At 36.2% G+C, this 177,736-nt stretch carries 177 protein-coding genes, 1 tRNA gene, 1 other RNA gene, 3 pseudogenes, 1 riboswitch and 2 other annotated features; of the genes and pseudogenes, 125 read left to right on the top strand and 57 right to left on the bottom strand.

What is annotated here, in order from left to right; translation table 11 throughout:
- Positions 1-275 (bottom strand): annotated as a pseudogene (locus DPQ31_RS25680) (polyamine aminopropyltransferase); the annotation flags it as partial.
- Between the two features lie 400 nt (positions 276-675).
- Here DPQ31_RS25680 and DPQ31_RS25675 point away from each other — a divergent pair.
- From DPQ31_RS25675 to chbG, 5 genes are all read left to right on the top strand, one after another.
- Positions 676-978 carry a PTS sugar transporter subunit IIB gene (locus DPQ31_RS25675; protein ID WP_001023563.1) on the top strand — a complete coding sequence of 101 codons (303 nt, stop codon included), beginning with the start codon at positions 676-678 and terminating at the stop codon, positions 976-978.
- Between the two features lie 16 nt (positions 979-994).
- Positions 995-2,302 (top strand): PTS cellobiose transporter subunit IIC, encoded by a 1,308-nt coding sequence (gene celB / locus DPQ31_RS25670; RefSeq protein ID WP_001168852.1) that lies wholly within the window; start codon positions 995-997, stop codon positions 2,300-2,302.
- A gap of 182 nt (positions 2,303-2,484) precedes the next feature.
- Positions 2,485-2,808: a PTS lactose/cellobiose transporter subunit IIA gene (locus tag DPQ31_RS25665; protein WP_000989054.1), complete on the top strand. Its 324-nt coding sequence runs from the start codon at positions 2,485-2,487 to the stop codon at positions 2,806-2,808.
- Positions 2,809-2,811: 3 nt separating this feature from the next.
- The gene (gene celF, locus DPQ31_RS25660; RefSeq protein WP_000145766.1) at positions 2,812-4,137 is read left to right on the top strand and encodes a 6-phospho-beta-glucosidase; all 1,326 of its coding nucleotides are present in this window, start codon (positions 2,812-2,814) and stop codon (positions 4,135-4,137) included.
- Between the two features lie 50 nt (positions 4,138-4,187).
- On the top strand, positions 4,188-4,892 hold the full coding sequence (gene chbG / locus DPQ31_RS25655; protein ID WP_000593458.1) for a chitin disaccharide deacetylase: 705 nt from the start codon (positions 4,188-4,190) through the stop codon (positions 4,890-4,892).
- A gap of 38 nt (positions 4,893-4,930) precedes the next feature.
- On the opposite strand, the gene DPQ31_RS25650 is transcribed toward chbG, so the two are convergent.
- Positions 4,931-6,112, bottom strand: a complete 1,182-nt coding sequence (locus tag DPQ31_RS25650; RefSeq protein ID WP_208731187.1) for a chromate transporter — start codon at positions 6,110-6,112, stop codon at positions 4,931-4,933.
- 189 nt (positions 6,113-6,301) lie between these two features.
- Here DPQ31_RS25650 and exsM point away from each other — a divergent pair, with 189 nt between their 5' ends.
- Positions 6,302-6,715, top strand: a complete 414-nt coding sequence (exsM, locus tag DPQ31_RS25645) for an exosporium regulatory protein ExsM (protein WP_000207041.1) — start codon at positions 6,302-6,304, stop codon at positions 6,713-6,715.
- Positions 6,716-6,885: 170 nt separating this feature from the next.
- Here exsM and DPQ31_RS25640 read toward each other — a convergent pair whose 3' ends face one another.
- From DPQ31_RS25640 to DPQ31_RS25630, 3 genes are all read right to left on the bottom strand, one after another.
- Positions 6,886-9,561, bottom strand: a complete 2,676-nt coding sequence (locus DPQ31_RS25640; protein ID WP_097958754.1) for a sigma-54-dependent transcriptional regulator — start codon at positions 9,559-9,561, stop codon at positions 6,886-6,888.
- A gap of 104 nt (positions 9,562-9,665) precedes the next feature.
- The gene (locus DPQ31_RS25635) at positions 9,666-10,403 is read right to left on the bottom strand and encodes a polysaccharide deacetylase family protein (RefSeq protein WP_087970402.1); all 738 of its coding nucleotides are present in this window, start codon (positions 10,401-10,403) and stop codon (positions 9,666-9,668) included.
- 207 nt (positions 10,404-10,610) lie between these two features.
- Positions 10,611-11,684, bottom strand: a complete 1,074-nt coding sequence (locus tag DPQ31_RS25630; protein ID WP_000378305.1) for a UDP-N-acetylglucosamine--undecaprenyl-phosphate N-acetylglucosaminephosphotransferase TagO — start codon at positions 11,682-11,684, stop codon at positions 10,611-10,613.
- 435 nt (positions 11,685-12,119) lie between these two features.
- On the opposite strand from DPQ31_RS25630, the gene DPQ31_RS25625 reads away from it, so the two are divergent.
- Positions 12,120-13,490: a UDP-glucose dehydrogenase family protein gene (locus tag DPQ31_RS25625; protein ID WP_208731186.1), complete on the top strand. Its 1,371-nt coding sequence runs from the start codon at positions 12,120-12,122 to the stop codon at positions 13,488-13,490.
- A gap of 74 nt (positions 13,491-13,564) precedes the next feature.
- Positions 13,565-14,680, top strand: a complete 1,116-nt coding sequence (gene wecB, locus DPQ31_RS25620) for a non-hydrolyzing UDP-N-acetylglucosamine 2-epimerase (protein ID WP_208731185.1) — start codon at positions 13,565-13,567, stop codon at positions 14,678-14,680.
- A gap of 40 nt (positions 14,681-14,720) precedes the next feature.
- Here wecB and DPQ31_RS25615 read toward each other — a convergent pair whose 3' ends face one another.
- A complete protein-coding gene (locus DPQ31_RS25615) occupies positions 14,721-15,851 on the bottom strand; it encodes an LCP family protein (RefSeq protein WP_208731184.1) in 1,131 nt (376 codons plus the stop codon).
- A 73-nt stretch (positions 15,852-15,924) separates the two neighbouring features.
- Complete coding sequence (locus DPQ31_RS25610; protein WP_000926675.1) at positions 15,925-16,560, bottom strand: YigZ family protein; 636 nt, start codon at positions 16,558-16,560, stop codon at positions 15,925-15,927.
- A gap of 238 nt (positions 16,561-16,798) precedes the next feature.
- Between DPQ31_RS25610 and DPQ31_RS25605 the strand changes: the two genes are divergently transcribed.
- The 16 genes and pseudogenes from DPQ31_RS25605 (at position 16,799) to DPQ31_RS25530 (ending at position 35,067) form a co-directional block, all read left to right on the top strand.
- On the top strand, positions 16,799-17,641 hold the full coding sequence (locus tag DPQ31_RS25605) for a DegV family protein (RefSeq protein WP_000844773.1): 843 nt from the start codon (positions 16,799-16,801) through the stop codon (positions 17,639-17,641).
- Between the two features lie 171 nt (positions 17,642-17,812).
- The gene (locus DPQ31_RS25600; protein WP_000400857.1) at positions 17,813-18,127 is read left to right on the top strand and encodes a winged helix-turn-helix transcriptional regulator; all 315 of its coding nucleotides are present in this window, start codon (positions 17,813-17,815) and stop codon (positions 18,125-18,127) included.
- A 160-nt stretch (positions 18,128-18,287) separates the two neighbouring features.
- Positions 18,288-19,698, top strand: a pseudogene (locus DPQ31_RS25595) (NlpC/P60 family protein).
- 126 nt (positions 19,699-19,824) lie between these two features.
- On the top strand, positions 19,825-21,174 hold the full coding sequence (gene comFA, locus DPQ31_RS25590; RefSeq protein ID WP_199632670.1) for an ATP-dependent helicase ComFA: 1,350 nt from the start codon (positions 19,825-19,827) through the stop codon (positions 21,172-21,174).
- Entirely contained in the window at positions 21,174-21,878 is a 705-nt protein-coding gene (locus tag DPQ31_RS25585; protein ID WP_000543522.1) for a ComFC family protein, read from the top strand. The genes comFA and DPQ31_RS25585 overlap by 1 nt, the downstream gene beginning before the upstream one ends.
- Before the next feature lie 126 nt (positions 21,879-22,004).
- Positions 22,005-22,202: a cold shock protein CspC gene (gene cspC / locus DPQ31_RS25580; RefSeq protein WP_002045823.1), complete on the top strand. Its 198-nt coding sequence runs from the start codon at positions 22,005-22,007 to the stop codon at positions 22,200-22,202.
- Between the two features lie 320 nt (positions 22,203-22,522).
- Positions 22,523-23,065: a ribosome hibernation-promoting factor, HPF/YfiA family gene (gene hpf / locus DPQ31_RS25575; protein WP_000671188.1), complete on the top strand. Its 543-nt coding sequence runs from the start codon at positions 22,523-22,525 to the stop codon at positions 23,063-23,065.
- Between the two features lie 273 nt (positions 23,066-23,338).
- Positions 23,339-25,846: a preprotein translocase subunit SecA gene (gene secA, locus DPQ31_RS25570; RefSeq protein ID WP_000579396.1), complete on the top strand. Its 2,508-nt coding sequence runs from the start codon at positions 23,339-23,341 to the stop codon at positions 25,844-25,846.
- A gap of 134 nt (positions 25,847-25,980) precedes the next feature.
- Positions 25,981-27,079 (top strand): peptide chain release factor 2 gene (gene prfB / locus DPQ31_RS25565; protein ID WP_096001583.1). Its coding sequence is split into 2 segments (ribosomal slippage): positions 25,981-26,052 and positions 26,054-27,079, totalling 1,098 coding nucleotides; the frame shifts between segments, so codons are not numbered across the junction.
- Between the two features lie 564 nt (positions 27,080-27,643).
- On the top strand, positions 27,644-27,967 hold the full coding sequence (gene cccB, locus DPQ31_RS25560; RefSeq protein WP_000727967.1) for a cytochrome c551: 324 nt from the start codon (positions 27,644-27,646) through the stop codon (positions 27,965-27,967).
- Positions 27,968-28,288: 321 nt separating this feature from the next.
- Positions 28,289-28,975, top strand: coding sequence for a cell division ATP-binding protein FtsE (ftsE, locus tag DPQ31_RS25555; protein ID WP_000594334.1), 687 nt, complete (start codon positions 28,289-28,291; stop codon positions 28,973-28,975).
- Positions 28,965-29,858 (top strand): permease-like cell division protein FtsX, encoded by an 894-nt coding sequence (gene ftsX / locus DPQ31_RS25550; protein ID WP_000645031.1) that lies wholly within the window; start codon positions 28,965-28,967, stop codon positions 29,856-29,858. The genes ftsE and ftsX overlap by 11 nt, the downstream gene beginning before the upstream one ends.
- 70 nt (positions 29,859-29,928) lie before the next feature.
- Positions 29,929-31,413 carry a S41 family peptidase gene (locus DPQ31_RS25545; protein WP_015001115.1) on the top strand — a complete coding sequence of 495 codons (1,485 nt, stop codon included), beginning with the start codon at positions 29,929-29,931 and terminating at the stop codon, positions 31,411-31,413.
- 109 nt (positions 31,414-31,522) lie between these two features.
- Positions 31,523-32,707, top strand: coding sequence for a PDZ domain-containing protein (locus DPQ31_RS25540; RefSeq protein WP_016107240.1), 1,185 nt, complete (start codon positions 31,523-31,525; stop codon positions 32,705-32,707).
- A gap of 267 nt (positions 32,708-32,974) precedes the next feature.
- Complete coding sequence (locus tag DPQ31_RS25535) at positions 32,975-34,690, top strand: ABC transporter ATP-binding protein (protein ID WP_208731182.1); 1,716 nt, start codon at positions 32,975-32,977, stop codon at positions 34,688-34,690.
- Between the two features lie 65 nt (positions 34,691-34,755).
- Positions 34,756-35,067 carry a heavy metal-binding domain-containing protein gene (locus DPQ31_RS25530; protein WP_000637523.1) on the top strand — a complete coding sequence of 104 codons (312 nt, stop codon included), beginning with the start codon at positions 34,756-34,758 and terminating at the stop codon, positions 35,065-35,067.
- Between the two features lie 206 nt (positions 35,068-35,273).
- On the opposite strand, the gene abc-f is transcribed toward DPQ31_RS25530, so the two are convergent.
- The 4 genes from abc-f to DPQ31_RS25510 form a co-directional block, all read right to left on the bottom strand.
- Complete coding sequence (abc-f, locus tag DPQ31_RS25525) at positions 35,274-36,908, bottom strand: ribosomal protection-like ABC-F family protein (RefSeq protein WP_208731181.1); 1,635 nt, start codon at positions 36,906-36,908, stop codon at positions 35,274-35,276.
- Between the two features lie 264 nt (positions 36,909-37,172).
- Entirely contained in the window at positions 37,173-37,718 is a 546-nt protein-coding gene (locus tag DPQ31_RS25520; RefSeq protein WP_208731180.1) for a flavodoxin family protein, read from the bottom strand.
- A gap of 4 nt (positions 37,719-37,722) precedes the next feature.
- Entirely contained in the window at positions 37,723-38,091 is a 369-nt protein-coding gene (locus DPQ31_RS25515) for a MerR family transcriptional regulator (RefSeq protein ID WP_208731179.1), read from the bottom strand.
- 51 nt (positions 38,092-38,142) lie between these two features.
- The gene (locus DPQ31_RS25510; RefSeq protein WP_208731178.1) at positions 38,143-39,036 is read right to left on the bottom strand and encodes a LysR family transcriptional regulator; all 894 of its coding nucleotides are present in this window, start codon (positions 39,034-39,036) and stop codon (positions 38,143-38,145) included.
- Positions 39,037-39,188: 152 nt separating this feature from the next.
- Between DPQ31_RS25510 and DPQ31_RS25505 the strand changes: the two genes are divergently transcribed.
- The 22 genes from DPQ31_RS25505 to DPQ31_RS25400 all read left to right on the top strand — a co-directional run bounded on the left by DPQ31_RS25505 (position 39,189) and on the right by DPQ31_RS25400 (position 59,859).
- Positions 39,189-40,211, top strand: a complete 1,023-nt coding sequence (locus DPQ31_RS25505; RefSeq protein WP_000438410.1) for a YeiH family protein — start codon at positions 39,189-39,191, stop codon at positions 40,209-40,211.
- Positions 40,212-40,623: 412 nt separating this feature from the next.
- Positions 40,624-40,821 carry a helix-turn-helix transcriptional regulator gene (locus DPQ31_RS25500; protein WP_208731177.1) on the top strand — a complete coding sequence of 66 codons (198 nt, stop codon included), beginning with the start codon at positions 40,624-40,626 and terminating at the stop codon, positions 40,819-40,821.
- Positions 40,822-40,969: 148 nt separating this feature from the next.
- Positions 40,970-41,197, top strand: coding sequence for a hypothetical protein (locus DPQ31_RS25495; RefSeq protein WP_000524132.1), 228 nt, complete (start codon positions 40,970-40,972; stop codon positions 41,195-41,197).
- Between the two features lie 99 nt (positions 41,198-41,296).
- Entirely contained in the window at positions 41,297-42,058 is a 762-nt protein-coding gene (locus tag DPQ31_RS25490) for a MerR family transcriptional regulator (RefSeq protein ID WP_000260340.1), read from the top strand.
- Entirely contained in the window at positions 42,055-42,675 is a 621-nt protein-coding gene (locus DPQ31_RS25485) for a hypothetical protein (RefSeq protein WP_000025216.1), read from the top strand. The genes DPQ31_RS25490 and DPQ31_RS25485 overlap by 4 nt, the downstream gene beginning before the upstream one ends.
- Positions 42,676-42,720: 45 nt before the next feature.
- Entirely contained in the window at positions 42,721-43,152 is a 432-nt protein-coding gene (locus tag DPQ31_RS25480; protein ID WP_098711566.1) for a DUF4362 domain-containing protein, read from the top strand.
- A 151-nt stretch (positions 43,153-43,303) separates the two neighbouring features.
- On the top strand, positions 43,304-45,280 hold the full coding sequence (gene uvrB, locus DPQ31_RS25475; protein WP_208731176.1) for an excinuclease ABC subunit B: 1,977 nt from the start codon (positions 43,304-43,306) through the stop codon (positions 45,278-45,280).
- Between the two features lie 11 nt (positions 45,281-45,291).
- Positions 45,292-48,162: an excinuclease ABC subunit UvrA gene (gene uvrA, locus DPQ31_RS25470; protein ID WP_000030983.1), complete on the top strand. Its 2,871-nt coding sequence runs from the start codon at positions 45,292-45,294 to the stop codon at positions 48,160-48,162.
- 59 nt (positions 48,163-48,221) lie between these two features.
- Entirely contained in the window at positions 48,222-48,671 is a 450-nt protein-coding gene (locus DPQ31_RS25465; protein WP_097958739.1) for a DUF4275 family protein, read from the top strand.
- A 114-nt stretch (positions 48,672-48,785) separates the two neighbouring features.
- On the top strand, positions 48,786-49,166 hold the full coding sequence (locus tag DPQ31_RS25460) for a phage holin family protein (protein WP_001267312.1): 381 nt from the start codon (positions 48,786-48,788) through the stop codon (positions 49,164-49,166).
- A 156-nt stretch (positions 49,167-49,322) separates the two neighbouring features.
- Positions 49,323-50,252, top strand: a complete 930-nt coding sequence (gene hprK, locus DPQ31_RS25455; protein ID WP_001127251.1) for an HPr(Ser) kinase/phosphatase — start codon at positions 49,323-49,325, stop codon at positions 50,250-50,252.
- Positions 50,253-50,276: 24 nt separating this feature from the next.
- Entirely contained in the window at positions 50,277-51,089 is an 813-nt protein-coding gene (gene lgt / locus DPQ31_RS25450; protein ID WP_000924230.1) for a prolipoprotein diacylglyceryl transferase, read from the top strand.
- A 67-nt stretch (positions 51,090-51,156) separates the two neighbouring features.
- Entirely contained in the window at positions 51,157-51,807 is a 651-nt protein-coding gene (gene ppaX, locus DPQ31_RS25445; protein WP_001166733.1) for a pyrophosphatase PpaX, read from the top strand.
- A 17-nt stretch (positions 51,808-51,824) separates the two neighbouring features.
- On the top strand, positions 51,825-52,331 hold the full coding sequence (locus DPQ31_RS25440) for an acyltransferase (protein ID WP_001255057.1): 507 nt from the start codon (positions 51,825-51,827) through the stop codon (positions 52,329-52,331).
- A gap of 145 nt (positions 52,332-52,476) precedes the next feature.
- Entirely contained in the window at positions 52,477-53,988 is a 1,512-nt protein-coding gene (locus DPQ31_RS25435) for a tetratricopeptide repeat protein (RefSeq protein ID WP_000517711.1), read from the top strand.
- An 85-nt stretch (positions 53,989-54,073) separates the two neighbouring features.
- The gene (gene trxB / locus DPQ31_RS25430; protein ID WP_001288066.1) at positions 54,074-55,030 is read left to right on the top strand and encodes a thioredoxin-disulfide reductase; all 957 of its coding nucleotides are present in this window, start codon (positions 54,074-54,076) and stop codon (positions 55,028-55,030) included.
- Positions 55,031-55,192: 162 nt separating this feature from the next.
- Positions 55,193-55,999 (top strand): DUF368 domain-containing protein, encoded by an 807-nt coding sequence (locus tag DPQ31_RS25425; RefSeq protein ID WP_000455191.1) that lies wholly within the window; start codon positions 55,193-55,195, stop codon positions 55,997-55,999.
- Between the two features lie 230 nt (positions 56,000-56,229).
- Positions 56,230-56,688 (top strand): NUDIX hydrolase, encoded by a 459-nt coding sequence (locus tag DPQ31_RS25420; protein WP_001190080.1) that lies wholly within the window; start codon positions 56,230-56,232, stop codon positions 56,686-56,688.
- A 20-nt stretch (positions 56,689-56,708) separates the two neighbouring features.
- Positions 56,709-57,590, top strand: a complete 882-nt coding sequence (gene rapZ / locus DPQ31_RS25415; RefSeq protein ID WP_000138467.1) for an RNase adapter RapZ — start codon at positions 56,709-56,711, stop codon at positions 57,588-57,590.
- A gap of 3 nt (positions 57,591-57,593) precedes the next feature.
- Positions 57,594-58,547 (top strand): gluconeogenesis factor YvcK family protein, encoded by a 954-nt coding sequence (yvcK, locus tag DPQ31_RS25410; protein ID WP_000712174.1) that lies wholly within the window; start codon positions 57,594-57,596, stop codon positions 58,545-58,547.
- Positions 58,548-58,636: 89 nt separating this feature from the next.
- Positions 58,637-59,587: a DNA-binding protein WhiA gene (whiA, locus tag DPQ31_RS25405; protein WP_000006570.1), complete on the top strand. Its 951-nt coding sequence runs from the start codon at positions 58,637-58,639 to the stop codon at positions 59,585-59,587.
- A 23-nt stretch (positions 59,588-59,610) separates the two neighbouring features.
- Complete coding sequence (locus tag DPQ31_RS25400) at positions 59,611-59,859, top strand: HPr family phosphocarrier protein (RefSeq protein WP_000250298.1); 249 nt, start codon at positions 59,611-59,613, stop codon at positions 59,857-59,859.
- Between the two features lie 411 nt (positions 59,860-60,270).
- Here the strand turns inward: DPQ31_RS25400 and clpP are convergent, their stop codons facing one another.
- The 8 genes from clpP to DPQ31_RS25360 form a co-directional block, all read right to left on the bottom strand.
- The gene (gene clpP / locus DPQ31_RS25395; protein ID WP_001049156.1) at positions 60,271-60,852 is read right to left on the bottom strand and encodes an ATP-dependent Clp endopeptidase proteolytic subunit ClpP; all 582 of its coding nucleotides are present in this window, start codon (positions 60,850-60,852) and stop codon (positions 60,271-60,273) included.
- Positions 60,853-61,093: 241 nt separating this feature from the next.
- The gene (locus tag DPQ31_RS25390) at positions 61,094-61,963 is read right to left on the bottom strand and encodes a DUF421 domain-containing protein (protein WP_097954027.1); all 870 of its coding nucleotides are present in this window, start codon (positions 61,961-61,963) and stop codon (positions 61,094-61,096) included.
- A 20-nt stretch (positions 61,964-61,983) separates the two neighbouring features.
- Positions 61,984-62,190, bottom strand: a complete 207-nt coding sequence (locus tag DPQ31_RS25385) for a DUF1657 domain-containing protein (protein ID WP_000215895.1) — start codon at positions 62,188-62,190, stop codon at positions 61,984-61,986.
- Positions 62,191-62,201: 11 nt separating this feature from the next.
- Positions 62,202-62,552, bottom strand: coding sequence for a stage V sporulation protein AE (gene spoVAE / locus DPQ31_RS25380; protein WP_000575919.1), 351 nt, complete (start codon positions 62,550-62,552; stop codon positions 62,202-62,204).
- Entirely contained in the window at positions 62,549-63,565 is a 1,017-nt protein-coding gene (gene spoVAD / locus DPQ31_RS25375) for a stage V sporulation protein AD (protein WP_000938948.1), read from the bottom strand. The genes spoVAE and spoVAD overlap by 4 nt, the downstream gene beginning before the upstream one ends.
- Positions 63,566-64,042, bottom strand: a complete 477-nt coding sequence (gene spoVAC / locus DPQ31_RS25370; protein ID WP_000095411.1) for a stage V sporulation protein AC — start codon at positions 64,040-64,042, stop codon at positions 63,566-63,568.
- Positions 64,043-64,070: 28 nt separating this feature from the next.
- On the bottom strand, positions 64,071-64,559 hold the full coding sequence (locus DPQ31_RS25365) for a YhcN/YlaJ family sporulation lipoprotein (protein WP_098099555.1): 489 nt from the start codon (positions 64,557-64,559) through the stop codon (positions 64,071-64,073).
- 105 nt (positions 64,560-64,664) lie between these two features.
- The gene (locus tag DPQ31_RS25360; protein ID WP_000216160.1) at positions 64,665-64,871 is read right to left on the bottom strand and encodes a DUF1657 domain-containing protein; all 207 of its coding nucleotides are present in this window, start codon (positions 64,869-64,871) and stop codon (positions 64,665-64,667) included.
- 203 nt (positions 64,872-65,074) lie between these two features.
- On the opposite strand from DPQ31_RS25360, the gene DPQ31_RS29450 reads away from it, so the two are divergent.
- From DPQ31_RS29450 to DPQ31_RS25350, 3 genes and pseudogenes are all read left to right on the top strand, one after another.
- A complete protein-coding gene (locus tag DPQ31_RS29450) occupies positions 65,075-65,221 on the top strand; it encodes a hypothetical protein (protein ID WP_261797469.1) in 147 nt (48 codons plus the stop codon).
- Positions 65,209-65,313, top strand: a pseudogene (locus DPQ31_RS29445) (hypothetical protein); the annotation flags it as partial. The gene DPQ31_RS29450 and the pseudogene DPQ31_RS29445, both read left to right, overlap by 13 nt.
- A 155-nt stretch (positions 65,314-65,468) precedes the next feature.
- Positions 65,469-65,544: transfer RNA gene (locus DPQ31_RS25350), tRNA-Arg, on the top strand.
- 90 nt (positions 65,545-65,634) lie between these two features.
- Here DPQ31_RS25350 and DPQ31_RS25345 read toward each other — a convergent pair.
- On the bottom strand, positions 65,635-67,092 hold the full coding sequence (locus DPQ31_RS25345) for a glycosyltransferase family 39 protein (RefSeq protein ID WP_208731175.1): 1,458 nt from the start codon (positions 67,090-67,092) through the stop codon (positions 65,635-65,637).
- Between the two features lie 369 nt (positions 67,093-67,461).
- Here DPQ31_RS25345 and rpoN point away from each other — a divergent pair, with 369 nt between their 5' ends.
- The 8 genes from rpoN (at position 67,462) to eno (ending at position 76,185) form a co-directional block, all read left to right on the top strand.
- On the top strand, positions 67,462-68,769 hold the full coding sequence (rpoN, locus tag DPQ31_RS25340; protein WP_000647945.1) for an RNA polymerase factor sigma-54: 1,308 nt from the start codon (positions 67,462-67,464) through the stop codon (positions 68,767-68,769).
- Between the two features lie 9 nt (positions 68,770-68,778).
- Positions 68,779-69,024 carry a glutaredoxin family protein gene (locus DPQ31_RS25335; RefSeq protein WP_000869744.1) on the top strand — a complete coding sequence of 82 codons (246 nt, stop codon included), beginning with the start codon at positions 68,779-68,781 and terminating at the stop codon, positions 69,022-69,024.
- 137 nt (positions 69,025-69,161) lie between these two features.
- The gene (gene cggR / locus DPQ31_RS25330; protein ID WP_001258184.1) at positions 69,162-70,190 is read left to right on the top strand and encodes a gapA transcriptional regulator CggR; all 1,029 of its coding nucleotides are present in this window, start codon (positions 69,162-69,164) and stop codon (positions 70,188-70,190) included.
- Between the two features lie 26 nt (positions 70,191-70,216).
- The gene (gap, locus tag DPQ31_RS25325; protein WP_000161234.1) at positions 70,217-71,221 is read left to right on the top strand and encodes a type I glyceraldehyde-3-phosphate dehydrogenase; all 1,005 of its coding nucleotides are present in this window, start codon (positions 70,217-70,219) and stop codon (positions 71,219-71,221) included.
- 139 nt (positions 71,222-71,360) lie between these two features.
- Positions 71,361-72,545 carry a phosphoglycerate kinase gene (locus DPQ31_RS25320; protein ID WP_001036333.1) on the top strand — a complete coding sequence of 395 codons (1,185 nt, stop codon included), beginning with the start codon at positions 71,361-71,363 and terminating at the stop codon, positions 72,543-72,545.
- 32 nt (positions 72,546-72,577) lie between these two features.
- Positions 72,578-73,333: a triose-phosphate isomerase gene (gene tpiA / locus DPQ31_RS25315; RefSeq protein ID WP_001231042.1), complete on the top strand. Its 756-nt coding sequence runs from the start codon at positions 72,578-72,580 to the stop codon at positions 73,331-73,333.
- A complete protein-coding gene (gene gpmI, locus DPQ31_RS25310) occupies positions 73,330-74,859 on the top strand; it encodes a 2,3-bisphosphoglycerate-independent phosphoglycerate mutase (protein WP_001231145.1) in 1,530 nt (509 codons plus the stop codon). The genes tpiA and gpmI overlap by 4 nt, the downstream gene beginning before the upstream one ends.
- Positions 74,860-74,889: 30 nt before the next feature.
- On the top strand, positions 74,890-76,185 hold the full coding sequence (eno, locus tag DPQ31_RS25305; RefSeq protein ID WP_000103946.1) for a phosphopyruvate hydratase: 1,296 nt from the start codon (positions 74,890-74,892) through the stop codon (positions 76,183-76,185).
- Between the two features lie 51 nt (positions 76,186-76,236).
- Here eno and DPQ31_RS25300 read toward each other — a convergent pair whose 3' ends face one another.
- Positions 76,237-77,187, bottom strand: a complete 951-nt coding sequence (locus DPQ31_RS25300; RefSeq protein ID WP_208731174.1) for a nucleoside hydrolase — start codon at positions 77,185-77,187, stop codon at positions 76,237-76,239.
- 434 nt (positions 77,188-77,621) lie between these two features.
- Between DPQ31_RS25300 and DPQ31_RS25295 the strand changes: the two genes are divergently transcribed.
- The 7 genes from DPQ31_RS25295 to ssrA all read left to right on the top strand — a co-directional run bounded on the left by DPQ31_RS25295 (position 77,622) and on the right by ssrA (position 83,663).
- Positions 77,622-77,987, top strand: a complete 366-nt coding sequence (locus DPQ31_RS25295; RefSeq protein ID WP_208731173.1) for a CidA/LrgA family holin-like protein — start codon at positions 77,622-77,624, stop codon at positions 77,985-77,987.
- Positions 77,987-78,679: an LrgB family protein gene (locus DPQ31_RS25290; protein ID WP_000078307.1), complete on the top strand. Its 693-nt coding sequence runs from the start codon at positions 77,987-77,989 to the stop codon at positions 78,677-78,679. Before DPQ31_RS25295 ends, DPQ31_RS25290 begins: the two co-directional genes overlap by 1 nt.
- 94 nt (positions 78,680-78,773) lie before the next feature.
- The gene (secG, locus tag DPQ31_RS25285; protein ID WP_000557263.1) at positions 78,774-79,007 is read left to right on the top strand and encodes a preprotein translocase subunit SecG; all 234 of its coding nucleotides are present in this window, start codon (positions 78,774-78,776) and stop codon (positions 79,005-79,007) included.
- 161 nt (positions 79,008-79,168) lie between these two features.
- The gene (gene estA / locus DPQ31_RS25280; protein WP_000761983.1) at positions 79,169-79,909 is read left to right on the top strand and encodes a carboxylesterase; all 741 of its coding nucleotides are present in this window, start codon (positions 79,169-79,171) and stop codon (positions 79,907-79,909) included.
- Positions 79,910-80,053: 144 nt separating this feature from the next.
- Positions 80,054-82,486 (top strand): ribonuclease R, encoded by a 2,433-nt coding sequence (gene rnr / locus DPQ31_RS25275; protein WP_070173931.1) that lies wholly within the window; start codon positions 80,054-80,056, stop codon positions 82,484-82,486.
- Positions 82,487-82,714: 228 nt separating this feature from the next.
- On the top strand, positions 82,715-83,182 hold the full coding sequence (smpB, locus tag DPQ31_RS25270) for an SsrA-binding protein (RefSeq protein WP_001123917.1): 468 nt from the start codon (positions 82,715-82,717) through the stop codon (positions 83,180-83,182).
- Between the two features lie 126 nt (positions 83,183-83,308).
- Positions 83,309-83,663, top strand: a transfer-messenger RNA (tmRNA) gene (ssrA, locus tag DPQ31_RS25265).
- A gap of 326 nt (positions 83,664-83,989) precedes the next feature.
- On the opposite strand, the gene DPQ31_RS25260 is transcribed toward ssrA, so the two are convergent.
- Positions 83,990-84,757: a GNAT family N-acetyltransferase gene (locus tag DPQ31_RS25260; protein WP_000632238.1), complete on the bottom strand. Its 768-nt coding sequence runs from the start codon at positions 84,755-84,757 to the stop codon at positions 83,990-83,992.
- A gap of 493 nt (positions 84,758-85,250) precedes the next feature.
- On the opposite strand from DPQ31_RS25260, the gene DPQ31_RS25255 reads away from it, so the two are divergent.
- The 6 genes from DPQ31_RS25255 to DPQ31_RS25230 all read left to right on the top strand — a co-directional run bounded on the left by DPQ31_RS25255 (position 85,251) and on the right by DPQ31_RS25230 (position 91,309).
- Positions 85,251-85,928 carry a response regulator transcription factor gene (locus tag DPQ31_RS25255; protein WP_000815803.1) on the top strand — a complete coding sequence of 226 codons (678 nt, stop codon included), beginning with the start codon at positions 85,251-85,253 and terminating at the stop codon, positions 85,926-85,928.
- 385 nt (positions 85,929-86,313) lie between these two features.
- Positions 86,314-87,327, top strand: coding sequence for a siderophore ABC transporter substrate-binding protein (locus tag DPQ31_RS25250; protein WP_208731172.1), 1,014 nt, complete (start codon positions 86,314-86,316; stop codon positions 87,325-87,327).
- Positions 87,328-87,346: 19 nt separating this feature from the next.
- Positions 87,347-88,363: an ABC transporter permease gene (locus DPQ31_RS25245; RefSeq protein ID WP_000041827.1), complete on the top strand. Its 1,017-nt coding sequence runs from the start codon at positions 87,347-87,349 to the stop codon at positions 88,361-88,363.
- On the top strand, positions 88,360-89,424 hold the full coding sequence (locus tag DPQ31_RS25240; protein ID WP_000631250.1) for an iron chelate uptake ABC transporter family permease subunit: 1,065 nt from the start codon (positions 88,360-88,362) through the stop codon (positions 89,422-89,424). The genes DPQ31_RS25245 and DPQ31_RS25240 overlap by 4 nt, the downstream gene beginning before the upstream one ends.
- The gene (locus tag DPQ31_RS25235) at positions 89,421-90,173 is read left to right on the top strand and encodes an iron ABC transporter ATP-binding protein (protein WP_097958719.1); all 753 of its coding nucleotides are present in this window, start codon (positions 89,421-89,423) and stop codon (positions 90,171-90,173) included. Before DPQ31_RS25240 ends, DPQ31_RS25235 begins: the two co-directional genes overlap by 4 nt.
- Positions 90,174-90,943: 770 nt before the next feature.
- Complete coding sequence (locus tag DPQ31_RS25230; protein WP_208731170.1) at positions 90,944-91,309, top strand: YxeA family protein; 366 nt, start codon at positions 90,944-90,946, stop codon at positions 91,307-91,309.
- A 166-nt stretch (positions 91,310-91,475) separates the two neighbouring features.
- Here DPQ31_RS25230 and DPQ31_RS25225 read toward each other — a convergent pair whose 3' ends face one another.
- The 3 genes from DPQ31_RS25225 to DPQ31_RS25215 all read right to left on the bottom strand — a co-directional run bounded on the left by DPQ31_RS25225 (position 91,476) and on the right by DPQ31_RS25215 (position 93,946).
- The gene (locus tag DPQ31_RS25225; RefSeq protein WP_098711560.1) at positions 91,476-92,756 is read right to left on the bottom strand and encodes a purine/pyrimidine permease; all 1,281 of its coding nucleotides are present in this window, start codon (positions 92,754-92,756) and stop codon (positions 91,476-91,478) included.
- A gap of 127 nt (positions 92,757-92,883) precedes the next feature.
- Entirely contained in the window at positions 92,884-93,333 is a 450-nt protein-coding gene (cynS, locus tag DPQ31_RS25220; protein ID WP_001081567.1) for a cyanase, read from the bottom strand.
- 31 nt (positions 93,334-93,364) lie between these two features.
- On the bottom strand, positions 93,365-93,946 hold the full coding sequence (locus DPQ31_RS25215; RefSeq protein WP_000926483.1) for a beta-class carbonic anhydrase: 582 nt from the start codon (positions 93,944-93,946) through the stop codon (positions 93,365-93,367).
- 167 nt (positions 93,947-94,113) lie between these two features.
- Between DPQ31_RS25215 and DPQ31_RS25210 the strand changes: the two genes are divergently transcribed.
- On the top strand, positions 94,114-94,545 hold the full coding sequence (locus DPQ31_RS25210; RefSeq protein ID WP_002039967.1) for an Lrp/AsnC family transcriptional regulator: 432 nt from the start codon (positions 94,114-94,116) through the stop codon (positions 94,543-94,545).
- 261 nt (positions 94,546-94,806) lie between these two features.
- Here the strand turns inward: DPQ31_RS25210 and DPQ31_RS25205 are convergent, their stop codons facing one another.
- From DPQ31_RS25205 to DPQ31_RS25195, 3 genes are all read right to left on the bottom strand, one after another.
- Entirely contained in the window at positions 94,807-95,169 is a 363-nt protein-coding gene (locus tag DPQ31_RS25205; RefSeq protein ID WP_097958715.1) for a hypothetical protein, read from the bottom strand.
- Positions 95,170-95,488: 319 nt separating this feature from the next.
- On the bottom strand, positions 95,489-96,436 hold the full coding sequence (locus DPQ31_RS25200; RefSeq protein ID WP_208731168.1) for a DUF4179 domain-containing protein: 948 nt from the start codon (positions 96,434-96,436) through the stop codon (positions 95,489-95,491).
- 3 nt (positions 96,437-96,439) lie between these two features.
- A complete protein-coding gene (locus tag DPQ31_RS25195; protein ID WP_000912781.1) occupies positions 96,440-96,970 on the bottom strand; it encodes an RNA polymerase sigma factor SigX in 531 nt (176 codons plus the stop codon).
- Between the two features lie 324 nt (positions 96,971-97,294).
- Here DPQ31_RS25195 and DPQ31_RS25190 point away from each other — a divergent pair, with 324 nt between their 5' ends.
- Positions 97,295-97,591 (top strand): transporter suffix domain-containing protein, encoded by a 297-nt coding sequence (locus DPQ31_RS25190; protein ID WP_208731166.1) that lies wholly within the window; start codon positions 97,295-97,297, stop codon positions 97,589-97,591.
- Entirely contained in the window at positions 97,581-98,012 is a 432-nt protein-coding gene (locus DPQ31_RS25185; protein WP_087970473.1) for a MarR family transcriptional regulator, read from the top strand. The genes DPQ31_RS25190 and DPQ31_RS25185 overlap by 11 nt, the downstream gene beginning before the upstream one ends.
- A 151-nt stretch (positions 98,013-98,163) precedes the next feature.
- Here the strand turns inward: DPQ31_RS25185 and DPQ31_RS25180 are convergent, their stop codons facing one another.
- A complete protein-coding gene (locus tag DPQ31_RS25180) occupies positions 98,164-99,129 on the bottom strand; it encodes a DUF4822 domain-containing protein (RefSeq protein WP_173781033.1) in 966 nt (321 codons plus the stop codon).
- Positions 99,130-99,561: 432 nt separating this feature from the next.
- Here DPQ31_RS25180 and DPQ31_RS25175 point away from each other — a divergent pair, with 432 nt between their 5' ends.
- The 7 genes from DPQ31_RS25175 (at position 99,562) to DPQ31_RS25145 (ending at position 105,547) form a co-directional block, all read left to right on the top strand.
- Positions 99,562-100,521: a nuclease-related domain-containing protein gene (locus DPQ31_RS25175; RefSeq protein ID WP_208731164.1), complete on the top strand. Its 960-nt coding sequence runs from the start codon at positions 99,562-99,564 to the stop codon at positions 100,519-100,521.
- 52 nt (positions 100,522-100,573) lie between these two features.
- The gene (psiE, locus tag DPQ31_RS25170) at positions 100,574-100,978 is read left to right on the top strand and encodes a phosphate-starvation-inducible protein PsiE (protein WP_000834705.1); all 405 of its coding nucleotides are present in this window, start codon (positions 100,574-100,576) and stop codon (positions 100,976-100,978) included.
- Positions 100,979-101,122: 144 nt separating this feature from the next.
- Positions 101,123-101,638: a spermidine N1-acetyltransferase gene (gene speG / locus DPQ31_RS25165; protein ID WP_000076822.1), complete on the top strand. Its 516-nt coding sequence runs from the start codon at positions 101,123-101,125 to the stop codon at positions 101,636-101,638.
- A 436-nt stretch (positions 101,639-102,074) separates the two neighbouring features.
- On the top strand, positions 102,075-103,622 hold the full coding sequence (locus DPQ31_RS25160) for an ABC-F family ATP-binding cassette domain-containing protein (RefSeq protein ID WP_199632442.1): 1,548 nt from the start codon (positions 102,075-102,077) through the stop codon (positions 103,620-103,622).
- 5 nt (positions 103,623-103,627) lie between these two features.
- Positions 103,628-104,821, top strand: a complete 1,194-nt coding sequence (locus tag DPQ31_RS25155) for an MFS transporter (protein ID WP_208731162.1) — start codon at positions 103,628-103,630, stop codon at positions 104,819-104,821.
- A 173-nt stretch (positions 104,822-104,994) separates the two neighbouring features.
- Positions 104,995-105,207: a DUF3955 domain-containing protein gene (locus DPQ31_RS25150; protein WP_208731160.1), complete on the top strand. Its 213-nt coding sequence runs from the start codon at positions 104,995-104,997 to the stop codon at positions 105,205-105,207.
- A gap of 100 nt (positions 105,208-105,307) precedes the next feature.
- A complete protein-coding gene (locus DPQ31_RS25145; protein WP_000980960.1) occupies positions 105,308-105,547 on the top strand; it encodes a DUF3947 family protein in 240 nt (79 codons plus the stop codon).
- Between the two features lie 28 nt (positions 105,548-105,575).
- Here DPQ31_RS25145 and crcB (DPQ31_RS25140) read toward each other — a convergent pair whose 3' ends face one another.
- Positions 105,576-105,932: a fluoride efflux transporter CrcB gene (gene crcB / locus DPQ31_RS25140; protein WP_208731158.1), complete on the bottom strand. Its 357-nt coding sequence runs from the start codon at positions 105,930-105,932 to the stop codon at positions 105,576-105,578.
- On the bottom strand, positions 105,929-106,333 hold the full coding sequence (gene crcB / locus DPQ31_RS25135; RefSeq protein WP_208732113.1) for a fluoride efflux transporter CrcB: 405 nt from the start codon (positions 106,331-106,333) through the stop codon (positions 105,929-105,931). The genes crcB (DPQ31_RS25140) and crcB (DPQ31_RS25135) overlap by 4 nt, the downstream gene beginning before the upstream one ends.
- A 54-nt stretch (positions 106,334-106,387) precedes the next feature.
- A riboswitch (Fluoride riboswitch) is annotated at positions 106,388-106,447 on the bottom strand.
- A gap of 218 nt (positions 106,448-106,665) precedes the next feature.
- Between crcB (DPQ31_RS25135) and DPQ31_RS25130 the strand changes: the two genes are divergently transcribed.
- The 5 genes from DPQ31_RS25130 (at position 106,666) to tyrS (ending at position 112,787) form a co-directional block, all read left to right on the top strand.
- Positions 106,666-107,724 (top strand): endonuclease/exonuclease/phosphatase family protein, encoded by a 1,059-nt coding sequence (locus DPQ31_RS25130; protein ID WP_208731156.1) that lies wholly within the window; start codon positions 106,666-106,668, stop codon positions 107,722-107,724.
- Positions 107,725-107,755: 31 nt separating this feature from the next.
- On the top strand, positions 107,756-109,258 hold the full coding sequence (locus tag DPQ31_RS25125) for a DUF4077 domain-containing protein (RefSeq protein WP_208731154.1): 1,503 nt from the start codon (positions 107,756-107,758) through the stop codon (positions 109,256-109,258).
- Positions 109,259-109,453: 195 nt separating this feature from the next.
- Positions 109,454-109,849: an SET domain-containing protein gene (locus DPQ31_RS25120; protein ID WP_000573656.1), complete on the top strand. Its 396-nt coding sequence runs from the start codon at positions 109,454-109,456 to the stop codon at positions 109,847-109,849.
- 386 nt (positions 109,850-110,235) lie between these two features.
- The gene (murB, locus tag DPQ31_RS25115; RefSeq protein WP_208731152.1) at positions 110,236-111,153 is read left to right on the top strand and encodes a UDP-N-acetylmuramate dehydrogenase; all 918 of its coding nucleotides are present in this window, start codon (positions 110,236-110,238) and stop codon (positions 111,151-111,153) included.
- Between the two features lie 105 nt (positions 111,154-111,258).
- Positions 111,259-111,475, top strand: a binding site (T-box leader).
- Between the two features lie 52 nt (positions 111,476-111,527).
- Complete coding sequence (gene tyrS / locus DPQ31_RS25110; protein WP_097837641.1) at positions 111,528-112,787, top strand: tyrosine--tRNA ligase; 1,260 nt, start codon at positions 111,528-111,530, stop codon at positions 112,785-112,787.
- Between the two features lie 196 nt (positions 112,788-112,983).
- On the opposite strand, the gene DPQ31_RS25105 is transcribed toward tyrS, so the two are convergent.
- The 3 genes from DPQ31_RS25105 to DPQ31_RS25095 form a co-directional block, all read right to left on the bottom strand.
- On the bottom strand, positions 112,984-114,162 hold the full coding sequence (locus DPQ31_RS25105) for an NAD(P)/FAD-dependent oxidoreductase (RefSeq protein ID WP_000043190.1): 1,179 nt from the start codon (positions 114,160-114,162) through the stop codon (positions 112,984-112,986).
- Between the two features lie 44 nt (positions 114,163-114,206).
- Positions 114,207-114,647 (bottom strand): DUF1641 domain-containing protein, encoded by a 441-nt coding sequence (locus tag DPQ31_RS25100; RefSeq protein WP_001115309.1) that lies wholly within the window; start codon positions 114,645-114,647, stop codon positions 114,207-114,209.
- A 435-nt stretch (positions 114,648-115,082) separates the two neighbouring features.
- Positions 115,083-115,427, bottom strand: a complete 345-nt coding sequence (locus DPQ31_RS25095) for a winged helix-turn-helix transcriptional regulator (protein ID WP_000760481.1) — start codon at positions 115,425-115,427, stop codon at positions 115,083-115,085.
- A gap of 373 nt (positions 115,428-115,800) precedes the next feature.
- Between DPQ31_RS25095 and DPQ31_RS25090 the strand changes: the two genes are divergently transcribed.
- The 4 genes from DPQ31_RS25090 to DPQ31_RS25075 all read left to right on the top strand — a co-directional run bounded on the left by DPQ31_RS25090 (position 115,801) and on the right by DPQ31_RS25075 (position 119,046).
- The gene (locus DPQ31_RS25090) at positions 115,801-116,964 is read left to right on the top strand and encodes an MFS transporter (RefSeq protein ID WP_176518743.1); all 1,164 of its coding nucleotides are present in this window, start codon (positions 115,801-115,803) and stop codon (positions 116,962-116,964) included.
- A 16-nt stretch (positions 116,965-116,980) separates the two neighbouring features.
- A complete protein-coding gene (locus DPQ31_RS25085) occupies positions 116,981-117,820 on the top strand; it encodes an aldo/keto reductase (RefSeq protein WP_000793554.1) in 840 nt (279 codons plus the stop codon).
- 117 nt (positions 117,821-117,937) lie between these two features.
- A complete protein-coding gene (locus DPQ31_RS25080) occupies positions 117,938-118,861 on the top strand; it encodes a thioester domain-containing protein (protein ID WP_001022548.1) in 924 nt (307 codons plus the stop codon).
- 53 nt (positions 118,862-118,914) lie between these two features.
- On the top strand, positions 118,915-119,046 hold the full coding sequence (locus tag DPQ31_RS25075) for an enterotoxin (RefSeq protein WP_097957450.1): 132 nt from the start codon (positions 118,915-118,917) through the stop codon (positions 119,044-119,046).
- Positions 119,047-119,092: 46 nt separating this feature from the next.
- On the opposite strand, the gene DPQ31_RS25070 is transcribed toward DPQ31_RS25075, so the two are convergent.
- The gene (locus DPQ31_RS25070) at positions 119,093-119,731 is read right to left on the bottom strand and encodes an NAD(P)-dependent oxidoreductase (RefSeq protein ID WP_098637282.1); all 639 of its coding nucleotides are present in this window, start codon (positions 119,729-119,731) and stop codon (positions 119,093-119,095) included.
- 303 nt (positions 119,732-120,034) lie between these two features.
- Here DPQ31_RS25070 and DPQ31_RS25065 point away from each other — a divergent pair, with 303 nt between their 5' ends.
- The 4 genes from DPQ31_RS25065 to DPQ31_RS25050 all read left to right on the top strand — a co-directional run bounded on the left by DPQ31_RS25065 (position 120,035) and on the right by DPQ31_RS25050 (position 126,458).
- On the top strand, positions 120,035-121,465 hold the full coding sequence (locus DPQ31_RS25065; protein ID WP_001022883.1) for an alanine/glycine:cation symporter family protein: 1,431 nt from the start codon (positions 120,035-120,037) through the stop codon (positions 121,463-121,465).
- 333 nt (positions 121,466-121,798) lie between these two features.
- Positions 121,799-123,241: an alanine/glycine:cation symporter family protein gene (locus DPQ31_RS25060; RefSeq protein ID WP_208731150.1), complete on the top strand. Its 1,443-nt coding sequence runs from the start codon at positions 121,799-121,801 to the stop codon at positions 123,239-123,241.
- 354 nt (positions 123,242-123,595) lie between these two features.
- Positions 123,596-124,777: a NupC/NupG family nucleoside CNT transporter gene (locus DPQ31_RS25055; RefSeq protein ID WP_000673857.1), complete on the top strand. Its 1,182-nt coding sequence runs from the start codon at positions 123,596-123,598 to the stop codon at positions 124,775-124,777.
- Positions 124,778-125,276: 499 nt separating this feature from the next.
- On the top strand, positions 125,277-126,458 hold the full coding sequence (locus DPQ31_RS25050; protein WP_000706852.1) for a NupC/NupG family nucleoside CNT transporter: 1,182 nt from the start codon (positions 125,277-125,279) through the stop codon (positions 126,456-126,458).
- Positions 126,459-126,502: 44 nt separating this feature from the next.
- On the opposite strand, the gene DPQ31_RS25045 is transcribed toward DPQ31_RS25050, so the two are convergent.
- From DPQ31_RS25045 to DPQ31_RS25035, 3 genes are all read right to left on the bottom strand, one after another.
- Positions 126,503-127,672, bottom strand: a complete 1,170-nt coding sequence (locus tag DPQ31_RS25045; protein ID WP_208731148.1) for a DUF418 domain-containing protein — start codon at positions 127,670-127,672, stop codon at positions 126,503-126,505.
- Positions 127,673-127,972: 300 nt separating this feature from the next.
- Positions 127,973-128,479 (bottom strand): ferritin, encoded by a 507-nt coding sequence (locus DPQ31_RS25040; protein ID WP_000949410.1) that lies wholly within the window; start codon positions 128,477-128,479, stop codon positions 127,973-127,975.
- A gap of 53 nt (positions 128,480-128,532) precedes the next feature.
- Complete coding sequence (locus DPQ31_RS25035; RefSeq protein WP_000355745.1) at positions 128,533-128,856, bottom strand: MazG nucleotide pyrophosphohydrolase domain-containing protein; 324 nt, start codon at positions 128,854-128,856, stop codon at positions 128,533-128,535.
- Positions 128,857-128,944: 88 nt separating this feature from the next.
- Here DPQ31_RS25035 and DPQ31_RS25030 point away from each other — a divergent pair, with 88 nt between their 5' ends.
- Positions 128,945-129,508, top strand: coding sequence for an LOG family protein (locus DPQ31_RS25030; RefSeq protein WP_002039979.1), 564 nt, complete (start codon positions 128,945-128,947; stop codon positions 129,506-129,508).
- Between the two features lie 119 nt (positions 129,509-129,627).
- Entirely contained in the window at positions 129,628-129,909 is a 282-nt protein-coding gene (locus DPQ31_RS25025; RefSeq protein WP_000390905.1) for a hypothetical protein, read from the top strand.
- A 16-nt stretch (positions 129,910-129,925) separates the two neighbouring features.
- Here the strand turns inward: DPQ31_RS25025 and DPQ31_RS25020 are convergent, their stop codons facing one another.
- The 3 genes from DPQ31_RS25020 to DPQ31_RS25010 form a co-directional block, all read right to left on the bottom strand.
- A complete protein-coding gene (locus DPQ31_RS25020; protein ID WP_000656329.1) occupies positions 129,926-130,123 on the bottom strand; it encodes a hypothetical protein in 198 nt (65 codons plus the stop codon).
- Positions 130,124-130,471: 348 nt separating this feature from the next.
- Entirely contained in the window at positions 130,472-130,912 is a 441-nt protein-coding gene (locus DPQ31_RS25015) for a Dps family protein (protein WP_001041895.1), read from the bottom strand.
- A 169-nt stretch (positions 130,913-131,081) separates the two neighbouring features.
- Positions 131,082-132,515: an alanine/glycine:cation symporter family protein gene (locus tag DPQ31_RS25010; protein ID WP_208731146.1), complete on the bottom strand. Its 1,434-nt coding sequence runs from the start codon at positions 132,513-132,515 to the stop codon at positions 131,082-131,084.
- 409 nt (positions 132,516-132,924) lie between these two features.
- On the opposite strand from DPQ31_RS25010, the gene DPQ31_RS25005 reads away from it, so the two are divergent.
- From DPQ31_RS25005 to nprB, 7 genes are all read left to right on the top strand, one after another.
- Positions 132,925-133,422, top strand: coding sequence for a cation:proton antiporter regulatory subunit (locus tag DPQ31_RS25005; RefSeq protein ID WP_001026079.1), 498 nt, complete (start codon positions 132,925-132,927; stop codon positions 133,420-133,422).
- Positions 133,423-134,622 (top strand): cation:proton antiporter, encoded by a 1,200-nt coding sequence (locus DPQ31_RS25000; protein ID WP_000380223.1) that lies wholly within the window; start codon positions 133,423-133,425, stop codon positions 134,620-134,622. It abuts the gene before it with no gap.
- A 79-nt stretch (positions 134,623-134,701) separates the two neighbouring features.
- Positions 134,702-135,295 carry an undecaprenyl phosphate transporter UptA gene (locus DPQ31_RS24995; RefSeq protein ID WP_000900210.1) on the top strand — a complete coding sequence of 198 codons (594 nt, stop codon included), beginning with the start codon at positions 134,702-134,704 and terminating at the stop codon, positions 135,293-135,295.
- A gap of 134 nt (positions 135,296-135,429) precedes the next feature.
- A complete protein-coding gene (locus tag DPQ31_RS24990; RefSeq protein WP_000422814.1) occupies positions 135,430-135,864 on the top strand; it encodes a DUF3920 family protein in 435 nt (144 codons plus the stop codon).
- A 111-nt stretch (positions 135,865-135,975) separates the two neighbouring features.
- Positions 135,976-136,386 (top strand): MarR family winged helix-turn-helix transcriptional regulator, encoded by a 411-nt coding sequence (locus tag DPQ31_RS24985; protein WP_000845485.1) that lies wholly within the window; start codon positions 135,976-135,978, stop codon positions 136,384-136,386.
- 51 nt (positions 136,387-136,437) lie between these two features.
- Positions 136,438-137,133 carry a pirin family protein gene (locus DPQ31_RS24980; protein ID WP_097957462.1) on the top strand — a complete coding sequence of 232 codons (696 nt, stop codon included), beginning with the start codon at positions 136,438-136,440 and terminating at the stop codon, positions 137,131-137,133.
- A gap of 158 nt (positions 137,134-137,291) precedes the next feature.
- Entirely contained in the window at positions 137,292-138,941 is a 1,650-nt protein-coding gene (gene nprB, locus DPQ31_RS24975) for a neutral protease NprB (protein ID WP_000745149.1), read from the top strand.
- Positions 138,942-139,029: 88 nt separating this feature from the next.
- On the opposite strand, the gene DPQ31_RS24970 is transcribed toward nprB, so the two are convergent.
- The 4 genes from DPQ31_RS24970 to DPQ31_RS24955 all read right to left on the bottom strand — a co-directional run bounded on the left by DPQ31_RS24970 (position 139,030) and on the right by DPQ31_RS24955 (position 144,307).
- A complete protein-coding gene (locus tag DPQ31_RS24970; RefSeq protein ID WP_000082520.1) occupies positions 139,030-139,347 on the bottom strand; it encodes a metal-sulfur cluster assembly factor in 318 nt (105 codons plus the stop codon).
- A 116-nt stretch (positions 139,348-139,463) separates the two neighbouring features.
- On the bottom strand, positions 139,464-141,155 hold the full coding sequence (locus tag DPQ31_RS24965) for a methyl-accepting chemotaxis protein (RefSeq protein ID WP_098911473.1): 1,692 nt from the start codon (positions 141,153-141,155) through the stop codon (positions 139,464-139,466).
- Positions 141,156-141,380: 225 nt separating this feature from the next.
- A complete protein-coding gene (locus DPQ31_RS24960; RefSeq protein WP_208731143.1) occupies positions 141,381-143,075 on the bottom strand; it encodes a methyl-accepting chemotaxis protein in 1,695 nt (564 codons plus the stop codon).
- A 413-nt stretch (positions 143,076-143,488) separates the two neighbouring features.
- Positions 143,489-144,307: a class I SAM-dependent methyltransferase gene (locus DPQ31_RS24955; protein ID WP_208731141.1), complete on the bottom strand. Its 819-nt coding sequence runs from the start codon at positions 144,305-144,307 to the stop codon at positions 143,489-143,491.
- 114 nt (positions 144,308-144,421) lie between these two features.
- Positions 144,422-144,692: a binding site (T-box leader), on the top strand.
- Positions 144,693-144,743: 51 nt separating this feature from the next.
- Here DPQ31_RS24955 and metG point away from each other — a divergent pair.
- Positions 144,744-146,378, top strand: a complete 1,635-nt coding sequence (gene metG, locus DPQ31_RS24950) for a methionine--tRNA ligase (protein ID WP_208731140.1) — start codon at positions 144,744-144,746, stop codon at positions 146,376-146,378.
- A 42-nt stretch (positions 146,379-146,420) separates the two neighbouring features.
- Here metG and DPQ31_RS24945 read toward each other — a convergent pair whose 3' ends face one another.
- The 5 genes from DPQ31_RS24945 to DPQ31_RS24925 form a co-directional block, all read right to left on the bottom strand.
- On the bottom strand, positions 146,421-147,323 hold the full coding sequence (locus tag DPQ31_RS24945; protein ID WP_097957470.1) for an EamA family transporter: 903 nt from the start codon (positions 147,321-147,323) through the stop codon (positions 146,421-146,423).
- 136 nt (positions 147,324-147,459) lie between these two features.
- Entirely contained in the window at positions 147,460-148,899 is a 1,440-nt protein-coding gene (locus DPQ31_RS24940; protein ID WP_000201947.1) for a sensor histidine kinase, read from the bottom strand.
- A complete protein-coding gene (locus DPQ31_RS24935; protein ID WP_000148832.1) occupies positions 148,877-149,542 on the bottom strand; it encodes a response regulator transcription factor in 666 nt (221 codons plus the stop codon). Before DPQ31_RS24935 ends, DPQ31_RS24940 begins: the two co-directional genes overlap by 23 nt.
- A 364-nt stretch (positions 149,543-149,906) precedes the next feature.
- Positions 149,907-150,368 carry a L,D-transpeptidase gene (locus tag DPQ31_RS24930; RefSeq protein ID WP_000735064.1) on the bottom strand — a complete coding sequence of 154 codons (462 nt, stop codon included), beginning with the start codon at positions 150,366-150,368 and terminating at the stop codon, positions 149,907-149,909.
- A 30-nt stretch (positions 150,369-150,398) separates the two neighbouring features.
- Positions 150,399-150,842 (bottom strand): DUF3978 family protein, encoded by a 444-nt coding sequence (locus DPQ31_RS24925; RefSeq protein WP_000388765.1) that lies wholly within the window; start codon positions 150,840-150,842, stop codon positions 150,399-150,401.
- Between the two features lie 414 nt (positions 150,843-151,256).
- On the opposite strand from DPQ31_RS24925, the gene DPQ31_RS24920 reads away from it, so the two are divergent.
- Complete coding sequence (locus DPQ31_RS24920; RefSeq protein WP_000455364.1) at positions 151,257-151,871, top strand: DedA family protein; 615 nt, start codon at positions 151,257-151,259, stop codon at positions 151,869-151,871.
- A 154-nt stretch (positions 151,872-152,025) separates the two neighbouring features.
- On the opposite strand, the gene DPQ31_RS24915 is transcribed toward DPQ31_RS24920, so the two are convergent.
- A complete protein-coding gene (locus DPQ31_RS24915; protein WP_098053936.1) occupies positions 152,026-152,817 on the bottom strand; it encodes a hypothetical protein in 792 nt (263 codons plus the stop codon).
- 164 nt (positions 152,818-152,981) lie between these two features.
- Between DPQ31_RS24915 and DPQ31_RS24910 the strand changes: the two genes are divergently transcribed.
- The 4 genes from DPQ31_RS24910 (at position 152,982) to DPQ31_RS24895 (ending at position 155,232) form a co-directional block, all read left to right on the top strand.
- Positions 152,982-153,203: a helix-turn-helix transcriptional regulator gene (locus DPQ31_RS24910; protein ID WP_000776170.1), complete on the top strand. Its 222-nt coding sequence runs from the start codon at positions 152,982-152,984 to the stop codon at positions 153,201-153,203.
- Entirely contained in the window at positions 153,193-153,900 is a 708-nt protein-coding gene (locus DPQ31_RS24905) for a DUF3169 family protein (RefSeq protein ID WP_000837707.1), read from the top strand. Before DPQ31_RS24910 ends, DPQ31_RS24905 begins: the two co-directional genes overlap by 11 nt.
- Positions 153,901-153,942: 42 nt before the next feature.
- Positions 153,943-154,995, top strand: coding sequence for a site-2 protease family protein (locus tag DPQ31_RS24900; protein WP_208732112.1), 1,053 nt, complete (start codon positions 153,943-153,945; stop codon positions 154,993-154,995).
- 96 nt (positions 154,996-155,091) lie between these two features.
- Positions 155,092-155,232, top strand: a complete 141-nt coding sequence (locus DPQ31_RS24895) for a DUF3985 family protein (RefSeq protein WP_208732111.1) — start codon at positions 155,092-155,094, stop codon at positions 155,230-155,232.
- A 257-nt stretch (positions 155,233-155,489) separates the two neighbouring features.
- On the opposite strand, the gene DPQ31_RS24890 is transcribed toward DPQ31_RS24895, so the two are convergent.
- Together DPQ31_RS24890 and DPQ31_RS24885 are read right to left on the bottom strand one after the other, a co-directional pair.
- The gene (locus tag DPQ31_RS24890; protein WP_001077779.1) at positions 155,490-155,876 is read right to left on the bottom strand and encodes a DUF3938 domain-containing protein; all 387 of its coding nucleotides are present in this window, start codon (positions 155,874-155,876) and stop codon (positions 155,490-155,492) included.
- A 339-nt stretch (positions 155,877-156,215) separates the two neighbouring features.
- Entirely contained in the window at positions 156,216-157,109 is an 894-nt protein-coding gene (locus DPQ31_RS24885; RefSeq protein WP_000530041.1) for a YitT family protein, read from the bottom strand.
- Positions 157,110-157,386: 277 nt separating this feature from the next.
- Between DPQ31_RS24885 and DPQ31_RS24880 the strand changes: the two genes are divergently transcribed.
- The 3 genes from DPQ31_RS24880 to DPQ31_RS24870 all read left to right on the top strand — a co-directional run bounded on the left by DPQ31_RS24880 (position 157,387) and on the right by DPQ31_RS24870 (position 159,427).
- On the top strand, positions 157,387-157,671 hold the full coding sequence (locus tag DPQ31_RS24880; protein WP_000394928.1) for a hypothetical protein: 285 nt from the start codon (positions 157,387-157,389) through the stop codon (positions 157,669-157,671).
- A 28-nt stretch (positions 157,672-157,699) separates the two neighbouring features.
- A complete protein-coding gene (yidC, locus tag DPQ31_RS24875; RefSeq protein WP_000920530.1) occupies positions 157,700-158,482 on the top strand; it encodes a membrane protein insertase YidC in 783 nt (260 codons plus the stop codon).
- A 129-nt stretch (positions 158,483-158,611) separates the two neighbouring features.
- Positions 158,612-159,427 (top strand): hypothetical protein, encoded by an 816-nt coding sequence (locus DPQ31_RS24870; RefSeq protein WP_085450686.1) that lies wholly within the window; start codon positions 158,612-158,614, stop codon positions 159,425-159,427.
- Between the two features lie 78 nt (positions 159,428-159,505).
- On the opposite strand, the gene DPQ31_RS24865 is transcribed toward DPQ31_RS24870, so the two are convergent.
- Positions 159,506-159,733, bottom strand: a complete 228-nt coding sequence (locus DPQ31_RS24865; protein WP_000562240.1) for a hypothetical protein — start codon at positions 159,731-159,733, stop codon at positions 159,506-159,508.
- A gap of 488 nt (positions 159,734-160,221) precedes the next feature.
- Between DPQ31_RS24865 and DPQ31_RS24860 the strand changes: the two genes are divergently transcribed.
- From DPQ31_RS24860 to DPQ31_RS24850, 3 genes are all read left to right on the top strand, one after another.
- On the top strand, positions 160,222-161,532 hold the full coding sequence (locus DPQ31_RS24860) for an APC family permease (RefSeq protein WP_000546326.1): 1,311 nt from the start codon (positions 160,222-160,224) through the stop codon (positions 161,530-161,532).
- A gap of 106 nt (positions 161,533-161,638) precedes the next feature.
- Positions 161,639-162,823 (top strand): MFS transporter, encoded by a 1,185-nt coding sequence (locus tag DPQ31_RS24855; RefSeq protein WP_208732110.1) that lies wholly within the window; start codon positions 161,639-161,641, stop codon positions 162,821-162,823.
- Between the two features lie 79 nt (positions 162,824-162,902).
- The gene (locus DPQ31_RS24850) at positions 162,903-163,085 is read left to right on the top strand and encodes a hypothetical protein (RefSeq protein ID WP_000287384.1); all 183 of its coding nucleotides are present in this window, start codon (positions 162,903-162,905) and stop codon (positions 163,083-163,085) included.
- 27 nt (positions 163,086-163,112) lie between these two features.
- On the opposite strand, the gene DPQ31_RS24845 is transcribed toward DPQ31_RS24850, so the two are convergent.
- Positions 163,113-163,871 (bottom strand): TrmB family transcriptional regulator, encoded by a 759-nt coding sequence (locus DPQ31_RS24845; RefSeq protein WP_000939469.1) that lies wholly within the window; start codon positions 163,869-163,871, stop codon positions 163,113-163,115.
- A 186-nt stretch (positions 163,872-164,057) separates the two neighbouring features.
- On the opposite strand from DPQ31_RS24845, the gene DPQ31_RS24840 reads away from it, so the two are divergent.
- The 4 genes from DPQ31_RS24840 to DPQ31_RS24825 all read left to right on the top strand — a co-directional run bounded on the left by DPQ31_RS24840 (position 164,058) and on the right by DPQ31_RS24825 (position 168,026).
- Positions 164,058-166,058: a methyl-accepting chemotaxis protein gene (locus DPQ31_RS24840; protein WP_097957478.1), complete on the top strand. Its 2,001-nt coding sequence runs from the start codon at positions 164,058-164,060 to the stop codon at positions 166,056-166,058.
- A 77-nt stretch (positions 166,059-166,135) separates the two neighbouring features.
- Entirely contained in the window at positions 166,136-166,438 is a 303-nt protein-coding gene (locus DPQ31_RS24835; protein ID WP_001018862.1) for an MTH1187 family thiamine-binding protein, read from the top strand.
- Between the two features lie 48 nt (positions 166,439-166,486).
- Positions 166,487-166,732, top strand: coding sequence for a YusU family protein (locus DPQ31_RS24830; protein WP_001290590.1), 246 nt, complete (start codon positions 166,487-166,489; stop codon positions 166,730-166,732).
- Positions 166,733-167,108: 376 nt separating this feature from the next.
- The gene (locus tag DPQ31_RS24825; RefSeq protein ID WP_000436768.1) at positions 167,109-168,026 is read left to right on the top strand and encodes a proline dehydrogenase family protein; all 918 of its coding nucleotides are present in this window, start codon (positions 167,109-167,111) and stop codon (positions 168,024-168,026) included.
- 22 nt (positions 168,027-168,048) lie between these two features.
- Here DPQ31_RS24825 and DPQ31_RS24820 read toward each other — a convergent pair whose 3' ends face one another.
- Positions 168,049-168,888 carry a D-alanyl-D-alanine carboxypeptidase family protein gene (locus tag DPQ31_RS24820; protein ID WP_097957479.1) on the bottom strand — a complete coding sequence of 280 codons (840 nt, stop codon included), beginning with the start codon at positions 168,886-168,888 and terminating at the stop codon, positions 168,049-168,051.
- Positions 168,889-168,985: 97 nt separating this feature from the next.
- Positions 168,986-169,132, bottom strand: coding sequence for a YuzL family protein (locus tag DPQ31_RS24815; RefSeq protein ID WP_001096344.1), 147 nt, complete (start codon positions 169,130-169,132; stop codon positions 168,986-168,988).
- A gap of 237 nt (positions 169,133-169,369) precedes the next feature.
- Between DPQ31_RS24815 and DPQ31_RS24810 the strand changes: the two genes are divergently transcribed.
- From DPQ31_RS24810 to DPQ31_RS24780, 7 genes are all read left to right on the top strand, one after another.
- Positions 169,370-171,751: a 3-hydroxyacyl-CoA dehydrogenase/enoyl-CoA hydratase family protein gene (locus DPQ31_RS24810; protein WP_097957481.1), complete on the top strand. Its 2,382-nt coding sequence runs from the start codon at positions 169,370-169,372 to the stop codon at positions 171,749-171,751.
- 21 nt (positions 171,752-171,772) lie between these two features.
- A complete protein-coding gene (locus DPQ31_RS24805) occupies positions 171,773-172,945 on the top strand; it encodes an acetyl-CoA C-acetyltransferase (RefSeq protein ID WP_001206331.1) in 1,173 nt (390 codons plus the stop codon).
- A gap of 330 nt (positions 172,946-173,275) precedes the next feature.
- A complete protein-coding gene (locus DPQ31_RS24800; RefSeq protein WP_002008874.1) occupies positions 173,276-175,078 on the top strand; it encodes an acyl-CoA dehydrogenase FadE in 1,803 nt (600 codons plus the stop codon).
- Between the two features lie 116 nt (positions 175,079-175,194).
- Complete coding sequence (locus DPQ31_RS24795; RefSeq protein ID WP_208731139.1) at positions 175,195-175,914, top strand: MBL fold metallo-hydrolase; 720 nt, start codon at positions 175,195-175,197, stop codon at positions 175,912-175,914.
- 384 nt (positions 175,915-176,298) lie between these two features.
- On the top strand, positions 176,299-177,012 hold the full coding sequence (locus DPQ31_RS24790; protein WP_000048028.1) for a CPBP family intramembrane glutamic endopeptidase: 714 nt from the start codon (positions 176,299-176,301) through the stop codon (positions 177,010-177,012).
- 151 nt (positions 177,013-177,163) lie between these two features.
- Entirely contained in the window at positions 177,164-177,349 is a 186-nt protein-coding gene (locus DPQ31_RS24785) for a hypothetical protein (protein WP_001180553.1), read from the top strand.
- A gap of 13 nt (positions 177,350-177,362) precedes the next feature.
- A complete protein-coding gene (locus DPQ31_RS24780; protein ID WP_001002985.1) occupies positions 177,363-177,611 on the top strand; it encodes a spore coat protein in 249 nt (82 codons plus the stop codon).
- Positions 177,612-177,736 lie beyond the last annotated feature (125 nt).

The following is a 177,736-nucleotide window of genomic DNA, read 5'->3' as shown; positions in this document are numbered from 1 at the left end:
TTATCTTGTTTGTCCTGTTTGTCCTGTTTGTCCTGTTTGTCCTGTTTGTCCTGTTTGTCCTGTTTGTCCTGTTTGTCTTGTTTGTCCTGTTTGTCCTGTTTGTCTTGTTTGTCCTGTTTGTCCTGTTTGTCCTGTTTGTCGTGCTTGTCCTGCTTATTTTCTATTTCCTGCTGTTCTAGTTCAAATTTGTCAGATTCTAATTCAGAGCGCTCGTCTTTTGTATAGCTTGTTATTCTATAAATCTTTATTTTGCTTTGTTTTCTATGTTTTGGCATAGGAATCCCCTTTCGAATTGTGTTATTTTATTTTATTCTATGTAATTTAGTAGAGTTTGCTTGGACAATAGATAGAAGAGTGTGTTCAAGAGAGGTTTATTTTTTTACTGGATTTTCAAGCTGAAAAATTTTTTTAGTGTTTTTTTATTTTAAATACAACTAGACAACTAAACACTAATCTATTTTCATACAGTTATGTGTTAAAAGTGTGTTGTTTTATAACACACTGTGTGTTTTTTGGGGGGACACACTAATTGAAAGCGTTAACACACAAAGAAAATGCTCGAAAAAGCGCTGATTTTAGTGGTTTTAAAAAGTTGGCACGATAATTGCATTAATAAATAGCGTAAAGAAAAATAAATAACATAAACTTTTTATACTACACAAGGGGGATTTTCAAATGAATATTTTATTATGTTGCTCAGCAGGGATGTCTACAAGTTTACTAGTTACAAAAATGGAAGCGGCTGCAAAAGCTCGCGGTTTAGAAGGAAAGATTTGGGCTGTATCTGGGGATGCAGTAAAAAACAATATCGATCAAGCAGATGTACTATTATTAGGACCACAAGTTCGTTACATGCTCTCTTCAATGAAAACGCTTGCTGATGAGAAAAACGTTGGAATTGATGTTATTAATCCAATGCACTACGGCATGATGAATGGAGAAGCAGTTTTAGATCACGCACTAACACTTAAAAAATAATTAGGGGGGAAGCGAAATGCAAAAATTTATTGCATTTATGGAGAAATATTTAGTTCCAGTCGCAGGAAGAATCGGATCGCAGCGTCATTTAGTTGCAATCCGTGATGGTTTTATCGCAGTTATGCCTCTTATTTTAGTTGGATCGTTTGCAGTACTTATAAATAATCTACCAGTTGATGCATTCCAAAAACTTATGAAGGGTGCATTTGGGGATGTTTGGAAAGATATCGGCGGTGGTATGTGGACAGGGTCCTTTGCAATATTAGCTCTCATAGCCGCAGTTGGGATAAGTTATAATTTAGCGAAATCTTACGGTGTAGATGCGTTGTCAGCAGCAATTATTACATTCGGTGCATTAATTATTATATCTCCGACAACGCCAAAAGAAGGCGGTATTGATTTAGCTTGGACAGGATCACAAGGTTTATTCGTTTCTATCATTGTAGCTCTTCTTGTAACCGAGGTATTCAGATTCTTTGTTCAAAGGGATATTACAATTAAGATGCCAGATGGTGTTCCACCAGCAGTAATGAAATCATTCGCAGCATTAGTTCCAGCATTCGTTATTTTAATCGCAACAGCAAGTATTCAATTAGCTGTGAAATTAGCGGGAACAAGTATTCATAAAATCGTATTTGAAACAATTCAATTACCATTACAAGGTTTAGCAGGTACGTTACCAAGTGCAATTATTATCGCATTACTTATTCACGTATTATGGTTCTTCGGATTACATGGTCCTAATATTATCGGTGGTATTATCGACCCAATCTATTTACCAGCACTAGAAAAGAACATTAAATTATTTAACGATGGTATGTCTGCATATGATGTACCGCACATTTTCACAAAGCCATTCTTTGATGTATACGTATACATCGGTGGATCAGGTGCAACATTAGCATTCTTAGTAGCGGTAATGCTTGTTGCAAAAAGTGCGCAACTTCGTGGTGTAGGCCGTGTATCTATCGGTCCTGGTTTCTTCAATATTAACGAACCAGTTATTTTCGGTACACCAATTGTATTAAACCCAGCGTTAATCATTCCATTCGTACTTACACCAGTTGTATTAGTAATTACTTCTTATACAGCAATTTCTTTAGGATGGGTACCAAAAACAGTTGCTTTAGTTCCATGGACAATGCCACCAATCTTTAGTGGTTATCTTGTAGCGGGCGGAAGTATTGCTGGTGCTGTACTACAGCTTGTAAACTTTGCAATCGCGGTAGTTATTTACTATCCATTCGTATTAATGTGTGACCGTACGTATGTACAAGCTGCGAAAGCTGAAACAAAAGGAAACGACAATTCAGTATCACTTTAAAAAGTGTTGTTCTGACGAGTTTGTATAGCTCGTCAGAACAATTACCTTTATATCATGTTCAAAAAGATGAAAAACATCTATAAGAACACCAAACTATCATTCATAAAATAATAATTTAATAGACATGTTCAAACTGAAGGGGTATTTAAATCGGTTGAACCATAATAGAGAGGGCGGTAATTATGATGACTACAGCAGAACAAATTCCATTCCAATTGATTTTAAATAGTGGTAATGCACGAAGCTTTGCAATGGAGGCACTTCAATTTGCCAAACAGGGGAAAATGGCAGAAGCAGATGAAGCGATGGTAAAGGCGAAAGAAGCGATTAATGAAGCGCATCATTTCCAAACAGAGCTCATACAATCAGAAGCAAGAGGAGAAAAAACAGAGATTAGTGTTCTTTTAATCCATGCACAAGATCATTTAATGAATTCTATTACAGTAAAAGAATTAGCAGCAGAGTTTATCGATCTTTATAAAAAGCTTGAAGCGAAAGGGGAATAAAGCATGACTGGAATTAAAATTGCTACAATCGGCGGTGGATCTAGTTATACACCAGAGTTAATTGAAGGATTTATTAAACGTTATGATGAGCTTCCTGTTCGTGAAATTTGGTTAGTAGATATTGAGGCAGGAAAAGAAAAGTTAGAAATCGTTGGTAACTTAGCAAAACGTATGGTGAAAAAATCAGGTTTACCAATCGAAGTGCATTTAACACTTGATCGCCGCGAGGCATTAAAAGGTGCTGACTTCGTAACAACACAGCTTCGCGTCGGTTTATTAGAAGCACGTGCAAAAGATGAAGCAATTCCGTTAAAATATGATGTAATCGGTCAGGAAACGAATGGTCCTGGTGGTTTATTTAAAGCGCTGAGAACGATTCCTGTTATTTTAGATATTTGTAAAGATATGGAGGAACTTTGTCCAAATGCATGGCTAATTAACTTTGCTAACCCAGCAGGTATGGTAACAGAAGCTGTCCTTCGCTATACAAATATTCAAAGAGTAGTTGGTCTATGTAACGTTCCAATCGGAATTCGCATGGGTCTTGCGAGATTACTTGAAGTAGATGCAAGTCGTGTACATGTTGATTTCGCAGGTTTAAACCATATGGTATACGGATTAGACGTATATTTAGATGGCGTAAGTGTAATGGATCGAGTGTTAGAGCTTGTAACAGATCCAGAAAAGCAAATTACGATGGAAAATATCGCTGCTCTTAATTGGGAGCCAGACTTTATTCGCGGTCTTCGCGCAATTCCATGTCCATATCATCGTTATTACTACAAAACACGTGAAATGTTAGAAGAAGAGAAAGAAGCTTCAATTGAAAAAGGTACACGTGCAGAAGTAGTAAAACAATTAGAAAATGATTTATTCGAGTTATATAAAGACCCGAATTTAGATATTAAGCCACCACAATTAGAAAAACGTGGCGGAGCTTATTACAGTGATGCAGCATGTAGCTTAATTACATCTATTTACAATAATAAAGGCGATATCCAGCCTGTTAATACAAGAAACAACGGAACAATTGCAAGTTTACCACATGATTCTGCTGTTGAAGTGAACTGTATTATTACGAAAGAAGGTCCAAAACCAATTGCGGTCGGAGATCTTCCAGTACCAGTTCGCGGTTTAGTACAGCAAATTAAATCATTTGAGCGCACAACAATTGAAGCTGCTGTTACAGGGGATTATCATAAGGCGCTGCTTGCTATGACAATTAATCCACTTGTACCATCAGATAAAGTTGCAAAACAAATTTTAGATGAAATGTTGGAAGCACATAAAGAATATCTTCCACAGTTCTTTAAAAAGGTAGAGAAGTAAAAAGCGGCGCTATTTAGCCCGCTTTTTTTATTCTATTAGGAGGTATTATGATGATTAAGTTGATTGTAAATGCAGATGATTTCGGTCTTACAGAAGGTACAAATTATGGTATTATTGATGGACATATAAATGGACTTGTAAATTCAACGACAATGATGATGAATATGCCAGGAACAGAACATGCCGTACGCTTAGCGAAAGATTATAAAACGTTAGGAGTAGGTGTGCATCTCGTATTAACGGCAGGAGAACCACTTTTAAAGGATGTACCATCCCTTGTAGGGAAAGATGGGGCGTTCCATAAACAACGTGTTGTAAGGGAAGGGAATATAAATCCTGAAGAAGTTGAGAGAGAATGGACTGCTCAAATTGAGAAATTTTTATCTTACGGATTAACACCAACTCATTTAGATAGTCATCATCATGTGCATGGATTAAAGGTTTTACACGATGTTCTTGAGATGTTAGCAAGTAAATATAACGTTCCGATTCGTCGTTGTGAGGAAGATAGAGCAGTGCGCCCATTTTCTGATGTGTTTTATAGCGATTTTTACGCGGATGGTGTGACGGAAGATTACTTTTCCAAGTTAAAAGGAAGAGTGAAGGATGAACAAACGATAGAAATTATGGTACATCCAGCGTATATTGATCCAGAGCTTGTGAAACGTTCTTCTTACGTAATGGATCGTGTGAAAGAATTGCGTATTTTAACGGAGAGTGAGTTACCTGAAGGAATAGAGCTTGTGAAGTTTTAATAGGAAAACGACGGCTAAGTGGCCGTCGTTTTTTATATTTATAAAATAGATATAACATATCCACCAAAAGCCCCGAGTATAACGATAATCCAAGGCGGTGTTTTCCAAAAAGTTAGTAAGCCAAAAAGAAGAGATGCAAAGACAAAATCTGAAGCATTCATAATTGTACTCGTCCAAATTGGATCGTAAAAAGCGGCAATTAAAATACCGACAACTGCGGCGTTAACACCGAGTAATGCGCCTTGTATAGCGGGTACCTTTCTTACACTGTCCCAAAATGGTAAAACACCAATAACGAGCAAAAAGGCAGGAAGGAAGATAGCGATTGTTGCGATTACTGCTCCAGTGGTTCCGTTTAGCACTGCCCCTATATAAGAAGCAAATGTAAAGAGAGGCCCTGGCACCGCTTGTGTTAATCCGTATCCAGCTAAAAATTGTTCTTTTGTCATCAGCCCGTTCTGTACAAACTCACTTTCAAGAAGAGGGAGTACGACGTGCCCTCCGCCAAATACGAGAGAACCAGAACGGTAAAAGCTATCAAATAATGCGATATGAGGAGAGAGCGGTCGCAGTATTGGTAGCAATAGTAATAGTCCGAAAAATAAAATGAGACAAGAACTAGCCATCGTTTTTGAAATAGAAATTTGTATTTTATAGACTTGGGCGTTTTGAGGAGTTTTATATAAAAGCCAGCCGATCAGCCCTGAAAGTAAAATGAGAATGATTTGTGTCCAGCTACTTGGCCATAACAAGGCAATCGCGGCAGTTACAATGGCGATTGTTGCACGGTTTCGGTCCGGAGTTAGCTTTTGAGCCATTCCCCATATTGCATGAGCGACAATTGCGACTGCTACAAGTTTGAGTCCATGAATCCATCCTGTACTTCCAATTTCGAATTGATTAAGGAATGAAGCAAAAAAGACTAAAACGAGAACAGAGGGGAGGGTGAAACCAATCCAAGAGATAATTGCTCCTAATAGCCCGCCCATTAATAATCCAACGCCCATACCGACTTGACTACTAGCGGGACCAGGAAGGAATTGACACAGTGCTACTAAGTCTCCGTAACTTTTTTCATCCATCCATTTTCTTTTTTGCACGTATTCATGATGAAAATAACCAAGATGAGCGACAGGACCGCCGAATGAAGTAAGTCCTAATTTAAATGAGACGAGAAAAATCTCTACTAATAATCGAAAAGAGTAGTTGTTATTTTTCAAAGTAACCTCCTAGAAAGTTTTTTCTATGTGCATTATACAAGAGGTGGTAAAGCAAAAGAAATGATTCTTATGTAAAGATTTTGTGAATCTTTTCTTCGTAATTAAAAGTTGAAAAAGTCATAAATGATTATGTGTAAACCATAAAGTAGTAAAAGAAGTGCTGGGAAATTGATATAAGGAGAATGCCCTATGACAACACACTTTTTTGCTAGGTTAACAGGGAAGAGGGAATTGCCTCCTGTAAATACAGAAGCTTTTGGGGTAGCAGAGTTTATTTTTAGTGATGATTTAACGAAGTTGCATTACAGGGTAATATTAAAAAATATAGAAAAGGTCACATCGTGTCAAATTCATTTAGGGAAGTCCAGTCAAATTGGTCCCGTTGTTTTCTATTTATACGGTCCGCTAGAGCAAGGGATTAGTTTGAATGAGGGAAGCATTACTGGTGCCGTAAATGTGGAGGAATTCGAAGGGCCTTTACAAGGAAAATCCCTTGTTCATTTTCTCCAAGAAATTATTCAAGCTAATGTATATGTAAATGTTCATACGAAATCACATAAAAAAGGAGAAATAAGAGGGCGGATTAGAAAGGTAAAGAAGTAAATGAAAAGGCTGCTCCAAAAAATTGGAACAGCCTTTTCGAATTAGATAGGATGATGTGTATTGACGATACATTCATATATTTTGAAAATCGTCGATATAAATTTATCCTGCATTAACTGCCCGTAAAAGCATTTACTTTATTCGAAGGAGTGTCGCTAAAGGTTACTTGTTTAACTTTTAACAGGCTGATTTTTAATAAAGAAGTCCATGATATAAAATACTTCATCATCTGGTATTTGTATTTCAAATGTATTTTCAATTGGTTGTAATGCTTTTTTCACTTTCATATACATCCAGTACTCATCTTGTCTTCTTTTTTCTTTATCAGGATGAGGAAGAAGTTTTTCTCCTTTTTGAAGACGATCAACCATACAGCTCATATGCAAAATAACACCCATTAAGCTATCAGGAGTTAGCTGCAAGGAAATTAATTCTTGAATTGTATTTAGTGCGTAACGAATTGTTTTAATTAGTAATGCCCCGTCGTTACGCTGCATTTGTTGTTCAAGAATATCGGCCATTTTCGCATATGTCTCTTCATACGTAATTAATTCTTGAATTGGCTGAATCGCTGTGTAGTTCACAATATCTTGGAAATGATATGTTAAACATGGAACTTGCACATCGAAATTTGTGACGATACAAATGATATTACGCTCTTTTTTTATGTTCTCAATCATTTTCGTTAAATCTTTTTCATGGACGATACTAATTGGAATAATTTCAATTAAGTCTTTATCAAATCGTAAATAGTTCTCTAACATTTTTTGAATAGCTAAGGCACTTCCTTCACCAGTTAAACAAGCTGTTAAAATAACAGACTTCATTGGTGATAGTGGCTTTTTCTTTTCTTCTTGTACGTTTAAATAGAACGGCGTTAAGTTCTTTACTGTTTCATATAGTGCATCTAATGAATAGCCGAGCTGAGCTTTTCGAGCTGCTTCTAGTGCGTGTGGAGTACTTGTCATGGAAAGGACACGTACAGGAATTTTGAATTCAGTTTCTAATATATCACCGATATAAGCAAGAGACCCCATATCAACAAGTAAGAGAAGCCCGTTTACATTCTGAAGTGTTTTCATATACACTTTAACCCGCTCTAAAAAATCTTTCGGTGATTCATGTAGTGGCATATCAATACCGGTCACTTCATCAATACCGAGGAGTTCATTTGCAACGTTTGCCATTTCTGTTGCGATGCCATTACCGTGCGCTAATATTAATACTTTTACTTCTGTTTGGGAAGCAGGAATTGGATCAACAACGAAGAACATTGTTAAGAAGCCAGCTTCATCCATGGGCATGGTTATTTGTAATTCTTCTTCCAGTAGTTGAATGCATTGCATAGCTACGGAAAAAGCTTCTTTATATTTCGTACGAATTTGATTCAATTGTGGGTGATGAATTTGCTTCCCGCTTTGTAAACGTTGTAGAGTTGTCTGTACATGTAAACTTAATGCGAGAAAGACTTTTTCATCAAACGTCTTAGATAAATGTTTTTCAGCGAGCTCCGCAATTTTTTCACATACGGAAACGATGTTACGATCAACAATTTTAAAAACATTTTCATGACTTGTCTTTTTGGACATTTGGTTAAAATATTGTACGAAAAAGCTTTGAATATCATTTTCTATTAGTAATTCTAATTCTTCCTCTTCAATACCGCGTGCTTGAAGTTCTTCATATTTATAATCAATATAGTCGTAAATAGAAGACCGTTTTTCATCTTCTGCTTTATGTTTACTCCAACCTTCATCTCCCGTAAATACAAATGTTTCATTTGGTATTTGGTAAAGGTGACGGCTCTTTCTTTCAATAAATAGCCCTTCTTTCATATACCAAGGTAAATCTGTACTTGAAACATAGACAGAATCACGTTTCTTTGTTACAAAATCAGAATAAGCTTTCGCACAGGCGATTTGTACATCTGTTTTTAATTGACCGATGTTATTGGGACAATTGTAAAAGACGAAAGCACGCATTGCGTTCGGGCTAACATGAATTTCTTTCCTTAGCCGAATTGCTTCATTTGTGAAAAATAGTTGTAGTAAAGCAAAGCGTTCTTTATGTGTACGCTCACGAAGTGGTGGAAGCGTGACAGTCATCGGTATACGTCTTGTAAATGTTTTTAATAAAAATGAATTTGGTTCTTCTGTTGTTGCAGTAATGATTAATACTTGTGCTTTACGCTCGTTTTCTGTTTCTCCTAGGCGGCGATATACTCCGCGGTCAATAAAAGTGAAGAGCATTTCCTGTCCTTCTGGAGGAAGGCGGTGTACTTCATCTAAGAAAAGAATTCCTTCATGTGCTTTTTCAATTAACCCTTTTTGATCATTCGCACCTGTGTAAGCTCCTTTTTTGATCCCAAATAACTGTCCAAGTAGTAGCTGTGGATTGTTTGCATAATCAGCACAGTTAAAGACGATAAATGGTGCCTTTTTTGGAAGCTGTTCAACTTCAATTGCATATTCGTGCATTAAAGAAGCAAACATAGATTTTCCGACTCCTGTTTCTCCTAGTAGTAAAGTATGCATACCGTTTGGAGGATAGAGAATAGAAGCTTTCGCCTTTTCAATTGCGATTTTAAGGCTCGTATTTTCAATTGCAAATGTATCTAGTGAAGTCACGTCTTTTGAATGCGTTTCCAACGAAGTGTTCGTTTCTATATGAAAACGAACAGGGCGCGTATTTGTTTTTAATAAACGTTTATCTTTTACAAGTTTGTTTAAGTCGCTACTTACATTGGCACGATCTAGTTGCAACAGGGTAGCGAGTTCTAATGCGGTTATACCTTCTGTGTAATTTCCTTCTTGTATTGCGTTAAAAATGAGATCTATTCGTTTCATTTCTATTCACCTCGAAACTTCATCACTATTTAAAATTTTACACAAAAATGAGAAGGGTGGGAAGAGAAAAATAAAACAGCTTTAGCATATAGGCACTAAAGCTGTTACAATCTTGTGTCTTTCCAAAAATTAACTTCGAGATGGGAAGAGGGATTATAAGGAAGAAGTTTGTATCCTTGTGACTGTAAATAATCGATTACTTTTGGCAGTATTTGTACAGTGACACTTGAATCGTGCATTAAAATAACTTCGACTTGTTCATCACTTTGATTACGTACTCTTTCTAGTATGGCAGAAGGATTGTCATAGCTTTTCCAATCATATGTATCAATTGTCCAATCCCACATTTTATATCGAGCTGATACAAGAGCATCACGATAATTCTTTTTTAAGTAAGGCATGCTACCGTATGGAACGCGGACGAGGTGTGTATTTAATTTTGTAACTTGCTGGACAATGTTTTGAGTTTGTTCCATTTCTGTAATTAAAGTGGAAGGATCGCCAGTATAAAGGCGTTTTACATCGTGTGACATACTATGAAGTCCAATATAATGTCCGTCTTTAATTAATCGCTGCATCGTCTTTTGGTAATGCGGTACTTTTCCACCAATAACAAAGAAGGTTGCTTTTCCATTCTTTTCTTTTAAAATGTTTAAAATTTGCATCGTATATTTGTTTGGTCCATCATCAAATGTTAAGTACGCAATCTTTTGTGTAGGAGAGGTCGTTTCAGCATTTGGATGATGTTCAGCAGGAATAATTGTAGTTGCTTCAGAATTAGATGACGTGTATATAGTAATTGTGAAAAATAAAATGATACATTGAAATACTCGCTTGATCATAACATTCACCCTCAGTTTGACAATCAAGATGTAAAAAATAAAATTTAATACTTTTTTTATTATGTATATCTTTCTCCAATAAAGGGACTCTCAAACAATCTATATTTTGGAAATGTCAAATAAGGAGTAAAAAATAAAAAATAGCATCCTCTTCAAAGAAAGAGGATGCTATTTGAATATTTCATAATTGTAAAGGCTATACTACAATTAGTCTTCGCGTTTTTTCATTTTTTTATAGAAGGAAATAATTGGTTTGTAACGTTCGTGTACAAGGCCGATTATTTCAGCAATGATTTCTGTGAAGAAGATTAAAATGAAAAGAAGAATAATGGATAACCATAATGTCGCACTAGTGAAAATAATGGCATTTACACTAAAGAAGATACCGAATGCGTATATAATTAGTACCGTTTTACGATGAGAGAATCCCATTGCAAGCAAACGGTGATGTAAATGCGATTTATCTGGCGCTGAAATAGGTTTTTTATTTACGATACGGCGGATAATTGCGAATGCCGTATCAAATACAGGTACACCTAAAATGATAACTGGAACGATGAAGCTGAATAACGTTACACTTTTGTATAATCCAAGTAACGATATGACAGAAATACAGTATCCTAAAAATAGTGCTCCTGTATCTCCCATGAAAATTTTTGCTGGATGGAAGTTATAGAATAAAAATCCAAGTGTACTTGCAAGTGCAATTAGTGCTAGAGGTAAAATGATAGCTGTTCCAGTACCCCATGGGCTAGTGAAGGCCATATATGCCAGTGTTGCAAGTACGATAGATGAAATTCCAGCGGACAATCCATCTAATCCGTCAATTAAGTTGATTGCATTTGTAATACCTACAATCCAAAACACTGTAATTGGATAAGCAAGCCATCCGAGTTCAGTATCCCCGAGGATTGGAATATATAATACTTGCACTAATAATCCACTTTTTACAATCATAGCTGCAACTAATAGTTGTCCACCGAATTTTACCTTCGCAGATAGTTCGTACATATCATCTAAAATCCCGATGATTACAATGATAATCGCACCTAATGTTATCGATAACATTCTTTGTTCATATAACCCGCCAACAACAAATCCTACAGCTACACCGATAAATATTGCTAATCCGCCAAGACGAGGCATAATCTTTTGGTGTACTTTACGCGCATTTGGCTTATCTGTTGCTCCTATTTTAAAAGCTAATTTAATAACTAAAGGAGTAACGACGAGTACAGTGATGAAAGATGCCAAAATGGCATAAATCACTTGTGAGTCCATTAATACCCCACCTTTTTATAGTCTAACATAATTTTTTAGTTTATTTATCTGAAAATTATGATGTTTATTTGCAGGCTCATAACATATGGTATCACAAAAAGATTAGAATTCAATCTTTTTTTCTTTTTGTAGTAAGTGGAAGTGAATAGAAGATATGACAATTGTATATAGAATGTTAGCTCATTTAAGAAGGTTGCGTTTGTTGGTATTTATAATAGACCATTTTCGCGCCTCTCCTATAGTGAGTATTTTTATTTCAGTATTATAAGTGTTACACGTAGAAATGAGTAAGTCTCGTGTTAAAATATGGTAATTTATATTATCTTATGTAATTTTACAAAAACTTAAAAAAGTATGGAAAAGGTAATTCATATAATAGAGAAGTAAAATGTTTTCTCATTTTTAATATGAGAGGAGGAAGCACAGGAGAATTCTATGTATTCGTATATTTTCTATTGTATATTCCTGTGCGAAGGGGAAATGAAAATTACGATAATTGGTACTGGATATGTTGGATTAATTACAGGAGTAGGTTTGGCAAAACTGGGACATTCGGTCACATGTTTTGATATAGATTATGAAAAAATTGAACGGATAAAACAAGGGGATTTACCTATTTATGAATGTGGCTTACATGAATTAATACATGATGCGTATAAGTGTGCAAAGTTAACTTTTACAACAAGTATATTAAAAGCTTTTAAAAATGCTGAATTTATATTTATTGCGGTTGGAACACCATCATTAGCAAATGGGAGAGCTGATTTAACGTATATTAAGCGTGCGTGTGAGGATATTGGGACGTACGTGAATAACGATATTATTGTTGTTACGAAAAGTACAGTTCCTGTAGGTACAAATGAAGCGATGCAGGGATGGATTGAGGCGAAGTTACAAGGGAGGCACAAATTACATGTCGTATCGAATCCAGAGTTTTTACGAGAAGGTTCCGGTATTTATGATTTCTTCCATGGTGATCGTGTTGTAATTGGAGCGGATGATGAGAAAGTTGCACGGAAAGTAGAGGATTTGTACAGTGCATTATGCTTGCAAACGTATATTACAGATATTAAGAGTGCAGAGATGATTAAATACGCGTCTAATGCATTTTTGGCTACAAAAATTAGCTTTATTAATGAAATTTCAAATATATGTGAGAAGGTAGGAGCAAATGTATTAGATGTAGCAAAAGGAATGGGGATGGATAAGAGAATTGGTACCCATTTTTTACAGGCGGGCATTGGATATGGGGGATCGTGTTTTCCGAAAGATACGAAAGCACTTGTACAAATGGCAGGAAATGTTTCTCATGATTTTCGTTTGTTAAAAGCGGTCATTGAAGTGAATAATAAGCAGCAGTTGTTATTAGTTGAAAAAGCGAAAAAAGTAATAAATATGAATAAGAAACGGGTTGCAGTTCTTGGAGCAGCATTTAAACCGAATACAGACGATATTAGAGAAGCACCATCTCTTATTATCATACAAGAATTGATTAATATAGGTGCGGATGTAGTTGTATACGATCCGAAAGCAATTCAGCATGTACAACAAACATTTGGAAAGACGATACAATATGCTGAATGTATAGATGAATCGATTAGAGGCGCGAGTGCAGTTTTTATCGTAACGGAATGGGAATCTATTCGAACATATCCATTAGAAAAGTATGTACAACTTATGGGGGAGGCTATTCTATTTGATGGGAGAAATTGTTATACTAATGAGGATGCTAGAAAGCAAGGGATAGATTACTACTCAGTGGGACGAAAGAATGTTTGTAATAATCATGTTGCTACTATTCGATAAAAAGAGCAAGTTCCTTGTTTATTCTTATACGTCATAATAGAAACTGTAACTAGTGAGAGAAAAGAGGCAATAAAATGACTGAACGTTTAAAAGTAATGACAATTTTCGGGACACGTCCAGAAGCAATTAAAATGGCACCTCTTGTATTAGAGTTGCAAAAGCATCCAGAAAAAATCGAATCAATTGTGACTGTAACAGCACAACATCGTCAAATGTTAGATCAAGTATTAAGCATCTTTGGAATTACGCCAGATTTCGATTTGAATATTATGAAAGATCGTCAAACTTTAATTGATATTACAACGCGCGGTTTAGAAGGTTTAGACAAAGTAATGAAAGAAGCAAAGCCTGATATCGTCCTTGTACATGGTGATACAACAACAACATTTATTGCTAGCTTAGCTGCTTTTTATAATCAAATTCCAGTAGGTCATGTTGAAGCTGGACTTCGTACATGGGATAAGTATTCTCCATATCCAGAAGAGATGAATCGTCAATTAACAGGTGTAATGGCAGACCTTCATTTCTCACCGACAGCGAAATCAGCAACGAACTTACAGAGAGAAAATAAAGATGAGTCACGCATTTTCATAACAGGAAATACAGCGATTGACGCACTGAAAACGACTGTAAAAGAAACATACAGTCATCCGGTACTAGAGAAACTTGGAAATGATCGCCTTGTACTGATGACAGCGCATCGCCGTGAAAACTTAGGTGAACCAATGCGTAATATGTTCCGTGCAATTAAGCGCCTTGTTGATAAACATGAAGATGTGCAAGTCGTGTACCCTGTTCACATGAACCCTGTTGTTCGTGAAACAGCAAATGATATTTTAGGAGAACATACCCGTATTCATTTAATCGAGCCGCTAGATGTAATTGATTTCCATAATGTTGCAGCTCGTTCATACTTAATGTTAACTGATTCTGGCGGTGTTCAAGAAGAAGCACCATCACTTGGCGTGCCAGTTCTTGTTCTACGTGATACAACAGAGCGCCCAGAAGGTATTGAAGCAGGTACGTTAAAATTAGCAGGAACAGATGAAGAGACAATCTTTAATCTTGCTGATGAGTTACTATCTGATAAAGAAGCTCATGATAAGATGGCGCAAGCATCTAACCCTTACGGTGATGGTCGTGCATCAGAGCGTATTGTTGAATCAATTTTACAACACTTTAATAAGTAAATAAAAAAGAGCCAAATCTTATAAGATTTGGCTCTTTTTGTTATTCCTGATTTCTCATAATCCACTCTGCATGAGCATTTGTGGAAGGGGGCGGCTCAGTTGGTGTTTTGTTCGGGTTTGTTTCTTTCTTTGCTTTTTCGTTAGAGTTAGAATTTGAGTCAGGATTTGATGAATCGGTTTTTGTATTTGGATTTGTTGGAGTTTTTGCTTTTTCCCCTAGTTCTTTTTCTATTTCATTACGTACCGTCTCTACACCGATTGGATCCGGAAGGAAGTAATAAATACCGCCTATTTTTTTGTCTTCTCCTTCAAGTTTTAACGTTTGTATTGTAGAAGGATCAAAACCAGAAAGTTTATTGTAAAGAGCAAGTCCGTCTGAAATAGGAATGTCGGTTTTTATATATTTTCCAACGACAGTCGTTAAATCTTTAATTTTAAATACAGTAGAGGCAGAATTCAGTTTTTGAGCAACAGCGGCTAGCAATTGTCTTTGTCTAGCGGCTCGGCCATAATCGCCGTTTGGATCCTGCTTTCGCATACGGACGTAAGCGAGTGCCTCTTCACCATTTAAGTTTTGTTGCCCTTGCTTAAATTGGATTTTTTTGTAGTAATCCACGTCAGAGCGCTCCCAAAAATCGAAAGGGACATCAACGGTAACACCGCCAACAGCATTAACGATACCTTTAAAGCCTTGGAAATCAATTTTAATATAATGGTCTACAGGAACTTTTAGAAAACCTTCGACAGTTTTGATTGCCATTTGTTCTCCACCATAAGCATGCGCAGCGTTAATCTTATCTTCTTTGTCCTTTCCAACAATTGGAACGCGGCTATCCCGAGGAATACTCATAAGTGAAATCCTTTGAGTTTTCGGATTGACTGTCGCAAACATTAATGAGTCTGTACGCCCATTTTGACCATCTGTTGCATAATCTTCTATACCCATAATGAGTATTGTAAAAGGTTGCTTTGTAATTTCTACATCTTTAGTTCTTAAATCCGATTTTTCACGACTAAATCCACTATACATCCCCATAAGAGAAGTGTAGGAATTTAATATATAGACTCCTACACTGCCAAATAAAAATGCGAAAATAAAGAAGTAGAAAAGTTTTCTTCTTCGCTTCTTTTTTATTCTGCGATTTTGGAGATGATGATAACGTTCTTCCATATATAATCTCCTTAGTTCATTGTAGAGAAGTTCTTCACTACATTAATCTTTAAAGGTGATAATTTCATTATTCTTAGATAAGATCTTGCTCTAAGTACAACATATCTCCTTCTGTAATTGTACATTTCCCATTTGTTAATTCAATCATCCAATCTGTGAATGCTTGTTTTCCATCTTCTTCTACAAACGTATCGAATGTGACATTTTCTAAATAATGTATATCTTTAATGACATATTTTGAATTGCGTAATTCATTTTCTAGCTTGCCAAGTAAAGTGTAATCAATCTCGGTTTGTATAACCCGCACTAGTTTTCGTTCGACAATGCCGACGTGATTAATGCCTTCGCTTGTACATTTTCCGTATGCGCGAATTAATCCACCTGCACCGAGTTTAATGCCACCAAAATAGCGTGTAACGACAACAACAGTATCTTTTAAACCGCGTTTTTTTAATACCTCTAACATAGGTACACCAGCTGTGCCGCTCGGTTCACCGTCATCGTTCGCTTTTTGAATTTGATCTTGTTCGCCAATTAAATACGCTGAACAGTTATGTGTTGCATTCCAATGCTGTTTTTTTATTTTTTGTATAAACGCCTGCGCTTCTTCTTCAGTTGTAGCTCTATTTACATAACAAATAAATCTTGATTTTTGAATGACAATTTCGTGTTCGCCATAGTCTTTTATTGTTAAATATTGTAATAACAATGATATACGCCCCTATCTGTCAAAATGACTAGTACTTTACATTTTAAAAGCGGGCGTTTTTATATTCAAACATTTTTTATAAATAAGCTGAAATTTTTGATGAGTATTTTATCTTTTTGTTGTAATTTGTCGAGATGCTGAGTATAATTCTCAACCGGTATTTTTATGTATGGATGCACCTTTTTTAGTTTTCGTGTAAAATTAGGGGATAAAAATTTTTTATAAGGCAGGTACGAGAATGAAAACAGCTATTGTTACTGATAGTACAGCATATATACCGAAGCATATTCGTGACGAACTAAATATATATATGATTCCATTAAACGTTGTGTTTGGAACAGAATCTTATCAAGAAGAAGCTGAAATTTCAGTAGATGATTTTTATGTAAAAGTACGTGAGCAGGAAGAACTTCCGAAAACTTCGCAGCCAGCGATTGGAAAGTTTTTAGAGTTATACGAAGAATTATCTAAAGAATATGATGCAGTTATTAGTATTCATCTTTCAAGTGGCATTAGTGGTACATACCAAACAGCAACGACAGCTGGACAGATGGTAGAGGGTATTGAAGTATATACGTATGACTCTGAAATTAGTTGTGAAGTACAAGGATTTTATGTACGTGAAGGCGCGAAATTAGCAAGTGAAGGAAAAACACCAGAAGAAATTATCGCTCGTTTTGATGAAATGAAGCAAACGATGGACGCATATTTTGTAGTGGATGATTTACATCATTTACAACGTGGTGGAAGATTAAATAGTGCGCAAGCTTTCATCGGTAGCTTGCTACAAGTGAAGCCAGTTTTATATTTTAGAGAGAAAGTCATTATTCCATTTGAAAAGATTCGTACACGTAAAAAAGCGCTAAAACGTATCGTTGAAATTTTTGATGAACAAGCAAGTAAAGGTGTACCTATGGAAGCAGTTATCATTCATGCGCAACGTGAAGAGGAAGCGAATGAATGGAAGCAAGAATTAGAAGCAAAATATCCTCATGTCGCAATTCGCACGGGTTATTTTGGTGCTGTAATTGGTACGCATTTAGGTGAAGGTGCACTTGGTCTTGGATGGTATACGAAGTAATAAGATAGAAAAGGCTCTCTTTTTGAAGAGGGTTTTTTTACGGAAATGTTACGTATAGTTGACAAGTTAATATTTGGAAATGATAAAATGTACGTAAAATAAAATATGAGGAAAGTTTTATAACTTACTTTTTACAAGAAACTATATTATAATAGAAGAGAGGTGAAACATATGGAGCATAATTCTTGTTTATGTCCAAAGTTTGAGTCAGCTTTTACTTTGCTTAGTAAAAAATGGACTGGCTTAATCATTAAATCTTTGCTAGAAGAGTCGAAACGTTTTAGAGAAATCGCAGATATTATACCGAATATGAGCGATCGTATGTTGTCAGAGCGTTTAAAGGAATTGGAAAGCGAAGGCATTGTAGTTCGTAATGTTTATCCAGAAGTACCAGTTCGAATCGAGTATGGCTTAACTGATAAAGGAAAAGCGTTAGAAAGTGTTATGGATGAAGTCCAAAATTGGGCTGAGAAATGGATGAAATAGCGTTTCAATTTCATTTATATTTGTATTCGTATATTTAATAAAACGTAAGGGGCACCTTGCGTTTTTTCTTTGTTTATAACAATGAGGAAAAATTAAAAAATTCTACACATACATACAAAAATATACGTATTTTGCGCTAGATGCACATATAATATTACATTTGTTTTACAAAAGCGTAACATTGGTAAAAAAAAACCCGAATTATGGTATAAATTTTATAGGTTATATACGGAAAAAAAGAAAAAGAAAGCGGTGTAAAAGATAAAATGAAAAAGCTAAAAATGGCGTCTTGCGCATTAGTTGCAGGGTTAATGTTTTCAGGATTAACACCAAATGCATTTGCAGAAGATAATATTTCTGACGTGAAATCACAAATTAATACACAAAATGACACTTTACATAAACAACAACAAGAACGTGATGAATTACAAAAACAAATGAACGAATTAAATAAAACAATTCAAGGTTTAGATAAGTCTGTTCAAGAAAATGCTTCAAAGCTTGATGAAACAACGAAAAAAGTTGCTGATACTGAGCAATTAATCGAAAAGAAAAACAAAGACATTGCGGAACTACAAACGAAAATCGCAAAACGTGAAGATTTATTAAGAAAACGTTTAGTTGCGCTTCAAGAACAGCCGAATACGAACGTTGTAACAGAAGTTCTTGTAAACTCTAAAAACGTTGCAGATTTAGTTGATCGTTTAACTTCTGTTTCTAAAATTCTTGAGTCTGACGAAGATATCATGAAAACACAACAAGAAGATCAAGCGAACGTGAAAAAGGATGTTGCAACAGTAAAAGAAAAACAAAAAGAATTAAAAGAAGCGCAAGCTCAAATTGAAACTGCTAAGAAAGAACTTGACGCTGAAAAAGCGAAAAAAGAAACAGCAGTAAACGATTTAAGTGGTAAAATGGATACAGTTGTAACGACGATGACAAGTACGGAAGATCAATTGAAAGAGCTTGAAAAACAAGCATTACAATTACAACGTATGGCTGAACAGGAAGCACAAGCAAAAGCTGCACAAGAAGCCGCTGCTCAAAAACAAGCAGAACAAGTTGCTAAAGAAGTGCAAGCGCCTGCTCAACAAGTTGCACCAGCGAACAACGGTGGACAAGCTCAAAAAGAAGAGCCTAAACAAGAAGCACCTAAACAAGAAGCACCTAAACAAGAAACACCTAAACAAGAGAAGAAACAACCAGAGCCAGCTCCAGCTTCAAATGCGGGTGGCGTAATTGGTAAAGCACAACAATACTTAGGTATGCCATATGTTTGGGGAAGTGCATCTCCATCAAAAGGTGGTTTTGATTGTAGTGGATTCATTTCTTACATCTTTGGTGTAGGTCGTCAAGACGTTAACGGTTACTGGAATTCAGTTTCTAAAGTAAGTAGCCCACAACCTGGAGATTTAGTATTCTTCCAAGGTACTTATAAAGCAGGTCCATCTCACATCGGTATTTACGTTGGTAATGGCCAAATGATTCATGCTAGTGATAAAGGAATTGCGTACGGTGATATTAACAGTTCATACAACAAAAAACATTTCTTAGGATACGGTCGATTCTAGGATTTATAAACGAATAAAACACGTGTATAAAGTCGATAGCTTACTATTTTATAAGTAGGTTATCGGCTTTTTTGAGTTTTTACGAAATTACGGGAAAGGTTTATAGTGTGCTAGAGGTGATGGTCCATGTTATCTGGGAAACAGTTATTATTAGAAGAACTCTCTACAGACGTACGGGATAATTTAGATGATTTGAAGAAGAAGGGAGAGGTCGTATGTGTAAAAGGTGTAAAAAATAAGGCTTCTACATATATGTGTCAGCGTTGCGGAAATATAGCACAAAGACTCTTTTCGTCATTTTTGTGTAAAAGGTGTAGTAAAGTCTGCACATATTGCCGGAAGTGCATAACGATGGGGAGAGTTAGTGAATGTGCTGTACTTGTTCGCGGAATTGCCGAAAAAGAAGGAGAAATGGATGTAAATCCGTTACAGTGGAAAGGAAATTTATCTACTGGCCAGGAGTTGGCTGCGCAAGGTGTTATGGGGGCTGTTAAACAGAAAGAATCGTTTTTTATTTGGGCTGTGTGCGGCGCTGGAAAAACAGAAATGTTGTTTTATGGTATTGCAGAGGCACTTCAAAAAGGAGAAAGAGTTTGTATCGCAACGCCGAGAACGGATGTTGTACTTGAATTAGCACCGAGATTGAAAGAAGTATTTCCGAATATAAATGTAGCTGCTTTATACGGTGGGAGTTTAGATCGGGAAAAAGATGCAGCGTTAGTCGTTGCGACCACCCATCAGCTATTGCGTTATTATAGAGCGTTTCATGTCATGATTGTAGATGAAATAGATGCCTTTCCATACCATGCAGATCAAATGTTGCAGTATGCGGTAAAACAAGCGATGAAAGAGAAGGCGGCATGTATTTATTTAACTGCAACTCCAGATGAAGAGTGGAAGCATAACCTTAGAAAGGGGAAACAAAAAGGTATCGTTGTTTCTGGACGGTATCACCGTCATCCGTTGCCAGTCCCCAAATTTTGTTGGTGCGGAAACTGGAAGAAAAGCCTCATCAATAAAAGAATTCCTCAAGTTTTACTACAATGGTTAAAAGTATACTTAAATAAAAAGCACCCCATTTTTTTATTTGTTCCCCATGTGCGATATATAGAAGAAATGAGTCTGTTATTGAAGTTGTTAGACGATAGAGTTGCCGGTGTGCATGCAGAAGATCCAATGAGAAAAGAGAAAGTTGCAGCTTTCAGAAAGGGAGAAATTCCTTTATTAGTTACAACGACGATTTTGGAGAGAGGAGTAACGGTGAAAAATTTGCAAGTTGCGGTTTTAGGGACGGAAGAAGAAATATTTTCAGAAAGTGCACTCGTACAAATTGCAGGCCGGGTAGGTCGTAGTTTTGAAGAGCCGTATGGAGAGGTCATTTATTTTCATTATGGTAAGACAGAGGCGATGGTGCGCGCGAAAAAACACATTCGAAGTATGAACAAAAATGCGAAAGAACAAGGGTTAATCGATTAATGCATTGCTTACTTTGTGATGAGGATATTTCATACGCGATTAGTTGGTACAATTTTTTTGTTAAGGCTCACAAAAAGTATATATGTGATAGATGTGAGCAAAAAATTTCTTATATTATAGGAGAGATTTGTAGAGAGTGCGGACGGTCTTTAGATTCATTGCCAGCTGAATATAAAGAAGGTGACATTTGCAAGGATTGTGTACGATGGATGAATGTGGAGAGTTATCGACCTTTAAAAAATCGTTCATTATACATGTACGATAATGAGATGAAAAGAATACTAGCGCAGTTTAAGTTTCGTGGTGATGCTGAGTTAGTTCGTATTTTTCATCGCCCTTTTCGAAGTTTATTTCAACAGTATTTTGCTAACGTTTCAACCGTTATCGCTGTTCCGCTTAGTAAGGAAAGGGAATATGAACGTGGTTTTAATCAAGCTGAGCTATTAGCAGCTTGTTTGCCTGTTGGTCTTTCTTATCCGTCATTAAGAAGAAGGGAAACAGAAAAACAAAGTAAGAAGACGCGCAAAGAAAGGATGTTGGGAAGCAATCCTTTTTATTTTCAGGGGGAAGAGATGTTTCATGGGCAACATATTTTACTCGTTGATGATGTGTATACGACAGGTATTACAGTTAGACAAATTGGCAGTCTTTTATACGATAGAGGGGCAAATGAAGTTTCTAGTTTGACGCTCTGTAGAAGTTAATCTGTAACTGTCGAAAGAGATAATAAAAAGACGATAAGTCTTCTTTGACTTCGTAAGTTGTCATTCGTTATAGTCAGAATATGGGGCGAATGCCCTGATTTTTAGAGTGAAGGGAATGGAATGAACATGCAAGGAAAAGTGAAATGGTTCAATGCAGAAAAGGGATTTGGGTTTATTGAGCGTGAAGATGGTGAGGATGTGTTTGTTCATTTTTCTGCTATTCAACAAGATGGGTATAAGTCATTAGAAGAAGGGCAACAAGTGGAGTTTGATATTGTAGATGGAGCACGTGGGCCACAAGCAGCTAATGTTGTGAAACTGTAGGGATATTGTTTTTGGGAAGAGAAAGCTGCGTTTGTGGCAACGTTATATATATAGTAGAACCTCTTGTTTTTCGCAAGAGGTTTTTGTTATGGGGCGAATTGTCAAAAAGTTGTTTCTTTTCTGTAACGAATTGTCCACAGTTATATTCGTTACTCACGATGTTAATAGGATAAAATAAAGGTAGAAACGATGCATCTTTTCATTTCAACAAAAAACGATAAAAAAATCGCAATTCCACTAATTTTTTTAAAAAAGTTAGAAGGAGTTTTTAAGCCAGTGTCGAAATTATAGTACATAGGCTTGAAAGGAGGAATTCATCTATGAAATTCAACATTCGTGGTGAAAATATTGAAGTAACTCCAGCATTAAAGGAATATGTAGAGAAAAAACTAAGTAAGTTAGAGCGTTATTTTGATACATTCCCAGAGATTAAAGTTAATTTAAAAGTATACTCTGACAAGCAACGTGTCGAGGTAACAATTCCGTTTACTGATTTATTACTTCGTGCAGAAGAAACTAATAGCGATATGTACGCTGCTATCGATTTAGTAGTTGATAAGATTGAGCGACAAATTCGTAAACATAAAACAAAAGTAAATCGTAAGTTACGTGAGAAAGGTTCTGTGAAAACTAACTTTATCCTTCCAGAAGCAGTAGCTGTTCTGGATGAGGTAGAAGAGGATGAATTAGAACTTGTACGTACAAAACGATTCGATTTAAAACCGATGGACGTTGAAGAAGCGATCTTGCAAATGGATATGCTAGGGCATAATTTCTTCGTCTTCACAAATGCTGATACAAATGAAACTAATGTTGTATATGGCCGTAAAGACGGAAAATATGGTTTAATCGAAACTAAATAATAATTCGAAAGCGCAGCCGAAAGAGGCTGCGCTTTTTTTGCTGAAATAGATTTTTAAAAAACTTTTCCTAATTTAGAACGAGACATTCGGCCGATTGTTGTCATAGTTATAAGACAAGTGTTACAATTATCATTAGGTATATACATTTTAGTTTTTTTAATTAGGAGAAAAATTGGCATAACATACATTTGATTTTTATAACGACTGATTGTAATAGAAAAAGAAAAAACAATCGGAAGTTTTATTTTAATAAAAAAGAGGAGCGTATTTCCTATGATCGGTATTTTAAAAAAGGTATTTGATGTAAATCAACGCCAAATTAAACGTATGCAGAAGACAGTTGAGCAAATTGATGCATTAGAATCATCTATTAAGCCACTAACAGATGAACAATTAAAAGGAAAGACGCTTGAGTTTAAAGAACGTCTAACAAAAGGTGAGACAGTAGATGATCTACTTCCTGAAGCTTTTGCGGTTGTTCGCGAAGCTGCGACTCGTGTTCTTGGAATGCGTCCGTATGGCGTGCAGTTAATGGGTGGTATTGCTTTACATGAAGGGAATATCTCTGAGATGAAAACGGGTGAAGGTAAAACGTTAACATCTACATTACCTGTATATTTAAATGCTTTAACAGGAAAAGGTGTTCACGTTGTTACAGTCAATGAATACTTAGCACAACGTGATGCGAGCGAAATGGGACAACTTCATGAGTTCCTTGGCTTAACAGTAGGAATTAACTTAAATAGTATGTCACGCGAAGAGAAGCAAGAGGCTTATGCTGCTGATATTACGTATAGCACAAATAATGAGCTTGGATTCGATTACTTACGTGACAATATGGTTTTATATAGAGAGCAGTGCGTTCAGCGTCCACTTCATTTTGCTATTATCGATGAAGTCGATTCTATTTTAGTCGATGAAGCACGTACGCCGCTTATTATTTCGGGACAAGCTCAAAAATCAACAGAGCTATACATGTTTGCAAATGCATTCGTTCGTACATTAGAAAATGAAAAAGAGTATTCATTCGATGTGAAAACGAAAAATGTAATGTTAACTGAAGATGGTATTACGAAAGCAGAGAAAGCTTTCCATATTGAAAACTTATTTGATTTAAAACATGTTGCACTTCTTCATCATATTAATCAGGCACTTCGTGCGCATGTTGTTATGCACCGTGATACAGACTATGTTGTACAAGAAGGTGAAATCGTAATTGTAGACCAATTCACTGGTCGTCTTATGAAAGGGCGTCGTTATAGCGAAGGTTTACACCAAGCGATTGAAGCAAAAGAAGGCGTAGAAATTCAAAATGAAAGCATGACGCTTGCGACAATTACGTTCCAGAACTACTTCCGTATGTACGAAAAGTTATCTGGTATGACTGGTACAGCGAAAACGGAAGAAGAAGAATTCCGTAATATTTATAATATGAATGTTATCGTAATTCCAACGAACAAAGATATTATTCGTGATGACCGTGCTGATTTAATCTTTAAATCAATGGAAGGTAAATTCAATGCAGTTGTTGAGGATATTGTAAATCGTCATAAACAAGGACAACCTGTACTTGTTGGTACAGTTGCAATTGAAACGTCAGAGCTTATTTCAAAAATGTTAACACGTAAAGGTGTACGCCATAATATTTTAAACGCGAAAAACCATGCGCGTGAAGCAGATATCATTGCAGAAGCTGGTATTAAAGGTGCTGTAACAATTGCGACGAATATGGCTGGTCGTGGTACGGATATTAAATTAGGCGATGATATTAAAAATATCGGTCTAGCGGTTATCGGTACAGAGCGTCACGAAAGTCGTCGTATTGATAATCAGTTACGTGGTCGTGCTGGTCGTCAAGGGGACCCTGGTGTAACGCAGTTCTATTTATCAATGGAAGATGAACTAATGCGCCGCTTCGGCTCTGACAATATGAAAGCGATGATGGATCGTCTTGGTATGGATGATTCACAGCCGATTGAAAGTAAAATGGTTTCTCGTGCAGTAGAATCTGCGCAAAAACGTGTAGAAGGAAATAACTATGATGCACGTAAGCAGTTATTACAATACGATGATGTGCTTCGTCAGCAACGTGAAGTTATTTACAAACAGCGTCAAGAAGTAATGGATTCTGAGAACTTACGTAGTATTATTGAAGGTATGATGAAATCTACAGTAGAACGTGCTGTTGCGCTTCATACACAAGAGGAAATTGAAGAAGATTGGAACATTAAAGGTCTTGTTGACTACTTAAATACAAACCTTCTGCAAGAAGGCGATATAAAAGAAGAAGAATTACGTCGTCTTGCTCCAGAAGAAATGAGCGAGCCGATTATCGCGAAATTAATAGAGCGTTACAACGACAAAGAAAAGCTTATGCCAGAAGAGCAAATGCGTGAGTTCGAAAAAGTTGTTGTATTCCGTGTAGTAGATACGAAATGGACAGAGCATATTGATGCGATGGACCACCTTCGTGAAGGTATTCATTTACGTGCTTACGGTCAAATCGATCCACTTCGTGAGTATCAAATGGAAGGATTCGCAATGTTCGAGTCAATGATTGCTTCTATTGAAGAGGAAATCTCTCGTTACATTATGAAAGCTGAAATTGAACAAAACTTAGAGCGTCAAGAAGTTGTTCAAGGTGAAGCTGTTCATCCATCTAGCGATGGCGAAGAAGCGAAGAAAAAGCCTGTTGTAAAAGGTGATCAAGTGGGCCGTAACGATTTATGCAAATGTGGTAGTGGCAAGAAATATAAAAACTGCTGTGGCATTGTAAGCTAATAAAAACTGCGGCTGTTGAATTCAGCTTGTTTTGCAAATTATAATAAAAAGGATTAAACTCTCTCCCTAATAAGTGGAGAGAGTTTCCCTTGTTTTCATACGAAAGTAATAGCAATTACATAGAGGTGAAGAAAATGGAATTAGTAGAAATTAGACAGGAATTAGAGAAAATGGCTAAGAGATTAGCGGCTTTTAGGGGGTCTCTTTGACCTCCCTACTAAGGAGAAACAAATTGCAGAATTAGAAGAAAAAATGATGGGCGCAGGATTTTGGGATGACCAACAAGGCGCTCAAACTGTAATTAACGAAGCAAATGCGTTAAAAGATATGGTTGGAAAGTTCCGTCAGTTAGACGAGACGTTCGAAAACTTAGAAGTAACGCATGAACTCTTAAAAGAAGAATATGATGAAGATTTACATGAGGAATTAGAATCGGAAGTAAAAGGCTTAATTCAAGAAATGAATGAGTATGAGCTTCAATTACTATTAAGTGATCCTTATGATAAAAATAATGCGATTTTAGAATTACACCCAGGTGCAGGTGGAACAGAGTCACAAGACTGGGGTTCTATGTTATTACGTATGTATACACGCTGGGCTGAAAAACGTGGATTTAAAGTAGAAACAGTTGACTACTTACCAGGTGATGAAGCTGGTATTAAGAGTGTTACTTTATTAATTAAAGGTCATAACGCTTACGGTTATTTAAAAGCAGAGAAAGGTGTACATCGTCTTGTACGTATTTCACCGTTCGATTCTTCAGGCCGTCGTCATACATCATTTGTATCTTGTGAAGTTGTACCTGAGTTCAATGATGAAGTTGAAATTGAAGTGCGTACAGAAGACTTAAAAATTGATACGTACCGTGCAAGTGGAGCTGGTGGACAGCACATTAATACGACAGATTCAGCAGTTCGTATTACGCATACACCGACAAATACGGTTGTAACGTGTCAGTCAGAGCGTTCTCAAATTAAAAACCGTGAGCATGCGATGAAAATGTTAAAAGCAAAATTATATCAAAAGAAATTAGAAGAGCAACAAGCACAATTAGATGAAATCCGCGGGGAACAAAAAGAAATTGGATGGGGCAGCCAAATTCGTTCTTACGTATTCCACCCGTATTCTCTTGTAAAAGACCATCGTACAAATACAGAAGTTGGTAACGTACAAGCAGTTATGGATGGAGAAATTGATCCATTTATTGATGCTTACTTACGTTCTCGCATCTAATAACCAGTGGGGGAATCCCCACTGATTATTAGCTTTAACAAATCTGACTTTTACGGGCAGCCCGACCCTCACCTAACTTCTTTGCTTTTGTTGAATTTTGAGGTAGGGGTCTTACTACCCAGTAAATAGTGGGATAAGAGAAAAAGCCAACAAAATTGTTGGCCCATGCTGAGAAAATAGAGGATATACAACGTTTTATTTATATGGATGAAGTACAGGGGAAGAGAAGTTGGAAACGACAACTTCTCTTTTTGATGGGGTTATATGCAGAATACAATGTTGTATATTGTTTTGTAAAAAGTAGAGAATAGTAAAACAGAGCGGCAATAGAGTAAGATTTTATAAAGAACTTTTTTGATTTGCCTTTTAAAAAGATTCTTTATAGAAGTTTTTACGTTGTTCACAGAATTGAAACAAATTATGGAAGCTTTATTTTATCAGGGTTCTCACTGTATTTTTCAAGAATATGAAATATACCTTAGTTTTTCTATATAAAGATAATGCTTATAATAAAAATGAGTGTGTTAGGAATGAAAAGAATATCAACAATGGGGAGCGATAGAATTGAAAAAGAAATTGTTGGCTATTGCACTAGGTACATCAGTCGTTTTTGCTTTAGGAGCATGTGGAAATAAAGAAGAGAGTAAGCCTTCGAAACAATCTGCAAGCACAGATAGCCCAGAGCAAATTTATCAAAAAAGTTGTATAGGCTGCCATGCGAAAGATTTATCAGGAGCAACTGGACCGGATTTACGAAAAGTAGGGCAGAAATATGATGCAGCAGAGATTGAAAAGATTATTGAAAAAGGTCGCGGTTCAATGTCACCGGGAATTATTCAAGGTGAAGATGCGAAAAAAGTAGCTGAGTGGTTAGCTGAACATAAATAAAAAGAGAAAAATGGGCGAGTTGATTATATAATCTTATCTAAAAATGACTTTGGATAAGAGTTATAACAACTCGTCTCCTTTTTCTGGGATGTAACATAACTGTAACAAAAATGTATCCGAACTGGAAACCGTTTGATGTTACAATGAGGTTTGTAGAATTTTGCTGAAATATATTACATAGAGTAGCGGTGCGAATAAAAAGCATGTAAGTAAGCTGCCTTCAACAAGAATGGTTAAATGAAAATAAAGGATTCCTTTTTATTTTCACATGTACAGAAAAGTATTTCGAAAAAAAAATCATTAAGCATTGGGTGATAAATAATGATAAAAATGACGAATGTTTATAAGGAGTACCCGAATGGTATGAAAGCCGTTGCTGGTCTCACAGTTAACATTAAACAAGGTGAATTCGTATACGTAGTTGGACCGAGTGGAGCCGGAAAATCTACATTTATTAAAATGATGTATCGTGAAGAAAAGCCAACTACAGGATCTATTAATGTAAATGGACTTACTATCGAATCATTGGCAGAAAGAGATGTTCCATATTTCCGTCGTCAATTAGGCGTGATTTTCCAAGATTTTAAATTATTACCTAAATTAACGGTATATGAGAATGTTGCGTTTGCTTTAGAAGTAATTGAAGAAGAACCAGATGCGATTCGTGAGCGTGTTACTGAAGTGTTAGGACTAGTAGGTCTAGATGATCGTGCAGACGCACTTCCAAGTGAACTTTCAGGTGGAGAGCAGCAACGTGTGGCTATTGCAAGAGCGATTGTTAATAGACCAAAGGTTGTAATTGCCGATGAGCCAACTGGTAATTTAGATATTGAAACAGCTCTTGATATTATGAAGATCTTTACGCGCATTAATGAGCGTGGTACAACGATTGTTATGGCGACGCATAATGCAGATATCGTAAATACAATCCGTCATCGTGTAATCGCGATTGAAGGCGGAAAAATTGTTCGAGACGAGATTGAGGGAGGATACGGATATGAAGGCTAAAACCCTTAGTCGACATTTGCGAGAAGGTGTAAAAAATCTATCCCGTAACGGATGGATGACATTTGCTTCTGTAAGTGCAGTAACAGTTACATTATTACTTGTAGGTGTCTTTTTAACAGCGATTATGAATATGAACCATTTTGCTACAAAAGTAGAGCAAGATGTAGAAATTCGTGTACACATTGATCCAGCAGCAAAAGAAGCTGATCAAAAGAAATTAGAAGAAGATATGAGTAAGGTCGCGAAAGTAGATTCTATTAAATACTCTTCTAAAGAAGAAGAATTGAAACGTTTAATTAAAAGTTTAGGCGATAGTGGAAAAACGTTCGAGTTATTTGAGCAAGATAACCCACTGAAAAACGTATTTATTGTAAAAGCGAAAGAGCCAACTGATACAGCACAAATTGCGAAAAAGATTGAAAAAATGCAGTTTGTAAGTAACGTTCAATACGGTAAAGGTCAAGTTGAAAAATTATTTGATACTGTAAAAACAGGACGTAATATCGGGATTGCATTAATTGCAGGTCTTTTATTCACAGCGATGTTCTTAATCTCTAATACAATTAAAATTACAATTTATGCTCGTAGTACTGAGATTGAAATTATGAAACTTGTAGGTGCAACAAACTGGTTTATTCGTTGGCCGTTCTTGCTAGAAGGATTATTCCTAGGAGTATTAGGATCAATTATTCCAATTGGTCTAATTCTAGTTACGTATAATTCACTGCAAAGTGTGTTTAATGAAAAACTTGGCGGAACAATTTTCGAGCTTTTACCATACAGCCCATTCGTATTCCAATTAGCTGGTTTATTAGTGTTAATCGGTGCGTTAATCGGTATGTGGGGAAGTGTAATGTCAATTCGTCGCTTCTTAAAAGTATAAAAAGTTGCAAACATAATTCGTACAAGCTTATCATATAGTAGAAATAGGTAAAGGCATCACACGCTGTGTGATGCCTTTTGCTACACCACCTGTGTGTTTTGGAAAGGGGAATTCCGCATTGAAACGTAGAGTTGCAATTATTGGAATGGTTGTTGCATTTTTAATTGGTGCTGGCGGAATGTTTGCAGGAATGTCTGTATTTGGGGTTAACCCAGCAGAAGTAACGCAAACAATTTCGAGTGGGAACGCTAGCACGACGCAAGGGAATTTGGCAAAAATTAATGAGGCATATGGACTAATTGATTCACGTTATGTGGAAGACGTGAAAGATGACAAGTTAGTTGAAGGTGCAATACAAGGCATGTTGTCTACGCTGAAGGACCCTTATTCCACGTATATGGATAAAGAAACAGCCAAACAGTTTAGTGAATCACTTGATCCCGAGTTAGAGGGGATTGGGGCTGAGGTGAACAAAACAGACGGTAAGCTTATTATCGTATCGCCAATTAAAGGTTCACCAGCAGAAAAGATTGGAATTAAGCCGAATGACCAAATTTTATCTGTAGATGGAAACAGTGTAAAAGACTTATCGCGTGAAGAAGCTGTATTAAAAATTCGTGGTAAAAAGGGAACGACTGTCGCGATTGAAATTAAACGTGCAGGAGTAACTGATCCGATTGTATTCAAAATTAAGCGTGAAAAAATCCCAATCTTCACGGTAGTTAGTTCTGTGAAACAAGAGAATGGAAAAGATATCGGTTATATGCAAATTACTTCTTTTGCTGAAAATACAGCGAAAGAATTTAAGGATCAGTTAAAAGAGTTAGAGAAGAAAAACATAAAAGGTTTAGTTATTGACGTTCGTGGTAATCCTGGTGGCTATTTAAATAGTGTAGAAGATATACTAGGAGAAATTATGACGAACAAAAAGCCGATGCTACAAGTAGAGCAGCGAAATGGTGAGAAAAAGCAAATCTCTACAGAGCTGAAAGAGAGGAAGCCATATCCAATTTCAGTATTGATTGATAAAGGAAGTGCTTCTGCTTCGGAAATTTTAGCTGGCGCATTGAAAGAAGGAGAAGGTTACGATTTAATTGGTGAAACAACATTTGGTAAAGGAACTGTTCAGCAAGCCGTTCCGTTTAAAGATGGCAGTAACATTAAATTAACGATGTTCAAATGGTTAACTCCAGATGGAAACTGGATTCATAAAAAGGGAATCAAGCCAACTGTAGAAGTGAAACAACCAGATTACTACCATGCGACGCCAATTCAAATTGAAAAAACACTTTCATACAATTCAAATGATGTGCAAGTGAAGCATGCGCAAGAGATGCTGAAAAGCTTAGGTTATGTACCGGGTCGTGAAGATGGCTACTTTAGTAAAGAGACAGAATCAGCACTGAAAGCATTCCAAAATGCGAATGAGATGGAAGCGACAGGACAGCTTGATAAAAAGACAGCTGAGGCAATCCAAACTAAAATCATTGAAAAAATCCGTTCTGGAGAAAATGATCTACAATTACAGGCAGCATTAAAATTAATAGCGAAATAAGAAGAAATACAGGCATTTTATTGCCTGTATTTTTTTGTGTTAAACAAACGTTTGTCCAGTTATGATAATATAAAAAGAAAGAATGATATAAATGGTGGTGAATGAGTTCGTGGAGGCATGGCTTTTTGAAATAATGCGGGCAGTTGGACGTTTTTTCTTGCACCCTGCTGTCTATGTATTTTTAATAAGTAGTATCTTCGTTGGATATTTACGTATATTACGAGAACGAAAAGATTTTTCTTTTAAAGTTTATGATATTTGGTTTGAATTGCGAACATCTCTATTTGCAGGGCTTGGATATGGATTAATCGTATCTATTATTACGATTGGGCTTGGACTTGTTGTTTCCAAGGCGAGCTTATGGGCCATTTTACTTTGGACATTATTATTTGGATTAACTGCTATGTATCGATATTTATCGGCAGCTTATACGTTCAGTATCGCAATTGTATGTGTTTTATTATCTTCTAAGCTGCCAGTTTCCTTCTTACAGCTTGGAGAAGGTGAAGAGGGTACGATTGTATCTCTTGCTATTTTACTAGGCATCATGCTTGTTGTGGAGGGCTTATTGATTTCTAAAAACGCGGTGAGATATTCTACACCGAGGATTAGGAAGGGGAAACGTGGGCTCAAGATTGGTTTACACGAATCGAAGCGTTTATGGATCGTGCCGATTTTTATTCTTGTACCAGGTGATGCGGTAACCCAGTTTATTTCATGGTGGCCTGTCGTTTCAATAGGGACAAATACATATTCTCTATTCCTCGTTCCATTTTTAATTGGATTTATGCGAAAGATTAGAAGTTATGAGCCGACGGAAGCTTTACTCTTTACAGGAAGACGTGTTTATGGATTAGCTGGTCTTGTACTTGTTTTAGGGGTCGCGAGTTATTGGTGGCACGTACTTGCTATTATTGCAATGGGTGTCGCAATGCTTGGACGTTTTACGATTTCGATGCAAGAAAAAATTGTAGATGAGACAAGACCGGCATATTTCGCTGCACGCAATGATGGACTTGTTGTGTTAGATACAATTCCAAATACAATTGGGGCCGAGCTGAATTTACTGCCTGGAGAAATAATTACGAAAGTAAATGGAGTCGTTCCAAGGAGTGCCGAAGAATTTTATGATGCGCTTCAAACGAAAACAACAGGAGCTTTTTGTAAATTAGAAGTGGTAGATACAAATGGTGAGCTTCGTCTTGCTCAAACAGCATTATATGCTGGAGGACATCATGAGTTAGGCGTTGTATTTGTTCAGCAAGAGCACGAGTGGGATTCGGAAGCGATGTAATGGAAGTGGGGGTATCACCAATAGGTGATACCTTTTTTGGTCTGAGTGGGGACGGGAGTTAGTACATGAAATTTATATCGGCGATTATCGGAATATATCAGCGCAACTGAAATTATATCGGCGATTATTAAAATATATCGACTTTCTGGCAAAAAACGACAACTATCGCAAACCTTATTTGTAGTTTCATAGTCGAATAACTTGAATAATTATTTGATAATGGTTATCATTTAGGGAGTCTTTTAATTTGGAAAAGGGAGGAAATATATGCTACGTAAATTTTTTTCTTACTATAAACCGTATAAAGGTTTATTTATACTCGATTTTTCTTGCGCGGTTATCGCAGGATTACTGGAACTTGGTTTCCCGCTTATCGTAAATCAATTTATTGATAAGTTATTACCAGGACAAAACTGGACGCTTATTTTATGGGCTTGTTTTGGTTTACTTGCAGTTTATATGTTAAATGCAGGTTTACAATATGTTGTTACCTACTGGGGGCATATGCTAGGAGTTAATATTGAAACAGATATGAGGCAGAAATTATTTGATCACATTCAAAAGCTATCATTCAGATTTTTTGATAATAATAAAACAGGTCATCTAATTTCACGTCTTACGAACGATTTAATGGAAATTGGGGAAATTGCTCACCACGGGCCAGAAGATTTATTCATCGCCGTAATGACTTTAGTTGGGGCATTTTCATTTATGATGATGATTAACTGGAAGTTAGCACTTCTAACATTCTTTGTAATTCCATTCCTATTATGGTTGGCGCTTTACTTCAATAAAAAAATGACGGGTACGTTTAGACGTTTATTCTCAGATGTCGCTGATTTTAATGCATGTATCGAAAATAACGTCGGTGGTATTCGCGTTGTACAAGCATTCGGAAATGAAAAGTTTGAGAAAGACCAATTCGCTGTGAACAACGCTCGTTTCCGTACAACGAAATTAATGGCGTATAAAATTATGGCGCTAAACTCATCCATTAGTTATATGCTCATGCGTCTCGTAACGCTCTTCGTATTAATATGTGGCACATGGTTTGTTCTGCAAGGTGAGTTAACGTATGGTGGATTTATCGGATTCGTCTTATTAACGAATATTTTCTTCCGACCAATTGAGAAAATTAATGCAGTTATTGAAAGTTATCCGAAAGGAATCGCAGGTTTTAAAAGGTATGTAGAACTTCTTGAAACAGAGCCTGATATTGTGGATTCTAAAGATGCGATAGAAGTAAAGCATGTACACGGTGATATTCACTATAACAACATTACGTTCGGATATGAAAATAAAGAACCGATTTTAAATGATATTAGCTTGAAAATACACGCAGGTGAAACAGTTGCGTTCGTTGGGCCATCAGGGGCAGGGAAAACAACGTTATGTAGTTTATTACCACGCTTTTATGAGCAGGAATCTGGGTCAATCCAAATTGATGGCATTGATACGAAAGAGATGACTTTATCGTCACTTCGTAAACAAATTGGAATTGTACAGCAAGATGTATTCTTATTCTCAGGAACGATTCGCGAAAATATCGCTTATGGAAATTTACAGGCTTCAGAGGCTGCAATTTGGCAGGCGGTAAAACGTGCCCAGTTGGAGGATTTAATTTACTCGCAACCAGACGGTTTAGATACAGTTATCGGTGAGCGTGGTGTGAAACTTTCAGGGGGACAGAAGCAGCGTCTAGCAATTGCTCGTATGTTCTTGAAAAACCCGCCAATTTTAATATTAGATGAAGCGACTTCTGCATTAGATACAGAGACGGAACTTGCTATTCAAAAATCACTTGCAGAACTAGCTGTCGGTCGTACAACTTTAATTATTGCTCACAGGCTTGCAACTATTAAAAATGCGGATCGTATCGTCGTTGTAAATAAAGATGGTATTGCAGAACAAGGTTCGCATGAGGAATTAATTGAGCGAGGCGGAGGGTATAGCCGATTATACGAAGCGCAGTTTAGTTCGTAAATATAATTTCTGCTGAATTCGTGCACCATAAGTAAGTGGAAATCTTATATGGGAGGCTATAAAGCATGATTGTAACAACAACATCTACAATTCAAGGGAAAGAAATTATTGAGTATATTGATATCGTGAATGGAGAAGCGATTATGGGTGCGAATATTGTTCGTGACCTTTTCGCATCTGTCCGTGACGTTGTCGGCGGCCGTGCAGGTGCTTATGAAAGTAAATTAAAAGAAGCGCGCGACATCGCAATGGAAGAGATGAAAACATTCGCAAGGCAAAAAAATGCGAATGCCATCGTTGGTATCGACGTGGATTACGAAGTAGTTCGCGAAGGAATGCTAATGGTTGCGGTGAGTGGGACTGCTGTCCGTATATAAAGTGAAACTTTAATCAGTGGGGGGCATCCCGGCTAGTTATGAGCCTTCACCAACTGGGCATTTAATGCCTACAAGTAGCAAGATAAAGTGAAAAGCCGTGCTGGTGCACGGCTTTTTGTTATTGTGATGTCTAATATTATCTTTATGTCGAAGCCACGATATTTCTTGGGAAATGTGGAAGGCCCCGTCGATATATAGGGAAGACATTAGAGCGCTTCTTTACACCGCTGAATTTGAACTAATAATTTTTCATATTCTTGTTCAAGAAATGTGATGTCATCTTGATGATTGGGTATAGAAATCCGGCTGATGATTTCTGTTAATTTCGTTTGTAATCGCAATAATTCTTGTTCAGTAACGTTTACGGAAGCTTGAGTGGTTCTTTTAATGTATTGCTCGTAATTGCCATAGAATATTCTTGGTTCGCTCTCATCTACTTGTAGAATATGGTCTGCAACAGAACGAATAAAGGCACGGTCATGGCTAATGAAGAGTATAGTGCCAGGATACTCTTGTAACATGTTTTCTAATTCTTCCTGTGTTGTTAAATCTAAATAGTTCGTCGGTTCATCGAGCAGGAGCATATTATAGTTTCCTAAAAATACTTTTGCGAGTGCAACCTTCATTCGTTCACCCCCGCTTAGAACGTGCACAGGTTTATGAACATCTTCGCGGCGGAAAAGGAGCCGGGCAAGTATTGTTCGAACGAACGATTCAGTATAGCTCGATTCTTCTAGAACATTTTCTATAATTGTTTTATCTGTGTTTAAAATAGATAGTGTTTGCTCAAAGTATCCGATTTTACAACTCTTCGAAAGCTGGATACCACGCTCGTTTGCGAGAAGCATGTTGAACAAAGTTGTTTTTCCACTTCCATTTGCCCCTAAAATAGCAAGCTTTGCACCGGGGGCAATTGTCCCATTCATATTTTTAAATAGTGTGCGGTCGCCTATTTTCTTTGTTGCTTTATTGAACTGTACTGCCACTTTACTATGAATGGGTGTATGGTATTGCACGTCAAACTGAGCCTGAGAAAGATCTTTTGGCTTTTCTTTCTTTTCTAGTTTTTCGAGACGTGTTTCTAATACTTTGGCTGCTTTGCTGACCTGTTCTTGCCCATGAGCTCCACTTAATTTATAAAGTTTAGATTCAGATGAACTGAACCGAGTTGGGATTTTTGTCATGCTAGAAGCGCGTTGTTTTCTTTGTAAAATGGACTGTTCCAAACGATTTTTTTCTTGTACATATTGCTCGTATTCTGCTTCCTTTTGTATTCTCTCACGTTCTTTTTGCTTTCGATAGTTGGAATAGTTTCCTTTATATTCTTTAATCATCCCGTCTTCAACTTCGATGATTTTTGTACATATTGTATCTAGGAAATCGCGATCATGAGATATTAAAACAAGCGCACCTTTATAAGATGAAAGTGCCTTTTCTAATTGCTCTGTACCGAACATATCTAAGTGGCTTGTTGGTTCATCAGCAAATAGAATGCCTGCCTCTTGTTCAAGGGCATGGGCAATCTTTAGGCGCATTCGTTCGCCGCCGCTCATTGAATTTGCGACGTTTGAAATACTCCATTTTCCTTTTGCAAGAGAAGAAGCGGTTTCCAGTATTGTATCGCTAAGCTGTGGAATGATGGCGATAGAACTATGATGAGTTACTGTCCCTTTGTCAGCTTCTATTTCTTTACTTAATATTTGCAATAACGTAGATTTTCCAGCTCCGTTGACTCCAACGATTCCTATGCGATCGTGTGCGTGAATTTCTAGTGATGGTAACGTAAATATGGTACGGTCACCAAAGCTCTTTTCAATATTACGTGCGAATAAAATAGTCATAAAAAAACCTCCCTAGTTTCACTAGAGAGGATAAACGTCGCCCTTCAATGTAAAAATCGTACATAAATAAACGATTTTTCACATGATCGTCTCGAAAGAAAGTATCGACAAATGGACAGACTAATCCCCTGCTAGTTTTCATCATTTTTGTTCACTATTTGTGATGGATGAAATAAATAAGAGAATTAGAACTTCATTGGTCAAAGTACCTTCCTTTCATAATATTATTTTTATTGTATGCGCATACAAATGGGTTTGTCAAACTTATTTCTGTTGGCTATTTTTAAATTTGCTATTATACAGTTGTGCCTTTGTAAGTGCTTCAGTATCATTTTTGATTTCATCCAATCCATTCGCATCCCCGATAATATACCCTTCAAATGATGAACCAACAAAATCAAAGATATACTGGAATTGAGCAATAAGTGGCAATGCTTTCCGTTTCGGATTGTCTCCGCCAACGATGACGACGTACATTTTTTTACCTTTCATTTTCTCTTTGAAATGAAGAGAGGTATCACGTAAGCTTTGTGACCAGCGATCAACGAAGTTTTTCATATGGCCGCTCATTCCGTACCAGTATAGTGGTGTAGCAAAGATAATCGTGTCGTGCTCTAGCATGCGTTTGGTTAATTGCTCGTAGTCATCATTTACAGGTTGAAATCCTTCAGCATCATGGCGTTGGTCTGTAATAGGATAAATGGTATGGTCAAGTAAATAAATTTGTTCTGCTTTCATTCCATCAATCATCATATATGTTAAGGCTTCCGTATTCCCATTTTGTCTTGAACTGCCGTGTATAACAAACATGCAATCATCCCTTTTCTTTTTCTTGTTTTAGCAGTGAAACGTGTTTTTGTAAATTCGTTTGAATGTTGGAAAGTAATGAGATTTGCCTTGTTACTTCATTGAGCTTAACTTCGTAAAGTGCAAGGATACTGCTGCATGGATTTTCGTATAGATGTGGTTCGATTTCGAGGCAGCGCAGCATTCTTGCAGTTTCTTCTAAATTTAAGCCGAGCTGTAAGTACATTTGGATAAGCTCTACTTTTTCAATGGCACTTTTATCGAAATCACGATAGCCGTTTGTGAGGCGATTTGAAGGGAGCAATCCCTTTTCTTCATAATGTCTTAGCGATCTTTCGCTAACGCCAGTTTCTTTTGATAACTCTCCAATTCGCACTGCATTTCACTCCTTTTACATGTATTGTAAACCTTCACACTAATGTGAAGGTCAACTCTGTTTTTTCGCAAAAGAATCTACATGATTTAAAAACACTTGAATGGCTTTAGATGGAATGAAATATTTGCCACGCACGATGGAGAATGGACGAATTAGTTTTTCAGTTGGAACTTCGACGTGGAATAGTTCTTGGGCTAGTAGTTCTTTCCGCACGGTCCAATCAGAAAGTATAGCGATGCCAAGCCCGGCAGCGACGGCTTCCTTTACACTTTGAATGCTACTAAATGTAAAGAATCGTTTCATTTTTAAATGATGTTGATGAATAAAACGATCGCCATAGGCACGTGTCCCAGAGCCACTTTCTCTTAATACCCATACTTGGTCTTGGAGAGTAGCTTCGTTTATATCCTTGATGTGAAGTAATGGGTGATTTGGAGGGACGACGAGCTTCATTTCATCTTGCATAAACGCTTCAACGTCTACGTCAGCATATACGACTTGCCCCTCTACTAAGCCGATATCAATTTGATTAGAGCGAAGGCTTTGCAAAACTTCTTCTGTATTAGAGATAAGGGTATGAACTTCGACGTGCGGATTTTCATTGGCATAGTTAGCGAGTATTTTGGGAAGTAAGTATTCGCCAATTGTAAAACTAGCACCGATGCGAAGTGTTCCTGTTACAACGTTATGTAATTCGTTAATTTCCTGTTTTGCATCATCATAAAGAGAGAGCATTTGCTTTGCATGTATGTATAATATGTTTCCAGCTTCCGTAACTTGTACATGCTTTGGGGAGCGCTGAATGAGTGTAGTTCCAAATTCATTTTCCAGGTTGCGAATGTGCATGCTTACACCGGGTTGTGAAAGGTTTAAAAGTTCTGCTGCACGAGAGAAATGTTTCTGTTCAACGACAGTCACAAAGATTTTCAAAATGTCGACGTTCATTTGTTAGGCCCCTTTATTTTTGTTTTTATTCTATCATAAGTATTTCTGATGATAGAGATTGAATATTGATATTAAACTTATTATAAAAACTCTCTTATAATGTAAGTAGAAAGAACATGCATGTTCCAATACGATTATTGGGGTGGTACAAGGTGGAACAAACACTTGTTATACAAAAGAAAAAGGGCTTTGGATTTTCGCAAGGTATTGGGATTACATTATTAATCGCCATTGCTGCGAAATATTTAGCGGAGCTTCCATTTTTAAATATTATGGGACAATTAGTAATTGCTATTCTAATTGGGATGATTTGGCGCGCAGCGATTGGAGTCCCTCCAGAAGCGATAGCGGGAACGAACTTTGCGAGTAAGAAGTTGCTTCGCTTTGGGATTATCTTACTTGGAATGCGATTAAATCTGGTTGATATTGCGAAGGCGGGGCCGAAAGTATTGGTCATCGCAGCGGTAGTTATTACATTCACCATTTTCGTTGTATATGGATTGACAAAAGTATTTAAAGTAGAAAAGAAACTTGGGATTTTAACGGCGTGTGGAACGGCGATTTGTGGTGCGGCAGCGGTCGTGGCAATTGCACCACAAGTGAAAGCAAAGGACGATGAAACGGCGGTTGGTGCCGCAATTATTGCTATTTTAGGTACGATATTTACGCTTATTTATACATTATTATATCCAGTGCTTGGCTTATCTCCGTACGGTTACGGTGTATTCTCGGGGGCGACGCTGCATGAAATTGCTCACGTAATTGCGGCTGCGGCACCAGGCGGTAGCACGGCTGTCGACATCGCGGTTATCGTGAAATTAACGCGCGTTGCGATGCTTGTACCAGTAGCGATTTTAATTGGGTTATGGTTTGGTAAGAGCGAGGGAAGCGAAGAAAAGAAATCGTGGAAGGAGCTTCCGATTCCTTGGTTTATATTCGGATTTTTAGCGATGAGTGCGGTGCATTCACTCGGGATTATCCCCGAAGTTGTTGCCGGTTATATTGTAATAATTGCGTACATGCTTATCGCAATGGCGATGGCAGGTCTTGGTTTAAATGTAGAGTTTAAAACGTTCCGTAAATTAGGAAGCAAAGCATTTGTAGCAGGGCTGATCGGCTCGGTTTGTCTTTCTATTCTTGGATATGTTCTTGTATGGGTATTAGGATTTATGTAGTAGAGGAGAAAGCTGTTCCAAAAGATATTTTGGGACAGCTTTTTCTTATGATTATAGCGCTATGGATTTCAGTATTTGTTAGTAAGTCGATATATTCGGAAAATCGCCGATATAAATGGAGTTGCGCTGATATATTTAGAAAATCGCCGATATAAATGGAGTTGCGCTGATATATTTAGAAAATCGCCGATATAAATGGAGTTGCGCTGATATATTTAGAAAATCGCCGATATAAATGGAGTTACGTCGATATATTGGGAGAATCGCTGATATAAACTTAACTACTATCGTACTTTGTTAGAGAAGGTGTTCAGTGGAATATTTTTCTAAAATTTGTAAATTAATCTTTACTTGTAATTGGAAAATATTTATAATTAAAGTAAAGATATCTTTACTTTTGAAGGTGGATCCTATGGGTGTGAAAAATAAAATTAAAGAATTAAGAAAGCAAAATCATATAACACAAGTTGAAATGGCAAAGGTGATGCAGGTGACGCGTCAGACGATTATAGCGATTGAAAATCACCATTACAATCCGAGTCTAGAGTTATCCCTAAAAATCGCCAAATATTTTGGGATAAAGGTGGAGGAAATCTTTACGCTGGAGTAAGGGGAGAGGAAATAAATGATAAGTTTGAGAGATTTCAATTAGATTAAACGTTTAAATATATAAGGACTGGTTTTGGGGTATTAATTAGTATGTTATCAATGAGCGTATTAACAAAGACTAGCAAATAGATATATAAAGGGGAAGCGGAATGGGATTACCGGTGTTATGTGTCGCTACAGCTATATTTGCACTTCTTTGGGGAATGCAAAATTTCTCTCGTAATCCAGTGCCAAGTATTTGTATTATGATTGGCACTGTTGGTTTATCGTATTATTTATTACTATTGGCCCATTATCATAAAACGGCAACGAGCGTTGTTGTTGGAGCACTTATTTTATTTTGTGGGCGCGCTGTACAAAAAGGATTATTTCCGTAAAAGCTGTTTATACAATGAGTATAAACAGCTTTTTGTATTTTTTTACAAAAGTCTTGAAAGTTACGTAACGTCATCTTTTATAATGAAGGGGAAGAGGTGATGGTAGTGATTTCAATACAAGAATTGACGAGAGAGACAGGGGTAACAGTACGTACATTACGTTATTATGATCAAATAGATTTATTAAAGCCGAGCGGGAAAACAGAAGGCGGGCATCGTTTATATAGTGAAGCTGACGTAATACGTCTCCAACAAATTTTATTTTTAAAGGAAATGGGATTTTCACTAAAAGAGTCTGCGAATATGTTAGTAAAAGGTGAGCTTAACTTAAAGGATTCGCTTGAAAAACAACTTCGGTTTGTACAGGAAGAACAAAAGAAATTCAATCGAATGGAGCGCGTTTTACAAGCAGTTGTTTATTCGGTGGATGTGGAGGGAGAGCTCGATTGGAAAGTTATGTTTGAACTGATCCAGCTTTCGAAACAGTCTTCTCGTATACGTGAAATATTTCAAAATGAAGTATTTTCAAAGGAAGAACAAAAGTTGCTTCATAATTTGCCAAATATGAGTGAAGAAGATCCGAATGTTTTAGAATGGGTGGATTTATTAAAGCAATTACGCACTTTTATGAAAGACGGTAAAGAAACTGCAAGTGATGAGGTGCAAGGGGCAATGAAGAGATTAATGCAGAAGTGTTTAGAAATGGCCAATGGTGATGAAGCGTTTTTAGATAAGTTATGGGAAGTTAGAAAATCGAAGGAAGATTCACAGAAAATGAGCATGTATCCAATCGAAGAAGAATTTTTATTATATATGGATGAAGCTTTTCGTATATATGATGAAAAGGAGAAGGATAAATGAGTATACTCGCAGAATATCGTTGGTACTTTTTAATTGGGGCAGAGATTGTATTTTGGTTATCGGCTATCGGTTTCTTTTTACTTCGTTACGGATTCCGTTTGAAAAAGGCGAGTTTTATTATGGGGATTGTACTACTCGTAAATGAAGTGTTCATTTTAACCTTAGGGGTAGTGGACTATTATCAAACAGGAAAGTTTTCTAACTTTCAGATTATTACCGTAATCATTTTATTGTATGCGGTCTTCTACGGGAAAAAGGATTTGAAGAAGCTTGATATATTTGTGCAAAAGTTAGCTGCGAAATGGCGGAATGAACCAGCGCCTGTTATTGAAGAACATATAGAATTAACAGGTATGGCCTATGCAAAGCAGGAAATGAAAAATTGGGTATTACATCTTGTTTTATTCGTTGGTGTGCATATATTCTTTTTCTTCGCGTATGGATTTATTCCATTTGAACAATGGGGAAATTGGTTAGAATCGGGAATCGTTTTAAATAAAGCTGCAAGTCGCGTGAGCCAAGTGTGGGCAATTATATTTTTAGTTGATACAGCAATTTCATTTTCATATGTTATTTTTCCGAAGAAGGAGAAAGGGAAAGAAAAGCTACTTTCGTAGAGGAAAGTAGCTTTTGCAGTATACAAATAATTCTTATAGGAGAGGATGACAATAGGAAAAAGAAGTGGTTTTATATGCCTACTTCTCTTTAGTTTAGTAGCATGCTCACAACCTAACATTACAATTGATAAGAAGAATGATGTCATTGTAAAGGAAGCGGTAACTTCTAATCTAGATAAATTTGAAAAGTTCGTTTTGAATGTGGAACAAGGGGAAGTTGATAAAGTAAGAATTGTACATTATACACATGAAGGTGATCCGGTTTTTCAAACGTTAGAGTATAGTGGAACAGATATAATTCATATGTTAGATAATAGGCAAGATCGATTTGCTGGTAATCATACAGATATAGATGAAGATAGTTGTAAAAGGATTGTTAAAGAGCAGCGTGAATTACAAACGGCTTATAGGTTAATAGACTGTCTGAATGAAAATGGGCGCAATGGATATGATTTATTATATGTACCTAAAAAATAGAGTTAGTAGAGGAAGGAAGTTTTGACTCCTTCCTTTTTCTATGTATATATTGTCGAAAATTTTACCGAATATCTGTTCGTTTTTTTAGGTTTTTTATGGGCATTCGTGGTAAAATAATAATACAGATTTTTATGAGGAGGTCGGATTTTACTTGGAACATCAATTTGAAATTATCTCAGCGTATTCCCCGCAAGGTGATCAGCCGGTAGCTATAGAGAAGCTTGTAGAGGGACTTAATAGTGGAAAGAAAAAGCAAGTGTTGCTGGGAGCGACAGGGACGGGTAAGACATTTACGATTTCAAATGTCATTAAAGAAGTACAGAAGCCAACACTTGTGATGGCTCATAATAAAACGTTAGCAGGACAATTATATAGTGAGCTGAAAGATTTTTTTCCGAATAATGCAGTTGAATATTTTGTTAGTTATTACGATTATTATCAACCAGAAGCGTATGTGCCGCAAACGGATACTTTTATAGAAAAGGATGCGCAAATTAATGATGAAATCGATAAATTGCGTCACTCAGCAACGTCTGCATTATTTGAACGGGACGATGTAATTATCGTTGCGAGTGTTTCGTGTATATATGGTTTAGGTTCTCCGGAAGAATACCGCGAGTTAGTTGTTTCACTTCGAGTTGGTATGGAAAAGGACCGCAATCAATTGCTTCGTGAACTTGTTGATGTACAGTACGGACGTAATGATATTGATTTCAAGCGTGGGACATTCCGTGTGCGCGGAGATGTAGTTGAAATCTTCCCGGCATCACTTGACGAGCATTGTATTCGAATTGAATTTTTCGGTGATGAAATCGATCGTATTCGTGAAGTAAATGCGTTAACAGGTGAAGTATTAGCAGAACGTGATCATGTAGCAATCTTCCCAGCATCTCACTTCGTTACACGTGAAGAAAAAATGAAGGTTGCTATTGAAAATATAGAAAAAGAATTAGAAGAGCGTTTAAAAGAATTAAATGATAATGGTAAGTTGTTGGAAGCGCAGCGTATAGAGCAACGTACACGTTATGATCTAGAAATGATGCGCGAGATGGGCTTTTGTTCAGGGATTGAAAACTATTCCCGTCATTTAACACTTCGTCCAGCGGGTGCAACGCCGTATACGTTATTAGACTATTTCCCGAAGGATTTCTTAATTGTTATGGATGAGTCGCACGTATCAGTGCCACAAGTAAGAGCAATGTATAACGGAGACCAAGCACGTAAGCAAGTACTTGTGGATCATGGATTCCGTCTGCCATCAGCTTTAGATAATAGACCGCTCACGTTCGATGAGTTTGAAGAGAAAATGAATCAAGTCATTTACGTTTCGGCAACGCCAGGACCATACGAATTAGAGCAGTCACCGGGGGTAATAGAACAAATTATTCGTCCAACAGGGCTTTTAGATCCACCAATTGATATACGACCAATTGAAGGTCAAATTGACGATTTATTAGGAGAAATTCAAGATCGTATTGCAAAAAATGAACGTGTATTAATTACGACTTTAACGAAAAAAATGTCAGAGGATTTAACGGATTACTTAAAAGATGTAGGAATTAAAGTGAACTATCTTCACTCTGAAATTAAAACGTTAGAACGTATTGAAATTATCCGTGACCTTCGCCTTGGTAAGTTTGATGTACTTGTCGGTATTAACTTATTACGAGAAGGATTAGATATTCCAGAAGTATCACTTGTAGCTATTTTAGATGCAGATAAGGAAGGATTCTTGCGTTCAGAACGTTCGTTAATTCAAACGATTGGTCGTGCGGCGCGTAATGAAAACGGCCGCGTTATTATGTACGCAGATCGCATAACTAGATCGATGGGAATTGCAATTGAAGAAACGCAGCGTCGTCGTACTATACAAGAAGCTTACAATGAAGAGCATGGTATCACGCCGAAAACGATTCAAAAAGGCGTTCGTGATGTAATCCGTGCAACGACAGCGGCCGAAGAACCGGAAACATATGAAGCAACTCCTGCTAAGAAGATGACGAAGAAAGAACGTGAGAAAACAATCGCTAAGATCGAAGCAGAGATGAAAGAAGCAGCAAAAGCGTTAGACTTCGAGCGTGCAGCTGAATTAAGAGATTTACTATTAGAATTAAAAGCGGAAGGGTGAAAAGAGTGAGCATGAGCAAGGATTTTATCGTTGTAAAAGGTGCTAGAGCACATAACTTAAAAAATATTGATGTAACCATTCCGAGAAATCAGCTTGTTGTTGTAACGGGATTGTCTGGTTCAGGGAAATCATCATTAGCGTTTGATACAATTTATGCAGAAGGGCAGCGCAGATATGTAGAATCGTTATCTGCGTATGCACGCCAATTTTTAGGACAAATGGATAAACCGGATGTCGATACGATTGAAGGGTTGTCACCAGCGATTTCGATTGATCAAAAAACAACGAGTCGTAATCCACGTTCAACTGTCGGGACAGTGACGGAGATTTATGATTATTTACGTTTATTATTCGCACGAATTGGTACGCCGATTTGTCCAAATCACGGAATTGAAATTACATCACAAACAGTGGAACAGATGGTAGACCGTGTTCTTGAATATCCTGAACGTACGAAATTACAAGTGTTAGCTCCTATCGTGTCTGGACGTAAAGGTGCACATGTGAAAGTACTTGAAGATATTAAGAAGCAAGGGTATGTTCGTGTACGTGTTGATGGTGAAATGCTAGATGTGTCAGAAGAGATTACGTTAGATAAAAATAAAAAGCATTCTATTGAAGTTGTAATTGACCGTATTGTTGTAAAGGAAGGAATTGCGAGTCGTCTTGCGGATTCTCTTGAAAGTGCATTAAAGCTTGGCGGGGGACGAGTGTTAATCGATGTTATGGGAGAAGAGGAACTTCTATTTAGTGAACATCATGCATGTCCGCATTGTGGTTTTTCAATTGGTGAATTAGAGCCACGTATGTTCTCATTCAACAGTCCGTTCGGTGCATGTCCTTCTTGTGATGGACTTGGCTCAAAGTTAGAGGTAGATTTAGAGCTTGTCATTCCGAACTGGGATTTAACATTAAATGAACATGCGATTGCTCCTTGGGAACCGACAAGTTCACAATATTACCCACAACTTTTACAATCTGTGTGTAATCATTACGGCGTTGACATGGATATGCCTGTGAAAGATATACCGAAAGATTTATTTGATAAAGTGTTGTACGGGAGCGGTGAAGAGAAAGTTTATTTCCGCTATGTAAATGAATTTGGTCAAGTAAAGGAAAATGAGATTTTATTTGAAGGTGTTATTCCGAATATAGAGCGTCGTTATCGTGAGACGAGTTCTGATTATGTTCGTGAACAAATGGAGAAATATATGGCGGAGCAAGCTTGTCCGAAGTGTAAAGGCGGACGCTTAAAGCCTGAGAGTTTAGCTGTTTTCGTTGGTGATAAAACGATTGCTGACGTAACGAAATATTCTGTTCAAGAAGTACAGGAATTCTTCTCAAATGTTGAGTTAACGGAGAAACAACAAAAAATTGCTCATTTAATTTTAAGAGAAATTCAAGAACGTGTAGGTTTCTTAGTAAACGTTGGCTTAGATTATTTAACGTTAAGTCGTGCGGCTGGTACTTTATCAGGTGGTGAGGCACAACGTATTCGCCTAGCAACACAAATTGGTTCTCGACTCACTGGCGTACTTTACATCCTTGATGAGCCTTCTATCGGTTTACATCAGCGCGATAATGATCGTCTTATTCGTACATTGCAGGAAATGCGTGACTTAGGAAATACGTTAATTGTTGTTGAGCATGATGAAGATACGATGATGGCTGCTGATTATTTACTTGATATCGGACCTGGTGCAGGTATTCACGGTGGTCAAGTTGTATCAGCAGGTACACCAGCTGAAGTTATGCAAGATGAGAATTCGTTAACAGGAAAATATTTAAGCGGTAAAGAGTTTATTCCAGTTCCACTTGAAAGACGTAAAGGTGACGGACGTAAAGTGGAGATTGTCGGTGCAAAAGAGAATAACTTAAAGAATGCGAAGATGTCATTCCCACTTGGTACGTTTGTAGCGGTAACGGGTGTATCTGGATCAGGTAAAAGTACGATGATTAATGAAGTACTATATAAATCGTTAGCGCAAAAGTTATATAAAGCGAAAGCGAAGCCAGGTACTCATAAAGAGATTAAAGGTCTTGAGCATTTAGATAAAGTAATTGATATTGATCAATCACCAATCGGTCGTACACCACGTTCTAACCCAGCGACGTATACAGGTGTATTCGATGATATTCGTGATGTGTTTGCTCAAACGAATGAAGCGAAAGTGCGCGGATATCAAAAAGGACGTTTTAGCTTTAATGTGAAAGGCGGACGTTGTGAAGCGTGCCGTGGTGATGGAATTATTAAAATCGAAATGCACTTCTTACCAGACGTATACGTGCCGTGTGAAGTTTGTCATGGTAAACGTTACAACCGTGAAACGTTAGAAGTGAAATATAAAGATAAGAACATTTCTGAAGTATTAGGAATGACAATTGAAGATGGGGTAGAGTTCTTCGCTAATATCCCAAAAATTAAGCGTAAACTTCAAACGCTTGTAGACGTTGGGCTAGGTTATATGAAATTAGGACAGCCGGCAACGACGTTATCAGGTGGTGAAGCACAGCGCGTGAAATTAGCCTCTGAATTACACCGTCGTTCTACAGGGCGTACGTTATACATTTTAGACGAACCAACGACAGGTTTACATGCACATGATATTGCACGTCTTCTAGAAGTGTTGCAACGTCTTGTAGAGAGTGGTGAGACGGTACTTGTAATTGAACATAATTTAGATGTGATTAAAACAGCTGATTATATCGTTGACCTTGGACCAGAGGGCGGGGACAAAGGTGGACAAATCGTCGCTTCTGGAACGCCAGAGCAAGTAGTAAAAGAAGAACGCTCGTATACAGGTAAGTATTTAAAAGAGATTTTAAATCGTGATAAAGCAAGAATGAAAGAGAAAATAAAAGAAGTAGAGCTATCGCAATAAGTTTATTACGAAAAACCGAGTGGAAATGACACTCGGTTTTTCGTTCATAGAGGGAGAAAATGGAGTTTATAGATGTTTTAAGAAAGAAAAATATGAAGGTAAGAGAGTTTCAAAATTGGGGTGTATATTTTCGCAAGCGCTGGGAGGAGCATTTTGCAAACCATTTAAGTGATGAAGAAAAAGAAGACATTTTCCTTTATGGAGATAAGTATGGCTGTGGGTATCTTTGGCACATATTTAGTTATGAGAAGAAGAAGTGTTTAGAGGGGAAAGAAGCGGAGAACGCGTTTCATAATGAAGTGAAAAAGGAGTGCTGTATCTTCTATCAACACTGTAATGACGTACTACTAATAAAAGATGCGAGTTTATTAAGTATGGATGATATATTACGTGAAACAGATGATATGTATAAAGGTGATATATATATTGTAGATAAAGATTTCACTTGGACTTTTGTAAAAACTCATGAACATAGATGGTGTGGTCCTTATTTTACTAGGAGATGTTAGTAGGTATACAAGCATGAAGGGTAGAATAAGTTGATATAAGTGTTTGTATGATACTTGCGTTTATTGTCTATTAGCGTATGATGAAATATATATGTCAAAAGGATGTGTAAGAAAATGAGATGGATTGTATCACTTCTTGTAAATAGCGTTGTGTTAATCGCTGTATCGGGACTTTTAAAAGGGATTGCACCAGACGCGTTTTACGTAGCAAATATACAAACTGCAATTATTGCGAGTATTATATTGGCGGTTTTAAATGTGTTTGTAAAACCATTTTTAATTTTAATTACGCTACCAATTACTGTTGTAACGTTCGGGTTCTTCTTAATTGTTATTAATGCGATTACGTTAAAAATAACAGATTCATTATTAGGAGATGCTTTTAATATAACAGGGTTTGGCGTAGCAATTATTGCGGCAATTTGTATTTCTATTTTTAATATGATAATTGAAAAGGCAATTGTTGAACCGTTATATGAAAAAAAGAGAAAATGACAAAAAGAAAAACATTTCATCATTCGTATGAAATGTTTTTTTCTATTTATGAGAAACCGTATTTCTTGTTTCCAGAAAAAAATGGTACAATATCCGGTAGAATGGAATTTTACATCAAACGAGACTGAACCCGCAGCGGAGTGGAGGTTTATACATATGCCAAAAGTAAGGACAAAAGATTTAATTGAACAATTTCAATTGGAGTTAATAAGTGGTGAAGAAGGAATTCATCGTCCGATTGATACAAGTGATTTATCACGACCTGGAATTGAAATGGCAGGATTCTTTACATATTATCCAGCTGATCGCGTGCAGCTTCTTGGAAAAACGGAGCTTACGTTCTTTGATACGTTAACGACAGAGCAAAAACAAGAGAGAATGAAAGCGCTTTGTACCGAGGAGACGCCATGTATTATTATAACTCGTAATCAAGATGTACCAGATGAGTTATTACAAGCATCACGTGAATCAGGCATGCCTTTATTACGTTCTTCTCAAACGACAACGAGATTATCAAGTCGTTTAACAAATTATTTAGAAGGTAAGTTAGCACCAACAACTGCTGTTCATGGTGTATTAGTGGATATTTACGGTGTTGGTGTTTTAATTACAGGTCAAAGTGGTGTTGGTAAAAGTGAGACAGCTCTTGAACTTGTGAAGCGTGGCCATCGCCTTGTTGCGGATGATAGTGTAGAAATTCGCCAAGAAGATGAAGACACATTAGTAGGAAGCTCACCAGATTTAATTGAGCATTTATTAGAAATTCGTGGTCTAGGTATCATTAACGTTATGACGTTATTTGGTGCAGGGGCAGTGCGAAATTATAAGCGTATTACACTTGTTATTAATCTTGAAATTTGGGATCAAAAGAAAAATTATGATCGCTTAGGTCTTGATGAAGAGAAGATGAAGATTATTGATACAGAACTTACGAAGATTACACTTCCAGTTCGTCCTGGCCGAAACTTGGCTGTTATTATTGAAGTAGCAGCGATGAACTTCCGTTTGAAACGTATGGGAGTCAATGCGGCACAACAGTTCTCTGAACGATTAATGAGTGCGATTGAGTTAGGGAATCAGGAGTAAACTTTGGAGAGGGAGGTCATACATATGCTGTTAGGTTCTGTACCACAGCTTGACCGCGTAGCCATCCAACTTGGGCCGTTTCCTGTTTATTGGTATGGGATTATTATCGGTACAGGTGTGCTATTAGGTCTTTGGCTAGCAACTCGTGAGGGAGAAAGGCTAGGTATTCCAAAAGATACATTTGTTGACCTTGTATTAATTGCAGTACCGATCGCTATTCTATTTGCGAGAATGTATTATGTTATTTTTGAATGGGAATATTACGCGCAAAATCCGAGTCAAATTATTAATATTCGTCAAGGTGGCTTGGCGATTCATGGTGGTTTAATCGGGGCTGTTATTACAGGTATTCTTTTTGCAAAACGACGCGGGCTTTCATTCTGGAAGTTGGCGGATATTGCTGCGCCGAGTATTTTATTAGGACAAGCAATTGGCCGATGGGGAAACTTTATGAACCAAGAGGCGCATGGTGATGAAGTAACGAGACAGTTTTTAGAAGGTCTTCATTTACCAGATTTCATTATTAATCAAATGTATATCGAGGGTGTGTATTATCACCCGACGTTTTTATATGAATCATTATGGAATTTTGCAGGTGTCATTTTATTACTCGCACTACGAAAAGTGAATTTACGACGCGGGGAATTATTCTTTACATATTTAATTTGGTATTCAGTAGGGCGCTTCTTCGTAGAAGGCTTACGTACAGATAGTTTAATGCTAGGACCACTTCGTATTGCACAAGTAATGTCAATTGGACTTGTTGTTATTTCTATTATTTTCATTATTGTGAGACGAAAAATGGGGCAAGCTGATAAAAGATATTCAGAAAATTAGAGACAAGTAGCATCTTATTATAAGATGCTGCTTCTTTCATATTCAGGAAAGCGAAAGGACTAGGGCGATGCAAATAAATACAGTGTTATTTGATTTAGATGGAACTTTAATTAATACAAACGAACTTATTATTTCTTCTTTTTTACACACTTTAAATACATATTATCCAGATCAATATAAGCGTGAAGATGTGCTGCCATTTATCGGTCCATCTTTGCATGATACTTTCAGCAAGATTGATGAAAATAAAGTTGAAGAGATGATTACATGTTATCGTCAATTTAACCATGAGCATCATGATGAATTAGTAGAAGAATATGAAACTGTATACGAAACAGTTCAAGAGTTGAAAAAACAAGGTTATAAAGTTGGTATTGTTACAACGAAAGCGAGACAAACCGTTAAGATGGGATTAAAGTTGTCAAAGCTTGATGAGTTTTTTGATGTTGTCGTGACAATTGATGATGTGGAACATGTGAAGCCACATCCAGAACCACTTCAAAAAGCGCTCCAGTTACTAGATGCGAAACCAGGAGAAACAGTGATGGTTGGGGATAATCACCATGATATTGTCGGCGGACAAAATGCGGGTACGAAAACAGCTGCGGTTTCATGGACTTTGAAAGGTAGAGCGTATTTAGAATCTTACAAACCAGACTTTATGCTAGATAAAATGAGTGATTTATTGCCGATTTTGTCCGGTATTAACCGATCATAAGTAGAGGAGAGGGTTAAGTGCGACGGACAACGCGCTATCCTGTTTCAGGAGAGAATTCATTATGGAATGTGTATAAAACCGTGTCTTTTTGGAAGGTAATGAAAAACTTTATTATTATTCAAATTGCACGTTACACACCATTTTTATCTGTGAAGAATTGGTTATATCGTACGTTTTTAGGAATGAAAGTAGGGGGAAAAACATCATTTGCACTTATGGTTATGCCGGATATTATGTTTCCCGAAAAAATTACTGTGGGTGACAATTCAATTATCGGATACAATACAACGCTTTTAGCACATGAATATTTGATTCGTGAATATCGACTTGGAGAGATCGTCATAGGGAATGAAGTGATGATTGGAGCGAACACGACAATCTTACCAGGGGTAAGGATTGGAGATAGCGCCATTGTTTCGGCTGGAACACTTGTCCATAAAGATGTACCGAGCGGCGCTTTCGTAGGTGGAAATCCAATGCGTATTATTTATACGAAAGAGGAAATGGCGGCCCGAGAAGGTTGATGCTAAAAATGTAACATTTCTTTTCTTTTTTTATGAATAAAAAGGAAATAATTGAGTATAATATACTGTTTTGTTTTTTACGGAATCGTTTATACTTATAGATAGAAGAATGTGTGAGCGAAGAAAACAAAAAACTGGAGGATATATGGGGAAAAATCAAAGGATATATAAGGAGAACGGACAAGTTATCTCTTTTAACCAATTAGCGGACTTCTTTTATAAAAAAGGGATGAGGGCTTACAAAGGGCAAAAATTGCAAGATGCAATTAAATATTTTCGAAGAGCGGCACAAAGCGAGAAGGAGCCGTTTATTTTATGCCAATTAGCAATAGCGTTATCTGAGGCTGGTGAATACCAAGAGTCGAATCAGATATTTCTAAAGCTTGCTAGATCCAACCCTGAACTTGAACAATGCTATTATTTTATTGCAAATAATTATGCATATATGGGTTTATTTCAACAAGCGAAGAAGTATGCGGATCGATATTTAGAAGTTGCGAAAGAGAAGGAATTTGTAGAAGATACATTAGAATTGCTTGAGATTATGGAAGAAGAAGCAATGGGTGCGGAAGAGATTGAGGATGAAGATGATTTAATTGTTATGCAAGAAGAGGCAAATCGTTATATTCGTAATGGACAATTAGAAGAAGCCATTGCTACATTAGAAATTGTTACGAAAGATTATCCGGAATTTTGGTCGGGTCATAATAATTTAGCCATCGCACATTTTCAATCTGGTAATGTAGACAAAGCGCTGAAATTAACGGAAATGATTTTAGAGAAAAATCCTGGTAATATACATGCGCTTTGTAATACGCTTATTTTTCTATATTCAATTGGGGAACATAAACAAGTAGAAGCATTAGCGGGACAGCTAGTTTCAGTATATCCGATTTCATTTGAACATCGTTTGAAACTTGGAACGACCCTTGCAACAATTGGTTATTTCGAGCATGCATATAAGTGGTTCAAAGTATTAAAGCGTCAAGGATATGAGGGAGACGTAAGTTTTTATTATTGGTTTGCTTATTCTGCGTATATGGTGAAAAATCAGCAAGTAGCTGAAAAAATGTGGCAACATGTAGTAGAATTGCACCCTGATAAAAAAGGAAAAGAGCCGTGGAACGCACTAAATTTAGCGGATGAAGGGCAAAACGTGTTGTTTGAAGAATTACAAAAGTCATTTCAGCAAAGTGCGACGCTAGAGGAGCAAATGCTAGCTTTATATTTAATGAATGAATTGTCAACACCAGAGAAGGTCGGATTCTTTTTTGATGTAACGCAAGTGAAAAATGGTGTTCCAATTGTATCGCAACTTGCAAAGTATTTCTTTTTACTTAATAGTCATAAAGGTATTCCTGCTGATTTACAGCAATTTGAACAATGCGCGCGAATCGCGGACGCATTATATAATTATACGAAAAAGGACGATGAACTAATCGAAGAGTGTTTACACTTTTGGTTTTGTACGTTCATACGTTTATATACATCCGGGTCTGTTTTTACAAACGTGTACGGTTGGTCGGCGGCAATTGAATATATTGTGCGCGGCGAACAAGGAAATAAGATGACACAGTCGGAGCTTGGAGATGTATATAATGTATCTGTAGCGACTGTTCGAAAGTATGTGCAAGCTGTTAAGCGTACGCACACATAGTATAAGCAAATCATTGGGAAAAAAATGATGCTAACAGTATAATGAGGGTAACTTAATTGTGTAGGAATGGATAGGAGTGAATGGTGTGTCAGAAGAAAAAATTTATGATGTCATTATTATTGGTGCAGGACCAGCTGGTATGACAGCTGCAGTATATACATCTCGTGCGAATTTAAGCACATTAATGCTTGAGCGTGGTATTCCAGGTGGCCAAATGGCAAACACAGAAGATGTAGAAAATTATCCAGGTTATGAGTCTATTTTAGGACCAGACTTATCAAATAAAATGTTCGAGCATGCGAAGAAATTTGGTGCTGAATATGCATATGGTGATGTGAAAGCAGTCATCGATGGTAAAGAATATAAAACAATTATTGCTGGTAAAAAAGAATATAAAGCACGTGCAATTATCGTTGCAAGCGGTGCAGAATATAAAAAAATTGGTGTGCCAGGTGAAACAGAGCTTGGCGGCCGCGGTGTATCATATTGTGCAGTATGTGATGGGGCATTCTTTAAAGGAAAAGAACTTGTTGTTATTGGAGGCGGAGATTCAGCTGTTGAAGAGGGTGTGTTCTTAACGCGCTTCGCATCAAAAGTAACAATCGTTCACCGTCGTGACACTCTTCGTGCACAGAAAATTTTACAAGATCGTGCATTCCAAAACGAGAAAGTGGATTTCATTTGGAATCACACTATAAAAGAAATTAATGATGCAAATGGTAAAGTAGGAAGTGTAACACTTGTAGACGTAAATAGTGGAGAAGAGAAAGAAGTAAAAACTGATGGCGTTTTCGTATACATCGGTATGTTACCTTTATCAAAACCATTTGTTGAACTAGGTATTACAAATGAAAATGGTTACCTTGAAACGAACGAGCGTATGGAAACGAAAGTTCCTGGTATTTTCGCAGCAGGTGATGTTCGTGAAAAAATGCTTCGTCAAATTGTAACGGCAACAGGTGACGGTAGTATTGCTGCACAAAGTGCACAACATTACGTAGAAGAATTGTTAGAGGAATTAAAAACTGTAACAGAAAAATAAGGGGTAATACTCCTTTTGAGAAGAAAGCTACCGATAGGAGCTTTCTTTTTTTATGTAAAAATGTCAAAGTTTTGTCAAAAACAATTAGGATTATAAGCTTTCTTATTGATATACTGGACTTTACGGAAAAAATCACTATAAGAAATGAGGAATTTATTCAGTATGGAATGGCGTAATATATATCGTGGATTTTGTATGGGAGTTAGTGATTTAATTCCTGGTGTGAGCGGCGGTACAATCGCTGTAGTGTTAGGGATTTATGAACAATTGCTTGCGGCAATTAGCGGGTTCTTTAGTCGTGAATGGAAAAAACATTTAGGATTTTTAATTCCCCTTGCAGCTGGTGTGGCGGCAGCGTTTTTAACGTTAAGTCACGTTATTAAATATTTACTTGCAAATCATTATGAACCGACTCAATTTTTCTTCCTCGGTTTAATTATTAGTATATTACCGATGTTAATGAGAGAAGCTGATGCAAAGGCGACGTTTAAAGGTAAGCACATCGCTTTATTAATAATTGCAGCTATTCTTGTTGCGATAACAGCGTTCTTTAAGCCAGATAAGGCAGCAGATCCAATTACGACGTTAACAATTTTAAATGCAATCGGTTTATTTTTCGCAGGATGGATGGCTAGTATGGCTATGCTCCTTCCTGGAATTAGCGGATCGTTTATTTTATTAATTATTGGTGTTTATCCAACGGCAATTAACGCTTTAACTACACTTAATTTACCATTAATTATGGTTATTGGTGCTGGTGTTATGGTCGGATTTGTTGTAAGTAGTAAAGGAATTAGCTTTTTATTAGATCGTTATAAAAATATGACATTTGCAGTAATTATTGGACTTGTTATCGGTTCGATTGTAATTGTTTTCCCTGGTATTCCAACTGGCGGATTTTCAATTGTAAGTTCGATCATTACCTTCATTTTAGGATTTACGATTGTTACTTATTTCGGTAAGAAATAAAGAATGTAATCCCCTTAGCGATAAAAATCGTTAAGGGGATTTTTATGTGTGATTCATTGTAATTGCAAGCATTTAGATTGCTTGTTATAGAAAGCTTTTTTACAATTGTTGAGGACTATGTGTTTAGCGAAAGAGGACTGGCTCCTTCGTTGTAGCAAACTGTTTTTGATAGTATAATGAAATGAGTATGCAGTGATAAATTTTGCTGCAAGTAGCTGAGGTGAAGAAACATGCAAAGAGTGACAAACTGTGTGTTAATTAGAGATAATGAAGTACTCTTACTCCAAAAACCTCGCCGAAATTGGTGGGTTGCACCAGGCGGGAAGATGGAGCGTGGTGAGACAGTAAGAGATTCCGTTGTTCGCGAGTATCGTGAAGAAACAGGTATTTATTTAAAGAACCCAGCGTTAAAAGGGGTCTTCACCTTTGTCATCCAAGAAGGTGATAAAGTTGTTTCTGAATGGATGATGTTCTCCTTTTTAGCGACAGATTTTGCAGGAGAAAACAAACTAGAGAGCGAAGAAGGCATCATTGGTTGGCATACATTTGATAAGATTGATGATTTAGCAATGGCGCCAGGAGATTATCACATTATTGATTATTTAATTAAAGGGAATGGTATAATCTACGGTACATTTGTATATACCCCAGATTTTGAGCTGCTTTCATATCGATTAGATCCGAGTTAAATTGCCAAGGAGAGGATACGATGACAGAGAATAATGATATAAAAATGGTGATTATTACAGGAATGTCTGGAGCCGGAAAAACAGTAGCTTTACAAAGTTTTGAAGATTTAGGATATTTTTGTGTAGATAATTTACCGCCGATGTTATTGCCGAAGTTTATTGAGCTTATGTCGGATTCAAAAGGGAAAATGAATAAAGTAGCGCTTGGCGTTGATTTACGTGGCCGAGAGTTTTTCGAACATTTATGGGGAGCGCTTGATGATTTATCAGAACGTACATGGATTATTCCTCATATTTTATTTTTAGATGCGAAAGATAGTACGCTTGTAACTCGTTATAAAGAAACGAGACGTTCGCATCCGCTCGCGCCGACTGGTTTGCCGTTAAAAGGAATCGAAGCGGAGCGTAGTTTATTAACAGATATGAAGGCACGAGCGAATATTGTGCTTGATACATCGGATTTAAAACCGAAAGAATTACGTGAAAAAATTGTTCATTTGTTTTCTACTGAAACTGAGCAAGCATTTCGTGTAAATGTTATGTCCTTTGGATTTAAGTACGGTATTCCAATTGATGCAGATTTAGTATTTGATGTTCGTTTTTTACCAAATCCATATTACATTCCACATATGAAGCCATTAACAGGACTAGATGAAGAAGTTTCGTCGTATGTACTGAAATTTAATGAGACACATAAGTTTTTAGAGAAACTGATAGATCTCATTACTTTCATGCTGCCTCATTATAAAAGAGAAGGCAAAAGTCAACTTGTAATTGCAATTGGATGTACAGGTGGACAGCATCGTTCTGTTACGCTTACAGAGTACCTTGGGAAACATTTGAAACCAGAGTATAGCGTTCATGTATCTCATCGTGATGTGGAGAAGAGAAAGGGCCATTAGGGGATGAAAAAAGAGAGAAAACCTAAAATTGTCATCATGGGAGGAGGAACTGGACTCTCTGTTTTATTAAGAGGATTAAAGCAATATCCTGTTGATATTACAGCAGTTGTTACAATCGCTGATGATGGTGGCAGTTCAGGTAGATTACGTGATGAGCTAGAAATTCCACCCCCAGGTGACATTCGTAACGTACTTGTTGCACTGTCGGATGTAGAGCCCCTGGTGGAAGCTTTATTTCAGCATCGTTTCACAACGGGAGACGGACTGAAAGGTCATGCGTTAGGAAATCTGTTATTGGCAGGTATGACCTCGATTACAGGAGACTTTTTCCATGCAATTACAGAAACGAGTAAAGTATTAAATGTCAGAGGACGTGTATTACCAGCAGCGAATCAAAGTGCAGTACTGCATGCGGAACTAGAGGATGGAGAAATTGTAACAGGTGAATCAAAGATTCCGTATTTCGGAAAGAAGATTAACCGTGTCTTTTTAACTCCAGAAGATGTAGAGCCGTTACATGAAACGTTAGCTGAGATTAAACGAGCTGATTTACTTGTTTTCGGTCCAGGAAGTTTGTATACGAGTATATTGCCGAATTTAGTTGTTAATAAAATTGGGGACGCTGTTCTTGCTGCAAAAGCAAAGAAGGTATATGTATGTAATGTTATGACACAAGCGGGTGAAACGATGGGGTATACTGCGTTTGATCATGTGCAGGCGTTACATGATCATTTAGGGCAACCATTTATCGATACTGCAATTGTAAATAATCGTGATATTCCTTGTGAATTACGCAAGTTATACGAGGAAGAAATGTCGACACCAGTTGTAGTGGATGAAGAGCGTTTTACTGAAAATAATATTGATGTCATTCAAGATAGATTAGCGAAGTATGATGAGCGTGTTGTAAGGCATGATACGTTAAAGTTAGCTTCTATTTTATATTCACTGTTATAAATGTGCGTTACCTCGTTTTGAGGTAACGCTCCTCATTCATATAGGACAAGATTTTTGTTCCATAATAATCGTATAAGGAGGTGTTGACTGTGTCATTTGCATCGGAAACAAAGAAAGAGTTGACGAATCTTGAGGTGAAGGAATGCTGTGAGAAAGTAGAATTATCAGCATTACTTCGAATGAACGGGTCGCTTTCTTTTTCAAATCGTCGTCTATCTATCGATATTCAAACGGAAAATGCGGCAATTGCAAGAAGGATTTATACGCTTTTGAAAAAAGGATATGACGTAACGGTAGAATTACTTGTTCGTAAAAAAATGCGATTGAAGAAAAATAATGTATATATTGTGCGGCTTGTTGAGAAGTCTCGTGAAATATTAGCAGATCTCCATATTGTCCGGGACGACTTTTCATTTATTCGAAATATATCACAAGAATTAATTGAGAAGAAATGTTGTAAACGATCGTATTTACGAGGTGCATTTTTAGCAGGTGGTTCAGTAAATAACCCAGAAACATCATCTTATCATTTAGAGATCTTTTCGTTATATAAGGAACATAATGATGCTATATGTGAACTGATGAACGGATTTGATTTAAATAGTAAGACGTTGGAAAGAAGAAAAGGGTACATTACGTATTTGAAAGAAGCAGAAAAAATTACGGAATTTTTAAATATTATAGGTGCTCATAACGCACTTTTAAGATTTGAAGATATTCGAATTGTTCGTGATATGCGTAATTCAGTGAATCGACTAGTGAACTGCGAAACAGCTAATTTAAATAAAACAATTGGTGCAGCGCTAAGGCAGATTGAAAATATCCGCTATATTGATGAGTCAGTTGGTCTAGATATTTTACCAGATAAACTAAGAGAAATTGCGCAACTACGAAGAGATTATCAAGATGTAACATTGAAAGAGTTAGGTGAGATGGTATCCGGGGGGAAAATTAGTAAATCGGGTATTAATCATCGTTTGCGTAAAATCGATGATATTGCAGAGAAATTACGCGCGGGGGAAACGATAGCAAAAAAATAAGAGGTTAAAGGGGAAATGGAGCTGTGGTTCAAAAACAGGTTAAAGTTTCATTAAAAAACGGCTTGCAAGCACGTCCGGCTGCGTTGTTTGTACAAGAGGCAAATCGCTTTCATGCAGATATCTTTATCGAGAAAGATGGAAAGACAGTAAATGCAAAGAGCATAATGGGGATTATGAGCTTAGCAATCGGAACTGGTAGCATGATAACAATTACAACAGAAGGTTCAGATGCAGAAGAGGCTTTAGAAGCATTAGCTGCATATGTACAATAAAATGGCTATCGCGCATGTGCGATAGCTTTTTTGTTTTTGCTGTTTACTTAAGGGGAGTTTGCGGGATAGGGGGTATGTAGCTGGTTTGTCCTTGTCGTAGATTGTCGGTAAATCGATATGTTGTGTCGAACCGTTGATATATTAAAAAAATCGTTGATATAATTTGAGTTTTGTTCGATATAATTGAAAAATCGTTGATATATTTAAGGGAATACCAGGATGGGTATACAGACGGAGGGCATGATAATAAAAAAGCGCCCTGTAATAGGGCGCTTCTGCTTTTAAGTGTATCCAGCTCCAGCGGCTAGAATCTCCGGTCGCTTCGCCCCTTCATTCGAGGCAAAAAGCGCCTCGAATGAAGGGGTTCCAACTTCCTCCTGTTCTGAACGAGCCGCTTCCGCTTCAAATCTATTAACGATTTGTAAAGATCTTATCAATTAAGCCGTATTCTAAAGCTCTTTCTGCTGTCATGAAGTTGTCGCGGTCTGTGTCGCGTTGTAGTACTTCAAGTGGTTGACCTGTGCGGTCAGCAAGAATTTGGTTTAATTTTTCACGTAAGAATAGGATACGTTTTGCAGCGATTTCGATTTCAGTCGCTTGACCTTGTGCTCCGCCAAGTGGTTGGTGAATCATTACTTCACTGTTAGGAAGAGCGAAACGTTTTCCTTTTTCACCTGCTGCAAGTAAGAATGCACCCATAGATGCAGCCATACCGATACAGATTGTTGATACTTGTGGTTTAATAAACTGCATTGTATCGTAAATTGCCATACCTGCTGTGATAGAACCACCAGGGCTATTGATGTAGATGTGAATATCTTTTTCTGGATCTTGAGATTCCAAGAATAAAAGCTGGGAAACAATTGAGTTAGCTACGTTGTCATCAATTGCACTACCAAGCATAATGATGCGGTCTTTTAATAGTCGAGAGTAAATATCGTAAGCGCGTTCTCCACGATTTGTTTGTTCAATTACTGTAGGAATTAAATTCATCTGTTATTTCCTCCTTCTAAAGCTTTCTTAGTCTTATAATACAATTATGGTCAATAAAGGTCAAACGAAACCACTTTAAATCAAAAAAATATGTAGTTGTACCATGAAATATTCGCTATGTTTTTGAAATTCCCTGCTTATGTATCTTCAACATCATAACCGAATTACATAAATTTAAACGTCATGAAAACTGTAGAAAAAAAGAAAAGAACGCCTTTTGATTGAAGCGTTCTTTCGATATTTATTCTTTTAAAAGATAGGTTACTCTATTTAAAATCTTTTCGATTTGTTTCGCGTTTTTACTATACATTTCGCTTGCTGATTTCGATTTTGTTTCTAAAGAAAATAGCTCAAGGTCAGCATGACATTTTTTTAAAGATGCCAATAATAAAGGTTTGTTTTGAGGAGAAGGCATTTGGAGTTTGTCATTATAAATGTCGATAGTAAGTTGCCCGTATGAGTCAACTTGACCGAGAAAAACATTTTCAATGACAACGCCGAGCTTTTCTAATTCTGAATGTAGCCAAGCGCGGTTATGCCCGCTTGATGACAGAGGTTCATCTAGTACATTTCCATCCATAATAACAGTTTGTGGTTCCTTCTCGTTTGGTACTTTTAAACCTACGTCTTTTGCTGTAAGTGGTTGGCGATCTTTCTTTAATAATACATTTAATTCACCGCTCGGTTCTAGTACAGCAAATTCAACATCCGCTACGCTGAATGCATTTTTTCCTCGGAGTAGTTCAAGTAATTCGTCACTTGTATATTTTTCTTTCTTTAAGTTATCTTCGAGTACTTTTCCATCTTTTATTAATACGGTAGATTTCCCTTCAAAGAAGTCCCGAGCTGTTTTGTTCTTTAAGGAGAGGATTCCTGTGAAAAAAGGTACCACAGCGAAAATGAGTATCGCAAAGACGCCGTGGAAAAATTTTGAATCGAGCCCTGTAGATACTTGGGCAGCGATGTCACCGATTGTCATTCCGGCTATGTATTCAAAAAAGGAGAGCTGAGAGATCTGTCTTTTCCCTAACCATTTCGTAATAGCGAATAAAATGATTAATATGAATACAGAGCGAAGAATAACGAGTGTCCATTCGGGCAGGTGAGACATAGTCATTTCCTCCAGTCTACTTAAAACCCTTTATATTGAGGTTCTTCACGTTCTAATACTGAAACTCTATCTTTTACATCAGCGATGACGCTGTCCATTTCTAACATACATTCATGAAATACGCGTTTTGATTCTTCATCCTGTGAATTTAATGAAAGGGAGCTTAAACTTGCTTGAGCGCCCCTTAAACTAGCAAGACAAGTTTTTACGCTAGCGATAACAGTCATGCAAACACCTCTTATCCTTTCGGTTTAAATAGTAATGCTCCAATGAAGCCGAAAATAATCGCTGCGGATACACCTGCGCTCGTTACTTTAAACATACCAGTAATTACGCCGACGATTCCATGTTTTGCAGCTTCTTCCATCGCGCCGTGAACGAGGGCGTTTCCAAAGCTTGTAATAGGTACAGTTGCCCCAGCCCCGGCGAAATCAATTAGTGGTTCATACAAATTGAATCCGTCTAATATAGCTCCAGCAACAACGAGTGTTGCCATTGTATGAGCTGGTGTTAGTTTGCCAACATCAAACATAAGTTGTCCAATTACACATATAAGTCCACCGATTACAAAAGCCCAGAAGAAAATCATTGCGTTGCACCTCCAAATTCAATCGAAACGGCGTGGGCGATACACGGAATCGTTTCTTCTTGTTGGAATGTAAGTGGAGATAGTAAAGCGCCTGTCGCAACGACAAGTATTTTTTTGAATTCTCCTCTTTTCATTCGGTTTAATAAGTGACCGTATACGACTGTCGCTGAACAGCCTGGACCACTTCCGCCGGCTATTACAGGTTGACCTTCTCTATAAATGAGTAGTCCGCAGTCTTGAAATTGTTCACTCGTTACTTTTGTCCCATGTTTATGTAGTAAGTCATAAGCAATTTCGCGTCCAACATGTCCGAGGTCGCCTGTTACGATTAAATCATAGTGAGATGCATCAAGATTTCTTTCTCTTAAATGAGCTTCAATTGTATCGACAGCAGCAGGGGCCATTGCACCTCCCATATTAAATGGATCAGTTAATCCCATATCAACAATGCGCCCAATTGTGGCGGAAGTTACTCTTGGGCCATGTCCTGTATCGCTTAAAATAGCTGCGCCCGCACCAGTTACTGTCCACTGGGCCGTAGGAGGTTTTTGACCACCATATTCAGTTGGATAACGAAATTGTTTTTCCACAGCAGCGTTATGGCTTGAAGCTCCAGTTAATAAATATTTTGCGCCTTTTGCATTTACGATACTTGCACCGAGCGCTAAACCTTCCATAGAAGTAGAGCAAGCACCAAATAATCCGAGATAAGGTGTGCCAAGTGTGCGGCATGCAAAGCTAGTAGGCGTAATTTGGTTAATTAAATCTCCAGCCAGAACGAATTGAATATCATCTTTCCTAAGTCTCGCTTTTTCTGTAGCACGGCTACAAGCTTCTTCAAACAAAATTTTATGTGCTTTTTCGTAGGAATCTTGTCCGAGCCATAAATCTTCATGAAGGGTATCGAAGTCTTCAGGGATTTTCCCCTTTGCCTCAAAGGGGCCACCGATTACACCTGTTGAAATAATAACTGGTTTGTTTTCGAATACCCATGTTCGGTGTCCTTGTAACATTTATAACCCTCCCCATTGAACGAGAATCGTTTTAATAAGTGCGATGACGAAAGCGGAAAATACGCCAAATAAGATGACTGATCCTGCTAGTTTAAACATGTTACCACCAACGCCAAGAACGAATCCTTCTGTACGGTGTTCAATACATGCGGCAATAACAGAGTTACCAAATCCAGTAACGGGAACTGCGGTACCAGCACCAGCAAATTGTCCAAGGCGATCGTAGACGCCAAATCCCGTAAGTAGCATGGAGATAAAAATAAGAGTTGCAACGGTAGGGTTCCCGGCAGAGCGTTCAGTGAAATCAAAATACGTAATATAAAAGGTAGAAATCAGTTGGCCTATTAGACAAATGAATCCGCCGACGAAAAAAGCTTTTATACAATTTTTTAAAACGGGGCGTTTTGGTTCGCGCTGTTGTTCGAATTTTTTATATTCTTGTTGTACAGGTGTTAAGTTTTTATCTTTACTAGACATTTGAATCCTTCCTTCTCTATTAGAAAGCTTAAATATTAGATCCCATTTCTGATTGAATGAGTTTCAATTGTTTTTTGATGCCGTCGTTACTTACTTTCTTTTTCTTAATTTTGTTTTCAAGTTCTTCTATGAGCATAAAGATCTTTTTGTCTGTACTTACACGAATATCGAAAGTAGGATTTTCATCACTTAGTTTCTTTTTTAATTTACTTCGTAAAGGTTTTAAACCAAATCTTTCGTGATGTTCAGGTTTGATGGCTATGTAAAGATCTAAATTTGTATTAACTGCGGTAGCTTCTATAATTCCTTCGATACCAAGAGCTTTTTTCTTAGCGTCTTGCGATATAGATTGATTAAAGGATTCTGTACTCATTTTTGTTAATTTAGGACCTTTTTTCTCATCTGTTCGCTTCGCTTCTTCTTTCTTTACCTTTTTATCTAACGGGCTATTATCACATCCGGTAAGTGAACCGAATAGCAGCATAAATAACGCGGTTATGATTCCAAGTTTTCGCATTATAATCATTCCATTTCTATTGCATTATGTAATGCGAGAAAAAGGATGATTGCATATCACCCTTTTTCTCACATTGTGTACCATTAGATGAAATGGTACTTTCGGTTATTGCTGTGAATATTGTGGTTCTTCTTGTTGGACTTCTTCAACGCGTGGGTTTAAAGAATCAATAATAGTTTGCGTTTGCTCTGCAGCTGTTTGGAAAAGTTGCTTTGCTTGTTGGTTATCCGTATCAAGAGCGAATCCCTCTAAGCTAGCTTGTGCACTTTTTAATCCAGAAACAGTTTGCTTTAGTTTTGTAATTACAGTCATTGAATGAAGCCCCCTTTGGAATATCAATTCAAAGATTATAATTTGTGAGTTGAGGTGAATTTATGATTGGAAAATTTAGGTGTATTACACGTGTAGATTACAATTTTGTAATGAATATGTAAGGGTAAGCGATAGTGGAAAAACTTTTTCTCCTAGAATAAAGAATGTAAAGCAAGTTAAAAGGATATGTTAAGGAGAGGGGAATGGGTTTAATTGGAATTTTTATATTAGTTATTGGTGTGGCAAGCTTTTCTCATAATGAGGTGATTGATAGATATAATCCGCTTCGGGTGAAGAAAGAGATGTTAAGTTTTATGCGCCGCGTGGACTTAGAGAAGGGGCATATGTAAAGGTTAAAATAAAAGGTGAATATATTGAAACATACCAAGAAGTACAGCCAAATGAAATTCCAAAAGGGATTAAAAAGAAACTAGATAAATAAGATGGTTAAGAATTGCCTCCTAAATGTAGAAATTAGGGGGCGTTTTTATGCAGGAAAAAGCGTACGTACAATGTGTTATCAAAGAGTTTTTATTGATTTAAATGGTTTTTATTGCTATTATTATGAAGAGAAAATGAAGTATATTTTATAATCATGCGCCCATAGCTCAGTCGGATAGAGCGGTGGTTTCCGGTACCACGTCTGCCGGGGGTTCGAATCCCTCTGGGCGCGTTAAAAATCCCTAACTTACATCGTTGTAAGTTAGGGATTTTCTTATTCATAATTGTATTGTTTGTCCTGTAAATACCAGATTAGTAAGGGTTATGAATCAGTGGATGCCGTTGAACCAGCTTGCGCTTTATTCATTTTAAATAATGATAAATTCATTATATATTGCAAAGTAAAGGCTGCAAGTATAATGAAGATCGGGAAGAAGAAATAGCGATAACGAATTTGAACTTCAGTCACTAAGTAAATGAGAAAAGCACCGATAATCAGAATTTGAAAATACTTCATGTTTAAATTTTTAAATGGAGAACTGAAAAGAAAAATAAAGACAGAACCCATGCTCAGCAACATAATCGATACATAGTGTATAAAGTCTAGTTTTATAAATGAAACATCGTTGATAGTATTTCTGGCGATATCATTTATAGGGATATATGCATAAGAATCTGTTGGACTACCCCACATAATAATATTTTTTTTGTTCATAAGAGGGATAAGGTCGGTTAAATTTTCGGTTCTTTCTTTAATTAATTGTTTTTGAATTCGATTATGTTCCTCTATATCAAAATCGACAATACTTTGTCTTAATTTAGCGAAGTCCTCTAAGGAATATTGGCCGTTAGATTCTTTATTCAAGCCTATAACAAATTTCCAGCCAGAATCCGCATTGGTTATTGGGTTATGTGAAATATTAAGCATTACAGGAATATAGGCTAAAGTATATAAGATAACTAAGTATGTAGAAATAAATGTTATAGAAGAAATGAAATTCCTTTTTAAAATATTGCTGTGAAAGAATAAAAGGAAAAGCCCGGCAGCTATTAAAAATAGGATCCCAATAGGATAAATAATATTTCCTAAAGCGAATAGCAGACCACCAAAAACCATATTTATGTAATTTTTATTTCCATCACGTGCTAATAGGTGATACGTTCCCCAAGAAAACAACATCATAGAAAGATGCTGATTTGTGAGCACAGGGACTAGTAAAAATAAGTTAATAGATGTTACGTATAAAATGAAACCAAATCGCCCGAAGGTTTCATTGTTTAATCGGTGTTTAGCTATGTAAAAAATAGCTAAACCTGTTAGCAATGTATACACAATATTCAAGAACTGTAAGGCAAAGTAACTATGTGAGGTTAATGTAAGAACAAGTGCCTCGTAAATTGTAAAGCCCAACTGAGTAGTATTCCAAAAGAAGTACTGATTATCCTTAATGGCTTTCATGTTGCCAGCGGTTAATTCTTTAGCTCCATCCAACATGTACTGAAAATCAGAAATTGGAGACGAAGGGACTAATTTAATAATTATGATAGATATCAGTAGATAAACGATGCTTATCGTATAGACGTATTTTTTTGTGCTTATATTTCTTGTTAAGAAAACGAGGGCATATATGAAAATGATGAAAGTACATATCCCAAAGATGATAAAAGGACTAAATGCCAAATCTTGTTGTTGAAAGATACTCCAACACATGATTAGCAGAATGATACATGATGCCAGGTTAACTCCTAATGAAGGTATACTTCGAAGTGTTTTTTGCATGATTCATCTCCCGTTCTAATTGTTGTATATAATGGAAAATTTTACGTTATAAATTTAGTTCTTTCAATATTTATAGTTAAAGATTTGTTGTTTTCTATGAAATTTTATTGTTTTATACACGAGAAGATAGAGTTTTATTCTATCTTCTTTTTTATTTCCCTATTGTTATATCTAGTGATAAGATTTACTATTAGTATGTGGTTCTAATTTTTGTGCACTATTATTTTCTTTCAATATTATTCAAATTTCGGTTGTAAGTTGTAAATCTCATTAATACATATAAATTAATAATATTTTGGAATGGGTGTCTGCGATAGGATTCTCCTTTTACCAAACTTATTGTACAATAGAAACAAGGGGGAGATTAGTTTGAAGGCAAGTCTTTTACAAGAACAAAGCTTACGTTTGGCAATGACACAAGAGTTAAGGCAAGCGATTACAATGCTTCAGTATAATGTACAAGAATTATCGGAGTTTTTGTATGAGCAATCGTTAGAGAATCCCCTTATTGAGTTAGGTGGTTTTGAGAGGGAGAAGAAGAAGAGCTCTAACAAAAGTAAAAGTACCAGCAAACAAGTCGAGAATCAGATGGAAATCTACAGTGTGGATTCCATGACGATTCAGCAACATTTATTAAATCAAATACAGTATTATAAAATAGAAGAAGAAGAGCGAAAAGTAGCTTCTTTCATTATTATGAACATGGATGGAAATGGGTATTTACAAGAAACGAATGAAGAGTTAGCAGATCTCCTTTCTGCACCGCTTCATGTAGTCGATCGCTCTGTAGAGATTGTCCAATCACTTGAGCCGGCAGGGGTAGGAGCACGTAATATTCAGGAATGTCTAATTTTACAATTGAAGCGCTTACAAAGAAGGGATGGATTAGCGGAAGATATTGTAGAGGAGCACTTTGCTTATTTCGTGAAGAAGGATTGGCGAAAGCTCGTTCATGTGCTGAAGTGTAGTAATGAAGAATTACAATCCGCGGTGAACTGTATTACATCATTGCAGCCGAAACCAGGCCTTGCGTATTCTTCGGATAAACCACTGTATATTGTGCCTGACATGGCAGTGAAAAAAGAAGGCGATCGCCTCGTTTTACAGATGAATGAGAGAAATATGCCGAGAATTGAAATTCACTCTGAGTACAGTGCCCTTCTTAATAATAGTGAAAGTGAAGTAGCATCTTACGTTTCAGAAAAGTATCAGCATGTGCAATGGATTATGCGCAGTTTGAAACAGAGAAAACAAACACTTCTGCAAGTGATGACGATTATTATGGAAAAACAACGTGATTTCTTTTGGGAAGGTCCAGCGTATTTGAAGCCACTCGCTTTAAAAGAGGTGGCGGAAGAGCTAAGTGTGCATGAGTCTACGATTAGTCGTGCAACAAGAAATAAGTATGTGCAAACACCACACGGTTTATTTGAGATGAAATCGTTCTTTAGTAATGCAGTTTCGACGACAGAGGATGAGGCAGTTTCAACGAAGCGAGTGAAACAGTTTATTCAAACGCTTGTGGAAGCAGAGAACAAGAAAAAGCCACTCTCAGATCAAAAGATTTCAAAATTATTAGAAGAAGAGCATGAAATTGTTATTTCTCGAAGAACAGTGGCGAAGTATAGAGAACAAATGCATATCCCAGCTTCATCATTACGAAAAACGATCGGATAGGTGAAGAAGATGAAAGTTGTACTATATACAAAAGTAGATTGTGGTCTTTGCGTGCAGGCGAAACAAGTTTTACAAGAAGTACAATGTGAATATTCTTTTCAAATCGAGGAAATAGATATATATGAAGATAATGACCTTTTAGAAAAATATCATTTAATGATTCCGGTTGTAGAAATAGGCGGAAAACAAGTAGAATATGGTAACATTCACAAAGGTGTCATAATAAACTATATAAAGAATGCAGTTAAGAGTTGAATAAGTTTCTATCTCCTGTTACAATAATACACGTAGCAGGGATTATTTTTTTTAACCTATGTGGGACATAAAATGTCACTACGGGACGTAAAGTGACCACGAGGGGAAAATGAACCAATGTAGTGAGGAGAAAAGATATGCGCTCATGGATTCAGAACACAAAAAAATTATTACCTGATCTGCTACCTGTTATGCAAACGAGAATGCAAATTCTTCAATACATTAGGCTCATGCAGCCGATTGGAAGAAGAAACTTATCAGCAAGTCTCGGTATGACAGAACGAGTATTGCGAAGTGAAGTTCAAGTTTTGAAAGAACAAAACTTAGTTCACGTCGCTTCTTCTGGAATGACTTTGACAGAAGAAGGAACAGCTTTAGTTCTTGCTTTGGAAGACTTTATGAAAGAAATTTCCGGGTTAAAGGTTTTAGAAAAGCAACTTAAGGAAACATTAGACTTGGATGAAGTTTTCGTTGTCCCTGGTGATAGTGATGAATCGCCGTGGGTCAAACTGGAGATGGGCCGTGCTTGTGTGACTTGTATAAAAGACCGTCTGACAGCGAATAATATCGTTGCTGTGGCTGGAGGAACTACGCTAGCTGCTGCTGCGGACATGATGCAACTTGATTGCAAAGATTTACATATGCTATTTGTCCCAGCACGTGGTGGAATTGGAGAAGGTGTTGAATTAGAAGCCAATACCATTTGTGCCAAGATGGCGCAAAATACGATGAGTAATTATCGCTTATTGTATGTTCCAGACCATGTTAGTAGCGAAGCATATGCGTCTATTGTGACAGAGCCCTCCGTGAAAGAAGTTCTTGAGTTGATTCGATCTTCCAATATCGTCATTCATGGAATCGGTGATGCGTTAACAATGGCACGTCGCAGAAGTACTTCGGAAGCAGATTGGTTAAAGATTCAAGCAAACGAAGCAGTTGGCGAAGCTTTCGGTTACTATTTTAATGAACAAGGAAATGTTGTTCATAAAGTAAGAACAGTTGGTATGCAACTTGAAGATTTACAAAATGTATCTCACGTTGTTGCGGTCGCTGGAGGTTCTTCAAAGGCAAAGGCAATACAGGCTGTAATAAAGCAAGGGCACACTTCAATTCTAATTACAGATGAAGGTGCAGCAAAACAATTAACAAAGGGTATTACCCTTTAATATAATCCCCCAAGGAGGAAATTCAAATGACTAAAATTGGTATTAATGGATTTGGACGTATCGGACGTAACGTATTCCGCGCAGCTCTTAACAACTCTGAGGTAGAAGTAGTAGCAATCAACGACTTAACAGATGCTAAAACATTAGCTCACCTTTTAAAATATGACACAGTTCACGGAACTTTAAATGCAGAAGTATCTGCTAACGAAAACAGCATCGTTGTTAACGGTAAAGAAATTAAAGTTATCGCTGAGCGTGACCCAGCTCAATTACCATGGAGCGACTACGGAGTAGAAGTAGTAGTAGAATCTACTGGCCGTTTCACTAAAAAATCAGACGCTGAGAAACACTTAGGTGGATCAGTTAAGAAAGTTATCATCTCAGCTCCAGCTTCTGACGAAGATATCACTGTAGTTATGGGTGTTAACCACGAACAATACGATGCAGCTAACCACAATGTAGTATCTAACGCTTCTTGTACTACAAACTGTCTAGCTCCATTCGCTAAAGTATTAAACGAAAAATTCGGCGTAAAACGCGGAATGATGACAACAATTCACTCTTACACTAACGACCAACAAATCTTAGACTTACCACACAAAGATTTACGTCGTGCTCGTGCAGCAGCTGAAAACATGATCCCAACATCTACTGGTGCTGCTAAAGCTGTAGCATTAGTATTACCAGAACTTAAAGGTAAATTAAACGGTGGCGCTGTACGTGTTCCAACTGCTAACGTTTCTCTTGTTGACTTAGTTGTTGAACTTGATAAAGAAGTAACAGTTGAAGATGTAAACGCAGCATTCAAAGCAGCAGCTGAAGGCGAATTAAAAGGTATCCTTGGATACAGCGAAGAGCCATTAGTATCTATCGACTATAACGGATGTACAGCTTCTTCTACAATCGATGCATTATCTACAATGGTAATGGAAGGTAACATGGTTAAAGTACTTTCTTGGTACGATAACGAAACTGGTTACTCTAACCGCGTAGTAGACCTAGCTGCATACATGACTTCTAAAGGTCTTTAATTCTTAAGTATATAAGCAATCAATGACAAAACGAGGGAGAGGGTTTGTTCCCTCTCTCTCTTCTTTCGTTTTAGAAGCAAATGTGTTAAGCTTTTGAATGGGTTTTGTCAATCCTAACTAGTAGTCGGAGGGAAATCCAATGAACAAAAAATCAATTCGTGACGTAGATTTAAAAGGTAAGCGTGTATTTTGCCGCGTTGATTTCAACGTACCTATGAAAGAAGGCAAAATTACAGATGAAACTCGTATCCGTGCAGCTCTTCCTACAATTCAATATTTAGTAGAGCAAGGTGCGAAAGTTATTTTAGCAAGCCACTTAGGCCGTCCAAAAGGTCAAGCAGTAGAAGAATTACGTCTTACTCCAGTAGCAGCACGTTTAGGCGAGCTTCTTGGTAAAGATGTTAAAAAAGCAGACGAAGCATTCGGACCAGTTGCACAAGAAATGGTTGCAGCAATGAACGAAGGCGACGTATTAGTTCTTGAAAACGTACGTTTCTATGCGGGCGAAGAAAAGAACGATGCAGAACTTGCGAAAGAATTTGCAGCTCTTGCTGACATCTTCGTAAACGATGCATTCGGTGCAGCTCACCGTGCTCACGCTTCTACAGCAGGAATCGCAGACTACCTACCAGCAGTATCTGGTTTATTAATGGAAAAAGAGTTAGATGTACTTGGTAAAGCACTTTCTAACCCAGAACGTCCATTCACAGCTATCATTGGTGGTGCGAAAGTAAAAGATAAAATCGGTGTAATTCGTCATCTATTAGACAAAGTAGATAACTTAATCATCGGTGGCGGACTTGCTTACACATTCGTTAAAGCTTTAGGTCATGAAATTGGTCTATCTCTATGTGAAGACGACAAGATTGAACTAGCTAAAGAATTTATGCAACTTGCAAAAGAAAAAGGCGTAAATTTCTACATGCCAGTTGATGTTGTAATCACAGAGGAATTCTCTGAAACTGCAACAACTCAAATCGTTGGTATCGACTCTATTCCTTCTACATGGGAAGGCGTGGACATCGGTCCTAAAACACGTGAAATTTATGCAGATGTAATTAAAAACTCTAAGCTTGTTGTATGGAATGGACCAATGGGTGTATTCGAAATGACTCCATTCGCAGAAGGTACAAAAGCAGTAGGACAAGCATTAGCAGATGCAGAAGATACATACTCTGTTATCGGCGGTGGTGACTCTGCAGCAGCTGTTGAAAAATTCGGTATGGCTGATAAAATGAGCCACATTTCTACTGGCGGCGGTGCGTCATTAGAATTCATGGAAGGTAAAGAGCTTCCAGGTGTAGTTTGTCTTAACGACAAATAAGTAGCAGCCAAAGAAAAAGGACGGTGCAAAGCATGCGTAAACCAATTATCGCAGGTAACTGGAAAATGAATAAAACTCTATCTGAAGCAGTTAGCTTCGTAGAGGAAGTTAAAGGTCAAATCCCAGCAGCTTCAGCTGTTGATGCAGTAGTTTGCTCTCCAGCTCTATTCTTAGAGCGCTTAGTAGCGGCAACTGAAGGAACGGACTTACAAGTAGGTGCACAAAACATGCACTTCGAAAAAAATGGTGCATTCACTGGCGAAATTAGCCCAGTAGCACTTAGCGACTTAAAAGTAGGCTACGTAGTACTTGGCCACTCTGAGCGTCGTGAAATGTTTGCTGAAACAGACGAATCAGTAAACAAAAAGACTCTTGCAGCATTTGAACATGGTTTAACACCAATCGTATGTTGTGGTGAGACTTTAGAAGAGCGCGAAAGCGGAAAAACATTTGATCTAGTAGCAGGTCAAGTGACAAAAGCACTTGCAGGTTTAACAGAAGAGCAAGTTAAAGCAACTGTTATCGCTTATGAGCCAATCTGGGCTATCGGTACAGGTAAATCATCTTCTTCTGCAGATGCAAACGAAGTATGTGCGCACATCCGTAAAGTTGTTGCAGAAGCTGTTTCTCCAGAAGCTGCAGAAGCTGTTCGTATTCAATACGGCGGTAGCGTAAAACCAGAAAACATTAAAGAGTATATGGCACAATCTGACATCGACGGCGCTTTAGTTGGCGGTGCTAGCTTAGAGCCTGCTTCGTTCTTAGGTCTTCTGGGGGCGGTAAAATGAGAAAGCCAACAGCTTTAATCATTCTTGACGGTTTCGGACTTCGTGAAGAAACTCATGGGAATGCTGTAGCACAAGCTAAGAAACCTAATTTTGATGGTTACTGGAACAAATTCCCTCATACAACGCTTACAGCTTGTGGTGAGGAAGTAGGTCTTCCAGAAGGTCAAATGGGTAACTCTGAGGTTGGTCACTTAAATATCGGTGCTGGCCGCATCGTATACCAAAGCTTAACACGCGTAAACGTTGCAATTCGTGAAGGTGAGTTCGATCAGAACGAAACATTCCAAAATGCAATTAAAAGCGTGAAAGAAAAAGGTACTGCTCTTCATTTATTCGGTTTACTTTCTGACGGTGGTGTGCACAGTCACATGAACCATATGTTTGCTCTTCTTCGCTTAGCAGCAAAAGAAGGCGTGGAGAAAGTTTATATCCATGCGTTCTTAGATGGCCGCGATGTTGGACCACAAACAGCAAAAGGTTATATCGATGCAACAAATGAAGTAATTAAAGAAACAGGTGTAGGACAATTCGCGACTATCTCTGGTCGTTATTACTCCATGGACCGTGACAAGCGTTGGGATCGCGTAGAAAAATGTTACAGTGCTATGGTGAATGGTGAAGGCCCTACTTATAAATCAGCAGAAGAGTGTGTAGAAGACTCTTATGCGAACGGTATCTATGATGAATTCGTATTGCCGTCTGTAATTGTTAACGAAGATAACACGCCAGTTGCAACAATCAATGATGATGATGCAGTTATTTTCTATAACTTCCGTCCAGACCGTGCAATTCAAATTGCTCGTGTATTTACAAACGAAGACTTCCGTGAGTTCGATCGTGGTGAAAAAGTACCTCACATTCCTGAATTCGTTTGTATGACACACTTCAGTGAAACTGTAGATGGTTACGTGGCATTTAAGCCAATGAACCTTGATAACACTTTAGGTGAAGTTGTTGCGCAAGCGGGATTAAAGCAACTTCGCATCGCGGAAACTGAAAAGTATCCGCACGTTACATTCTTCTTTAGCGGTGGTCGTGAGGCTGAATTCCCAGGAGAAGAGCGTATCTTAATTAACTCACCGAAGGTTGCAACGTATGATTTGAAACCTGAAATGAGCATTTACGAAGTAACGGACGCTTTAGTAAATGAAATCGAAAATGATAAACATGATGTTATCATTCTTAACTTTGCGAACTGTGATATGGTTGGCCATTCTGGGATGATGGAACCAACAATTAAAGCAGTAGAAGCAACTGACGAATGTTTAGGAAAAGTTGTAGAAGCGATTCTTGCAAAAGATGGTGTAGCACTTATTACTGCTGACCATGGTAATGCTGATCAGGAGTTAACTGCTGATGGCGGGCCTATGACAGCTCATACAACTAACCCGGTTCCTTTCATCGTTACAAAAAATGATGTAGAGCTTCGTGAAGGTGGTATTTTAGGAGATATCGCCCCAACAATGCTTACACTTTTAAATGTGGAACAACCGAAAGAAATGACAGGTAAAACAATTATTAAATAATTTGCTTATATAAAAAGGAGAGAATTTATTATGTCAACAATTATTGATGTTTATGCTCGCGAAGTCCTTGACTCTCGTGGTAACCCAACTGTAGAAGTAGAAGTTTACACAGAAAGCGGCGCTTTCGGACGTGCTATCGTACCAAGTGGTGCATCTACTGGTGAGCACGAAGCAGTAGAATTACGTGACGGTGACAAATCTCGTTACCTTGGTAAAGGTGTTATTAACGCAGTAAACAACGTTAACGAAATTATCGCTCCAGAAATCGCTGGTTTCGATGTAACTGACCAAGCTGGTATCGACCGTGCTATGATCGAATTAGATGGCACTCCAAACAAAGGTAAACTAGGCGCTAACGCTATCCTTGGTGTATCTATGGCAGTAGCTCACGCAGCAGCTGACTTCGTAGGTCTTCCATTATACCGTTACCTTGGTGGATTCAATGCAAAACAATTACCAACTCCAATGATGAACATCATCAACGGTGGTTCTCACGCTGATAACAACGTAGACTTCCAAGAGTTCATGATCTTACCAGTTGGCGCTCCAACATTCAAAGAATCAATCCGTATGGGTGCTGAAGTATTCCATGCACTTAAAGCTGTATTACATGACAAAGGTCTTAATACTGCAGTAGGTGACGAAGGTGGATTCGCTCCAAACCTTGGTTCTAACCGTGAAGCTCTAGAAGTAATCATCGAAGCTATCGAAAAAGCTGGTTACAAAGCTGGCGAGAACGTATTCTTAGGAATGGACGTTGCTTCTTCTGAGTTCTACAACAAAGAAACTGGTAAATATGACCTTGCAGGCGAAGGCCGTACTGGCTTAACTTCTGCAGAAATGGTTGATTTCTACGAAGAGCTTTGCAAAGACTTCCCAATCATCTCTATCGAAGATGGTTTAGACGAAAACGACTGGGATGGTCACAAATTATTAACTGAGCGTATCGGTGATAAAGTACAATTAGTTGGTGACGACTTATTCGTAACTAACACTCAAAAACTTGCTGAAGGTATCGAAAAAGGTATCTCTAACTCAATCTTAATTAAAGTTAACCAAATCGGTACTTTAACTGAGACTTTCGAAGCTATCGAAATGGCTAAACGTGCTGGTTACACAGCAGTTGTATCTCACCGTTCTGGTGAAACTGAAGATGCTACAATCGCTGACATCGCAGTTGCAACTAACGCTGGCCAAATCAAAACTGGTTCTATGAGCCGTACTGACCGTATTGCTAAGTACAACCAATTATTACGCATCGAAGACGAACTAGGCGAAATCGCTGTTTACGATGGTGTAAAATCTTTCTATAACATCAAACGATAATTGTAGAAAATAACGACAGACCGTGGGAAATCACGGTCTGTTTTTTTTATGCTAAAATTGCTCACCTGTCATAAGCGACATGAAATGTTTAAAGAAGCGGTTATAATCAAAATCAATTGCAATTTGATGACTCGGCCAATTAATAAATGGCTTTGGCTCCATTAAAGAGCGAAATTCTCCAATACTTGCTCCCTGTGCATAGGATTCCGTCATGACAACGATAGGTGACTTATGATAAGTGAACATAGAGTTATCAAATAAGGCGAGTATTGGCATTGTGTCATGAAAGGGGCTGCCCTTTAAATGCGGTAAGGTATCTTTATAATATCCGTAGTAATAATGATCGAATAACGGTTTAACAAGTGGCGCTTTTCCTATGGCTTCAATGTATTCAGCCATTTCTGGTGTAATGATGGAATATTGAGTGACGTTTAATGGATATATGTACATGTTAGCTGTAGATTGAAGGACTATATTAGCGGCAGTAGGATCACCATAAAAGTTTGCTTCTGAAATAGGGGTAACATTACCGGGATGTAAAAAGGTGCCGCCCATTACGTAGTAAGAGTTAATTTGCTTCATTAACTCTTTACATAAGATAAATAAAATCGCTAGAGAGGTAAGTCTTCCTAAACTTACAATAATTAATTCATCTTTATACTGTTCAATAAGAGGAATAACTTCAAAAAAATTCTCCATTTCTCCGTTAGTCACATTCTCCTTTGGAATAATTGGTCCGAGTCCCTGTTTCCCGTGTACATCTGTAAAGAAAGCGGGAGGGGTACCAGTAAGGGGACGTTCTGAACCACCGAATATTTTGATATTCCTATTCTTTGTTTCGTACTTCAGAAAATGAGCATTTTGTACGGCCATTTCCTTTGGAACATTGCCGTAATCAGCCACAATCCCAACGATTTCAATTTCATCAATATAAAATGCAAGAAGGAGGGCTATCGTATCATCGATTCCAGGATCACAAAAAATAAGAACTTTTTTGGGCATATGTTCACCACCTATCTTGTTTACCCCACAGTAACGGGCAATAAGACCCCGACCTTAAAATTCAAAAAAAGCAAAAAAGTTATGCGGGGGTTGGGCTGCCCGTAAACGCTCGATTGGTGAAGGCTAATAATCCGCGGGGATGAAGCCCACCATTAATTAAAGTTTCACTTTATATATATGTAAGTTTTCGGATAGGAAGAATAAAAAAGTTTGTTTTCTTGAAATAGTAATGGGATAAATTCAGAAAATAAAAACTTTCTATATTAGGTCAAGGTTTTTGACTTAAATTTCATTTGTAAATGCAGTCATATCAAGGGTGTAAGCGTATAACATAGGCTGTTTTTGCTGTCAAGTTGATAAATTGCAGCTTTTTACAATTTATACTATGATAAAGATATTAACAGAAGATCGTATAAACATGAGGGATGATGAACATGAAATTTACAAAGATCCTTGTCCAAATTGCTGCTCTTTATGTGTTTTATATGGTTGGAACTTGGGTGCAAGAAATGTTGAATATTCCAATTCCAGGAAGCTTGATTGGGATGTTTCTTTTACTTGTTTTACTTAGCCTAAAAGTACTTCCAGTGAAATGGTTGGATTTAGGAGCGGAAACACTCGTCGCTATTATGCCGTTTTTATTAATTCCGCCAACGCTTGGCTTAATGAATTACGGTGCTTTTTTTATGAGTAAAGGAATTTCTCTTTTCATTACAGTTGTAGCGAGTACGTTTTTAATTATCATTGTCGCAGGACATACAGGGCAATATCTTGCGAATAGAAAGGAAAGAGAGTCGTGATGAGTCAAATTTTAATCGGAATCGGTTGGGTTCTTTTTACGGTGCTATTATATCAATTATCTAAAAAAATCTATCAATTATTTCCAACACCATTTACTATTCCAATGCTTGTAGCGACAGGATTAATGGCTTTCTTATTTATTGTGCTTGATATACCATATCAACATTATATGGAAAGCGGTGGTGGCTGGATTGCGAAGTTACTTGGACCAGGTGTTGTAGCATTTGCAATCCCGCTTTACAAACAACGTCATGTGCTGCAAAAATATGTTGTACCGATTGCGGGCGGAGTATTAGTAGGTACAACAGTTGCGATTGCGAGTGATTTTGCTATTGCCTCACTTATGGGAACAGATAAAAGTTTAATTTTATCTTCATTACCAAAATCAGTGACAATGCCGGTTGCGATGAGCGTTTCTGAACAAGTTGGTGGTGTTCCATCCTTAACAGCGGCATTCGTAGTTATCGCAGGTATTACTGGAACGATTACAGGTCCAATTTTATTAAAATGGAGCCGCGTTACAAACTCGGTTGGTAAAGGTATCGGATTTGGATGTGCTTCTCATATTATGGGTGTTATGAGAGCGATGAAAAATAACGAACATGAAGGTGTTATTGGATCGGTAACAATGACATTAACAGCAATTTTGACATGTTTGCTCGGACCGTTATTTGCAATGATGTTTATGTAATAGAAGAAAAGCGAGAGCGACTCTATAGCTCTCGCTTTTCTATAGGATTTATGCTACAGTTAAAATAACTGAATCTTTGTAGGAGGTACGCCAAGTGCATACGTTATTATCCGTTTTACTTATTATTGTATCGATTTTAATGATTGTTATGGTACTTATGCAGTCTAGTAATAGCTCAGGCCTTTCAGGTGCAATTTCCGGCGGTGCAGAGCAATTATTTGGTAAGCAAAAAGCACGTGGAATTGAAGCGGTATTAAACCGTATTACAATTGTTTTAGCTGTATTGTTCTTTGTATTAACAATTGCTGTTACGTACTTAAACTTATAGAGTTGAAAGAAGAAGCGTTAGTAGTTTGTACTAATGGTTCTTCTTTTTTATTTTGTTATTTGAAAAAAGTTTCTAATTAGATTATAGAAATATAAATATGGTACACTAAGATATAGAAAGAATACGACTAGATTACAGAAGAGAAAGAGGAGAAGTACATGATGAAATTAGCATCTCCGAAACCATTTACATTTGAGGGTGGAGACCGCGCTGTTTTATTACTACATGGATTCACAGGAAACTCAGCTGATGTACGTATGTTAGGGCGTTTCTTAGAAAAGAAAGGCTATACTTGTCATGCGCCAATTTATAAAGGACACGGCGTACCACCAGAAGAACTTGTTCATACAGGTCCTACAGATTGGTGGCAAGATGTAACGGAGGCATATCAGCTTTTAAAAGATAAAGGCTTTGAGAAAATTGCTGTCGTTGGTTTGTCACTAGGCGGAGTATTTTCTCTGAAATTAGCATATACAATCCCTGTTTTAGGTGTGGTACCAATGTGTGCACCGATGTATATTAAGAGTGAAGAAACAATGTACCAAGGTATATTGGCATATGCCCGCGAATATAAAAAGCGTGAGCAAAAATCACCAGAGCAAATTGAACAAGAAATGTTGGAATTCCAACAGACACCGATGAATACATTAAAAGCATTACAAGAGCTAATTGCTGATGTACGTAATAATGTTGATATGATTTATGCACCGACGTTTGTTGTACAAGCGCGTCATGATGAAATGATTAATACGGATAGTGCTAACATTATTTATAATGGTGTAGAATCAACGTTAAAGGACATTAAATGGTATGAAGACTCTACGCATGTCATTACACTGGATAAGCAACGTGACGAGCTACATGAGGATGTATATAACTTCTTGGAGCAACTAGATTGGTAAGATCTAGTTGCCTCTTTTTTTCATAAGGAAATTTTTATGGAAACTGTAAAAAAATCATTAGGGGAGTATTGAATTTTCGCTTTATACATCCCCCATCTTTCGGATACACTAAATAATATAAGGGTTTAAAGGAGGTATTTTTGCTTGGAAGAAATCACACAAGAACATATTGATAAGTTGTTATTATTTATGAGAGAAGAAGCGTATAAACCGTTAACGATACAAGAGTTAGAAGAGGCATTTGGAATTAAAGGTTCTGAGGGCTTTAAAGATTTTGTAAAGGCACTTGTAATGATGGAAGAGAAGGGACTTGTTATTCGTACACGTAGCAATCGTTATGGTCTTCCAGAAAAAATGAATTTAGTGCGTGGTAAGTTAATTGGACATGCGCGTGGCTTTGCTTTCGTTGTGCCAGAAGAGAAGAAAACGGGAGATGATGATCTTTTCATTCCTCCTACAGAATTAAACGGTGCACTTCACGGTGATACAGTATTAGCACGCCTTAGTTCACAATCAAGTGGTTCACGTCAAGAAGGTTCAATTGTACGCATTTTAGAACGTGGAACGAAAGAACTAGTTGGTACATATACAGAATCGAAAAACTTTGGGTTTGTTATACCTGACAATAAGCGTTGGACAAGTGATATTTTCATCTTGAAAAGCGCATCCATGGGTGCTGTAGAAGGCCATAAAGTAGTTGTTAAAATTACGAGCTATCCAGAGAATCGTTTAAGTGCGGAAGGTGAAGTTATTCAAATTCTAGGTCATAAAAATGATCCAGGAGTAGATATTTTATCGGTCATCCATAAACATCATTTACCTTTAGCATTTCCTGAGGAAGTGATGGAGCATGCAAACAGTGTACCAGAAACGATTTCAGAAGAAGACTTGAAAGATCGCCGTGATTTACGTGACCAAATGATTGTAACGATTGATGGTGCAGACGCGAAGGACTTAGATGATGCTGTTACAGTAACGAAGCTTGAGAACGGTAATTACAAGCTTGGTGTTCATATTGCGGATGTAAGTCATTACGTTGAAGAAGGTTCTCCAATTGATGTTGAGGCAGCGGAAAGAGCGACTAGTGTATATCTTGTTGATCGTGTAATTCCAATGATTCCACACCGTCTATCTAACGGCATTTGTTCATTAAATCCGAAAGTAGACCGTCTGACACTTTCTTGTGAAATGGAAATCAACAACTTAGGTGATGTTGTCAAACACGAGATTTTCCAAAGTGTGATTAAAACGACAGAGCGTATGACATATGCTGATGTAAGAAGCATTTTAGAAGATGAGGACGAAGAGTTAATCAAGCGCTATGAACCATTAGTACCAATGTTTAAAGAGATGGGTCAATTGGCACAAATTTTACGTGAAAAGCGTATGCGCCGTGGTGCAATTGACTTTGACTTTAAAGAAGCAAAAGTATTAGTGGATGAAGAAGGAAAACCGACTGATGTTGTCATGCGTGATCGTTCTGTATCAGAAAAGTTAATTGAAGAATTTATGCTTGTTGCGAACGAAACAGTAGCAGAACACTTCCACTGGATGAACGTACCATTCATGTACCGTGTCCATGAAGATCCGAAAGAAGATAAGTTAGAGCGATTCTTCGAGTTTGTAACGAACTTCGGATATGCGGTAAAAGGACGTGCGAATGAAGTACATCCTCGTGCATTACAACAAATCCTTGAAATGGTTCAAGGACAGCCTGAAGAAGTAGTAATTTCGACGGTTATGCTTCGTTCTATGAAGCAAGCACGTTACGATTCGGAAAGCTTAGGACATTTCGGCTTATCAACTGAGTTCTACACGCATTTCACATCGCCGATTCGTCGTTACCCAGATACGATCGTTCATAGATTGATTCGTGAATACGTCATTAACGGTAAAGTCGACAGTGAAACACAAGCAAAATGGCGTGAAAACTTACCAGAGATTGCAGAACACTCTTCTAATATGGAACGTCGTGCTGTTGAAGCAGAGCGTGAAACAGACGAAATGAAAAAAGCAGAGTATATGGTCGATAAGATCGGTGAAGAGTATGATGGTATGATTAGCTCTGTAACAAACTTCGGTTTATTCGTAGAGCTTCCAAATACAATTGAAGGTCTTGTACACGTTAGTTACTTAACGGATGATTACTACCGTTACGACGAGAAGCATTTCGCAATGATTGGAGAACGTACAGGTAACGTATTCCGCATCGGTGACGAAATTACAATTCGCGTTATTAACGTAAACAAAGACGAGCGCGCAATTGACTTTGAAATCGTTGGCATGAAAGGTACACCTCGCCGTAAGTTCAAAGATCGTCCAGTCGTTATCGAACAGCCAAGAACAGGCAGAAAGAAACGGGGTGGACGTAGCGAGCGCAGTAATGAGCGCGGTGGCGAACGCGGTACAGGTAGAAAATTTGACCGTGGTGGCAAAGGTAAAAGCACAGGAAGAGGATCAGCATCAGCATCCACGTCCGCTAGTCAGCCAGGGAAAAAAGATGGTAATGGCAAGAAGAAAAAAGGATTCTTTGAAAACGTACCAGGATTCAAGAAGAAAAAGAAAAAGCGTAAGTAAGAAAAGAGTGGCTTCGCTTTGATGAAAAGCGGGGCCGTTTTTCTTTTTATTGGTCATTTCACTCCCTCGAACGAAGCAAAAAACGCTTCTCTGTCGGGAGTTCCAATGTCCAAAGATTCTGAGCGAGCTACTTTCGCTTTTTGTGTAATCCACCTCACATTCTGAACGAGCCACTTTCGCTTTTTAGTAACATTTGTTACAATAGTAAAAATAGAGGAGGGACGTTATATGCCAAAAGGTACAGGTAAGGTTATTGCACAAAATAAAAAAGCATTTCATGATTATTTCATCGAAGAAACATACGAAGCAGGGCTTGTCCTTCAAGGAACGGAAATTAAGTCGATTCGCGCTGGTCGCGTGAACTTGAAAGATGCGTTTGCACGTATACATAATGGTGAAGTATGGGTTCATAATATGCATATTAATACGTACGAGCAAGGGAATCGTTTCAACCATGATCCGCTTCGCACGAGAAAATTACTTCTTCATAAAAAAGAAATTGATAAACTAGCGGGAGCTGCAAAAGAAACAGGTTACGCATTAGTTCCACTTAGAATCTATTTGAAAAATGGATTTGCAAAGATGGCACTTGGTTTAGCAAAAGGTAAGAAACAATATGATAAACGTCATGATTTAAAAGAGAAAGAAGCGAAACGTGAAATTGCACGCGTGTTCCGTGATCGCCAAAAGATGTAATACAGATATTTACATTTGTAAAACGGCGCGCGTATGATATAATAACTTATGTAAGGTTGTTGCACATTGAAAAACAGCTCTTAGTAGCTATCACGATATTTTCTTCGTATGCTCCATTTTTATCATGGGGACGTTACGGATTCGACAGGGATAGTTCGAGCTTAGGTTGCGAGTCGAGGGGATCGGCCTCGTTAAAACGTCAAAGCCTATAATTGGCAAACAAAACAATCTTTCTTTAGCTGCTTAATTGCACTAAAGGTTCCTCCCTCCATCGTCCATGTGGTAGGGTAAGGGACTCAAACTAAGTGGACTACGCCGGAGTTCGCCGTCTGAGGGCGAAGGAAGAGAACAATCAGACTAGCAACTTGGAAGCCTGTCGATAGGCCGAAGAGTTTGCGAAATACTAATATATCGACTACACTCGTAGAAGCTTAAGTGCCGATATTTTTGGACGTGGGTTCGACTCCCACCGTCTCCACCAATACATATTTGGTGGTTTTTTTATTTTGTATAACAGGAAGCATAACTTTGCATGATGTGCAGGTTTATGCTTCTTTTTTGTTATGTAAAGATATGCTTCTTCAAAGTGATATTAATTAATAATTCATGTTGTTTTAGAATAAAGTTTGTTCAAGTTAAGCAAATAACCTTGATAAACAAACAAAAAGAAAAAAGCGTGTTTTGAAAAAAGATTGTTCAAAACACGCCCTTAATATTTTCAATTGGTTTATTCTTTTATAAAAAGTTGGATCATTTCCTATCTATGTTGCTCAACAATTCCGCCCTATAGCTTAATAAAAAAACCTTTTATTCAAATACAACCATTTCTCCGACATCTATAAATCCAAATCGCTTATAGATATTTTTCCCATCATCTGAAGCCTGTAATACAACTGGTTTTTGTTTATCTGTTGTTTGATTTAGAAGAAATTGAAACATTTCACTGCCAATTCCTTTACCTCTAAATGTTTCTTTTGTCATCACATCATAAATACCATAACTATCTTTGCTTTCTATTAATAAACCAGTAGTTACAGGCATGTCATCTATGCATCCAATAAACATTTGAACTTCTGAACCTAATTTTACTTGTGAAAACTTATTAAAATAACTTTCTAATGCATCTTTTTCTGGTGTACCCTCAAATAAGCTCATGAATACGTCTATATATTTTAAAAGTTCTTCATTATTTTTCACATTAGTAATCATAAGTTGATGGGAAATTCTTTGATCAACATTAAGAGTATTTTCAAGTTTCATCATTACATTACGTTCCGCTTCTTTTAGGTCATATTCTTGCATAAGTTTTGTCCAATCCTCAGTTAAATACTGAGCATCAATCCAAATACTAAAGGGATATTTTTTATATGAAAAATTATCGATTCCATGTCTAATCTTAACTGCATTTTTGATATTTGGAGATTTCGGCAATACAACATTGAATGTATCAGTAGGAATTTCTGTATTTGCTATGATGAAATCTTCTTCCTTTGTAAGTTTTCCACTAACTGTATGAGTAAATACTTTTAATTTTTCTTCCAAATTGTTTATTACTAATTGTTGATTTGTAATCATGTTTTTGCACCTTTCAATTCAATTTAGCGCGCTTTTTTTATTATAAGGTCAACTAAACACTAAATATACAGTGTTCACAGTATTTACATCCTCCCATAATATTCAGAAAATATTGAAGTGATTTGTTTTCTAGATTTAAAGTAATAGAGAGAATGCCATTTTTTCATTTTGTGGTTTTATAAAATGCTTAAGTTGATGGGAATCGGGCGGTACCCCTGAAACAGAAAATGAAGAACTAGTTATTGATGATAAGCAGATAGATACTATAGCTGACCGTAAACGCCCAATTGGTGAGATTTCATTAAAATTTCACTTTATTCAAATCTTTATATGTTTTGTGTTTTTATCCATACCTATTGTAAGATTATATAGAGTTCTCCTAATAAGCTGTTATAACGGATTTTTTAGGAATTTAAAATTTATAAATCTTAAATTATTTTTTGGGATAATTTTTTATCTAACTAAGTTATATTGAAGTAGAGGTGAACCATCGGTGAAGCAGGTTTTAGTAATTAAGAATGAACGGTCTTTAGCGAAGAAAATCGTAAGCGGTCTAACGCAAGAAGGCTATTTCATTTTAAAACTTCACAATGAAAACGAAGGTTTAAATATAATATATGAACAAGATTGGGATATTATCATATTGGATTGGGATTCATTAAGTATATCCGGACCAGAAATTTGTAGACAAATACGATTAGTTAAAACGACACCGATCATTATTGTGACCGACAATGTTTCTAGCAAGGATTGCGTAGCAGGGTTACAAGCAGGAGCAGATGATTATATCAGAAAACCATTTGCGAAAGAAGAATTAGTAGCAAGGGTTCAAGCAATTTTAAGGAGAAGTGATTGTAACCAGCAAAAGGAAATAAACTTTTTTCAGTTTAAAGATCTCTTTGTTGATGCATCTAGCAATATTGTGAAAAAAGGTGGCGAAAACCTCTCGCTTACTAAGCGAGAGTACGATTTACTTGTATTTTTAATCAAGAATAAAAACACAATATTGAGCCGTGAAATGCTTTTGAATCAAGTATGGGGATATAACGTAGTAGTAAATCCAAATGTAGTAGACTTATATATTGGGTATGTAAGAAAAAAGTTAAAGTGCGAGAAGAAAGACAGATATATTCAAACGATACATGGCAGAGGCTATTCAATGATTGACTGATAAAAATAAGATAATAAAAAATGAGTAAAATTATTTCATTCAGTTTTACTCATTTTTTTATTAAATATGATAATCAAATAGTTTCTTAGAAGTATTAAAAGACGTGAAAAAATGGATTATGAAAATATTAGCTATTAATGAGCGTGTTTTGTAGAGGAAATCATGGTTAATCAACACGCCCGACTTCACATATTACTTTTTATACCTGATTTTATGAATTCGCACCATTCACAAGATTTTCACAGAATTAATGACTATACTAATTAACAGGATGTTCAAATGAAAATGATTATCAATAGCGATTCAATTGAATAAAAGTCACTTTCTAATTCAATCTATGGATGTCATCATTTTCGAAATAAATCACACTATAAGGAGTATACATATGAAAAAAACTATGCTTTTAAAATTAGTAAGTATTCTAGCAATTTTCACTTTAATGTTAGTAGCTTGCTCAGATTCAGGTAAAGAAACTTCGAAGGCTACTAAAGATAATAGTAGTGATAAGACAAAAACGGTTGAAATCACTGATGCGCATGGAAAAGTTACAGTTCCTGTAAATCCAAAGAATGTAGTTGCTTTGGATAACAGAACTTTTGAAACTTTATCTGATTGGGGAATTAAATTAGCGGCTGCTCCAAAGGATATCATGCCTGCTGATTCAGCATATAAAAAGGATGAAAAAGTTCAAAATATTGGGAATCACCGTGAACCAAATCTAGAAATTATTGCAGCTGCAAACCCTGACCTTGTAATCGTTGGTCAAAGATTTGCTGACCATTACGAAGAAATCAAAAAATTAGTACCAAATGCAGCAGTTATTGATCTTAACTTTGATGTTTCAGAGAAGGCTACTAAGCCTGGAGAAAACTTAGTAAAAGGACTTAAAGATTCTACAATTACTTTAGGAAAAATCTTTGATAAAGATAAAGAAGCTAAAAAATTAGTGGCTGATTTTGATAAATCTATTGAAACTGCAAAATCTGCTTATAACGGAAAAGATAAAGTTATGAGTGTTATCGTTACTGGTGGGAATATTGGTTTTGCTGCTCCACATTCTGGTCGTGTTTGGGGACCAATGTATGAAATTTTCGGTTGGGTTCCAGCACTAGAAGTTTCAAATTCTACTGCAGGTCATAAAGGTGATGACGTTTCTGTTGAAGCTATTGCACAAACAAATCCTGATTGGCTTTTCGTATTAGATCGTGATGCTGCAACATCTGATGCAGCTACTTCAACACCTGCTAAGGATGTTATTTCTAAATCACCAGCTCTTCAAAACACAACTGCTGTTTCTAAAAAACAAGTTGTTTATGCACCAGAAGATACTTACACAAATGAATCAATTCAGACTTATATAGAGTTGTTTGGAAATCTTGCAAAAACTTTAGCTAAGTAGTGTAAAGGAGTACGAAACAGTGTCAAAAAATATAATTTCTAGGGTTGAGAATATTTCTCAACCCCAGTTTTATAATCACAATAAATTATGGACAAAATCTTTTATAATAGCGATTATAGTTGTTATAATTTTAGGGATTATATCACTGTTTACTGGAGTTTATGATATACGTGGACAAGAGGACGGAATGGAGATGTTTTTCATAACTCGTGTTCCGAGAACAGTTGCATTAATGCTTACTGGAGCTGCAATGGCGATGGCAGGGCTCGTCATGCAACTTATTACACAGAATCGTTTTGTTGAACCTACTACAACGGGGACTATTGAATGGTCAGGCTTAGGCCTGCTTTTTGTATATTTATTATTCCCTGCCCCGACTTTAGTGCAAAGAATGACTGGTGCAATCATTTTTTCTTTTATAGGAACTATGATTTTCTTTTTATTTTTAAGAAGAGTTAAACTTCGTTCGTCTTTAATTGTCCCGATTATTGGATTGATGCTTGGAGCAGTTATTTCTGCAGTGTCTACTTTTTTGGGACTCCTTTTTCAAAAGACACAAAGTATTGAAACTTGGTTCGTAGGTTCATTTGCTAACATTCAAGTGGGAAGATATGAATATTTATGGCTGATTGTTATCATTACTTTTCTTATTTTTATGTATGCTAATAGATTGACTTTAGCTGGACTAGGAGAAGATGTCGCAACAAGCCTTGGAGTTAATTACAATAGAATTGTTCTTTTTGGGACTGGTCTTATCTCTGTTGCAGTTGGAATTGTTGCAGCTGTTATTGGACACTTACCTTTCTTAGGATTAATTGTGCCAAATATCGTTTCCATGTTTAGAGGTGATGATCTTAGGAGTAATTTACCTTGGGTTTGTGTGATCGGAATGGGGTCAATAACTGCCTGTGACATCATTTCTCGAACAATTATAAAGCCTTTTGAATTACCTGTTTCTTTAATACTTGCAACAGTGGGAGCAGTCGTGTTTATTACTATTTTATTGAGACAAAGAAAACCAAGGAGGCTACGATGATCACATTAGAATATAGAAATAAAGAAAATGTCGAAATCGATTCTAGCCTTCATAATGAAAGTAGATCAGCTAGCGCTTTTCGTTCTAAGAAGGAAGCAAGACGTTATTGGATTTTATTGATAACATTGATTGGTTTAGGTCTCCTTTCTTCATATGGACTTTTAGTGTATAACAATCCAGTTCCGATAGATTCACCTTCTTTTATCCCAGTTGTTAAGAGAAGGATAGTAGCTATTGTTGCAATGATTATTGCTGCGGTTTGCCATAGCTTGTCGACAGTTGCTTTCCAATCTATTACGAATAATAAAATTATTACTCCTTCACTTTTAGGTTTCGAATCACTTTATTCAGCAATTCAAACGAGTACAGTATTCTTCTTTGGTGCTAGTGCGTTAATAAATTTTAATGGAATTGGATCATTTTTATTCCAAGTTGTTGTTATGGTCTTCATGAGTTTGATACTTTATGGATGGTTACTTTCCGGTAAATACGGGAATTTACAACTTATGCTTTTAGTTGGAATTATTATTGGTACCGGGCTAAATTCTGTGTCAACTTTTATGAGAAAACTACTTGCGCCTTCAGAATTTGATATTTTACAAGCAAGATTATTTGGTTCTGTTAATCATGCAGATCCTGCATATTTTCCTATTGTAATTCCTATGATCATAATTGTAGCAGTATTGATTTTTGCTCATTCTAAGAATTTGAATGTTTTGTCACTAGGAAAGGATGTTGCTACTTCTTTCGGGGTTAAATATCAACCTAGTGTAATTTATACGCTTGTATTAGTAGCTATTTTAATGTCCATCTCAACAGCTCTAATTGGGCCACTTACTTTCTACGGCTTTTTAGTGGCCACTTTGAGTTATCAGGCAGCGTCAACGTATGATCATAGATATATTTTTCCGATGGCTTTTGCTATAGGATTTTTAATAATGACGAGCGCATACTTTTTAATGTATCATGTATTCCATGCTCAAGGTGTAGTTTCAGTTATTATTGAATTATTTGGTGGAATCATATTCTTAACTATAGTTTTAAGGAAGAGGGCTTTATGATAAAAATTGATAATGTTAAAAAGTTCTATAGTGATAAGGTAAAAATAGGACCTTTGGATATTGAAATACCAAAAGCAGGCTTTACTTCTTTAATTGGACCAAATGGCGCTGGAAAGTCAACGACACTTTTGATGATTGGCAGACTTTTAGATATGGATGAAGGTCACATTCAAGTAGCAAATATGGATGTTTCTGAATCCAAATCAAAAGACTTAGCAAAAGTTTTGACTATATTGCGACAAGAAAATCATTTTGTAACTAGGCTTACTGTTAGACAACTAGTTGGATTTGGGCGCTTTCCTTATTCAAAGGGAAGATTAACGAAAGAGGATGAAGCTATTATTTCTAAATATATCGATTTCTTGGATTTAACTAATTTAGAGAATAGATATTTAGATGAGCTTTCTGGTGGTCAAAGACAAAGGGCATATGTAGCGATGGTATTGTGCCAAGAGACGGAATATGTACTTTTGGACGAACCTTTGAACAACCTTGATGTTGCTCGTTCTGTTCAAATGATGGAGCATTTGAGACGTGCAGCTAATGAATTCGGAAGAACAATTTTGACTGTTATGCATGACATAAATTTTGCTGCTAAATACTCTGACAAAATTTGTGCTATGAAAGATGGGCAAATTGCTGCTTTTGGAACAGTAGAAGAGGTTATGGACCCAACACTTTTGACAGATATTTTTGAAACAAAAATAGAAATTATCAATGGTCCCTATGGGCCAATCGCTGTTTATTAGTTACAAAATGTATACTGTAGCTTGCGTAAATTATGCTAGCTACTCTAGTTGAAGTTGCTGTCTGTATTTTATAGGCAGCAGCTTTTTTTATGCGATTGCCCATCATGATAACTCTTAATTTTTCTGGCTGTTGGTAATAGCTCCACAGATATGTCATTACTCCCAATCCAGCGACGTGTTGAACACTCGGACGGTGAATGTAAGGGAATCATTATACTCTGGTTTGGTTATCCACTCATAAGCTAACACAATTGTGTTAGACAAAGTAGGTTTCGTCCGTTCTCATATAAGAAGTTGTGATGTAGTTAAGATTCGGTATAGTGTGTCTACATTTAAGGGAGAAGTAGCTTGTTACGCTGCAAGATAATCCTTAGCGTATATTTTCGTTAAAATGTGGGCGGCAGCCCTGGTAGAAAAGAAAAAAATAAAAAGATAAGTGGAGACAAAATTGCTGAACACCTTATGCAAATAATCCTGTGAGATTGGCGTTTACGGCAATAATATTCAAATTACAATTTTATATGATAAGAACCATAACTTTTCCAGGTTGGCAGGGGTATGGTTCTTTTTGTTTGCGAAAAAATTATGCTTGTTTTGTAAAATGATAAAAATGTTTTAATCCAAAATGATAGGATTACAAAAGTGTAATGTGGGTGTAAGGAAACTGGATTGTACCCTCTTTTTAGATAAAGCATACTTAAAGTAAGGAAGAGTTATATGTGAATGAATATAAATTTTACAAGTAGGATAGAAAGGTTAGGTATTATCATATGAGATGGATCATTAGGATTTTTGTGTTATTAGCTATAATAGGAGGTGCTTTCTACTATCTGAAATCAGGTAATGGGTACTATTCAACTAAAGAATATTATGTAAAGGTAATGACTGATTCTACAGTAGAAAACGAAAAATTGAGTAATGGAGAAATTCTTACGTATCATGTTTACGATGAGAAGGTGTACGATAAAAAAGGGGAAGAAAGAAAACTGAAAATTTCCGTACAAAATAAATTGGAAAAAAATCAATATTATTTGATTGATTGGGAAGATCGCCGTGGGATTGTTTCTAAAATAGCTAAAGTGGATCAAACAAAAATAGATAAGAGTATCTTAGATAAATTGAACGGAAATTCATAATATATCAGGACAAGCTAACCAATAGCTGTGTTAACATAAAGCTTTATAAGCAAAAGATATTGTAGAAAAATAAGAGAGGTTATTATAAAACAAAAGGAATCAACCGTCTGGTGTGATCCCTTTTTGTTAGGACTGAGCAAGGAGTATTATTGCATTGTATAACCCTTTACTCTTTCCAAAACTGTTCTAGCAGAATACTGATCATAGTGCCTACGAGTAATCCGTTACTTAAAACATATTGTAAGGAAGAAGGAATACCGCTAAATGCACTTTCTGGAAGAAACATTATTCCTAAACTGATTAATAATGTAATTCCTAATATAGTTAATCGGCGTTGATTTAATTCTTCACGTAAAATTGATTGAAATGAAAGGCCTATTACTTGGACAAATGTTGCTAAAAGTGCAGCATTAGCAATAGGGCCTGGAAGTAAGGATATAAAGCTTACAATTGAGGGAATAAAAGAAATTCCTGCTAATATGAGACTTGCTATAAGGAATGACTTCACTTTTCTTTGTCCTGTTAGTTGAATAAATCCTGCTGATGCAGGTAATGGTACAATTCCAATTGTAGAAAACAACGACGAGATAATATGTGATATACCTCCGACCCATACACCACGGTTCAGTGTTTGCTTTTCATTTTCTTTAGATAATGGAGCCACTTGTTTTACAGCCGAAATAGCAGCAATCGTATTTGCAACTAAAAGAAATGTAAATAAAATTGCAGTTAGAGTCATTCCAATATCGAATCTAGGCATGCCCCAAGCAAATATCTGTGGTAACTTAACTAACGGTGTGTGTGAAGGCATATGAGACGATTTTCCTAATAAAGCATACAAAAGCCAACCAAATGAAATGCCAAGTAACACAGCGTAACTTTTCATCCAGCCTTTCCCTTTAATTGATAAGAAGGTAATCATGGTAAAAACAAAGAGTGCAATAGTAGTTGTTGTATAATCAGGATGAGTTACAGATTCTTGTAATCCCATCATTCCTTTTAGTAACACACCACTAAGCTGAAGTGCTAAGATTAAAAGAAAAGTTCCTGTAACTAAAGGGGTAAATAAACGTAAGATTCGATGCACAAGCCCTGTTATACCAAGTACGAAGAGTAATATACCTGCAATAATTAACCCGCTTTCTAAAAGTTGCAACACGTCTTTTGCACTTTGTCCCTGATGCATAGCTACTTGTCCCAGTATGACAAATATACTTACCCATGAACCTGCTGGACCATCTGCTATGGGATAGCGATGCCCAAACCATGCTTGTATAAATGAACTTACTCCCACGACTAAAAAAGTTCGCTGCATTAATGTTGAGATATCTTCTATTGATAAATGAAATATGCCACCAATAATGATAGGCAATGCAATTGCATTTGCTAATAGAAACACAAACCACTGTAGAATACTAAAGCTCGTATTAAAGTATTTTTTGTTCATATTATTCTCCTTTGTCGAAAAAGAATCTCATAGTAAAAATCCATCCTTTCTATACAGTTAGATTAAAAAGGATGGATTTTGTAAATCTATAAAATTATTTTAATTATATATATAGATTTAAAATTAATTACCATGTACGGAATGGTAAGAATTTACCGTTAAGTGTAATAACGATACGAGGATCGCCACCTTTTGGATCTTCTTGTGTATCCACACCTAGATTGAAGTTAATTGCACTCATTACACCTTCGCCAGCTTTTTCTAAGATTAATTCTCTAAGAGTTGGTGCGTATTGTAACATCATTTCATATAATCGATATAAGATTGGGTCAGTAGGAGGCATTTGCATTACTTGACCTCTAAGTGGAACTACTGTTAATGCCTGAACCACTTCCTCATCTAATTCTAATAATTTACCGATTTTTTCTGCTTCCGGACGTGTCATTGTAGCTTGTCCTAATAATGCTGTTACAACCCAAGTCTCAGAGTTTTCGCTTACTTTTGAAATTTCTTCCCATGTTAAACCTTTTGCAATTTTTGCTTCCATAATTTTTTGCGTAGCTTCTTGTCTATTCATATTTAATAACTTCCCTTCATTTGAGTAATAATTAATTTTTCATACCATTTAATGTTTTATATCCATCAACTACTAAATCTAATTTACCTGTGTGAGGATCAATGACTAAACCATGTACAGGAACATCTTTTGGAATAAGTGGATGATTTCTTACTAAATCAACATTAGCTTGAGTTGAATCGCAGACATCATCGAATCCAAATAACCACTTTTCAAGATCAACACCAGCATATTCAATTGCTGATAAAATTTCGGATGAAGCTACTCCACGATCTAATATTTTTTGAATTGTTCCTTTTGGATTAGTTTGGCTTGCACCACATTTATGGTGTCCGATAAGAAAGATTTCATCTGCATTTAGATCATATACTGATGCTATAACACTTTGCATAACGCTATCGAAAGGAGAAGCAATTTTACCACCTGCATTTCTGATAACTTTTGCATCGCCATCGTGTATATCTAAAGCTTTTGGAAGTAGCTCAATTAAACGAGCATCCATGCAAGAAACAACAACCATACGTTTTTTAGGCATTTTTGTCGCTTCAAAAGGAGCGTATTCCTTATTTTCTACAAATTGTTCATTGAACGATAGGATTTCTTGTAATAACATATTTGTAACCTCCTTTAAATCTAGATGTATTTTTTTGTTGCGTCCTCTATGTTATAAGTGAATATAACTGATAAACAATGTGATGTAAGAGGATAAACTAAGTATAGTGAATTGTATCGATAAGCAGAATAAGCTGGCGAAACACTTTCTGGCTTTCTACTTTCACGGTGAAAGGATTGGTTTATATCATTGATCAAACAGATTTTGAGATACTGAAATTATTAGGAGAAAACTCAAGAATACAATGGAAAGAACTTGGTCAAAAAATACATATGACGGGACAGGCGGTAGGAAATCGAATTCGAAGGTTAGAGGATTTAGGGATTATTGAGCAATACACAATCGCAATAAACCGAATCAAATTAGGACAAGTAGTGACTGCGTTTGTTACTCTGTTCGTAACAACAGCTAACCATCAAGAGTTTATGAATTTCTTTCAAGGAGAAGAAGGGATTTCTGAAGTACATCGTATAAGTGGTGACGGATGTTATTTATTAAAAACACATTTTGCCTCCAATGAAGAATTGGATAACTTTCTAGGACGACTATTAAAATATGGGAATTACCGTGTTAACCTATCAATAGGGAAGTTAAAATAAACTTTATGCAAGTTTATAGTTCTTTTTGCTTGTGGCTAAGACATGTTTCCAAAAATAAAAGGAGTATCTCTTATTAAATAAGAGATACTCCTTTTATTTGTTTTTAATAATTATTGATTATTTTACATCTGATTTTTCTTTTTTCATTATTTGCCTTTGACTAGTGAAGGGAAATTTTTTAACATCAAAACCCCTGCGCTGTATGCAACAGGGATTCTATTATTACTTATTTGAGGGTATGATCCTATTTCATTTTATAGCTTATTTAGAAGAATCATGTGCAGGTTTTGATTTAGTGTCCTCAGGCATTTCAAAGATTTGATTATAGTTAGATTTCACATCTTCGTTAGGAATTGCTGGCACTGCGTCTTCAGGTGAATTATGGATTGGCGAAGAAGTTGTTGTTCCATCTACACTTGTTGTAACTGACATTGGTTGATTTTGATCAATTTTTGTACCTTTGTCCATCTTTTTTGCGGATTCTTTTTCACTTTTATTTATTTGTCTCCATTCTATTTTTTCATTCGATTCTAGTTTGTTCGTTTTCACATCTTCTGTATCTACTGCACCACCCGCTAATAATCCTGTACTTAAAAGTGTTCCTGCTAATAATGTTTTAAACATTTTTTATTACCTCCTTGCTTAAGATTATATTTAGCATAAAATAAGTATCTGGAGTTTATTTGGAGTTCATCTAGATTTTATGTAAGTTTTGCATGTAGGGGCATCATACGAAAAAAGAACATTGTGCGTTTGGACAAAATGTAGCTGATTCCCTGTATGTTAAGGAACCAGCTACTTTCTATACTACCTTTTTATGATTATGAAATTAAAAATGATAGAGTAGAAATCATGTATGAAATAAATGTAAGTAACACAAGGAAGAATATAAGCATGGTATTGGATACGCATCGTTCTATTCTTTTTTTCATTTGAATTTACTTTATTTTTTCAATTTGGTAGGATCAATTTGAAGTTGACCTTTCCAAGAACCAGCTACTTTTCCAATCCTGCTTATATTGACATCTAATGTAAGTGGTTGTTTGAAGGAATCTTTCCCTTCAGGACCTTCGATAAATGTAATGACACCTTCTGGTCTATCCTTATCACGAACACCTATATGCTTTAATTCTTCACCTGATGCTTTTAGCTCGAAGGGTCCACCATTTGCTCCTTGAATAAATGCTAATTGTGAGAAGTATTCATTTTCCTTATAAGTTGGGTTGTAATCTTGTTGACCATTTACTTTGCCGTCATCTTCAAGTTGTAACCCCGTTGTATCAAATTCAAACGGTACTACATTTCCATTTTCTTTTTCAATTTTGTAATGAATGGATATACGTGAATCTGCTACATATAATTCTTTCAAATGTACCGTAACACCCTGATCTATAATTTTTTCATCAATCGGAATGAATTGACCATTTTCAACGTCTCTTCCTTCGTTTATAATCGTATCATTTGAAATTTCATTGGAAAAATAGGAGGCAACATTCGTAGCTGCTACTCGCACTTGTGGAATCATGGCTGTTGAAAAAAGCCCTGCTACCGCTACTGCTATATACATGAAACGTTTTGATTTTTTATTCATATTTGTAAATAATCCCTTCTTCTGTTCAGGTTTTTGATTGATATAAGAAACATCTTCTAATTTTGCGCGATTTTCAAATGCTTGCCACGCTTGGTCTACATCAATTTTGATTTCTTTTGATGAATGTACTATTTCTTCCTCTAACATGATAGTTTCCCATTGATTTAATTTACTAATTTCTAGTAATAAGTCTTGGCATGCGTTACACGTATCTAAATGTTTTGTGAATTCTTTTCTTGTCTCATAAGGTAATTCCCCATCCATATATGCTTGAATAAATCCCACATCATAACAATTCATTTATTAAGCCTCCTCTAATTGTTTATAAATCTTACGAAACTTTTGTTTGGCTCGGACCAATAATGTTCCAATAGAAGATATGTCGATTTGAAGCACTTCTGCAATTTCCTTATACTGAAAACCAGAAAATTTCATCAATAAAATGGTTCGATCTCGTTCATTCATGTTACTGAGTACCATTTGGACCTTTGTAATTTCCTCTTTTCTAATCCAGTCATCATCTAATGATGAAATATGTTGTACTTCATGATATTGTATGGTTTTATCTACTCTCGCCTGATGCCGTTTTTCAGATCGCAGATATTTATAGGCTACATAAGTAGAAGATTTTATTAGCCATCCAGGTAAGTGTTCAATACTCTTCCAATCGTTGCGATATAGCTGTAAAAATACTTCTTGGGCTAATTCTTCAGCGATAGTCTGACTTTTGACAATCCATACGATCTGTTTCACAACGTAAACATAGTTTTGTTTAAACAAATCTTCAAATGTCACATCCGAAACAGGCCTTTCTTCCTTTTTTATTTTTAACATGTCAGTTAAAACCTCACTCTCATTTGATGCCTGTATTATAGAGAACCCGGAACAGCGAGTTTTGTGACAGAAATTTTTTATTTTTTTATTATGCACGAAAAAACATTCATCGGTTAAGATGAAAAAGGATAGCAGTGCTTGAGGTATAGTAGTGCTCTAACTATGCTTTATGGCAATATTACAGTTCAAAATACATTTTATTTACAGTCAACTTACGCTTCCAGAAAGTTTAATTTTATTAGATGCAATTTAAAGTCTTGCAATGGAACCAATATTGATATATAGTTTAGTTAACTAAACTAAACTATATTTGGAGGTTTTGAAATGGGAAAAGAAATAGTTTCAAACGAAAATAAGCCAAAAAAGCCATTTCTTTTTAAAGTTGGAATAGGGCTTCTAATCATATATGTTCTACTGTGGGCGAGTGCTTTAATCATACCATTTACTTCACTTTCGACTCAGATAAAGGCCGTTGTCATTCCAGGATGTATAGTAATAGGGGAAATCCTTTTTTTGATAGGTGCTGTCTTTGTCGGGAAAGAAGTGGTGTCAAAATATAAAAAGTATGTAAACCCAAAAAATTCGAGAAGAAAAGGTGAGAGAGACAAGTATGAAAAATAAAAATATAGCTGAGGAAATTAATCAAACACTTGAAGAATTATGGATATTACTTGAAACGAAAGAAAGATCCTATACGAATTTCAATTTAAATAATCAGCAATATACGTTATTAACATTAATTATTCGTTATCCATCATCCACCCCTAAAGAGCTAGCAGAAAAAATGAATGTAACGAAGAGTGCCATTAGTCAACAGTTAGTAAAACTTGAAATGGACGGATACATTTTCAGAAGGCAGCATGCAGAAGATAAACGTGCATTTTCAGTTGAATTAGGGGATAAAGGCTTGTTATATAAAAAAGAAATGGATGCATATATGCAACAAGTTTCTGAAAAATATTATGCAAGTTTATCACCTGAAGAATTAACAAATTTTTTATCAGCGCTTCAAAAGCTAACGAAAGTAATTGGAGAGCTGTAGTGGTTGATCCTAGTTGTAACAAGAAGCATAAGATGACCGTTTTGGTTAGCTTATGCTTCTTTTCGTTTACAGCTAATTCATGTTTCGAATATAAAAAGTAGACTCATAAGAAAAATCCTGTAGTTCAGTACAGGATTTTTAATCAAACTAATTAAAAACTAAATTGTGGTTTAACATCACCTTTATAAGGTTCATGTTCAACGAATATAGTTATGTCTTTACCAGATTGGTCTTTACCAGTTCTTTTATACGTAAATTTCTTATTGTTCAGTTCAGTAAGTTCAAGAGCCGCACCATATTTATTATTTCCAATTGATACATGAGCTCTTATTTTATTTTCGTGTACAACATCGAAGTAACCATAGTCACCGCGGCTTTGACCTGTTTCGCTATTGAAGAACTCGTATTTATTAGCCTTGTCATCAAATTTTGCTAGACTTATAAAATTAGAATTAAACTGTGTTACATCATTACCAGCTTCATCTAATACCTTTGTTCCATGCCAAAGGGTGCCGCCTAAAATTTTATCTCCATCAACATTTTTAACAATATCGCCTGTAGTAGTGTTCAGTTGCTTGTCCGGATCAGTGAAAGAAAGTTCTTTTTCTTTATATGGAACATGTTCAACGAAAACTTCTACATCTTTACCGTTAGCGTCTTTCCCCATTCGTTTATAAGTAAATACATTTTTATTTAGTTTTGTCATGTCAACAACAGCTTGATACTTCATTGATTCTGAAATTAATATTCTCTTCTTCCCATCATTTGTGACAAAGAAAGTTCCTTTATCGCCACGACTTGCACCTGTCTTAGCATCAAAGAATTCATATCTGCCGGACTTCGCATCATATTTTGCAAGGCCAATGAAGTTTGCATTCTCTTTTGTTAAGTCATTCTTATCTTTGTCATATACTCTTGTACCTTGCCAATTAGTATCGCTAAGAATGTTAGCCATTTTTTGGCCTTTCGTTAACTTGTTTTCCTTTTTCGTCTCTTTAGCAGCTTGTTCTTGTTTTTGTTTACCATGATTTTCTTCGGCTTTAGTACCAGCACACCCTGTTAATGCTAATGTAAATCCGAGCAGTATTGATGATAGTGCTTTCGTTTTTTTGTTCATTTTTTATCGTCTCCTCATTTTATGATTTTCATGTTATTCACATGGTTTTAAGTAGTGCGGTTTGTGATTATAGTAGTAGTTCATCCTTCTGAATCTTTGTTATATGAAAAGATTTAGGTTGAATCAATGAACTTAGTTGCTACGTTTATTATGTTAATCCCAGAGTATAAACTCCCTCTAAATAAAACATTAAAAAAAGATAAACTAATTCCTAAAAAATTTTCATATTTATAAAAAAGAAATTTTACATGCGGTGAATGTTACTCTTTCATTTTGAAAATGCCATAATCAAATGGAGGGATTAACATTATGATTACAGTGCGATTTTGGATGTGATGCTATACTGTGTATAGGCTTTTGATGTGTGTCGTTTTTTGTCGGTAAGTCGATATATTTCGAAAATCGCTGATATATTTTGGAGGGAGGATAAAAATGATTGTGAAAGAGCGGAAAATGCCCGTACATTTGCTCCAATTAGAAGCTTTACTTAGAAGATTGCCTGCTCATCATCCCAAAAGGAATATGGTGGCTGAAAATCTAGCGAAATTTATGGCTGGTTATAAAGGAGAGCAGGCGATTGAATATCCGCTTAGTTTCTTATCTGAAACAGAATACAGTATTTTACATGATATTAGGTTGTTTGATCAGAAACATTATTTTCAAATTGATACCCTCATAGTTTCCTCACGTTTTCTTCTTTTTCTTGAAATAAAAAATATTATTGGTACATTAATTTTTGATGCAAAGTTTAATCAGCTCATTCGAATAGCAGATGGTACTTCGGAAGAAGGATTCCCAGATCCGCTTTTACAACTGAAACGGCAAGAGATGCAACTGAGAAAATGGCTGAGGCTACATGATTTACATAATATTCCGATTGAATCCCTCGTTGTAATTAGTTCACCTCGTACAATTATTAAAACTTCAGATGAAATACTGTCTAGTAAAATTATCCACAGTGCAAATTTACCTAATAGAATAAAACAGATTAAAAATCAATATAAAGAAAAAGCGATCGATAATATAAATGGACTTATAGGTCAGATTATGAATGAGCACTCTCCACAGCGTCAAAATGTTCTTGCACAATATAAAATTAAAAAAGAGGAATTGCTAAAGGGCGTACAGTGTGAGGCATGTTTTACAATGGCAATGTTAAAAGAAAGGCAGGGATGGCGTTGTTCAAACTGCAATAGTATGTCTAAACATGCTCATTTACGTGCTGTACAAGATTACACACTTCTGTTTAGTATGATAACTACTAATAGCGAATTGAGGGAATTTCTTAATATGGAATCTAGTTCTGCGGTTAAAAGACTCCTCCAAACAATGAATATCACCTACACTGGCAACAACAAAGGACGAATATATGATTTAACTTCTTTCCAATGATAATTTTGCTATAATAAATACGTACGTATACGAAGGGGAGTTTAAAGAGAAAATGAAGTCATTTAATATCGATCATCTTATAGCTAGTGTTTTGCAATGGATATTAAATATAGCGCTAATTATATTATCCATTGTCTTATCTATCTTTTTAATTAATGAGACTATCACATTTATTCAATACATCTTTTCAACAAAGAAATATACATCGTATAAATTGGTTGAAAGTATCATCGTATATTTCTTATACTTCGAGTTTATTGCATTAATTATTAAGTATTTTAAATCGAACTATCATTTCCCGTTACGTTATTTTATTTATATCGGAATTACGGCATTAATTCGGTTAATTATTGTATCTCATGAGGAACCGATGGAGACGTTATTATATGCGGGATCCATTCTTGTTTTAGTCATTGCTTTATACATATCGAATATGAGAGATTTGAGAAAAGAGTAGTAGTGCAGACATAAGTTTGCACTACTACTCTTTTCACCTTGACCTTCAAGTTACTTGAAAGTTTACAATGAAATTAGGGCGTTTGAAATTGAAAAAAATTGAGAAATTAAGTGAAGAGGTTTCTTTTACTTGGAGGTTATAGAAATGAGTCAGGAATTGAAGTTACGTCCATTAGAACGAGAAGATTTAAAGTTTGTACACGAACTGAATAATAACGCGCATATTATGTCGTATTGGTTTGAAGAACCTTATGAGGCCTTTGTAGAATTGCAGGACTTGTATGATAAACATATACACGATCAAAGTGAACGCCGATTTATCGTTGAGAAAGATAATGAAATGGTTGGATTGGTTGAGTTAGTGGAGATTGATTATATTCACCGAAGAACAGAATTCCAAATTATTATTGATCCAAATTATCAGGGGCATGGTTACGCAGCAGAAGCGACGCGTTTAGCGATGGGTTATGCCTTTGCTGTTTTAAATATGCATAAGATATATTTAGTTGTCGATAAAGAAAACGAAAAGGCTGTGCATGTTTATAAAAAGGTTGGATTTATGGTAGAAGGTGAGCTTCTCGACGAGTTTTTCGTTGATGGTAACTATCATAATGCGATAAGAATGTGTATGTTTCAGAAGCAATATTTTGAAAGTAAGTAGTTGAATGATTTGGAAGTAATGTTGACGCTTCGCAAAACCGTATGCTAAAATCCCTTTTAAGTATTAAGGAAGGTGCAGAACATGCTTTATATAAAATTTGTAAAACTCATTAGAAAACTTTGCTCCGCACAAATGTATACGGTGAAGCGTTGTACGGAGCTTAATCAAGGGGCATAAATCCCCTATATTCATCGGCTGAATAACTTTTCTAAAAAAGTATAGTTTATCTATGCTTATTTGGTTACGGTTTGTAAGTCGATGTATAAAATAGATTAAGGGCCATAGACAATGCTTTGTCTATGGCCCTTTGTGTATATTATTCCAATGAGCTTTTACTATAAATTGGAGTAGTATAGGAAAAACCACGAAGCAGAGGGCTAGTGTCGAATGACGCTATCTCTCTGCTTTTTTTAATTTCAGGAAAAGAGGAATACGAATGAGTTTACTTAAAGTTGAAAGTTTATCACATAGTTTTATAGATAAAGCCTTATATGAAAATGCTTCTTTTAGTTTGCATAAAGGAGAACATATGGGGATTGTTGGACAGAATGGTGCAGGAAAAAGCACGTTAATGAAAATATTGATTGGAGAAATCATTCCTGATAAAGGAGATATAAAGTGGCAACCTAATATTCAAATTGGACATCTGGATCAATACGCAGAAATTGATGGGGGCTATACCATTTCACAATATGTAAAGAGAGCTTTTTATGATTTGTATGAAATGGAAGATAGAATGAACAAGTTATATGAAGAAAGTGCTAGGACTGGAGATGAGAATCAACTATTAAAAGCGGCAGAGATTCAAGAACAGCTTGAGGCTCGTGATTTTTATTCGGTAGACAGTATAACGAATAAGGTGGCAGCTGGTTTAGGTATTGATGCTATCGGGATGGATTGTATTATTGGTGAATTAAGCGGAGGACAACGTGCAAAGGTAATTTTAGCGAAGCTTTTATTAGAAGAGCCGACTATTTTATTACTAGATGAACCGACGAATTTTCTTGATAAGGAGCATGTGGAGTGGCTTGCTAATTATTTAATGAATTTTGAAGGGGCGTTTATTGTCGTGTCACATGATTTTGATTTTCTGGAAAAGGTGACTTCTTGCATATGTGATGTAGAGTTTGGAACAGTTAAGAAGTATTACGGAAAATACTCAGATTTTGTAAGACAAAAGGAGCATTTGCGAAAAGAATATATTCGCCAATACCATGCACAACAGAAGAAAATTGAAAAAACGGAAGAGTATATTCGTAGAAATATTGCTGGAGTGAATTCAAAAATAGCACAAGGACGTAGAAAGCAGTTGCAACGTATGGAAAGAATTGCGCCACCAAGTTTTACCCATAAACCGTCTATTCATTTTCGGGAACTTCCTATTTCAGTTCAAACAGTTCTTGAGGTAAATAATCTCGAAGTTGGTTATGACTTTGCTCTCTTACCAAAATTGAATTTTTCAGTAATGGGTGGGCAAAAACTTGTTATTACAGGATTCAATGGAGTAGGGAAATCTACTTTATTAAAAACAATTGTTGGCACTATTGCTAGTATTGCTGGAGAATTTCACTTCTCAGAGCAAATAAAGATTGGATATTATGAGCAAGATTTAAATTGGAGCAATGATTCTTTAACTCCGCTTCAAATTATTTCGGAACAGTTTCCTACATTGAATATGAAGGAAATACGTCATCATTTAGCTGCGTGTGGTGTGAAAGATACTCATGTCTCGCAAGAAATTCGTACGTTAAGTGGTGGTGAACAATCGAAGGTGAAACTGTGTGGATTGTTATTATCACCTTGTAATTTTTTAATTGTAGATGAACCGACGAATCATTTAGATGCAGAAGCGAAGGAAGCTTTGCGAAAGGCGTTAATACAGTTTAAGGGCAGCATTATACTCGTATCTCATGAAGCGAGTTTTTATCTTGATTGGGCGGATAGTATTTTCAATATAGAGACGGGATTAGTTAAGGGGGTGTGAAACATATGCATGAAAATAATTGGAGAATGAACATTATATTATTTTTGACCGCTCAAACTATTTCGTTGTTCGGTTCATCTCTCGTGCAATACGCGATTATATGGTATATCACCCTTACAACATCATCAGGGGCGATGTTGACCATTTCAACTGTTTGCGGTTTTCTACCACAAATTGCGATATCTTTATTTGCTGGTGTGTGGATTGATCGTTATGACCGTAAAAAGATGATTATGTTATCGGATGGGATTATAGCGATTGCTACGTTAATTTTGGCAATTTTATTTTTAACAGGATATAAAAGTATTTGGATGCTGTTTATAGTATTACTCATTCGCTCAGCTGGTACAGGTGTACAAACGCCGGCTGTGAATGCGTTAATTCCACAAATTGTTCCGAAAGATTATCTTATGAAAGTAAATGGGATAAATAGTAGTATTACATCTTTAATTATGTTTCTTTCACCGGCGGTAAGTGCCGCAATTCTTTCTGTTACTAGCATTGAAACGACATTTTTTATTGATGTTATTACAGCTATAATCGGAATTAGTATTATGTTTATCATTCAAGTGGAAGGACATGTGAATGTAGGGGGTAAGCAAAAATCTAATCTACAAGGTATAAAAGAAGGGTTTGCTTATTTAAAAGAAAATGTATGTATGAAAAGGCTACTCGTTTTATTAATCATTATTATGATTTTAATAAGTCCAGCCGCCTTTTTAACACCTTTAATGGTGACTCGTTCCTTCGGGGCGGAAATGTGGAGACTTACTGCTAGTGAGATGACCTTTAGTGCTGGTGCAGCAGCTGGTGGCGTACTGATTGCAGCATGGGATGGTTTCCGTAATCGTATGCATACAACAGCGCTGGCCTGTGCGTTATATGGTCTGCTTATGGTAGGACTAGGAATTGCACCGGTATTTATTATGTATTTAGTCTTTAATTTTTTAATTGGTATAACAATGCCATGTTTTAATACGCCAGTTACTGTGTTATTGCAGGAGAAAGTAGATCCAGTTATGCATGGCAGAATGTTTAGCCTCGTACAGATTGCGAATTCATGTGCTTTACCTTTAGGGATGATTATATTTGGTCCTTTGGCTGATGTGTTTAGTGTAGAGGTTTTGTTAATTTATGCTGGGATATTCGTACTATTTTGCGCAATGTATGTTGTATTAAGCAGGAAGTTTGAAGTGTAAATATGTATTGTCTATAAAAGGTTTGTGAGGCAATTTAAGATGCTTCATAAATATTTTTTATCCTAGTCAATAATATTTTATTGTAAAACGATAAATTATTATTGACTAATGATTTTGTTTTGGATAATATGATGTTAATTAAGAAGAATTATATGAATAGAGGAGAATGTAAAATGAAAAATAAATACGTATTAGCTATTTCTTTCATGATTTTAGCGATTATTTCTTTAACTATACATGCTTCAAACAGTAAAGTCGGAGCGGATGGATTTCTTGAAGAACCTTTCTTTTTCCTAGTACCGGTAAGTTATGTATTGTTCTTTAGTGGTATTGGTGTATTACTATTTGGATGTATTACTTCAAAGCTGAGAAAAAGTAATAGATAAAGTGAAGTTTAATTAGTGATGGATTCTCCAATCGGGACAAAATACTTACTATGAAATAGAAACATACCATATGGAAGAAAAATAATAAGTGAGCTGAATAATGATGAATCATTATTTTTATAATGGTAGACAAGTAGGGGCGGCTATAACGCTAGCCGGGGCGCAGGGGACAATTCATGCTGTGAATCAAGTGATTCAAATGCAGCAACAAGCATATTTTGCACAAATGATGCAAGGACAGTATATGCAATACTCACAATTTCCAATGCAAAGTGTGCATTATGATGTGTATCCAGCGGGTTTACTTTCCATTCCATATGGCGGGACTTACTTCTTATGAAAGAAAGCGACTCAATAGAGTCGCTTTTTTATATTCCACCGAGCTTCATTCCAAGGAATGCGAAGAGGATACCGATTATGTAAGTAGTACTTACATATAAAAGGGATGTGTAAATTTTTTTGCGATTGAGAAGCTGAATGGATTCTAATTTAAACGTCGAAAACGTTGTGAATGCGCCCATAAATCCAGTTCCTAATAATAATTGCCAGCCTGTAGTGACTCCGTTGCCAATTATATAACCGAGTAAAAATGCTCCTGTTATATTAATAAGGAATGTAGCAATTGGAAAGGATGTGTTATTTCTTTTTTTAAACCAATTGCTAATTGCAAATCGTGTAATCGCACCGAAAAAACCTCCAGTTGCCACTAATAAAGCTTCCATCATAAGTGATCTCCTTCCGTAACTGATTTCTTAATTAAGAAATCACCTAGTGTATAGCCAATTCCAGACATAATGAGACCGCCAAGTATGCTACATGATACATATAGGAAAGCCATGCTCCATTCAGAACGATTAATTAATTGCATGGTTTCTACACTAAATGTTGAAAACGTCGTAAAAGAACCGATGAATCCAGTACCGATGCCTGTGATAACCTCCGAAGGTAAGATGTTTAGCCGTGCAACATATGTAGTCAGCCATGCTAATAAGAAGCAGCCGATTAAGTTAATGAGTAATGTAGCTAATGGAAATGAATGATGCCAAAATTCATGAATAGTAAGACCTAAATAATAACGAGAAAGGGCTCCTAATATACCGGCTATACCGACGATAATATAAATCAAATTCCTCACCTCTTTAAATAGCTTGCTCAAAAAAATAGACTCCTACCAGTAGTTATACTGGTAGGAGTCATTAGCTAAGCAGCGGTTATGGCGAACTCCATCGCCTATAATTATTACATATAGTGTACTAAAAATTGCGTTTGATTTCCAGTGAAGAAGTTGGTGTATTTTGTATTTCTCAAATCATTTAAGATAGGGAATCATTACTTATAAACTAAATATAGTGATATAAGATTTTTAGTGTGATAAAATGTTTCGTATATCTGTCATTTTTTATTTGACTGAAAATAAAGAAAAGTAAAATCGTATGTTTTAGAAAAGGAGTCGTTTGTTTGAAAAAGTTATTAAAAATAGTACTTATATGTATTTTAGTAGGTGTGGGAGTTGTAGGTGGGTTTTTAGCGTATATGACACTTACAAAAGAACAGCCAGCTGATGTTATAAGCTTGAAGGTGGAAAACAATAAGGAGCGCGTAATTGCGCAGGGAAATGAATTTAAAGTTACAACGTTTAATATTGGATATGCTGGACTAGATAAGGATCAAGACTTCTTTATGGATGGGGGAAAAGGGTCTGGTTCAAGTAGTAAAGAACAAACGGAAACGAATTTAAAGAATATGCTTTCGTTTTTACAAAATGAGAATAGTGATTTTACGCTATTACAAGAAGTAGATATAAAATCAATGAGATCATTTGATATAAATGGGCATGAATTTTTGAAAAAAGGACTGCCTGATTATGCTTCTTCGTTCGGAAAGAACTATGATACAAAATGGGTTCCGGTACCAATCACAAGTCCAATGGGATATGCTGATGCTGGACTAAGTACGTTTTCTAAATATACAGTTCAAACAGCGAAGAGGTTCCAATTACCAGGAATGGAGCCGTGGCCAAAGCGTTTATTTGATTTAGACCGAGCGATTGTTGAACATAAAATTCCTGTTAATAATGGAAAATTTGTTAGACTCGTAAATTTACATTTGTCTGCTTATGATGAAGGCGGAAAAATTAGAAAGCAACAAGTGGAGTATTTAAAAGAATATATGAACAAACATTATAAAAATGGTGATTATGTAATAATGGGCGGAGACTGGAATCAATTAATTTCTAACGCTCAGTTAAGTGATCCGAAGTTCGTGAAAGAGCGTCCTGAGTGGTTAGTAGAGTTACCGAAGGACTTTACTGACGGTGGCTTTAAGTGGGCTGTAGATCCGTCTGTTATGACTGTGAGAGATGATGTAAAGAAATACGTGGAAGGTGAAAACTTTGTCACGATTATTGATGGCTTTATCGTTTCACCGAATGTTGAAATTGTAAATGTAGAAGGGAAAGATTTGAAGTTTGAAAATAGCGATCATAACCCAGTGAGTGCGATATTCAAGCTGAAGTAATCGATACGTATGAGAAGGTGGGGCTTCATATATGGAGTGGTTAAAGAGAACTTGTTTTTCTAACCTTGAGAAAGAATCACAGAAAAATCATTTATTGCTGTTTATCACGATTTGCAGTTTCTTCCTTGGGGTACTCGCGATTGGGTATTATGGATATATTTTTACAGAGCGAGCAATAGCATTTTGGATGTGTGGTATTTCTATCGTAGTATTTGGAACGCTGCTTACTTTTATAGAAAGTATGGAAGCGATGTATAAATACATCATGACATGTATGCTACTTATTATGTCTTTCATTATGGTACAAGCATTTAATGAAAGCCCAGCTGTATTTCAAATGGTCTATTTTACATTAGCAGTTTCACTTATTTATTTGAGTGAACGTCTTATTTTAATTCTTGGCGGGGTAGCAGTTGTTGTTACATTTATACTTTGTAGTTATTGGCCAAATCAATTTTTTGCTTATACAGCATCATCTGAAGCTGCAAATTTTGCAAGCTTGTTAGCGATTGTAACGATCGCAATGTGGGGTGTCACAAAGATTGGTTCTAATCTTTTGGCTCGTTTAAGTGATGAGAAGCAAGCAGTGATGAAGAAAGCTCAGGAGTTAGAAGAAACGCAAAGGCTTATTGAGGAAACTGTTGTGAAGTTAGATAGTAATTTCAATCATTTAAGACAGAATATGAACACTTCGATGGAGTCGATGAGTGAAATTAATTTTGCTTTTGAAGAAGTGGCAGTTGGTACTCAATCACAATCAGAGATGATGTCACGTTCAGTAGAAGTATTGAATGATATGGAGGGAAATATTGACCAAATCATCTCTCAAGTAAGAAATGCTTCGATGCGTGTTGATAAAAGTTTGGAAATCTCAAAGGGTAGTGTAAACACTTTAAGAAATTTTGAATCTAACATGAGAAGTTTAAATGATGTTGTTTCACAATCAGGAACGATATTTAGAGAATTGATGACACAATCGAAACAAATTAATGAAATTGTAGATGTAATAACGAATATTTCAAGTCAGACGAGTTTGCTAGCTTTAAATGCAAATATTGAAGCTGCAAGGGCAGGAGAACATGGAAAAGGTTTTGCTATTGTAGCGAATGAAGTGTTAAAGCTTGCTGAAGAATCGAATCGTTCTGCGGGGAGAATTCAAGGGATTTTGAAGGAGTTTAGTAATCAAGCAAGTAAAGTAGAAGTGCAGGTAGAGAAGTCAGAAAGAGTACAAGAAGAGTGTAACGAAATGTTAGCAAGTGTTTTAACGAATGTAACGGACTTAGGGAAGTTTATTGATACGATTAATGATGTAATGAGAGAGATTGTTGGTCATCAAGAAAATTTCCAAGTTAAAACGACGAATATCGTTAAAGATGTGACACATGCTTCTAACGTAATTCAGCAAACTTCTGCAGCTACGGAAGAAGTGTTAGCAAGTATTGAAGAAGAAAAGAATCGAAATGATACGTCGGTGAAGACGCTACATACTGTTAGTGAGCAAGTGAAGTTGCTAGAAGATATTTTAGAAAAATAATATCGCTGAAAAAGAGCGCAAATGATGTGCTCTTTTTCATTTGAACGAATACTTGATAGGAATTTAATTGCTTTTCTATGAGTTTTCTGCCAAGCTTAAGGAGATAAAATTTAACTAATAGCTACTGATTATTAGTTGAACCTCGCAGATAGCGAGATAAAATACTTCAAAGAAAGAATTATATAGGTGACGCATATGATCGAAGTTAAGACTTCAGAACTTAGTGATGGAGAATTTAATAGAGGTGTATTTGCAACTCGTGATATTAAAAAGGGTGAGTTGATACATTCAGCACCAGTTATCTCTTATCCGAATGAACAGCATGAACATATTGAGAAAACGTTACTTGCTGACTACGCATTTGAGTATGGGGTAAATCATACGGCATTCCTTTTAGGATACGGCATGTTATTTAATCATTCATATAAGCCGAATGCAACGTATGATATCGTCTTCGAGAACCATACGTTTAACTTCTTTGCTTATAAGGATATAAAAGCTGGAGAAGAAATTTTAATCAATTATAATGGTGAAGTTGATGACGATGAACTATTATGGTTTGATAAGGAAAAAGAAGAGAACGAAAAGTAATATAAAGAGTATAGAAAGAGCGCATTCTGTGGGATGTGCTCTTTTTTTATATTGAAGAAAATAAAGTAAAGATTACAAAAAAATACCACTTTATTTTCGTGTGGTATAGTAAGATACTGAAGGATAGTGTTTTGTAAAAGTTATATATTTTACAAATTGTTGTCTTTCTGATGACATGTCAAGTTTAGTAGTCCATTTGGGTTGCTTTATTATGCAATATATATTTTAATATGAGTGGCACCTCTTATAATTTAAGAGGTTTATAGGTGTCTCGAATTGATTTTGGGTACACTGTATCCACCACTTTAGTTTCATTTCATGTATGTGGGGATATTATGGGCCCGTATAGCGGGATAAAAAGAATATAGAAATAGAGGAATCGTAAAATGAATATGCAAGAGGTTTATAAATATTTAAGTACGGTATTGCCTGAAGGTCATGTTACACAAGATGAAATGTTAAAGAATCATACGCATATTAAAGTTGGCGGAAAAGCAGATGTGTTCGTTGCGCCTACGAATTATGATGAAATTCAAGAAGTTATTAAGTATGCTAACCAATATAATATTCCAGTTACGTTTTTAGGAAATGGATCAAATGTCATTATTAAAGATGGTGGGATTCGCGGAATTACGGTCAGTTTAATTCATATTACAGGTGTTACTGTAACAGGAACAACGATTGTAGCACAGTGCGGTGCAGCAATTATTGATGTATCACGTATTGCATTAGACCACAATTTAACAGGTCTTGAGTTTGCTTGTGGCATTCCAGGTTCAGTTGGCGGAGCATTATATATGAATGCTGGTGCCTACGGTGGTGAAGTATCGTTTGTATTAACAGAAGCTGTCGTAATGACAGGTGATGGAGAGTTACGCACTTTAACGAAAGAAGCATTTGAATTTGGATATCGTAAGAGTGTATTTGCGAACAATCATTACATTATTCTTGAAGCGAGATTTGAACTTGAAGAAGGTGTATATGAAGAGATTAAAGAAAAAATGGATGATTTAACGTATAAGCGTGAATCGAAACAACCTTTAGAATATCCTTCATGCGGTAGTGTATTTAAGCGCCCACCAAATAACTTTGCTGGTAAGTTGATTCAAGAATCAGGACTACAAGGAAAGCGAATTGGCGGAGTAGAAGTTTCATTAAAACATGCTGGATTTATGGTGAATGTTGATAATGGAACAGCACAAGACTACATCGATTTAATTCACTTCGTACAAAAGACAGTTGAAGAAAAATTCGGTGTGAAGTTAGAGAGAGAAGTAAGGATTATTGGAGAAGATCTACAATAATTTTTGAATTAAAAGCGTATAAAAGTATGAATTATTTTAAAATAACATTTGGGTATTGTTGACAATTTGTTTTCAATTCAATATAATGGCTAATAATTTAACAAATAACATACGTTGAAAGAGCCCAGTAGCAGTTTGTCACTGTTATCAAAGAGAGCTAGGGGTTGCTGGAACCTAGCACAAACAAACTTGTGAATTACACTCTGGAGTATCTTAGGTAACGCTAAGCGGAGTAGCAATCGATATTATTGCTAAGAGTGGTATGAATAGCTATGCTATTTATGCAAACTGGGTGGTAACACGGTGAATAATCGTCCCTATGTCATAGACATAGGGGCTTTTTTGTTTTTAAAAAATAAAGGGGATGACAAAAGATGAATATTATTGATGAATTAGAATGGCGCGGTGCTGTGAATCAACAGACGGATGAAGAAGGTTTACGTAAGTTAGTAGAAGAGAAAAAGATTTCACTATACTGCGGAGTTGATCCGACTGGTGATAGTATGCATATCGGACATTTGATTCCGTTTATGATGATGAAGAGATTCCAATTAGCTGGTCATCATCCGGTTATTTTAATTGGCGGGGCAACAGGAACAATTGGTGATCCAAGTGGACGTCAATCAGAGCGTCAACTGCAAACTTTAGAAGTAGTGCAGCATAATGTAGATGCGTTAACAGCGCAAATGAAAAAGCTATTTGATTTCGGCGGAAATAGCGAAGTGAAGATGGTAAATAACTACGACTGGACACATGAAATAAACATTATTGAGTTTTTACGTGATTACGGGAAAAACTTTAGCATCAATAGCATGTTAGCGAAGGATATTGTAGCAAGTCGTTTAGATACAGGCATTTCTTTTACAGAATTCACGTACCAAATCTTGCAAGCGATGGATTTCCATCATTTATACACGAAAGAAGATGTTCAACTGCAAATTGGTGGTAGTGACCAATGGGGAAATATTACGAGCGGGTTAGATTTAATTCGTAAGTTAGAAGGGCATGAGGCGAAAGTATTTGGACTAACAATTCCGTTATTATTAAAATCAGACGGTACGAAATTTGGAAAATCAGCAGGTGGTGCGGTTTGGCTTGATGCTGAAAAAACAACGCCATTTGAATTTTACCAGTTCTGGGTGAATACAGATGATCGTGATGTAATTAAATACTTGAAATACTTTACATTCTTAGCGAAAGAGCGAATTGATGAATTGGCAACGAAGGTAGAAGCCGAGCCTCATAAACGTGAAGCGCAAAAAGTGTTAGGCGAAGAAATGACGAAATTCGTTCATGGAGAAGAGGCATTATTGCAAGCTGTGAAAATTACCTCGGCATTATTTAGCGGAGATATTAAATCGTTAACAGCTGATGAAATTGAACAAGGCTTTAAAGAGATGCCGACATTCCAGTCTTCCAAAGAGACGAAAAATATTGTAGAGTGGCTAGTTGATTTAGGGATTGAACCATCTAGACGTCAAGCTCGTGAAGACATTAATAACGGTGCGATTTCTATGAATGGTGAGAAAGTAACGGATGTAGGTACGGATGTTACTGTAGAAAATTCATTTGATGGAAGATTTATTATTATTCGTAAAGGGAAGAAGAACTACAGCTTAGTGAAATTGGGATAATAATTTTTGTAGAAGAGTGGAAGTAAGAAAGATGCTTTCACTCTTTTCATATACACAATTCCGACACAAAAAAGTCAGTATATTTAGATAATTAAAAAGGGTTATAGTATCTCTTTGCCGAATATAAGTAAGTAGAGAATATTACGGATAAAAATAGCCCGAACCATGCCGGGCATGATTCGGGCTTATATTCAGATTAGTAAGCTAAGCTGAATAGACCTTTAATGTGTGATAAGTAACGAACGTTACTTGCTTCTTTCATTAATGATGCTGGTAAGCCTTTAAGTGGAGTATTGCTTGCTCCAATTGTAGCAACAGCATCTTTACGTCCTAGACTAGCAAGTGTTCCAGAGTTTACAGGTGCGAACTCTTCGAATGCTTTGCCTTCTAGTGCTGCGTATAAGTTGTATCCAATTAACTCACCCATTTGCCAAGCGATTTGTGCAGTTGGTGGGTATGGACGTCCGTCTGGAGCGAAGACAACAGCGCTGTCTCCAGCAACGAATACGTCTTTATGAGAAGTAGATTGTAGGTATGCATCAACTGTTGCACGACCACGGTTTACTTCAAGACCTGATTCACCGATTAATGGGTTACCTTGTACGCCGCCTGTCCAAACGAATGTGTTAGCAACAAGTTTTTGACCGTCTTTTAAGTCGATTTCATTGCCAGCAACGTTTGTTACAGGAAGACCAGTTAAGAATGTAACACCGCGTGCTTCTAGGCTAGTAGTTGCACGTTCGATTAAGTGGTCTGGTAATACTGGAAGGATTTTTGGACCTGCTTCAACAAGAAGAAGTTTAACTTCTTTTGGATTTACGCCGTGGCTTTTTGCAAGTTTAGGCATAATGTCAGCAAGCTCACCAACTAGCTCAACGCCAGTTAATCCGCCACCACCGATTACGATTGTAGCATCAGCTTCGTTTTTCGTTTTCGCGTATTCACGAATACGGTCTTCAACGTGTTTGTAGATTTTGTTTGCATCAGCAGCAGATTTTAATACCATGCTGTTTTCTTCTAGTCCTGGAATACCGAAGTAAGCAGTTTTACTTCCTAAAGCAACTACAAGTGCATCGTAAGATAATGTAGTGCCACCAGCTAGTTTGATTTCTTTGCTATCAACTGAGAATGACTCAACTGTTGCGATTTTAAGATCGATATCTTTACCTTTGAAAAGCTTTGTAAGTGGCATTGCAATTGCTTGCTCAGCAACGTTACCAGCTGCAAGGCGATGTAGTTCAGTGATGATTTGGTGTGTTGGGTATTGGTTAATCACTGTAACTTGTGCTTCTGATTTGCTGTAAAATTTACGTACGTTTAAAGCGGCAAGAAGACCGCCATAACCAGCGCCTAAGATGACAATTTGTTTTGACATAGTATGATATCCCCCGTCTTTACTAATTGTTGTTATAAGTTAAATTATTTATTGTTACGTTCTGCACTAATTTGAAGATATGCGTTCACAAAGCGGAACATTTTTTGTGCTTGTGGGTCTTTTAGTAATTTTAATAGACCGAATAGGCCGATAACTTCGTTGCTTTCGTCAGCACGATCTTTCGCTTCGATTGCAGTTGCAGCCATGCTTTTCACTGTATCTTTTACAGGCTCTACAAGCTCTGTGATTGCACCAACAGTGTCGCTTTTTAATACTTCATCAGTAGCAACAGTTTGAGCAAAGTCATAAGACTTAGTTAAAATGTTAACAAGCTCAGTTAATTTTGGAAGCTGTTCTACTAGTGTTGTTAATGATTCTTGTACCTCAGGTTTTAACAACTGATCAAGTACATCAAGTTGTCCTTGGCTAGCAGAAATTTGTACAGTTTCTTGTTCTGGCTTTGTTTGAGTCATAGTTTCTGGCATCTCCAATTCTCCTTTACGATAGCAATACTCTTATTTTTTATAAGTAAGATAGTAACCGTTTACGAAACTTTATACAAAGTTTCACAAAACACAATAAAATGCCTTTAAATTTATGACAGCAACTAAGCTGCAAACATAAATCTAAAACCATAACGTCTTACTTATTATTTATGAACTGTCCGATATATGGCTTGTCCGCATAATGGAAAAGCTCCGTTACCGGAAAGTGTATATAATATATATCCTATATTATATACTATATACACCTATGTTAACATAAAAATGATTCCTAATTATTTGATATTGAGTGTATAACGTAGTGCTGACAAGGTATGAAAGCGTATAAAATATTTTGTTTCAGTTAGAAATGTACATATATATATAGAAAAAAAGGAAAAAACGAACAAATTCATGTTCGTTTTTTCCTTTTTCCTATTATTCACCTTCCGCAATTAGCATCGATGTGTTACCTTCTTTTTCAAGATGGCATTCGCCCCAAGAACAAAGAGAATCAAGAATCGATTCTAAAGACCAACCGTAATCAGTAAGAGAATATTCTACTTTTGGTGGGACTTGATTGTATACTTTTCTTTGAATAACGCCGTCGTCTTCTAATTCACGTAATTGCTGCGTTAACATTTTTTGTGTAATACCAGGCATTGAGCGTTTTAGTTCACTCGTTCTCTTTGTACCTTTCGTTAAGTGACAAAGAATAACAACTTTCCATTTGCCGCCGATAACTTCTAAAGTCGCCTCTACAGGAATATTGTATTTCTTCATATGAAACCCTCCTTTTGTGAGCAAAGTAAGTTAAATAATATAAATGTTACTTTTTAGTACCTATAGCACTTTAAAGTACGTACTTTTTATTATGTTAAATATGTTTCATAATAGCACATGTAAGAGGCAAATGAGTAGTACGGTACTGAAAAGTGACTATGTTACTTTTTGGTGCCTATCGTACTTTAAAGTGCGTTCTTCAAAAAAAGAATGAAACCATTCATAATAGCATTTGTAAGTATGAAATATATGTTTTAGAAGATAGAAGGGCCCTTTTATCATACTATTATGATTGGATTTCTTGTAATAAGGAGGAATTCAATTGAGTTCATATACAGTACCATCTTCGGAAGTTCAGACGAATCGAAGAAGTATGTTTGCTTTATTAGCACTAGCAATTAGTGCGTTTGGGATTGGTACGACCGAGTTTATTAGTGTCGGTTTACTACCATCTATTTCAAAAGATTTAAATGTCTCGGTTACAACAGCTGGTTTAACGGTTTCCTTATATGCGTTAGGAGCGGCAGTAGGAGCTCCTGTTTTAACAGCGTTAACGGCTCGTATGTCGCGAAAGACATTATTAATGTGGATTATGGTTATTTTCATTATTGGTAATGGCATTGCGGCGGTAGCAACAAGCTTCACTGTATTAATTATCGCAAGGATTGTAGCTGCATTTGCACACGGTGTGTTTATGTCGATAGGATCTACAATTGCGGCTGCAATCGTACCAGAGAATAAACGTGCTAGCGCAATTGCGATTATGTTTACTGGATTAACAGTCGCGACTATTACTGGTGTGCCAATTGGAACATTTATCGGTCAAGAGTTTGGCTGGAGAGCGTCATTTATGGCGATCGTTGTAATTGGAATTATTGCTTTCATCGCAAATAGTATACTCGTCCCATCTAATTTAAAAAATGGTGTACCTGTATCGTTTCGTGATCAATTTAAACTAATTAAAAATGGAAGACTGTTACTTGTTTTCATTATTACTGCACTAGGATACGGCGGTACATTCGTAACATTTACGTATTTATCACCGTTATTACAAGAAGTAACAGGATTTGAAGCAAGTACCGTTACCATCATTTTATTAGTGTATGGAATCGCCATTGCGATAGGGAATATGGTCGGCGGAAAATTATCGAATCATAATCCAATTCGAGCGCTATTCTACATGTTCCTTATTCAAGCGATTATATTATTTGTTTTAACATTTACAGCGCCGTTTAAAGTAGCTGGATTAATCACAATTATTTTCATGGGACTATTCGCGTTTATGAATGTTCCGGGGCTACAAGTATATGTAGTTATATTGGCAGAGCGCTTTGTTCCAAGTGCGGTTGATGTTGCTTCAGCAATTAATATTGCCGCATTTAACGGAGGAATCGCTTTAGGTTCTTATATAGGTGGCCTTGTAACGAATTCGTTAGGGTTAATCCATACTGCTTGGGTAGGCGGCCTTATGGTAGTAGGTGCTGTTATTTTAACAGCATGGAGTATGACATTAGAAAAAAGAGATCAAGTAAAATAAAAGGAGAGAAAATAAAATGAAAAACTTACAAAGTAAAACAGTATTAAATAATGGTGTAGAAATGCCTTGGTTCGGTTTAGGTGTATTTAAAGTAGAAGAAGGACCAGAACTTGTAGAAGCAATTAAATCAGCGATTAAAGCAGGATACCGTAGCATCGATACAGCTGCAATTTACGGAAATGAAAAAGCTGTAGGTGAAGGAATCCGTGCAGGTATTGAAGCGACTGGTATTTCAAGAGAAGAATTATTTATCACTTCAAAAGTATGGAACGCAGATCAAGGATATGACGAAACAATTGCTGCATATGAAGAGAGCTTAAAAAAATTAGAATTAGATTATTTAGATTTATACCTTGTTCACTGGCCTGTAGAAGGAAAATATAAAGATACATGGAAAGCGCTAGAAACACTTTATAAAGAAGAGCGTGTACGTGCAATTGGCGTAAGTAACTTCCAAATCCATCACTTACAAGATGTAATGAAAGATGCAGAAATTAAGCCAATGATTAACCAAGTAGAATATCACCCTCGTTTAACACAAAAAGAATTACAAGCTTTCTGTAAAGAACAAGGTATTCAAATGGAAGCATGGTCACCACTTATGCAAGGTCAATTATTAGATAACGAAACATTACAAGAAATTGCTGATAAACACGGCAAAACAACAGCGCAAGTTATTTTACGTTGGGACTTACAAAATGGAGTAATTACAATTCCAAAATCAACGAAAGAACACCGTATTATTGCAAATGCTGATGTATTTAACTTCGAATTAACAAAAGAAGATATGGAAAAAATCGATGCATTAAACCAAAATCACCGCGTTGGTCCAGATCCTGATAACTTCGATTTCTAAGATTAAAGTAGGAAAGAAAAAAGAGTGCTTTTATTGCACTCTTTTTTTTGTGTGCATAAAAATATTTTCTAATTAAATACTACTTAGTATTAAGTTTGTTATTAAGGGGCTGTGAACATGAATATAAAGCAATCGTTCAAACTTTTAGCTGTGTTTTTAAGTGTCTTATTTGTATTATTCCCACTTCAAAAAGCATTTGCAGAAGTTATGGACCATACAAAGTATGAAATGGATTGGAGTTATAGTAAGTCAAAGAAAAGACCAATCCGAACAGAGCTTATTAAAACGGCAGATGGAAAAATTGCATTTTGCTTAAATGTAGATTTGAAATCTCCAAGTGGTCAAGATTTACCGGAAATGGGAAAAGTGGATATTAACGTATACCGTGTACTATTAAATGGATATCCACAAAAGAGTCCGCAAGAATTAGGCGTTTCCGATTGGAGAGAAGCGCATTACGCAACACAGCTTGCAGTATGGAATGCATTAAAACAAATCGATATTAACGATTTAGATTTCCGTAATAAAAACGTAGAGAAAGTAACGAAAGACATAGTTGCAAAGGCAAATGCGAGTGAAGAGTTACAAGAAATTACGATGAGTGTAACTCCTACAGAAGAACAAGAAGCAGTATTGAAAAATGATTTCTTTGAAACAGGTTTATATACAGTAGAAACGAATGCAAAAAGCGGAACGTATAAAGTGCAAGCAACAGGTGCACCAGCTGGTGTGAAATTTGTAAATGAAAAAGGCGAAGCAAAAAATGAATTTAATGTAGGAGAAAAGTTCCGCATTTTAATTCCAAAACAAACACCAGCAGGTGGATTTAGCTTTAAAGTATCAGGAAATTTAACGAAATTACAAGGGATTGCGCATAAAGGAACACCGACGATTCAAAATGCGGTTGTATTATTAGAACGTAGTGAAGAGAAAACAAGTCCGGAATTAGCGGTGAGTTGGAAAAAGTCTGAAGGACCACAGAAACCGAATAAACCGTATACTCCAAACGAACCACATAAACCAAATCAAATTAAAAGATAGTATAAAAAGCATTGGCATTTGCCGATGCTTTTTATATACATGGATTAGAAGGAATGGAAAATACGAAAGCATTGACAGAACAATTTAATGGTATGTTATTTGAGTATGGTATACATGACGTATTCTTTAAAATTACGAAACAAGGTTTCGAAAGAATAGAAGGTATACAAGAGGTAAAAGCTTAAAAATAAAAAAGCTCGTAAAACATTATGTTTTACGAGCTTTTTCTTATTATTCAGCTTCAGAAACTACTGTGAAGCGTTCGTTCACATGTTTTGGATTTTCGATTTCATCAAGTGCTGCTACTGCGAAGTCTTCGTAACTTACATAGCTATCGCCTTTTGAGTTAACAAGAAGATTGTCTTTACCAGCTGTGTAAGAGCCAGTGCGTTTTCCTAATGCGAATAGTGCAGAAGGGCTGATGAATGTCCAAGTGATGTCATTTGTTTGTTGCAAGATTTCTAAGTTTTTACCTTGGTTTTGAGCTGTTGCAAGGTATTCGTCCGGGAAACCTGGTGTATCAAATACACGTGTTGTTTTCTCTTCGTCTACAAATAAGCTTCCAGCTCCGCCAACTACAAGTAATTTTGTATTTGGTGCACCTTTCACAGCTTCAATCAGTACATTTCCTGCATCTACGTGAAGGTGTTCTTGTCCTGCTGGAGCACCGAATGCATTTACAACTACATCGAATGCTTGTAGATCGTTAGATGTAAGAGTGAATACATCTTTCTCTAAAACTTTTACATTTTCTTCTGTAATTTTTGCAGCATTTCTTACAATTGCAGTAACTTCATGTCCACGATCTAATGCTTCTTTTAAAATACGGCTTCCAGCTTTACCAGTTGCTCCAATGATTCCGATTTTCATAATAAATCCCTCCAAAGTGTTTTGTTAAAGTGTATATCTGAAATGAATGAATGTAATGTAATTAGGTTAGTTACAACCTGATGTAACCATTATAGTTACAGTTATATATTTTTGTCAATGGTGTTGTTTATGAAATTATTTTTTGTTTTAGTATGCACAGCTACTGAAAGTGGAGTCATAAAAGAACGATGTATTTATGTAGAGTAACCTAATATTTGGAAGTCGCAAGGTGTCGAAAAATGTTGATTTTTGAATATTTTTTGAATATAATTCGATTTATGGAGAAAAGGAGGGGTTAATTGTATGAATATTTTAGATCAATTCGTTTCATCAACGAATACGATTCTTTGGTCATATGTTCTTATTGCAATGCTAATTGGTTTAGGGCTTTATTTTTCTATTAAATTAAAATTCGTACAAATTACTCATTTAGGAGAAATGGTTCGATTAATGAGTGATGGACTAACTGGTAAGACACGTAAAAAGGGTAGCGTATCTTCTTTCCAAGCGTTCTGTATGAGTTCAGCAGCTCGTATCGGTATCGGAAACTTAGCTGGTGTAGCGCTAGCTATTTCTATGGGAGGACCAGGAGCTGTATTTTGGATGTGGGTTATTGCGATTATCGGGGCGTCTTCAAGTTTCGTGGAAAGTACGCTTGCGCAAATTTATAAAATAAAAGATGGCAGTGGCTTCCGTGGTGGTCCTGCTTATTATATGGAAAAAGGTTTAAATAAACGTTGGATGGGAATTTGGTTCTCTATTCTAATCACAATTAGTTACGGGTTAATTTTCAACTCAGTACAAGCAAATACAGTTACGTTAGCATTTGAAAATGCATTCGGTTTAGAGCGTTATGTTGTTGGGATTGTATTAGCGGTATTAGTTGCGGTTATTATTTTTGGCGGTGTGAAAAGTATTGCGCGTATGTCAGAAATGATTGTTCCTCCAATGGCACTTATTTATATTGCAGTAGCTATTTTCGTTGTTATTAAAAACTTCTATTTAATACCAGATGTATTTACAGAAATCTTTAAAGGTGCATTCGGTTTAGATTCAGCTGTAGGTGGCGGTATCGGTGCTGCAATGAAATTTGGTATTCAGCGCGGATTATTTGCGAACGAAGCAGGTATGGGTAGTGCGCCGAATGCGGCAGCAACAGCTGATGTAACGCATCCAGCGAAACAAGGTTTTATTCAAACAATCGGGGTTTTAGTAGATACATTTTTAGTATGTACATCAACAGCTTTTATCGTATTATGTTCTGGTGCATATAAAGCAACGAATTTAGAAGGTATTGAATTAACACAAAATGCATTAAGTTCACAAATCGGCCCGTGGGCAAGTAGCTTCTTAGCGATTATTATTTTCTTATTTGCATTTAGTTCACTTCTAGGAAACTACTATTATGGTGAAACGAATATTGAATTCATTAAACAAAGTAAAGCTTGGTTAACAATTTACCGTATTGCGGTAGTTGCAATGGTATTATTCGGTTCTGTTGCGACGCTTAAAGTCGTATGGAACATGGCAGATTTATTTATGGGTCTAATGGTAATTACAAACTTAATTGCGATTACACTTCTTGGGCGATTTGCGTATGCTGCGTTGGCAGACTATGTAAAGCAAAAGAAACAAGGGAAAGATCCAGTATTCAGTGCAGATTCTATTCCGGGTTTAACGAACACAGAGTGTTGGGATAAGCCAACGGTAACGGATAAAGAAAAAGCGGTATAAGAAAAGGCGAGCATCGAGAGGAATTCGATGCTCGCCTTTTTTGTTGCAGTAAATGATGAGAAGGGTGAAAGGTAATTATTAATATAATTTTTGTTTGTTCATTTCTCTCGTTATTTGTAGGTAACGTACTGTCTTAAAAGTATGATTGGTCGAATAGGATGAGTGATTGAGTAGTGGATAAATGCACGTATTGGCTATAGTTTTAAGTGAAAAACATATATATGTTAAGGAATATAACTTATCCATGTCATAAAACCTAACATAAAGTTCTTGATTACTAAAAGTTTTTAGAATATAATTTTCTTATTGTTAGGAAGAGGGGGCAATTCGATTATGGATTTTTTAGCTAAAGTAATTGGGGATGTAAATAATGTCCTTTGGTCATATATTATTATTGCGATGTTAATTGGATTAGGACTCTATTTTTCATTTCGTGTGAAATTCGTCCAAATTCGCTACTTCGGAGAAATGATTCGCCTACTTGGGGACGGGGCGAGTTCAAAGACAAGAAAAGCGCAAAAAGAAAAAAGCGGTGTATCATCATTCCAAGCATTTTGTATGAGTACAGCTTCTCGTGTAGGTACTGGTAACTTAGCTGGTGTAGCTATTGCAATCTCAGCAGGTGGTCCAGGTGCTGTATTTTGGATGTGGTTAATTGCGGTAATTGGGGGTGCTTCTGCGTTTGTAGAGAGCACATTAGCGCAAATTTATAAAGTAAAAGATGGGAACGCATTCCGTGGGGGCCCAGCGTATTATATGGAAAAGGGTTTAAAGAAACGCTGGTTAGGTGTTGTTTTCTCTGTTCTAATAACAGTGAGTTTCGGATTGATTTTTAATGCAGTGCAGTCAAACACAGTAGCGGCAGCTTTTGATGGCGCATTTAAAATGGATAGTAGACTTGTAGGTCTGTTTATGGCTGGTTTACTTGCAATTATTATTTTCGGTGGGGTTAAGCGAATTGCACGTGCAGTTGAAATGATTGTTCCGGTAATGGCAATTATATATGTAGCAGTTGCATTATTCGTTGTTGTAACAAACATTACGGCAATTCCGTATGTATTTAAAGAAATCTTCTTACATGCATTCGGAATTAAAGAAGTAGTTGGTGGGGGACTAGGAGCTGCGATTTTACTAGGAGTAAAACGTGGATTATTCTCAAATGAAGCTGGTATGGGTAGTGCACCGAACGCAGCAGCGACTGCGAACGTAACGCACCCAGTTAAACAAGGTTTCATTCAAACTTTAGGGGTATTTACAGATACATTATTAATTTGTAGTTGTACAGCGTTCATCATTTTATTATCTGATGTACCTGGTGCAGCTGATTTAAATGGAATTCAATTAACGCAACAAGCGTTAAGCCAACATATCGGACCGTGGGCATCTGTATTTGTAGCGGTTGCAATCTTCTTGTTTGCATTCAGCTCATTAGTAGGTAACTATTACTATGGTGAAACAAATATTGAGTTCTTAAATGGAAGTAAAGTGTTATTAACGGCATACCGCATTGCTGTACTTGGTATGGTTATGTTAGGGTCTGTAGCAACAATTCAAATCGTTTGGGACTTAGCAGATTTATTTATGGGGATTATGGCTGTTATTAACTTAGTGGCAATTGTATTCCTTTCAAAGTACGCCTTCGCAGCGTTATCAGATTACGTAAAGCAAAAGAAACAAGGAAAAGATCCAGTCTTTTATGCGGAGTCTATTCCAGGGTTGAACAATACAGAGTGTTGGGATAAGCCGGAAGTAGCAGATAAAGAAAAAGTTGTATAATAAAGTGAAACTTTAATCAGTGGGAGTTTTACTGCCCGGCAAATAGCGGGATAAAATATGGAACGAGCATCAGTGAAATTTGATGCTCGTTTTTTGTATAGTTATAAAATAGGAGAAAGGGGCAAAAGACGAACATTAATGAGGTTTTTATAATAAAATGTAATTTTTTTTAGAAAAGTGCGGATATGAGTTGGGATTTATGATAGAATGGAAAATGCCTTTGAGACAAGAGGTTTTATGATTTTTCATATCCAGTTAAGTGTTTTGGTGGAGAAATGGAAAGTTCGGATTATTTCTTGTTTTGAATGGTCAGACGTTCAACGTTAATGAAGAGTTAAATGGAGGATTTTATTAATGAAGTTTGTTATGTTTCTTGTAGGATTACTCGTTGTATTCGTACTCGGTTTTCTTATAAGTGCCGATCGAAAGAAGATTAAGTATAAACCAATCGCACTCATGCTTGTAATTCAGTTAGCATTATCGTATTTCTTATTAAATACGCAAGTGGGTTATATTTTAGTAAAAGGAATTTCAGATGGATTTGGCGCACTTCTTGGGTATGCGGAAGCTGGAATCGTTTTCGTATTTGGTGGCCTTGTTAATAAAGGAGAAGTTTCATTCTTCTTAACTGCATTATTACCAATCGTATTCTTCGCAGTATTAATCGGAATTCTACAACACTTTAAGATTTTACCGATATTTATTCGTGCTATTGGTACTTTGTTAAGTAAAGTAAATGGTTTAGGGAAATTAGAATCATATAATGCAGTAGCAGCTGCAATTGTTGGACAAGCGGAAGTATTTATTACAGTAAAAGATCAATTAAGTAAAATCCCAAAACATCGTTTATATACATTATGTGCATCTTCAATGTCAACAGTATCGATGTCAATCGTTGGTTCTTATATGAAAATGATCGAGCCAAAATATGTAGTAACAGCACTTGTATTAAATTTATTTAGTGGTTTCATTATTATTCATATTATTAACCCGTACGATATTACGGAAGAAGAAGATACACTGAAGTTAGAAAATAAGAAAAAGCAATCATTCTTTGAAATGTTAAGCGAATATATTATGCTTGGTTTCACGATTGCAATTACGGTAGCAGCAATGTTACTTGGTTTCGTAGCATTAATTACAGCGATCAATAGCTTGTTTGATTCAGTGTTCGGTATTACATTCCAAGCTATTTTAGGATATATTTTCTCACCATTAGCATTCGTAATGGGTATCCCGCAAGCAGAGATGGTAACAGCGGGACAAATTATGGCAACAAAATTAGTATCAAACGAGTTTGTTGCGATGCTTGATCTTGGCAAAGTAGCTGGTGATTTATCAGCTCGTACAGTAGGTATTCTTTCTGTATTCCTTGTATCATTTGCGAACTTCTCATCAATTGGAATTATCGCAGGTGCAACGAAAGGTATCGATGAAAACCAATCAAATGTTGTATCATCATTCGGTTTACGCCTTGTGTATGGTGCGACATTAGTAAGTATATTATCAGCGATTATCGTTGGTGTTATGCTATAAAGTGAAACTTTAATCAGTGGGGGGCTTCATCCCCCAGTGATTATTAGTTGAACCAATCGGGCATTTACGGGCAGTTGATCCCTCACCTAACTTCTTTGCTTTCGCTGCATTTTGAGGTGGGATCTTACTGCCAGTTAATGCGGGATAAAAAAGGATGGTTCTAGCTCATAGCTAGGGCCGTTTTTTATGGTAAATTTACATAAAAAAACCAATTAATTAGGAACATATTAACATATGAAAATCTTTTAAAATTTATATTGCATTTCTTCTAGATAACGCTTACAATTTGATTTGTAGGTGGTATCAATTTCAGACTTTTAATACGGTAGGAGAGAAGAGGCTACCTTTTATAAATTGCAATTTATGTAAACGCTTACTGATTTTAGATAACAGTTGAATAGTATTTAGGGGTTTTAAATTTTTTTAACATCAATGGTCAGACGTCATTCGTTATACGTTATACGACCAATAACTCGTGGGAGAAGTGGAGGATTCACATATGAAAATAGTAATGTTTCTAGTCGGTTTACTTGTAGTGTTTGTACTAGGTTTCCTTATAAGTTCAGATCGTAAGAAAATTAAATATAAGCCAATTGCACTTATGCTTGTCATTCAATTGGTACTTGCGTATTTCTTATTAAATACAAAGGTCGGATTTGTATTAGTAAAAGGGATTGCAGATGGATTTGGCGCTATTTTAAAATTTGCGGAAGCTGGGGTTAATTTCGTATTTGGTGGTTTAGCGAACGATGGACAAGCACCATTCTTCTTAACAGTATTATTACCGATTATTTTCTTAGCGGTATTAATTGGGATCTTGCAACATATTAAAGTTTTACCGATTATCATTCGTGCAGTCGGTTTCGTACTAAGTAAAATTAACGGTTTAGGAAAACTAGAATCATATAATGCGGTAGCAGCTGCAATTGTTGGTCAAGGTGAAGTATTTATTACAGTAAAAGATCAATTAAGCAAATTACCGAAAAATCGTTTATACACACTTTGTGCATCTTCAATGTCAACAGTATCAATGTCAATCGTCGGTTCTTATATGAAAATGATTGATCCAAAATATGTAGTAACAGCACTTGTATTAAACTTATTTAGTGGATTCATTATCGTTCATATTATCAATCCATATGAAGTGAAAGAAGAAGACGATATTTTAGAATTACAAGAAGATAAGAAACAAACATTCTTTGAAATGTTAGGCGAATATATTATGCTTGGTTTCTCTATCGCTGTAACAGTAGCGGCGATGTTAATCGGTTTCGTAGCATTAATTACAGCAATTAACGGTGTATTCGATTCAATTTTCGGAATCACATTCCAAAGCATTTTAGGATATATCTTCTCACCATTAGCATTCGTAATGGGTATTCCAACATCAGAGATGCTAGCAGCGGGACAAATTATGGCAACAAAATTAGTAACGAACGAATTCGTTGCAATGCTTGACCTTGGAAAAGTAGCTGGTGATTTATCAACTCGTACAGTAGGTATTTTATCTATCTTCCTTGTATCATTTGCGAACTTCTCATCTATCGGAATTATCGCAGGTGCAACAAAGAGTATCGATGGCAAACAAGCAAATGTTGTATCATCATTCGGACTAAAACTTGTATACGGTGCAACGTTAGTAAGTATATTATCAGCGATTATTGTTGGGGTTATGCTTTAATAAATTAAGAAAAGCAATGAGCGTAGGCTCATTGCTTTTTTTGTTTAACTTGCTTTATCCAAGTCTTTTTTAAATCGTGGTCTCTCTAAATAAGTTCCCATTCTCCACGCATATTCTATAGGGCCCATTCGGTATTTCTGTAGCCAATAGGTGCTAACGAATAATTGAATTGTATAAATTCCAATGGTCAAAAGAATACCGAAGAAATATCCGATTTTGCCGAATAAGTCAAAGCCGTATGCGTAAAAAATTGTTGTTGTGATAATGGATTGAGCTAAGTAATTACTAACCGACATTTTCCCCATATTCGCCATATATGTTAGTAAGCGCGATGCTTTTTTGTAATGGAATAATAAAATAATGGTGCTTCCGTAAAAGAATGTCATGGTTACTGATGTAAGGCCATCGTGTAACATAATTAAAATTGGATGCTTTACGAACACGGCTAAGATTTTAATTGTAAAAGAGAAAATACCAGTGATAAGCCAAATCTTTTTGATAGAAGGTATGTGTTTATCAATCTCAAATAGCCAGCCCTTTTTTCCTACATACATTCCGAGTAAGAAAAGTGGGGACATAAAAATTATTGCGAAAATTGATATGAAAACTAGTCCGAAGAAACCGTTAATCCCAATATAATCGAAAGGACTTTCAGTTAACCTAAAGTTGACATGATCCATATAGCTTCCAGTTTCATGAACTTTATGCTCTTTTTCAACATAAGGAGCAAAATCATTAATATTTGTATTTGGATCAGTTTGATAAGACATAAGTGTAATGAGTGCGAGTAGAATAGTTGCCCAAATCAATAATGTTTTTGGTTTTCTATTTATAAACATCATTAAGAAAATCCCGATAAGTCCGTATGCAAATAAAATATCTCCGGACCAAATAAAGGTACCGTGAATGAAACCTAGTAGTAAAAGAATGCTAATACGTCTTATATATGTGGGGAAAAACTTTTTTCCTTTTGCGATAATACTTTTTTGTAACAAAATAATGCTAAGCCCAAATAAAAAAGAGAATAGGGAAATGAAATTTTGTGTGCCGAAAAATTGAATAAACCAATTAGCACTCTCATCGAGTTTTCCGAAAATATAAGTGGGTTTTTCATTAGCGAATAACCCGAATTGAATTAATGTTATATTAACAAGTAAAATGCCAAATAAAGCGAAACCACGAATTGCATCAACAGCTTCTACACGTTGATTCATTTTTTCTCTCCTCACATATTGTTTTATCCCGCATTAACGAGCAGTAAGACTCCCACCTCAAAATTTGGCGGGGGCAAAGAGGTTAGGTGGGAGATCAACTGCCTGTAAAGACCCGATTAGTTCAACTAATAATCCGTGGTGGATGAACGAACCCCCCACGGATCAAAGTTTCACTTTATATTGAAAATAATACCATTTATTAACTAGTTCTATGTCAAATGCTAGGAAATTTAAGGTGATTTTAAGATAGAAAGCAAATAAAAAAATCACCTTAATACATTCATTAAGGTGATTAAAATACTACTCAGTTGGAGGCGTAAATGTACGTTTCTCTAATTCAGCATCTAGCATAAATAGTGCGTTTGAATCGCTTGTAATACGTTTTAATTTTTGAATGATGCTATCGAATGAAGCTTCTTCTTCTACTTGCTCATCAACGAACCATTTTAAGAATGTAATTGTTGCATGCTCACGCTCATCCCAAGCAATATCAGATAAGTGATAAATACGTTTCGTTACTTCACGCTCGTGCTCAAGTGCGACTTCAAAAGCGTTCAATACAGATTCGTATTCGTTATTTGGATTATCGAATCCAGTAATAATAGCGCGCTCACCGCGGTCGTTAATATAGTTGTAAAGCTTCATTGCGTGGAAACGCTCTTCTTCAGCTTGTACAAGGAAAAAGTTAGCGAATCCATCATAGCTCTCAGCTGTACAGTAAGCAGCCATTGCCATATAGGCGTGGGCAGAGTAAAATTCAAAGTTCATTTGTTCATTTAATGCGTTATGCAATTTTTTAGATAACATAAAATCCCCCTTAGTATTGTGACAAGAATATTATACCATAGTTGATAATATTCTCATTTGAGTGCTTCGAACCTTTTCGAAAGCTTTGTGACGTGTGCGTCCATAATGTCTTGTAAATCCAAATCATATTTTTGCGAAAGAATAATAAGGTTAGATAGTACATCACCAAGTTCTTCTTTTAGTTCTTGTTTTAGCTCTTCTTCTGTTTTCGCATCTTCATCAGGACGATCGCGGCCGATTTCAATAGCGCGAACAACTCGTGAAACTTCTCCAACTTCTTCAGTTAAGAAATTTAAGCGAATAAAGGCATTATACTGTGACCAGCTTCGTTTTTCGTAAAATTCCTCAACCCATCTTTGAAATGCAACGATATCCATTCCTTCCTCATCTCCTCAATATGTTGTACAATGTCAATTGTATCATAACAATATATAGTTTCGGGGTGTAGGAATGAGAAAGATTTGTGTGTTTGCAGGTTCCAATTTAGGGGAGAGACCAGAGTTTAAAGAGCAGGCAATCCAGTTAGGGAAAATGTTTGTTGAGAACGACTATGAGCTCGTATACGGTGGTTCATGCGTTGGATTAATGGGAGAAGTAGCAAACGAAGTTCTTCGTTTAGGCGGACGTGTAACAGGTGTTATGCCGCGTGGTCTATTTCGAGGAGAAATCGTACATACAGGATTAACAGAATTAATTGAAGTAGAAACGATGCATGAGCGCAAGGCGAAAATGGCAGAGCTTGCGGATGCTTTCATTGCATTACCAGGCGGATATGGAACGTTTGAAGAGCTCTTTGAAGTAGTATGTTGGTCACAAATTGGTATACATAATAAGCCGGTTGGTTTATTGAACATAAAAGACTTTTACGGACCAATTTTGCAAATGGTTGAACGGGCAGCAGAAGAAGGCTTTATGAATCCATCGAATAAAGAGTTAATTGTTTCCGCTGAGACGGCAGATAAACTAATTCATGAAATCCAAAATTACGAGCGTCCTGTCTTGGGGACGAAGTGGAAGCAATTATCATAGTACGTTTTTATAGCGATTTATAGAAACACATGTCTTTTTTATCGTAAAAAGACATGTGTTTTTAATTCAGTTAAATATATTAATGTTAGAATGTATAGTTTTTCGGAAAGGAGAAATAGATGGAGGAGTTTGTGTATTTACGTCCTGTTTTTAAAAGTATTTTAGCAGCGTCTATTCTTGTTATGCTAATTGTTTTAAGACAGAAGAAAGAGCTGATTAATGAGTTTTCGCTTTGGTTTATTTCGATATTGTGTGTTGGTGTTTCAGCGATAACATTGTTTATGTCTGGATTTATCGTTGATGAGTATAGTCTAGGTGGAGATGGACAATCGTTTTGTATGTTTATAGCGATTGGTTGTATCAGTGGTTTGAATTTTGTTATTTATTATAGACGGAAATAAAAGAAGGCATTCCATATTACTTTGGAATGCCTTTATCATTTTGATTACTTTGTTTTTTATACAGGTACCAGCCACCCCAGCCGCCACCAATTGCTACAACAACGAGGAAAGCATAGTCTTTAACCTCGACACGTATATTGAAAATATTAGCTATAAGTAAGACGATTCCAACTGTTATTAACGCAAAAAATGCTCTAATTAAGTAGTCTTTCAACTGAACCACTCCCGCCATTTAAGTAGTAAATGATGAATTTGGAAAAGCTTTTTGGATCTATTTTACTAAAAGGTGTTTCCTATATTTTAACATAGATGAGATTGTAATATATTGATAAAAGTAGGGCGAGGGGTGTGTTAATATTGTCGTGATTTGTCGGTAAATTGATATCCTTTGTCGAATCGTTGATATATTGCTTGTAATGATCGATATAATGAAAAAATCGTTGATATATTGCGAGTTATGATCGATATATTTGAAAAATCGTTGATATAATTTCGTGTACCGTTAAATGCAACCATTACATAAAAAAGCGACTCTGAAAGAGTCGCTTCCGCTTTTAATCTATTATTGATTCAAGAACGCACGTAGCATCCAAGCGTGTTTTTCTAGTTCTGTGTAGATGCCTAGTAGTAGGTCAGATGTCATTTCATCGTCAGAGTCTTGAGCGATTTCCATGCCTTTTTTCAGTTCGACTAGCATCATTTCGTAGTCTTTCATGATTGCCTCGACCATCCCTTCTGCAGTTTCTCCGTAAGCTGCTTCTTGAATAGAAGATAGTTCTAAGTATTCTTTCATTGTTGCTACTGGTTTGCCGCCAATTGCTAAAATGCGTTCTGCAATTTCATCGATGTGAGTAGCTGATTCTGTGTAAAGTTCTTCGAATTTCTCGTGTAATGTGAAGAATTGAGGTCCTTTTACGTACCAATGGAAGTTGTGTAATTTTGTAAATAAAACGCTCCAGTCTGCTACTTGTTTGTTTAATACTTCGATTACTTGTTTGTTCATTATGATCAATCTCCTTTTGAGTTGTTATGTTATATCAATTACTAATTTATAATTATTATAATCTAGTAATTTGTATAAATCAACCCTTTTGCTGGAATTAATTTGAACAAATTATGAACTGTTGTAAATAAAAGGCCCTATTACGGTGAAGTAATAGGGCCTTTGTTTGTTAAACAGCTTTTTGTTTTTCTTCTACATCCTGCCCATCCCAACACTCTGTATTCTTTAAGCCAGGGATAGAACTTGCAAGGAAGACAGGATCTTTACCTTGTTTCTTTTGCTTAATGTAGTCTAATAATGCTGCATAGGCAAATTTGCTAAGGAATGAGATGGCAATTAAGTTTGTGAATACCATTAGTCCCATGAATAAATCAGCTAAACTCCAAACAGTTTGAAGGGCAGCGATTGATCCGAAGAACACCATTCCGACAACTGCAACGCGATAAATCATTAACCATGTTTTGCTTTCTTTAATGAATGCGATATTTGTTTCACCATAATAGTAGTTTCCTAGTAAAGAGCTGAAAGCGAAGAGGAAAATAATAATCGCTAAGAAAGTGCTTGCCCACGGTCCAATTTGTGAACTTAATGCTTGCTGTGTTAATTCAATACCTTCTAAATTTGATCCTTTGTAAAGTCCAGAACATAATACGATAAACGCTGTTGATGTACATACTAAGAATGTATCTACGAAAACACCTAATGCTTGAACAAGTCCTTGTTTTACAGGATGAGATACATCAGATGTTGCTGCTGCATTAGGAGAGCTCCCCATACCTGCTTCTGTCGCGAATAAACCGCGTTGGATTCCGAACTTGATAGCTGCTCCAATACCACCAGCGATGGCTTGGTCTAAACCGAATGCACCGTTAAAGATTTCCATGAAAATGCTTGGTAACATATTGAAGTTGTTAATCACGACAAAAATAGCCACACCAATATAAACAATTGCCATTGGGGGAACAATCATTTCTGTAATGCGTGAAATGCTCTTAATACCGCCAAAAATAATAACTGCAACTAGTAAAGCTAGTAGAGCTCCTACGATCGTTCGCTCTAATCCGAAAGCATTTTCAAACGCTATTGTTACTGTATTTGCTTGTACTGAATTGAAAATTAATCCGTACGCAACTGTAATAAGAAGTGAAAACCAGACACCCATCCAGCGTTTGTTTAATCCTTTTTCCATGTAATATGCTGGGCCACCACGGAACCTGCGTCCATCTTTTACTTTATAAATTTGCGCGAGCGTACATTCTACAAAACTAGTAGCTGCTCCGAGAATCGCGATAAACCACATCCAAAATATTGCACCAGGTCCTCCCATTGAAATTGCTAATGCTACACCAGCTAAGTTCCCGATACCAATGCGAGCGGCTGCACTTAAGCAAAATGCTTGGAATGGAGAGATGCTATCTTTCTTTTTTTCTTTTCGATTAAATCCTTTACTAATTAAACTGACCATCTCACTGAAATGAGTAATTTGGACAAATTTTAATTTGAAAGAGAAATAAAGACCGAAGCCGATTAGCATTGCAATAAGAATATATGACCATAAAATATTATTCGTTACCTCAAGGAATCTGCTAAAGATATCAACCATATAATACACTTCCTTTTTTCTGTAATAAGAAAATTATATGCAAAAAATATACTAGAATCAATTTTTCTAAAAAATGATGTTACTTAAGTGTATTTTATGTTATGATTATGTTACATCGTAATATTTTTAGAATTATTTACATTTTAAAAAACTAAATGTAAAGCGAGAAAGTGGGGATAATTTGAAAGAAGAAACTTTATTGAAAGTAAGCCTTGAGAGTTTAAAAATGAGAAGCAATGTATTTTTTATCATTACATCTTCAAGTATTTTTCTAGGGGCCACTTATTATTACAATAAAAGATTTCCAAATCATAAGTATCCGGAGTGGTTAGAATTTCTAAAATTGGTTGGATGAACAAAAGACTGAAAAACAGAAAATTCAAATAAAATTGTTGAGGAGGAGCTAAATATGAATATTAGAGAAAGTGAACTTCCAGGTATTGGGTATAAATTTCAAATCGTTACGAAAGGTAACGAAAAAATGGTGATTGTGATTCATGATGACGGACGTAGAGAAATGTATCATTTTGATTCAGATCATGAAGAAAGTATTTCTAGTATTTCATTACGTGACTCAGAAGCAAGACAAGTTGCAGCAATATTAGGTGGAATGGTATATAAGCCTAGGGCATTAGAAAATGTTGAGATGGTCTTTGAAGGTTTAGCGATTGAGTGGTTTAAAGTGGAGAATGCAGCTCCAGCAATCGGAAAAACAATTGGTGATCTTGAAATAAGAAAAACGTATAGCGTAACGATAATTGCAGTTATGAAAAAGAATATGAAAAAGCTATTTAATCCAGGACCAGAAACAGTAATTGAAGAAGGCGATATGCTAGTAGTTTCAGGTGAGAGAGAAGAAATTAAAAAAATTATTAATGAGTTACTTTCGAATAGGGGGACTGACTAGATGGATACTTTAATTTTTGAAGTTGGTACAGCTTTAGTTCTAGTGGCAATTGCGGCAGTAATCGCTGGAAAGTTTAAGTTCTCAGTAATTCCTTTTCTAATTGTTCTTGGCATGTTAGTAGGGCCGCACGCGCCGACAATAGGTGTAATCGATCTCAAATTTATTGAAAGTGCAAGTGTAATATCCTTCCTTGGAAGAATTGGCGTTCTGTTCCTTCTCTTCTATCTAGGGCTAGAATTTTCGATGAAGAAACTAATTAAATCCGGACGTTCTATTGCGATTGGTGGAACAATCTATATTCTAATTAACTTTTCACTTGGATTATTATACGGGTTTATCATGGGATTCCCATTACTAGAAATCTTAATTATTGCGGGTATTATTACGATTTCTTCTAGTGCCATCGTTGCGAAAGTATTAGTGGATTTAAGAAGAACTGGTAATAATGAAACCGAACTAATTTTAGGAATTATTATGTTTGAAGATATATTCCTTGCTGTATATTTATCAGTCGTTTCTGGTTTAGTACTTGGGGATCATGCTTCCTTCTTAGGTGCTCTTACTTCAATTGGAATTGCTTTAGGATATATGCTTCTATTCTTTATTGTGGCTAGAAAAGCAACGCCGTTATTAAATAAATTGCTCAATATTAGTTCAGATGAAATCTTTATTATTGTAGTATTTGCTTCGTTATTCTTCATCGCTGGTTTTTCAGAAACAATTCACGTTGCAGAAGCAATCGGAGCACTTCTTTTAGGATTAGTTTTCTCTGAGACAGAGCATAGTGATCGAATTGAACATCTTGTTGTTCCATTTAGAGACTTTTTCGGAGCAATTTTCTTCTTCAGCTTCGGGTTAAGTATCGATCCGTTCTCGTTAGGCGGAGCAATATGGTTAACGCTAGGTGCGGTACTTCTTACGATAATCGGTAACTTTGTAGCAGGGATGATTGCAGGAAGACAAGCTGGATTATCTCATAAAGCTTCTACAAATATTGGATTAACAATCGTTTCAAGGGGAGAATTCTCCATCATTATGGCTAATATCGGTATCGCTGGTGGTTTAATGTCAGTGTTAAAACCATTCTCAGCACTATACGTGCTTATACTATCCATCTTAGGTCCACTTCTGACAAAAGAGTCAAAGAATGTATATAAATTTTTAAATAAAATCTTTAAGTGGGATACGAAGACTAACTAAATTTTAAAAGTAAAAGTACAAGATACTTACTGCTTGTACTTTTATTTTTGGTAACGAAAACAGTAAAGAGAGGTAAATGATGTTAGGAGAGTTGATTCATTCAGTTTTAGTTTTTCTAGAAGGACTTGGTTATTGGGGAATTATGCTTGGATTGATGTTAGAAGTTATTCCGAGTGAAATCGTATTGTCTTATGCAGGCTATTTAGTATCAACAGGAAGCATTACATTTTGGGGAGCTGTTGCGTTCGGGACAATTGGCGGTGTAATCGCACAACTATTTATTTATTGGATTGGTCGATACGGAGGAAGACCTGTTCTTGAGCGATATGGAAAATATATTTTAATTCAGAAGAAGCATATTGATTATGCAGAAGATTGGTTTAATCGTTACGGAACTGGCGTTATCTTTACGGCACGTTTTATTCCTGTTGTGCGTCATGCGATTTCGATACCAGCGGGTATTGCGAAAATGTCACATGCTAAGTTTATTACGCTAACTACATTAGCTGTTATTCCGTGGTCAATTGTGTTTGTATATTTAGGATTTAAATTAGGTTCAGAGTGGGAAAGCATTAATAAAGTAGCTGGGCCATATGTGAAATATTTTGCACTTGCTGCTATTGTTTGCGCAATTGGTTATTTTGTACTAAAAAAAATTATGAAAAAAAAGTAATTATGGAAAAGAACCTATACTAATATAGGTTCTTTTTATTGTCATTTTTCAAAGGGGGAAAGAGTATGTTTAATATTTACCATATTGTGGCATACATATAGAAAAAGAGAGCTTGGAAAGGGGAATAAAAAGAAATGGAACTCCAGTTTCAAAATGTATATCAACAGGTGGAGAATTGGTATGTGTTGGATTCGGAGCTTCCTTGGGATGTCAAAAGGATTAGAGAGGATTTATTTTCTCTTATTGAAGTATGTAAAACGCCAGTTATTTTTTGTGATACGTGTGATGCAAATCATGTACTTCTATCATTAGGGGAAGAGGAAGAGGAGTTTTTATTCCCCGTAGGTGGTTTTTATCATAAAGAAAAACAATTAATTTTCGTTTGTATGTGGGATGGGTATGAGCAAGTGCTTAAAACACTACTGCATGAATTTCGCCATGCGATGCAGCATAAGAGAGAAGTATTGTATGTTGGAAGTGAATCGTATGAAGAGAGATGGATTGAGAAAGATGCGAGGAAGTTCGCGGAGAGGAAATTAGATGAATATAAAAATAGAAAATTGATGTAAGCATAGTGAAGAAATAGCGCTATGCTTTCTTTGTTAATTACTAAAAATAAGTAATTGACTTCTATAAAGTTTAGTTCTAAACTAATGGTATGAAACGAGCGAGGTGATGAAATGAAAACAGAAGATAGATTAGGACTACTATTATGGTTTCGTTTATCACGTTTTTATAACAAGAGTATTCGTGAGACGAATCAGCATTTGAAAAAATGGAATGTATCTGCCGCTCAGTTTGATGTACTAGCTCAAGTTGGAGGACATAATCGTTTAACGCAGCAAGAGCTTGGGAAGAAGCTATTTGTTACGAAAGGAAATGTCACGCAGCTTTTAAATAAAATGGAGCAGCTGGACTGGATTGGGCGTGAACAAGAAGGTACTACGAAATATATTTCGTTAACAGAAACGGGAAGAGCTTTATATGAGGAGATCGTCCCGCCCCAGGAAACGTTCCAAGCGGAGCAGTTTCATAAATTAAATATAGAAGAACAAAATCAATTATTAAAATTACTAAAAAAATTACAGTAAGAAACAATTTTAAAGTAAATCTTGAATTCAAGATAATATGAGGTGAAGGATATGTTTAGAAAAGTTGATCATAAAAATATGGGTAGAGCAAATCACGGTTGGTTAAATACACATTTTCATTTTTCCTTTGCTAATTATTACAATCCAAATAATATGAGTTTTGGAGCGTTACGCGTTATTAACGATGATTTAGTAGCGGCACAAACTGGGTTTGATATGCATCCGCACCGCGATATGGAAATCATTTCTTACGTTGTAGATGGTGCCTTAACACATGAAGATAGCATGGGGAATAGAGGAACAATTGAGCGTGGACATGTTCAATATATGAGTGCTGGTACTGGTGTATTTCATAGTGAACATAATTTAGGAAATGAAACATTGCGTTTATTACAAATTTGGATTTTACCAGACCGTGCTGATCATAAACCAAACTATGGTGAGTTTAAATTTGATTGGAGTAAACGTGATAATGAGTGGTTCCATATGGTTTCCCCAGTGGAAGGTGATGCGCCAATTCAAATTCACCAAGATGCGAATTTATATTCTTTATCGTTAGAGGCAGGAAAAGAAATTCATTTTCCTGTGAAAGAAGGCCGTCAATTGTACCTTGTACAAATTGAAGGAAGTAGTGTGATAAATGGTGAGATACTTGTTATGCGCGATGCGGCAGAAGCAGTAGAAGAAGATATTCATATTCAAGCGAAAGAGCAATCACACTATTTAGCAATTGAGCTAAAAAAATAACAAAATGTTTATAAAAAAGAGGACACCTGATAGGGTGTCCTCTTTTTGTGTGGAATTATCTGAAAAATGTTTCTCAAATTTTCGGAAGAGGTATCGGGTTAAAAATTCAGAATTTTATAAAAGTGTCAAAAATCTTTATGGGAATGGGGAATGTTATAGTGAAAAAGCAAGTCATTTCATCAGCATTAGCGTTAACTGTTATCGCCGGGGGATTTGGAACGTTTGGAGCAACGACAACGAAAGCGGAAGAACAAAAAATTCAATATCATCAAGAATTTAAAACACCTGCATACATAGGTGAAGAATGGAAAGCACCGGAAGGACTAGATAAAAAAGAGACGGTCTTTCAATATTTAGAAAGTAAGAAAGATATGTTTAAATTAGCAGGAAACATTGATAAACATTTCAATGTCGTTGGGGAAGAAAAAGATGCTGAATCTGGTACGACACATGTGAAGTTAGTTGAGAAACATAATAACATTCCTGTGTATGGTTCAGACCAAACTGTTACACTAGATAAAGAGAATAATGTAAAAGCATTCTTCGGACAAGTTATTCCGAATTTAGAGGATAAAAATATTCCTACCTTTGCAAGTATTAGTGCAGAACAAGCAGAAACAATTGCAAAGGCAGATATTGAAAAAGAAGTTGGTAAAGTAAAAAATTATGATGGTGTGAAAAAAGATTTATTTGTGTATGAAAAAGATGGAAACTACTATCTTGCATACTTAGTTAAGGCATCGATTTCAAAACCAGCTCCAGGCTATTGGCATTACTTTGTTGATGCAACAAATGGAAATGTGATTGAGAAATATAATGCTGTAGATAACATTACAGGATTTGGTTACGGAGTATTAGGTGCTAGACAATCATTTGAAATTGCTCAAAATGAGAAGACAGGAGCATTCCATTTATTTGATGGTAAGCGTGGACAAGGTGTTCATACGTTTGATGCAGAGAATATGGATGAAAACTGGTTTAACATATTCTCACAATGGTTTGGATATACAGGTGTCGAAGTAGAAAGTAAAAATAAGTTCTTTGATGACAAAGCAGCGGTTGATGCGCATGTAAATGCAGGGAAAGTATACGATTACTACAAAAAGACATTTAACCGTAACTCTTTCGATGATAAAGGCGCGAAGCTGATCTCCTCTGTTCACGTAGGAGAAAGCTGGAATAACGCAGCTTGGAACGGTATCCAAATGATGTATGGTGATGGAGATGGCAAGACATTTATTCCATTATCTGCTGGCCTAGATGTTATCGGTCACGAATTAACACATGCTGTAACTGAGCATACAGCAAACCTTGTTTATAAAAATGAATCAGGTGCGTTAAATGAATCGTTATCTGATATTATGGGTGTCATGGTTGAGAAGAAGAGCTGGGATTTAGGTGCTGATATTTATACACCTGGTAAACCTGGTGATGCGCTTCGTTCTCTGAAAGATCCAGCATCTATTCCAAACCCATTAAAACCAGGTGAAGGTTATCCAGATCATTACAATAAACGCTACACTGGAACAGCTGATAATGGCGGCGTTCATATTAACAGTAGTATTAACAATAAAGCTGCGTACTTAGTATCTGACGGTGGCACGCATTACGGCGTGAAAGTAACTGGAGTGGGCCGTGAAGCGACAGAAAAAATTTACTACCGTGCTCTTACTAAATATTTAACTGCAAACTCTGACTTTAAAATGATGCGTCAAGCAGCACTTCAGTCAGCAGAAGATTTATATGGTAAAAACTCTAAAGAGTTACAAGCTGTAACGAAAGCTTATGATGCAGTAGGCGTTAAATAATAAGAGAAAAAGACCTGACTATGATGTCAGGTCTTTCTTTATCCAGCAAGCACTGGATTGGTGTAGGCTGATTAAAGTTTCACTTAATTTAGTCACGAATACCTAATGCGATTTTCGCCATACGTGACATACGTTCTTTCGACCATGGTGGATTCCAAACGACATTTACTTCTATTTCGTTTACTTCAGGTACGTTCGTTGATAGTACTTTTTTAACGTCTGATACGATTTGACCAGCCATTGGGCAGCCGATAGAAGTCATCGTCATTGTAATGATAGCATTATTATTTTCATCCGCTGTAACGTCATAAACTAATCCAAGATTGATAATATCAACACCTAGTTCAGGATCAATAACAGCTTCTAAGTTTGCATATAATTTTTCTTCAAATGCTTGTTGTGACATGTGTAGCACCCCCTACAGATTAATGATATCGATTCTCATTATAACGGATATATGTATAATGTGCAGGGAATGAGCTCAAAAAAATATTCCTCTTGAAAGAGGAATATTTTTTTGAGCTATTCAGTTTTAAAATGAGATACGAGTTGATCTAATTCTTCAACCGTTTGTTTCATTTGTTTTGCAGTTACTGTCATTTCATTCATAACAATAACTTTCTGCTCAGCAGATTGTGCCGTTGCGGCTGTTTCACTAGATACTTCATTTGAAATAGAAGCGATGTTATTAAGTGAAGCGTTCATTTCTTCAGCGCTTGCAGCCATTTCTTCAGCAGTTGCTGATATGTCTTGCATTTGAGTTGATACTTTATTTACTTGTTCAACAATTGTTGTGAAAGAAGTACCAGCCTCACGAACGACAGTAATGCCTTCAAATGCTTCAGAACGACCTTTAGACATCATAGAACTAGCTGTTTCTGTATCATTTTGAATTTGATTTAGTAATTGGTTAATATCTGTTGCAGCAGTTTTAGATTGTTCCGCAAGTTTACGGACTTCATCAGCTACGACAGCAAATCCTTTTCCTTGCTCACCAGCACGAGCTGCTTCAATAGAAGCGTTTAAAGCAAGTAAGTTTGTTTGCTCAGCGATATTAGAAATAGATTGTACAGCCGTATCAATATATTTCGTATGGGTGATTAGACGTTCGACTACTTCTGATGTAGCATTTACAGCTTCATGTATCGTTGTCATTTGTGAAACAGATTTTTGGATAACAGTACCTCCATCGTTAGCATGTTCAGATGTAGCTACAGCAAGTTCGGCTACAGATGAAGCAGATTCAGCGATGCGTTGAACGCTTATTGCCATATCATCCATCGCAGTTGAGCTTTCTTCCATACTAGAAGTTTGCGATTGAATACTTGAATTTAAGTTGGACATCGAGCTTTGAACTCGTATTGTTGCCTCGCGTGATGTATTAGTCTTTTCTAGCATATTTTCAGAAGCTGTTTGTACTTCTACAGATGTTTTTTGAACACGATTAATGATATGTTGCAGGTTTGCTAACATTTTATTAAACGATGATGCAATTGCACCGATTTCATCATTGCTATTTACTTGTAGACGGGCTGTTAAGTCGCCTTCTTGAGAGGCTAATTCTTTTAGTTTAGTATCAATTTGCTGAATTGGTTTTACAAGCTTACCAGAGAACCACCATGCAAGAATAATTGCAGTTACAATACAAATAACAAGTGATAAGAAGACAACATATTCAATTCGTAGTGAAGATTGATCGATTTTTTCAATAGATTGTTCGCGTAATTTAGCTTGTTCATTACTGTAATTTGTGAAATCACCAATTACTTTATAAACAGTACCATTTTCTGTAGAAGCTACTTGTAAAGCTTCTTCCCATTTTTGTTCTTTTGCAAGAGTGAATACTTTCTCTTCAATGAACTTTCTCCAAGTGGATCCTAATTCCATTGTGCTTTTCACGGACTGAGAAGTGTTAGGGTTAGAAAGAAGTTGCCCTTTTGTATCTTCAAGACGTTTACTCATCTCATTAAACTTGTCTAATTCGACTTGATCATGTTGTAGTAAATAACCTCTTAAAGCAGAAAGTTGTACTTGATAAGCGTCTCCGCGCTCTTTCAATTCGGTTGCAAGAGGAGAAATTTCTTTTTGTAATGTTTCAGCTTTATGAGACTGATCCATGGTAAAGAATAAAATAAAAGCTAAGGCAATGCCGAATAAAGCACAAATCGTTCCCATCATGAACATTAGTTTTTTTCTGATACTTATAAAATTCATATGATAAAAAGCCTCCTTTGTGAAATCTTAGTATTAGAATTAATTAATGTAAAAAATTGAAAGAAAGCTTTATTCCAGTAGGAATAAAGCTTTCCTCTTTCCTTTAGGAATTATAGCAGACAGAATGGGAGATAGAAAGAGATATTTTAGCGTGAAAAAAGAGAGACTCTAAATCGCTCTTTCTAACAATTTAGAGTTCGTAGAAGTATAAATGGAATTTTCATTTTAACCATTTGTTTTGAAATGAGAAACGAGCACTTCAAGTTCTTGTACAATTGTTTTCATTTCTGATGATTTTTTAGCAACGATACTCATTTTGTTTACTTGGTCACCAGCTGAAGTTGCTGTTTGTGATGTTTCGGCAGCAACTTCATTTGAAATAGAAGCGATATTATTTAAAGCTGCATTCATTTCTTCAGAACTTGCGGCCATTTCTTCAGTAGTTGCAGACATTTCTTGTATTTGTGTAGATACATTGTTAATGTGATTAACAATTTCTGAGAATGAAGATCCAGCGGTACGAATGACTGTAATTCCTTCAGAAGCTTCTGACTGACCTTGTGTCATCATGTCATTTGCTATTTTTGTGTCCGCTTGAATGTGATGAAGTAAATGGTTAATATCAGTTGCTGCTAGCTGAGATTGTTCAGCAAGTTTTCGTACTTCATCGGCAACAACAGCGAATCCTTTTCCATGTTCACCAGCACGGGCCGCTTCAATAGAAGCATTTAAAGCGAGTAAATTCGTCTGCTCGGCAATATTAGAAATAGATTGAAGTGCAGTATCAATATGATTCGTATGTGTAATGAGTCGCTCTACCACTTGTGATGTAGCGTTAACAGCTTCGTTAATTGTATGCATTTGTGTAATAGACTTCTCAATGACTTTATTTCCATCATCTGCTTTTTCAGAAGTTGTAACAGCTAGGCTAGCGACAGAAGATGCAGTTTCTGCAATACGCTGAACACCCGTTGCGATATCATCCATTGCGGTTGAACTTTCTTCGATGCTAGAAACTTGGGAACGAATATTGTGCACAAGAGCATTCATAGTCTCTTTCGTTTTTGTGGTATTTTCCATAGAAGCAGTTGTTTCGATAAATACATTTTCAGAAGCTTCTTTTACACTTGTTGATGTTTGTTGAACTTGCTTTATTATACGCTGTAAGTTAGCAAGCATTTGATTAAAGGAATTTGCAATGTCACCAATTTCATCTTTACTCGTTACGTGTAATCTAGCGGTTAAATCGCCATCTTGCGAAGCTAATTCTTTTAACTTCGCATCAATTTGTCGAATCGGTTTAACGAGTTTACCAGAGAACCACCATGCCAATAGAATAGATGTTAATGTACATGTAATGAGTGAGAAGAAAATAATATATTGAATAAGGGATGAAGAAGACTCTACGTCAGCAATTAATACATCCCGTTTGTCATTTTCTTCATTTGTATATTTAGTAAAACGACTTAAAAGGTCATTTACATAATCTGTTTGAGCAAGAGCAATTTTGGATGCTTCATCCCATTTTCCTTCACGCGCAAGAGGGAGGACTTCATTATCTACGACGCTGCGCCATTTTGCTCCCATTAAAATGGCCTCTTTCATTCCTTCTGGGAGTTTTTTATCACTTGTTACTTTCTCCCTAGTATCAGCTAGTTTTTTTCCTTCCCGATTGAATTTATTCAATCCTTTTTGGTCATGTGATAGTAAATATTCTTGTAAACCAGCGACCTGTGCTTGGAACCAATCGCCACGTTCTTTTAAAATCGTTGCTCTTTTCGATACATCATTCTTTAACGTTTCGATTTCACTTGCTTGATGCATCGCAAATGAAAGAATAACAATAAGAGCAATGCTAAATAAGGAAGAAATGCTTAAGAGTGTGAACAGTAGTTTTTTTCGAATGCTAACATATTTCATCGTTACCCCTACCTTTTTAAAACCGTTTATTATAATTTATAAATATTTAGAACGAAATTAATAAAAACATGATTAAGAAGTTATTAATCTGTTCTATGAAAATTATAGCAGATAATGGAATATGGCAGATTAATGTGAGTAAATGTTCTTAAAATGTATACATTTGTATATCAAAAAATTCATAAATAAAAATTAGAAATGGTATTGTAATTTGAAATAACATCATGTATACTTCTAATTAGTTGATAACGATTATCAGTATCAACTGAAACATTACTCTTCGTTATGTTGGTCATACCCCTTTTTGACGACGTAAGTCAGAGACAAAATGTTGAAATATCTTGTGTCCTATTCTACAGAATTATGGTAATCTCCAACCTCAACTTATATGCGTAAGCATGCAAAAAAGGATCCTATCCGTGAAGGGATCCTTTTTTGCATGTTGTCGCAATTAATGTATATAGACCTGGTATACGTTCTTCAATTCCTTCAGGTGAAGTAGAAGGGAAAACCCACCTTTGATGAGATCCGTGTTCTTCAACTAGCTTTTCAATTTTAAAACGTTCTTCCGCAAGTGTTGTAATTATTTCTCCTAGCGTCCAGCGACGGATGGTTGTTTTAGGCAATGATTCTTTCTGCGCTTCTGTAAGAAGGATGCTATAAGCCACATCATCTTCAATCAATTCTTCATCGAAATAATTTCCATTAGCGTGAAATGATGGGTGGCCTACTCCTAGTAATTTCGTGTAAACAGGATGATAGTCACGAAGGATAAGTGTTCCATCTCCTTTAAGCATGGTAGCAATTTTTTGAAAGAGCGGTTTTAAATCTAGAAAGTAATGGAGTACACCAAGTTCCAGTAATACGATATCAAATGATTCGGAGAGCTGCACATTTAGTACATCAGAAACGACATACTGGATAGAGACACCTGCTGCTTCTGCAAGTTCATTTGCATATTTTGCATTACTTGCTGAAATATCAACCACTGTTACGTCAGCTCCTAAAAGAGCGAGAGCAACGGCTTTATTTCCTTTTGACCCGAGTAAATTAATGATACGTTTTCCTTTTGGAGATTGTATGTAAGGTAAATAGTGATCTATCTCGCGCATAGGATCTTCTATGAGTTTTTTTGCATAATCCGCTGGTGCTCCGTGGCGATTCGTCCAAGCTTCATAAGCAGCTGTATTCCAGCTTTTTTCATTACGTGCGCTTAGTTGTTTTTGATTCAATATTATCACTCCTTTTGTGAACGTATAGTTATTCGGCAGGTGGATGGGATTTCCTTTTCTTTTTGAATAAAAGTTTGATTTTTCTGTGATTAAGTCGTAAAATACTTGTTATACGTAAAAGCATTGAAAAGGAAAAGTAGGATGAACACATTCTTTCCAGAGAGCTTCGGTAGCTGAGAAGAAGCAAGAATATTCATTTGAACAATGGCCTTTGAGCTTCGTCCTGAACTTATCAAATGATAATAGTAGGCGGCGACGAGAGTTGGTACTCGTTATCAAAACCACAGTATAAGAGCATATAGCTCCGTACTTGTTAAGGCTAATTATGTGAGTAATTGGCGAAATAAGGTGGTACCGCGACTGTTTATACAGCCCCGCCCTTATCTTTTTTAAGATAAGGGTGGGGCTTTTTTATATTTAAAAGGAGGAATGTAAGATGAGTATTTTTATTGGAGGCGCTTGGCCGTATGCAAATGGCTCGTTACACCTTGGGCATATTGCGAGTTTGTTACCTGGAGATATTTTAGCACGTTATTACCGGGCAAAAGGTGAGAATGTGTTGTATGTTTCGGGAAGTGACTGTAATGGAACACCGATTGCAATTAGGGCAAAACAAGAAGGTGTGACGGCGAAGGAAATTGCTGATAAGTATCATGAAGAGTTTGAGCGATGTTTTTGTAGCCTTGGTTTTACTTATGATTGCTATACACGTACAGATAGTGAGCATCATCATGAAACTGTTCAAAATGTCTTTTTACGTTTATTAGAAGAAGGCTATATTTATAAAAAAACGGTGGAACAAGCGTATTGTGAAACGTGTACGCAGTTTTTACCTGATCGTTATGTAGAAGGAATTTGTCCTCATTGCCATGAAGCAGCAAGAGGAGATCAATGTGATGCTTGTTCGGCCATTTTAGATCCACTCGATTTGTTAGAAAAGAAATGTAAGTTATGTGGTAGTACGCCATCCGTACAGGAAACAGAGCATTTCTATTTCGCACTGCATACATTTCAGGAGCAAATTAAAGGAGTCGTAGAAATTGCAAAACAAAAAGGAACATGGCGTGACAATGCAATTCAGCTAACAGAAAGATATGTAAAAGAAGGGTTGCAAGATAGGGCAGTATCGCGTGATTTACCAGTCGGGGTTCCAATTCCAGTGGCAGGATACGAAGATAAGAAAATTTACGTATGGATTGAAGCAGTGACAGGATATTATTCTGCAAGTAAACATTGGGCTGAAAAAACAGGGAAAGATGACCAAGAGTTTTGGGATAAAGAAACGAAAACGTATTATGTACACGGAAAGGATAATATTCCATTTCACTCTATCATCTGGCCAGCGGTATTACTTGGAGTAGGAGAAGAAGCGATTCCTCGTCATATCGTTTCAAATGAGTATTTAACGGTAGAAAAAAGAAAATTATCGACAAGTAAAAACTGGGCAGTATGGGTACCTGATATATTAGAAAGCTATGATCCAGATTCGATCCGTTACTTTTTAACAGTAAATGCACCAGAAAATCGTGATACTGATTTTTCGTGGCGTGAGTTTATTTACAGTCATAATAGTGAATTGTTAGGTGCATATGGGAACTTTGTGAATCGGACATTAAAGTTTATTGAAAAGTATTATGATGGCGTTGTACCGAAGGGAACTATTCATGTAGAGCTGAAAGATAAAGTAGAAGGATTATATAAATATGTAGGAGCGGCTATTGAACAAACTAAATTTAAGGTGGCGTTAGAGACAATATTTGATGCAGTGCGTTTTGCAAATAAATACTTTGACGAAAAGCAGCCTTGGAAACAAAGAGAAGATGATCCAGTTTCATGTGAAGAAACGATTTATAATTGTGTTTATCTTATCGCTAATTTTGCAAATCTCCTTGAACCATTTTTACCATTTTCAAGTGAAAGAGTTCGAAACACATTGTCGATTGTTAAACGAAATTGGGAACCTCAAAATATGTTGCCGAATAAAATTGATAGCGTACAGCCATTATTTGAGCGAATTGATGTAAAACAAATTGAGCATGAGATAGAGAAACTGTATGGAGCGGTAAAGTGAACGAGAGAGAAAAGACCTTTCAAGTAAATGAAAGGTCTTTTCTTATGCACTATGCACACGATTATGTTTGTTTTCTTTTCTATACGTAAGGAGCTGAGGAGTGAAAATACCAAACAATATAAATATAATTCCAATCCACTGCATAAGCGTTACAACTTCATGTACAAGTGTTATAGAAGCGATAATGGCCGTTGGTAATTCAGCTGCACCTAATATTGTACCAAGTCCTATTCCGACTTTCGGTACGCCAATTGAAAAACAAATGACAGGTACGACAACGCCGAATAATCCGAGGAAGAAAGCATATTTCCATAGACCGGCTTGCAGGGCACCATCTGTTAAAAAGGTTGGCGGGAAGAATAGGCAGACGATAAGGGTAGCACTTGTTGTCATGAGAAAGCTTTTCGTATAAGGTGGAACATCTGTAGCAACGCGTCCACTTGCAAAAACATAGAATGAAAAAGAGACAGCAGCTAATAGTCCAAAGATAATACCTTTCGTAGAAAAATCTTCTCCTAGCCCTTCAAAGACACCGCCAGCAAACAACGTACCAGTGAATAAAATGATGATAGATATAACTTTTTCACGGCTTGGAAACGTTCGATTTGCAATAGCCTCGATGACTACTCCGATCCATGTGAACTGGAAGAGTAGAACGACAGCGATAGATGCTGGCAGTTCTTCTACAGAAATAGCATAGAAAATACCAGTCATACTCATTGTTGTGCCGACTGTTAGTAAGGACAAGAATTGCTTTTTTGTTACTTTATGGCGTGAAAAGAAAAGAACGAGCAGAAGTAGTCCAATCCATCCGAAGACATATTGTCCCCCTAATAGTTGATGTGCTGAAAATCCGTTAATAAATCCGAGTTTGAAAATAGTTGAAAGCACGCCATAGCTACAAGCACCGAGTAAAACGAGTAGTGAATACTTAAACTTCTCCATAAAAATCCTCCTTTTAAAATAAAAAACGCCCGCTATCCAAATAAGGACAACGGGCGAACGAAACAGAGTAACATACTCTACAAAATTCCGCCATTCATACGAAGTATGAATTTGGGGTATGAAATTACAATAGGTTTTACATTGCCTTTGGGAATACAATGGAGCATTTTACACCTTGAGGTGTGTTTTGTATCCCATAAGGAAACTGATGTTTATCTAATATTTGTTTTACAATATATAACCCAAGACCACTACCTTGTACTAAGCCATGTTTGTCAGGATTTGCGCGATAGAATGGCTCAAATAAATGGGCAAGTTTATCTTCATCAATTTGAGAACCTGTATTTAATACTTCTAATGCGTAACCGTTTGGCTTTTCATAAAGCTTTATATATACATGCTGATGGTCAATTGTATAATGAATTGCGTTGGAAATAATGTTAAAAATAGCAGTTTGCATAAATTTAGGATCAGCTAAAATTTGTACATCTTGTTTAATGTTAGACTGAACATTTAATTGTTTTACAGATACAAAATAATCTACTTTCTTTATAACGTCCTCAATAATATTAGTCAATGAGATAACTTTTAAATTGGGTTTAAATTGAGGGTTTTGTATTTTGGATAATTCTGATACCTTTTCCGTTAATATGTTAATATCTTGCATCATCTCATATGAACGTTTTAAATATTTATCTCTATCTTTATAAGCGCCAATTCCGTGAATCATGCCATCGAGTTGTCCCATAACGGCTGCGATTGGTGTTTTTAATTCATGGGATATCATAGACATAAATTCTTTACGAGATTGTTCTAATTGTTGTTCCTTCTTGATTTCATTTCTTAAATCTTGATTGCTTTCATGTAAATTTTTCACAATAGTAGGTACTTGTGAGGCAGCTACTTGCAAATTAAAATCTGTTTGATCTGTATTTTTGTTAAGTAGCTTTTTATCTGAGAAATCAAGATTCATAATATCTTTTAAAGCATCGCTCATATATTGGAAAGGTTTGGCGATTATTTTTGCGTAGATTAAAGATCCTAGCAGAGATAATGCAAGCATTGTCGCCCCAATATGTGGAGCTAATTGCTGCAACACATCTGTTAACGATGGATTATCATGTGTATCATTTGTTTTACTTGCTGCATTTTGTGTATGTAAGGCATCATTGTTAGTAACTTGCTTTTCCGCTTCTGTAAGTGAAGACGTTGTGTTACTTTTCCCCGGAATATTTTGTGCATGTTCTTTTGCTTTTGCAGTTTGGCTAGGCTGCAAAAGATGATTGATGGCTGTAGAGAGTGTATTCATGTCTATTTGAGAAGATTGAAAATTAGAGATGCTACTCTCTGACACAGCTTTATTTTGCTTTGTTTTACTTTGGTCGTTTTGTTTGTCTGATTCCGCTTGTTCCGCAGTTTGCGTTCCAGACGCTCTCAAACGATCTTTATCGTAATTTGAGGCTAGAAAATAAATAATTTGATAAAGACAAAGTGATAACAAAATACAAAATAATAAGGTTTTGATGAATATATTTTTGGTGATGTTGTCTTTGCTACGATTCGATTTTGTAGCCAATGCCTTTCACCGTTTTAATATAAGGAATTTCTAATTTTTTTCGTAAGTTTTTAATATGTGTATCTATTACTCTCACATCACCATAATGTTCATAGCCCCATACCTTATTCAACAAATCACTTCTTGATAGTACTTTTCCCCGATTTTGCAGTAAAGTATATATAATTTCAAATTCTTTTGTAGTCAATTCAATTTGATTACCATGAACATAAGCGGCATATGCTGTAGAATTTAACATCAATTCATGGAATTGTAGTATAGTTGCAGCTTCTGCTTCCTTCGTTGCTGCTCTTCTTAATACAGCTTCTACACGTTTTATAAATACGGTGTAATGGAACGGTTTTGTAATATAGTCATCAATACCTAACTCAAATCCTTTAATTTCACTTTCTTCATTATGTAAGCCTGTTAGCATAATGATTGGTACATCAGATTGTCCTCGCATAATTTTACAAATACTATAGCCATCTATATCTGGTAACATTACATCGAGGAGGACAAGGTCGTATGAATTTTTTTGGAAAAGAAGAATGCCTTCTGTACCAGCACCAACTACATCAACAGTAAAGTTTTGTGCCATTAGAAATTCACGAATAAGTTCTTGTATATCTGGGTTGTCTTCAATCACCAGTATATGCGTCATAGTAACACCTCCTAAATAACGCTTTTTACTGCAATATTCGAATTCATCATTTTTCGGATGACTCAGATTGTTTATACATATAATAAGCCCCCGCTATAAAATAGTAATGAAAGTAGCAAGGGGGATTGTTTAGTGTCACTGAATATTTCAGAATTACAGTAGTTCTATTATAGTATGTATTGTAAAATTTATAAAATATTATAACTGTATAATTTTAATATCCATGTTTATCAATGTTACGATGATGTTGAACGCAATCTATTTTTATTATATATGTAAATACAGTTGTTTTGCTACTGTAAATGAATAAATAAAATAAGCCAAGACATAAAATTCTTGGCTACACGTAAATCTTGTTCTTAGGTTAATTTACAGTGACAGTAGCTTGCTGCTGAATGCGCTCAAATAACCAGTGAATATCATTGTTAAACATACGAATACAACCAAGTGTTGTTGCTTTCCCGATTGCTTGATTATTGTTAGTTCCATGAATCGCATACGTTGTTCCGTAAGTTCCTGCCATATTTAATCCGAGCCAGCGGTCCCCAAGTGGATTACGTGGATCGCCGCCTTTAATTTTTCCTGTATAGTAAGGACGGTTTTTAATTTTATTTACAATTTGAAAAGTACCCTTAGGTGTTGGTGTTGCTGCTTTTCCAGTAGCGACAGTGAAACTTTTTATGAATTTTCCATTTTGATAATAATCCATTTTATTTAGTTGTGTGTTTACGATAAGCTGATCTTTCGTTGTAGCTGCTTCTGCAGTAGTGAATGGAAGAGTTAAAAATCCTAATGATAATAGCGCACTTAATAATAATTTTTTCATGATATTCTCCTTTTACTTCTTGTAGTAGTCTTACATACAGTGAATTTGTAATCCTCGTAATGCTTGATTGACATTTTCATCTAATGTTTCAAAGAAGGTAGTAATCTTTGGATTGCATTTGTTGTTTTTATCAATAAGTAATCTTTCATTTAATAAAAGCTCACCATGTAGTCCAAAACTTTGAACTTGAATATTTAGTTCATCTTCAGTTTCAGAAATAATTGGTAAGAAATAGTGAAAAGCTTTCGTTGGAATGATGTAGCTTTTGCCAATCATGCTTTCTGGATTTGAATTCACCCATTTTCTAGTGACAATCTTAATGTTCTTTTTTGAAACGATAAAAGACAGCGTAGTAGATTTTGTTAAACTTACGTCAAATTCATTTGTTTCACATATTTGTAAATTAAAAACGGTTTCATTTTGATGAGATTCAACATTCGTATTAATAAAATCGTGCATTTTATAAGCTTCCATTTCTTATTCACCCTTTTTTCAATTTCGAAAAGCGACTTATATTTATTCAATTTAATGTTTAGTCATATATTAGCTAAATTTTTCAACAAATTCCGATATAATCTTACAATACGTATATGAAGCTAATATGAAGTTCGTATGAGTTTGTGGTGGTTTTTTATAGAGAACAAAATAAGATAGTTTTTTAGTGTTAAAAATTGGATAAAAAATGTATATTAATGGATTTCATTCGCGTGATATATAGTTGTTAGCTTGTTTTTAAATGCTAATAGATATAAGTAAATAGAGAACAAAAAATTTTAGTGTGAGCCTTACAAAAATGTAATAAAAATGTAAGCTATTGTGATAGTTATTTCGACATTTTTTTTATACAATAATAGTAAGAAGTTGTACGTGACTGAAAGGAGAGATGACATGGAATGGGTTCATGAATTATTTCAGCAATACGGGTATTATGTTGTACTTGTCGGGTTGCTGTTAGAATATATTGCGCTTCCGTTTCCGGGAGAGCCAACATTAGCATATGCGGGATTTTTAGCACAGAAGGGTGATTTAAGTTTACCAATTTTAATTATCTTATCCTTTATTGGGACAAGTGTAGGAATGACGATTCAATACTTTTTAGGAAATAAATTAGGTATGCCTTTCGTTCAAAAATATGGGAAATACGTATTTTTAACACAAAGAAAAATCGACTTAACAAGAATGTGGTTCGATAAGTATGGGTACTTCCTAATCTTTATCGGTTTCTTTATTCCTGGTGTACGCCATTTTACAGGATACTTTGCAGGAATTATTAATCTACCATTTCGTCGTTTTGCGATTACAATTTATTCAGGTGCTCTGTTTTGGGTATCATTCTTCTTAATCGGTGGTTACTGGTTAGGTGGAAACTTACATGATATTTTTGGAGTGCTAGAAGGTCATATTGGTAAAATCATTTTTGGAGTTATCGTAATCGTAGCAATTACGCTAGGCATTCGTTTCCGTAAACAGTTAAAACGAGTATTGTTACAAAACGCAAGTTAATATGGAATCCATTCTATGTCAAAATTTAGGAAGGCAGTGCAAAAGCACTGCCTTTTTTATTTTATCCCGCTATTTGTCGGGCTGCCCGTAAAAGTCCGATTGGTCAGGGCTGATAATCAGTGGGGGATGAACAAAACCCCCACTGATTAAAGTTTCATTTTATGTTCCAATCTATTTTTAACTTTCCTTTTAGCTGATTTCCGCTAACTATAATGTAATAAGTTCCTGTCTTAATTGCCGCGAACTGGTATGTATTAGGTCCAGCTGGAGCTAAATAATTTTCTTCCTCTTGAAATTCACTAGCCATTTTTATGTCCCCCATGTAGCCATTCGAATTTTCAGCTCGTGATTCAATGGTGAATTCTAATATGTCCCCTCGTTTTAGTTCAATTGGGACTTTATGTTCACCACTAAAATGTTGAAAAGATGCTTCGAAAGAGTTATCTGTTTTTGTTTCGACCCATTGTTCTTTTGATGTTCCAAACCTTTCTAAATCTACTAAGTTAATTGTGATAAATATAATAAACATAATGCTTGGTACGAAATATTGTAGCCACTTAAATTTTGTTGCTATAACTGTACATAAATAGAAAGAAAGAGAACATACTGCACCAATTGATCCGAGGAACAAGAACTGTATTAGACTAGCTTCTTTAAATGTTAGGAAGGGAAGAAAAAATAAATAGCCGCAAAAAATATAAAGTAATAATGTCTTCAGTCTTGTATGTGTTTTTAATTTCAATTTATCGATGCAAATAGAACAAAAAAATGCATATGCAGCAAGAATAGGAACGAAGGGAACATATAGCAGTTCTCGTAATCCAGCTAAGAAACTATATAATGTTTGTTGACTAGTTGTTAAGAGAAGCGTGCTAATAAGTAATAATAATAAGAAAGTCGCTGTAAGCTTAGTAAGAATATAGGAAAAAGTAGATATTTTATTCATATGTCACTTCCTTTGTTTAATATTTCACATTCATTATATAGGTTATTTTCATCATAATACATCCTTATTTTTGTCAATTATTATAGTCGTAATGACAATTATAATTGACAAAAATAAGGATATTATTTACAATTTTAATTAAATAAATGAAAAAGAGGGAAGATATGAAGCTTCAAAATCGAGTGAGGGAATTGCGAGCAAAGCATCGTTTATCACAAGGGGATTTAGGGAAAGCGATTGGCTCATCACGGCAAACGATTAGTTTAATTGAGCGTGGGGATTATGCACCATCTATTGTATTGTCGTTAAAAATCGCACAAATTTTCAATGTATCGGTGGAGGAAATATTCACGTTAGTGGAGGGGGAAGAGGACGATGAAGAGTAAACGAAAAAAACAATTTGATTTTGTGGGAAAAATAGCATTAAGTATGATGGGTGGTTTTTTAACATCTTATATAGCTTTAGATTTACTCTCGGATGAACCGAGAAAATTATCATCTAATCTATTTATAGGTGTATGTACTATTTTTGGAATTTTAATGATGTACTACACTTGGAAGAATACACGTATGTTAGCGGAAGCACGCGATGAAGAAGAGAGCGTACAAGGCAGAAAATTAGGTATTATAAGTATATATTTACGTGTAGGTGATATAGTTACGCAGGCATGGTTTGTATATGCAGTTATTACATGTAGACGTGCACTAGTGCAGGATACAAATGTTTCATTTGCGGTGTGGAATTTAGTAGCTTCTATTGTCTGTTTAACTACTGTAGTGATTATCGGGCTCATAACAAAAAATCGTTATAATAAGCTATATCCTGAACAAGGTGTAACATATATGGAATCTATGAAAATGTGGACGAAAAACGCAGATGAAGGATTAAAACACATTGTGCATGAGGCTGGATATAAAGCGTATGAATTTACGAATACAATATTAGCATATGTATGGTGGGCTGCCGTTATATATACAGCGGCTAGTAATATCGATTTTGTATTGATTGGCTTAATCTCATTTATTTGGATATTGCATCTCGGAAAATTCATGTACGAAATGCAGAGGAAAATGATTTATTAAGGAGAGAAAAGAGTGGATATTTTAAGAAGGCCAGCTAGTTCAATGACGGTGGCGCTAGTTTTGTCCATTTTATATGGAGTAATCCGAACTGGGAAATTAGAAGTAATGTTGAATATATGGGCAGTATTTGGAATTGTATTATTAGTGTTAGCCATTCATGAGCTAGGGCACGTACTATTTGGCTTGATAGGTGGTTTGAATTTTAAATTTATGACAGTAGGACCTATCACTGTTCAAAAGGAAAAAGGGAAATTACGCATTCGAGAAAATAAATTATGGGCGTACTTTGGTGGCGTGGTGATGTTAGCGCCGTCTTTTATAGAGACACCGAACCTTTCAAAGAAATGGGCGTGGATGACTTTAGGTGGACCAATTATGAGTTTACTATTCGGTATTACTTCAGGTTACATATATATGGTGAGTTATTATCAATATCTTTTATATTTTTCCGTTTTCCACTTTGTGATTTTTGCAGTTACAATCGTGCCGATAAAAGGAACGCTTCTGAGTGATGGTATGCAATTTCTCATTTTAATTAAAGATGATGAAAAAGCTAAGCAGCATTTATATACGATTCAAATATCGAGTGAGTTATTTAGTTATAAAAGACCGAAAGATTGGGATGAGAGATTAGTAGAACTTAGTGAGGAAAAATTAAAAGAGGATAAAAGTATAAGAGAGATAATGAGCGGACTTATGCTCGTCTTTTATGCCCGAGCTGATCAAAGGGGAATGGAAAGAGCAATACCGTATATAGAACAAATTGTTCAACTATCTGTAACGAAGGAAAATAAATTTTTCGTTAGTAGTTTTCATAGTTGGTATCTTTTATATAAAGCTCTTTATCAGATAAATAGCCTTTCTCTGCAAGAAGCAAAGGAACATGCAAAGGCCATTACCAAAATGGATTTAAACGGATATTACCGTACACAAGGAATTATTAAATATTTAGAGGACGATATGGAAGCTTCCCGCACTTATATGAAGAAAGCTGATAAAGAATTGGAGAGCGCTGAGAAGAGTGGAATGGGATATTTACAAGTAGAGAGAGAATGGTTTGAGCAGCTACAGGCGAGGGTATCTTACGATGGGTGAGGTATCCTCTTTTTTATATGTCATCTTATAACGTTCCATAAACAGCCTAGGACGAGTAAAATAAGATAAGAAGAGCAAAGCTTGGAGGAAGTAAATATGGAAATTTTATCAATTGTTTTGATAATCTTGCTCATTTATGTTGTTTTTAAAGTAGCATATGTAGCATTAAAGATACTCGCGATCCTATTAATTATCTTTTTAATCGTAGAGTTCGGCAGTAAGTTGCTTGGGGGATAGGGTATGTTGTGTGTTTCGAGTGTCGAAGATTGTCGTTAAATCGATATCTTGTGTCGAATCGTCGATATAATGAAAAAATCGTTGATATAAGTGGAGAAACGATCGATATATTTGAAAAATCGTTGATATATTTAAGTGAATACTAAGTGGGGTATATGGAAAAGAAGTTGCCATGGAGGTAACTTCTTTTTATTTTGGTGATGGAGTATGAACAGGAAAGAATAGCAAACAAAAAAGCCGGAAGATATTCTTCCAGCTTACGAGTTACTTTCAATTTGACGACCATTTTCTTCTTCAGTGTCTTGTAAAAGATTGAATACATCTGCTAGGCAGAATGCGATAAACCAAGTCCATAGACCGTGGAAGAAAGCAGAGCTTAATTGCAGTGGTAATGTATAGTTTGTCATTGAGTAGGAAATACATCCACCAACGATTCCGATCATTGTTAATAACATTGTTTTTTGAGCATTTTCTTCTGGATTGAAGAGGAAATAAATGTATCCGCCTAAAATTGAAGCGCTTACAAGTGTTTCGATTCCATTAAAAATGATATTCTCTCCAAGCTGAGTGTTTGTCCAGAAGCAAATCACACCGCCGATAATGGCAAACAGGACAGCTATTGTATATCGTATATATTGATTCATATGTTCATCTCCTTATGTAATAAGATGATTTGGAAGTCAAAAAGGTAGGTATAGTATATTGAAGTGAATTTTAGTTGTACGTATCTTTTTATAAAAAGATTAGTGAAGAATAACTAAGATGATCGGTTTTTAAACCGTTACGTGTATGGTGACTGAAATATACCCGACTTCTCGTTTCTTTTTGTTTGTAAAATATGAGAAACTTCCAAGTCTATATACTCTTTTTTTGTGAGTCTGTTTTCATTATAACACATTTAGGGACACAATAATAGAATTATCTGATTTTGTAATAAGTGTAAAAAATAAAAAGCGCAAGGAATGTTAGTTCCTTGCGCTTTTTTATATGCGTTTGAAACGGCCGACAATTTCAACTGTTTCAGTAATGTTCATGAATGCTTTGTTATCCACTTGACGGATAATACGTTTCATTTCGCCTAACTCATATCGAGTCACGACAGTGTAAATCATTTTTTTCTTATGGTTTGTATAGCCGCCGACAGCATCTACCATTGTCACCCCGCGTATGCCGTGATGTAATAGTGCGCTTTTTATTTCCTCACCTTTTTCTGTAACTGTCATTATCGTTAATTTAATATGTTTTGTATGCACGGCATCAATTACTTTGCTGACTACAAACCGGCTAATTAACGTATAAAGCGTAATATCCCATCCGAAAATAAATCCTGCTGCAACAAGTAAGATCAAGTTGAATCCAAAGATGATTGCTCCAATCGAAATATCTCGATGTTTTGCTACAATCAATCCAACGACATCAAAACCACCTGTTGAAGAAGCAAATCGGAATATGATTCCTGAAGCTGCTCCGCAAATTACACCACCGAATACAGAAGAAAGTAAAATATCGTCTGAAACTTGATGTACTGGGATAATGTTCATCGCTAAAGATGATACAGCTACAAAATACGCTGTTAAAAAGGTTGTCTTCTTGCCTAAGTAAAAGTGACTTAAAATAAGAAGAGGAATGTTTAGTAAAAAGATAAGTGCACCGATATTGTAATGCATTAAATAACCGATAATCATCCCTACACCAGCAAATCCACCGCTAATCATATTATGCGGGATAAAAAACATGTTCATAGAAATTGCATACAAAATAGAAGCTATGAAAATAACAACCAACTGTATCATAAATTCTAAGTGAAATGTTTTAGCTGCTGGGAAAGATAAAAAGGCGGTGTCGGGAACGTAATCGGCGTCTCCTAGTTGACCCATAGTATGTTTCATCTCCATATTCATTTTTGATTACAAGAAGAGAATAAAGGTTTTTTCAAAAACTGGCAATAGTTTTATTATAATGCAAAAATTTTATAAATTTCTAATAAATCAAGCCTATTCATTGATGTGCGTGAATATACTAAAGAAAGCGAATACAATGTTTCTTAATTATTGTTTTCTTGAGAAAATATGCAAAATACTTTTTTTGAAAATAAAAGGAAATAGAGAATATTTGCCCGATGTGCTAAAATGAGCTTATTAAGGATGTGAAGCGATGGAATTTTTATTGCAGGATGCAATTCTATATATATCGTTTGTAACAACGGCGCTTTGTTTATTAGAAGTTTTCTTCCTTGCCAATGTTTCTCGCTTTGTGCGTCAGCAAGCATCGAGCGGTAAACAAAGAGCTTTTGCGTTAGTTGATACATGTGAAGATAGTGCAGGAAATGTAACGCTATTTTCTATTTTTTATAAATATGGAATGATTCGTTCTGTTCGCAGACAAGAATCAAGTGAAGAGAATGACGAGGTCGGTCCGTATACACCAATGTTTCGCTAAATAATTACGAAACATTGGAGGAATGAACATGTTAAAATCATATCGAGCTGTGCTCGTTAGTTTATCATTATTACTTGTTTTTGTTTTATCTGGTTGCAGTAATGCGGCCCCAATTGATGCACATAGTACTGGGATTTGGGATCATTACTTTGTATATCCAATCTCGTTTATGATTCAATTTGTTGCTCATCATATACCTGGAGCTAGCTTCGGGATTGCGATCATTATCATGACGCTCGTTATTCGTTCAGCAATGATTCCATTAGCTGTTTCACAATACCGTAGCCAAGCGAAAATGAAAAAAATGCAACCTGAATTGCAGAAGCTAAAGAAAAAATACGGTGATGTAAGCAAAGATCTTGAAAAACAAAAGCAGTATCAAAAAGAAATGTCAGAACTAATGAAATCAGGTGGTTGGAATCCACTTGCTGGTTGTTGGCCAATTTTTATACAAATGCCGATTTTCTCTGCTTTGTATTATGCGATTAGCCGAACAGAAGAGATTCGCACATCTTCATTTTTATGGGTGAACTTAGGACATGCAGATCCATATCATATATTACCGATTATTGCAGCGTTAACGACATTTATTCAGATGAAAGTTTTCCAATCTAATATCACACCTGGAGAACAAGTACAAATGCTAAAAATGCAGCAAATTATGATGCCAGCAATGATTCTATTTATGGGATTTGCGGCGCCATCAGGTCTTGTACTGTATTGGATTACAGGTAACCTATTTACAATGACACAAACAATTGTATTAAGAAAAATAATGGAACGTGAAGAATTACAATTACAAAAAGCTTAGAACAACGCCGCTCGTGATGAGCGGTGTTTTTTTGTTAAGTCGTTAAGGGAATTTTAAGAAACCAATATTACTATAGGCATTGTATACGAAAGTGTACATGCTTTAGAAATATGAAGGAGGAAATTTCCTATGAAGAAGAAAACAGTTGGGTATTTAGCAATTGCAGGTGCTTTATCATTTGGAATTATAGGAGGAGTGGGTGTACCAGCATTTGCGGCAACGAATACTCCAGCAGCGGATCAGCCTACAAAAACGGTGAAGAAAGATTTAGATGACGCTACAAAACAAAAAGTGAAAACAATTATGGACGATACAAAGAAACAATTAGAGGAGCTAGGTGTAAAGCTTCCAGAGAAAGAAAAACGTAAAGATATGCTTGCGGGATTAGATGATCAAACGAAAGAAAAAGCAAAATCAATTTTAGAGCAAGAGAAATCTGGGAAGTTAACACATGAACAAGCGCAAGAAGAATTAACAAAGCTAGGTGTGAAATTGCCGGAGAAGGGTAAACACAAGGATATGTTTGCAGGATTAGATGATCAGGCGAAAGTAAAAGCAAAGTCAATTTTAGAGCAAGAGAAATCCGGAAAATTAACACGTGAACAAGCAAAAGAAGAATTAACAAAGCTAGGCGTGAAGTTGCCAGAGAAGGGTAAACATAAGGATATGTTTGCAGGATTAGATGATCAGGCGAAAGAAAAAGCGAAATCGATTTTAGAGCAAGAGAAATCCGGAAAATTAACACGTGAACAAGCAAAAGAGGAATTAACAAAGTTAGGCGTGAAACTTCCAGAGAAAGAGAAGCATGCAGACATCTTCGCGGGATTAGATGAAGCAACAAAGGCAAAAGCAAAAGCAGTTCTAGAAAATGAAAAGAAACAATTAGAGGAATTAAATGTGGATCTTCCGCATCATAAATTTTTTATGAAAAAAGAAGATAAATAATTGAGTTATGTATCTTTCGTGTGGGCAACCGGAAGGTACATGCGAGGACCGATTTCTACTTATAGAAATCGGTCTCTTTTAATGATTCAATAAAATTCTTTTCATTGTTAGTATGTATCCAAAGATGCAGTAGAAGATTGCAAAACCGATAAACACTTCCGTATATTGATATTTACCCAATACGTAGAAGGAAACAGCTGGCATAATAGCTACCGCTAAAATGCTATAACCAGGATACTTTTGCCGATGCATGATAGCGAATAGAACAGAGAGAAACGTAGCGATGATACAAAAGACAGCAATCATTATTGGTGCACCTCCTAAAATTATTGGTGCACCTCCTAAATGGATTGTACCATTTTTAGGGAAATGGAGAAGTGTCGTACCTTCTGTTATAATATAAGAAGAGAAATATTTCTTATGTTATATAAAAAATATATTGATTTTTTCTAACAATTCAATATAATGAACAATAACTACAAAATTCGACATCAAGAAGTGATGATGAGGACATGATCAATTTTTTACGATTCTCAGAGAGGGAAGCCTTTGGCTGTGAGCTTCCTAGTACGGGAAAATAGATTACCACCTCTGAACTGCAGCAGTGAACGGATACCTAGTAATTGCTTGCCGGCAAAAACCGTTATTTAGACTTGAGAAATTGGTGAAGTATGTAACTTTGCGAATTGAAACAAGGGTGGAACCACGAATATAACACTCGTCCCTTTTTTAGGGAGGAGTGTTTTTTTATTTCATTTTTGCATCACACTAGGATTGGAAGGAGGATACGCAGCATGCATCATGATGAGAAAAACAAAATTGGTTTAACAGTAGCGCTTTCTATCGTAGTAGGGACTATCATTGGATCTGGTGTGTTTATGAAACCAGGGAGCGTATTAGATTACTCAGGGAGTTCTAATATGGCTATTCTTGCTTGGGTAATTGGTGGTCTGTTGACACTAGCAAGTGGTTTAACAGTAGCTGAAATTGGAGCGCAAATCCCGAAAAATGGTGGGTTGTATACGTATTTAGAGGAGATTTACGGAAGTTTTTGGGGGTATTTATCAGGCTGGATGCAAACGATTGTGTATGGCCCAGCTATTATTGGAACGTTAGGGTTGTATTTTAGTTCTTTAATGATCAATTTTTTCTATTTAGATAAAGTATGGAATTTACCAATCGCAATTGGTACCGTTGTGTTCCTAGGCGTTGTAAATAGTATGGGGACAAAATATGGAGGTATCGTCCAAACGGTTACGACAATAGGGAAGATGATTCCGATCATTTTAATTGTTGTATTAGGCTTTTGGAAAGGAAATAGTGATATTTTTAACGTAGTAGTGCCGATATCAGAAAATCAAAGTATAGGTATGGCAATTTTAGCAACTTTATTTGCTTATGACGGTTGGATTTTACTCGCTTCCATCGGCGGGGAAATGAAGAATCCAACAAAGTTATTACCGAAGGCAATGACAGTTGGTATTTTAATTGTAACTGCTGCTTACGTATTAATTAACTTGGCGTTACTGAATGTATTACCAGCAACACAAATTGTAGACCTTGGAGAAAATGCAACAGCGACAGCTGCAGGCATGCTACTTGGAGAATATGGCGGAAAAATTATTAGTATCGGTATTATCGTTTCTATTTTCGGTTGTTTAAATGGAAAGATTTTAACGTTCCCACGTATCCCGATGTCGATGGCAGAACGTGGACAACTTCCATTTGCTAAGTTTATTGCAAAGGAAAGTCCGAGATTTAAAACACCAGCAAATGCGATTACTGTTGAAATCATTTTAGGAATTATTTTAATGATTATTAGTGATCCAAATAAGCTATCTGAGATTTCCGTATTCATTATTTATATTTTCTATGTAATGACGTTTATTGGTGTCTTCATTTTAAGAAAACGTAATAAGAATAAAGAGCGTGCATATAGTGTACCTTTATTCCCAATCGTACCAATCGTAGCGATTTTAGGTTCGTTCTTTGTAATTGGTAGTGCAATTATCAATGATCCGGTAAGTTGTTTCTTATCAATTGGAATTGTCTTTACGGGACTTCCGGTGTATTGGTATTTAAATAAGAAGAAAGAAACTGAATGATGGAGGGGTAGGTGTATAATGCGCCTACCTTTTTTATTGTAAAAAATTGTACTTGCTTACAGTTTCTATTTTGGTTACTATAATCGTAGTAACCAAAATAGAAAGCGTGGGGAAAGACTTGAATTTTCGTGTATATATTTTAGCTATTGCGGCTTTCGTAGTCGGAACGGTTGAGCTAATTATAGGAGGAACGCTTGATTTAGTTGCCAATGATTTAGGAGTATCTATTAGCGCAGCTGGTCAGCTTATAACAATATTTTCAGTAGTATTTGCTTTATCAGGTCCAGTTTTATTAGCAGTAACAGGAAAGTTTGAAAGAAAAACATTATACATTGGGGCATTATCGATTTTCTTAATCGGAAATATTATTTCAGCATTTAGTGTAAATTACGAAATGTTAATGTTCTCAAGGGTCATTTGTGCGGCGAGTGGTTCATTAATTATTGCGCTATCTGTAACACTTGCTTCTAGTGTTGTAGAACCGCATTTTCGTGCGCGTGCAATTGGAATCATTTTCATGGGGATTAGTGGCTCTCTCGTACTTGGGGTACCACTTGGTCTTGTGCTCGGCAATGCATATGGATGGCGTGCACCATTTGTATTCATTTCGATATTAACAGTTATGGCAATCGCTTGTATTTCATTATTCTTAACGAAAGTACCGCCAACATCGGTGTTATCAATAAGAGAGCAAATTGCTACGTTGAAAGATAAAAAAATTGTGAGTGCACAGTTAACATCATTTTTATTTTTAACAGGTCATTTAACACTGTATGCATACTTAACACCATTTTTAAAAGATGTGATGCATGTGGAAGCGAACTGGATTAGTGTGTTTTACTTCATTTTCGGAATCGCAGCGGTACTTGGAGGCGGCCTTGGGGGCTTGCTTGCTGATAAATGGGGATCGAAGAATAGTATTATTTCCATCATTATCGTATTTGCATGTGCAATCTTTATGTTGCCAATGATGACATTTTCATTCCCGCTCTTCATTATTATGATGGGACTTTGGAGTATGCTGAGCTGGGCTATTTCACCAGCACAACAAAATTACTTAATTGAAATTGCACCAGAATCAGCTGGTATTCAGCAAAGTTTAAATAACTCTGCCCTTCACTTAGGAATTGCGCTCGGTTCAACAGTAGGCGGAGTTGTTATTGAAAAATCATCTGTTATATATAACGCTTGGGTAGGCGGAGGTTTTATTATATTGGCACTGCTTTGTGCGATTTTCTCCATTACGAGAGGACGTTCTACTCAGTTTGTGAAAGAAGAATCTATCGTTTGATAGGTTCTTTTTTTATTTGTAAAAAATGGAAGGGGTTAGTAGAAAAATGAAGAAGGTATATATAGCGAGGTGATAGTATATGTATTCAAGTTTTTCAATCATTGGTTTTTTATTTACGATCATACCATTCTTTCTTGTAATTTTTCTCTTTAGATGGGTTCGTTTCATTTATCAAAATTCAGAGAAACAAGTGGAGCAAAATGAGAAAATCATTGAGCTGTTGATGGATATAAAGGAACAAAATGAAAAGGAGTCTAAGTGAAAAACTAGACTCCTTTTTATTATTTAATTAGTATCTTAATTTCATCAACAAACTCTTAATTTCCTCATCTTCCATAAAGAGATCATGGTGTTTCTGGGTAATTTTCGCAAGTGCAACGTCATGATAGAAGAATTCTGTAAAGAACTTCACGAAAGGTTGTGACATTGTTTTCATTGCTTGCCATGACTCTTGTTCTACACCAGCAAATAAAATTTCACGGTCGTCAACGATGAGTAGTAAGTAGCGCTCTAATGCATTAGGTTCTTCAGCTGGGATTAGAAAATGCATGTTTTCTAAATCTGTTTCTACTTTTCCAACTATAAGGGACTCAATTTGGACGCCTTGTTTTGCTTTTTGTTCTAGTAAAGGAAGGTATTCTGAAAGAGTGTCATTCCAAGCTGAAATACGAATCGATTCTTTTGCACTTTCAATGAGCTCTTTACTTTGAACTCGAATAGAAGATTGCATCTTTAAGCTCCACACACGGTCATCCGTAAATGATTTTTTTGATATATTCGTTTCTAAGTCTTTAATATTTGATTGGAATTCTGTCGTTAATTTTTCAATTGCTAGTTTTAGTGGTAATGCTGTATACAACTTTTTCTTTTCTGAAACAGAATCCATTACCATGCCTTTATCTATCAGGCGTGCTAGCACTTCATATATTTTTGCTTTTGGAACACCAGAGTGCTTCACAATTGTTGTAGCATCTAACGGTTCATTGCTTGATACGACAACTTCATAAGCTTGGCTTTCATATTGTGAGAAACCGAATTTTTGTAACATAGTTCCCTCCGAACGAATGAGATTATATTTTAAGGATAATGAACTATTTGTTTTTGCACAAGTGGTAGTCCGTTTTCTAATTGTATTAAGGTGAGAATTAATTTCAATTTTTTAATTTTATCTATTATACTTAATATAGTGATTAATAAGATTTTAATTTAATGCGAAGGGGATGCTAGGGGAAAGATGTTAAGAAGTTTACGTTTAAAAATTGCGGTAGTATTTTCAGTGCTTATTTCTATGATGTTCGTAGTATTGGGTACAGCTATGTATCAATTACAGAAAGAGAAAGAAGTAAGTTCCTTAGACCAGTATTCTCAAAATACGATGGATCTTGTGACAGAGCAACTTACGACATTTGTTCAAAGAACTGATGAAGATATGGGGTATTATGCGAACAGTGAGATGATTCGTAATATGATTCAAGATGGAGTTACTCCAGAAGAGGAAGCATTTTTAACGAAAGAGTTTGCGGGGTATAAAAAGAACCATCCTGGTATTTTAGATTTATATATTGGTACGAAAGATAAAAAAACATTAAGTGCCAATCTTGCTGAAGGTGGAAAAGTGCCGGAAGGATATGATCCAACGACAAGACCGTGGTATAAAGATTCAGAGGCTGATGTGAAAAAGGTTCATTGGGGACAACCTTCATATGAAATCGCGACAGGAAAGTTAAGCGTAGGGGTTTCTAAAGCTATTACGTCTGAAGATGGTTCTGTATTAGGCGTTGTTGCGATGGATGTATCGCTCGGAACAATTCAGAAGTTACTTCATAATATTCAATACAATAATGGTGGAGAAATGTTTATTATAAATGATAAAAATATAGCTCTTGTTTACCCAGAAAAGATAGGGAAAGATATTTCTAAAGAGCCATTGCTGAAGAGTTTGAATAAAGATGTTACAAAATATGCTGAAACTACATTAAAAGGTGAAGATGTAGTTGTTTATAGTCAGTTATTTGATGCAATGAAATGGAAGATAGGAATTTTTTATCCGAAACAAACAATTGATGGATTGTTAAGTAGTATGAGAAATACAGTCATTATAATGGCATGTATTAGTTTATTAGTTGGAATAGTAGCTTCCTATTTATTCTCAAGAAGATTAGCAAGGCCACTGCAATTATTAACGAATCACGTTCAAAAAGTAGCAGGAGGAGATTTAACACTGCAAATGAAAGTGACAAGTAAAGATGAGGTTGGAGAGCTGACGAACCATTTTAATCATATGGTTGGGCAAATGAATGAAATGGTAAGTAAAATTAAAAATAGTGTATCAACAGTGCAGCAATCAACGAATAATCTCCATTATTTAACGAATGAAACGGTGGCCGCTAGTAGAGAAGTGTCAGGTGCAATGGATGATGTGAGCGGGGGAGCTTCTACTCTTGCCAATAGTGTAGATGAAGTTTCAGCTCAGCTTGAGAACATGGCGCAGTCAGTGGAAGAAATGAATAGCTCCGTTGGTGAAATAGAAGGAGTGGCTGGTAAAGCGGAAAAGGCATCTAAGCAAGGGTTAAATACGATGCAGAATTTAGTTCGTACAAGAGGAGAGTCATCTTCGATTGTTGTTCATACAGAGGAAGCATCTGGTAAGTTAGAGCAAAAAGTCGGATCGATTCAAAATGTTGTAGAGCTTATAAAAGGTATTTCGGATCAAACGAACTTACTTGCTTTAAACGCTTCGATTGAAGCAGCACGTGCAGGTGAACAAGGTAAGGGATTTGCAGTGGTGGCTGAAGAAGTTCGAAAGTTAGCGGAACAATCAAAAGAGGCAACAGGAGAAATCGCAACAATGATTGGCGATGTCCAATTAGAAGTAAAACGAGTTGTAGAGGTCGTAAGTAAATTGAAAGATATTGCTGATATACAAAATAAAGTGACGACAGAGGCAGAGGCGGAATTCCGTACAATTATGTCGGTTGTAAATACGATTAGTATCTCAGTTGAAAAAATTGTAGAAGAAGTAAACAATATAGGTCACGAGCAAGGTGAAATTACAGAGGTAATGCATACAATTGCTAGTACGAGTCAAGAAAGTGCAGCTGTATCTGAAGAGGTAAATGCTGCAACTGAATCGCAAGTGAATCATTTAGAAAAGGTAGCTCATACGATGGAAAGCTTGACAGAGCATATGAGAGATTTAGAAAGATTAGTCGAGCAGTTTAAAGTGGAAGAGTAACATATTAGTAAAATGATGAAGATTTCGGTAAAATAGACAATGGATATATAAGAAGCAATTATAGGAGGAAAACTACTATGGCAATTGTTGACGTTTCGATTATTCCAGTAGGAACAGGTAATCCAAGTGTTAGTGAATATGTAGCAGAAGTACAAAAGGTGCTAGAGAAAAATGCAGATCGCGTGAAGTATCAATTAACACCGATGAATACAGTTATTGAAGGAGATCTTCCTGTCATTCTAGAAGTAATTCAACAAATGCATGAAGTTCCCTATACGAAAGGTGCACAACGCGTTGCAACAACAATTCGTATCGATGATCGCCGTGATAAAGTAAGCACAATGGAGAAGAAATTAAACTCTGTTCGATCAAAATTATAAGAAAAAGCAGCGATCATCGCTGCTTTTTTCATATAGGAGGTAAATAAGGTGAGTGAAAAGTTTAATGAGCAATTTGATGGGTTGCTAGAGAAGTACACGGAACTATTACTGGGAGAGAGCAATGAAGAAAGAAAAGAACAGGTGCAGAAGTGGGCACTTTATTCTTACATTGCAAAGACGATGCCAGCTTTAGTGAAGCATTGGAACGAGACGTATCCCGATGCGAAAGAAGAAATGGTACAGCTAATTTCAGATATAAAAAAGATAAATGAAGAGAAGCGAAATGAAAAATAAGAGAGCTTGAGGTGAATTTCACCTTAAGCTTTTTTTATCTCGTAAAAGTCCTATTGATGAGGGTTAATAATCAGAGGGGGCTCTAATTAAAGTTTCACTTTATTAATATCCTCATATAATTTGGATGGAATATAAAGGGTTTTATAGGTGTGTCGAATATTTTCAACATGTCTATTTGAGGCCTAGTAAACCCGTTTTTTCTAAATGTCGAAAAATATTCCTTTTATATTTACAAGCGAGAATATGAGGTTTTAAATGTTTTTATAGTATTTTATAAATTATCTAAATAATTATTTGTATCAAATAATTTTAAAGAATGATATAATTTTGAAGAGGGGTAAAAAACAGATAAAGTACAGTCATAGGGGTGAATTACATGGAACAATTAATGCGAAATTCGTTTCTTTTCTTGTCAAAAAATAAAGCGCTAACAAAGTTAGCTAAAAAGTACGGTTTACGCTTTGGAGCAGGTCGTTTTGTCGCAGGGGAGACAATCGAATTAGCGACAGCAGCTATTAAACAATTGAACAAGCAAGGCCTTTGTGTAACAATCGATTATTTAGGTGAATTCGTTGATAATGAGGCGGAAGCAAATGAAATGGCTAACCAATCGATTGAAGCGATTCGTGCAATTGGAAAAGAAGGACTTGATTCACAGCTTTCTTTAAAAATGACTTCTATGGGATTAGATATCTCAGATGAAATCGTAATGAACAATATGCGCCGTATTTTAGAAGCTGCAAAAGAAAACGGTGTGTTTGTTACAATTGATATGGAAGATTATACGCGTTGCGGGAAGACAATTGATATCTTTAAACAATTAAAATCTGAATACGATAATATTGGTACTGTTATTCAAGCTTACCTGTATCGTACAGAAAAAGATATGGAAGATTTAAATGCTTATAATCCTAATTTACGTCTTGTAAAAGGGGCTTATAAGGAACCTGAAGAAGTAGCGTTCCCGGACAAGAAAGATGTAGATGACAATTATAAAAAAATTATTAAAATGCACTTATTAAATGGAAATTATACTGCAATTGCTTCACATGACGAAGCAATTATTGAATATACGAAAAAACTTGCCGAAGAACACAATATTCCAAGGGATCAATTTGAATTCCAAATGTTATATGGTATTCGTAATGAGCGTCAACTCGAGCTTGTAAAAGAAGGCTACAAGATGCGTGTTTATGTACCTTATGGAAACGACTGGTATGGCTATTTCATGCGCCGTCTAGCAGAGCGTCCAGCGAACGTTGCGTTCGTATTAAAAGGTATGGTTAAAAAATAACCAAGGAGAAAATACTCCTTGGTTATTTTAATTGCTTAAATGCGTAATGTGCCATTTTCTTCGTATCAGGATATAGTTGCGCGCGAGTAGAAGATAATACGACGTTAATGACGCGTTTACCGTCTTTCTCATCAACAGTTACGACCGTATATTTTCCGAGTGCCGATAGACCGCTTTTACTTCCAATCGCATATGGATCGTCATATAGTTCTTCTCGTCCATAGTTTGCGATTTTTGGAGAGCGTTCGGAAGTATGTAGAGTTGTATGTACTGAATTCATATATTGTAAAACAATTGGGTATTTTAATGCTTCTTTCGTAATAATGGCAATGTCATATGGTGATACTTTATTTCCAAGTGCATCAGCACCACTTGCGTTTTTGAAAGTTGCATGTTTTGTACCAAGTTCCTTCGCTCTAGCATTCATCATTTTCACAAACTCATTTTTTGATCCTGCGATATGTTCTGCAATTGACTCAGAGATTGGGTCTGCACTAATGATAAGCATAAGTTTTAATGCCTCATCGCGTTTTAATTTTTCCCCAGCACGCAGCTTAATTTTTTTACTTTGACTTTCTGTTTTTATTGCGTTTTCTGTAACTGTAATTTCTTCATCTTCTTTTACATTCTCTAGTAAGAGAAGGGTTGTCATCATTTTGGCTATACTAGCCGGATAAGAGCGTTCATCTTCGCGTTTTCCATACAAAATTTCACCTGTGTCTGCATCGATTGTAATTCCGTATTGCCCCTTAATACTAGGCTGATCAGCTCTTACAGTTTGTTGTCTTTGTGCATAAGAGAAGAAAATCATCCCTGTAAATAGTGTAGCAATCATTACAATCATAACTATTGTTCGTTTCATCATCGTTCCCTCTTTTGTTTTCCATATGTACAAATAAATTGGGCAGAAAAAGCAGCCATTAATCATTATGCCACGTTCTCTGCCCAAAAATATAGCGTTATTTTTCGCCCATATTATGCTTCTTATATTGTTGGTTATTACCTTGACGTCCTTTTTCCACACCGTGGTTATGCGGACCTGCATTTCCGGTTACACTCGCTGCACTAATTCCAGCTTTTGAGGGGTTCTTCTTAAGTTTTGCCATATATATTCCTCCAGTTTCGTCAGATTGTAAAAAGGAAAAGTGCATTTTAGTGAAGAAAATACACATATATAGCATGGGCAAATAAAAGAAATATATTTATTTCAGAAAATTTTATCAATAAATATATTGCGAAAATTTAAACAGTATCATATATTTATTAGTAGAGGCTCACTCATTGATTGCGACTTATGTCGAAAAATTGAATGAGCATTCATTCAAGAATAGGGGGAGAATTGGATGTTCCAAATTAAAAAGGCTGCTGTTCTAGGTTCAGGCGTAATGGGTTCAGGAATTGCGGCACACTTAGCTAATATTGGTATTCCGACATTATTGCTTGATATTGTACCACCTGCGCTTACGAAAGAAGAAGAAGCGAAGGGACTTACATTAGAACATAAAAGTGTGAGAAATCGTTTTAGTAATACGGCACTGCAAAAACTATTGAAGCAAAAACCAGCTCCTCTGACAGTGAAAGGAAATTTAGCACTGATTGAAGCAGGTAACTTAGAAGATGATCTTGAGCGTCTTGCTGATGTAGATTGGATTATTGAAGTAGTAGTTGAAAACTTAGATATTAAAAAGAAATTATTTGAAAGAGTAGATGCTGTTCGTAAACCAGGTTCTATTGTTAGCTCAAATACGTCAGGCATTTCCGTTGAAAAAATGGCAGAAGGTCGTTCAGACGACTTCCAGAAACACTTCTTAGGAACACACTTTTTTAACCCACCACGATATTTAAAACTTCTAGAGGTAATACCGACGAAAGAAACTGATCCACAAGTATTAAGCTTCATGAAATTATTTGGCGAAGACGTTCTTGGAAAAGGCGTTGTTATCGCAAAAGATACACCAAACTTTATTGGAAACCGCATTGGTACGTACGGCTTGCTTGTAACGCTTCAAGAAATGATTAAGCGCGGCTATAGCATTGGAGAAGTTGATTCTGTAACGGGTCCATTAATTGGTCGTCCGAAGAGCGCAACGTTCCGCACATTAGATGTTGTCGGTTTAGATACATTTGTACATGTTGCAAATAACGTATATGAAAATGTACAAGAAGAAGAGCGAGATGTATTTAAAGTACCAGCTTTCATGCATGACATGCTTGATAAAAAATGGCTTGGAAGTAAAACTGGTCAAGGCTTCTTCTTAAAACAAGGAAAAGAAATTTTAGAATTAAATCCTGAAACGATGGAATACGAAGCGCGCAAAAAATTAAAAGCTGCATCCGTAGAGTTAAGCAAGCAAGAAAAAGGATTAGCGAATAAATTGAAAGCGCTTGTATACGCGAAAGACCGCGCAGGTGAGTTGTTATGGAATATCATCACACCAACTCTTTTATACTCTGCAAAGCTTCATAAAGAAATTGCTGACGATATCGTGGCAATCGATCAAGCGATGAAATGGGGCTTCGGTTGGGAGCAAGGACCATTTGAAATTTGGGATGCAATCGGCGTTGAAAAATCGATTCAAAAGATGGAAGAAAACGGCGTAAATGTACCAGCTTGGGTAAAAGAAATGGTAGAGAAAGGTTTTACTGCTTTCTATAAACATGATAACGGCGATAGCTACTATTACGATAATGGTGAATATAAGCTAATCGAGCGTAATAAAAAAGCAATTTCTCTTAAACAATTAAAAGAGAAAAATGGCGTATTAAAGAAAAATAGCGGCGCGAGCTTAATTGATTTAGGTGACGGCATCCTTTGCTTAGAATTCCATTCGAAGAGCAATGCAATCGGTATGGATATTACGCAAATGATTAACTACGCTGTTGATGAAGTAGAAAAGAATTATAAAGGTCTTGTTATCGGTAACCAATCGAAGAACTTCTGCGTTGGTGCGAATCTAGCAATGATCTTAATGGAAGCACAAGACGACAATTACTTTGAAATTGAGTTGGTTGTGAAAAACTTCCAAGATGCAATGACGAAAATTAAGTACTCTTCTAAGCCAGTTGTAGCAGCACCATATGGTATGACGCTTGGTGGAGGTACAGAAGTTTGCTTACCAGCAGCGAGCATTCAAGCTTCTAGCGAAACATATATGGGCTTAGTAGAAGTTGGTGTTGGCTTAATCCCTGGCGGAGGCGGTAATAAAGAGCTATACATTAAACACTTAAATAAAATGCCAAACGGTGTAGAGTTTGATCTGCAAAAAGTTGCGAATAAAGTATTCGAATCTGTAGCGATGGCGAAAGTTTCTACATCAGCACAAGAAGCTGTATCGAACAACTTCTTAGGCGATAAAGACGGTATTAGTGTGAATGGTGATCACTTACTATATGATGCGAAACAAAAAGCACTTTCTTTATATGAAGCTGGCTATAAAGCACCAATCCGTAAAAAAATACCAGTTGTTGGTGAAACAGGATATGCAACTCTTGTACTTGGTGCAGAAGCAATGCATTTATCAGGTTACATTTCTGAACATGATCTTCACATTGCGAAGAAACTTGCATATGTCATCGCGGGCGGAAAAGTGCCGTACGGAACAGAAGTTGATGAGCAGTATTTATTAGATGTAGAACGTGAAGCATTTATTAGCTTAGTAAGCGAGATGAAATCACAAGCAAGAATGCAGCACATGCTTGTAAAAGGAAAGCCATTACGTAACTAATAACGAAGGGAGATATCGTTCATGAGAGAAGCTGTCATTGTTGCGGGAGCAAGAACACCAATTGGAAAAGCAAAGAGGGGTTCATTAAAAACAGTTCGTCCTGACGATCTAGGGGCGTTAGTAGTAAAGGAAACGTTAAAGCGTGCGAATTATGAAGGGCCAATCGATGATTTAATTTTCGGTTGTGCGATGCCAGAAGCAGAGCAAGGTTTAAATATGGCTCGTAATATCGGCGGATTAGCAGGGCTTTCTTACGATGTTCCAGCTATTACAATTAACCGTTACTGTTCTTCAGGTTTACAAAGTATCGCTTACGGAGCAGAGCGCATTATGCTTGGACACTCTGAAGCTGTATTATCAGGCGGAGCGGAATCAATGAGCTTAGTTCCGATGATGGGACACGTTGTTCGTCCAAATAGTCGCCTTGTAGAAGCGGCTCCAGAATATTATATGGGTATGGGACATACAGCAGAGCAAGTTGCTGTGAAATATGGAATTTCTCGTGAAGAGCAAGATGCATTTGCAGTAAGAAGTCATCAACGTGCTGCCAAAGCATTAGCGGCAGGAAACTTTGCTGATGAAACAGTATCTGTAGATGTGACGTTACGCTCGGTTGGCTCAAACAATAAACTGCAAGAAGAAACAATCATTTTCGCACAAGACGAAGGTGTAAGAGCAGAGACGACGCTAGACATTTTAGGTAAATTACGTCCAGCATTTAACGTTCGCGGCTCTGTAACAGCTGGTAACTCTTCACAAATGAGTGACGGTGCAGCATCTGTACTATTAATGGATCGTGAAAAAGCAGTGAGCGATGGCATGAAGCCACTTGCGAAATTCCGTTCATTTGCAGTAGCTGGCGTACCACCAGAAGTAATGGGAATCGGCCCAATCGCTGCAATTCCAAAAGCGTTAAAATTAGCTGGTTTAGAGCTATCTGATATCGGCCTATTCGAACTAAATGAAGCATTCGCTTCTCAATCAATCCAAGTTATTCGTGAACTTGGTTTAGATGAAGAAAAAGTAAACGTAAACGGTGGTGCAATTGCACTTGGACATCCACTTGGCTGTACAGGAGCAAAACTAACACTATCTCTTATTCACGAAATGAAACGCCGCAACGAACAATTCGGTATCGTAACAATGTGTATCGGCGGCGGAATGGGAGCAGCGGGAGTGTTTGAATTACTATAAAAAAAGTGCAAGCGGCTCGTTCAGAATGTGAGGGGGATGGAGCTTCAGACGTAGAGGCGCTTTTTGCCTCGCAGGAAGAAGCGAAGCCACCGAACATTCTAGCCGCTGGAACTGGATTATAAAAAAAGTGGAAGTGGCTTGTTCAGAACAGGAGGGCGTTGGAAGCCCTGACGAAGAGGCGCTTTTTGCCTCACAGGAAGGGGTGAAACGACCGACTGTTTTAGCCACTGGAACTGGATTATGAAAAAAAGAATGGAAGCAACAAAGGTTTATAAAAAATAAACGGGAGAGCCAGCTTCTTTCAAAAAGAGAGAAGCGGCTCATGAAAATATGAAGGAGGAAATTTTCATGGAAAAAACAGTAGGAAATGCGGTTAAAGGCGGTAGCTTTTTAGTTGATGAGATTACGATTGATCAAGTGTTTACGCCAGAAGATTTTTCATCTGAGCATAAAATGATTGCAAAAACGACAGAGGACTTTATCGTAAATGAAGTTCTTCCAGAGCTTGAATATTTAGAGCAACATGAGTTTGATCGTTCTGTTCGTCTTTTAAAAGAAGCTGGGGAACTTGGTTTATTAGGTGCTGACGTACCAGAAGAGTACGGCGGAATTGGTCTTGATAAAGTAAGCTCAGCGTTAATCGCAGAGAAATTTTCTCGCGCTGGTGGCTTTGCAATTACTCACGGTGCTCACGTAGGTATCGGATCTTTACCAATCGTGTTATTCGGTAACGAAGAGCAAAAGAAAAAGTATTTACCATTACTTGCAACTGGTGAAAAATTAGCTGCATACGCATTAACAGAGCCAGGTTCAGGATCTGACGCATTAGGTGCAAAAACAACTGCACGTTTAAATGCAGAAGGTACACATTACGTATTAAATGGTGAAAAACAGTGGATTACAAACTCTGCATTCGCTGACGTATTTATCGTATATGCAAAAATCGATGGAGAGCACTTCTCAGCATTTATCGTAGAGAAAGAATATGCTGGCGTATCTACAAGCCCAGAAGAAAAGAAAATGGGTATTAAATGTTCTTCAACTCGTACGTTAATTTTAGAAGATGCATTAGTACCAAAAGAGAACTTACTTGGTGAAATCGGTAAAGGTCATATTATCGCGTTCAACATTTTAAATATCGGTCGTTATAAATTAGGTGTTGGTACAGTTGGATCTGCGAAACGTGCAGTAGAAATTTCAGCACAATATGCAAACCAACGTCAACAGTTCAAACAACCAATCGCTCGCTTCCCATTAATTCAAGAGAAACTTGCGAATATGGCAGCGAAAACATATGCAGCTGAAAGCTCTGTATATCGTACAGTAGGTTTATTCGAAAGCCGCATGAGCACATTATCTGAAGAAGAAGTGAAAGACGGTAAAGCAGTAGCAGCTTCTATCGCTGAATATGCAATCGAGTGCTCTTTAAATAAAGTATTCGGTTCTGAAGTATTAGACTATACAGTAGATGAAGGTGTTCAAATTCACGGTGGTTACGGATTTATGGCAGAATACGAGATTGAAAGAATGTACCGCGATTCTCGTATTAACCGTATTTTCGAAGGAACGAACGAAATTAACCGCCTAATCGTACCAGGTACGTTCTTACGTAAAGCGATGAAAGGTGAATTACCACTTCTTCAAAAAGCACAAAAATTACAAGAAGAGTTAATGATGATGATGCCAGAAGAAGTAGGCGATGAGCCATTAGCACTTCAAAAATATTTAGTAACTAACGCGAAGAAAATCGGCTTAATGGTAGCTGGATTAGCGGCTCAAAAATACGGTAAAGCATTAGATAAAGAGCAAGAAATTCTTGTGAATATCGCTGACATCGTAAGCAACCTTTATGCAATGGAATCAGCTGTTCTTCGTACAGAAAAAGCAATTAAAACAACTGGCCTTGAAAAGAATAAACAAAAAGTGTTATACACTGAAGTATTCTGCCAAGAAGCATTCAACGAAATCGAAGCAGATGCGAAAGAAACACTTATCGCAGTTGAAAACGGCGACATGCTGCGCATGATGTTATCATCATTACGTAAATTAACTCGCCACACGCCACTTAACGTAATTCCGAAGAAACGTGAAATCGCTGCGAAAATTTTAGAAGATGAGCGTTATACAGTTTAATAGATGAAAAGGAACCAGTGGCCGTTTGGCTGCTGGTTTTTTTATTGATGGATTCTTGAAAAGGGTTGTTTTACATATGTATTTGTAAACAGCTCTTTTTCATGGAGGGATAGGAGATGAAGTTAATAAAAGTAGGAACAGTTCATCAAATCTCATTTTTACCGCGTCTATTTCCGATTAACTGTTACTTTGTCGAAGAAGAAACAGGATTAACGTTAATTGATGCAGCTTTGCCATTTTGTGCAAAGAAGATTTTAGAAGCGGCTCGAAAACTAGGAAAACCGATTACGAATATCGTTATAACACATGCACATGATGACCATGTAGGAGCGCTTGATGCTATAAAACAAGAACTGCCGAATGTTTCGGTCTATATTTCTGAAAGAGATGCTCGTTTACTTGAAGGGGATTTGTCACTGCAACTCGGAGAACCAGGCACGCAAGTAAAAGTGAGTGTGTCAAAAAGGATAAAGACGATTCCAGATATCCTTCTTCAAGAGGGAGATCAAATTGGTTCACTTGTAGCAATTGCAGCCCCAGGCCATACACCAGGATCAATGGCGTTTTTAGACACGAGAAATGATGCGCTCATTGTTGGAGATGCATTTCAAACGAGAGGAGGAGTGGCGGTAGCAGGACAGTTGAAGTGGCTTTTTCCGTTTCCTATGTTTGGTACGTGGGATGCAGAAGTTTCATTAAAAAGCGCTCAGAAATTGCTAGAGTATAAGCCGTCTATATTAGCGACAGGGCATGGGAAGATGATTAAAAATCCGTTAGTGCAAATGCAACGGGCGATTGAAGAAGCGGAAAGGAATTTAACTAAAAAGAGCCTTTAATTGTTTAGAGGCTCTTTTTTGCTAAATGATATTATTTTGTGGGTTTTAAGTATGTGTATATCGCTAATAGGAAACCGAAAAACATAAATATAAAAGGGTCTTGGCTTGGGTTAGGGTCATAGCTATCTTGCACCTTAGTAAGAAAATCATGTGTTTTCATGTTTACCTCTCCTTTTATTCATAAGGTTTAGTATGAAGTGGGGATCATGATGTGGAAGTAAGAAATTTTTATTTTATAATAATATAATTCCTAAAACTATAGAATACAAAGCATTCATAATATGTAAAATTGCATATTATTCTTTTTGAAATTTTTGTTATATTATCCTTATATTTATATTAAAGGATTTTTGTTAAGGTAATGAAAACAAATGGAGGAATAGTATGAGTAAAACGGTGTTAGAAGCGTATAGTGTGGAAAGGAAAATAGATAATATAACATATAAAAATCTATTTGTAATGATAGCAATCATTTTAGGATTCTTACTTCTAGGAGGGTTATTCCTTGGTTTAGCTTTTGGGATTTATGGTGAGGAAGCGTTGCGTGATAATTTAGAAGGGTACTATTTCCTTTTATTAGATGCGGCTGTTGTTGCTATCGTTTTATTAGCTTATAAACCAGTTCTTCATTTTATTAAATATATTTGGGATTTATCCGTTTTGAAGAATGGGAAGACATATTTATATCTATTAATTGGTTTTATGGTTATTGCGTTATCACAATATTTAATGTTACATGTGTTTAGTTTTGAAAGTGCAGCAGAACAACAGAAACAATTAGGGAGCTTAGGACTTCAAAATAGTCTACAAAGTATTATATATGTGTTAAGTGTTGCTATAATTACACCGGTTAAAGAAGAAATTCTATTTCGAGGTATTTTATATCGATTTTTAGAAAAGAAATATAATTTTTTAGTTGGTATCATTATTTCTTCCTTCATTTTTGGAATTCTTCATGGAGGTCTTCTAATTACGGCGACGATTATGGGGATTGTGTTTGCGATGTTATACAAAAAGACGCAATCTATTATACCTAGTATTATTTTACACATTGTATGGAATTTACTTGTGAGTATAAGTATGATTGTATCTCTATAAAATTGAACGAATATTTAGCATAAAAGATGGATGGCCTAGCTATGCATCTTTTATTTTGTTTATAGGTAGGAGAAGTTAATTCATGCATGTATATAATCCAAAAAGAACCAAATACTAATGACGAATGAACAAAGAAAGGCAGGAGTATTCCATGCAAAATTTAACAGAGCTTGAAGTAGAAAACTTACGTCATTTAATCGGTGGACACGCAACAATTATTAACAAGTTGGAGCAGTATGCACAGACGTGTACAGATCCAGAGTTGAAACAAATGCTACAAAAGGATGCGCAAGATGCACGAAATACGAAGCAACAATTAATGACTTTTTTAGGATAGGAGGAAGAGAGAAATGAATGAAAAAGATATGGTAAATGATTATTTAGCAGGATTAAATGCAAGTTTAACAAGTTATGCAAATTATATTGCTCAGTCTGATAATGAACAGTTACACCAAACATTAATTCAAATTCGTAATCAAGATGAAATGCGCCAACGTAATATGTATGAGTACGCAAAGCAAAAGAGTTATTACAAACCGGCAGCACCTGCGAATCCAATGATTGTGCAGCAATTAAAAGGCCAATTAAGTGCGGAATAATGGGATGAAAAAAACGAGCGAATGAAGTGAAGTGACCCCTAAAAGTTAGACACGGTTATTTCATTAGGCAGCTTGATCCAAATGAGTCCGGTATTGCACCGGGCTCATTTTTAATTTTGCCTTTA

The organism is Bacillus sp. COPE52 (assembly GCF_003355115.1).
Classification (GTDB): domain Bacteria; phylum Bacillota; class Bacilli; order Bacillales; family Bacillaceae_G; genus Bacillus_A; species Bacillus_A toyonensis.
Note: the sequence above shows the minus strand (reverse complement) of the source record. Positions and strands in the feature narration are given on the sequence as shown.

What these genes read in the sequence shown, in the direction of transcription:
- DPQ31_RS25675 (WP_001023563.1), top strand. Translation starts at nt 676, where the DNA reads ATGAATATTTTATTATGTTGCTCAGCAGGGATGTCTACAAGTTTACTA.
- celB (WP_001168852.1), top strand. Translation starts at nt 995, where the DNA reads ATGCAAAAATTTATTGCATTTATGGAGAAATATTTAGTTCCAGTCGCA.
- DPQ31_RS25665 (WP_000989054.1), top strand. Translation starts at nt 2,485, where the DNA reads ATGATGACTACAGCAGAACAAATTCCATTCCAATTGATTTTAAATAGT.
- celF (WP_000145766.1), top strand. Translation starts at nt 2,812, where the DNA reads ATGACTGGAATTAAAATTGCTACAATCGGCGGTGGATCTAGTTATACA.
- chbG (WP_000593458.1), top strand. Translation starts at nt 4,188, where the DNA reads ATGATTAAGTTGATTGTAAATGCAGATGATTTCGGTCTTACAGAAGGT.
- exsM (WP_000207041.1), top strand. Translation starts at nt 6,302, where the DNA reads ATGACAACACACTTTTTTGCTAGGTTAACAGGGAAGAGGGAATTGCCT.
- DPQ31_RS25640 (WP_097958754.1), bottom strand. Translation starts at nt 9,561, where the DNA reads ATGAAACGAATAGATCTCATTTTTAACGCAATACAAGAAGGAAATTAC.
- DPQ31_RS25635 (WP_087970402.1), bottom strand. Translation starts at nt 10,403, where the DNA reads ATGATCAAGCGAGTATTTCAATGTATCATTTTATTTTTCACAATTACT.
- DPQ31_RS25630 (WP_000378305.1), bottom strand. Translation starts at nt 11,684, where the DNA reads ATGGACTCACAAGTGATTTATGCCATTTTGGCATCTTTCATCACTGTA.
- DPQ31_RS25625 (WP_208731186.1), top strand. Translation starts at nt 12,120, where the DNA reads ATGTATTCGTATATTTTCTATTGTATATTCCTGTGCGAAGGGGAAATG.
- wecB (WP_208731185.1), top strand. Translation starts at nt 13,565, where the DNA reads ATGACTGAACGTTTAAAAGTAATGACAATTTTCGGGACACGTCCAGAA.
- DPQ31_RS25615 (WP_208731184.1), bottom strand. Translation starts at nt 15,851, where the DNA reads ATGGAAGAACGTTATCATCATCTCCAAAATCGCAGAATAAAAAAGAAG.
- DPQ31_RS25605 (WP_000844773.1), top strand. Translation starts at nt 16,799, where the DNA reads ATGAAAACAGCTATTGTTACTGATAGTACAGCATATATACCGAAGCAT.
- DPQ31_RS25600 (WP_000400857.1), top strand. Translation starts at nt 17,813, where the DNA reads ATGGAGCATAATTCTTGTTTATGTCCAAAGTTTGAGTCAGCTTTTACT.
- comFA (WP_199632670.1), top strand. Translation starts at nt 19,825, where the DNA reads ATGTTATCTGGGAAACAGTTATTATTAGAAGAACTCTCTACAGACGTA.
- DPQ31_RS25585 (WP_000543522.1), top strand. Translation starts at nt 21,174, where the DNA reads ATGCATTGCTTACTTTGTGATGAGGATATTTCATACGCGATTAGTTGG.
- cspC (WP_002045823.1), top strand. Translation starts at nt 22,005, where the DNA reads ATGCAAGGAAAAGTGAAATGGTTCAATGCAGAAAAGGGATTTGGGTTT.
- hpf (WP_000671188.1), top strand. Translation starts at nt 22,523, where the DNA reads ATGAAATTCAACATTCGTGGTGAAAATATTGAAGTAACTCCAGCATTA.
- secA (WP_000579396.1), top strand. Translation starts at nt 23,339, where the DNA reads ATGATCGGTATTTTAAAAAAGGTATTTGATGTAAATCAACGCCAAATT.
- ftsE (WP_000594334.1), top strand. Translation starts at nt 28,289, where the DNA reads ATGATAAAAATGACGAATGTTTATAAGGAGTACCCGAATGGTATGAAA.
- ftsX (WP_000645031.1), top strand. Translation starts at nt 28,965, where the DNA reads ATGAAGGCTAAAACCCTTAGTCGACATTTGCGAGAAGGTGTAAAAAAT.
- DPQ31_RS25545 (WP_015001115.1), top strand. Translation starts at nt 29,929, where the DNA reads ATGCCTTTTGCTACACCACCTGTGTGTTTTGGAAAGGGGAATTCCGCA.
- DPQ31_RS25535 (WP_208731182.1), top strand. Translation starts at nt 32,975, where the DNA reads ATGCTACGTAAATTTTTTTCTTACTATAAACCGTATAAAGGTTTATTT.
- DPQ31_RS25530 (WP_000637523.1), top strand. Translation starts at nt 34,756, where the DNA reads ATGATTGTAACAACAACATCTACAATTCAAGGGAAAGAAATTATTGAG.
- abc-f (WP_208731181.1), bottom strand. Translation starts at nt 36,908, where the DNA reads ATGACTATTTTATTCGCACGTAATATTGAAAAGAGCTTTGGTGACCGT.
- DPQ31_RS25520 (WP_208731180.1), bottom strand. Translation starts at nt 37,718, where the DNA reads ATGTTTGTTATACACGGCAGTTCAAGACAAAATGGGAATACGGAAGCC.
- DPQ31_RS25510 (WP_208731178.1), bottom strand. Translation starts at nt 39,036, where the DNA reads ATGAACGTCGACATTTTGAAAATCTTTGTGACTGTCGTTGAACAGAAA.
- DPQ31_RS25500 (WP_208731177.1), top strand. Translation starts at nt 40,624, where the DNA reads ATGGGTGTGAAAAATAAAATTAAAGAATTAAGAAAGCAAAATCATATA.
- DPQ31_RS25495 (WP_000524132.1), top strand. Translation starts at nt 40,970, where the DNA reads ATGGGATTACCGGTGTTATGTGTCGCTACAGCTATATTTGCACTTCTT.
- DPQ31_RS25490 (WP_000260340.1), top strand. Translation starts at nt 41,297, where the DNA reads ATGGTAGTGATTTCAATACAAGAATTGACGAGAGAGACAGGGGTAACA.
- DPQ31_RS25485 (WP_000025216.1), top strand. Translation starts at nt 42,055, where the DNA reads ATGAGTATACTCGCAGAATATCGTTGGTACTTTTTAATTGGGGCAGAG.
- DPQ31_RS25480 (WP_098711566.1), top strand. Translation starts at nt 42,721, where the DNA reads ATGACAATAGGAAAAAGAAGTGGTTTTATATGCCTACTTCTCTTTAGT.
- uvrA (WP_000030983.1), top strand. Translation starts at nt 45,292, where the DNA reads ATGAGCAAGGATTTTATCGTTGTAAAAGGTGCTAGAGCACATAACTTA.
- DPQ31_RS25465 (WP_097958739.1), top strand. Translation starts at nt 48,222, where the DNA reads ATGGAGTTTATAGATGTTTTAAGAAAGAAAAATATGAAGGTAAGAGAG.
- DPQ31_RS25460 (WP_001267312.1), top strand. Translation starts at nt 48,786, where the DNA reads ATGAGATGGATTGTATCACTTCTTGTAAATAGCGTTGTGTTAATCGCT.
- hprK (WP_001127251.1), top strand. Translation starts at nt 49,323, where the DNA reads ATGCCAAAAGTAAGGACAAAAGATTTAATTGAACAATTTCAATTGGAG.
- lgt (WP_000924230.1), top strand. Translation starts at nt 50,277, where the DNA reads ATGCTGTTAGGTTCTGTACCACAGCTTGACCGCGTAGCCATCCAACTT.
- ppaX (WP_001166733.1), top strand. Translation starts at nt 51,157, where the DNA reads ATGCAAATAAATACAGTGTTATTTGATTTAGATGGAACTTTAATTAAT.
- DPQ31_RS25435 (WP_000517711.1), top strand. Translation starts at nt 52,477, where the DNA reads ATGGGGAAAAATCAAAGGATATATAAGGAGAACGGACAAGTTATCTCT.
- DPQ31_RS25425 (WP_000455191.1), top strand. Translation starts at nt 55,193, where the DNA reads ATGGAATGGCGTAATATATATCGTGGATTTTGTATGGGAGTTAGTGAT.
- DPQ31_RS25420 (WP_001190080.1), top strand. Translation starts at nt 56,230, where the DNA reads ATGCAAAGAGTGACAAACTGTGTGTTAATTAGAGATAATGAAGTACTC.
- rapZ (WP_000138467.1), top strand. Translation starts at nt 56,709, where the DNA reads ATGACAGAGAATAATGATATAAAAATGGTGATTATTACAGGAATGTCT.
- yvcK (WP_000712174.1), top strand. Translation starts at nt 57,594, where the DNA reads ATGAAAAAAGAGAGAAAACCTAAAATTGTCATCATGGGAGGAGGAACT.
- clpP (WP_001049156.1), bottom strand. Translation starts at nt 60,852, where the DNA reads ATGAATTTAATTCCTACAGTAATTGAACAAACAAATCGTGGAGAACGC.
- DPQ31_RS25390 (WP_097954027.1), bottom strand. Translation starts at nt 61,963, where the DNA reads ATGTCTCACCTGCCCGAATGGACACTCGTTATTCTTCGCTCTGTATTC.
- DPQ31_RS25385 (WP_000215895.1), bottom strand. Translation starts at nt 62,190, where the DNA reads ATGACTGTTATCGCTAGCGTAAAAACTTGTCTTGCTAGTTTAAGGGGC.
- spoVAE (WP_000575919.1), bottom strand. Translation starts at nt 62,552, where the DNA reads ATGATTTTCTTCTGGGCTTTTGTAATCGGTGGACTTATATGTGTAATT.
- spoVAD (WP_000938948.1), bottom strand. Translation starts at nt 63,565, where the DNA reads ATGTTACAAGGACACCGAACATGGGTATTCGAAAACAAACCAGTTATT.
- spoVAC (WP_000095411.1), bottom strand. Translation starts at nt 64,042, where the DNA reads ATGTCTAGTAAAGATAAAAACTTAACACCTGTACAACAAGAATATAAA.
- DPQ31_RS25365 (WP_098099555.1), bottom strand. Translation starts at nt 64,559, where the DNA reads ATGCGAAAACTTGGAATCATAACCGCGTTATTTATGCTGCTATTCGGT.
- DPQ31_RS25360 (WP_000216160.1), bottom strand. Translation starts at nt 64,871, where the DNA reads ATGACTGTAATTACAAAACTAAAGCAAACTGTTTCTGGATTAAAAAGT.
- DPQ31_RS29450 (WP_261797469.1), top strand. Translation starts at nt 65,075, where the DNA reads ATGGGTTTAATTGGAATTTTTATATTAGTTATTGGTGTGGCAAGCTTT.
- DPQ31_RS25345 (WP_208731175.1), bottom strand. Translation starts at nt 67,092, where the DNA reads ATGCAAAAAACACTTCGAAGTATACCTTCATTAGGAGTTAACCTGGCA.
- DPQ31_RS25335 (WP_000869744.1), top strand. Translation starts at nt 68,779, where the DNA reads ATGAAAGTTGTACTATATACAAAAGTAGATTGTGGTCTTTGCGTGCAG.
- cggR (WP_001258184.1), top strand. Translation starts at nt 69,162, where the DNA reads ATGCGCTCATGGATTCAGAACACAAAAAAATTATTACCTGATCTGCTA.
- gap (WP_000161234.1), top strand. Translation starts at nt 70,217, where the DNA reads ATGACTAAAATTGGTATTAATGGATTTGGACGTATCGGACGTAACGTA.
- DPQ31_RS25320 (WP_001036333.1), top strand. Translation starts at nt 71,361, where the DNA reads ATGAACAAAAAATCAATTCGTGACGTAGATTTAAAAGGTAAGCGTGTA.
- tpiA (WP_001231042.1), top strand. Translation starts at nt 72,578, where the DNA reads ATGCGTAAACCAATTATCGCAGGTAACTGGAAAATGAATAAAACTCTA.
- gpmI (WP_001231145.1), top strand. Translation starts at nt 73,330, where the DNA reads ATGAGAAAGCCAACAGCTTTAATCATTCTTGACGGTTTCGGACTTCGT.
- eno (WP_000103946.1), top strand. Translation starts at nt 74,890, where the DNA reads ATGTCAACAATTATTGATGTTTATGCTCGCGAAGTCCTTGACTCTCGT.
- DPQ31_RS25300 (WP_208731174.1), bottom strand. Translation starts at nt 77,187, where the DNA reads ATGCCCAAAAAAGTTCTTATTTTTTGTGATCCTGGAATCGATGATACG.
- DPQ31_RS25295 (WP_208731173.1), top strand. Translation starts at nt 77,622, where the DNA reads ATGAAATTTACAAAGATCCTTGTCCAAATTGCTGCTCTTTATGTGTTT.
- DPQ31_RS25290 (WP_000078307.1), top strand. Translation starts at nt 77,987, where the DNA reads ATGAGTCAAATTTTAATCGGAATCGGTTGGGTTCTTTTTACGGTGCTA.
- estA (WP_000761983.1), top strand. Translation starts at nt 79,169, where the DNA reads ATGAAATTAGCATCTCCGAAACCATTTACATTTGAGGGTGGAGACCGC.
- smpB (WP_001123917.1), top strand. Translation starts at nt 82,715, where the DNA reads ATGCCAAAAGGTACAGGTAAGGTTATTGCACAAAATAAAAAAGCATTT.
- DPQ31_RS25260 (WP_000632238.1), bottom strand. Translation starts at nt 84,757, where the DNA reads ATGATTACAAATCAACAATTAGTAATAAACAATTTGGAAGAAAAATTA.
- DPQ31_RS25250 (WP_208731172.1), top strand. Translation starts at nt 86,314, where the DNA reads ATGAAAAAAACTATGCTTTTAAAATTAGTAAGTATTCTAGCAATTTTC.
- DPQ31_RS25240 (WP_000631250.1), top strand. Translation starts at nt 88,360, where the DNA reads ATGATCACATTAGAATATAGAAATAAAGAAAATGTCGAAATCGATTCT.
- DPQ31_RS25235 (WP_097958719.1), top strand. Translation starts at nt 89,421, where the DNA reads ATGATAAAAATTGATAATGTTAAAAAGTTCTATAGTGATAAGGTAAAA.
- DPQ31_RS25230 (WP_208731170.1), top strand. Translation starts at nt 90,944, where the DNA reads ATGAGATGGATCATTAGGATTTTTGTGTTATTAGCTATAATAGGAGGT.
- DPQ31_RS25225 (WP_098711560.1), bottom strand. Translation starts at nt 92,756, where the DNA reads ATGAACAAAAAATACTTTAATACGAGCTTTAGTATTCTACAGTGGTTT.
- cynS (WP_001081567.1), bottom strand. Translation starts at nt 93,333, where the DNA reads ATGAATAGACAAGAAGCTACGCAAAAAATTATGGAAGCAAAAATTGCA.
- DPQ31_RS25215 (WP_000926483.1), bottom strand. Translation starts at nt 93,946, where the DNA reads ATGTTATTACAAGAAATCCTATCGTTCAATGAACAATTTGTAGAAAAT.
- DPQ31_RS25205 (WP_097958715.1), bottom strand. Translation starts at nt 95,169, where the DNA reads ATGTTTAAAACATTATTAGCAGGAACACTTTTAAGTACAGGATTATTA.
- DPQ31_RS25200 (WP_208731168.1), bottom strand. Translation starts at nt 96,436, where the DNA reads ATGAATTGTTATGATGTGGGATTTATTCAAGCATATATGGATGGGGAA.
- DPQ31_RS25195 (WP_000912781.1), bottom strand. Translation starts at nt 96,970, where the DNA reads ATGTTAAAAATAAAAAAGGAAGAAAGGCCTGTTTCGGATGTGACATTT.
- DPQ31_RS25190 (WP_208731166.1), top strand. Translation starts at nt 97,295, where the DNA reads ATGGGAAAAGAAATAGTTTCAAACGAAAATAAGCCAAAAAAGCCATTT.
- DPQ31_RS25185 (WP_087970473.1), top strand. Translation starts at nt 97,581, where the DNA reads ATGAAAAATAAAAATATAGCTGAGGAAATTAATCAAACACTTGAAGAA.
- DPQ31_RS25180 (WP_173781033.1), bottom strand. Translation starts at nt 99,129, where the DNA reads ATGAACAAAAAAACGAAAGCACTATCATCAATACTGCTCGGATTTACA.
- DPQ31_RS25175 (WP_208731164.1), top strand. Translation starts at nt 99,562, where the DNA reads ATGATTGTGAAAGAGCGGAAAATGCCCGTACATTTGCTCCAATTAGAA.
- psiE (WP_000834705.1), top strand. Translation starts at nt 100,574, where the DNA reads ATGAAGTCATTTAATATCGATCATCTTATAGCTAGTGTTTTGCAATGG.
- speG (WP_000076822.1), top strand. Translation starts at nt 101,123, where the DNA reads ATGAGTCAGGAATTGAAGTTACGTCCATTAGAACGAGAAGATTTAAAG.
- DPQ31_RS25160 (WP_199632442.1), top strand. Translation starts at nt 102,075, where the DNA reads ATGAGTTTACTTAAAGTTGAAAGTTTATCACATAGTTTTATAGATAAA.
- DPQ31_RS25155 (WP_208731162.1), top strand. Translation starts at nt 103,628, where the DNA reads ATGCATGAAAATAATTGGAGAATGAACATTATATTATTTTTGACCGCT.
- DPQ31_RS25150 (WP_208731160.1), top strand. Translation starts at nt 104,995, where the DNA reads ATGAAAAATAAATACGTATTAGCTATTTCTTTCATGATTTTAGCGATT.
- DPQ31_RS25145 (WP_000980960.1), top strand. Translation starts at nt 105,308, where the DNA reads ATGATGAATCATTATTTTTATAATGGTAGACAAGTAGGGGCGGCTATA.
- crcB (WP_208731158.1), bottom strand. Translation starts at nt 105,932, where the DNA reads ATGATGGAAGCTTTATTAGTGGCAACTGGAGGTTTTTTCGGTGCGATT.
- DPQ31_RS25125 (WP_208731154.1), top strand. Translation starts at nt 107,756, where the DNA reads ATGGAGTGGTTAAAGAGAACTTGTTTTTCTAACCTTGAGAAAGAATCA.
- DPQ31_RS25120 (WP_000573656.1), top strand. Translation starts at nt 109,454, where the DNA reads ATGATCGAAGTTAAGACTTCAGAACTTAGTGATGGAGAATTTAATAGA.
- murB (WP_208731152.1), top strand. Translation starts at nt 110,236, where the DNA reads ATGAATATGCAAGAGGTTTATAAATATTTAAGTACGGTATTGCCTGAA.
- tyrS (WP_097837641.1), top strand. Translation starts at nt 111,528, where the DNA reads ATGAATATTATTGATGAATTAGAATGGCGCGGTGCTGTGAATCAACAG.
- DPQ31_RS25105 (WP_000043190.1), bottom strand. Translation starts at nt 114,162, where the DNA reads ATGTCAAAACAAATTGTCATCTTAGGCGCTGGTTATGGCGGTCTTCTT.
- DPQ31_RS25100 (WP_001115309.1), bottom strand. Translation starts at nt 114,647, where the DNA reads ATGCCAGAAACTATGACTCAAACAAAGCCAGAACAAGAAACTGTACAA.
- DPQ31_RS25095 (WP_000760481.1), bottom strand. Translation starts at nt 115,427, where the DNA reads ATGAAGAAATACAATATTCCTGTAGAGGCGACTTTAGAAGTTATCGGC.
- DPQ31_RS25090 (WP_176518743.1), top strand. Translation starts at nt 115,801, where the DNA reads ATGTTTGCTTTATTAGCACTAGCAATTAGTGCGTTTGGGATTGGTACG.
- DPQ31_RS25085 (WP_000793554.1), top strand. Translation starts at nt 116,981, where the DNA reads ATGAAAAACTTACAAAGTAAAACAGTATTAAATAATGGTGTAGAAATG.
- DPQ31_RS25080 (WP_001022548.1), top strand. Translation starts at nt 117,938, where the DNA reads ATGAATATAAAGCAATCGTTCAAACTTTTAGCTGTGTTTTTAAGTGTC.
- DPQ31_RS25075 (WP_097957450.1), top strand. Translation starts at nt 118,915, where the DNA reads ATGGAAAATACGAAAGCATTGACAGAACAATTTAATGGTATGTTATTT.
- DPQ31_RS25070 (WP_098637282.1), bottom strand. Translation starts at nt 119,731, where the DNA reads ATGAAAATCGGAATCATTGGAGCAACTGGTAAAGCTGGAAGCCGTATT.
- DPQ31_RS25065 (WP_001022883.1), top strand. Translation starts at nt 120,035, where the DNA reads ATGAATATTTTAGATCAATTCGTTTCATCAACGAATACGATTCTTTGG.
- DPQ31_RS25060 (WP_208731150.1), top strand. Translation starts at nt 121,799, where the DNA reads ATGGATTTTTTAGCTAAAGTAATTGGGGATGTAAATAATGTCCTTTGG.
- DPQ31_RS25055 (WP_000673857.1), top strand. Translation starts at nt 123,596, where the DNA reads ATGAAGTTTGTTATGTTTCTTGTAGGATTACTCGTTGTATTCGTACTC.
- DPQ31_RS25050 (WP_000706852.1), top strand. Translation starts at nt 125,277, where the DNA reads ATGAAAATAGTAATGTTTCTAGTCGGTTTACTTGTAGTGTTTGTACTA.
- DPQ31_RS25045 (WP_208731148.1), bottom strand. Translation starts at nt 127,672, where the DNA reads ATGAATCAACGTGTAGAAGCTGTTGATGCAATTCGTGGTTTCGCTTTA.
- DPQ31_RS25040 (WP_000949410.1), bottom strand. Translation starts at nt 128,479, where the DNA reads ATGTTATCTAAAAAATTGCATAACGCATTAAATGAACAAATGAACTTT.
- DPQ31_RS25035 (WP_000355745.1), bottom strand. Translation starts at nt 128,856, where the DNA reads ATGGATATCGTTGCATTTCAAAGATGGGTTGAGGAATTTTACGAAAAA.
- DPQ31_RS25025 (WP_000390905.1), top strand. Translation starts at nt 129,628, where the DNA reads ATGGAGGAGTTTGTGTATTTACGTCCTGTTTTTAAAAGTATTTTAGCA.
- DPQ31_RS25015 (WP_001041895.1), bottom strand. Translation starts at nt 130,912, where the DNA reads ATGAACAAACAAGTAATCGAAGTATTAAACAAACAAGTAGCAGACTGG.
- DPQ31_RS25010 (WP_208731146.1), bottom strand. Translation starts at nt 132,515, where the DNA reads ATGGTTGATATCTTTAGCAGATTCCTTGAGGTAACGAATAATATTTTA.
- DPQ31_RS25005 (WP_001026079.1), top strand. Translation starts at nt 132,925, where the DNA reads ATGAATATTAGAGAAAGTGAACTTCCAGGTATTGGGTATAAATTTCAA.
- DPQ31_RS25000 (WP_000380223.1), top strand. Translation starts at nt 133,423, where the DNA reads ATGGATACTTTAATTTTTGAAGTTGGTACAGCTTTAGTTCTAGTGGCA.
- DPQ31_RS24995 (WP_000900210.1), top strand. Translation starts at nt 134,702, where the DNA reads ATGTTAGGAGAGTTGATTCATTCAGTTTTAGTTTTTCTAGAAGGACTT.
- DPQ31_RS24990 (WP_000422814.1), top strand. Translation starts at nt 135,430, where the DNA reads ATGGAACTCCAGTTTCAAAATGTATATCAACAGGTGGAGAATTGGTAT.
- DPQ31_RS24985 (WP_000845485.1), top strand. Translation starts at nt 135,976, where the DNA reads ATGAAAACAGAAGATAGATTAGGACTACTATTATGGTTTCGTTTATCA.
- DPQ31_RS24980 (WP_097957462.1), top strand. Translation starts at nt 136,438, where the DNA reads ATGTTTAGAAAAGTTGATCATAAAAATATGGGTAGAGCAAATCACGGT.
- DPQ31_RS24970 (WP_000082520.1), bottom strand. Translation starts at nt 139,347, where the DNA reads ATGTCACAACAAGCATTTGAAGAAAAATTATATGCAAACTTAGAAGCT.
- DPQ31_RS24965 (WP_098911473.1), bottom strand. Translation starts at nt 141,155, where the DNA reads ATGAATTTTATAAGTATCAGAAAAAAACTAATGTTCATGATGGGAACG.
- DPQ31_RS24960 (WP_208731143.1), bottom strand. Translation starts at nt 143,075, where the DNA reads ATGAAATATGTTAGCATTCGAAAAAAACTACTGTTCACACTCTTAAGC.
- metG (WP_208731140.1), top strand. Translation starts at nt 144,744, where the DNA reads ATGAGTATTTTTATTGGAGGCGCTTGGCCGTATGCAAATGGCTCGTTA.
- DPQ31_RS24945 (WP_097957470.1), bottom strand. Translation starts at nt 147,323, where the DNA reads ATGGAGAAGTTTAAGTATTCACTACTCGTTTTACTCGGTGCTTGTAGC.
- DPQ31_RS24935 (WP_000148832.1), bottom strand. Translation starts at nt 149,542, where the DNA reads ATGACGCATATACTGGTGATTGAAGACAACCCAGATATACAAGAACTT.
- DPQ31_RS24930 (WP_000735064.1), bottom strand. Translation starts at nt 150,368, where the DNA reads ATGAAAAAATTATTATTAAGTGCGCTATTATCATTAGGATTTTTAACT.
- DPQ31_RS24925 (WP_000388765.1), bottom strand. Translation starts at nt 150,842, where the DNA reads ATGGAAGCTTATAAAATGCACGATTTTATTAATACGAATGTTGAATCT.
- DPQ31_RS24920 (WP_000455364.1), top strand. Translation starts at nt 151,257, where the DNA reads ATGGAATGGGTTCATGAATTATTTCAGCAATACGGGTATTATGTTGTA.
- DPQ31_RS24915 (WP_098053936.1), bottom strand. Translation starts at nt 152,817, where the DNA reads ATGAATAAAATATCTACTTTTTCCTATATTCTTACTAAGCTTACAGCG.
- DPQ31_RS24910 (WP_000776170.1), top strand. Translation starts at nt 152,982, where the DNA reads ATGAAGCTTCAAAATCGAGTGAGGGAATTGCGAGCAAAGCATCGTTTA.
- DPQ31_RS24905 (WP_000837707.1), top strand. Translation starts at nt 153,193, where the DNA reads ATGAAGAGTAAACGAAAAAAACAATTTGATTTTGTGGGAAAAATAGCA.
- DPQ31_RS24900 (WP_208732112.1), top strand. Translation starts at nt 153,943, where the DNA reads ATGACGGTGGCGCTAGTTTTGTCCATTTTATATGGAGTAATCCGAACT.
- DPQ31_RS24895 (WP_208732111.1), top strand. Translation starts at nt 155,092, where the DNA reads ATGGAAATTTTATCAATTGTTTTGATAATCTTGCTCATTTATGTTGTT.
- DPQ31_RS24890 (WP_001077779.1), bottom strand. Translation starts at nt 155,876, where the DNA reads ATGAATCAATATATACGATATACAATAGCTGTCCTGTTTGCCATTATC.
- DPQ31_RS24885 (WP_000530041.1), bottom strand. Translation starts at nt 157,109, where the DNA reads ATGGGTCAACTAGGAGACGCCGATTACGTTCCCGACACCGCCTTTTTA.
- DPQ31_RS24880 (WP_000394928.1), top strand. Translation starts at nt 157,387, where the DNA reads ATGGAATTTTTATTGCAGGATGCAATTCTATATATATCGTTTGTAACA.
- yidC (WP_000920530.1), top strand. Translation starts at nt 157,700, where the DNA reads ATGTTAAAATCATATCGAGCTGTGCTCGTTAGTTTATCATTATTACTT.
- DPQ31_RS24870 (WP_085450686.1), top strand. Translation starts at nt 158,612, where the DNA reads ATGAAGAAGAAAACAGTTGGGTATTTAGCAATTGCAGGTGCTTTATCA.
- DPQ31_RS24865 (WP_000562240.1), bottom strand. Translation starts at nt 159,733, where the DNA reads ATGATTGCTGTCTTTTGTATCATCGCTACGTTTCTCTCTGTTCTATTC.
- DPQ31_RS24860 (WP_000546326.1), top strand. Translation starts at nt 160,222, where the DNA reads ATGCATCATGATGAGAAAAACAAAATTGGTTTAACAGTAGCGCTTTCT.
- DPQ31_RS24850 (WP_000287384.1), top strand. Translation starts at nt 162,903, where the DNA reads ATGTATTCAAGTTTTTCAATCATTGGTTTTTTATTTACGATCATACCA.
- DPQ31_RS24845 (WP_000939469.1), bottom strand. Translation starts at nt 163,871, where the DNA reads ATGTTACAAAAATTCGGTTTCTCACAATATGAAAGCCAAGCTTATGAA.
- DPQ31_RS24840 (WP_097957478.1), top strand. Translation starts at nt 164,058, where the DNA reads ATGTTAAGAAGTTTACGTTTAAAAATTGCGGTAGTATTTTCAGTGCTT.
- DPQ31_RS24835 (WP_001018862.1), top strand. Translation starts at nt 166,136, where the DNA reads ATGGCAATTGTTGACGTTTCGATTATTCCAGTAGGAACAGGTAATCCA.
- DPQ31_RS24825 (WP_000436768.1), top strand. Translation starts at nt 167,109, where the DNA reads ATGGAACAATTAATGCGAAATTCGTTTCTTTTCTTGTCAAAAAATAAA.
- DPQ31_RS24820 (WP_097957479.1), bottom strand. Translation starts at nt 168,888, where the DNA reads ATGAAACGAACAATAGTTATGATTGTAATGATTGCTACACTATTTACA.
- DPQ31_RS24815 (WP_001096344.1), bottom strand. Translation starts at nt 169,132, where the DNA reads ATGGCAAAACTTAAGAAGAACCCCTCAAAAGCTGGAATTAGTGCAGCG.
- DPQ31_RS24810 (WP_097957481.1), top strand. Translation starts at nt 169,370, where the DNA reads ATGTTCCAAATTAAAAAGGCTGCTGTTCTAGGTTCAGGCGTAATGGGT.
- DPQ31_RS24805 (WP_001206331.1), top strand. Translation starts at nt 171,773, where the DNA reads ATGAGAGAAGCTGTCATTGTTGCGGGAGCAAGAACACCAATTGGAAAA.
- DPQ31_RS24800 (WP_002008874.1), top strand. Translation starts at nt 173,276, where the DNA reads ATGAAGGAGGAAATTTTCATGGAAAAAACAGTAGGAAATGCGGTTAAA.
- DPQ31_RS24795 (WP_208731139.1), top strand. Translation starts at nt 175,195, where the DNA reads ATGAAGTTAATAAAAGTAGGAACAGTTCATCAAATCTCATTTTTACCG.
- DPQ31_RS24790 (WP_000048028.1), top strand. Translation starts at nt 176,299, where the DNA reads ATGAGTAAAACGGTGTTAGAAGCGTATAGTGTGGAAAGGAAAATAGAT.
- DPQ31_RS24785 (WP_001180553.1), top strand. Translation starts at nt 177,164, where the DNA reads ATGCAAAATTTAACAGAGCTTGAAGTAGAAAACTTACGTCATTTAATC.
- DPQ31_RS24780 (WP_001002985.1), top strand. Translation starts at nt 177,363, where the DNA reads ATGAATGAAAAAGATATGGTAAATGATTATTTAGCAGGATTAAATGCA.